The sequence below is a fragment of the Pseudomonas sp. MC6 genome, assembly GCF_054790575.1.
Genome location: NZ_CP186504.1, coordinates 1,783,604 through 2,014,289, shown reverse-complemented (window position 1 = coordinate 2,014,289; position 230,686 = coordinate 1,783,604). Strand labels below are relative to the sequence as shown.

Here is a 230,686-nt window from a genome sequence, read left to right as displayed (position 1 = left end):
CTGTTCATTCTGCCGGGAGAAACCGAGGGTCGCGGTGGTGCTGTCGCTCAAGTCGGCTTCACCGATGGCGTAGAACAAGCCATGATCGTTCTCTTCCTTGTCGCGAAAGCTGTCGGCGCCTTGATAGGAACTGACCACTCGACCGCGTAAGGTGCCGCTGTCGTTCAGCGGGCTGGAGGCGTCGATTTCGCCACGGTAGTCGTCCCAACTGCCGGCCGCGCCGGTGAGCGTCACGCGCTGATCGGCGGTCGGACGTTTGCGCACCATGTTGATCGCTGCCGACGGGTTGCCGGCACCGGTGACCAGCCCGGTTGCACCGCGGACGATTTCGACACGGTCGAACATCGCCAGATTTGGTTGCACTGCCATGGAGTAAGGCGAGTACGCGCTGGGCAGGCCGTCGTACATGATGTTGTCGATGTCGAAGCCGCGCGCCTTGTAAGTCTGCCGCCCCGGGCCGCTGGTCTGGCTGAGAAACAGTCCCGGTGTGCCTTTCACCACATCGTTGATGCTGGTCATGTTCTGGTCGTCCATGCGCTGACGGGTGATCACCGTCACTGCCTGAGGCGTTTCGCGCATGGTCAGCGACAGCTTGGTCGCCGTCCGCATCGGACCAGTGGTATAGGACTGGGTGTCTTCGGTGGTACTGCTCATCTGTGTGGCGCCGATTTCCGTCGCATCCAGTTCCAGCGTGGTCGGCGCGGTTTTTTCAGGCGTGGCGGGCGTTGTCTCGTCGGCCAATGCCGGCGCGATGCTGGCCATGCAGATGGCGAGCGCCAACAGGTTAGGTGAACGGTTTGAGCGGCGGTGAATGGTGCGAAACGACATCAATCTGCTTCCCCAAATGATACGAAAACGAATCCGGTGCGAGTGCGTGTAGGAATTATTCGCATTAGTGTGTCAGATCATTCCGGGCGAAGAAAGTCGTACGGTTCAGTTAGTTAACGAATTTTTCACAATTGGCCGGGCGCTCTGCGTCGCGGGTTAGCGCAGGGTTCTGGTTTTTCGGGGGAGGAGAGCGGGGCGAATCGAGGCACAGCGGGCCGATCACAGAAACGTGTGATCGGCTCGCTGACGAGGGTAATCAAGGGGTGTCAGTTCAGATCTTCGGCTTGGTGCCGCTCCGGCACTTGAGTCGCTTCATCGCCCCATGTGCGATTGACGCGCTGCCCACGAATGACCGCCGGCCGCTTGGAAATCTCCTCTGCCCAGCGCTGCACATGGGTGTATTCATGCGCCGCAAGAAACTCGGCCGCCGAATAAACATTGTTGCGCACCAGTTGCCCGTACCACGGCCAGACCGCGATGTCGGCGATGGTGTAGCTGTCGCCGGCCAGATAAGCGCTTTCGGCCAGGCGTCGATCAAGCACATCCAGTTGGCGCTTGGCTTCCATGGTGAAGCGGTTGATCGGATACTCCATTTTCTCCGGCGCATAGGCATAGAAATGTCCGAAACCGCCGCCGAGATACGGCGCGGCGCCCATTTGCCAGAACAACCAGTTCAGCGTTTCAGTGCGGCCAGCGTGGTCTTTCGGCAGAAATGCACCGAACTTCTCGGCCAGATACAGCAGGATCGAGCCCGATTCGAACACACGAATCGGAGGCTCAACGCTACGGTCCAGCAGTGCGGGGATTTTCGAATTCGGATTGATCTCGACAAAACCGCTGGAAAACTGATCGCCCTCGCCAATGCGGATCAGCCAGGCATCGTACTCGGCAGCGCTGTGCCCCAGCGCCAGCAGCTCTTCCAGCAGAATCGTCACTTTGACGCCGTTGGGCGTGGCCAGCGAGTAGAGCTGCAATGGATGCTTGCCGACTGGCAGGGGCTTGTCATGGGTGGGGCCGGCAATCGGCCGATTGATACTGGCGAACTGGCCACCGGACGGGGCTTCGTGTTGCCAGACTTGGGGCGGAACGTACGGCGCTTTGCTCATCTAAGGGGCCTCATCGTTGGCGAGTGGAAAAATACCTGCTGAGAATAGACAGGACACCACAGAACCCGCTTTGTATTCCACAGCCCAATGAGTCGAAGGTGTTTTTTACAATCCCTCCGTTGGGCGTTCATTACCGGTTGGCACACGATCAATCTCAGCGCTGCGGCCATTGATCCTTGATTTCAAACCACGGCGCCTTCGATGTCACTTCGACGTGTTGCTGTTTTTCTGTGGTGAACGTTGTGTCCAGCGTGCCCAGCGCAACCGAGATCCAGCCGCTGAACTCCCCTTGATTGCTTGCCCAGAACAGCGACGAGCCGCAGTGCGTGCAGAACTGGCGTTGTACCGATTCAGACGATTGATACGACTTCAGCTGGTCGGCACCCTCCAGCAATTCCAGGTTCTGGCGCTGCACGCTGCCATAGCTGGCAAACGCCGCGCCGTGGCTTTTGCGGCATTGGCTGCAATGGCAATGCGAAAGCGCCTTGGGCCTTGAACGGATCTGGTACTTCACCGCTCCGCACAGGCAACTGCCCCGGAAGGTCTGAGGGGAGGGCGTGAGCATTGTTATTGCGGATCCTTGTAGGTGATGGCTTGTTTCAAACTGTCAGGTGACTGCGCCAGAAATCCGGTGATCAGGGAAATCACCTGCTGCTGAATCACCGGGCGTGGACGGCCACCCTCGCCATCGGTGCAGATGATGCTGTCGCCCGGTACGTCTTTGTCGAGCATGGCCACGGCGCCAGGTTTGCAGTTCGCCATGAAACTGAAGTGACTGGCATCGCTGATCTCGACATAACGCGATGAGTTTTTTGGCAGGCGTTTGGCGAGATCGACGGATTCCAGTTCCGCAGGCAGCTCTTTCGACGGTACACCGGCAGCAATTACCAGGATCGGCACGGGGTAGGCCGCCAGGCTTGCATCGGTCATTCCGCGCGATAGCCCCAGGTCCAGAGACACCACGGCGGTGACGCGTTTGTCACGCCAGTCGGCGGCCAATTGAGCTTTGGCTTGCGCGGTGCTTGCAGTATTCATTTGTTGGTAGGCGGTGCAACTGGCCAGTTGCGTGTGGACCTTGCAGTCTTTGGCAAAACGTTCGGGGTCGAAGCGCGCGCCGCCGGTTTCTAGCACCGTCCAGCCGCCGAGAGAATGGCCCACAACAGCAATTCGATCCTTCGCCACCGCGCCGAACTTTTCCGGCTGGGCCGTCACGGCATCGATGGCGCGGCTCAGGTCGACCGGGCGTTGCCACAACTGCGCCGCTGCCTGCGCGCTACGATCACGGCTGGTGGTGCCGGGGTGGTTGACTGCCGCGACGATATAACCTTGATGGGCCAGTGCACTGGCCAGCCAGGTCTGGTTGATCCAGCTACCGCCATTGCCGTGGGAAAGCACCACCAATGGATGCGCGCCGCTGGCGGCCGGAGCGTCGAGCACGGCAGGGGCGCCGACGAAGACCGGGTTGTCGCCGAACAATTGTGGCGTCGCAGCGGTGGTCGAGCTCGGGTACCAGACGACCATTTTCAGCGGGCGTTCGTTGCGCGGATCGGCCAGCGTGGCGTACTGGAAACCAACGGGTTGGGCGTCAGCGAATACGTGGCTGCTCAAGCAGACCAGGAGCAGAGCGCCGAGAGATTTTTTCATTGTTGTTATCTTCCGTGATGGGGCGTTTGGGCGAGATGGACTTTGCCCGAATTCGCGCGCTTCAGCGAGCCTCTTTGAACGCTTCGTGTTAAACATTTTCCATCGGCCAGCGCGTGGCCAGATGCGCTGTCAAATAATCCAGAAAGGCTCTGACCTTCGGCGTCATCGCCGCCCGTTCTTGTACGCAGGCGTAGATGTCCATCGGCTCGACAACGCTGTGTTCAAACAGCGGCACCAATTGCCCGCTCGCCAGATAAGGCGCCGCAACAAACTCCGCCAGTCGCGTGACCCCGGCACCGTGGACCGCCATTTGCGCCAGGGCATCGATGTCATCACTGATGGCGGTGGCATTGATATTGGCGTCGAAACGCTCGCCGTCGCGGATAAAACTCCAGCGCAGAAAGCGCCCGTCCAAGGGATAACGAAAGGCCAGGCAGGCATGGTTTTGCAAATCATCCGGCGATTGCGGCCACCCGGCGCGCTGAAGATAAGCCGGCGCGGCGCACATGATGAAGGGTAGCGAAACGATCTTGCGCGCGACGATGCCGTCCTCCAGTTGCGGCTTGATGCGCAGGCTTAGGTCGATGCCGTCCTGAATGTGGTTGATCTTGCCATTGGTGGTCGACAGTTCGATGAGCAAGCGCGGGTGCAGTTCGGTGAAACCAGCGATCAGCGATGCCAATACATGACGGCCGAACGCAGATGTCGAGGCAATGCTCAGTCGGCCCTGCAACTCGGTTTCATCGCTGCTGATCGAGCTTTGCGCGGACTCCAGATCCGCTGCAATCCGGCGGACTTTCTCGTAATACACCGCGCCGTTTTCGGTGAGTGCCATGCTGCGCGTGGTGCGTTGCAACAACCGCACGCCGAGGTGCACTTCGAGCCGATTGAGCGTCTGGCTCACCGCCGCCGCACTGACGCCCAGGGTCTTGGCGGCGCCGACAATCGAGCCTGATTCCACCACTTTGATAAAACTGGCAATCGCCGCTAACAGATTCATCCATGGCCCGCTGAGGGTTGATTCGTAAGTTCTGCTTTATAAAGTACCTGCAGTTGAGCGTCTAGTTGCGCGGGGGCAGCCTTGCTAACGTGCGGTCTCCCTGTCACTGGATGGAAAAGCCATATGAATCAAAGAACCAACGCCGAAGCTTTGATCATCAGCCGCCGCAAGCTGTCGCCGCGTGCCACGCCGTATGTGTTTGCACTGTACATGGCGACGATCATGGCGTTTCTGATGTCGCTGGTGATCACCGCTGCCAACTCCGGCATTGATAACGATTACCTGAGCAATGCCTTGCATGCCTACAAGCTGGCGATGCCCGCAGCGTTTATGTGCATCCTCGTCGTGCGGCCGATCGTGATCAAACTGGTGGCGTGGACGGTGCATCCGCATTGTTGAAAGGCCCGCCTCAGCGGTGACTGTTCTGGCGCCTTCGCGAGCAGGCTCGCTCCCACATTTAAACCGCGATCCCCTGTGGGAGCGAGCCTGCTCGCGAATGGCCTCACCACCGATAGGCAGGTCTTGTGGGGTGCCTCAGAAAAACTCGTCGAGCAGCTGATAAAAGGCGATCCGCTGTAGATCCGGCTCCACGCCATACACCTCGAAAAACAACGGCAGCCACTGGGCGCCGAGGTTGTCCGTGATGCTGTGCGCTGCCAAGGCCAAATCCTGATACCGGTCAGCGACACCCAGCCGTCCGCAGTCTACAAACCCGCTGAAGCGGCCATTGGCAGCAAGCAGATTGGGCAGGCACGCATCGCCATGAGTCACCACCAAGTCTTCCTGCGACGGACGTGTGGCGAGCAACTGCTGGAACACTTCCTCGGCGGATTGCCCGAGGCGCGAGTCGTCGAAGTCTTCTTCGTCGATCAGCCCGGCGAGCAGGTGTTCGCGGGCCAGTCTGATTTTTGCTTCCAGGCTGTGATCGAACGGGCAGCTTTCGATCGCGACTGTGTGCAGTGCGCGCAATGCCTCTGCTGCGAGCGTGACGATCTGCTGGGGCGAGAGGTGCTCGCTGCTGGCCAGATCGCGACCGGCCACGGCAGTCATCAACAGCCAGTTGTGTTGCGTTTGCGTGGTGGTGTCGAGCACACGCGGTGCGGGTAGATCCTGAGTCGCCATCCAGCGTAACCGCTGCACTTCACCGGGCAACTCGCCCCAGGTCATCACCAGTTCGGTTTTGACGAACTGCGGCGCTGCCCCGGCAGGCGTAATCCGCCATACATCAGCGCGCGATTCGCCAATGGTCTGCTGTTCGATGGCCGCACCGGCAAATTGGCTGCGCCATGCTGCAGGGAAATCCATGTCTTTGTCCTTGCGATTTTCGATGCGCGCATTGTGCCGCTCTGGCGGTTTGGTGCGCAAACAAGGATCGCGCAGGGAAATCCATCGAAACTTCGCCAACAACCCAACTGTCCAGACCCTTACACCTCCCGGCGGATGTTCTGCCGGGACAGCTCCATGCACCGGAGAACGGCGAGGATCGAGATGACGATGACAGTGGGAGATTTTCTGGTTGAGCGGCTCAGCGAATGGGGCGTTACGCGGATTTTTGGCTATCCGGGGGATGGCATCAACGGCGTGTTCGGCGCGCTCAGCCGGGCCAAGGGAAAGATCGAATTCGTTCAGGCACGGCATGAAGAAATGGCCGCGTTCATGGCCTCCGCACATGCCAAGTTCACCGGCGAGTTGGGCGTGTGCATCGCCACCTCCGGACCCGGCGCCTCGCATCTGATCACCGGCCTCTACGACGCGCGCTTGGACCACATGCCGGTGCTGGCCATCGTTGGTCAGCAAGCGCGAACGGCGCTGGGCAGTCACTACCAGCAAGAGCTTGATCTGGTGTCGATGTTCAAGGACGTCGCCGGGGCCTTTGTGCAGCAGGCGTCGGCGCCTTCGCAGGTGCGGCATTTGCTCGATCGCGCAGTGCGCACGGCCGTGGGTGAACGCCGGGTGACCGCGCTGATTCTGCCCAACGATTTGCAGGACCTGAAATACCAAGCACCAGCGCGTGCCCATGGCACCGCGCATTCCGGGGTGGGTTACACGAAACCGAAAGTAGTGCCGTATGACGCCGATCTGCAGCGCGCCGCCGATGTTTTGAATGCGGGAGAGAAGGTCGCGATTCTAGTTGGAGCGGGTGCTTTGCAGGCAACCGAGCAAGTTATCGCCATCGCCGAAAAACTCGGCGCCGGCGTCGCCAAGGCTCTGTTGGGCAAAGCCGTGTTGCCGGATGATCTGCCTTGGGTCACCGGCAGCATCGGCCTGCTCGGCACCGAGCCGAGCTACAAACTGATGAGCGAATGCGACACTTTGCTGATGATCGGTTCGGGTTTTCCGTACTCGGAGTTCCTGCCCAAGGAAGGTCAGGCGCGCGGTGTGCAGATCGATTTGCAACCCGACATGCTCAGCCTGCGCTACCCGATGGAGGTCAATCTCGTCGGCGACTCGGCGGAAACCCTCGCGGCGTTGTTGCCACTGCTCGAACAGAAAACTTCCAGCAAGTGGCGCAAGAAAATCGAAGGCTGGCGCGGTAGCTGGGAGAAAACCCTGGAAAAACGCGCGATGGCCAAAGCCGATCCGGTCAACCCGCAAAGGGTGGTGTATGAGTTGTCGCCGCGCCTGCCCGATCAGGCAATCATCACCAGCGACTCCGGCTCGTGCGCCAACTGGTTTGCCCGTGATCTGAAAATCCGCCGTGGCATGCAATGCTCGTTGTCCGGCGGACTTGCGTCCATGGGCGCCGCGGTGCCTTACGCGATTGCCGCCAAATTCGCTCACCCCGAGCGCGCGGTCATTGCCCTGGTAGGCGACGGTGCGATGCAGATGAACAACATGGCCGAGCTGATTACTGTCGCCAAATACTGGCGACAGTGGGCGAGCCCGAAATGGATCTGCGCGGTGTTCAACAACGAGGACCTCAATCAGGTCACGTGGGAGCAGCGGGTGATGGAGGGTGATCCGAAGTTCGAAGCTTCGCAAAGCATTCCCGATGTGCCTTACCACTTGTTTGCCATTTCCATTGGCCTGAAAGGCATTTTTGTCGATCGCGAAGAAGACGTCGCCGCGGCCTGGGAAAAGGCACTGGCCTCGGAAGTGCCGGTGCTGATCGAGTTCAAGACCGACCCGAACGTGCCGCCATTGCCACCGCACATCAAGCTTGAGCAGGCGAAGAAGTTCGCTACGACGCTGCTCAAGGGCGACCCGGATGAGGCCGGGGTGATCGTGCAAACCGCGAAGCAGGTGCTTGGCGCCGTGTTGCCCGGCAAAAAATAACCGGTTAGCGCAGGCTTGATTTGATCGTTCCCACGCTCTGCGTGGGAACGATCAGCGCGTACAGGTGAGGAGGTGTGTTTTTGATTTTCATTGGCTGCGCAGGCTGGAGTCTGGGGCGCGAGCATTGGCCGGCATTTCCCGTGGAAGGCACGCATTTGCAGCGCTATGCCGGGCGCCTCAACGCCGTGGAAATCAACAGTTCGTTCTACCGCCCGCATCGTCGGCAAACCTATGAGCGCTGGGCCGATGGCGTACCGGAGGACTTTCGCTTTTCGGTGAAAATGCCCAAACACATCACCCATGAAATGCGTCTGGCGAACTGCGAGTCAGCGTTGGACACATTTCTGGCTGAGTGCGGCGGGTTGGGCGATCGGCTGGGCTGCCTATTGGTGCAATTGCCGCCATCACTGGCGTTTGACGAAGCGATCTCCGAAGCCTGCTTCACAACATTGCGCGAGCGGTTCTCCGGCCCCGTGGTGCTCGAGCCACGGCATGAATCGTGGGTCAGCGCTGAGCCAATGTTGAAGACTTGTCAGATCGCCCTAGCGGCCGTCGATCCCTCGCGCATCAGAGGTGATGCAGCGCCCAGTGGCTGGGCGGGAACCCGTTACTGGCGCCTGCACGGCTCACCGCGCATTTACCACAGCGCCTACGATTCACCTTACCTGCAAAATCTCGCACAAGCCTTGCAATCAGCGGCCACGGCAGGTGCGGCGACCTGGTGTATTTTCGACAACACCGCCAGCGGCGCAGCGCTGGGCAACGCCTTGACGCTGGCGCAGATTCAGGCGGCCGTGAAACTCAACCTGGCGAAAAAACCCTCACCCTAGCCCTCTCCCAGGGGGAGAGGGGACAGACCGAGGTGTTTGTGCAAGTTACGCCGACTTGAAAGACCGAGTTGAACGCAAGATTTGAAAAGCGCACAAATCGGCTCCCTTTCCCCCTCGCCCCCTTGGGGGAGAGGGCTGGGGTGAGGGGGTGGAGCCAGCAGACTGTTGCGATCGCCTGAAAAACACTAATTACCATCGGCCACTTTGCGTTCAATCTCATCGATCTTGCGCTGTAGCGTCTCGGCGTCCTGTTCCTTAACTCTTGTGGACGAGGGCGTGATGACTTCATCCACGGCTTTGGTGTCATCGTCCCTGTCTTCAAGATCGCGCTCGACTACGTTCACCGGTTTGCCGGACGTGTCGGTTGGCGGTGCGTTCGGGGTTTTATCGTCGCTGTTCATTTTGCTGACCTCCAGTGGTGTAAACATTGGAGGCAGGCAGTGCGGCAGGCGTTCGATATTTTTGCCAGGTTATGCCGAATGGCGCCCTCCCGCGATGGAGAGGGCGCGCACGGTGTTCAATCCTTGAGAATGTCGCGATCCTTGGTTTCCGGCAGGAAGAACGTGCCCAGTATCGCCGTCATCACCGCGATCACGATCGGGTACCACAAGCCGTAGTAGATATCCCCGGTCGCGGCAACCATGGCGAACGCTACCGTCGGCAGGAAACCGCCGAACCAGCCGTTGCCGATGTGATACGGCAGCGACATCGATGTATAGCGGATGCGGGTCGGGAACAGCTCGACCAGCCACGCCGCAATCGGGCCGTAGACCATGGTCACGTAGATCACCAGCACGGTGAGCAGGAGCAGCACCATCGGGTAGTTGGTTTTCGCCGGGTCGGCTTTTTCCGGATAACCGGCTTCCTTGAGTGCGGTGCCGAGGGTTGCGGTGAACGCATCATTGCGCGTCTTGAAGTCGGCGGCCGGCAGGGCGCTGCCTTCGAAACTCTCGACAACTTTGTCACCGATGCGCACTTGCGCGACGGTGCCCGGTTCGGCGATCACGTTCTCATAGGGGATCGCCCGTTTCGCCAGCAGGGTCTTCGCCAGGTCACAGGAACTGGTGAATTTGGCCTTGCCCACCGGGTCGAACTGGAACGAGCACTGGTCGGGGTTGGCGATCACTTTGACCGGGTTCTTCTCTTGGGCGATGAACACGTCAGGGTTACCGTACTGGGTCAGCGCGTGGAAGATCGGGAAGTAGGTCAGCGCCGCCAGAATGCAACCGACCATGATGATCGGCTTGCGCCCGATGCGGTCAGAAAGGCTGCCGAAAATCACGAAGAACGGCGTGCCGATCAGCAGTGAACCGGCAATCAGCAGGTTCGCGGTCTGCGGGTCGATCTTCAGCGTCTGCAGCAAGAAGAACAGCGCATAGAACTGCCCGGTGTACCAGACCACCGCTTGCCCGGCCGTGCCGCCAAGCAGCGACATGATCACCACTTTGAGGTTGTCCCAGCGCGCGAAGGATTCGGTCAGCGGTGCTTTCGACGCCTTGCCTTCAGCCTTCATCTTCTGGAATACCGGCGACTCGCTCAGTTGCAGGCGGATGTACACCGAGACGATCAGCAACAGGATCGACAGCAGAAACGGAATCCGCCAGCCCCACGCTTCGAAGGCTTCAGTGCCCAGCGCCGTGCGGCAGGCGAGGATCACCAGCAACGATAGAAACAGGCCGAGGGTCGCAGTGGTTTGAATCCATGAAGTGAAGAAGCCGCGTCTGTTGCGGGGTGCGTGCTCGGCCACGTAGGTTGCTGCGCCGCCATACTCGCCGCCGAGCGCCAGGCCTTGCAGCAAACGCAGGGTAATCAAAATGACCGGGGCGGCGACGCCAATGGTCGCGTAGCCGGGCAGCAGACCGACGATCGCCGTCGAGACGCCCATGATGACAATGGTGATGAGGAACGTGTGTTTGCGCCCGATCATGTCACCGAGCCGGCCAAACACAATCGCCCCGAACGGCCGCACCGCAAACCCCGCCGCGAAGGCCAGCAGGGCAAAAATGAACGCAGTGGTTTCGTTGACGCCGGCGAAAAAGTGCTTGGCAATGATCGCTGCCAGTGAGCCGTAGAGATAAAAGTCGTACCACTCGAAAACCGTGCCCAGGGAAGACGCGAAGATGACCTTGCGCTCTTCTTTGGTGATGCCGCCGCTGCGTGGTGGACTGCCGGTGGATGCTGTGTCGATTGTGGCCATGGGTGTTCTCCGTCGTGCTTATTGTTGAAGGCCGGAGTCCCCCGTTACCGCTTATCGCACTCTGGCCTTGTGGCGTATGCCGCAACTGCTCTCGCGTGAAACTTGCACAGTCTGACCGCCTCGCATGGCTGCAAGGTTTCCTGAAGCATAATCAGCTTTTGCCAGATATCCACCCGCCGGCCCGCGCATCAGGCCTTGACCCAGCGCTGACGGCTCCAGGCACTCAGCCAGTCGACCACGAACACCAGCACCAGCATCGCCAGAATCACCGTGCTCGCCTGGGCTTCCTGAAACAGGCTGAGGCTCACATAGAGCATCTGCCCAAGCCCGCCGGCGCCGACAAAACCCAGCACGCTGGCCATGCGGATGTTGTTTTCCCAACGATACAGAATGTACGCAAGCAACTGCGGCGCAAGGTTCGGCAACGTCCCGTAGCAGAAGGCCAGAAGCGGGTTGCCGCCCTGCAATCGAATCGCTTCGGCTGGTTGCGGTGGCGTATTTTCCAGAGCTTCGGCGAACAAGCGGCCGAGCACGCCGGTGGTGTGCAGGGCGAGGGCGAGGGTGCCGGCGTTCGGCCCGAGGCCGGCGGCAATTACCATCAGCGCGGCCCAGACCAGTTCCGGAATCGCCCGCAAGGCGTTGAGCAGCAGCCGCGAGGCACTTTGCAGCGGCCAGCCGAAACGCCCGGCGGCGGGCAGCGCCAGGACGATGCCGAACACCGCCGCGAGTAGCGTGCCGAGGGCCGACATCGCCAACGTTTCCAGTGAACCGTGGAAGATTGCCTTGAGGTAATCCGCGCTCAAGTCCGGACTGAGGAAACGCTGCACGTAAGCGCCCATCTGCTTCAGACTGGTGGCGCTGCCCAGTTCGCCAAGATCAAGCCCCAGATAAACGAAGGAAGCGATGACCGCCAGCGCGATGCCGGCGATCAGCAGCAAGTTGATCAAGCGATTCATGTCAGCCTCCAGCGCAGCAAGCGGCTGAGTTGGTCGGCGGCCAAGACCAGAATCAGGAAGCACAGCAGGATACTGGCGACCTCACCGCCGGCGAACATGCGGATCGACAGGTCGATCTGCTGACCCAGGCCCCCCGCACCGACAAACCCCATCACCACTGAAGCGCGAATCGCACATTCCCAGCGATAGACCGTGTACGAGAGCAGTTCTGACCCGACGTTGGGCAACGTGCCATAAGCAAACGCCGCCAGCCGGCCGCTGCCAGCCTGCAACAGTGCGTGCGCCGGACGCTGATCGGTCGATTCAAAAATCTCCGCATAGACCTTGCCAAGCATGCCGCTGTAGGTAATGGCGATGGCCAGCACACCGGCCGCCGGCCCCAACCCTACAGCGCGCACAAACAGCAGTGCCCAGACGATTTCCGGCACGCTGCGCAGGAAAATCAACAGTCCGCGCACCGGCCAGCGCAACAGACGCCCCAGTCGGCTGGGTACGCCACCGCGCGAAGCGGCGGACAGCGACAGCGCACGACTGGCAACCAGGCCCGCCGGTATCGCCAACACCAGCGCCAAAGCCATGCCGGCGGTGGCGATGGCCAGAGTTTGCAGGGTGGCTTTGAGCAGTAACTGCAGAAACGCTTCGTCGTGCGCCGGTGGCCAGAATTGCGCGACAAAACGGCCCATTTCATTCTGGCTGTCGGGGAGCAATACGCCCAGATTCAGCTCGCTGAGCTGAATGCCCGGCCACAGCAAAGCAATCGCCAGCAACGTCAGCAGCAGACGTGGCCATGCGGCGGGATCGCGTGAATCGCCTTTCAGCATCGTGGAATCTGCACAGTCAGAGGCGCCACCGCAGCGGTCGGCGATTGCAGTTTTTCGTTGGCGTACAGCGCGTCGAGCATCTCGGGGCTGACTTGATCGGAGGCGCTGTCGAACAGAATCTGCCCGTCGCGCAGACCGATGATTCGCGGGAAGTGCGACAGCGCCAGGTCCACCGCATGCAGGCTCGCCACCAGCGTGACGTTATGTGCGCGGGCATGCCGCGAGAGGATCGACAAGGTGTGCCCGGCCATAACCGGGTCCATCGCCGACACCGGTTCGTCAGCCAAGAGAACTTCCGGCGCCTGATACAACACGCGAGCGATGCCAACACGTTGCAGCTGACCGCCAGACAATTGCTGACAATGGGCGAACAACTTGTCACCCAGATCCAGCCGCGCCAACGCCGCGCGCGCACCCGCCACATCCAGTGGATGCAACAGGTTCAGAAGACTTTTACCCAGACTCCATTGGCCGAGCTTGCCGGCCAGCACCGCTGTGATCACGCGCTGACGCGGCGGCAACGGCGGTGCCTGATGCACCAGACCGATTCGCGCACGCAGGCGTTGACGCTGGCGGGCGGACAAGTGCCAGGCGCGTTCGCCGAGCACTTCAATCTCGCCGCTGCTGGGCCGCAGGGCGGTGGCCAGCAGGTTGAGCAAACTCGATTTACCGGCCCCGGACGGGCCAATGATGGCGACCTGTTCGCCGACGCCAATCTGCAAGTCGACACCGCGCAGGGCGTCGACTCCATTGGCGTGGCGCAGGCTGCCTTGTTTGAGGCGTAGGGTCATTTCAGCAGTTCGGCGGCGCGGGCGGCTTCCTCGATGCCTTTGTAGTTCTCGGGCTTGGTGTCGATAAAACGGCTGGCCGCTTGCAGATCCAGAATCTTTTTCTGCTCAGGGTTGGCCGGGTCCAGATCGAGGAAAGCTTTCTTGATTTTCGCTGCCAGAGCCGGGTCGAGAGTGCCGCGCACGGTCCAGTTGTAATCGAAGTAGGTCGGGGTGGTGGCGAAGACCTTGACCTTGTTGGTGTCGACCTTGCCGGCATCGACCAGTTTCTGCCAGACGCTGGCGTTCAGTACACCGGCGTCAACCTTGCCAGCCTGCACCCATGCCACGGTGGCGTCGTGGGCGCCGGAGTAGGCGACACGGCTGAAATAGCCCTCAGGCTTGATGTTGTCGTTTTTCAGCATGAAGTAACGCGGCATCAGGCTGCCGGAAGTCGATGACACCGAACCGAAAGCGAAGGTCTTGCCCTTCAGGTCGGCGAGGCTCTTCACGTTCGGGTCGGCAGTGATGAATTTGCTGGTGAACTGCGCGTCCTGCTCGCGCTGAACCAGCGGAATGACTGGCGTCGTTGCGTCAGTTTTCAAACGTGCCTGTACAAAAGTGAAACCGCCGAGCCAGGCCATGTCGAGGCGATCGGTCGCGAGCGCTTCAACCACTGCCGGGTAATCGGCCACCGGCACGAATTGCACCTTCATGCCCAGTTGCTGTTCCAGATAGGCACCCAGCGGTTCGAACTTGCGCAGCAACTCGGTCGGGGCTTCATCGGGAATCGCGCTGACCCGCAAAACGTCGGCGGCTTGCACCATCAACGTAGAAAAGGACAGGGCCAGGCCGGCGGTCAGTGCCAGGGTTCGTTTGAGCATGGAATTCTCCGTTTCGTAAGCGTCAAAAGGGCTGAAGTGGCGACGTGAGGCGCAAACTCAGGGTAGACGAAACGGCGAGGTTATACGCATTCGAGGCGGCAAAGGCCAGCATTGGAGCTTCACGATGTTTTACGCCCTGTCCCTTGTAGGAGCTGCGGCACGCTGCGATCTGTTGATTTTGATTTTAAAGATCAACATCAACAGATCGCAGCGTGCCGCAGCTCAGGTTTTATGCATGTCAGGATCCAGGCAGCTTCGCAATCACCTTGATCTCAAAATCAAACCCATACAGCCAGGTCACGCCCACCGCCGTCACCGTCGGATGCGGCGCTTCGCCCCAGAACTCTGTCAGCACGATATTCCAGATCGTCTCGAATTTTGACGGCGGGTCGACGATGAACACGGTGACATCGACCACATCGTCAAAGCTGCATCCGGCCTCGGTGAGAATCGCATTCAGGTTGTTGAAGGCTTGGCGCACCTGATTCTCCAAGTCCGGTTCGGGCGTACCGTCCTCGGTGCTGCCAACTTGCCCTGAGACAAACAGGAATCCGTTGGAACGAATCGCCGGCGAGTAGCGATGGCGTTCATAGAGCGTGCGTCGTGCGGGTGGGAAAACAACATCGCGCTGGGTCATGGGGTGTGTCTCCATCAGTGAGTTGATGGGGCCACTTTAGGTATTTGCAGTCGACCGATAAACGCGCAAGCTTGGCGTTCACTGTTTGTGAAATCCAAACAATCGAGGGCACACCTTGGACCGTTTTGACGCAATGCAGGCCTTTGCCCGGGTGGTCGAGGCGGGGAGTTTCACCAAAGCGGCGGAAACCTTGCACATGAGCAAGACCACCGTGACTCAACTGGTTCAGCAACTGGAGGCACGGTTGCGGGTGAAATTGCTCAATCGCACCACGCGCAAGGTCAACGTCACCGCCGATGGCGCGGCGTATTACCAGCGGGTGATCAAGTTGCTCGCCGATCTGGAGGATGCCGAAAGCAGCTTGCCGGGTGCGGCGGCATTGCCTTCGGGCCGGCTGCGCGTGGATGTGCCGAGTCCGTTCGCACGGTTGATTCTGGTGCCGGCCCTGCCTGAGTTTCACGCGCGTTATCCGGACATCCAGATCGACATGGGCGTCAGCGACCGCATCGTCGACATCATTGATGAGAACGTCGACTGCGTGGTGCGCGGGGGCGAACTCATGGACCTGTCGCTGATGGCGCGCAAGGTTGCCGATCTGCAGTTGGGGGTGTTTGCCGCACCGCAATATCTGGCCCGCGCCGGTACGCCTGCGCACCCACGGGACCTGGAAGACAGCCATCATCGGGTCGTCGCTTTTCTCTGGGCACGCACCGGAAGACCAGTACCGTACGCCTTGCACAACACCAGCGAAAACCTGCAGATCAAGGGGCGTCACGTGTTGGCAGTCGATGACGGCAACGCTTATCTCGCGGCAGGTCTGGCGGGCATGGGCGTGCTGTGGCTGCCCAAATACATGTCTGCCGCCCACGAGGCGCGCGGCGAACTGGTGCCGCTGTTCGAAGACTGGAAACTCGCGCCGATGCCGCTCTACATCGCGTATCCGCCGAACCGGCATGTCAGCCTGAAATTGCGCGTGTTCATCGATTGGGTCGTTGAATTGATGGCGTAGCAGCATTGTGGTGCAGTTATTGCTAGCTGCTGTGCCAGTGCCGTCAAAATACCAACACAATCAGGCGACTTGAAAGCCCGTAGTGATGAGATGCATGGCTTTCAATTCTAGGAGCTTCACCCGCATGAATATGTACATCGATATCGTCGGTGCGTGCAATCTGAGCTGCCCGTCCTGCCCAATGGGCAACTCGGAAAATCTCAATTTCAAAAAAGCCATGCAGCTCGAGATGTTCAAGCAGATTGTCGATAAGGCCAAGACAGAGGGCGTCAACACGATCTACCTCTATAACTGGACCGAGCCGCTGATTCATCCAAAAATTGGCGAGTTTATCGAGGTCATCAATGCTGCCGGCATGGGCAGCGGCATCAGCACCAACCTGAACCTCGCCAAGAATATGGAAAAGGCCTTGATGGCCGAGCCGAGTTACTTCCGTATTTCGCTCTCCGGTTTTTACCAGGAGACCTACGAAAAGGGCCATGTCGGCGGCGATATCGAAGTTGTAAAACAAAACATGATCGCCCTGCAGGAGATCAAGCAGCGCCTGGGTCTGAGGACCCGCGTTGATGTTTACTATCACCGCTACCTGGATAACATCGAAGAAGAATCACTGATGCGCGAGTTCAGTGAGCGTCTTGGCTTCATGTTCACCACCGGGTACTCCGTGATGATGCCGCTGGAGAAGACACTGGCCATTGTCGAGCGTGACCCGTCTGTCACGGCTACGGACATCGACACCCTGAAACGCCTCGCACTGCCGCCGTACGACGATCTCGTCAACGTCATCCAGAACTTTCCCAAGATGGCGTGCACGCTCAAGGATGACTGGCTGGTCATCGACTGCAATGGCAACACGGTGCTGTGCTGCACGATCTTCAATCAGACCGAGTATCAGGTCGGCAAGTATCTCGACATGCCGCTTGCAGAACTGACACGACGCAAATCGACGCAGAAAAACTGTGTCGACATGTGCGACCGCTGCGCCAATAAAGGCCTGCATATCTACTCGATGCATCCCAATCAGGGAGTGCTGGAGCGGCACGCGGTGAATCGCATCATCGATTTCGAGCAGCGTGCCAGCCAGGGTCTGCCGGTGGAAAGCGAGCAACTGGGGCGTGCCGGCGAAGTCAGCGCAGAAAACTTTGATGAAGCCCAATACCTTCGATTGAATGACGATGTCAGGATCGCGGTCGCCCAGGGAGGCTTCTCCAGCGCCTATCAGCACTACGTGCTCTGTGGTCGGCTTGAGGGACGACTAGGTGCCGGGGTTTTCTCGGCCGTTTGAGTCAGAGATGGATTGGCGGACAACCACCCAGTGAAACTGTTCGCCATTCACCAGCGTGATTGACTCTTTGGCGGATCAAGCCAACTATCGGCGCATAACAACATGACCGATGGACCATAACTTGATCGAACGACGCCAATTCAGCGGAGGCATGAAGGGGAAAAACCTCCGCTATCTGAATGAGCAAAGCGCGGAAGACCCGCGCATGACCCGCACCGGTTTTCTGCTGCTCGAACATTTTTCACTGCCGGCGTTTACCCAGGCGCTGGACACGGTTGTCACCACTAATTTGCTGCGCCCGGGACTGTTTTCCTCGCGCACGTTTGGCTTGGGCGACGGCGAAGTCATCAGTGACCTGGGCCTGGTGATCCGCCCCGATGCACGGCTGGATTCGGCCGCGCTTCAGCAACTGGATCTGCTGGTGGTGTGTGGCGGGTATCGCACCGAGCTGCGCGCGAGTGATGAGTTTATCGGCTTGCTCAGATCAGCAGCGGAGCGCGGCATCTCGCTCGCCGGGTTATGGAATGGCTCGTGGTTTCTCGGCCGCGCCGGGTTGCTCGATGGCTATCGCTGCGCAATCCACCCGGAGCACCGCCCGGCACTCACCGAAATCGCCAAAACCACCCACGTCAGCAGTGAACCCTACGTAATTGATCGCGACCGCCTCACGGCATCGAGTCCGTCCGGGGCTTTCCACATGGCGCTGGACTGGATCAAAAGCCTTCACGGCAAAGCCTTGGTCGAGGGCATCGAAGACATTCTGGCGTTCGAGGAGTCGCGTTACCGGCGGATCAAACCGGATGAAAACATCTGCGTCAGTGCGCCGCTGCGTGAAGTGGTGAAACTGATGGATGCAAATCTGGAAGAGCCGCTGGAGCTGGAGCAACTGGCGGTGTATGCCGGACGCTCACGTCGGCAGTTGGAGCGCTTGTTCAAAGAGCAACTCGGCACCACGCCGCAACGCTATTACCTGGAACTGCGCATCACTGAAGCACGGCGGTTGTTGCAACACACGGAGCTGTCACAAGTGGAAGTGCTGGTCGCGTGCGGCTTCGTTTCCCCAAGTCATTTCAGCAAATGCTACAGCTCATATTTCGGCTACAGACCTTCCAAAGAAAAACGCCTGGTCAAATAACCCAAGCCGTCACCCACCTGAATTCACCTCGATATCCCACGTCGGCGAACCTCCCCCCAAACCCCTCGGTCAGTTCCCTCTCCCTCTGGGAGAGGGCTAGGGTGAGGGGCTTTTAAAAGACGATCTCCATCACCGAACCGCGCCATATGCCCCAGTTGTTGCAGGCGGGAGTCCCTCCAGTTTGCAGATAAGTCATGCCGAGCCATTGAAAGTGGCGTCAAAGTGCCACTGATTGCCACCCCAAACACCACCTGTCACCCTGCGCCTCGTTCAAAGGATCAGGACAAGGAATCAAGGATTGAGTGGCTACGCCCCAACCCTTCCAAGGGTTATCGCAACACCGGCGTCGAACCCGTCGACGTCAACGCTCAGCACTGGGCGCAATACAAAGATCTTCCAGCGGCACCGATCGTTAAACCAGAACCCTTGGGCTGCGTCTTTGCCAAAAGCTGTAACCTTCCCGACGGCGAAATCAACCACACAAACCAAGCTGGATTCGTCCCTGTAGAGAAACTGGCGGATTACGGTTTGTGGGCTGTTCTTGCCACAGATGCAGCAATTACCGCCCACGGCACAGCGCTTCAACTGGTCAGCGGCTCCACAACCGGCAGTGCCATCGCTCAGAGACTGGGTGGGTCCCTCGCGCTGGGCTTGCTCGAAAGTGCTGGTGCATTGGCAACAGGTGCCGCCGTCGGCACCGTTGCGCTATTAATGCCTAATACCAACCTTGCACCCGACAGTGCCTTCTACAAAACCGACCAGTACGCCACGCTCGAAACGGGCCGCACGCGCGTCCGCGTCAACGTAAAGACTTTGCCGGACGGTTCCGTCAGTGCTTACGGCTTTTACACGGGCGGCAAAAAGGACTGGGAAAATGTCCCTGTCATCAAAGCGGAAAAGGAAAAGGACGGCGAGAAATACGTGGCCGACGTAGGTAATGGCATTGGCCTTACCTGGACGCCAGCAGCAAACCCAGATGGTGTGCTGGGTATTCCAGCACTTGAAGGCGTGCCGCAATTACCTCCCGTATGGGTATATCCGCCGACAGAAAAGTCGGACACGCTTTTGGCTAATCCAGCACATCCTCCCGAGTTTCAGGATGCGATCATCTGGTTCCCGGATGACGCTGGCCTTGAACCCATCTACATCGTGCTCAGCACACAACTAGAGAAGAACAAACAAAAGGGCAAAGCGTTTGAAGAAGCGTCCTTTGACGAATTCAGCAAGACCAAACCTGAAGCCGCCCGAGAGGTCACAGTCAAAACCGACAGCGGTGTACGCACACGCATTGATATGATGGGCCGCGACGCCGATGGCAACCTCTCATGCGTCGAATGCAAATCGTCAGAAACAGCGCCGCTGACCCGCAACCAGAAACTCGGCTTTCCAGAAATAGAAAAGACCGGTGCAACCGTCGTCGGCAAAGGTAAACCCGGCTTCACCGGAGGCACCAGAATTCCACCCACCAGAGTCGACATCATTCGACCTGACCCGACCCTCTGAGGGAGCAGACATGTCCATCACCGAAACCAAAGTCGTCGACATCATCGCAGTACCCGAGTGGGAGCCAGATAACGTCGTGCTCGTCATCACCGATCACCTGGAATGGGGCGACAAAGCCCAACAGGGGGAGCACCTGTTGTTGCTTCAAGAGAAAATCAACACCTACATCGCCTTCATCGAGAGCGGCGAACTGCTGGAAAGCTATCCGCCAGCCGAAGGCAAGAATCCAAAGATTCGCATCAACGGCCTCTATGAACTGCCCGAGCAAGGTGAAACCTTTATCGACCGAGTGACCGAGGTACTCAAAGGCGTGGGCATTGGAATGGAGTTTGTACTCAAGGACGACTTTGCAGTTCGCCACTAATTGTGAGTTCGGATAGCGGCAACAGAGCTCAAGCTCTGTTTCCCGAGAAGGATTGAACAACCCTGCTATCAAGGAGCCAAGGATCCGCTATGTCCGTAACAGACGCCAAAACCATCGACATATGGGGTATCCCCAAATGGGACTACAACAAGATCATCTTGGGTATCACTGACCACCTGGAATGGGGTTGCAAGGCCGAACAAGGCGAGCACCTGTTGGTGCTTCAAGAGAAAATCAACAACTACATCGCTTTCATCGAAAGCGGTGAAATCTACACTGAGATACCCGGTGCACTCGGAAAATCACCTGTCATTCGTATTCAAGGCAAGTACGAGTTACCCGAGCAAGGCGAGTTGTTCATTGATCGCGTTGCCGAGACACTGAAGGGCGTGGGTATCGGATTCGAGTTCGTGCTCAAAGCGAATTAAGAAACATATTTTAGGAACCGGCAACTCAGGCATGGGCTTGTCATATGAGCGCTGTGAGTCCTCTCTGATAGAACCCGAGCACTGAAAACTGCTGCGGTACCGGAAATCGGGCCAGCCAAGCCATTTCAGCAAATGCTACAGCTCATATTCGGCTACAGACCTTCCAAAGAAAAACGACTGGTCAAATAGCAACAGCCGTTTCCCAACCTGAGATCACCTCGGTATCCCACGTCGGCGTACCTCTTCCAAACACCACGGTCAGTCCCCTCTCCCTCGGGGAGAGGGCTAGGGTGAGGGGCTTTTAAACGCCATCACCCACGCAAGTTTAACTTACACGCACTGTTACGCCATAACGGCTACAACACCTTGCGCCGTTGCCTACGCGTACGCCAGAATCCGCCGGCTTACGCGCCTTGAGGCGGGCTGTATCGTTTCCCTGTCACTGCAAAACAGTGATCGGGTTTGGTAGCCCGTTTCTTGATAGCCGTATTGCGTCACCTTATTCAGCCATTTATTTGGGCTCAGCTTTATATGGTGACCATGCGTGGGGCTCATTCGTGAGCGCCGGGTTCGCTGTCTTGACCGGTCTACCAACCCACGTATGGCCGCCACCCTTCGTTTGGTAGCGAGAGTGTCGGCTCCTCATTCCTTCAAGGTAGCAATTCATCTATGTTCAAAATTACGCCAAACCCGCCAGAAACCGATCCAATCCCCTACGACGCCGCACTCGAGCCTCAAAACATCAAAGAGGCCACCGACCGCGCGATCAACTTCTACCTCAATCCCTCGGCGCTGAAGACCTCAGTACCCACCCGCAAGACCGGCAAGATCTACCTCATCGACCCCACAGTAGATAACGAAACCCTGCTCGTCGAAGCCACTGAAACATTGTCCTCCGCCACTGACATGGCCCGTGAACTCGCCGATTCGATTGATCCTTCACAGCGCAAAAAGATGCTGATCCTGCAACAGGTGATCATGCTCAGTGAGTTGGTAGTCGGACGAGTCCTGGATAACCAGCGATTGCCGCACTAGTCACGATGCAGATGGGTGAGGGGGCTCGCTCCCTCATTGCACAGAAGCGTCCGCAATCGGGGCGCTTCAGGCCTTCTATTAAAGAGCCGCCAACGGTTCTTGTCTGGAGTTTCAGCTGATGTCTCAGCCACCCGAACCACCGGTCACAGATCTGGTATCGCCGTACGCCTCGCCCAATTCAAGAAAGCTGCACGAAGCGGCAGAGCGTGCACTCGACCATTACCTGTTGCCTGCCGCGATCATGGCCGAACCCTATACGCCAAACGCTCTGTTCATGGCCAACCCGCAAGCAGACACCGAGTCGTTGCTGACCAATGCTTGCGGGTCGTTGGCGTCCGCGTCGGTCATGCTGGGCAATTTTGCCGGCGTGCTGGAGGGATCAAACCGCCATACGCTTCTGGGCATTGCGCAAGTGGTCATGTTGGGGGAGTTGGCAGTGAACAAGGCGTTGGATCTGGTCGTGCCAACCGAGTGATCGCGCACGTTAGTCGGGGTTGAGGGTGTCTGGTCGGGCGTGATCGCGAGCAGGCTCACTCCTACATTTGAAATGCGTTCCCCCTGTAGGCGTTCGCCTGCTCGCGATGGCGTCCGTTCAGGCAAAGCATCTGCAAAACGTGACCATCCCTCCACCCTCAAATAATCAAGCAGTCAGCCTGAGCGGCTGACTGCTTTTTTGTTTCTACAGGTGATCGGCGTCGATCACAGCCTTGGCAAACGCCTGCGGATCTTCCTGCGGCAAGTTGTGGCCAATCCCGCCATTGATCAAACGGAACTGATATTTGCCGGTAAAGCGCTTGGCGTAATCCTCCGGCGCCGGGTGCGGCGCACCGTTGGCATCGCCTTCAAGGGTGATGGTCGGCACGCTGATCGACGGTGCGGTGGCGAGCTTCTGTTCCAGCGCTGCGTACTTCTCTTCGCCTTGGACCAACCCTAGACGCCAGCGGTAGTTGAACACGGTGATGTCGACGTGATCGGGGTTCTCCAGCGCCTTGGCGCTGCGGTCGAACGTGGCGTCATCAAACTTCCACTGCGGCGACGCGGTCTGCCAGATCAGTTTGGCGAAATCATGGGTGTTCTTCGCGTAACCGGCACGGCCACGGTCAGTCGCAAAGTAGAACTGGTACCACCACTGCAACTCAGCCTTGGGCGGCAGCGGGTTTTGCCCGGCGGCCTGATTGCCGATCAAATAACCGCTCACCGACACCAGCGCCTTCACCCGTTCCGGCCACAGCGCCGAGACGATGTCCGCCGAACGCGCGCCCCAGTCATAACCACCGAGCACCGCTTGCTTGATCTTCAGCGCGTCCATGAAGTCGATGACGTCACTGGCCAGCGCCGCCGGTTGGCCATTGCGCAGGGTGTCTTTGGAAAGGAACTGCGTATCGCCATAACCGCGCGCATACGGCATCAACACCCGATAACCCTTGGCCGCGAGGAACGGCGCGACTTCGTCGTAGCTGTGAATGTCGTAGGGCCAGCCGTGCAGCAGGATCACCACTGGGCCATTCGCAGGGCCGGTTTCGGCGTAGGCGACGTCGAGCACGCCGGCCTTCACATGCTTGAGCGGGCCGAAAGGCGAGGGCGCGGAATAGCTGACGGCCGCAGGTTCAGTGGTTTGCGCTTGTGTGGTGCCAAAAGCGCCGAACAGCGACAGCGCCAGGATCGACAAGCCGAATGCGGTGTTGCGGGTGTGCAGTGCCTTTTTCATGATGACGTCTCCTTTGCGAACCGTTGGCCGAGGGGTCTTGGTGAGCCCTTGAAACCTTGAGTGCATTTGAGCGTTGGGACGTATCTGGCCTGTGTCGAAGAACGGCTTAGTTGAAAGTCGATGTGTCGCGGTGGGGTTCGTACACAGTGTGATACACGGCGCGAAACCGACTCACCCTGGACCTGATTCAGGCCAAAATAATAAGTCGCTGTTTTAAAACAAAAAATATTTCACTTAGCGCTTCCCAAAGCCAAAAAACCTTGGTAAATTGCGCCCCGTTCTCACAGCGAAACTAACGGAGTAGCTGGAAAGAGCAGTAGGGGCGTCGCCAAGCGGTAAGGCAGCAGGTTTTGATCCTGCCATGCGTTGGTTCGAATCCAGCCGCCCCTGCCATATTCGAAAAAACGCCAACTTCGCAAGAAGTTGGCGTTTTTTTATGCCTGCGATTTGGCCAGGCTTGGTACAGCAGGCGTGCGCGGCGCCGAAGCACCGCGCACGCCGTCCACTCAGTGCGGTGCGCGCGGAATGGTTTTCATCAGGTCTTCGGGGCTGATGTGGCCGACCACGCTGCCCGGTTGCGGCAGGTTGAGGATGTGGCCCTTCATCTTGCCGATGATGTGCATTTCGCACGGCTTGCAATCGAACTTCAGCGTCAGCACTTCATCGCCGTGGATCAACTGCATTGGTGCAACCTTGGTGCGCACGCCGGTCACGCCTTTGGCCTGTTTCGGGCACAGGTTGAAGGAGAAACGCAGGCAGTGCTTGGTGATCATCACCGGCACTTCGCCCGGCTCTTCGTGGGCTTCATACGCGGCGTCGATCAGCTTCACGCCGTGACGGTGGTAGAAGTCGCGCGCCTTCTGGTTGTAGACGTTGGCGAGGAAGGTCAGGTGCGAATCCGGGTACACCGGCGGCGGACTGGTTTCAGCCTTACGGCCTCCACGCGGGTGCGCAGCGACACGGGCGGTGGTCAGGTTCTCGATCACTTCACGGCGCAGGGCTTTGAGCTGCGAGTTAGGGATGAAGAACGCCTGTGGCGCATCCAGTTTGATGTCGGTGGCGTGGTACTGCGTGGTGCCGAGTTGGCCGAGCAGGTCGCGCAACTGTTCCAGCGCTTGCTCAGGCTTGTTGGCCACACCGAACGGGCCGTTGAGGGTAACGCTGGCGCTGATGCCTTCTTCGCTGGTGGCGGTGACTTCCAGTTGCTCTTCACGCAGGCGTGCGACCCAGCTCAGGGCCACGCGACGCTCGGACGAGGTCTTTTGCAGCGCCTGTTGCCAGTTGTGGTCGAGGTTGCGATTCAACGGGTGGTTCGGGCGCAGCTTGTACAGGCCTTCGGGCATTTCGTTCGGCTCGACGCGATAGCGGTAGCGCTTCTCGCCGTCTTCTTCGAACTCGCCTTTGGCTTCGGCGATGTTGGCGCGGAAACCGACCACTTCGCGCTTGACCAACACGTTCAAGCCGTCGCCGTTGGACAGCGGCTCGTGGGTGATGACCTGCATGTCGCGTTTGCCGACTTTCTCGACGGTGCCGACTGGCAGGCCGGTGAAGGTCGGCGAGTCGAAAGCGCCGATGTCGATCTTGCGATCGGTGACGAAGTAGTCGGTGCTGCCACGGTGGAAGGTCTTTTCCGGATCGGGCAGGAAGAAGTGCGCGGTGCGGCCGCTGGAGGCGCGGGCCAGGTCCGGGCGATCTTCGAGTACGTCGTCGAGGCGCTGACGGTAGTAGGCGGTGATGTTCTTCACATAGCCCATGTCCTTGTAGCGACCTTCGATTTTGAACGAACGCACACCGGCTTCAACCAAGGCGCGGATGTTGGCGCTCTGGTTGTTGTCTTTCATCGACAGCAGGTGTTTTTCGTAGGCGATCACGCCACCCTTTTCATCTTTGAGGGTGTACGGCAAGCGGCAGGCCTGCGAGCAATCGCCACGGTTGGCGCTGCGCCCGGTTTGCGCGTGGGAAATGTTGCACTGGCCGGAGAAGGCCACGCACAACGCGCCATGGATGAAGAACTCGATGGCGGCGTCGGTTTCATCGGCGATCGCGCGGATTTCCTGCAGGTTCAGCTCACGGGCCAGAACAAGCTGCGAGAAACCGGCCTGATCGAGGAACTTCGCTCGCTCTAGCGTACGGATGTCAGTCTGGGTCGAGGCATGCAGCTCGATCGGCGGAATGTCCAGCTCCATCACGCCCAGATCCTGAACGATCAGCGCGTCGACACCAGCGTCGTACAACTGATGGATCAGCTTGCGCGCCGGTTCCAGTTCGTTGTCGTGCAGGATGGTGTTGATGGTGGTGAAAATGCGCGCGTGATACTTGCGGGCAAATTCCACCAGTTCGGCGATTTCACCAACTTCGTTGCAGGCGTTGTGGCGCGCGCCGAAGCTCGGGCCGCCGATGTACACGGCATCAGCGCCGTGCAGGATCGCCTCACGGGCGATAGCGACATCGCGGGCAGGGCTGAGCAATTCCAGATGATGCTTGGGCAAGGACATAGTTTTTTTAGTCAGGCTGTCACGGTTAGGCGCGCATTCTACCCGTGAAACGCGCGCCCGGCACGCCCGTGCTGCCCGATGGTGAACTTGCACTCCAGACCTGTAGGAACTGCGGCACGCTGCGATCTTTGATCTTGAAGCTCAGATCAAAAGATCGCAGCCTCGTTTCACTCGACAGCTCCTACAGGGGCTGGGGTGGTGGGTCAGGCCTTGGCGGCCATCGCAGTCACTTCCACACGCATGCCTTCAACCGCCAGCGACGCCACACCTACCGCCGCACGTACCGGCCATGGCTTGGCGAAGTAGCGCTTGTAAACCTCGTTGAACGCGGCGCGATCCGCCATGTCTGTCAGGTAAATGGTCAAGTGCATCACCCGGTCCATCGAGCTGCCGGCGCGTTCCAGCGCAACTTTCAGCGCTTGCAGGGTGCATTCGCTTTGCAGGGTGATATCGCCCAGTTCCAGGCTGCCATCGGCGCGGGTCGGGATCTGCGTGGACATCATGATCCCGTTGAACGTGGTGACGTCCGAGGAAATCGAGTCTGCGTCCGGATCGGGGGTAAAAGTGATGTCTTGGTTAGCCATGCGGATCCCTTGTTTGAGCGAGTAAATCGCGCCAGTTTACAGATTCACGGCCAACGGACAAATGATCAGCCGCCACCGCAGTGAAAGCGTAGAGGGCGATCAAACAGGCTGCGTCGCCGCTTCAGCCGCCATGGCCGCAAGGACGCTGGGGCGGGCGGCGATACGGCGGGAGTGAGCGGCCAGCGCTGGCCAGTCCTGCAGGTCGATACTGAAGCTGGGCAGCCACGTCAGCACGCTGAACAGGTAGGCATCGGCGACACCGAACGTGCCCAGTAAATAGTCCTGATCCGCCAGTTTGCGGTCCAGGTGGTCGAGGCGTTTGAACAGTTTTTGCGTAAAAATCGCTTTGGTAGCCTGTGGGATCTGTGCATCAAACAGCGGTGCGCAGCCGCCGTGAATCTCCGTGCTGATGAAATTCAGGTCTTCCTGTAGGCGTGTCCGCTGCCAACTGCCGGGTTTCGGCGCCAGCGCGCTTTCGGGGACTAGATCGGCGAGGAACTGCAAGATCGCCGGACCCTCTGTCAGCACTTCGCCGTTATTCAGAACCAGCGCAGCGACGTAGCCCTTGGGGTTGATGTCGCGAAAGTCTTGTCCATCGGCCGTGCGCTTGCTCTGGTTGTTGACGCGAATCAGCTCGAAAGGCAGGCCCGTTTCGCGCAACACAATGTGTGGCGCCAGCGAGCAGGTCATGGGGGCAAAATACAGTTTCATGGCACTTCCAGTGAATGAGGAAGTGTCAGCATCCATCGGCGGGGCAGGCCTTCGCAAAGGTCATTTGCAGTGTTAGCGTATGACAAAATCTCATGAGTACCGAACTCGTCATGGTCGCCAGACTCCCTTCGCTCAATGGCTTGAAAGCGTTTGAGTGTGCCGCTCGGCACATGAGTTTCACCAAGGCTGCCGAAGAACTGAACGTCACGCAAACCGCCATCAGCCATCAGATCCGTCGTCTGGAAGAAGAATTGGGCGTGAGTCTGTTTCTGCGGCTGAAGGATGGGCTGACGCTGACTGAGCACGGCCAGACTTACTTACCCGGCATTCGTGCGGCCTTCCACGAGTTACGCTTTTCGACGCAGGCGTTACTGGAGTCGCACTATCACAGTGTGTTGACCATCAATACTTTGGTGTCGGTCGCCTCCAAATGGTTGTTGCCGCGATTGCCGGCATTTCAGCAGGTGTTTCCTGCGATCGATGTGCGCATTAGCGCGTCCACTGAATTGATGGATTTTCGCCGGGGCGGCATCGATGCCGCGATTCGTTACGGGCGTGGCGACTGGAAAGGGCTGCGCGCCGATTTCCTGATGTCCGATGAGATTTTTCCGGTGTGCAGTCCGGCGTTGCTCGGCGCGTCGAAAAGCCTGAGCACACCGGCCGATTTGCTTGAGCACGCGTTGCTGCAAGTCAGCGGCATGACCGCCGGCGACTGGAACAACTGGCTGAGCGCCGCCGGTGAGCCTGCGCAATTCGCCGAGCGTCCGCGCCTGACCTTCGATCTGGCAATGATGGCCGTGCAAGCGGCGGTGGACGGGCAGGGGGTGTGCATCGGGCGTTCGACGTATGTCGACGATGATCTGCGTGCGGGCCGGCTGGTCGCCCCGTTTAATCTGCGATTGAAGGACGACTTGGGGTTCTACCTGGTGACGCCCCATGAAACCGCCGATACCCGCAAGATCGTGGCGTTCAGGACATGGCTGTTGGCGCAATGCTCCTCCAGCGAGGCATTTGTATAAGCGTGTATCAATCCCGTGCAAGGACACACCTGAACAACAAAACGAGGATTTGCGACACATCCCTTCTACATGCCGCGCCCACAGTAGAGGTCACCCCAACATGACCTTTGAGAGGCACCGCCATGCACCGTCCACTGTTTCTGGCTACCGCAGCAATCTTCGCTTCGATGATCGGCTTCGCACACGCGGCTGACGCTCAACCCAAGAGCTGGCAGCATGGGCTGAGCCGCACCGATCTGGTCCGCGAGGATCTCGGCGCGGCCGAGCGCGAAGTGATTCAGGCACGGGTTGATTTCGAGCCGGGCGTGACCTCGCCCCGACACGCCCATCCGGGTGTGGAAGTCGCCTATGTGATCAGCGGCACGTTCGAATATCAACTGGAGGGCAGGGCGCCGGTCACATTGAAGGCCGGGGATTCGCTGTTCATCCCTGAGGGCGTAGCGCATATCGCCCGCAATGTCGGAAAAGACAAAGGCTCAGAGCTGGCGACGTACATCGTCAAGAAGGGTGAGCCGGTGCTGATACTCAAACCCTAAGGCGCAGATCGGGCCCTGCCACGCTGGCAGGGCTGATGATCAATACGCAATTCAATGCAGGGTGACAACGCGGCGGCTCTCTCCGATACGGATTCTGTCGAGTGCGCGGTTCAAGGCATCAAGCGCATCGAGCAGCGCTTTGGCCTCGGCTTCACGCCCATCCCCCCACAGACGCTCGGCCATTTTGTTCAAGGCCTGAATAGAGCGTTCGATGTCTGCTGCGGTGGCGGCCTCTTTATTGACCGGCGGTTTTTTCGGCATTCAGGGCTCCTTTGGTGACGGTTAACGGATCAGGCCAGTTAACCCGTCATGCGACTTTTTCGACGCCTATTGCAGCACATCTGCAAACGCTTTACTGCGACGGATGTGCGCCTCCGTGACGCAAAAACGATCAGGGGCCGTGTGCACCTGTTCTAGAGTGATCGATACCAACGACTGAATGAGATCAGGACGATGTTTGGCAAGTATCCCGAGCAGAAGCAGAGCCGACAGGTGATGGGCGCGCTAGGGGCGGCATTCGCGACCTTGGGCGTGTTTCTGCTGTTCATCGATGGCACCGGCGGCGTGCTTTTCACGGTGTTGGGCGGCGCTTTGGTGCTGTTGACACTCCTCGCCAATCAAAAAACCTACACCAAGGTCATGCGCGTGCTGGGCTGGTTCGATGGACTGTCGTGAGTGGCGGATCACTGATTGATTCAAGGCTCGACTCGAGTCGGAGCGTTCGCTCAATCAATCGCCACCGCGTCGATGGCATGTTTAGCCTGGGCGATGCTGAGTTCACTCGGCAAGTTCGCACCGTTCTTGGCTGCAAGAATCTCGGCCATCACGCTGACGGCGATTTCTGCAGGCGTCTTGCTGCCGATGTAGACGCCGATCGGTCCGTGCAGACGCTGAAGTGACGCCTCGGTCTCGCCAAAATGCTCGATCAGGCGTTCGCGGCGCAGCTGGCTGTTGCGCCGCGAGCCGATGGCGCCGATGTAGAACGCCGGGCTGTGCAGCGCTTCGAGCAGAGCCAGATCGTCGAGTTTCGGGTCATGACTCAAGGCAACGATGCAGGTGCGCAGATCGACCGCGAAGTCGCGGACCACGTCATCCGGCATACCGACGATGCGCTCCACGCCGTCTACTGCCCACGTCTCGATGTACTCGGGACGCGGATCGCACACCGCCACTTTGAAACCGTTGAACAAGGCCATGGTCGCCAGATACTCGGCCAGCGCGCCGGCCCCGATCATCAGCATCCGATAGCCCGGTCCCAAGGTGTTGAGCATCTGCGCGCCATCGAAGCTGAATTGTTCCGGCGTCGCGGTCGGTTCGAGCGTGACCTGGCCGGACTCCAACACCAAGCGACGGCGAACCAGTTGCCCGGTATCCAGCTGCACCAGCAGTTCATCGAGTGACTGCCACCCCGGGTTGAACTCAAGGATCAGTTCCAGCGTGCCACCGCACGGCAAGCCGAAGCGATGCGCTTCATCGGCGCTGACGCCATATCGAACGACTTGCGGTACGCTGTCACTAAAAGCGCTGCCGCCATGGGCCGTGGTGTAGCGATGGATCAGATCGTCCTCGATGCAGCCGCCGGACACGCTGCCCACCACGCGACCATCGTCACGCAAAGCCATCATCGACCCCGTCGGCCGTGGTGACGAACCCCAGGTGCGTGCCACTGTGGCGAGTAACACACGTTCGCCAGCGGCGAGCCAGTCCCGCGCCGTGCGCAGGACCAGCAAGTCGATGCTTTCCATCAGTGTCTCCTCTTAGCGCATCTGCAGAATGATCGGGCTGCTGCTGGCCGGATCAGTATGTTCACGCAGTTTGCTCACCGTCTGCGCATCGACAGCACTGGCCTGATTGCCCCAGGTGCTGCGCATGAAGGTCAGCACTTCGGCGATCTGCTGATCCGACAACTGCTCACGGAAGGCCGGCATGCGATAGGCGTCCGGTACACCGGCGGCTACGACACGCTGCGAACCATTCAGGGTGATGTTGATCGCCGAGGCGCTTTCCTTGGCCAGTGCCGAGGTGGCGCCGGCCAGCGGCGGCATCCATTCAGGTTGCCCCTTGCCGTCCAGGCCATGGCACGAAGCGCAGCGCGCCACGTAGGTATGCGCACCGGGCGAATCCAGACGTTGCGCTGCCGACACCGCTTGATACTGCCAAGGTGCGCCATCGCGTTCGCGATCCCCGGGAAGTGACTTCAGATAGTGCGCAATCGCGCTCAGATCGTCATCGCTCATGAACTGCGTGGAGTTGTTGAACGCTTCGGTCATCGAGCCGTAGACCACCGCGTGTTGGTTGCGACCGGTCTTGAGGAACTGCACGATCTCCGGCTCGCTCCAGCGGCCCAGACCAGTGTTGTGGTCATCACGCAGGCTCGGCGCGTACCAGCCATCCAGCAGGGCGCCAGCGAGGTACGGTTTACCGGATTCATCCAGTGCCTTCTCGTTGAACGCCAAGCCACGCGGCGTATGGCAACTGCCGCAGTGCCCGGCACCCTGAACAAGGTAAGCACCACGGTTCCACTGTTCATCCTGCGACGGTTTGGCCGCATACGGTTCGGCGTCGACAAACACACCGTTCCACAGTGCAATCGGCCAGCGCAGGTTCAGCGGGAACGGAATCGCACTCGGGATGTTCGCCTGTTTGACCGGCGCCACGCCTTTCATGAAGAACGCATACAACGCACGCACATCATCGTCACTGAGCTTGGCGTAGGACGGGTAGGGCATCGCCGGGTACAAACGGCGACTGTCGGGTGCCACGCCGTGGCGCACCGCTCGGTCGAAGTCCGCCAGGCTGTAGTGGCCAATGCCGGTTTCCGTGTCCGGGGTGATATTGGTCGCATGGATCGAGCCCAGCGGCGTGGCCATTTCCAGGCCGCCAGCGAATGGCGCGCCCCCTGGCACGCTGTGACAGGCCACGCAATCGCTGAGCCTGGCGACGTATTCGCCACGGGCGACCAGCGCCGGGTCAATGTCGGCCACGGCGATCTGATGGTTTTCCAGGCGCGAGACAGGCTCGCGGGTGACATACCAGGCCAGCAGGCCTGCCGCGACCAGGCACGGCACTGCCAGCCAGCCAGCGGTTCTTGCGAATCGGCTGTTATTCATGGACGCTCCGGCGCTGATCAAGTGAAGGTGTGTCGGCTCATGGGCAGGCTGCGCACCCGCTGACCGGTTAGCCTTGCCACCGCGTTAGCGACGGCGGGCGCGACCGCGGGCAACGGCGGTTCACCGATGCCGCCCATTTTTTCTCCACTCTCGACCACCCGCACGTGGACCCGCGCCATCCGCGCAGGCGGCAGAATCGGATACAAGTCGTAGTTGCGCGCCCGGGGTTTGCCATCAATCCACACGGCTTCTTCCACCAGCGTTTGCGACAACCCCAGCGCTACAGCGCCATTGACCTGCGCCTCGACAATCGCCGGGTTGACGATGCTGCCCGGGTCAATCGCCTGCCAGATGTCGTGCACCTTGACCTGGCCGTTCTCGATGGACACCTCGGCGATCACCGCTGTCTCCGTTCCGAACGGCGAAGCCATGGCCACGCCGCGCGCACGTTTGCTGCCGTCTTCGGCGGTAAACGGCCCGCGCTTCCAGCCACCCGACAGTTCACCCACCGCTTGCAGCAAAGTGGTCAGGCGTTTGTTGTCACGCAGCAGATGCAGGCGCAGGTCGAACGGGTCCTTGCCGCCCTTGTCGGCCAGTTCATCGAGGAACGATTCATAAAAGAAGTCGTTGAGCGAATTGCCCACCGAACGCCAGTAACCGAGCATCGCCGGGCCTTTGACGTAGATCTGCGCGATGCGTTTGTTGGGGATCGCATAGGTTTTGCCCGACAACCCTTCAAGCGCCGTGGGGTCGAGTTTTTCTCCTTGCTTGCCGGCGAGGGCTTCGGTCGGGCCTTCGGTGGCACTGATCGCTTCGATTGCCAGCGGCCAGCCGTCGTTGTCCAGCGCGGCGCGGAAGTTCACCGCAGCCACGGGACGGAGCACGTCACGCAGGAACTCTTCCTCGCGACTCCAGATCAGTTTGACCGGACGGCCAACGGCCTTGGACAGCGCAATCGCCTGAGGGTAGGGACTAGCCGAATCGTAGAGGAAATGCCGGCCAAAGAACCCGCCCAGCAGCGGCGAATGCAAGGTGATGCGCGAAAGATCGAGGCCCGTGCGTTTGGCGATGTCGGCACGGAACATGTCCGGCGCCTGATTCGGCAACCAGACTTCCAGCGAACCGTCCGGGTTGAATCGGGCCAGCGCCGAAGGCGGTTCCAGTTGACCGTGGTTCAGGTATTGGTTGTGGTAAGTGGCGTCGATGCGGGTCTTGGAATCCTTGAGGATCGAAGCCACGTCGCCTTGGTTTTCATCATCTTTGGCCGGGCCTTTATCTTCAGCGAGGCGCTTGAACCAGGCATCGCTGGAAAAGTCGGCGGGCATCGGCCGCACTTTGCTCTCGGCCGTTGGCTCTTGCCAGTCGACCTGGATCGCCTCGACGGCACGTTTGGCATGCCACCAGCGCTCGGCGACCACCGCCACGGCACCCGGTAGACGATGCACGGAATGCACGCCTTTCATTGCCTTGACCTGCTCTTCGTTGCGCAGGTTGCCGACCGTCATGCCCAAGCGCGGGGCATGTTGCACGGCAGCATGGAGCATGTCGTCGACTTTCAGATCGATGCTGTACAGCGCCTTGCCGGTGGACTTGTCGTAAGCATCGAGGCGCTTCACCGGTTTGCCGATCCAGCGGAACTGGCTCGGATCACGCAGTTGCACCGAAGCAGGATCGGGAACCGGCAGATCCATCGCCCGCTCAGCCAGTTCACCGTAGGCCAGCGAGCGGCCCGACTTGGCGTGCACGACTTTGCCAGGCTCGGTGCCCAACTCGCTCACCGGCACGCCAAGTTGCTGCGCGCCGGCCTGCAATAACATGGCGCGGGCGAGGGCGCCGAGGCGGCGCATGACCGGGTAACTCATGCGCACCGACATGCTGCCGCCGGTGATGCGCATGCCGTTTTCCAGCACCACATAGGCTTCGCCGGGCGGTGCGGCTTCGACCAGGAAGGTCGACGGATCGGCATCCAGTTCTTCGCCGACGATTTGCGCCATAGCGGTGAACGTGCCTTGCCCGCCTTCCATGAACGGGCAGAGCAGACGCACGCGGTTGTCCGGACGGATCTCGAGAAACGCCGGCACCTGCGTGCCGCGCTCGGCCGTCGCCGCTGCAACGGCAGCTTGTACGCGTGTCGCCCCCAGCGGCAGGCCGAAGCCGAGGACCAGTGCGCCGACGGCGGTACCGGTGAGAAAATGTCGGCGCGAAACATTGATCGGTTCGTGCAGATCCAGTGCCGAGGCTTGCAGTGCAGGGTCGATTCGAACGTTCATCACGCGTCTCCCTTGCCGGCCAGCTCATGCACGGCGGCATGGATGGCGTTGTAAGTGCCGCAGCGGCACAGATTGACCATCGCCGCTTCGATCTGCGCATCACTCGGTTTAGGGTTTTGTTTGAGCAGCGCGGTGGCGGCCATCACTTGCCCGGACTGGCAATAGCCGCACTGCGCGACCTGCAGATCGACCCAGGTCGCGACCACCCGTTTGCCCACGTCATCGCTTTCGATGGCCTCAATGGTGGTGACCTCGCGGCCGACCACACCGGCCACCGGCGTGACGCACGAGCGCACGACGTTGCCATCCACCAGCACCGAACAGGCGCCGCACTGCGCCAATCCGCAGCCGTATTTGGTCCCGGTCATGCCCAGATCATCGCGGATCACCCACAGCAAGGGCGTATCGGCGTCGGCATCGACCTGATAGGTCTTCTGGTTGATTCGTAGTTCCATGGTTCACCCGCTGATCATCGGTTGACTTGCATTGTTATGTTCGGTGACGCGCGGCGAGGCGCATCAGCGTTTTTCGTTCAATTCGCTACTGTGCCGAGCGCTTCTGTATCGAACGGCTGCCCGCGCAACAGGGCAATGTCTCGACTCGGCGCGGTGCCGAACAGGCGGCCATATTCGCGGCTGAACTGCGAAGGGCTTTCATAGCCGACCGCAAACGCCGCCCGCGAAACGTCGAGGCGCTCGACCAGCATCAGCCGCCGCGCTTCGTTGAGCCGCAGCCATTTCTGGTACTGCAGCGGACTCATGCCAGTGAGCTGGCGGAAATGATGGTGAAAGGTCGGCGCGCTCATCTGCACCCGCGCGGCCAGATCGTCGATGCGCAGGGCATCGGTGTAGTTGACCTTGAGCCAGTCAATGGCCTTGGCAATGCGATAACCCTGGCCATCGACGGCAGTGATCTGCCGCAGGCGTGTGCCTTGATCGGTGTGGAGCAACCGATAGTGGATTTCGCGCAGAACCAGCGGCGCCAGCACCGGGATGGCCTCGGGCTCATCGAGCAATGCCAGCAGCCGATCGAGCGCGCCCTCCAGCGCAGACGACAGGCTGCCAATCGCGGCGCCCGTGCCCGTTGCTGGCTGCCGCTTGGCCGGCAAGCCGCTCTTGGTGATGACTTCGGCGAGCATGCTCACATCCAGTTTCAGCACGAGGCCGACACAGGGCTGTTCGGGACTGGCAAGCATCACTTCGGAGTTGGCGGGTAGATCCAGTGAGGTCACCAGAAACCGCGAAGGGTCATAGCTGTAACCCTCGCCACCCACCCACAAGCGCTTTTCGCCGCGACCGACGAGAATCAGGCTCGGTTCGATCATGCACACGGCCGGGGGCGCCGGTTGGTCGCGACGAAACAGCGACAAGCCGGGGATGGCCGTGGCGAAGTCACCCGGTGCGCTCACGCGCGGGTCAATGTTCAGCGCCAACGGTGATTCCTGACGCAGTGGGGTATCGATCATGGCGGGTCACTCCTGTTGACCGAACTCTAATCCGCGCGCGAGACGTTTCCTATCCATCACCCTGCATCCTCAGAGGATCAGGCAAGCATTCAAGAGGAATGCGCTAGGGAAGGGCCGGATTGACCGGGAGAATGTGTCTATCTGTTACAGGGGCAGTGCCCGCAAAGGCGAAAAAAGGCCTGAGCCCCTGCGCATCACACCCACACGTTTTCGCACCACAGGTAGTTCCCATGACGATTCCTTCTACAGATCCTTCTAAAAGAACAGGCGGCTGGAGCGCTGTGCTGGCCATGTCGTTGGCCGCATTCGCTTTGGTAGCTTCAGAATTCATGCCGGTCAGCCTGCTGACGCCGATCGCCGCAGACCTGCACATCACTGAAGGCCAGGCCGGGCAGGGGATTTCCGTGTCCGGTGCCTTTGCCTTGATCACCAGCCTGTTGATTGCCTCGGTCGCTGCTCGCGTCGAACGCAAGAAGCTGCTGCTGGGCCTGACCTTGCTGATGATCGTCTCTGGTACGGTCGTCGCGGTCGCGCCAGGCTACCCGTCATTCATGTTCGGACGTGCGCTGATCGGGATCGCGATCGGCGGTTTCTGGTCATTGTCGGCGGCGACTGCAATGCGTCTGGTGCAGCCTGAACAGGTTTCGCGAGCGCTGGCCATCGTCAATGGCGGTAACGCCCTGGCGACGGTCATCGCCGCTCCGGCGGGGAGCTTTCTCGGCTCGCTGATCGGCTGGCGCGGGGCATTCTTTTGCGTGGTTCCGGTCGCAGTGCTGGCCGCCGTGTGGCTGCTGATGAGTATGCCGTCCTTCAAGGCGGAGCGTCAGGCAGGCAGCGGCAACGTTTTGCGGCTGATGAAGCAATTGCCAGTGGCCTTGGGCATGGTCGCCGTCAGCGTTTTTTTCATGGGCCAGTTCATGCTGTTCACCTACCTGCGGCCCTTTCTTGAAGGCGTAACGGGCGTCAGTGTCTCAACCTTGTCCTTGATGCTGCTGGGGCTGGGACTGGCCGGTTTTATCGGCACCTTTCTGATCGAAAGGTTTATGGGCCGTGGCCTGTACCGCACGTTGACCGTCATCCCGCTGATCATGGCGGCCATCGCGCTGGCGTTGGTCAGCTTCGGCAAATCAGCGGTGCTGACCGCCATGTTGCTCGGACTCTGGGGATTGGTAGCCACGGCCGCGCCGGTCGGCTGGTGGACATGGCTGGCGCAGACGCTGCCGGATGATGCGGAAGCCGGAGGCGGTTTGCTCGTCGCCATTGTGCAACTGGCGATCGCCGGAGGCGCAATCATTGGCGGTCTGGCTTTTGACCTGAGCGGATACAAAGCCACATTCGAGCTCAGTGCTGCGGTGCTGGTCGCCGCGTCTGTACTTGCCTGGCTGGCGGGTCGCAACGCCACTGAAGTTCATCTTGTTGAGTCGGCAGCTCATACGAGCGCTGTTTCCGGCGATCCGGAGTCCCGATTTGTCTGATCAAGCAGAAGGCTGATCAATGGGCCACTGACGGTTGGGTCGCGACCGAGATAGTGAAGACCACGACAAACAGCACGACCAACCCCCAGAACATCACCATGACCGTCAGCAGAAAGATCTTAAGGCCTTGATAAAGCCTGCGCAGCCAATGGCCTTCGGGTTTTGCGTCTGCGCGGGTTCTGAGTACTCCTTTCAAATAAAAACCAAGGAGCGCCAACAGCGCGCCATCTATCGCCAGCGCAGGCAAGCCGGCTGAGGGGAAAATGCTTTCCCACCGATAGAAAGAGGACCGGCTCAGAAAGACCACATAACAAATCAGACTCCCGTAGGGCAGTGCCCGCCACCATTTACCGGCCAGCGCGCCGACCATCAGGCACATGATCACCATGAACGGGCTGAGGAGAATATGGAGCATCCACTCCAGTACGTTGGGCAAGTAGTCCGGGGAATGAATGCTGCGCCAGAGGTATTCTAACATTGATCGGGTTCCTTCCTTCTAGGGAGTCAGTGCTGCTGCGGTGCTTCCGTGCTGCTCGACGGTATCGGCGTGTTTTTGGGTTACATAAGGGTTGTTGTGTGAATTGGGCTGCCATTCATTCGTCACCACTTCCGCTCCAAAGTGGATTCTAACGCTTGAACCAAAAGGCCCGCACGGCTCTTCGCATACCTATTTAAAGTTTTCAGGTGCGAGGCCGACAATAATGTAAGACTCTTGAATAATAACTACAGTCTGCGGAGCCAAGTTTCGAAATAGGGTTTGAATAAGCCATGCGTCGAAGCAAAAGGAGTTGGCTTTTGCCAGCCAGGATTTATATAAGATTACTCAAAGCAAGGCAAAGAAATCATGCTAAAAAGAGTTCTCAGTGTTTTCCGCAACGCCAAGCCGAACCCTCTTCCAAAAGAGATCAAGGAGTTCATAGTAAAACATGAAATGAAGTTTGATGGGTTTGGTGGGTTGAATATAAATAGGCAGGTTGTGCGCGAGTACGGTTATCTTGTTCGAATGCTGACGGAGGGCAGGCTAGATACGCTATACGACTTTCGAGAAGTTTTTAATTGCGGAGAGCTTCTCCTGAGTAGCATAAGGCAAGAGTTGTCCAGGGACGTTCTTCGTGAGTCAGAAGCACTAGGCTACTCTAGGCAAACAACTGAGGGGAATATGCTAAGACTACAAGGGTTGGTCGAAACTATAGTTCAGTACGTCACTCTCTGTGATCGATACAAAGTTGATCCTGAGGCCGCCCGTGAGTTTGAAGTCTGAGTTCTAGTGTAGTCGCGTGATACAATAAAAAGTGGGCTGATTTATTTCCAGAAAATAAATCAGTCTATTTTTTTGTAATTTTCTAAATATTCGGAATTGCTATGGAAGATATCAATAAGTCACTCAAGGATAATGGAATTAGAATTGGCTCTGACTTGGTTGATGGTGGCCAGGTTCTAAAAATATATCATAATGACATATTATGCAAAATAGCAAAGATCGATTCTCACCCTGCGAGATTGACGGCAGGATATCAAGCAATGCTCAACGACGTGTACAAAATCCAGGCTTATACAGAACTCGGTAGCAAAATAGTCAACGAAAAGCTGCAAAAAGATCTACCGGTTAGAGAGTTTAAATTCGATGACCCAAACCAATTGATTTGCAGTAGCCTATATCTTTCCGCAATTACCCTGTACGGAAAGTGCTTCACCTCGGCCGAGGGAAGAATTGCCCAACTACAAGAAACTCAAATATTAAAGAGGATGTCAGAGTTTCAGCAAAAAAATCACGCGAAATTTATGGATCTTCGACACAATTGGGCCGGGCATGGCGGAAAGAGTAATCACGAATTGATATGCGGTGTAGTGGTTTTTTTGCCCGACAATGAAGCCTTAACCCTTTACCCAGCTTTAAGCACGGGTTTCTCTGTGGCAGGAAGCTTCGAAGATCTTTCGGAGTTGTGCTCTATTTTGGCTGAAGAGATTCAATATCGTAAGGACCAACATTCGGCAGACGTATTTAAGAATAGGGATCAGCAAGAATACCTATATGAACTAATGGGTCAATCTGAGTTTTTTCTCCACATTGAATATCCACAGCCAGAAACAAGCAAAAAGGCGAAAGTGAAGCAGAAGCAAAACAAGCGTACTTAATATTTTAGGCGTAAAGAGGGATAAAGAACGATAAAGGGAGATGGTTTAATTTCTCTACTCAAAACGTCCGCTTTTTTTGCCGAAAGCGGTCGTTCGTGAGCGGCCGATACCGGCCAAAAAAAGCTCAGATGCAGAAAGGTTCTGCGGCGACCGCCTTACTCAAATCACCCATCTTGCAAATGTAGAAAAGGAGTTGAGCATGCTTTATATGTATTTCTTCATTACTTTGGCTATGTTTTCGTTTAGCTGATCACCCACGAATTCACATTTAACTCTCGTATGAGCGGTGGTATCTAACGACTCATTTCGCTCAAGTTTTTTACTTGGGTCTCGATACGACATAAGGGCGTGAGTGATCGGTATACCTGCATCTCTGGCCTCCAGGAGCATATGGTTCGCCGCATAATTGATGAAAGCCTCTGAGCACCGGGAAAGCGCTGTTACGGATTGTGTAATTTCATCGACATACAACTCGTTAATTGTCTTGATTTCAGTCAGTTTGGCTCTATAGGCGTTGAGCGCTTTATTGTAAGTGCCGCCGTTAAATCCAACGTTGGCAGGAGTGGTGACTTCAGTTGCAGACATGTTTACCGCTAACGCCAAGTCAGATACCTCCAAATTCATATTATAGGCCATGGCGAGTTTCTCCCTGATAATTTTGTTGCTTTCACCCACAGCAATCATTCTCTGCCCCATGTATACGCCCCCTAAGCTTGCAGCAATAGTGAGCAAGGGAATGCCAAGCCCGGCAAAGCTTAAGGTTGGTTTTTTTCTCTTAAAAGTCATCCCGGATCTCTATCAAAGAAAGTTTATAAATCAGATTTGTGCATCGGTTCATAGCTTGAAAAATGGTAATTGCACTCTGTTCATGTCACTAGCACCGTAGCAGGAACGGCACGCCCCTCCAGTATTGCCAAGAGATTTCGAAGAACTACTCGTTCAGACTCTTCTTCTATGGGGGCGCCGATGAAGAGTGTGATTGTGCTTAAAATCATTTACGCATCCCCACATTAAGCGTTGCAGTCGGACCATAATTTTTGGCGCACCTGCTGCAGCAAAAAGTAATACGTCAACCGTGCTGCGGCTATTTTCTCGCTCATGAATTTTTAGCTGATAATTGCCGCCGTGGTCCACAGCTAAATTTGGAACAGTTAGTTTTCCCTTCAATTAAATCGATATAGTCGGTTGCCTTTAACCCTTGGAGCGGCATGGGAGATCTAAGGAGTTCTTCCAGGACGTACTCGGCATCGGCTTGTTCGTCAACTGAATAGCCGACAAGGAGTGTACGGACTCGGCCTTCGTACATCCTCCGAGCAAGGTGGGGGGCAATGTCCCAAACCAGTGGGCCTTTGCTATCCAGAAGGATAAACGACTCAAAGGTAACGAGCAGTCCTGAGCCAGACGGATTTAGCTGTTTTTTCGGATGTCGACCTACCCACGTAACGCGCCCTGCAATTCCGTGGCTCTGAGGTTCGTCACCGATTCCTCCAATACCAATTACCGCATCAAAGTCCCAGTTCCGCACCTTCCCCATACAGTCGTGAATGCCAAATCGACCATTTCTGTCGGGGTCGCCTATGTGAGTTCGTTTGTACGTGAGGATTCGCATGATCGTCCGCCTTGGGCTGCGACCGTGTTGCCCACCATTGCAGTGAGTACGGCGGTATCACTCTTACCAAGAATGGAAACCGGGTACAAGGCTTCCATATTCGTTTTCAGATTCACATCTAGACACTCCAGCGAGAACATTCGGAATCTTCTCAGTAGCTCAATCCCTAGACCATCGTCCCAAGTATCCAAAGCAAACTGAATTCTATACTCCATGTATTTTCGTGGTGTTTCAACGTCCGGTCTTGGCCGATAGTGGCCCCTCACGGACGTCCGCTTCCGACCAAAAAAGCTCAGCTACAGTCCTTCCTCAAATCACCCATCCTGCAAAAGTTTCAAAGCCCGATCAAAATCGAACCGTTCCACCTGTACCGCGACCCGTGCCAGACGTTCTTCTAACGCCCGATCAAGTCGCATGTTGCGCAGTCCCGCAAGCGCGTCCAAAGCCGCCGTGTCACCTTCGTCCAAAAGACCCACGAGTCTGTTCAGTTGCTCGTTGATTGCCGAGTCGTTCAGCAGGTCATCACCTGTGCCGGCCGGTGTGTCTGCCTTGAGGTCGGCCAGAGCCGCCAGAATCGGGTGCAGGCAATATTCGACCTGCATCGCCAGCCCTTGCAGCACCGTATCCGGTTCACCCGCATGGCAGGCCTGTTCCAGCAAACCGCACGCTTGAGCCAAGGCCTTGGCGCCGATGTTGCCGGCGGTGCCGCGCAAGCTGTGCGCCAGTCGTTCAGCGGCGCCCACATCCGGATCGATCTGTGCGGCGTGGAACTGCTCGATAAAGCCTGTCTGTGTGTCGCGAAACTTGCAGAGCAGGCGCAAGTAGAGATCCCGCCGCCCCATGCAGGTGGCGAGACCCGCCGCGAGGTCGATGCCCTCAAGACGCTCTGGCAAGCCATCGGCGAACCCTGCGTTCAGCGATGCTTGAGCGGTTTGTGGCTTGATCCATTTTGCCAGGGTGGCGAACATCGCTTCGACATTGAGTGGCTTGGAGATATGGTCGTTCATGCCGCATTCGAGGGCGCGCTCGCGGTCACCGTCCATCGCGTTGGCGGTCATGGCGATCACTGGCAACGTGTTGAAGCGCGCTTGTTGGCGGATTTGTCGGGTTGCCGTGTAGCCATCCATCACCGGCATCTGGCAATCCATCAACACGCCATCGAAGTCGCCATCCTCGGCGAGGATGTCCAGCGCCTCCTGACCGTGTGTGGCGAGTCGCAGGCGTATCCCGACACTCTCCAGCAGCTCGCTGGCCAGTTCCTGATTGAGATCGTTGTCTTCGACCAGAAGCAGCCGCGCGCCATTGAGGCTGGCGACGGTGTTGGCATTGTGCTGGGAGCGTTCGCCCGTTCGCGTGTCACTCAGTGTTTCTCGGCCCAGCACCACGCCGATGGCTTCGAGCAGCGAGGACGGCGTGACGGGCTTGGTCAGCACCACCGGCAACTGGATGCCTTGACGCTCGGCTTCTTCGCGGGCTTCTTCGCGTCCAAATGCGGTGATCATGATCACCGATGGCGTGCGCATCAGGCTGGCGGAATGCATTTTGCTCACGGCTTCCATGCCATCCATGCCGGGCATCCGCCAGTCCATCAAGACCAGATTGTAAGGCAGTGCCTTGTGCTCGGCGTCGGCCAACATGCGCAGGGCCAGACTACCGCTCTGCGCGACATCCACTTCCAGGCCAAAGCTGCGCGCCATGCCCGAGAGAATTTCACGCGCACTGGCATTGTCATCCACGACCAGTACCCGCATCCCCAGTAGCTCGCCGGCTTTGAACATACGGCGCGGTTGCGCGCCTTGCTGCACGCCGAGTTGCACCTGGAAATGGAATGTCGAGCCGACTCCCGGTTGGCTTTCCACCCAGATTCGGCCGGCCATCAGCTCCACCAGCTTCTTCGAGATGGACAAGCCGAGCCCGGTGCCGCCGTACTTGCGAGTGATCGAACTGTCAGCCTGACTGAACGACTCGAACAGGCGTGAACACTGCTCGGCAGTCATGCCGATGCCCGTGTCGCGCACCCAGAAGTGCAGTTGCACGTGTTCGTTGTCTGAACCCACTTCTTCCACGCCGACCACGATGTCACCGTGCTCGGTGAACTTGGCCGCGTTGTTGCCCAGATTGATCAGCACTTGCCCCAGCCGCAGGGGATCGCCGAGCAGGGCCGTGGGCAGGTCAGGCGGGATCTGGAACAACAACTCCAGACCCTTGTCCTCGGTCTTCAGACCAATCATGGCGGCAAAGCTGTCGAGCACGTCCTCCAGGCGAAATGGCGCCTGTTCGAGGCTCATCCTGCCGGCCTCGATCTTGGAAAAATCGAGAATGTCGTTGATGATTCCCAGCAGGTTCTCCGCCGAGCGATGCACCTTTTCAATGTAGTTGCGCTGGCGATTATCCAAGTGAGTACGCAGCGCCAGGTGGCTCATGCCGATGATGGCGTTCATTGGCGTGCGGATCTCATGGCTCATGTTGGCAAGGAATTCGCTTTTTGCCTGAGTGGCCTCTTCGGCCGCTGCTCTTGCTTCTGCCAGCGCTGTCACGTCGATGTTGATGCCGGTTGCGCGCAATGGTTTGCCGTCCGGTGTGCGTGAGAAACGGTTGAGCGAGCGGAACGTGCGTATCTGCCCGTCATTTTTGCGCACGATGCGAAAGTCGAATTCGACGCGATCATCGCCACTCTGCACGGCGCTCTCGAAGGTGCTGCTGACCCGCGCCACATCCTCGGGATGCACCAGCGCCCGCCAGTGCTCCAGGGTGCCACCGAAGTTGCCAGGTTCAAGACCAAACAGGGTTTCGAGCTGGGGCGTCCAATAGTTTGTGCCGCTGATAAGATCCACATCGAACAGACCGATGTCGCCAGCCTCTTGCGCCAGGTTCAGGCGATCGCTGGCAGTGCGCAGTCTGGCTTCCATCGCCCGGCGTTCACTCACGTCGCGCACCGAGGCACAGACGCAGACGCCACGACCCTCCAGGCGGGGCAGGTGGGACAGGCCAATTTCCACGGAGAACAGGCTGCCGTCTTTGCGCACGCCGCTCAGATCCTCCAGGTCGCCACCCATCTGCCGGGTGCCGCCGCTGGCAATGAACCCGTCGCGCAATTTGACATGGCGCTCGCGCGCAGCCTGCGGCACCAGACGCTCGATGCTGGCGCCAATCAACTCGCCGGGGGCATAACCAAACAGGCTGTCCATTTGCGGGTTGGTCATCAGAATACGACCGTCAGCCCCCAGCACCAGCATACCGTCCGGTGCGGCCTCGATGATGCCGCGATACCAGGCCTCGGTGGCGCGCAATGCTGCCTGCTGGGCCTCCAGTTCGCTGGCCTGATGTTCCAGTTGCAAGGTCTGCGCGCCCATTTCGTCCGCCTGACGGCGAGTCTCCAGCAGCAGCGCCTGGGCTGCTTCACTGCGTTCCATGATGGCCATGGCACCGGCCAGCCTGGGCAGCACTTCTTGCAAGAGCAGCGCTTCGTTCTCTTCCAGTTGGCGAAAACCGGCCATTTCCACCACCCCGAGCAGGCGTTCGCCACGCAGCACGGGTTGAACCATCAGCACGCTGGCGGGGGCTGCGCCCAACTGCGTGCGTACATGCCAAAACGCTTCGGGCAGATTCTGCAGGTGGCGGGGTTGGCGATCCAGTGCGCACTGGCCAAGCAAGCCGTCACCGAGCTCAAGTTCAACGGGCAGAGGATGCTCATTGTCCACCGCGTAACCGCCAACCAGTCGAAGGCGCGAGGCGCCTTCATAGAGGACGTAAAGCGCCCCTTGGCACATGCCCAGTTGCGGCGCGATTTGGCTAAAAAAAGCCTGGGCCAACTGCTGCGGCGTTTCCGCCTGTTGCAGAGCCACTTGCAGTAGTGAAGTGTGGTTTTTAACCCAGCGCTGGCGCTCAAGCTGACAAGCCTCCACCTGCAACGTGGCGATGGCACGGGCGAGGTCACCGGTTTCGTTGCGAAGGTCGGTGTGGGGGATTTGCCCGTCCAGCTTGCCGGACGCCAATTCGTCCACCGCCACGCGGACACGATTGAGCGGCACGCGAATGGAATAACTGACCAGCCAGGTCAACAGCAACGCCAGCGTCGACCCGCCCAGCAGCAACACATACGTGATCGTGGTACTGCGCTGCGCATATTCGGCCAGATTCTTCGCCGTATCGTGGATGTCGGCTTGCTTGTTGTTCTCTATTTGCGTGAGCAGCCCGTCGCTGCCCTGTTCCAGCGCGAGAAAATCCTTACTGTTGAGCAACATCCAGGCTTGACCCAGCGAGCCCTTGCCGGCGAATTCCAAGGCGTCATCGCCGTCTTTTTGCAGACGCCGCAAGAGCATTTCGAATTCCAGCAGACTGCTGAGACTGCTCTGTCGCCGCAGCGTCGGGCGCACCTGTTCCAGGGCTTCGTGGAGTCGTTCCTGGGCAACATTCATCTGCGCTCTGGCGCTGATGCGGATGTCCGCGTTGTTGGTCGAGATCGCACGTTGCATGGCCAGCAAAAGATGCGGCAACTGCACCCGGACTTCCTGCACATGCTGGATACCCACCAGATCCTGCTGGTACAACTGCTGCATTTCGTTCCTGAGCGAATACTGGGCACGCAGGCTTTGCACCCCCAGTATCAGAACCAATATCAGCAACGCGGCGAAGCCGATGATCAATTTACTGCGCAGGGACAGGCGCTCGAGCATCTCGAACAGTCTGTTCATAAAGGGCCTCGTTCAACAGGGGGCAGAGTGCTACACAGGGTTCAGGGTTGGTCAGCGATCTGTTCAAGCAAGGCCAGTTGTCTGGCCATGTCCTGGTCACTGTCGGCGAACTGCACGGCAATGTTCTGGAACTGCCCGGCATTGGCCAGAAATGCATCGCAGATGTCCGGGTCGAAATGTTTGCCTCGGCCTTCGCGGATTATTTCCACTGCTTGCTCATGGGGCATGCCGGGCTTGTATACGCGGCGGCTGATCAGCGCATCGTAGACATCCGCCACAGCCATCAAACGCGCGCTGATAGGAATATCGTCGGTGGCCAGCCCTTGCGGATAGCCACTGCCATCCCATTTTTCTTGATGGCCGTAGGCGATTTCCTTGGCCAGGCGAAGGAAGTCGACGTCGATTCCCAACTGGTCCTCGGCGTGCTGGATGGCGTCGCGTCCCAAGGTCGTGTGGGTCTTCATGATTTCGAATTCTTCCGGAGTGAGTCGTCCGGGCTTGAGCAGGATGCGATCAGGAATGCCGATCTTGCCGATATCGTGCAGCGGTGCCGATTTGAATAGCAGCTTGATGGTTTCCTCGTCGAGGAAGTGACGGAAGCGCGGGTGCTCGCGCAGCCGTTCGGCCAGCACCTTTATGTAGTGCTGGGTGCGGCGAATGTGGTTGCCGGTTTCGTTGTCGCGGGTTTCGGCCAGTGAGGCCATGGCGTGGATGGTGACATCCTGGATGGCAATCACCTCGCGGGTACGGCGTTGCACTTCCTGTTCCAGAAAATCGTTTTGATTGCGCAGAAAGTCAGCGACGGCCTTGAGCTTGACCTGAGTCTCGACCCTGGCCATGAGCACCGGAGGAATGATCGGCTTGGTGATGTAGTCGGCAGCGCCGAGGCTCAAGCCGCGAATCTCGTCCTCTGTGGCCGTCATGGAGGTCAGGAAAATGATCGGTATGTGAGCGAGGCGGGCGTCATGCTGGAGCCGTTCGGCAACGTCGTAACCAGACAGGCCCGGCATCATGATGTCCAGCAGAATCAGATCGGGGAGCGGGTCGGCCTGCAGAAGGCGCAAGGCTTTTTCACCGCTGTTGGCGGCCTTGACCCGGTATTTGTCCTTGAGTAACTCGGCGATCAGCATCAGGTTGTCGGGGGTATCGTCGACCACCAGAACGGTTGCTGATGGATAAACGCCCTGCATGCTATCCATGGATGTTGGCTCCCTTCACTGATAAGCAGTAGGCGTACTTTCGCCAGACTCTTGTCGGCAAGCGTAGCTAGAAAAGCTGCAATCGCTAGGTCGAAGCAGGGAGGTTGGTTCGATGAGGCTTTTGATTAAATGTCAGCGTAACCGGCGGCTTCAACATCTTGCTGATGCAGTAACGCGTGCAGCTTGCCGAGGTAGCGATCTGGCTACAGCACTTCGACGAGATGCAGGATTTTGGATTGGTGACGGTCGGCAGGACGGCAGAGAAGGTCAGAAAGTTTTGTAGTTTTTCAATCAGCGCGGCAGAAATCTCAAACCCCAGAAACGACAAAGCCCTGAATAATCAGGGCTTTGTCGTACTTAAGATGGCGGAGGCGATGGGATTCGAACTCATGGACCTGTTACAGTCGACGGTTTTCAAGACCGTTGCCTTAAACCACTCGGCCACACCTCCGTTGCGTTGCGGGCGCCATAATACCTGAATGAAACACACTGTCAAACTCTCTGCATGGCTTGTTACAGAGCGTCTGTTATGATCTTTGCGACTGAACGTTTCAAACCAACAGGAGTGTCGCCATGCGCGAACAGGATTACGCAGTTAATAACAGCGTGCAGGCTGAGCAGCTAGAGGTTAGCCGCGTCCTGCGCAACACTTACGGCCTACTGGCTCTGACCCTCGCATTCAGCGGCGTCATGGCTTTCGTTGCCCAGCAGATGCGTGTTGGCTACCCGAACATTTTCGTGGTGCTGATCGGCTTCTACGGGCTGTTCTTCCTCACCAACAAACTCCGTGATTCCGCGTGGGGCCTGGTGTCCGCTTTTGCGCTGACCGGTTTCATGGGTTTCCTGCTCGGCCCGATCCTCAACCGTTACCTGGGTATGCAGGGCGGCGCTGAAGTGGTCAGCTCGGCGTTCGCGATGACCGCGCTGGTGTTCGGTGGTCTGTCGGCCTACGTGCTGATCACCCGTAAGGACATGAGCTTCCTCGGTGGTTTCATCACCGCTGGTTTCTTCGTGTTGCTGGGTGCAACGCTGGCGAGCTTCTTCTTCCAGGTCAGCGGTCTGCAACTGGCGATCAGCGCAGGTTTCGTGCTGTTCTCGTCGGTGTGCATCCTGTTCCAGACCAGCGCCATCATCCACGGCGGTGAGCGCAACTACATCATGGCGACCATCAGCCTGTATGTATCGATCTACAACCTGTTCATCAGCTTGTTGCAGATCTTCGGCATCATGAGCCGCGACGACTGATCGTTAGTCGTTTCAACAAAAAACCCGCTTCGGCGGGTTTTTTGTTGCTCGCCGAAAAGCGTAGTGGCCTTTTACCTATAAAATGATCTGAAAATAGTGGCGTCTTTTTGGAAATCACCTACACCTAATTACCAAGGAAGAGCAGTAGCCTGATCGACAGGAGTCGGTAACCAGCCCCCCTCGTGTAATTCCTGCGTCCCTCGCATTCACTTCCCTCGCTGTTGATCGCCAGGCCTTTCGGTCGAGAGCGACTGTATTCGTTCGTCCAGTGAAAACCGGGAGGTGAACCACGCCAAATGCCATGCACCGTGACCGTATCCCGGCGAACGACCGGGACCCTGATACCAGAAAAATAATGGAGGCCCTGCCATTGCGGGCGTTGTCCCAATCAAGGAGATCATCGATGAACCAGCCCCAAGGAAAACTGGCTGTACTGGCCGTCACCACCGCGCTGTTCAGCGCGTCAACCTTCGCCGGCGTCTATCCTGACTTCGGCTATCAGCCACCTTCCAGCCAATACTCTGGCCCATTGTTCGAGTTGAGCCAGAGTTACCCGGCAACCGCGCCGCAAGTACCGCTACCCGGTTTTTTCAAGAATCTACCGACCAAGCCAGATAACAATTTTGAGACTTGGCGTGCGTACATGGAGGAAGTCAAAACCTATTGCCTCGAAGGCAACGTCGAGGCTGATTGGTACGTGCAGAACAATAAAAAACGTCAGTGGTATCACATGCCGTGGCAGCACTACGGCCCGCTGGGACGCGAAGGAATTCACGGCCTGACCAAAGAGGCGCAGATCCAGGTCAAGCAACTCGCCGCCACGCAGACCTCCACCGGCCAGACTTACGCGGTGGGCATCTATAATGACATCGGTGCGTATACCATCGGAGAGGTCTGGAAAGACCCGAACAACCCTGATCCGAAGTACACATCGGCACCCAACAGCTTCCCCGACGGCACCGTAGTCTGCAAAGCCCTGTTCGCCGATATCGATCGCAGCACCGTGCCGTTCCTGGTGAATCCGGTGTTGTGGAAGGGCTACATCACCGAAACGTTCACGTCGGCCAATCGCAAGGTCAAAGATGTCGCATTGATCCAGATGGACATCGCCGTGCGCGATCAGCGCATGAGCGCCACTGGCTGGATCTTCGGCACCTTTCAGTACAACGGCGCGAAAACCGGCAAGCCGGGCTGGGACAACCTCGTCCCGGTTGGGATCATGTGGGGCAACGATCCGGAAGAAACCGGCAACGACTTCACCAACCCGCAACCAACGCAGACCAAGATCAATCCCGCGTTGCAACAGACCGCGATCAACGCCAAGACCCAGGAGTTGCCACCCACCCATCTGGGCTGGAACGGTCGCCTCAATGGTCCGGTGGATAACCCCAACAGTTCCTGCCTGAGCTGCCATGCAACCGCCGAAACGCCGCAAGTGGCGATCATGAATCCAACGTTCCAGGCCAATGCGCCGCAGCCGGGTTCGCCTGAATGGATGAAGTGGTTCCAGAACATTCCGGCCGGCCATGCTTTTACGCCGGGCACTCAAAGCACTGACTACAGCCTGCAGTTGTCCGGCGGTCTGGTGAATTACTTCAAGTGGAAATGCAACATGAGCGGCATCTACGCCGACGGCAAGAACGCGTGCAGCAAAGCGTCGGACATGAAACTGAAAATGCTCAATTCCACCAACAACGCCACGCCGCAGCCATTGCAGAAAGTCATTCGTGACCCGAGCCTGCAGCAACTGCTGGAGTAAGCAGCGAAAAGCCTGCGCACGTTGCGGCGTGCGCAGGCTTTTTCAGTTGATCACGATGCTACCGTCAGTCTGCTGTTTGTAAATGGTGTAAGGCAACAACAACGTGTCGAGCACCCCGGACGCCACCGCATCAATCGCCCAGCCGGGCAGGGCGGCGTTGTACTTGTTACCTTCGTCTATCGGCGCATGCAGGCTACAAAAGTCATACATCACACCGCTGTAGATTCTCGGCACCGCCCCGCAATAGGATTTGTTCGATCTCAAATCGTCCACGGCGACCTGGTCGTCGCGCATGACCGTTTGCACTGTCCCGCAACCACTTAACATTAATGCGCTCAGCATCATTGCCTGAACTTTCATACCGCCAATCCTTCGCCGGAAAAACCTCAATCTACGCTGAACGTGCAGCAAATGCACTTAGGCCATCGGTGGCAAGCGGCGCTTGACCGGGGTCTTCTTGACGATTGCAGTGTTGGTTTCGGCCAAGGTATTGAGGCGGTCGAGCAGGGTGTCGAGCTGTTCCATCGAGCGCACATGCAGGCGCGCGATAAAGCAGTCTTCGCCCGTCACCTTGTCGCACTCGGTGAATTCGGGAATCGACAGGATCTGCCGTTCGACTTCCTGTAACTGCCCCGGCAGCGGACGCACCCGGACGATGGCCTGCAATTGATAACCAAAACACTTCGGATCGATCTCGACGGTGTAGCCCTTGAGCACACCGCGCTCTTCCAGTCGACGCAAGCGTTCAGCCACGCTCGGCGACGACAATCCGCTGATTTGCGCCAAGGCTTTGAGCGAGCGCCGCGAATCCTCCATCAATGCGCCGATGAGGATCTGATCAATATCGTCAGTCATGAAAAAACTCCAGCATTAGGCAATTGATAAAAACTACCCACGATAAAAAAGGCAGATGTCGAGTTTAGCCTGCTTTTTGCGCTGGAGCGCCTGCGGGTTTGCTTGGCATACTTTTGTCACAAAGACAGGAGATTGAAGATGGACAATACAATCCGGCGCGGCTCATTTGAAATGACCGCTGCCATGCTGATTTCCGGGACGATCGGCTGGTTCGTGCTGGTCTCCGGGCAACCGGTGCTCGACGTGGTGTTCTGGCGCTGCGTGTTCGGCGCAGGCACCTTGCTGTTGATCTGTGCCGCTTTCGGCTTTCTGCGCCCGGGCATTCTGACCCGCAGCACATTTCTGCTCGCAGTGCTCAGCGGGGTGGCGATTGTCGGTAACTGGGTGTTGTTGTTTGCCTCTTACTCAAAGGCCTCAATTGCCATCGGCACAGCGGTGTACAACGTGCAGCCGTTCATGTTGGTCGGCTTGGCGGCGCTGTTTCTCGGCGAAAAAATCACTTTGCAGAAGCTGTTCTGGCTGGCGATTTCGTTCATGGGCATGCTGGCAATCGTCAGTGCCCACGGCACTCAGGGCGAGAGCGGCAACGACTATCTGATGGGCATTGCATTGGCGTTGGGTGCGGCGTTTCTCTATGCCATTGCCGCGCTGATCATCAAACGCCTGACCGGCACGCCACCGCATCTGATTGCATTGATTCAAGTCTGCACCGGGATTTTGTTGCTGGCGCCGTTTGCGCATTTCAGCGCATTGCCGCAAGCGCCGAGTGCCTGGACCAGTCTGGTCACATTGGGCATCGTCCACACCGGTCTCATGTATGTGCTGCTGTACGGCGCGATCCAGAAGTTGCCGACCGCGTTGACCGGCGCACTGTCGTTCATCTACCCGATTGCGGCGATCTTCGTTGACTGGTTTGCGTTCGGCCATCGCCTGGAAATCCTGCAATGGATCGGTGTCGCGGCGATCCTGCTGGCCGCTGCCGGCATGCAGCAGGGCTGGGGCCTGAAGAGCCGGCGACTGGCCGCGCAGTAACCCTCAGATGTTCCAGTGCGCTGCGGTTTTCGCCAAGCGCTGGCGCATCTCGCCGATATTCGACGCCAGTTGCCGGGTCAACAGTCGGTAGCCATCCAGCGCGCTGTAAACCGGCGCATCGAGGTTGGCTTCCGGCAACTCGAGCGGCTTGTCCAGGCGTTGCGAAGCGCCGGTTTTCAGCGCCCGGGCCATACCGATCAGTTGCACGCGAATCTGCCGGTGCTCGGCCTTCAGCGCTGATTGCAGATGCGCCATGGCTTCTGGATCGTTGGCATCCGGTCGCGTGTTGCCGAGGATTTCCAATGTGCTGATGCACATGCGCAGGTTGCGCTGGATGGCATCGAGTTCGGTCATGGAAATCTTCACTTCCTTGGACACCGACGGCATCAGCGAGCGCAATTGCACCATCACCGCGCCGAGTCGGCCCATCAGTTTCAAATGCTCATCGGCGCTGATCGGTTGGCCGCTGATGATCCGCCCATACACCGTGGCGCAATCGCGCAGGGCATCGGCGAGGTTGTAGCGCCACGAATACACCGCGTAGAGCGGCAGGGCGAAAGAGAAGGCCAGAGCGAGGGCGATACCGATCAGAATATCCACCCCGCGCCATAAGCCGTCGGTGATTGGATTGTCGCCATGCCCGGCGACGATGAACACGGTAATCGCCGAAAGCAGGGCGGTGTAACCACCCTTGCCGATGGCGTGATAAGAGAAGAAACCGCAGACCACCGCCATCGCAAAGTACGTCAGCCATGGCATGCCGAGCCACGCCTGCTGCGCCACCAGCAGCAAGCCGACGCCAGCACCGATCAAGGTGCCGGTGGCGCGTTCGGCGGCTTTTTTACCGATGTTGCCGTGGTGCTGCAAACCACCGATCACCACCAGCATGGTCACTGATGCCCATTCGCCGTGGGGCAGGTTGATGCCGGTGGTCAGCAGGATCGTTGCCAGCAACCCGAGGGCCACGCGCACCGCATGAATCAGCCGCGCGTGCCGGTAACGTCGATAAGGATCAAGCAACGGACGCAAGACACGGCGCAGCAAGGGCGGAAGTCGATGGGTGCTGTAAGTACTCAGTGCGGGCCTCTCGTGATTGGGCTTCGGGTCAATGGAAAGGGAAAATGTAATTCATCCATGCTGCCATACGCAGGAGGATTTTGCGCATCGTGCCAATGTGATGGAAGTGCTGACTGTACAACGCGGCCTGCCCGTAAGCACCGCCCGGCATCAGCTTGCTGTACTGGGCGAACTCGGGATCGGTGATTTCGATGATCACCGGCACACGCCCGGCCGGCGGCGAACCGGTGTAGCCGATCAGGGTGCCGGAAGGTTGCACCTGACCTTCGGCAATCACCCCGATGACGTTTTTCACCCGGCCGGCGAACACCTTGCCGGGAATGCCGTCGAACGCGACTTCCGCCTCATCACCGACGGTCAGGCGCAGCAGGCTGTTCTGGCGCATCCACGCAGCAAAATATTGGCCTTCCTCGGGAATGAACACCATCGACGGGCGCAACGGCAACTTGCTCGCCATCATCCCCGGCCGCAGCGAAACATGAGTGACGAAGCCTTTGCTTGGCGCGCGAACGGTGGTGTTGTCCAGCTCGAACTGGGCGTTGTCGAGTTGCGCCTGCAGATCATCGGTGCGGGCGATGGCCGCATCTAGTTCGCGTTGGGTGCCGAAATTACGGCGGATCAGTTCGGTGATGCGATAGCGATCACCCTTGGCGGCGATCAATTGCGCCTTGAGCGATTTCACCCGGTTTTGAAACGGTGTGGGGTCGATGCGAAACAGCACGTCGCCTTTTTCCAGCGGCTCGTTCCCCTTCACCGGCACGTCGATTACCTGGCCACTGACGATGGGAATCACCGGCACGGAAACGAAGTAAGTGCGCGCCACCTCGGAGTAGGGATGGTTGTAGTTCATGGTGAAAATCAGGGCGCCGATCATCAGGATGCCGCCCAGTACGGCGGTGGGCACCGTCCATTTGTTCAGCGGGATACGGAAGATCTTGAACACTGCGACGCAGATCGCGGCGTAAGTCAGGACAAGGAGCAGATCCATAGTGTTCAGCCCTCCCGGTTGTGGGGGGCAGTGGCATTCAGCGCTTCGAGTCGTTCGAGGCGTCCTTGCAGTTCGACCACCTGTTGCTCCAGGCGAACGACATGGTTTTGCACTGATTTGCCGTCACCGAATCCCCAGCCGCGATCTTCTCGATAGGCCATCGCCCAGATCCACAGGAAAGGCCAGAGCGCATGCAGCGTGAACAGACTGACCCAGCCAGTGGCATGGATCGCATCCTGATGCGGGTGTTTACGATGGACGGCAATCTCATAGGGAATGTCGTGCAACACGATGATCCCGTAAAACAGTACGAGCCCGGCAAACACCAAAACCCCTAGCGCAAAGTAATCCAGCATGGTCCAGCTCCCGGCATCCAGCACAGTGCTGGCATCAGTGTAGCCACTGATTTGCCGGGCGCTTGGCGACTTTGGATCAGAAGCGGTTGCCGTCGCCTTTTTGCTTATTCACGATCCGCGTGACAGTTGATCAGAAGATGTAATCGGTGGTCAGGAAGCTCGAATCACGCCCGCGAATGATTTCGCTGATCAGGTCCTTGTTGCTGTCCTGGAATTTGGTCGCCACCAGCGTACGGATCGAGAACACGCGCAACGCATCGTGTACCGAGAGCGTACCTTCCGCGGAATTCTTGCGGCCGTTGAACGGGTAAGTATCCGGGCCGCGCTGGCATTGTGCGTTGAGGTTGATCCGCCCGACCTGGTTGGCAAAGGTGTCGACCAGACGGCCGACCGCCACCGGGTTGGTGCCGAAAATGCTCAACTGCTGACCGAAGTCCGACTCCAGTACATAGTCGATCACGGTATCGAGATGACGGTACGGCACGATTGGCACGACTGGGCCGAATTGCTCTTCCTGATAGACGCGCATTTGCGGGTTCACCGGGTACAGCACCGCTGGGTAGAAGAACGACTCGCGTGATTCGCCGCCATTCGGGTTGACCACTTCGGCACCCTTGGCGCGCGCGTCGGCCACCAAGCCATGCAGATAATCGACCTTGCCCGACTCCGGCAATGGCGTCAGCGACACGCCGCTGTCCCACGGCATGCCCGGTTTCAGCGTGGCCAGTTTGGCGTTGAATTTCTCGATGAAGCTGTCGACGACATCTTCATGCACGAAGAGGATTTTCAGTGCTGTGCAGCGCTGGCCGTTGAACGACAGCGAACCGGTCACCGCTTCGCTGACAGCATTGTCGAGATCGACTTCCGGCAAGACGATGCCCGGGTTTTTCGCATCCAGACCCAGCGCAGCACGCAAGCGGTGAGGTTTCGGGTGCAGTTTCTTCAGGTCGCTGGCGGCCTTGTTGGTGCCGATGAAGGCGAAGATGTCGATCTTGCCGCTGGCCATCAAGGCGCTGACGGTTTCCCGGCCGCTGCCGTAGATCACGTTGATAACACCGGTCGGAAAGCTGTCGCGGAACGCTTCCAGCAGCGGGCGAATCAACAGCACGCCGAGCTTGGCCGGTTTGAACACCACGGTGTTGCCCATGATCAGCGCCGGGATCAGCGTGGTGAAGGTTTCGTTCAGCGGATAGTTGTAAGGGCCCATGCACAGGGCGACGCCGAGCGGCACGCGGCGGATCTGCCCGAGTGTGTCCTGTTCCAGTTCGAAACGGCTGGAGCGGCGGTCGAGTTCCTTGAGCGCATTGATGGTGTCGACGATGTAGTCGCAGGTGCGATCAAACTCTTTTTCCGAGTCCTTGAGGTTTTTGCCGATTTCCCACATCAGCAACTTGACCACGGCATCGCGCTGTTGGCGCATGCGGCCGAGGAAGGCTTCGACGTGCTGAATACGTTCGGCTACGCGCATGGTCGGCCACAGGCCCTGGCCACGGTCGTAGGCGCGGACGGCGGCGTCGAGGGCGGTGAGGGCGGTGTCGGCATCGAGCAGCGGCGTGCTGCCGAGGATGACTTGTTCGTCACCGTTGTCACCTTTCAGGTAGACCGGGCTGCGCACGGTGGCGAGCGGGCCGTCCCAGCGGCGCAACTGGCCGTCTACCAAATATTCGCGTTGCTCGACCTGACCGTCGAGGCGGTATTTTTCCGGGATGTCGCTGACAGAAGAGAACAGGTTGCCAAGGATGTTTGCTGTGGTCATGTCGCTACCCCGTGTTGATGTCCGCATGCAGATCAAAAAAGTCTCTACAGGTTATACGCCTGAATGCGCCGAAATTTAAACCCGCAAATGTCACCCGAATGTCACGCAAAGGCGCACAGCAGAGCGGTGATTCCCACCGAAAACCCTGTAGCTGCCGAAGGCTGCGATCTTTTGATTTTGCTTTTGGAAGGTCAAGATCAAAAGATCGCAGCCTTCGGCAGCTCCTGCATGGGAGGTCATGTCCCCGGATGCCCCCTCTCTGGTCTGCAATGCCCTCAACCCGTTGCAGTTGCTGCCTTAAGGTGTGAGCACAACAATAAGCGAGGCCGTTATGCGGGCAATCCGACTCACTCTACTGCTGGTGTTGGCCCTGGCTCTGCCCGGTTGCGGCGAAGCCCCCAAACCCCCGGCCAGCGTCAATAGCAACGCCACGCCGAAAGACCCGGCACTGGCGCAGATCTACGCCAACAGCTGCCAACTCTGCCACGCCAACCCCGCCGCCAACGCACCACTGACCGGTGATCGCAAAGCCTGGGAGCCACGCGTCCAGCAAGGCACCGACACACTGCTCGACCACGCCATCAACGGCTACAACGGCATGCCGCCGATGGGGCAGTGCGTCGAGTGCTCGGAAGAACAATTCCTGCAGTTGATCGGTTTCATGGCCGACCAGCCCCTCCCTCAATAAGGTGCCCGGCATGACGATGGATCTGACACGGCGTCAGTTGTTGCAACGGACAAGTATTGTCGGCGCATTCAGTGCGTTGGCGAGCTGTCCGGCATTGGGTCAATTGCTGCGTGCGCCGCGCTTGATTCCGTGGCGCAACTGGTCGGGCGGGCAGAGTTGCCTGCCGGCGGCGCGACTGGCGCCGAAGAATCTTGATGAGCTGGTGGCCGCTATCCAGCAGGCGCAAGGCAAGATCCGCCCGGTCGGCTCGGCGCACTCGTTTAGCGCCTTGGTGCCCACCGACGGCACGCTGTTGTCGCTGAGCTACTTCAACGGTCTGCTCGAGCACGATGCGAAAACCCTGCAAGCCGAATTTGCTGCCGGCACACCGATGTCACGCATGGGCCAGCCGCTGAAAAACATCGGCCAAGGTTTGCAGAACATGGCCGACATCGATTATCAGACCCTCGCCGGAGCCATTGCCACGTCGACCCACGGCACCGGCAAAAACTTCCAGTCCTACTCGGCCCACGTCTGCGGCATGCAACTGGTGACCGCCAATGGCGAGGTGCTCGACTGCGACAGCCAACGGCATCCCGAAGTATTCAACGCCGCCCGCGTCTCCCTCGGTGCACTCGGTGTCGCCACTAAAATCCGCCTGCAAAACCGCCCGGCCTATCGCCTGCACGAACGCCAGTGGATCGCCAAGACCGAAGAACTGCTCGAAGACCTCGACAAGAACACCCGAGAAAACCAGCACTGGGAAATGCTCGTCGTCACCCATTCCGACTACGCCTTGTCCATTGCCCTCAACGAAACCGATGACCCGGCTACACCGCCGATCCCGCCTGAAGAGGAGGGTGGCAACGAGTTCGTCACCCTGATCGAGAAGATCGACAAGTACGGCAGCGACTTCCCTGACCTGCGCCGCACGCTGCTCAACAACTTGCGTCATCTGGCCAGTTTCGATGACCGCGTCGGTGACTCGTTCGACATCTATGCCAATGTGCGCACGGTGCGTTTCAATGAGATGGAATACTCGGTGCCCGCCGAACACGGCCCGGCGTGCCTGCGCGAGATTCTCAAGCTGATTCAGGACAAGGATCTGCGCACCTGGTTTCCGATTGAGTACCGCTACGTCAAAGCTGACGATATTCCGCTGAGCATGTTCGAAGGTCGCGACAGCTGTTCGATCTCGGTGCACCAGCATTATCAGATGGATCATCACAACTTCTTTGCGGCGGTCGAACCGATCTTCTGGAAGTACAACGGGCGTCCGCACTGGGGCAAGTTGCACTCGCTCAACGCAAAAAACCTGCAACCGCTGTATCCGCGCTGGCGCGAGTTTGTCGACGTGCGCCAGGCGCTGGATCCGAGCGGGCGGTTTCTCAATGCGCATTTGTCGTCGATTTTGGGGGTGAGCTGATGGCGGTCAATCGGCGCAATTTTCTACTGGGTACGCTGGGTGTCGGTGCGTTGCTGGTGGGGGCTGGAGCATGGCTGCGACCGGGCGATCGAGGCGCGCCGTACAGCGAATATTTCCGCGCACTGAACAAAGAGTTAAAGGAAAAAGGCCCGATGCGCCCGGTGCTGTTGATCGATCTGTATCGCCTCGATCACAACATCGATGTGGTGATGCAGTCGGTCAAACGCGGGGGCAAACACCTGCGGCTGGTGGAGAAGTCACTGCCTTCGCCGGGGCTGTTGAGCTACATCGCGCAACGTGCCGGCACGCAAAAGCTGATGTCGTTTCATCAGCCGTTTCTCAATCACGATGCGCAGGTTTTTCCGCAGTCCGACATTCTGCTCGGCAAGCCATTACCGGTGCGCTCGGCAGCGCTGTTCTACCAAACCCACAAAGGCCCGTTTGATCCCGCGAAGCAACTGCAATGGCTGCTCGACGGCCCCGAACGTTTGCAGCAATACCTTGCGCTGGCTCAAGGACTCGGCACACGGATGCGCATCAACATCGAGCTGGATGTCGGCCTGCATCGCGGCGGCGTCAGTGATGTGAATGCGCTGGGGCAGATGCTCACGTTGATCAGCGCCAACCCCCAGCATCTGGAATTCGCCGGGTTCATGGGCTATGACCCGTTCGTGGGTATGGGCGTGCCGGGGATTCTCGGCTCGCCGGAAGAGTTGTTCGCCAAGGTCATGGTGATTTATCAGCGTTGCGTCGATTTCACCCGGCAGCAGTTCCCCGCGTTGTGGCACGACGGTTTGTGCCTGAACACCGCCGGCAGCCCGAGTTATCGCATTCACGAAAACGAAAAACTCAGCACGGAAGTGTCGGTGGGCACGGCGATGCTCAAACCGACGCACTACGATTTGCCATCGCTCACCGAACATGTCCCCGCGACCTACATCGCCACGCCCGTGTTGAAAAGCACTGGCGCGGTGAACATTCCTGCATTGGATGACAAGTCGAAGCTGTTCTCGTGGTGGGATCAGAATCAGCGTCAGACCTTCTTCATCTATGGCGGCAACTGGATGGCCGAGTTCGAATCGCCGAAGGGTTTACAGAGCAACAGCGTCTACGGTCGCAGTTCTAATCAGGAGATGGTTAACGGTTCCAATGCCGTGGGCCTGACCATCGAAGATCAAGTCTTCCTGCGCCCGACCCAGACCGAGGCCGTACTGCTGCAATTCGGCGATCTGCTCGCCGTGCGCGGTGGCAAAATCGTCGACACCTGGCCCGTCTACACCTGACCCAAAATCACCACAAATCCCCTGTAGGAGTGAGCCTGCTCGCGATAGCGTCCTGTCAGTTGATATTTCTTTGGCTGACACACCGCTATCGCGAGCAGGCTCACTCCTACATTGGATGTGTGTACACCCATACGCCGTAATGAAGCTTTTATGACAAAAGTTCGGTAGCACATCGCCAGTCCGGTCATGCCTATGTAACGCGCTTGAGGGGCCCAACGGGGCGCTTTTCACAAGCCGAGGCGGGACGCCGGGAGTGAGGCAATGGGGACTATGGAACGCTACTCGAAAGTGGGCATGCAGGAACTCGATCAACGCCTGTCGAAGATCGTCGAAGCCGCGCGCAAGAAGCCGGTTTCGGTGTATCGCTACGGCGCGCCGTGGGTCTGGATCGTCTCGCAGGATGACTGGCAGGGCGCCTTGAAAGAGGTGTCGAGCTACATTCCGCCGGGCCATTCGCTGGTGTTGCTGCGCCCGCAGATCGACGACCTGCTCGATGCCCACCGCGACCTCCTGCACGACCTCAATGCCGAGCCGGGCATGCTGATTCCCGCGCAAACGGTGATGCACATCCTGCTCCTGCAACTGCTGTATTCGGTGCCCAGCGAGCAGCAACTGTATGAACAGCTCAATTACAACCTGTTGTTCCGCTGGTTCGTCGGTCTTGGCCTGAACCAGAAAGTCTGGAGCTTCAACGCCCTCAGTCGCGACATCGCCACGCTGCTCAACGAGCCGCGCGCGGTGCTGCTTATTCAAAAAATCATCGGCGAAGTGTTCTGCGGCGCGCTGCTGCAAATGCCCGAGTTCTCGCTGAACTTCGCGCTTTTGCACACGTGGCTGGGCAAACACGCCTGCGCCTCGACAGCCAGCAATTGACGCCATACACGCGGCGTTCGAAACGCCAACAGGTCATCGCGAATTCAGGGGGTAGTGTGGAACCGATTTTCAAGTCACGGCTGGCGCTGTGGGGCTGGCTGCTGGTGACGGCGGGCGTGCAGCCGGCGTTGGCCGAAGAGGCTGCGCAAAACACCGCAGCGCAGCGTCTGGTCGACGTCAACGAATACTTCGTGCGCGGCAACACCGTGCTCGATGCGCGGGCGATTGAAGAAGCGGTGTACCCGTTCCTCGGCCCGCAAAAAGCCCTCACGGATATCGAAGGCGCTCGGGACGCGTTGCAAAAGGCCTATCAGCAACGCGGTTATCAGTCGGTGTTCGTCGAGCTGCCGGAGCAAGCCGTCGCCGACGGTATCGTCTATCTGCAAGTCAGCGAAACCAAGGTCGGCCGGGTACGTGTGGTCGGCGCCAAACACTATTCGCCGCTGGATATTCGCGACGACGTCCCGGCGCTGAAGGAAGGCGAGGTGCCGGACTTCGCCAAGGTTCAAGGCGAACTCGCACAACTCAACAAAACCCCGGGCCGGCAAGTCATGCCGCTGGTGCGCGAAGGTCAGCGCCCCGGCACCATGGACGTCGATCTGCAGGTCGAAGACCAGAACCCGTGGACCGCGAGCGTTGGCCTCAACAACGACTACAGCGCCGACACGGAAAAGCTGCGCACTGTCACCAGCCTTGGCTACAACAACCTCTGGCAACTTGGCCATAGCATCTCGCTGACGTACTTCACCGCGCCGCAGGAAACCGACAACGCCAAGGTCTGGTCCGGCTCCTACACCGCGCCGCTGACCGAGCGCTGGAGCGTGCAGTTCTCCGGTTACCAGTCCGACAGCAACGTCGCCACCATCGGCGGCAGCAACGTGTTGGGCAAGGGCCATTCCTATGGCGTCTCGGCGATTTATACGCTGCCCTCCAGCGGCAACTGGTCGAACTCGCTGTCGGCCGGCATCGACTTCAAGGACTTCGACGAACGCCTGACCCTGTCCGGTGATAGCGACAAAGTCCCGCTGCAATACGCGCCGTTCACCTTCGCCTACAACGGCTATCGCTACACCGAGAAGAGCCAGCTCGGCCTCGGCCTGAGTCTGGTCGCCGCCACTCGCAGCATTTTCGGCTACGGCAGCTCCGACGAAGATTTCGACTACAAACGCTACCGCGCCAAACCGAGTTTCGCCGTGCTCAAGGGCGACACCAATTACACCTGGACCTTCGACAGCGACTGGCAGAGCGCAAGCAAAGCCGCGTTCCAGCTCGCGTCCGGGCCGCTGGTTTCCAACGAACAATTCTCCGCCGGCGGCGCGACCTCGGTGCGTGGCTATCTGGCCGCCGAACGCACCGGCGATGACGGCTTGCTGCTCAGCCAGGAAGTGCGCTCGCCGTCGCTGGTCAAATACGCCGGCACGTGGATGCAGGACTGGCGCTTCTATGCCTTTGCCGAAGGCGCGCAACTGTATCTGCGCGACGAACTGCCGGATCAGGACGCCAATTACGCCCTGGCCAGCGTCGGCCTCGGCACCCGCGCCAGCCTGAGCAAATGGCTGTCCGGCAGCCTCGACTGGGGCTACCCGCTACTCGAAGGGCCGAACACCTCGAAGCAGGAATCGCGCCTGCATTTCAACCTTCAAGCCACTTTCTAACAAGGAGCACGTTCATGCAGCGCCTCATTCTTTCGTTGTTGATCTGCCTGGGCTTCGTGCTCCCGGCCACGGCTCAGGCCTGGTGGCAGGACGACTGGCATTACCGCAAACAGATCGCCGTCGACACCACGCCACAAGGCGCGGCGATCAATCAGGCCCTCGGCCGTACCGCGTTATTGGTGCGCCTGCACACTGGCAACTTCACCTTCGATGGCGTGAAGGAGGACGGCGCGGATCTGCGCTTCGTCGCTGCCGATGACAAGACCGTGCTCAACCACCAGATCGAAAGCTTCGACGCACTGATGGGCATGGCGCTGATCTGGGTCGATGTGCCGAATGTCGAGGGCGGTCAGCGCCAGGACATCTGGATGTACTACGGCAATCAAAAGGCTCCGGCGACCGGCAACGGCCAACTGACCTTCGACCCCAATTACACCGCGCTGTATCACTTCGACGGCGCCACCGGCACTCCGGCCAAAGACACCACCGCCTACGGCAATACCGCACAAAGCGCGACCGGCGCGGCGATTGACGGCGTCGTCGGGCGCGCCTTGCAGTTCAGCGGCCAGCCGTTGCTGCTGCCGGCAAGTCCTTCGCTGCAACACAACGCTGGTAGCGCATTCACCTTCAGTGCCTGGCTGCGACTTGATAAGGCCAGTGGCGAGCAACTGATTCTCGCCCGTCGCGAAGGCGCCAACAGTCTATTGATCGGAGCAAACCAAGGCGTGCCGTTTGTGGAGATCGATGGCCAACGCGCCGTCGCCACGCAAGCGCTGAATCCGGGCCAATGGCAGCATGTCGCGCTGACCGCTGAAGGTTCCAAAGTGACCCTGTTCATCAACGGTCGCGAAGCGGCCACGCTTGCTCAGGCGATGCCGGCATTCAACTCGGTCATGGCCATCGGCGCTGACGTGCACGAAGGCCCGTTCCAGCCGTTCGTGGGCGCTATCGATGAATTGCGCCTGTCGAAGGTTTCGCGCCCGGCAGCGCTGTTGCTGGCCGACGCTACCTCGCAAGGTGCCGAGTCGAAACTGGTCGCTTACGGTGTCGACGAAGAACAGTCCGGTTTCGGTTTCGGCAGCCTCGGCTTCCTGCTCAATGCGGTGCCAATCGACGCCTGGGTGATCATCGCCGTGCTGGTGCTGATGATGTTCCAGTCGTGGATCATCATGCTGCGCAAGAACCGCAGCCTCAGCCGCGTGTCTGCCGCCAACGAAGACTTCCGCGTGCAGTTCGCCAAGGTTGGCACGCGTCTGGAGATGTTCGCCGACGACGCCCAACTCGCGCAGCGTTTGCAGCATTCGTCGCTGTGGCGGCTGTATCTGGTGGCGGTCAAAGAGATCCGTACCCGCCGCGAGCAGGGCGCCGATACCTCCTCGGTGTCAGCGGCGACTATCGAAGCCATTCGCTGCTCGATGGACGGCGTGCGCACCCGCGAAAACCAGCAACTGAGTTCGAAACTCTCGACCCTGTCCAACGCCATCGCTGGCGGCCCATACATCGGCCTGCTCGGCACCGTGCTGGGGATCATGGTGGTGTTCCTCGGCACGGCGATGGCCGGTGACGTGAATATCAATGCCATTGCGCCGGGTATGGCTGCCGCGTTGTTGGCCACGGCGATGGGCCTGTTCGTCGCGATCCCCGCGCTGTTTGGCTACAACCGCCTGATCACCCGCAACAAGGAAGTCAGCGCCGACATGCGTGTGTTCGTCGACGAGTTCATCACCCGGCTGGCGGAGATGCATGGCGAGAGCCAGTTCAGTGAGGCGTCGCATCGCGGCCATCACGCCAACCACTCTGTACCGGCCTGAGGAGCACTGACATGGCGTCCGTAAATGCCTCCCACGACGATGACGAAGATGCCGCGGTGGACAGCATCAACATCACCCCGCTGGTCGACGTGCTGATGGTGGTGCTGGTGATGTTCATCCTCACCGCCACCGCGCAGGTCTCAGGGATCCAGATCAACCTGCCCAAGGCCAGCGCTTCGGTGTCGCTGTCCGAGGCCAAGACCAAGGCGATTTCGGTCAACGACGGCGGCCAGGTGTTCCTCGACGCTTACCCGGTGACCCTGGCTGAACTGGAAGAACGCCTGCGCATCGAGAAGGCGCAGAGTCCGGATTTCCCGGTAATCGTGCGCGGCGACGCGACGGTGCAATACCAGAAAGTCATCGAAGTGCTGGATCTGTTGCGCCGGCTCGAACTGTCCCAGGTCGGTCTCGTCACCGGCAAACCGAGTCAGGGCTGAGTCATGACCGCACAACTCCCGATCGAGCCGTTGCCGGTGAAAAAACCAGCGCTGCGTTATGCGAAGTGGGGCGCCGGCTTGCTCATCGGCGCGCTCGCTGCGTGTTTTTTGTGGCAGTGGGCCAACGACATGAGTGGCATCCGCCGCGAAGCGCCGAAGGTGCCGACGATCATTCCATTGCCGCCACCGCCACCACCGCCGCCAGAAAAACCGCCGGAACCGGAAACCCCAGTGGAAGAAAAAGTCGTCGAGCCGGAGCCAACGCCCGAGCCAGAAGAGGTCAAGCCCGAGGAGGAAGCGCCGCCATCGCCGGCGGACGATCTGGCCAACCCGATGCAAATGGACGGTGATGCTCAAAGCGGCAACGACGCTTTCAATATCGGCGCGGGCAAGGGCGGCGGCATGGCCGGGGCTGGCGGCGGGCGTCTGGGCACGGGGACATACAGCCAGTTTCTGGCGTTCACCTTCCAGCGTTTGCTCCGTGAGAACCCTGAACTGCGCAACCTCGCGTTCTCGCTGCAGGCCGATGTCTGGCTGAGCAGCGTTGGCGAGATCACCCGGGTCGAGCTGATCAAGTCCAGCGGCAACCCCGAGATTGATACGCAAGTGTTGGCCGCGCTGCGTGGCGCGCCGGCACTGAGCGAACGGCCACCGGCCTCCATCACTTTGCCTGTGCGCCTGTCCCTGCAAGGGCGGCGTCCGGGTTAATTCACTTATTTACGCTTTGCCAAAAGGAGTTGTGTGCAGATGATTTCCAACGTGAATCGATTGTCCCTGGCGGTCGGCATGGTCATTGCGACCCTGGTCGGTCAGGCCGTGGCAGCGCCCGCGCCCTCGGAGAACGCCACGATCAATCTGATCCGCTTGCTGGTCGAGCAGGGCATTCTGAAACAGGACAAGGCCGACGCGCTTATCGCTCAGGCGCAGAACGAAGCGGCCCAGGCTAAACAAGCAGCGACATCCACCGCCGTGGCGGCCGGGCCAGTGGCGGCACCGGGCGATGTCCGTGTGCAATACGTACCGGCAGCGGTGCGTGACCAGATTCGCGATCAGGTCAAAGCCGAAGTCATGGCTACCGCCAAACAGGAAAACTGGGCCGCGCCCAACAGCTTCCCGGAATGGGCTGCGCGCATCAGTTTCGACGGCGACATTCGCTTGCGCAACGAATCGCGCTACTACTCGGACAGCAACAGCAACGAGATCGTCGACTTCGCCAAGCTCAACAACAACGGCCCGTACGACGTGAATCCCAACAGCAGCACCAGTCTGCCGCCATTGCTCAACACCCGCGAAGACCGCACCAATCAGTTTCGCATCCGCGCACGGTTGGGCATGAAAGCAGAGATTTCGCCGCAATGGACCGCCGGTATTCGTATCGGCACCGGTTCGGACAACAACCCGGTGTCGACCACGCAAAACCTCGGTGGCGGTTTCGCCAAGAAGGACATCTGGCTCGATCAGGGTTACCTGAACTGGAAGCCGACCGATGAGCTGACCTTGACTGGCGGGCGTTTCGCCAACCCGTTCATGTCCACCGACATGCTCTATTCCAACGACTTGAATTTCGACGGCGTGGCAGCGATTTTCGACCACAAACTCAACCGCGATTGGGGCGTGTTCGGCACCGTCGGTGCGTTCCCGGTGGATTACACCAACGACACCGCCAGCAGCAACGGCTTTGACAAGGAAGAGAGTGACAACAAGTGGCTGTACGGCGCGCAGATCGGCGCCAAGTGGGCGATCAACAGCAACAACCGCTTGAAAGGCGCACTGGCTTACTACCGCTTCGACGACATTCAAGGCCAGCGCTCCAGCCCTTGCGAACCGTGGGCCGGCGCACCGGGTTGCGACAGCGATGGCAGCCGCGCAGCGTTCATGCAGAAGGGCAACAGCGTGTTCCTGCTGCGCGACATCACGCCGAACCCGCTCAACCCGACCACCACGCCGCAGCCGCAGTTCGTTGGCCTTGCTTCGGAATTCAATCTGCTGGACTTGAACGTGGTCTGGGACGCCGATCTGCCGGAAGATTTCAAACTGCGTAGCCAGGGCAACTATATCCACAACCTCGCCTACGACGAAGGCGACATGCGCAAGCGTTCGGCCGGGCAGATCGTCAACAACCTCGACAGCAACGGCGACATCGAAAGCGGCGCCAATGCGTGGATGGTGCAGTTCACCCTCGGCAGCGCGCTGGACCTGAAAAAGCAGGGCGACTGGAACATGTTCGCTGGTTACAAATACATCCAGCCCGACGCCTTGCCGGACGGCTTCAACGACTCGTCGTTCCACCTCGGCGGCACCAACGCCAAGGGTTATTTCATTGGCGGCAACTACGGTCTGGCGAAGAACGTTTATGCCACCGGGCGCTGGATGAGCACCGAAGCGGTGTACGGCGCGCCGTTCGACATCGACGTCTTGCAGCTTGAGATCAACACGCGCTTCTAAGGCGCCGGGAGAGGGTTATGAAAACGCGATTTGTGTGGCTCGGGCTCGGGCTTTTGATCGCCACTGGAGCGCATGCCGAAGGCATGGAAGAACGCCTGCGCACGCAATTGCGCAGCACCACGCAACAGTTGCAGGCCCTGCAAAGTCAGCAGGCCCAGGCCAGCGCCGCGCAACTGGCGGCGCAGAACGAGGCCAAGGCTGCGCAGGCGCAAATCAAGCAATTGACTGCCGAACTGGCCAAGGCCAAAGGCGTTGCCGAGCAACTGACCGGACAGCAACAGAGCCTGCACAGCCAGGCGCAGGCACAAGTGGCGGCCAGTGCCGAGCAGACCGGCAAGTTCAAAAAGGCCTATGACGAATTGCTGGTCATGGCCCGTGCCAAAGAGGCAGAACGGTCTAAGCTTCAAGCGCAATTGACTGAACGTGACACACAAGTGCAGCAATGTTCAGTCAAGAATCAGCAGATGTACGGCGTCGCCAAACAGATCCTCACTGCCTACGAAAACATCGACGTGGCCGAGGTGATGAAGATCCGCCAACCCTTCGCGGGCAGCGCCCGGGTCAAGTTCGATGAACTGGCCCAGGGGTTCGGTGACGAGCTCTACAAGACTCAATTCGACGCGCCGCAAGCTGCGCTCTCGCACTGATAGACAAGGAAGAAGTAATGACTCAATTGATCAGCCATGTTTCCCCACAATCCCTGACCGACGTCCTGCAAGCCGCCGGTTATCGCGTGAACCAGACCGAACAGAACGGCATCGTCCAGTTGCTCAGCGCCAGCCAGGGCATCGGCTACGCCGTGCGTTTCGGCAACCCGGCGGTGGAGCAGGGCAGCTACGTCGATTTCACTTTCAGCTGTGCGCTGCGGGTGCAGGGTGAGTTGCCACAGGGTGTGGCCGAGCAATGGAACGCCACGCGCCGTTTTGCGCGCTTGTCGTTGCAGGGTGAGTTTCTGGTGATGGAAATGGATGTGGTCGTGGCAGCAGGCGTGAGCAACGAGCACCTGCGTGGCAACCTGGAGTTGTGGGATCGCCTGTTGCAGGAGTTCATCGTCTATCTGCGTGATTTCACTCAAGCCGCGCAAACATCCACCGCCAAAGTCGCCGTCGCCGAGCAAGAGGAAGTCGCGCTGTGAAAAAGCCTGCCATGGTGATCAGCGCTGCGGCAGTGGCGCTGTTGGTGGTGGCCGTGGCACTGGTGGTGCGGCCGGGCAGTGACCCGGTCGCCGCCCAGCAATCGTCGCCGCTGGCGACGGTTGCAACGGGGCCAGCGGTGGCGCGGTTGGGTAATCAGCAGGTTTCGCCTGACGAACTGCAGGCGTTGCTGGCGACAGTCCCGCCAGAGACCCGCGAACAATTGCGCGGCAACCGTGAGGCGCTGGAGCGCTGGATTCGCACGCGTCTCGCCGAGAAAGCGGTGCTGGAGCAGGCCGATGCACAGGGTTGGGCGCAGCGCCCGGAGGTTGCGCGGCAGACCCGGGCGGCGACTGAGCAGATCGTGTTCCGTGATTACTTGCGTTCGGTCAGTCAAGTGCCGGCGGATTATCCGAGTGCGGCTGAATTGCAGCAGGCTTATGACGCCGGCAAGACGAACTGGCAGACGCCGGCGTTGTATCGGGTCAGTCAGATTTTCCTCGGCGTAAATGATCCGCAGAATCTTGAATCGGTGCGCAAGCAGGCGCTTGACCTGAGCAAGAAAGCGCAGGCGACGCCAGCGGAGTTTGCCGCGCTGGCGACTCAGTATTCGCAGGATCGCGTCACCGCTGAACGCGGTGGCGATACCGGCCTTCAACCGTTGCAGCAACTGGTGCCTGAGGTGCGTGGTGCCGTGGCGCGGCTCAAGCTCGGTGCGGTTTCCGATCCTGTACAAAGCGCGGCCGGTTTCCATGTGATCAAACTCACCGAGCAACAACCGGCACGCACCGCGACCCTCGATGAACTGCGCGATCAACTGACCCAGGCCTTGCGTGCGCAGCGCCAGGAGCAGATTGCCCAGGCTTATCTCGACGGCATGCTCAACACCGCAACACTGAGCATCGATGGCGCCGAACTCAACAAAGTCCTCGAGGAAAAACACTAATCTCAGTTTCACCAACCCCCCCCTGTAGGAGTGAGCCTGCTCGCGATGGCGGTGTGGCAGGTTAAGAAATATCGACTGACACACAGCTATCGCGAGCAGGCTCACTCCTACAGGGAGCTGCGTTAAGACAAATACAAAGATCGACAGGGAGTCATCGATGTCATACACCGAACCCGCAGGACGACCGGGCACCAACGATTACCGCTGGCCACAGGACAACAGCGAACCGTGGCTCGCACATGCCACGACCATCGACGCCGACGTCGCGCAATACTTCCTGGTCAGCGCCCGCTGCGGCTGCTTCATGCAAGCCGCACGCAGCCTCAACGTGCGCTCGACCCTGCTGCGTAAACAACTGGCGCAGCTTGAGCAAGAACTGCAACACACCCTGTTCAGCTTCCAGGGCAGCGCCCTGAGCCTGACCCGCGAAGGCCAGCAATTGCAGGCCAAACTGATAGCGCTGGCCAACGAACGCAAACTCCCGGTGATCGAACAACCATTGATTCGCCTCGCCGTCGCCGAATCGATCCTCCACGACATTCTCGGCCGCGACCTCATCGCACTGCTGCGCCGCAACGCCAGCGTACGTCTGGAAATCATCGCGCTGGACAGCGAACTGTCGCTGCGCGCCGTCAGTGCCGACATCGTCCTCTGGCTGGCCAACGGCGAAACCCCACACCCCGGCCCGACGTTCGCCACCAGCGAACCACAAGCGCTGGCGCGTCTCGACTACCTGCCGCACATCGCCAAACGCTACTCCCGCGTCACCGCGCGGCCGGACACCCCTGATGACCTTGCCGATTTCATGCTGGTGCAATGGCAACATGATCGGCAGATCGACAGCTTTCGCCCATGGAATGAACTGGTTGAACAGCGCTTGGCCGGGGTGGTGCAGATGCAGTCTTATGAATTGATGCTGGAGATGATTCGTTGCAGCGCGTGCATCGGTTTATTACCGGCGTATATGAGCCGCTTTGATCGGGGCCTGATCGCGCTGCCCGGATTGTTCGCCGAGCCCATGCAATTGCAGGCATGGCTGGCGGTCAACGCGGACTCACAAAATATCAGCGAAGTCCAAACCCTGACCGACCTCATCCACCACACCTTCAACGAACGCCACGAATGGTTCCAGCCCTGACGCAATCCTCCTGTGCCCACATTCCCCTGTAGGAGTGAGCCTGCTCGCGATAGCGGTGTGTCAGATTGATCAATGTTGACTGACACACCGCTATCGCGAGCAGGCTCACTCCTACAAGTATTTACCTATGGCTGATGTCGTGTTTGGCGGTTTAGAGTGGTCAGCCACACATCGATCCAGGAAGGATCCGTCATGCCCGACCACAACGCCGCCATTCACATCGAACGCTTCAGCGAGTCGCACCTCGAGGCTGTCACTGCGCTCTACAACGAGCGGGCCGTCACCCGGCAGGTGTTGCAGATGCCGTTTCAGTCCGTCGACGTCTGGCGCCAACGGCTGCTGGCGGAAAATGAACGGGTGTTGAAGCTGGTCGCGCTGCATCAGGGGCAGGTCATCGGCCATCTGGGGCTGGAAAACTATTCACGGATTCGTCGCAGCCACGCCGGCAGCGTCGGTATGGCAGTCGCTGTGGCGTGGCAGGGCAAAGGCGTCGGTTCGAGATTGTTGGCGGCGGCGCTGGATATCGCCGACAACTGGATGAACCTGCACCGCGTCGAACTCTCGGTTTACGCCGACAATGAGGCCGCCATCGCGCTCTACCGCAAATTCGGTTTCGAGACCGAAGGCCTGTTTCGCGATTACGCGGTGCGCGACGGGCAGTGGGTCGACACCCTGAGCATGGCCCGTCTGCGCAGTCGTCCGAAAACCTGACTCACTCGCCCAAAGCGAAGGCCACCGCCGACTGCGCATGCAGCTCGGTGGTGTCGAGCAGGGGCAGGGCGCTGTGTTCGGGTTTGAGCAACAGGCCGATTTCCGTGCAGCCGAGGATGATCGCCTGCGCGCCGCGCGCGGTGAGGGATTCGATCACCCGCTGATAGATTTCTCGCGACTGATCGCTGATCACACCGACGCAGAGTTCGTCGTAGATGATCCGGTGCACGTCCTTGCGCTCTGTTTCGTCCGGCACCAATACGGTCAAACCCTTGGCGACCAAGCGTTGCTTGAGAAAGTCCTGCTCCATCGTGAATGCCGTACCGAGCAATCCCACCGTGCGTGCGTCGATCGACAGGGCAGCCTGCGCGGCCGGTTCGGCAATGTGCAGGAACGGAATGCTGATCGCCGCCTGAATCTGTTCGGCAACCTTGTGCATGGTGTTGGTACACAGCACCACGCATTCGGCGCCGCCGGCTTCGAGCCTGCGCGCGGCGTCCACCAGAATGGCGGCGGCATCGTCCCAGCGCCCGGCGTGCTGGGCCTGTTCGACAGGGCCGAAGTCGACGCTGTACATCAGCAATTGTGCCGAGCGCAACGGGCCGAGACGATCACGGACTTGCTGATTGATGAGTCGATAGTATTCGGCGCTGGATTCCCAGCTCATGCCGCCGATCAGGCCGATGGTGCGCATTGGATGTCCTCAGGCATATGACAGTGTCGAACGTTCAGGTTTGCGCGGAGTTTCCTTTTGTTCAGCGTTCGATGCCAGTAACAAGTGACTGTACTGCCGATCTTTCACGCAAGTGTCATGGTGCTTCATCGGGCATGCTGCAGGTTAAACGTACGCAGAGGCTGGTATCTGCCACTATCGACCTTTGCAGCTCCTTTCCGAGGAACACCGCTATGGACGACGTACAACAACTGGGCGAGATGCTTCGTCATTACGCCGAGAGTGAAGCGCACAAGAAGCAACTGTTCGAGACGCAATCGGCGGCTTGGGCTACACGGATTACCGCGTTGTTCGGTGATATTCAGCAATGGCTGGAGCCGGTGCAGACACCGAATCTGCTGGAGGTGAGTCGTGAGGCGTATGTCGCGTTCGGGCCGAGCAACCCGGTGGAGACCTCGACCTTCAAGACCGAGAAACTGAGTATTGTGATTGCCGGCAAGCCGGTGGAGTTCGTGCCGGATGTGATGGGCAGTGCGGGGCAGATTTCGCTTGCGGTGATGGGGCTGACGGCGGCGCGTTATGGCAGCATTTCGTTGGTGGGACTGGCGAATGGTGAGTGGCAGTGGCGCAAGACCAATGGTTTGAAGGATCCGGATACGTTTGCCTTTGATGCCAACTTCCTCGCCCAGCAGTTGCAGAGCCTGATCCCTCGGGATCGTAGTTAAGATCAAGAGCTTACCCCCTCACCCCAGCCCTCTCCCCCAAGGGGGCGAGGGGGAAAGGGGGCCGATCTTCATCGTTTTTGAGATTGCATTCACCTTAGATATTTCAGGTCGATGTAGTTCGCATAAACCACTCGGTCAGTTCCCTCTCCCTCTGGGAGAGGGCTAGGGTGAGGGCAGCCCACCTGACACCCTCACATATCGAGATTGACCCACCCCGGCTTCGCTACTTCAGGCGCCACCGCTTTCACTGTCTTGCCAGTGGCCAGCTCAACCCGCCGAGCGACCTCCGGGTCATCGGCAAACGGCACCATGCTTGCCTCATCCAGACTCTGCGCCGTCTCCCGCCGCAAGCAGTACTCCACCGCCAGCCACAGAAACACCACGCCCAACACATTGAAAAAAATATCCATCACGAGCGGCTCCCTGCCTCAGGCAATCTGCGCTTCGCGGTGCGCCAGCGCGACATCGGCGACCCGCACCGTGCGCCAGACGTTGTAAGCCATCAGCAACATCCCGGTGAGGAAAAACACCCCACCGGCAAAACGCACGATGAAGCCCGGATGACTGGCCTGCAGCGCCTCGACAAACGAATAGGTCAGCGTGCCGTCCTCGTTGATCGCCCGCCACATCAGGCCCTGGGTGATGCCGTTGACCCACATCGAGGCGATGTACAACACCGTGCCGATGGTCGCCAGCCAAAAGTGCAGGTTGATCAGCGGCGTGCTGTACATCTGCTCGCGGCCAAAGACTTTCGGCACCATGTGATAGGTCGCGCCAAAGGTGATCATCGCCACCCAGCCCAACGCCCCGGCGTGCACGTGGCCGATGGTCCAGTCGGTGTAATGGGAGAGGGCATTGACCGTTTTGATCGCCATCATCGGCCCCTCAAATGTCGACATGCCGTAGAACGCCAGCGACAACACCAGAAAGCGCAAAATCGGGTCGGTACGCAACTTATGCCAGGCGCCGGACAAGGTCATCATGCCGTTGATCATCCCGCCCCAGCTCGGCGCGAGCAGGATCAGCGACATGGCCATGCCCAGTGATTGCGCCCAGTCCGGCAGCGCGGTGTAGTGCAAATGGTGCGGGCCGGCCCAGATGTACAGGGTGATCAGCGCCCAGAAATGCACGATCGACAGGCGATACGAATACACCGGTCGATTGACCTGTTTCGGCACGAAGTAATACATCATCCCGAGGAACCCGGTGGTCAGGAAGAAGCCCACCGCGTTGTGCCCGTACCACCACTGCACCATCGCATCGGTGGCGCCGGAATACACCGGATAGGACTTGAACCAGTCAACCGGAATCGATAGGTGATTGACCACATGGAGCATGGCGATCACCAGAATGAACGCGCCGAAAAACCAGTTGCCGACATAGATATGCTTGGTCTTGCGTTGAACCACGGTAGTGAAAAACACCACGGCGTAGGCGACCCAGACCACGGCCATCCACACCGCGCCGGAGAATTCGATCTCAGCGTATTCCTTGGTGGTGGTGTAGCCCATCGGCAGGGTGATCAGCATGATCACGATCACCGATTGCCAGCCCCAGAAGGTGAACGCGGCGAGGGTGTCCGAGTACAGCCGCACCTGGCAGGTACGCTGCACCGCGTAGTAACTGGCGGCGAATTGCGCGCTGCCGGCGAAACCGAAAATCACCAGGCTGGTGTGCAGCGGGCGCAAGCGGCCGAAAGTGGTCCACGGCAGGTCCAGATTCATCTCCGGCCACACCAGTTGCGAGGCGATAAAAACCCCCATCGCCATGCCCACCACACCCCAGAAAATTGTGGCGATGACGAATTGGCGGACGACCTTGTAGTTATAAGCCTGTCCGATTGTTGCTGTACTCATGGTCAGTTCATCCACGGTTGCAAAGTCTTGCCAGGCCACCCGGTCTGGCATGAGCTGCACTGTAGAAAACCCACCAGAAACAAAACAGGCTCAGGAATCTTTCATTTATGCGGATCAGATTTAAGGGCTGACTGCGGCGTTCTGCCGCGCCCTGATATGGTTTTTATCGCTTCAGGTGAATCTGTAACGTGCTGCGCCGTTCGGCCATAGTCTGGGAAAAACTGTAGGAGTGAGCCTGCTCGCGATAGCGGTGTGTCAGTCAACATCTCAGTTGCCTGACACACCGCTATCGCGAGCAGGCTCACTCCTACAGGAATTGTGTGCGTCCTGATGAGGTGGCAGTGGCATGTATCAATACGATGATTACGACCGGGCGCTGGTGTTCGAGCGCGTTGCGCAGTTTCGCGATCAGGTCGAGCGCTTCATGGCCGGGGAACTGAGCGAAGAGGAGTTTTTGCCGCTGCGCTTGCAAAACGGCCTGTACATGCAAAAGCACGCCTACATGCTGCGCGTGGCGATTCCCTACGGCACGTTGAACGCCAAGCAGATGCGCACGCTGGCGAGCATCGCCAGCGACTATGATCGCGGTTACGGCCACTTCACCACGCGGCAGAACATGCAGTTCAACTGGATCGAACTGGCCGAGGTGCCGGACATCCTCGAACGCCTGGCGCAGGTCAACATGCATGCGATCCAGACCTCCGGCAACTGCGTGCGCAACATCACCACCGAGGCCTTCGCCGGGGTCGCGGCGGACGAGTTGATCGACCCGCGCCCGTTGGCCGAAATCCTGCGGCAGTGGTCGACGATCAACCCGGAATTCCTCTTTCTGCCACGCAAATTCAAGATCGCCATCTGCTCGGCCAAAGAGGATCGCGCGGCAATCATGATGCATGACATCGGTCTGTACCTTTACCCCGGACGTGATGGGCAAATGCTCCTACGAGTGATCGTCGGCGGTGGTCTGGGGCGCACGCCGATTCTCGGTCTGCAGATCCGCGAAGGTTTGCCGTGGCAGCATTTGCTGTCCTACGTCGAAGCGGTTTTGCGCGTGTACAACCGGCACGGCCGGCGCGACAACAAGTACAAGGCGCGCATCAAGATTCTGGTCAAGGCACTCGGCATCGAAGCGTTTGCCAAGGAAGTCGAAGAGGAATGGCAGCACCTCAAGGACGGCCCGGCGCAACTGACCGAGGCCGAATATCAACGGGTCGCCAGTGCCTTCGTGCCGCCGGTTTATCACACCCTGGCCGACACCGATCTGGACTTCGGCACGCGCCTGGCGGAAAGCCCGGCGTTCGCCTGTTGGGTCGCGCGCAATGTGCAACCGCACAAGGTGCCGGGTTACACCAGCGTGGTGCTGTCGACCAAACCGGGCATGGCTTCGCCGCCGGGAGATGTGACCGCTGTGCAGATGCTGGCGGTGGCCGACTGGTCGCAGCGTTTCGGGTTTGGCGAAATTCGTATCGCCCATGAGCAGAACATCGTCTTGCCCGGTGTGCCGAAAACCGACCTCTACGCGCTGTGGCAACTGGCGTGCAAACATGATCTGGGCAGCGCCAACGTCGGCCTGCTCACCGACATCATTGCCTGCCCGGGTGGCGATTTCTGCGCACTGGCCAACGCCAAATCGATTCCGATCGCCCAGGCGATTCAGGCGCGCTTCGACAACCTCGATTACCTGCATGATCTGGGCGATATCAGCCTGAACATCTCCGGTTGCATGAACGCTTGCGGCCATCATCACATCGGCAATATCGGCATCCTCGGCGTCGATAAGAATGGCAGCGAGTGGTATCAGATCACCCTCGGTGGCGCCCAAGGTAAAAACAGCGCATTGGGCAAAGTCATCGGCCCGTCGTTCAGCGCCGCCGAAGTGCCGCAGGTGATCGAGCGGATCATTGGCACCTTCGTGCGCTATCGCGAGCACGAAGAATTGTTTGTCGATACCGTGGCACGGATTGGCCTGGAGCCGTTCAAGGAACGGGTCTATCCGAAAACGCTGGAGGCCACGGCATGAACAATCTGTTGCGGCTGGAGCAGGGTGTGGCGCGGATTGCGAAGGACGATCCGTGGACGCTGGTGCGTGAACCATCGACGCCAAGGCCTGCAGGTTTGCTGATCTTGCCGCTGATGCACTGGCTGCAATCGCCGTCGACCCACGCCGTGTGGCTCGGCCCGGACGATGAGGTCGAGAGCCTGGTGCCGTGGCTGGGTTCGTTGCCGCTGATTGCCTTGGATTTTCCAAGTTTTCGCGACGGTCGAGCCTACAGTCAGGCGTATCTGCTGCGCAGTCGGTTCGGCTGGGCAGGGGAGTTGCGCGCGATTGGCGATGTGTTGCGCGATCAGCTCAGCCATATGCGCCAGTGCGGGTTCGACAGTTTCGCGGTGCGCGAGGACAAGTCTGCCGAGGATGCGCTGAAGGGGTTGGCCGGCATGAGCGTGTTGTATGGGCGTTCGGTGATCGAGCCGCGTCCGCTTTTTCGTCGGCGTTGACGGTTAAAAAAGATCGCAGGCTGCGATCTTTTGATCTTCGATGTACACCGGGGAAACCCCTAGAAACCTCATGAATCGGGCATTTTCCCTTGGGTCGATGGTGGCCTTTTGGTAGAGTCGCCGTCGCCAGCGGGTTTTCGGCTGGACGATGGAACCGAAGAAGGGAGTCTGATCAGTGAGTCCGGGCAAAAAAATCCTCGGCCTCACAGCGTTGCTGTTAATGGTGACGCTGTGGGCCAGTTACTTTTACGTATTCAAGGAAAACCGCAGCGGCCAGCTCGGCGGTGTCGGCGAAAGCACCGCGTGGTGCGGCACGCCGCCGTCCACGGAAGCGGCGTTGCTGGGCAAGGATCAACTGACCTTGCGCGTCACCAATAACCTGCGCGGCGAGTTCATGCTCAGTGGTTCGCTGGTGGTCTCGGAACGTACCTTCAACCGCTATGACCTCGCTCGCAATGAACTGCGTTTGCGTCTGGAGCCGTTGCAATGGTCCTACGGCGTCACGCCGATCTTCCTTGAGCAGGTCAAGGTGCAGCCGCTGAGCCGCAACCTTTCCGCGACCAACAAAAGCGCCTACGCCGAACTCGAACCGCGCCCGATCGGTGTGCAGGGTCAGGTCACCGAATTCCCCTTCGACACCTATCGCTACGGCTACAAACCGGTGCTCTATTACCTCAAGGGCAGTGAGCGCATTGATCTGCGCTTCAAGAACATCACCACGCTGATGGAGATGTCCAACACCTTCACACCGATCCAGAAGTACAACCGCGTCGACTACATCAACGAGAACAACTCGATGATCCGCGACGACGATTACAAGGCTTACGGGCCGCACGAATGTGCCTTCAGCGTGGAGCGTAAAGGTTCATTCAAGGTAGTCGTGTTGTTGCTGCTGTTGGTGCTGTGTCTGCCGTTGCTGCTGGTGTTTTACCGTAATGAACCGGGGATCGACTTCCTTGCCACGCTGTTGGGCGCCGCGATCGTGCGGGTGCTGTTGATCGGGCCGGTCCAGGATTTCCAGCTGTACAACATCGACTTCCTGTTGGGTGCGGCGATTTTGCTGGTGGGCACGGTGTCGTTGATCAAGGCGATGCACATCAACAGCCGGCGGGAGATGGCGTTGCGCAGTGGTGAGACTTCGTCCTGGTAACGGGGTGAACCCCAGAAAAGCCCCTCACCCTAACCCTCCCGAAACGTCGGACCGCCCGGAGGGAGAGGGGACTGACCGAGTTGTCTGGCGAGCGACCGACGTGAAAGACCGAGTCGATCATGGATTCAACGCCAATCGCTCACGTCGGTGCATCTCTAGAATCTCCCCCAATCGGTCCCCTCTCCCACTGGGAGAGGGCTAGGGTGAGGGAAGACAATCTCCAGCCAATCACTTAGTTCATCTTCTTCCACCCCTGCAACAGCATCTGCGGGCGTCCTGGCTCAGATTGCTCCAATGCAGCGGATTCTTGAAGCTCACCAATGGCCAAGTGCTCGAGGCAGCGTTGCCGGATGCGCGACGTCTTTCAAATGATGCATGTGATCCGCCGCGCAGCCTTGCGTGAATATTGTGCTTTGCAATCGCAATTGCTGAGGTTTTAGCTATACCTGTAACTCCCCCAGGCAAAGTTTTCGGCCTTCTGACAGGAGTTACAGCATGAAGCTAGCAGTGATGATGGGCACACTGTGTTTTGCCACCCTCGCAGTGGTAGGTTGTTCCAGCAAAACCGTCGACCCGAAAGAGTACTCCGGCTTCCTCAAAGACTACAGCCAACTCAAGGAGGCCAAATCCCCGTCAGGTGCCGAGGTGATGCGCTGGATCGATCCGAAGGTCGACGTCAGGAAATTCACCAGCGTTTATATCGAGCCGACCCAGCTCTACCCGAAACCGCAACCGACCGCGAAGATCTCCCAGCAAACCCTCAATGGCATCACTTCCTACTACGATCAAGCGCTCAAGCGTGAAATCGGCAAAGATCTGCCGTTGGCGACTGGCCCAGGTCCAGGTGTGATTGTGGTGCGTGCGGCGATCACCGCCGTGAGCAGTTCCACCGAAGGCCTGCACGCTTACGAGGTGATTCCGATTGCGTTGGTCGCCGCTGCGGTCAGCACGGCCAGCGGTATTCGCGATCAGGAAACCACGTTGGCCACCGAAGCGGTGTTCCTCGATGGCGCGAATAACAAGGTCGTCGCGCAAGTGGTGCGCAAAGGTACCGGCAAGCCACTGGAAAATGATTCGCAGGCAATGAGCGCCAATGACGTCAAACCCGTCATCGATGGCTGGGCCGCAGACCTGCGTCAGTCGTATCTGAAGCTCAAGGCCGGCAAATAAGTGCATACGGCCGGAGGTCCGCGAGGATTCTCCGGCCTGTGCACACCCTCAAAAGTCAGCGCGCGCCCGGCGGTTGTAGTGACTGAGCAGGGCGTCGTAACCGCGAGTGACGGCGTAGTAGTCGTCGCTCAAGCGTTGCGGCTCGGCGTGGTTTTGCCAGTCCTTGTGCAGTGTGTTCAGCGCCTCAAGGTACTGTTGCGATGGCTCACGGATGTACTCCCACAGTTCCCTCGCGTCGTCGTCCTTGGTGCGTAATCCGCGCTCGGGCAAGCGCATGAAAGGCTCGCGGCGATCCCACGCTCGTTGCAGGCTGGCGGTGGTGTCCGCCACGGTTTGCGGTGTCAGCGTTCGGTGCTTCATCCCGTCTTCCAGTCGCTCCAGTGTCTCCCGGGCCTCAATCATGAAAGCCAGCAGAGACCAGTGGATATCCTTGCCCACACGTGCTTCGAGGCGTTTCAGTTGTTCGTTGCGCTGGGCGACATCGAGCGCCACAAGGTCTTTTCTCAGAGCCGCCGATGTTTGGAGGTAGTCAGCGATGGCGCTCAGGTACCGCTCCCGGTAGCCCCCTGACGGATTCGGGAACACCGAAACGAAACTTGCACTTCTATCGAATCGTGAAGGCATCGATACCGTTGCTACACCCTGCAGTGCTTTCGCATAGGCCCGGGCGCTTTGCGAGAGGCCCGGCTGATAGCCCAGAAGATCGAGCTTCAGGTTCATGTTGGAAAGACAGACATCCTTCTGGATGTCCTGCACGATGCGCGCATCACTGTCCTCGAAGTCCCGTGGTTCGGGGACCCAATTGGCGGCAGAATAATCCTTGGGCGGTTTCGGATTTTTGTATTGCTCATAGGCCACCTGCCAATGCACGTCGACACGGTTGACGCAGGTGATGATCGGGCTGAGTGCGTTGGCCTGAGCGGTGACGGGCGCGTCGCGATTGTCCAGCCACAGATCGAGTTGCAGGAACGGCGTGGTTGCTCCCGACAATCCCATCACCAGCAGCGCGATCAGCAGGCCACTGCCAAACATCATTCTCGAACTCATGGTTTTGCCTCCGCGCCATACCATTGCTCACGGGTGGCTGGCGCACCGCAGCCGGTCGCCGAGGCGGGCAGACGACTGCACAAGCGCTCGGCCCAGGGTTGCAGTCCCTGATTGCGGGTAACCGTGTCTTTGCTGGCAATCACATTGAGCACGCCGAGGGCGATCACCAGGGCAACAACGCCGAGGATCACCAGGCAAATCTTCAGCAGTGGATTGCGTTGTTCCCAGGACACATGTGGCTGGATCTGGCGCCGCCGTACCAGACCGACAATCGCCAACGTCGTCGCATAGACCACCCCGCCGACGGGGCCGAATAGCCAAGTGAGTCCGGCCGCCATCAGCGCACAGGGAATCAAGTCGCGAAGTACACCGAATGGCGCCACGATCCCCGGACACAGCCGCGCGCTGAGCCAGTCATCCAGCAGCCAATAACGGTGCGCCAGATCGTGCGCCAGCCAATTGAGGCCGGCGGCAATTACACCGAACACCACGATCGATACCATGAAAATATTGAACAGGCCGGTGACGCGTAGCCCCAGCGGGATGAAGTGCGCAAAAGCACCGATCAGGCAGGCCAGCACCACGCCAAGGTATGTCGGCCATTCGCCACGGCCGAGCTCCCAGTCGCGCCAGAAAAACGCGGTGCCACCGGGCAACTCTGCGCAGACCATTGGGTGATTGGCATAGAGTGCCGAGCTCAATTGGCGGCATTGCGCCCAATCCTCTTCGCGCAGGCGTCGGGCCAGCGCGCGACGCTGACTGAACGGGCCGCTGCCGAGCAACAGGCGCGCGGCGCGGTGTTCGGCAGTGGCTGGCGGCTCTTGGGCAAGTTGTCGTTGCTGCGCGATAAAAAGCGGAGCTTCATGGCGAGCGATCAGACGCTTCCATTCGTCTTGCGGGCAACGGTTGGCCGGGCCGGTGTGCCAGCCCTGGCCCGCACAAACCTGCTCGAAAATAGCGGAGGACCAGTGTTCGCTGTCCAGCAGCAATCGACTCAGGAACAGGTTGAACCACAGTCGGTGTACTTCAGCGTCGAGCCAGAGGCATTCGGCGCACTGTGCGTAGGCCTGCAAAAAGGCTGCAGTGTCTTCACTTTCGAGGGCATCACGCAGCGGTCGAGTGATGCGTTCCCGCTGCTGATCGAGCAACAGCTCGATCGACTCTTCATCCAGCTCAAGCCGCTGCCAGGCACTGAACCAGTGATAGGTCTGAACCGCCCAATCAACCATCGACGCCGATGTTTCAGGGTGCTCGATGCAATGCTGCAGCAGGGTCTCTTCGAGGATGTGCGCGCAACCCTGCTCGACGGCGAGGGCATGGCGTTGTTGCAACTGCGCAAGGCTGGTGCCGTGCAGCGAGCGGGTCGCCTGTTGCAAGGCATCGACCTCGACTACCGTCAGGCCGGTCAAGTCCCAGGCGTCTTCTTCAGCCTCCAGGTCTTCGTTGGCCTGCGCCCATTCCTTGTAATTCAGGGCTTGCTCATAGGCGTCACGCAGGCGCTGGAAGCCCTCGGCGTCTTCGTCTGGACGGGTCTGTTTGAGCAGGGCAGCATATTGTCGTTTGATACTGCGCGTATCGGCGTCGGCCGTAAGGCCAAGGACGGTCCAGCAACTCATTGCGTGTACAACTCCATGAAAACCTTCGACGCGGTCCAGTGGTGGCACTTTGATTGTGCGCACCCTACCTGTTTCGCGTCGAAAAGTCCTCAGCCGTCGTTTATTTGCCGACGAACCAGCGGAAATACGGGTTGCCGCCATCGCCGCGCATCACCCGCCAACTGACCCTGCAAGCGGATGGCGCACTGGCGACAAGAGCTTTCGAGTGACACGAGACTGCGCTTGTTTTTTAAATGCGAAATCAAAAGATCCTCCGATCACGGCCCGAGCATTTGGCAGCTACCTATGCGTATTTCAATTCGGGATGTTTAAACGTTGTTTCGAATTTGCGGAACGTTCCCACAAGGTTTTCAGGTTGTCCGTCGGACGTCGGGTCTCTAGCCTGTGTTCGTCGCTGCCAAATCAGCGACCGGGACTGGAAACCCCGACGGGTATTAGTGGCGCGTACACGCTTTTCATAACGTATCCTTGCGCACTTCGAATGTGTGCACTCCGTTATGGCGGCTGTGCGCGGGAGACCTTCGGGTCGACCGGGTCGCCGCTGCCCGGGTTTCCAACCTGCGTACAGCTGCCACCTCTTCGTCCGGAAACCGAATGGGGCAGCTCCAACTTTCCAGTGGAGTTCCACCATGAAAAAACCAACACCCAATCCCCCAGAATCAGACGCAGACAGCACATCCCCCTACGCCTCAGTCGACAGTAAAAAACTTCACGAAGCCGCCGACCGCGCCCTCGACTACTATCTCAACCCCGCCGCCTGCATCATGTCCAGCGCCAACGAGCCGGAACCCATGTACCTCGCCAATCCCAGGTACAACACTGAATCCCTGCTCGCCAACGCCAGCGAAACCCTCGGCTCGGCCAGCGAAATGCTGATCAACTTCGCCGCCTCGCTGGAAACTTCTCAGCGCAAGACTGCATTGGGGATCGCACAGGTCGTCATGCTGGGGGAACTGGCGGTGAATCAAGCCTTGGATCACGTCGAACTCAAGAACTGATCCATTGAATGATCATTCCCACGCTCTGCGTGGGAATGCAGCCCCTGACGCTCTGCGTCAAATTCGCAAGCTGGAACGCGGAGCGTCCCTTGAATTACGGTCGGGCATAACCGTGACAATTGCAGGAGCAAAGGTTTGATAAGGAAGATGGTTACAAACAGGCGAATTAGCCTATGGCTGGCGGTAGTTTTATCCGTCAATGCAGTTTTTTTGGCTTTTCTGATTTTTGGTGATATCGGGAAAGGGCACGACAGGAAAATGATCAAAACCAAAGAGCCGTTGCTGATTGAAGGCCCAAATGGCGACGAGAACTACTATGTTCTGCCTTTGGGCACTACGCTTTATCACGATAAAAGCTTTCCTGAAGGGCATGACCGCTATGTGGTGTATCTCAACCATAGAGGTGCAATTGCACACGAAGAAATTCCCATGAAGCCTGAATATGGCGGTTCATTTATCGATCCGCTCTGGCTGGACAATGTTGATGAGGAAACCTTGAAAGAAACTTTCAAACGTTTTCCGCTTTCCAGAATAGATGTCGCCGCTGCGATCAAGGCCAATGAAATAACCAAGGATGATCTGGCTGACATCATCCGCTCTATGCCCGACTGATCGAATCTTTAGCTGTCGTGTGAAACGACGCTGCGATCTTTTGATCTTGTGTTTTAAGAACAGAATCAAAAGATCGCAGCCTTCGGCAGCTCCTACATGGGGATATCCGGTTCAGCTGTTTTTCTTGGCTTGTTCGCGAGCGCGTTCTTCTTGCGCACGTGCTTCGGGGGTGAATTCGGCGCCGAAGTCTTCGGCAGAAAATATCTGGCGGATTTCAATATCAGAATCGCCTGACATTGGATTAGGGCAGCGCTTGACCCATTCGATGGCTTCTTCTTTGGATTTCACTTCCCAGATCCAGTAACCCGCCACCAGTTCTTTGGTCTCGATGAACGGCCCGTCGATGACCGTGCGTTTGTCCCCGGAGAAGCGCACGCGGGCGCCTTTGCTGCTCGGATGCAGGCCATCGCAATCGATCAGGATGCCGGCCTTGACCAGTTCTTCGTTGAAGTTGCCCATCGCGGTGATCAGCTCTTCGCTGGGCATGATGCCGGCTTCCGAGTCGGCGCTGGCTTTGACAAGGATCATGAATCGCATGGCAGGTACTCCGTGGATTGTTGGGATTCATTGCTTAGTCGAACGAGCCGGGATCGAATCGACAGGGTCTCTGGTAAAAGATGCAGAGAATTTTTCACACCGCAGATCCATTGTAGGAGTGAGCCTGCTCGCGATAGCGGTATGTCAGTCAACATTTGCGTATATGAAAGACCGCTATCGCGAGCAGGCTCACTCCTACAGGGGAATGGTTTTGGTTTTGTATACAATTTTTCGCGCAGGCACCCAACAATTTCCAAACAGGGCATAGGTCGTCGGACAATTTCGTGGTTAACTTCGGCCTCTTGCATGCTTTCCAATCAAAACATCAGAAGGACTCAAGTCATGGCTCAAGTCACCCTTAAAGGCAATCCGGTTCAAGTCAACGGCCAGTTGCCACAAGCCGGTTCCAAGGCGCCAGCCTTTTCTCTGGTTGCCGGCAATCTGTCCGACGTCACCCTGAAAGACTTCGCCGGCAAGCGCAAAGTGCTGAACATTTTCCCAAGCGTTGACACCCCGACCTGCGCCACCTCGGTGCGCAAGTTCAACGCTCAGGCCAACGAAGTGGCTAACACCGTGGTGCTGTGCATCTCCGCTGACCTGCCGTTTGCTCAAGCGCGTTTCTGCGGCGCTGAAGGTCTGGAAAACGTCCAGAACCTGTCGACCCTGCGCGGTGCCGAGTTCATCGAGAACTACGGCGTGGCCATTGCTGACGGTCCGCTGAAAGGCCTGACCGCTCGCGCCGTTGTGGTTCTGGACGAAAACGACAACGTCCTGCACAGCGAACTGGTCAAGGAAATCGCTGAAGAGCCTAACTACGAAGCGGCACTGTCCGTTCTCAAGTAAGCGCTTTTACAATTGTTAACGGCCTGGCCCTGTCCAGGCCGTTTTCATTTGTGTATCAGTGTTTTGCCTCACACCTTGAAACGTAAGGTGTAAGTAAATTGCCGGTAAAGCTGCTTTGCTATTTTCCCACCAGTGCTTATCGTTCAGCCTCCCGTAAAAGAAGCCCACGCGCCCAATGGTTAATGACTCCATGCAATCGTCCCCTCGTAACTCCCGTCGCTGGCTGATCAGCCTGCTTGTCTTGTTGGTGATCGCCGTCCTGTGCTGGAAATTCTGGCCCGCCGGTTCAGCCCACAAAGAGGGCGCTGACAAGGCGGCGGCCGGGCACACCGGGCGTTCGGGGATGATGCGGCCGGGCTTCGGTGGCGGCACCGGGCCGATTCCGGTGCGCGTGGCGCCGGCGGTCACCGGCGACTTCCCGCTGTATTACAAGGCTCTGGGCACGGTGACCGCGCTCAACACCATCAACGTGCGCAGCCGGGTGGGCGGCGAACTGGTGAAAATCAATTTCGAAGAAGGGCAGATGGTCAAGGCTGGCGACCTGTTGGCCGAGATCGACCCGCGCCCGTACCAGAATGCCTTGCTGCAGGCTGAAGGCACGTTGCTGCAGAATCAGGCACAACTGAAAAACGCTCAGGTCGACGTCGAGCGTTATCGCGGTCTGTACAAAGAGGACAGCATCGCCAAACAGACGCTGGACACCGCCGAAGCACTGGTCGGCCAGTATCTGGGCACGGTCAAGACTAACCAGGCTGCGGTCAATGACGCCAAGCTCAATCTTGAATTCACCAAAATCCGCGCGCCAATTGCCGGTCGCGTCGGTCTGCGTCAGGTTGACGTCGGCAACCTCGTTACCGCCAACGACACCACGTTCCTCGCGGTGATCACGCAAACCCAGCCGATCAGCGTGGCTTTCACCTTGCCGGAAAACAGCCTTGAAACCGTACTCGCGCGTTATCGCAGTGGCGCCAAGCTGCCGGCTGAAGCCTGGGATCGCGGTGACAGCAAACTGCAAGCGACCGGCGTATTGCAAAGCCTCGACAACCAGATCGACGTCGCCACCGGCACCCTGAAGTTCAAGGCCCGCTACGACAACCGCGATCAGGCGCTGTTCCCCAACCAGTTCGTCAACGTTCACTTGCTCGCTGACACGCTGAAAGGCGTGGTGCTGGCACCATCGGCGGCCATCCAGTTCGGCACCAACGGGACCTTCGTCTATGCGCTGGACGGCGACAAGAAAGTCACCATTCGCCAGTTGAAGATTGGTGCCAGCGACGGCGAAAACACCGTCATCACCGAAGGTCTGACTGCCGGCGACCGCGTGGTACTGGAAGGCACCGACCGCCTGAAGGAAGGCAGTGAAGTGGAAGTGGTCAACGACAGCAATCAAGTACCGACCACGCCGACCGAACACCTGCAAGGCAAGTCCGCTGCCCAGACGCCAGACGCTGTGGTCACTGACAAGGCCAAGAAGGGCGCATGAACATTTCGCGGCTGTTCATCCTCCGACCGGTAGCCACTACCCTGAGCATGCTGGCCATAGTTCTGGCCGGCCTGATTGCTTATCGCTTGTTGCCGGTATCGGCGTTGCCACAGGTCGATTACCCGACCATCCGTGTCATGACCCTGTATCCCGGCGCCAGCCCGGATGTGATGACCAGTGCCGTGACCGCGCCGCTCGAGCGCCAGTTCGGGCAGATGCCGGGCCTGACGCAAATGGCCTCGACCAGTTCCGGCGGTGCGTCGGTGCTGACCCTGCGTTTCAGCCTCGACATCAACATGGACGTCGCTGAACAACAGGTGCAAGCCGCAATCAACGCCGCGACCAATCTGCTGCCGACTGATTTGCCGGCGCCGCCGGTGTACAACAAGGTCAACCCGGCAGACACCCCGGTGCTGACCCTGGCGATCACCTCGAAAACCATGCTGCTGCCCAAGCTCAACGATCTGGTCGATACGCGCATGGCGCAGAAAATCGCCCAGATCAGCGGCGTCGGCATGGTCAGCATTGCCGGTGGTCAGCGCCAGGCCGTGCGGATCAAGGTCAACCCGGAAGCGCTGGCGGCCAACAGTCTGAACCTGTCGGACGTGCGCACCTTGATCAGCGCCTCCAACGTCAACCAGCCGAAAGGCAACTTTGACGGCCCGACGCGGGTGTCGATGCTCGACGCCAATGATCAACTGACCTCGCCCAAGGATTACGCCAACCTGATCCTCGCCTACAAGAACGGCGCACCGTTGCGGCTCAAGGACGTGGCGGAAATCGTCGATGGCGCCGAAAACGAACGCCTCGCTGCATGGGCCAACCAGAATCAGGCGGTGTTGCTGAACATCCAGCGGCAGCCGGGTGCCAACGTGATCGAGGTGGTCGACCGCATCAAGGCGCTGCTGCCGAGCATCACCGACAACCTGCCGGCCGGCCTCGAAGTGACGGTGCTGACTGACCGCACGCAGACCATCCGCGCCTCGGTCACCGACGTACAACACGAATTGCTCATCGCCATCGCCCTGGTGGTGATGGTGACCTTCCTGTTCCTGCGTCGCGCCAGTGCCACGATCATTCCGTCGGTGGCCGTGCCGCTGTCGCTGATCGGCACCTTTGGCGTGATGTATCTGGCCGGGTTCTCGGTAAACAACCTGACCTTGATGGCGCTGACCATTGCCACCGGTTTTGTGGTCGACGATGCCATCGTCATGCTGGAAAACATTTCGCGCTTTATCGAAGAGGGCGACAGCCCGATGCAGGCCGCGCTCAAGGGCGCCAAGCAGATCGGCTTCACCCTGATCTCCTTGACCCTGTCGCTGATTGCAGTACTGATTCCGCTGCTGTTCATGGCGGACGTGGTCGGGCGATTGTTCCGCGAATTCGCCATCACCCTGGCCGTTGCGATCCTGATTTCGCTGGTGGTCTCACTGACCCTGACGCCGATGATGTGCGCACGTTTGCTCAAACGTGAACCCGAGGAACATGAACAGGGCCGTTTCTACCGTGCCAGCGGCGCTGTCATCGACTGGATGATCGCTGAGTACGGTCGGATGCTGCGCTGGGTGCTCAAGCACCAGCCACTGACCTTGCTGGTGGCGATCGGCACACTGGCGTTGACCGTGTTCCTCTATATGGTCGTGCCGAAGGGTTTCTTCCCGGTGCAGGACACCGGGGTGATTCAGGGCATTTCCGAGGCGCCGCAGTCGATTTCCTTTGCGGCCATGGGCGAGCGTCAACAGGAACTGGCGAAAATCATTCTCGAAGATCCGGCGGTGCAGAGCCTGTCGTCCTATATCGGTGTCGACGGCGATAACGCCACGCTCAACAGCGGGCGCTTGCTGATCAACCTCAAACCCCATGGCGATCGCGATCTGAGCGCTACTGAAGTGATTGCGCGCCTGCAGCCACAACTGGACAAATTGGTCGGCATCCGCCTGTTCATGCAGCCCGTGCAGGACCTGACCATCGAAGACCGTGTCAGCCGTACGCAATACCAGTTCAGCATGTCCTCGCCGGACTCCGAACTGCTCAGCCAGTGGAGCGGCCGTCTCGTCGAAGCGCTGGCCCAGCGTCCGGAACTGACCGACGTTGCCAGTGATTTGCAGGACAAGGGTTTGCAGGTTTATCTGGTGATCGATCGCGATGCCGCCTCACGCCTTGGCGTTTCGGTGGCGAACATCACCGATGCGCTTTATGACGCTTTTGGCCAGCGGCAGATCTCGACCATTTATACCCAGGCCAGCCAGTACCGCGTGGTGCTGCAAGCCCAGGCCGGTGAGAAAATCGGCCCGCAGGCGTTGGACCAGATTCACGTCAAGACCACCGATGACGCGCAGGTACGCCTGTCGAGTCTGGCTCATATCGAGGAACGTCAGGCGCAACTGGCGATCACCCATATCGGCCAGTTCCCGGCGGTGATGATGTCGTTCAACCTCGCCCCCGGTGTGGCGCTGGGGCATGCGGTCGACATCATTGAACAGGTGCAGAAAGACATCGGCATGCCCGTCGGCGTGCAGACCCAGTTCCAAGGCGCGGCCGAAGCATTCCAGGCGTCGCTGTCGAGCACCTTGCTGCTGATTCTGGCGGCGGTAGTGACCATGTACATCGTGCTCGGCGTGCTCTACGAGAGCTACATTCACCCGATCACCATTCTCTCGACCCTGCCGTCGGCGGCGGTCGGCGCCTTGCTGGCGCTGCTGCTCAGTGGCAATGACCTGGGCATGATCGCGATCATCGGCATCATCCTGCTGATCGGTATCGTCAAGAAGAACGCGATCATGATGATCGACTTCGCCCTCGATGCTGAGCGCAATCAGGGCATGGCGCCGGAACAGGCGATCTATCAGGCGGCGTTGCTGCGCTTCCGGCCAATCCTCATGACCACGCTGGCGGCGCTGTTTGGTGCGGTGCCGTTGATGCTCGCGACCGGTTCCGGGGCTGAATTGCGTCAGCCGCTGGGTCTGGTGATGGTTGGCGGTCTGCTGGTGAGTCAGGTGCTGACGCTGTTCACCACGCCAGTGATTTACCTGTATTTCGACCGCCTCGGGCGACGCTTTGGCAAGACCAATGCGGATGCTGAAGAGGTGTCGGTATGACTGTCCGAACACATAACCCCTGTAGGAGTGAGCCTGCTCGCGATGAGGCCGGCACCTGCAACATCTATGTAAACAGACACACCGCTATCGCGAGCAGGCTCACTCCTACAGGGGATGGGTGTGAAGTCGGGGATCGCGGTCAATGAACCTCTCCGGTCCTTTCATCAAGCGTCCAGTCGCAACGATGCTGCTGAGCCTGGCAATCATGCTGCTCGGCGGCGTCAGCTTCGGTCTGCTGCCGGTGGCGCCGTTACCGCAAATGGATTTCCCTGTGATCGTCGTGCAGGCGAGCCTGCCCGGCGCCAGTCCGGAGGTCATGGCGTCCACCGTGGCGACGCCACTGGAGCGCTCGTTCGGCGCAATCGCCGGCGTCAACACCATGAGCAGCCGCTCCAGTCAGGGTTCGACCCGGGTCATTCTGCAATTTGATCTCGACCGCGACATCAACGGTGCCGCGCGGGAAGTGCAGGCGGCGATCAACGCCTCGCGCAACCTGTTGCCGAGCGGTATGCGCAGCATGCCGACCTACAAGAAGGTCAATCCGTCGCAAGCGCCGATCATGGTGCTGTCGCTGACCTCCGATGTGCTGGAAAAAGGCCAGCTCTACGATTTGGCTTCGACCATTCTGTCCCAGAGCCTGTCGCAGGTGCAGGGCGTCGGTGAAGTGCAGATCGGCGGCAGTTCGTTGCCGGCGGTGCGTATCGAACTCGAACCGCAAGCGCTGAACCAATACGGCGTGGCGCTCGACGATGTGCGCAAGACTATCGCCGATGCCAACGTGCGCCGGCCCAAAGGTTCGGTTGAGGACGGCCAACGGTTGTGGCAGATCCAGGCCAATGACCAGCTGGAAAAAGCCAAGGATTACGAGTCACTTATCATCCACTATGCCGACGGCGCCGCGCTGCGCCTCAAGGATGTGGCCAAAGTCAGCGACGGCGTCGAAGACCGCTACAACAGCGGCTTCTTCAACGATGACGCGGCGGTGCTGCTGGTGATCAACCGCCAGGCCGGCGCTAACATCATCGAGACGGTCAACGAGATCAAGGCGCAACTGCCGGCCCTGCAAGCGGTGTTGCCGGCCAGTGTGAAACTGAATCTGGCCATGGACCGTTCGCCGGTGATCAAGGCCACTCTGCATGAAGCCGAGATGACCCTGCTGATTGCCGTGGCGCTGGTGATTCTGGTGGTGTTCCTGTTCCTCGGTAACTTCCGCGCCTCGCTGATTCCGACATTGGCCGTGCCGGTGTCGCTGGTCGGCACCTTTGCGGTGATGTACCTCTACGGTTTCTCGCTGAACAACCTGTCACTGATGGCGCTGATTCTGGCCACCGGGCTGGTGGTGGACGACGCCATTGTGGTGCTGGAGAACATTTCCCGGCACATCGACGAAGGCGTCAAACCGATGCAGGCCGCGTACCTCGGGGCCAAGGAAGTCGGTTTCACCTTGCTGTCGATGAACGTCTCGCTGGTCGCGGTGTTTCTGTCGATTCTGTTCATGGGTGGGATTGTCGAAAGTCTGTTCCGCGAATTTTCCATCACCCTGGCCGCGGCCATCGTCGTCTCGCTGGTGGTTTCGCTGACGCTGACGCCGATGCTTTGCGCCCGTTGGCTCAAACCGCACACACCGGGGCAGGAAAACCGCCTGCAACGCTGGAGCCGCCGCACCAACGACTGGATGGTTGGCAAATACGCCACCAGCCTCGACTGGGTGTTGCGCCACCGGCGCCTGACGTTACTCAGCTTGCTGATCACCGTCGGCGTCAACGTCGCGCTGTACGTGGTGGTGCCGAAAACCTTCATGCCGCAGCAGGACACCGGCCAGTTGATCGGTTTCGTGCGCGGTGACGACGGTCTGTCGTTCAGTGTGATGCAGCCGAAAATGGAAATCTTCCGCCGCGCCGTGCTCAAGGACGAAGCGGTGGAAAGTGTCGCCGGGTTCATCGGTGGCTCCAACGGCACCAATAACGCTTTCATGCTGGTGCGTCTGAAGCCGATCAAGGAGCGCCAGCTCAACGCGCAGAAAGTCATCGAGCGCCTGCGCAAGGAAATGCCCAAGGTGCCCGGCGCGCAACTGATGCTGATGGCGGATCAGGATCTGCAATTTGGCGGCGGCCGCGAACAGACTACCTCGCAGTACAGCTACATCCTGCAGAGTGGCGATCTGGGCGAGTTACGCAAGTGGTATCCAAAAGTGGTTGCCGCGTTAAGGGCGTTGCCCGAACTGACCGCGATCGATGCGCGTGAAGGCAAGGGTGCCCAGCAAGTGACGTTGATTGTCGACCGCGATCAGGCCAAGCGCCTGGGGATCGACATGGACATGGTTACCTCGGTGTTGAACAACGCCTACAGCCAGCGGCAGATTTCGACGATCTATGACAGCCTCAACCAGTATCAGGTGGTGATGGAGGTCAATCCGAAATACGCCCAGGACCCGGTGACTCTCAAGCAAGTGCAGGTGATCACCGCTGACGGTGCGCGGGTGCCGCTGTCGACGATCGCTCATTATGAGAGCAGCCTGGAAGATGATCGCGTCAGCCACGAAGGCCAGTTCGCCTCCGAAGACATTTCCTTCGACATGGCCGAAGGTGTGACAGTGGAGCAGGGCAGTGCCGCCATCGAGCGGGCGATTGCCAAGCTCGGCCTGCCGGAAGATGTCATCGCGAAAATGGCCGGCACGGCCGACGCCTTTGCCGCTACGCAGAAGAGCCAACCGTTCATGATTCTCGGGGCGTTGTTGGCGGTGTATCTGGTATTGGGCGTGCTGTACGAAAGCTACATCCACCCGCTGACGATTCTGTCGACCTTGCCGTCGGCCGGTGTCGGCGCGTTGCTGTCGATCTATGCGCTGGGCGGCGAGTTCAGTCTGATCTCGTTGCTCGGGTTGTTCCTGCTGATTGGCGTGGTGAAGAAAAACGCCATTCTGATGATCGACCTCGCGCTGCAACTGGAACGGCATCAAGGGCTGTCGCCGCTGGAATCGATCCGCAGTGCCTGTCTGCAACGCCTGCGGCCGATTCTGATGACCACGCTGGCGGCGATTCTCGGCGCCTTGCCGTTGCTGCTCAGCCGGGCCGAAGGCGCGGAAATGCGCCAGCCGCTCGGTTTGACCATCATCGGTGGACTGATTTTCAGCCAGGTGCTGACGCTCTACACCACACCTGTGGTTTACCTCTATCTCGACAAGCTGCGCCATCGTTTCAACAAATGGCGTGGCGTGCGTACTGACGCCGCTCTGGAAACTCCGCTATGACTGACCGTTCGCTTTTCAATCTGGCCACTGCTCGCGGCTCGCGTCTGCTGAGCCTGTCGCTGTGCGTGGCGATGCTCAGCGCCTGCGCTGTCGGCCCGGACTACCAGCGTCCGCAGACCGCTGAAATTGCCCAGTACAAGGAAGCCGAGGGCTGGACTCAGGCCAACCCGAGCGATTCGCTGGCCCGTGGTGCGTGGTGGGAGTTATACGGCGATCAGCAGCTCAACGGGCTGATCGAAAAACTCAACAATTCCAACCAGACCGTCGCGCAGTCGGAAGCCCAGTACCGTCAGGCCCAGGCCTTGGTGCGCAGTGCTCGCGGAGCGTTTTATCCCAGCGTTGACTTGAGCCTGGGCAAGACCCGCTCCAGTCAGGGCACCGGCAGCAGCAGTTCGAGTCTGAGCAGTTCGTCCAGTGGTATTCGCGATACCTATAACGCTGAGCTGGGTGTCAGTTGGGAAGCCGATGTGTGGGGCAAGCTGCGCCGTGGACTGGAAGCCGATGAGGCCAGCGCCCAGGCCAGTTTTGCCGACTTGGCGGCCATGCGTCTGAGCCAGCAATCGGAGCTGGTGCAGAACTACCTGCAATTGCGCGTGATCGATCAGCAAAAACGTCTGCTCGAAGCCACGGTGGCGGCGTATGAGCGCTCGCTGAAAATGACCCAGAACCAATACCGCGCCGGGGTTTCCGGGCGCGATGCGGTAGCGCAAGCGCAGACACAACTGAAAAGCACCCAGGCCGATCTGGTCGATCTGATCTGGCAACGCGCGCAGTTCGAAAATGCGATTGCCGTGCTGACCGGGCAAGCGCCGGCGGATTTCAACATTGCCGAAGTGCAGACCATTCCAAAGCTGCCGCAGGTGCCGTTGAGCCTGCCATCGCAATTGCTCGAGCGCCGCCCGGACATTGCTTCGGCAGAGCGTTCGGTGATTGCCGCCAACGCCAACATCGGCGTGGCCAAAGCGGCGTATTACCCGGACCTGAGCCTGAGCCTGAGCGGCGGCTACAGCAGCAGTACCTCGCAGAATCTGGTTAGCCTGCCGAACCGTTTCTGGTCGGTCGGGCCGAAACTGGCGCTGCCGCTGTTCGACGGTGGCATACGCTCGGCAGAAGTCGAGCGCACCGAGGCGGTGTACGACCAGACCGTGGCCAAGTACCGCCAGACCGTGCTCGACGGTTTCCGCGAGGTGGAAAACTATCTGGTGCAGCTCAAGGTGTACGAAGACGAAGCAGCGGTGCGTCAGGAAGCCCTCGATGCCGCCCGCGACTCCCTGCGCCTGACGGAAAACCAGTACAAGGCCGGGTTGATTGCCTACATCGATGTGGTGGTGGTGCAAGCGACAGCGTTAAGCAACGAGCGCAGCGTGCTGAACATTCTGCAAAGCCGCTTGATCGCCAGTGTGCAACTGATAGCGGCGCTGGGCGGTGGCTGGGACGGGCAACTGGATGTAAGCAACTCCAACTGACGCCATGTGCCTCCTACGGGTATGTATTTCAGTTTTGAGCAAAGCTATGAACGCCGCGCCAGAGCCTCGTCGGCCGATCAAACGAGCGTTTCATCGGGTTGATGGCCAATTGCTTACTTTGTCAGTGCGTTCTTCTGCGCAATCAGTACAATCGCCGCATTTGCCCGACCGAGAATGGACGCAATCCGCGTTGGGTGGCCACGAGAAATCCCATGCTCATCGGTAGTTATTCCTCCACCCTGGTTTTCATTTCGTTGTGCGTGGCGATTCTCGCTTCCTACACCGCGCTCGACCTCACCGGTCGCATTGCCACGGCCAAGGGCCGTGCGGTGCATTTCTGGACCGCCGGTGGTGCGTTTGCCATGGGCATCGGCGTTTGGTCGATGCACTTCATCGGCATGCTCGCCTTCAAACTGCCGATCGACCTTGGCTACGACATCACTCTGACCGCGCTGTCACTGCTCATTGCCGTGTTGTCCTGCGGGTTCGCCTTGTGGCTGGTCAGCCAGCCGAAGCTGCCGATTCTGCAACTGGCGTTTGGCGCGTTGATCATGGGCACCGGAATCAGTGCCATGCATTACACCGGTATGGCGGCGATGCGCATGACGCCTGGGATCGATTACGACCCGACGCTGTTTGGCGCTTCGTTGCTGATTGCCGTCGGCGCCTCGGCTGCGGCACTGTGGATCGCTTTCCGCCTGCGTCAGCACTCGCCGTACGTGCGCCTGATTCGTGGCGGCGCGGCGATCATCATGGGCATCGCCATTGTCGGCATGCATTACACCGGCATGGCGGCTGCACAATTTCCTGACGGCAGTTTCTGCGGTGCCACTGTCAATGGCTTGAAAGGCAACGGCCTCGACAGCCTGGTGTTGATCACTACGTTGGCGGTGCTGTCGATTGCCTTGCTGACCTCGATTCTCGACGCACGCCTGGAAGCGCGCACCGCTGATCTGGCGCACTCATTGACTGTGGCCAACCGCGAACTCACGCAACTGGCTCTGCACGACACCCTGACCGGCCTGCCGAACCGCATGCTGCTGGACGACCGCATCAATCAGGCGATGAAAAAGGTCCACGAGCAGGGCGGCTGTTTTGCCTTGATGTTCATCGATCTGGACGGCTTCAAACCGGTCAACGATGCCTTCGGTCACCATATGGGCGACCAGTTGTTGCGCGAAGTGGGGTTGCGTCTGCGTGAAGACTTGCGCGGCCCGGACACACTGGCGCGCATCGGTGGCGATGAATTCGTGTTGCTGGTGCGCCTGACCGAACCCAATGACGCGCTCGGGCTGGCGGCACGTCAGGTCGGTCTGATTGCGCAATCGTTTCGTGTCGCCGAGCATGACTTGCAGATCTCCGCCAGCGTCGGCATCGCCTTGTATCCGGGCAATGGCCAGAACGCGCAGGAACTGCTGATGAACGCCGACGCGGCGATGTACCACGCCAAGGGCGGCGGCAAAAATGGTTACAGCTTCTTCGACGCGTCGATGAACAACAACGCGCGCAAGCAATTGCAGTTGTTGCAAGATCTGCGCGCGGCGCTGGAGCACAGCCAGTTCAGTCTGTATTACCAGCCGAAGTTCGACGCCGCCAATGGCCGTCCGGTCGGCGCGGAAGCGTTGCTGCGCTGGCAGCATCCGATTCACGGCATGCTGATGCCGGACAAATTCATCGAACTGGCGGAGAAATCCGGGCTGATCATTCCGATCGGTGAATGGGTGCTCAATGAAGCCTGCCGGCAGATGCGCGAGTGGTACGTGCTCGGTTACACCGATTGGCGGATTGCGGTGAACCTGTCGGCGTTGCAGTTCTGCCACACCGGTCTGGTGCGCAGCGTGGCCAAGGCGCTGGCCACCCACCACTTGCCGGCCAACAGTCTGACCCTGGAAATCACCGAAACCACGGCGATGAGCGATGCCGATGCGAGCATGACGGTACTGCAGGAGTTGTCGGACATGGGCGTCGATCTGTCGATCGATGACTTCGGTACCGGTTATTCCAGCCTGATGTACCTCAAGCGTTTGCCGGCCAACGAGCTGAAGATCGACCGTGGTTTTGTGCGCGATCTTGAGCATGACAGTGATGATGCGGCGATCGTCTCGGCGATCGTTGCGTTGGGGCAGGCGCTTGGGTTGCGGATTGTCGCTGAAGGCGTGGAAACCGGTGTGCAGCAGGCGTTTCTGACTGAGTTGGGCTGTGATTCGTTGCAGGGTTATCTGCTGGGGCATCCGATGCCGGCAGATAAATTCATGCGGGATATTGCGCGGGGCGAGCAGGTGGCGGTGGTCTGATCGACCGCATTATCGTTCTTCGCGAGCAAGCTCGCTCCCACATTTGGAATGCATACCCCTGTGGGAGCGAGCCTGCTCGCGAAGACGTCTGTCCAGACACCACAGACTCCATGCAAAACCCGCCAATGGCGGTTATTCTTCCCCCCGACTGTTACGTGTGCATTGGGGGGAAAGGCCAGCATGGATAAAGTCATTGTGATCACCGGTGGCGGGCGCGGGATTGGCGCCGCTACGGCGTTGTTGGCTGCCGAGCAAGGCTATCGGATCTGCATCAACTATCAGTCGGATGAGCAAGCCGCGCAAAGCGTGCTGGAGCAAGTTCGCGCATTGGGCGCCCAAGCCATCGCAGTGCGCGCCGACGTCAGCATCGAAGACGAAGTGATCGCGCTGTTCCATCGGGTCGACACCGAGTTGGGCCGGGTCACCGCCCTGGTGAACAATGCTGGCACCGTCGGGCAAAAGTCGCGGGTCGACGAAATGTCCGAATTTCGCATTCTCAAGATCATGAAAACCAATGTCCTGGCGCCGATCCTCTGCGCCAAGCACGCGATCCTGCGCATGTCGCCCAAGCACGGCGGGCAGGGCGGCAGTATCGTCAATGTGTCGTCGGTGGCCTCGCGTCTCGGTTCGCCAAACGAATACGTTGATTACGCCGCGTCCAAAGGTGCACTCGATACCTTCACCATCGGTTTGTCCAAGGAAGTGGCGGGTGAGGGGATTCGGGTCAACGCGGTGCGCCCGGGTTACATCTATACCGATTTCCATGCCTTGAGCGGCGATCCGGATCGGGTCAGCAAGCTGGAGTCGGCGATTCCGATGGCCCGTGGCGGGCGGCCGGATGAGGTGGCGGAGGCGATTGTCTGGTTGTTGTCGGACAAGGCGTCGTATGCGACCGGGACGTTTGTTGATTTGGGGGGCGGGCGTTAATTCAGCGGTGACCGCTCTGGCCCTATCGCGAGCAGGCTCACTCCTACATTTGGAATGCGTTCCCCTGTAGGAGTGAGCCTGCTCGCGATAGCTTCTGACGGGGCAGCAATAATCTGTCAGAACGACCGCACAATCCGCCCCAACGTCTCCATGGCCTTCTCCGAATCCTCGGTCCAAGGGCTGCCATAATTCAACCGAATACAATTCCTGAAGCGCTGCGTCGGCGAGAAAATCGGCCCCGGCGCGATGCTGATGCCTTGCGCCAGTGCCATCTGAAACAGCTTCAGCGAATCCATCTGCGGTGGCAGTTCCAGCCACAAGAAGTAACCGCCCGCCGGCTGGCTGACCCGCGTCTGCGCCGGGAAGTAACGGGCGATGGCCGCTAACATCGCGCTCTGCTGTTCTTCCAGGGCGTAACGCAGTTTGCGCAGATGCCGGTCGTAGCCGCCGTGTTGCAGGTAGTCGGCAATCGCTGCTTGCGCTGGCATCGAGGCACACAGCGAGGTCATCAGTTTCAGTCGTTCGATTTTCTGCGCATAGCGCCCGGCAGCGACCCAGCCGATGCGATAACCGGGGGCCAGGCTCTTGGCGAACGAGCCGCAGTGCATCACCAGACCTTCAGTGTCGAAAGCCTTGGCCGGTTTTGGTGCCTGTTGACCGTAATAGAGTTCAGCGTAGACATCGTCTTCAATCAGCGGCACCTGATGGCGGCGCAGCAGTTCGACCAGTTCCTGTTTCTTCGCCTCGGGCATGGTGGCGCCCATCGGGTTCTGGAAACTGGTCATGCACCAGCAGGCCTTGATCGGGTGACGTTCGAGGGTTTGCGCGAGCACGCCGAGGTCGATGCCGTCGCGTGGATGTACGGGGATTTCCACTGCTTTGAGTTTCAGCCGTTCGAGTACTTGCAGGCTGGCGTAGAAGGCCGGGGCTTCGATCGCCACCAGATCGCCCGGTTCGGTCACGGCTTGCAGGCACAGGTTCAGCGCTTCGAGGGCGCCGTTGGTGATCAGCAATTCTTCCATCGGCAGCATCAGGCCGCCAACCATGTAGCGCAGGGCGATCTGCCGGCGCAGTTGCGGGTTGCCCGGCGACATGTCGGTGACGACCATGCGCGGATCCATCTCGCGGGCAGCGCTGGCCAGCGAGCGCGACAGACGTTGCAGCGGGAACAGGGTAGGGCTGGGGAATGCCGAGCCGAAGGGGATGGTGCTTGGGTCCTTGATCGAATCGAGTACCGAGAACACCAGTTCGCTGACGTCGACTTCGGTGGAGTCGTTGACGTGGCTACTGATCACCGGCTCGGAAAACGGGCTCGGTGCATGGGTGTTGACGAAGTAGCCGGAGCGCGGTCGGGCGCGGATCAGGCCACGACGTTCAAGCAGGTAGTAGGCCTGAAACACCGTGGACGGGCTGACGCCGTAGGTCTGGCTGGCGTAGCGCACCGAAGGCACGCGCTGGCCGGGGCCAAGAACGCCGGAGCGGATCAGTTCAGCGATGTCGTCGGCGAATTTTTCGTAGCGTTTCATCGAGTACCTTGGTGCTGGTGTTATTGAGGTGTGTCAGGGAGGAAGCCCTCACCCTAGCCCTCTCCCAGAGGGAGAGGGGACTGATTGGGGGATGCTTGTGAACTACACCGACCTGAAAGTGCTTCGCCGAATCCGTAATCGACTCGACCTGAGAATGCTTTGTTGAATCCATAATCGACTCGGTTTCTCAGGTCGATGTATAGCGACAGACACCTCGGTCGGCCCCCTCTACCCCTGGGAGAGGGCTGGGGTGAGGGGAAAAGATTCTAACGGCTCAACGATTCATCGGCGCAACAAACCTGCTCTTCGCCACGCTGTAAACCTCAGGCTCATCACTGTCGGCAATCTTGAAACTCAAGGTTTGCGAGCTGCTGGCCGGGCGTTCCGTGGTCATCGCCACCGACACCGGCACATCGACAATCTCACCCGGGGCCAGGCTCAACTCCGTCTTGCCTTGCAACTGGAAGCCGTCGCCATCGACCAGGCTCAGGTTGTAATCCTGGCGCTGCTGGGTCTTGTTGATGACTTTCAGGCTATAGATGTTTTCGATCTGCCCCTGACCGTTCTCGCGGAACAGCCCACGATCCTTGGTCACGTCCAGCGAGACCATCGGCCGCTCGACCAGCGCCCATGCCAGCGCGCCGATCATCGCCACCAGCACCACGCTGTAGCCAATCAGTCGGGGGCGCAGCAGATGGGTCTTGCCACCCTGCAATTCGCGCTCGGAACTGTAGCGGATCAAACCACGCGGGTAATTCATTTTGTCCATGATCGAGTCACAGGCATCGATGCACGCGGCGCAGCCGATGCACTCCATCTGCAAGCCGTCGCGAATGTCGATGCCGGTCGGGCAGACCTGCACGCACAACTGACAGTCGATGCAATCACCCAGGCCGGCTTCCAGCGGTTTCACGTCGCGTTTACGCGGGCCACGGTTCTCGCCACGGGCGACGTCGTAGGAAATCGCCAGGGTGTCCTTGTCGAACATCACGCTCTGGAACCGCGCATACGGACACATGTGCATGCACACCGCCTCGCGCAGCCAACCGGCGTTGATGTAAGTGGCAGCAGTGAAGAACAGCACCCAGAACAGGCTGACGCCGCCGATTTGCAGGGTCAGCAGTTCTTCGGCCAATGGCCGGATCGGCGTGAAGTAACCGACGAAAGTCAGGCCGGTGAGCACGCTGATCGCCAGCCACAGGGTGTGCTTGGCCGCGCGCCGAGCCAGCTTGTTCAGACTCCACGGCGCGGCTTGCAGTTTGATTCGCTGGTTGCGCTCGCCTTCGGTGATCTTCTCGCACCACATGAAGATCCACGTCCACGAACTCTGCGGGCAGGTGTAGCCGCACCAGACCCGACCGGCAAACACGGTGATGGCGAACAGGCCGAACGCGGCGATGATCAGCAGAGCCGAAAGCAGAATGAAATCCTGCGGCCAGAATGTCGCGCCAAAGATGTGGAATTTGCTTTCGGAAAGATCCCAGAGCACCGCCTGACGTCCGCCCCAGTTCAGCCACACCGTGCCGAAAAACAGCACAAACAGAAAACCCGCGCCGCTCATGCGCAGGGTGCGGAACAGGCCGGTGAAGCTGCGGGTGTGGATCTGGTTGTCGCTGGATTTGGCCGTCGCCTTCATTGGGCGTGCGGGCACACTCTTTATAGTGGGCGTTACTTCTACGGTTCGGACGGGGATTTGTTCGCTCATGGTCATTCGCTCATCAGCCTCCATCAGGCCAGAGCACTATGAGCGTCGATCTGTTTGCATAACAGACTCAGGTATTTCAATAAAAAGCGGATCAGATGCGTTTTCGCGCGGCGCCTGCGACAAGTTGAAGCAGCCCGCAGGCGTGGGCGCAAACGCCTATCGCAGACGTTTGCGCGCGGTGTTGATCAAGGTCAGTCAAATCACCGAATCACTCTCGTCGGCTTTCAGGTGTTTGCGACCGTCCTTGGCGCCTGCGACGGTCAAGGCGTCAGCTTCTGCCTCGGTGATGTAAACGCGCCGGCCTTCTATTTCCACGAACGACATGGATTTTTCGCTATCCGTCATGACTTCCAAGGTGTCGCAAATGCGAATTTCCTCGCCATGTTCAACGGTGAAAAAACACACTTTTTGCTCGGGGTTGGATTCATCGACTCGAAGAGGCATAGGAGCAGTCCTTTTTTCAGGGAGGTCTGCAAGGTTAGGGCGCACACTTCGCCGATCGTTCTGCGCAACTGATTAATGGTCGCCGCTGTCCATCGTTTATCCAGCCAATAACAAGGACTGCACGATGAACGCGTGGTGGCATGAAGTGTGGCAAACCCTGCAAGCGGAATTCGCCGACGTCGGAGATGCTTCGCAATTGACGCGCATCACCGTGCGCCTGCTGATGGCGGCGGTACTCGGTGGAATTCTCGGCTTCGAGCGCGAGCACAAGGGCAAGGCGGCCGGGGTGCGCACGCACATGCTGGTAGCGCTGGGGGCGGCGTTGTTTGTGCTGGTACCGCAGACGTCCGGGGCCGAGTCCGATGCGATGAGCCGGGTGGTGCAGGGGGTGATTGCCGGGATCGGCTTTCTCGGTGCCGGGACTATCCTGAAAAACAAGGAAGGCGATGAAGGCCATGTCAAAGGCTTGACTACTGCTGCCGGGCTGTGGATGACGGCGGCCATTGGTGTGGCGGCCGGGTTGGGCAGAGAGGCTACGGCATTGCTCAGCACCTTTCTGGCGCTGGCAATTTTCAGCGTGATGCCACGCATCGTAAAACTCTTCGAAAAAGAAGAGGAGAAGACTGACGACCACTGATCATTCCTGCGCGGAGCGTGGGAATGATCAGTTCGCGAAGTTAAACGATCACGGGCGGCATCGTGCTCGGCGGTTCTTCTTTCGGCGGTGGCGTGGTGCCGGGCGGTTCCTGTTCGGGAACCGGTTGCGGCTCGGTCTCGGGCAGGGTGGGTTTGTCGATGTTCGGATCGGGCGTTTCGGCCGGGATAGGGATGTTCATCTGATGACCTCCGTGTGGCACATGGCGTGAGAAGTGCTTAAGTGGATTGACCACCCTGCGCGCAATTCGATCCGCTTTCCTGACACGGCAATTTCATCTGAACTTTTCCCGGCGCCGGTCGCTCGGAACCTAAGTGAGTTCATTCCGGGCAGGCGCTCGATTGTGAACGCCGAACCGGCACAAGAGCGTCCTTGGGGCGTTAAGGAGAGATGCTCAATGACTGCTGAAAAACCCTCTGAACAAAGCTACAACCCGCACATGCCACTGTCGCAGGCGTTGCTGCTGCCGCGCATTGTCATTGAAAACACCATGCCGACGCTCGATGGCGGACAGTTCGCCGTGAAGTCGATTGCCGGCCGTGAAGTGGTGGTCACCAGCAAGGTGTTTGCCGACGGTCACGACAAACTCGCCGTGCGCATCCGGTGGCGCGAGGAAGGTGAAGAGACTTGGCAAAGCGAAGTCATGACTGATCAGGGCAATAACGGCTGGCAAGGCCAGTTCCGCCCTGAACAGCAGGGCCGTTTTCTCTATTGCATCGAAGCTTGGATCGATCACTTCGCGAGTTTCCAGTACGAACTGGAGAAAAAACACACCGCCGCCGTACCGGTTTCGCTCGAGTTGCAAGAAGGCCGCACGATGGTGCAACAGGCCGCTGAACGCAGCGAAGGCCAGCTCAGCGAACAGCTTGCCGCGTTGCACCACGAGTTGTCCGGGTTGCTCGAAACCGAGCAGGTCGCGCTGTTTTTGCACTCGCGCAGTGCGCAATTGATGGCTGAGGCCGATCACCGCGCCTACTTGAGCGTCAGTCCTGAATTCCCCATGGACGTCGAACGCGAACTGGCCGAGTTCGCCAGTTGGTATGAATTGTTTCCACGTTCGATCACCGACGATCCCCACCGTCACGGCACTTTTAACGATGTGCACTCACGTCTGCCAATGATTCAGGACATGGGCTTCGACGTGCTGTACTTCACGCCGATCCACCCGATCGACCGCGCCCATCGCAAGGGTCGCAACAACTCATTGACCGCCGGCCCCGATGATCCCGGCAGTCCATACGCCATCGGCAGTGAGGAGGGCGGTCACGAGGCGATTCACTCGCAACTGGGCACTCGTGAAGACTTCCGCCGACTGGTGGCCGCTGCCGCCGATCACGGACTGGAAATCGCTCTCGATTTCGCCATCCAGTGTTCCCAGGATCATCCGTGGCTCAAGCAGCATCCGGGCTGGTTCAACTGGCGCCCCGACGGCACGATCAAATACGCGGAAAACCCGCCGAAGAAATACCAGGACATCGTCAACGTCGACTTCTATGCGCCGGACGCAATTCCGAGTCTGTGGATCGAGCTGCGTGACATCGTCATCGGCTGGGTAGAGGAGGGTGTGAAAATCTTCCGCGTCGACAATCCGCACACCAAACCGTTGCCGTTCTGGCAATGGCTGATCGCCGATGTGCGGGCGCTGTACCCGGAAGTGATCTTCCTTGCCGAGGCCTTCACCACACCGGCAATGATGGCGCGTCTGGGCAAGGTCGGCTACACACAGAGCTACACCTACTTCACCTGGCGCAATACCAAAAACGAACTGGCCACGTACCTCACCGAGCTGAATGAATCGCCGTGGCGCGAATGCTACCGGCCGAACTTCTTCGTCAATACGCCCGATATCAATCCGGCGTTCCTGCACGAGTCCGGGCGTCCGGGGTTTCTGATCCGCGCGGCGCTGGCAACCATGGGTTCGGGCTTGTGGGGCATGTATTCGGGGTTTGAGCTGTGCGAGTCGGCGCCGGTGCCGGGCAAGGAGGAATACCTCGACTCGGAGAAATACGAGATCCGCGTCCGCGACTTCACAGCGCCGGGCAACATCATTGCCGAGATTGCCCAACTCAACCGCATTCGCCGGCAGAACCCGGCGTTGCACACGCACTTGGGTCTGAAGATCTACAACGCGTGGAACGACAACATTCTGTACTTCGGCAAACGCAGTTTTGACGGCAGCAACTTCATTCTGGTCGCGGTCAGCCTCGATCCGCATAACGTGCAGGAAGCGAATTTCGAACTGCCGCTGTGGGAAATGGGCCTGCCCGACGATGCGACGACCCACGGTGAAGACTTGATGAACGGGCATCGCTGGGACTGGCATGGCAAATACCAGTTCATGCGTTTGGACCCGGCGTATCAACCGTTTGGCATCTGGCGAATCACTGCCTGAACACAGATCCATTGTAGGAGTGAGCCTGCTCGCGATAGCAATCTTGCAGGCGACAACTCTGCCGAATATGAAACCGCGATCGCGAGCAGGCTCACTCCTACAGGTTGCTCAGCGTTTTCGAGTCAGGTGATCGGCTCACGGTTTTTCTAGAATTGAACAGGAGTTTCACATGGCGAAGAAACCCAAGGCAGCCACCTTTATCAAAGACCCGCTCTGGTACAAGGACGCGGTGATCTATCAAGTTCACGTCAAATCGTTTTTCGACTCCAACAACGACGGGATCGGCGACTTTCCCGGCCTGATCGCCAAACTCGATTACATTGCCGACCTCGGCGTCAATACCATCTGGCTGTTGCCGTTCTATCCCTCGCCACGCCGCGATGACGGCTACGACATTGCCGAATACCGTGGCGTGCACAGCGATTACGGGACTATGGCCGACGCCAAGCGCTTTATCGCCGAAGCGCACAAACGCGGCTTGCGGGTGATTACCGAGCTGGTCATCAACCACACCTCCGACCAGCACCCGTGGTTCCAGCGTGCGCGCAAGGCCAAACCCGGTTCGGCGGCGCGGGACTTTTATGTGTGGTCGGATGACGATCAGAAGTACGACGGCACGCGGATCATTTTCCTCGACACGGAAAAATCCAACTGGACCTGGGATCCGGTCGCCGGCCAGTACTTCTGGCACCGTTTCTATTCGCACCAACCGGATCTGAATTTCGACAACCCGCAAGTGATGAAAGCCGTGCTGTCGGTGATGCGTTACTGGCTGGACATGGGTATCGATGGCCTGCGTCTCGACGCGATTCCGTACCTGATCGAGCGCGACGGCACCAACAACGAAAACCTCCCCGAGACCCACGACGTCCTCAAGCAGATCCGCGCTGAGATCGACGCCAATTATCCCGACCGCATGCTGCTCGCCGAGGCCAACCAATGGCCCGAAGACACGCAGCTGTATTTCGGCGACACGGATGCGGCAGGCCTCAACGGTGACGAATGCCACATGGCGTTTCACTTCCCGCTGATGCCGCGCATGTACATGGCGCTGGCCCAGGAAGATCGCTTCCCGATCACCGATATTCTGCGCCAGACCCCGGAAATTCCTGCCAACTGCCAGTGGGCGATTTTCCTGCGCAACCACGATGAACTGACGCTGGAGATGGTCACCGACAAAGAACGTGACTATCTATGGAATTACTACGCCGCTGACCGCCGTGCGCGGATCAACCTTGGCATCCGCCGGCGTCTGGCGCCGTTGATGGAGCGTGATCGCCGCCGCATCGAGCTGCTCAACAGTCTGCTGCTGTCGATGCCTGGCACGCCGACTTTGTATTACGGCGATGAGATCGGCATGGGCGACAACATTTATCTCGGCGACCGTGATGGCGTGCGTACGCCGATGCAATGGTCGATCGACCGCAACGGCGGCTTCTCCCGCGCCGATCCGGCGAGTCTGGTACTGCCGCCGATCATGGACCCGCAGTACGGCTATTTGTCGGTCAACGTCGAAACCCAGTCCGGCGATCCGCATTCGCTGTTGAACTGGACCCGCCGTCTGCTTGCGGTGCGCAAGCAGTCCAAGGCTTTTGGCCGTGGCACCTTGAAAATGCTCTCGCCGAACAACCGTCGCGTGCTGGCCTACACCCGCGAATTCACCGATGTCGACGGCAAACACGAAATCATTCTGTGCGTGGCCAACGTCTCGCGCAGTGCGCAAGCGGTGGAGCTGGATCTGTCGGCCTATGTCGGCATGGTGCCGGTGGAGATGCTCGGCGGTAATGCGTTCCCGCCGATTGGCCAGTTGAATTTCCTCCTGACCCTGGCCCCCTACGGTTTCTACTGGTTCGCCCTGGCGGCAGAAAACCAGATGCCGAGCTGGCACGTCGAACCGGCGCAGAGCCTGCCGGACTTCACCACGCTGGTGCTGAAAAAACGCATGGAAGAATTGCTCGAAGCGCCGTCGCGTACGACGCTGGAGCAGAGCATTCTGCCGAGCTGGCTGCAAAATCGTCGCTGGTTCGCCGGCAAGGATGCGGCCATCGACAAGGTGCATCTGGCCTACGGCGTGCGCTTTGGCGATGCGCAGCATCCGGTGCTGCTCAGCGAAATCGAAGTCACCAGCGCTGGGCAGACCAGTCGTTATCAATTGCCGTTTGGTTTTATTGCCGAAGATCAGGTTGGCCCGGCGTTGCCGCAGCAATTGGCTCTGTCCCGTGTAAGACGCGTGCGACAAGTCGGCCTGATCACCGACGCGTTCAGCCTTGAAGCGTTTGTTCGTGCGGTGCTGCAAGGCATGCAGAACAACACGGTATTGGAGTCGAATGAGGGTGAAATCCGCTTCGCACCGACGCCGCATCTGGAAAAACTCGGCCTCGGTGCAGAGTCGGAAGTGCGTTATCTGTCCGCCGAGCAATCGAACAGTTCGGTGGTAATCGGCAACAGCCTGGTGCTCAAGCTGATACGTAAAGTCGCTTCTGGCGTACACCCGGAACTGGAGATGAGCGCTTACCTGACCGAGGCCGGATTTGCCAATATCTCTCCGCTGCTCGGCTCGGTGATTCGCCACGATGCCAAGGGCGAAGACAACCTGCTGATGATCGCCCAAGGCTATCTGAGCAATCAGGGCGACGCTTGGGAGTGGACGCAGAACAACCTCGAACGGGCGCTGCGCGATGAACTGGCCGATGCCATGTCCGAGCAGGAACAGCATTACAACGCCCTCGGCGAGCTGAAGGATTTTGCCGGGATGCTCGGTCAGCGCCTGGGCGAGATGCACAAGGTGCTCGCCGCGCCCACCGACAATCCCGACTTCGCGCCGCAGGTGTCGACGGCCAAGGATATGCAGGCGACGGGCAAGGATGTTGTGGCCCAGGTCGAGCACGCCTTGAAACTGCTCAAGCAGCATCAGGGCGAACTCAGCGCAGCGGATCAGAAACTGGTCAAGCGTCTGGTCGACGAGAAAAAAACCATCCTCGCCCACGTGCAGGATCTGGCGAAAAAAGCCGTTGGCGGTTTGCGCATTCGCGTCCATGGCGATCTGCATTTGGGCCAGGTGCTGGTGATCAAGGGCGATGCCTATCTGATCGACTTCGAGGGCGAACCCGCGCGGCCATTGAGCGAGCGCCGTGGCAAACACAGTCCGTACAAGGATGTCAGCGGCGTGCTGCGCTCTTTCGATTACGCGGCAGCGATGACCATCAACGTGCACAACGTTGACCACAGCGCGGAGTCTGAAACCGCGCGGCGTCTGGTCGCCGAGCGCTATCTGCGTGAGGCCCGTGAGGCATTTGTGCAGGCATATCGCCGTGCGGCAGCTAGTCTTGATCATGCCTGGCAAGATCCTGAAGGTGCCGACGCAGCACTTGCGTTGTTCGGACTGGAGAAGGCGGCCTATGAAGTGGCCTATGAAGCCGAAAATCGCCCCACGTGGCTGCCCGTGCCGTTGCACGGTTTGTACGGGTTATTGACGGGGCTTAAACCCTTTTCCGATCTTGGTGGAGAGTAGTCATGAGTTTCTCGAACAAGGAACAGGGTCAGGTCAAAGAAGCACTGTTGCCCTCGGCAAAAGATATCGACGCCTTGGTCCGCGCTGAACATCACGACCCTTTTTCCATTCTTGGCCCGCACGGCGATGGCGCTGGCGGGCAGTTCATTCGCGCTTATCTACCCGGTGCGTTGAGCGTCGTGGTGCTGGACAAGGACAGCGGTGAAGAGCGCGGTCCGTTGGAGCAGACCGAAACGCCGGGGCTGTTTGTCGGCCATTTCGATCAGGCGCGACCGTACCAGTTGCGCACGCGCTGGGCCGGCGGCGAGCAAGTCGCCGAAGACCCGTATAGCTTCGGTCAACTGCTCGGTGAAATGGATTTGTATCTGTTCGCCGAGGGCAATCACCGCGACCTCAGTGCGTGCCTCGGCGCCCAACTGAAAACCGTGGATGGCGTCGACGGCGTGCGTTTCGCCGTGTGGGCGCCGAATGCCCGACGCGTGTCAGTGGTGGGGGATTTCAACGTCTGGGACGGTCGCCGGCATCCAATGCGTTTGCGTCATCCGTCCGGGGTCTGGGAGTTGTTCATCCCGCGCCTGCAAGCTGGGGAGTTGTACAAATACGAGATTCTCGGTGCCCACGGCATTCTGCCGCTCAAGGCCGACCCGATGGCGCTGGCCACCAGCCTGCCGCCGGATACCGCGTCAAAAGTCGCGGAACCCCTGCAGATCGACTGGCAGGATCAGGACTGGATGAGCAGCCGCCGTGACCGTCACAAGCATTCGGCGCCACTGTCTATCTACGAACTGCACGCCGGTTCCTGGCAATGCGAGCTGGACGATCTGGGCGAAGTGGCGCGCCAGTACACCTGGCCGGAACTCGCCGAGCGGTTGATTCCGTACGTCAAGGAACTGGGTTTTACCCATATCGAACTGATGCCGATCATGGAGCACCCGTTTGGCGGCTCCTGGGGTTATCAACTGCTCTCGCAATTCGCGCCGAGCGCGCGGTATGGCTCGCCTGCGCAATTCGCCGAATTCGTCGACGCCTGCCACCGGGCCGAGATCGGCGTGATCCTTGACTGGGTGCCGGCGCATTTCCCCACCGATACCCATGGTCTGGCGCAGTTCGACGGCACTGCGCTGTACGAGTACGGCAACCCGCTGGAAGGTTTTCATCAGGACTGGGACACGCTGATCTACAACCTCGGGCGCACCGAGGTGCATGGCTACATGCTGGCTTCGGGGCTGCACTGGTTGAAGCATTTCCATGTCGATGGTTTGCGCGTCGATGCGGTGGCTTCGATGCTTTATCGCGACTATTCGCGCAAGGCTGGTGAATGGGTGCCCAACCGCCACGGTGGCCGCGAGAATCTGGAAGCCATCGACTTTCTCCGGCATTTGAACGACGTGGTCGAACTGGAAGCGCCGGGTGCGCTGGTCATCGCCGAAGAATCCACCGCGTGGCCCGGTGTCAGCCAAAGTACGCAGCAGGGCGGCTTGGGCTTTGCCTATAAATGGAACATGGGCTGGATGCACGATTCGTTGCATTACATCCAGCAGGACCCGGTGTACCGCGCGCACCATCACAACGAGTTGAGTTTTGGCTTGGTCTACGCCTGGTCCGAGCGTTTCATCCTGCCGATCTCCCACGATGAAGTGGTGCACGGCAAGCATTCGCTGATCGACAAGATGCCGGGTGATCGCTGGCAGAAATTCGCCAACCTGCGCGCTTATCTGAGCTTCATGTGGACGCATCCGGGCAAAAAACTGTTGTTCATGGGCTGCGAGTTTGGCCAGTGGCGCGAGTGGAATCACGATCAGCAACTGGATTGGTATCTGTTGCAGTATTCCGAGCACAAGGGCGTGCAGAAACTGGTGGGCGACCTCAATCGGCTGTATCGCGACGAGCCAGCGCTGCACGATCAGGACGACGCGCCGCAGGGCTTTCAATGGTTGATCGGTGACGATGCGATCAACAGCGTTTATGCCTGGCTGCGCTGGAGCAAGGACGGCAAGCCAGTGCTGGTGGTGGCCAACTTCACGCCGGTGCCGCGTCAGGCGTCATCGCGTCGGTGTGCCGTTTGCCGGGCGCTGGACTGAATTGCTCAACAGCGATGCCGACACCTATGCCGGTTCCAATTATGGCAATGGCGGCGGGGCGTTTACCGAGGAAGTGCCGAGCCATGGCCAATCGTTGTCGCTGGAACTGAACCTGCCGCCGTTGGCCGTGTTGATCCTCAAACCGGAAGGCTGATCCAGTACCGAGTTGCTGCTATCGCGAGCAGGCTCACTCCTACACTTGGAATGCGTTCCCCTTGTAGGAGTCAGCCTGCTCGCGATGGCGTCAGCACAAACACTATCGCCGCCAAGCCAAACTCTACCAGCGCATCCGCACCCCAAGGCTGCCAATGATCCCGTTCAGATCATTGTCATCGACATCACTGCTGTAATCGGCACTGACATACAGACTCACCGCCGGCGTCACCCGCGCCACCAGGCCCAGGCCCAACTCAACGGTGGATGATTTGCGGCTGCTGCTGATCTTGTCGACCTGATCCAGCGTCACCGTGCTGCCGGTGTAGACCGTGTGCCAGAGGTTGGTGCGCACATAGGGTTCGACCGGCAAGCCATTCAAATCGTAACTGCCTTTCAACCGTGCACCGACGCGACCGCTCCACGCCGTCAGATCGGTGGAAGAAGCATTGCCCGAGCCGGCGTATGGCGTATCGAGGGTGATGCGTTGATTGATCAATTGCGCCTGCGGTTCGACCACCCAGTTGTCACTCAGGCCAATCGGAAAACCGCCTTCCACCGAGAAAGTCATTGCGCTGCCTTCGGTGGCTTGCCGCGCGCCTTGGCCGTTGCGACTGAAACCGCTGACCCGGCCGCCGCTGGCGGATAAATCCACGTGCCAGCCCTGGGCGCCGATCAGGCTGTAATAAGCGCCGAGGCTCTGGCCTTGCAGATTGAGCGTGTCACTGTTCGGATCGGCCAACGCGCGACTGGTGAGCACGCCGTTGCCATTGGCTTGAATCTGGTTGAGACCACCAATCAGGCCGATTTTCTGGGTATGGCTAGCACTTTGCAGAGTCAGCACGGCGGGGCCTTTGAAGTCGCCACTGCCGGGCATCGCGTAGCCTGACGACAGCACATCGGTCTGCGCCTGCCGGGCGCTTCTGCCGTACAGCTCATCCCAGGCCGACGGTGCGAGGTCTTCGGTAATCAGGCGTGTGCCTTGCAGATCGGGCCGTGGGCTGAAGCGTTGTGGCCCGGGGGTGATGACGGTGGTGGGCAACGTCATCACGGGCACATCCGCGCGATACCACGGGGTCGTTTCATCCGCCGCAGGGCCGGCCTGCGCCTCCATGGATGAGCACAGCAAGATAGAGCTCGACACTGTGCAGAAAGTGATTTTGATCTCGTGTGGGCTGATGGAAATTTTCATGGAGGTCTACCTTGCAGGCGCATGCATTCTCTCTGTGTGGCGTCTCTCCTACCCCGAACGAGGGGCGACCGAATGGAGCGGGGCGAACCGTGGCCGCTCGATTTCGCGAGTGTCCGAAGGCTCGTCCCGGGTAGTGATTCCGGGGGTAGTAAGGTAGAGATAAGAAGAGTCGCGCGCCCCCGTCAAGAAATTGAACGATGAGCGGTAGTGGTAAAACGGGCTTTGCAAGCGTTTGTTTTTCTGCACATAACTAAGTGGTTGTTTGCATGGATAAACGCAGCGAAAGCCCCGATCCAGAGGCATTCAGTTACCGACAGATGGTCTGCCGGTAATTTTTAACCGCCGAATGAGTTGCCCCATTCCGTCCTGTATTGCTGTCACTATTGCGGCTACAAGTGCACCTCTACAGCGAGCGGCAGATGATCCGACAGATGGGTCCACGGCTTGTTGCCGAGGATCTGTGGGTCATGGCTGCTGGCATTGCGCAGGTAGATCCGGTCCAGCCGCAGCAACGGAAAACGTGCCGGGTAAGTCTTGGCCGGGCGTCCGTGATGACGCTCGAAGGCTTCGTGCAGATAGTCGCGACGAGCGAGCGCGACATTGCCCTGCAACTGCCAGTCATTGAAATCGCCAGCGATGATTACCGGGGCGTCATCGGGCAGGGATTCGAGTAACTGGCAGAGCAGCTGCAACTGCAACTGCCGATGACTTTCCAGCAGACTCAAATGCACGCAGATCGCATGCACTTCGGCATGCCCCGGCACGTCCAGTACACAGTGCAGCAGACCCCGGCGTTCGGGGCCGGTGATCGAGACGTCGAGGTTGCGGTATTCACGGATCGGGTATTTCGACAGTAGGGCATTGCCATGGTGACCGTCGGGGTAGACGGCGTTGCGCCCGTAGGCGAAGTCGCTCCACATGCTGTCGGCGAGAAATTCGTATTGCGAGGTTTGCGGCCATTCGTTGTAACGGCTCGAATGCCGTTCGTGTTCTCCCACTACTTCCTGCAGAAACACCAGGTCAGCGGAGGTGCTGCGCACCGCTTCGCGCAGTTCCGGCAGGATGAATCGCCGATTGAGCGCGGTGAAGCCTTTGTGGGTGTTGACCGTCAACACCCGGAGACGATGGATGACGGGCGCGTCGACAACATGACGCTCGGGATCGCTGGACACGTTCACTCCTCTGGATTGCGGGCCGCTTATTCATGCGACTGATGGGGAGGGGCGGCAGTTCCTTCTGATCAATCCACAAAACCTTGTAGGAGTGAGCCTGCTCGCGATAGCGGTGGATCAATCAACATTTGCGTCAATGACACACCGCTATCGCGAGCAGGCTCACTCCTACAAAGAGCTCGGCAGTGTCGTAAAGATTCAGACGAAGACGATTTCGTAGGGCAAACGCATTCTTTCGAGAATCACCGGCGGCAGCATCGGCGCAATGCCGATCGCCGGTTCGCCCTTGAGCTGGCTGGCATAGGCGTGGGTCGCGTGGCTCTTGCGCGCCACGGTCCAGGTGTCGAGGCGCAATTTGCGCGCGCGTTCCCAAGGGATCAGTTGCTGGTCGCGCTCGGGCCAATGCCAGGCCCACACCGGTACATCATGAAAGGTCGCGCCGGCCTGTTCAGCCGCTTGCGCACTGGCCCGGCCCACCGCTTCATGGTCGTCGTTGCCATCACCGCGCCAGGTGCTGAACACCACGTCACCGGGGCGCAGGTAGCGGCTGATGAATTCGGTCACTTGTGCCTGCTGGTCGCACAGGGCGTTGTCGGTGAAGCCGCCGCGCACCCATTTCAGGCTGTGCATCGGCAGGCCGAGGCGGCGCAGGGCTTCGACGCTTTCCTGCGGGCGGAATACGCTCAGGCGCTTTTCCGACCACTGTCGCGAGCCCGGATGGCTGGCACTGCCATCGGTAATCGAGAGCAATTGCAGCGGATGACCTAGGCTGGAGAGCAATTGCAGCAGACCGCCGCAGGTGACCACTTCATCGCCCGGATGCGGCGCGATGACCACGGCGCGGGCACCGTCGGGCACCAGACTGCGGGTATTAATCACGGGGATGTTGTCCAGTTGCGCGGCGCTGTTCCAGATTTGCGTCGACGAACTGCTGTCGCTGAGGGTTAACGGTTTCATGATATGACGTCCTTGTGTTGACTCGCCCTCAGTCGTGCGCGTGACAGTGATTGCCCGACGCTACCGACCCGTGAAGGCTGGTTGATTGCCCTGCGACGCTCCGAACCCTGGATTGCCGCGCAGCAGAGTATTGCTCATGAAGCGAACTTCGTCGCGTCACAGATCAATCTGATCCGCTTTTTTTTGCTCTATCTGTGCCAGATTTCGCAGATAGTCACCAAAGCCACCGCGTGCACGGCTGTCGAAGCGAGCGCTGGTGAGCACTTGTGGGCGATGACTCCAGGCGATGTTGGCGCCATCCCGCTCCAGCTCCCGCACCAATTGCACATCTTCGTCGCATGCCAACGGTTTAAAGCCTCCGGCCCAGCGATAAGCATCGGCGCTGATGCCCAGATTGGCGCCGTGAATGTGCCGATGGCCATCGCAGGCCCGGTAATGCCGGTGGTAGCGGATTTGCGCCGCTGCATCGAACGACTCGTGCCAGCGCTCGACGGTGACGGTACCGCAGACGGCGTCCGCACCCAAGCCCAACTGCGCCACCAGCCAGTCGTCGGCCACGCGACTGTCGGCGTCCGAGCAGGATATCCAGCGCGCGCCGCGCTCCAGCAACAGCTGTGCACCGGCCGCCCGTGCCTGGCCGACGTTGCGCGCGTCGATGTGCAGGCTCAGCACCGGATAGCGACTGACAATCTGCGCCGAGCGATCGGTGCAACTGTCGAGCACCACCAGCACTTCGACGCGCTCGCCGGCCAGCAAGCCATGCCGGCTGGCGCGCACGGCCGCACTCAGGCATTCGTCGAGCAACTCTTCCTCGTTGTGCGCCGGGATCAGAATGCCGATCATCGCAAGCCCTCCAGTGCCGCCACCGAGCGCGGTTCGCGGCTCCACACCTCAAGAATGAAGTCCGCTTCCTGATGCAGAACCACTCGCGGCAGACGCAGTTTTTCGTGGATCAGGTCGTGCACCTGCCGCGCATTCAGCGGGCAGCCGTCGATGGGCGGACGCCAGTGACAGGCGAGGAACTGGCCGTCGGCAGTCAGGCAATCACTGGCTCGACGGATCACTTCTGTCAGATCCTGGCCGTCGAGGTAGTAGCCGATCTCGCTAAATACGATCAGGTCGAATTTTTCCTCCGGCCAGTCGCCGGGAAGACGGTTTTGCCGCACTTCGGCGTGATCGAAAAGACTCAAACGGGTGCGCGCCAACGTAACCGCCGCACCGGCGGTGTCGCAGGACAGCAAGCGATCACAACGCGCGGCGAGTTCGGCGCTCAACTCGCCGTTGGCGCAGCCCGGTTCGAAGATTGCCCGGTAGTGCGGACGCGGCAGGGCGGCGAGGGTGATCGCGCGTTTGCGCTGCTCGTACCAGCGCTCGCGGAAGGCCCAGGGGTCGTCGTTGCCGGCAAACAGACCGTCGAAATAGCGATCGTCGACACTCATAGAAACACCACTTCGAAGGGTTGCAGCAGGCGATCGAGCACATAGGGCGCGAGCACCGGGCCGAGTCCGGCGTCAGGATCGCCTTCCAGTTGACTGGCAAAGGCGTACACCGCGTGACGCTTGCGCGCGACTTGCGCCGGCGTCAGGAGAATCTTGCGTGCTCGTTGCCACGGTACGAAGGCGTCCTCCGGGGTTGCCCAGTGCCAGGTCCACACCGGCAATTCATGGCAAGTCGCACCGACGCGACGGGCAGCCTCGGCACTGGCGCGGCCGACGGCCTCGTGGTCGCAATGACCGTCCTCGCTCCAGGTGGTGAAGAGCACGTCGTCGGGACGCAGATGACGCGCGATGAAATCGACCAGTTCAGCTTCCTGATCGGCGACCTGCGTGTCGCTGAAACCGCCGCGCAGCCATTTCATACGATGCATCGGCAGACCGAGTCGGCGCAGCGCTTCGGCGGACTCTTGCGGCCGTACCACGCTCAAACGTTCAACCGGCCAAAGACTGGAACCGGGGTGACTCGCGCTGCCGTCTGTCACCGAGATTAGTTGAAGAGGTCGGCCAGCTTCGGCGAGCAATTGCAGCAGGCCGCCACAGCCAAGCACTTCGTCGTCCGGGTGTGGCGCGATAATCACTGCCCGTGCGCCCGGTGGCACCAGACTGAGGATGTCGATGCTGTCCAGTTCCGCCAGATGCCGCGAAGCCTGCCACTGATGCAGGCTCGTGCCCTGACCGACAATCGGGTTGGTTTTCATAACGTCCATGCCTCGCCGCTTTGTTCGGCAATCAACTGCCCGAGTGCCGCCAGATCACGTTCGGCATGACTCTGGCGCAAGAACACCGGCAGGTCGGCGCTGAGCCGGGCAAAGTGTCGATCCTTGCAAAACGGCCCGGCGCCGAGAGCGCGACCGACTTCACGCGTTACCTGTTCGGCAGACTGCTCGACCACCGCGCGGGCCCGACGAGCGAGCAATTCGGCGTTTTCTTCGGGATGGGCATCGATGTGCAGCGCGCTGAAACGCAGCACATCGGCGGCCGCCTGCAAGGCACTGTCGACCGCGCCGAGATGGGCGAGGGCGTGCGGTTCCGGGCGCTGACCACACTGCGCGCGCAACGCTTCTCCGATTTGCCGCGCGGCGCCGTACCAGCACGCGGCAATGCCGATCCCGCCTTGCCAGAAACCCGGGCGTTGCAGATAGTCGCCGGGATTGCCGATGGCCTGCGCTTCGGCGCCGTCGAACAGCACCTCCACGCTGCCAGTGGCGGCCATGCCCACCGCTTCCCAGCCTTGCTCCGTTACAGTCACGCCCGGTTGGTCGAGGGCAACGGCGACCAGTTGTTGCTGATCATCGGCATCCCACGCGGTGAGCAAGGCATGGCTGAGCACAGCGGCCCCGGAGCACCAAGCCTTGCGCCCGTGCAGCGCGACCATGTGCCCGGCCGGGCTGATCTTGACCCTCGCTTGCGGCGGTTCCGCTGCCCACATGCCCCAGGTGCTGCCCGGTGTCGGCGAGCCGCCCAGTTGTTCGATGATCGCCAGTGCGTCGGTGTGGCCTTCGAACAGTTTGCACAAACCGAGATCATGCCCGCCGACTTCCGCCAATTGCTGGAAACGTTCCAGCGTGTGGCCACTGCCCGGCAACGGCAAACGATCCAGCCCGGCTTCGACCAGCGCTCGCAGGCAATTGCCGAGCGCTACGGTGTGCGGATAATCCGCCGGACGCCGGGCGAGATAACGGTGCAGGTCCATATCAATCTTCTTCATCACGTTGCAGTTCGAACAGCAGCAACGAGCGGCCGGTCACCGAGTACTCGTGGCCGAAATCGAAGCGTTCCTGGCCACGGATCGACGGTTGATTGGTGTCGATCATGCAAGTCCAGAAACTGCCTTCCGGTACTTCCGGCAAGGTGAAATTGACGATGTCGTGATGGGCGTTGACCACCAGCAGCAATGTCGCATCCGCACCTTTGCGGCGAATCCCGGTTTCCTGCGCGCGACCGTCGAGCAACATGCCCAGGCAGCGATTGTGCGCATCGTGCCAATGCTCGGTGGTCATCTCGGTAGCGTCAGGTGCCAGCCAGGTGACGTCCTTGACGCCGATGTCCTCGTTGTACTCGCCGACCAGAAAACGTCCACGGCGCAGAATCGGATAGGTCAGGCGCAACTTGATCAGGCGTTTGACGAATTTCAGCAGTGCCTTGCCGTCCTCGCTCAGGTCCCAGTTGACCCAACCGATCTCACTGTCCTGGCAATAGGCGTTGTTGTTGCCGTCCTGGGTGCGGGCGAATTCGTCCCCGGCGACGATCATCGGCGTGCCTTGGGCAAGCAGCAGGGTGGCGAAGAAATTGCGCATCTGCCGATGGCGCAGGGCGTTGATCTCCGGGTCGTCGGTCGGACCTTCGACACCGTGGTTCCACGACAGGTTGTTGTTGCTGCCGTCCTGATTGTTCTCGTCGTTGGCTTCGTTGTGTTTGTCGTTGTACGAGACCAGGTCGTTGAGGGTGAAACCGTCGTGCGCGGTGATGAAGTTCACCGAGGAATACGGACGCCGCCCACGCTGGTTGAACATCTCACCGGAAGCGGTCATGCGGCTGGCGAAATCGGCGACCTGGCCGTCGTCTCCTTTCCAGAAGGCGCGCACGGTGTCGCGGAACTTGTCGTTCCACTCGACCCAGCCCGGCGGGAAGTTGCCGACCTGATAGCCGCCAGGGCCGCAGTCCCACGGCTCGGCGATCATCTTCACCTGACGCAGCACCGGATCCTGACGGCAAGCGACGAGGAAGCTGTGACGCTCATCGAAACCGTCGTGGTAGCGACCGAGAATGGTCGCCAGGTCGAAGCGGAAACCGTCGACGTGCATTTCGCTGGCCCAGTAACGCAGCGAGTCGGTGACCATTTGCAACACGCACGGGTGGCTCAGGTCGAGGGTGTTGCCGGTGCCGGAGTCGTTGATGTAGTAGCGCTTGTCGTCGGGCATCAAGCGGTAGTACGAAGCGTTGTCGATGCCACGCATCGACAGGGTCGGACCTTGCTCGTTGCCCTCGGCGGTGTGGTTGTAGACCACGTCGAGAATCACTTCGAGGTTAGCTTCGTGCAGGTGCGCGACCATCTCCTTGAACTCGGCAATCTTGCCGCTGGCCAGATAGCGCGGGTCCGGGGCGAAAAACGCAATGCTGTTGTAGCCCCAGTAATTGGTCATGCCTTTTTGCAGCAAGTGCTGGTCGTTGACGAAGGCATGGATCGGCAACAACTCGACGGTGGACACGCCGAGCTTGCGGATGTGTTCGAGGACATCGTCGACCATCAGCCCGGCAAAAGTGCCGCGCACGTTCTCCGGCACCGACGGGTGACGCATGCTGATGCCGCGCACGTGGGTTTCGTAAATGATGGTTTTGTCCCACGGCACGCTGACGCGGTGGTCATTGCCCCACGTGTGCGCCGGGTCGATGACTTTGCACTTGGGCACGAACGGCGCGCTGTCGCGTTCGTCGAAACTGAGGTCGGCGTCGGGGTGGCCGATGGTGTAGCCGAACAGTGCTTCTGACCATTTCAATTGGCCGACCAATTGCTTGGCGTACGGGTCGATGAGCAATTTGTTGTGGTTGAAGCGGTGACCGTTGGCCGGGTCGTACGGGCCGTAGACACGGTAACCGTAGATAAGCCCCGGGTGCGCATCAGGCAGGTAGCCGTGGTAGATCTCGTCGGTGTATTCCGGCAGTTCGATGCGTTCGAGTTCGACCTCGCCGGCATCGTCGAAGATGCACAGTTCGACTTTGGTGGCGTTGGCGGAAAACAGAGCAAAGTTCACCCCCAGACCATCCCAGGTCGCACCGAGCGGGAAGGGCAGACCTTCACGGATTCTCGACGGCTCGGCGTGCGCGGTGGGTTCGGCTTTCTTTGGACGGGTCATGATTGCTCCTGCAAAACGGGTAAATTCTGGGCTTACACATCCCCCTGTAGGAGTGAGCCTGCTCGCGATAGCGGTCTATCAGGCGACATCAATGTTGAATGTCAGATAGCTATCGCGAGCAGGCTCACTCCTACAGGGGGGTTTGTGTGTTTCTTGAGGACGAACGCGTCCTCGGTGGCGAGCGGACCCGCCACACGGTCATTCAATTCATATTTCCGGTGAGCGTCAGATCGCCGAAGGCTTTCGCGGCGCTTTAGGCTTTTTCTCGGCGGCTTTTTCGCCCGGGGGAATCACTTTGGCGGCGCTGGCCGGTTTGGCTTTGGCCGCAGGTTTCGGTTTGGCGGCCGGGGCCTTGGCCTCAGTGGCCTTGCCCGCGGTTTTGCTGCCAGCGGCTTTTGGCGGTTTCTTCGGTGCCAGCGCCTCAGCTTCAGCGAGCTTGCGTGCCATCTCCCAATGGCGCGCCTCCTGACCGTCAGGCTGGCCTTCCGATTCCCAGATTTGATAGGCGAATTCGCGGATGCGTTTATCGTCGGTACTCATCGCAATGCTCCTGAACTGAACTCATGCTTGTGTTAAGTGTTGGATAAAGAGATTGACCGGGACATCCCCCAGCGCGTCGCTGATATTCAGCTCCCTGTTTTTTGTGACTGCGCTGCTTGAAAAAAGTCCCTTCAGGTTTGTCGCAGAGGCGGCGAACGGTAAAACCACCCGCGTATCGCCCCAGCGCAGCGCATCGACCTGAGGTACAGCACCGTTTTCCAGCAGGGTTGCGCAACGGATCGGCACGATCACGATGGCCTGCTTGCCCTCGTGCTCGCGGGCAAACGCGAGCACGTTGTGCGCCTGACTGCCGAGCACTTCCAGGGCCTGGTAAGTGCCCCGGCGGAACAGCTCGGCATGCTCGACACGCAGGTTCAGCACCTCGGCGATCAAGGCTTGCTTGATGCGTCCGTCACGCCAGTTCGCCAGCAACTCCACAGGTGGCAATGGCGCCTGCAAGGCGTGCTCGCGAGCGGCGTAATCCACCGGCCGGCGATTGTCCGGATCGACCAGGCTGAAGTCCCAGAACTCATTGCCCTGATACAGATCCGGCACCCCCGGCACGGTCATACGCAGCAAGGTTTGCGCCAAACCATTGAGGGCGCCGGCAGCGGCGATGCTGTTGACGGTCTTGCTCAGCGCGGCGCGCAGCAGTTCGCCTTCTTCACCGGTGAGGAGTTTTTCGGTGAACGCCTGTGCGGCGTTTTCATAGCTTTCGTTAGGCGCGCTCCAACTGCTTTGCAGCTTGGCTTCGCGCAGGGCTTTCTGCTGCCATTGCCAGATACGTTTGGCGTAGTCGGCGAACCCGGCCTGATCGTCATCGCGCAGTTGCAGCGGCCAACTGCCGAGCAATGCTTGATAGAGGATCAGTTCATCGCCGCTCGACGGCATCTGCTCGTCAACCCGAACGGGACGGGCGAGGGCGCGCCACAATTCGATCTGCTCGGCGTACCAGTGACTGCGCTCGCTGAGCACAGCCAGCCGTGCGCGAGTGTCTTCGCCACGTTTGTGATCGTGGGTGGCAGTGGCCAGCAAGTTGTCGGGGAACGCGTCCAGCCGTTGCTGATTGACTGCATGAAAATCGCTGACCGGGGCGCTGAACTGCTCGGTGTTGTAGCCAACGTCATTACGCGCCAACAGTACCGCCGAGCGATACAGCGCGGTGTCTTCCACGGCTTTGGCGGCTGCCGGTGAGGTCAGTTGCTGAAAGCGTACGCAGGCGTGTTTGAGGATTTTGCGCGAGCGGCCGCGCGGTTTGCGCCGCCACGGTGTGCCACCGAGCCACGCAGCGACACAGTCGAGTACCGGCCAATCGGCTTCGCTCAGCGTTTGCCGCGCACCGTCCATGGCCTGCTGGAAAAACACCTCGTCCTGCGCCGAGCGGCCCATGGCGCTGATGTAAGTGCGATACACCGGGAAATGCACGATCAACGCCTGCAACACCCGGCGGATCGCGCCGAGGGTCAGGTCGCGGGTCATCAGGTCATCGCGGGCGACTTGCAGCAGCGCTTGGGCGACGCTTTCGCAGTCGCTCGCCAGCGAGCCGTTGAGAATCTGCTGACGCGCCAGTTGCGCTTCTTCGATAAACGCGGCCGAGCGTTCGGTGCGCCGTTGCCACAGATCACCGAGGACGTATTCGCCGTCCGGATCGTGTTGCAGCAACGAAAGCTGATTCATGAATTCGTAACCGGTGGTGCCGTCCACCGCCCAGTCGCGGTGCAGGGTTTCGCCGGCGCCGAGGATCTTCTCGACGTAGATCGGCAAATGCCTGCCCGGTGCCAGCAGGTCAACGCGGCGGCGCAGTTTGCGGCAGTAGCCGCGCGGGTCGGCGAGGCCGTCGATGTGGTCGATGCGCAAACCGTCGACCAAGCCTTCGGCGATCAACTGGAAGATTTTGCCGTGGGTGGCTTCGAACACCGCCGGACGTTCGACACGCAGGCCGCCGAGTTCGTTGATGTCGAAAAAACGCCGCCAGTTGATATCGTCCGCTGCGGTGCGCCAGCTCGCGAGGCGATAGCTCTGGCGCTCGAGCAACTGATGCAGCGCCTGGAAGCCTGCTTCGGTCGTTGAGTCGAAATGCTGCAGGTTGCTGTGAATCGCTTCAAGCGTCTGCGGATCGCTCGCCAGTTCGCGCAACTCTTCCTTCAGTGGCATCGCCAGCGAATGTGCATCGGTTTGATAACTGAGCGTGCTGAACCGGTCAGCGAGGGATTTCAGCGTCTCTTGGTGTTTGAGGATCTCACCGTAGTCACTGGGGCAGATCGGGAAGTGATGGTCGTAGTGCTCGACGTAAAAGCTGCCTGTTCGTTGATTGAAATGCAGCTTCAGCGTGCCTTCCTGCAAGGCCACACCGTAATCGCTGCCGAGAAACGGCAGCAGTAACTGGCCTTCCATCAACGGGTCCGGCGAATGCCACTGAATGTCGAAGAACTCGCCGTAAGGACTGAGTCGCCCCCATTCCAGCAGGTCGAGCCACCACGGGTTGTCGTTGCCACCGACGGCCATGTGATTGGAGACGATGTCGAGGATCAGCCCCATGTTGTGTTCGCGCAGGGTGCTGACCAAGCGCCGAAGCGCCGGCTCACCGCCGAGTTCCGGGTTGACCTGGGTCGGGTCGACCACGTCGTAGCCGTGCATCGAGCCCGCCCGCGCCGCGAGCAGCGGCGAGGCATAAATATGGCTGATGCCGAGCCGGGCGAAGTACGGCACCAATGGTACGGCTTGTTCGAGGGTAAAACCTTTATGAAATTGCAGGCGCAATGTCGCGCGCAGGGGCTGGATGAGCGCTTGATTCATTGGTCACGCTCGGCAGCCTGAAGACGCGCGCACGCGAGTAGTTCCAGGCGTCGCGCCGCATCCGCGCCGTCGAGCAGCGCCTCACTGGTGCCGGGCAAGCGCCGTGACCAGTTCGGATGGCTGTCGATAGTGCCCGGCAGATTCGCTTGCTCGTTGATGCCCAGCGCGTCTTCGAGTGGCAGCAGCACCAGCGGCGCGCGGGTGTGGCCGAGGAAACGCACCGCGGCATCGACCACTTGATCGGCCTCGTGGGATTCCTCGCGAAAATTCTGCGGGTCCTGACTCAAGGCACTGCGCAGGCCTTCACGTTCACGCTGACGATGCTGGCGCCATTCGATTTCACCGTTGGCATCGACAAATCCCAACCGCGCGTTCCAGTCGATGTCGCGGCCATGCCACCAACCGTTGAGCGTCGGCAGATCGTGGGTGCTGGTGGTCGCCAGTGCGTTGTCCGGCCAGTCGAGAATCGGTTTGAAATGGGTGTTGTCCTGCTCGAACAGCAACACGCGCATGCCGAGCATGGAGCGGGCGATGAGTTTCTCGCGCAGGCCGTCGGGCACGGTGCCGAGGTCTTCGCCAAGGACGATCGCCTGATGACGATGGGATTCGAGGGACAACAAGCGCAGCAAGTCATCGACCGGGTAATACAGGTACGCACCATCGGCCGGCGCGGCGCCATTGGGGATCACCCACAAACGTTGCAGGCCCATGACATGGTCGATGCGCAAACCACCGGCGTGGGCGAAGTTGGCGCGCAGCATGTCGATGAAGGCGCGAAAACCGTTGCGGATCAGGCCTTCCGGAGAGAACGCGGAAATGCCCCAGCCCTGACCCGAGCGATTGAGAATGTCCGGCGGCGCACCGACGGTGAGCGAGGCGAGCAGTTCATCTTGAAAACTCCAGGCCTGACTGCCAGCACCGTCGGCGCCCACTGCCAGGTCGGCGATCAGACCAATGCCCATGCCGGCGCTGCGTGCGGCGGTTTGCGCACGTTCCAGGCAACGGTGGATCAGCCATTGGCAAAACGCGAAATAGCCGATGCGCTCGGCGTACTCCTCGGCAAAGGCCTCCAGCGCCGCGCCGCGTGGGTCGTGCCAGTGTTCCGGCCATTGCCGCCAGTCGAGGTTTTCACCTCGGGCGGCGCGCATTTCCTGAATCGCTTCGAAACGGCAGTGATTTTCCAGTGCTTCGCCGCCGGCGTGGCGGAAACTGGCGAAATCCGGGTGCAACGGATGGTCACCAGCAATGAAACCTTCGTACAACGCTTGCAGGAGCTTTTGCTTGGCGTCGGCGGCGCTCGGCCAGTCGATCAGTGTCAGGTCTTCCAGTTGCGCGAACTGCTCGGCCAGGCCGGCCGCGTCGATCGCATCACGCAAGGCGCGCTCACCGAGAATGGCCCCGGGTGCGGCGTAAAGAGAGTTGAGGAACAACCGACTGGATGGCGAATAAGGGCTGTAGCGCCCGGTATCGGCGCTGAACATGGCGTGCAGCGGGCTGATCGCCAAGGCATCGGCGCCGCGCTCACCAGCCACGCGGACCAGGTCTTCCAGTGCTTGAGTGTCGCCGAAGCCGCCGTCGCCGGCGCGGCGCAAGGCATACAGTTGCGCACTCAGCCCCCAGACGCGGGGAATCGGATTATCCACCGCATCGCCGACGCTGAAGCAGCGCTCCGGCGCCACGGCCAGGGTGAAATACTGGTCGCTGATGTGCACCTGTTGATAGCCGACCGGGATCAGCCCCGGCAGTATCGCCTCGGAATCGAGTTTCAGGTTCAGCCGCGAGCCGTCTTCAAGGTGGATTTCACACGGCGTTTGCGGAGCGAAATAACGCGCCAGATCAACGCCGACACCGACATCGGCGGTCAACAGCGGCGGCAAGTGGCGGTCCTGTTGCACGGCTTGCAGTTCCAGCAGGCTGGCGTCGATTTCCTGCGCGGTGCTGGCCGGGTGGCCGAGTCCGATCAGGACATTGCGCAGCACCGCCGGGGCGACTTTCTGCGGGCGGCCGTTGGCGTCGATCCAGTCGACGGCGAGGCCGGCTCGGCTGGCGAGAATTTCCAGTTGCGCATCGCTCATAGGCGCTCTCCATTCAGAGGTTGCAAAGGGGTTGCGGCCGTGAGGCTGACAAGCGCGCAATACGCGGGCAGTACGCCCGATTCCGATAGATCGACGCTGGGTGGCTGTTGAAACAACCACACGGCCTCGGTCTGTGGAGGGTTGACCACTGGCGTGTCGCTGAGGTTCAGGTCAATTCGCAGCTCGCTGCCATTGCCCAGACGCCAGCGCGCACTGACCGCGCCATAACCGAGCATATGCGCACCGAGCGCTTGGGTGCCGGACAGATGGGGAATGATGTATTGATGGCGAAATTGCAGGAGCTTTTGATACAGCGCGAGGGTTTCCTGCTGTTTTTCGCTGCCATGGCCGATCAACCTTGGCTGTGAGGCGTGGAAGGTTTTTTCAGCATTCGGGTCAGGAATCTGCTCGCGCTTGCGCGGATCGGTGAAGGCGCTGAACGCGGCGAATTCATTGCGTCGACCCTCGCGCACCAGTTTCGCCAGTTCGCCGTGGTGACTGGTGAAAAACAGGAATGGCTGCTCGGCGGCGAACTCGTCGCCCATGAACATCAGCGGAATCATCGGTGACAGCAGCAACAACACGGTCGCTGCCTGCACGGCACGCGGATCGGCCAGGTGATGCAGGCGTTCGCCGAACGCGCGGTTGCCGATCTGATCGTGGTTTTGCAGGAACAGCACGAACGCGGTGGAGGGCAGATGTTCGCTGGGCTCGCCGCGCGGTTCGCCGTGACGGGTGATGTGCCCCTGGAAAACAAAACCCTGACTGAGGCAGCGCACCAGTTGTTCGGTGGGTTGCGCGGCGTAGTCGGCGTAATAGGCGTCGGTTTCGCCAGTGAGCAAGACGTGCAAGGCGTTGTGGCCGTCGTCGTTCCACTGCGCGTCGTAGTCGTATTCGAGCAGGCTCGACTGGTTCAGTTCGTTTTCCACGGTCAGCCAGACATGCCGGCTCGGGTCAATCTGCGCGCGGACACGCTGGGCCATTTCCGTGAGGAAGTCCGGGTCTTCGATGGCATGCACCGCATCCAGGCGCAGACCGTCGAAGCGATATTCAAGCAACCACATCAGGGCGTTTTCAATAAAGAATTCGCGAACTTCGCTGCGGCGAAAATCGATCGCCGCGCCCCATGGCGTGTGTTTGTCCTCGCGGAAAAAGCCTTTGGCGTAACGATGCAGGTAATTGCCGTCGGGACCGAAGTGGTTGTAGACCACATCAAGAATGACCGCCAAACCGTGGCCGTGGGCACTGTCGATCAGGTGTTTGAGTTGTTCCGGGGTGCCGTAGGAAGCTTGCGGTGCGTAGGGCAAAACACCGTCGTAACCCCAATTGCGATCGCCTGGAAACTGCGCCAGCGGCATCAGTTCGATGGCGGTGATGCCCAGGCCCGCGAGGCGCGCCAGATGTTGTTCGACTTCAGCGAAACCGCCGAGCGCACCGACGTGCAACTCGTAGATCACCGCTTCGCTCCACGGCCGACCTTGCCAGGCAGTGTGGCGCCATTGATAAGCCAGCGGATCGACCACCACGCTGTGGCGGTCGAGGTCGCCATCCTGTGCTCTGGAGGCCGGGTCGGGCACTTCCAGTTCGCCGTCGATGTTGTAGCGGTAACGCGTGCCCGCCGGGCAGCGAGTCTTGATCACAAACCAGCCGTCTGCCTGAGACAGCATCGGCAGCGACTGGCCATTTTCAAGCTCGACACTGACGTAAAACGCATCGGGTGCCCACAGCGCGAACTGTGTGTGTTCGGCGTCCAGCATGATCGCGCCGTGGGGCCAGGTTTCAGTAGACCGTAACGGCATCGTGGTGAACCTCCCTGGTTATTTGTGATGAGCTTTACCCAGCGCCTTGGCGACCAGTTGTTCGTAGAGTTCGGCGTACGGTTCAACCGCTTTGCACCAGTTGAACGGCGCAGCCATCGCCCGGCAACGCATGGCGTTGAGCAGTTCGGGGAAGGCGAACACCTTGAACGCGCGGCTCAGGGCTTCCTGGTAGCTCTCGGCAGTGGATTCGTCGAAGAGGAAACCGGTGACGCCGTTTTCAATGGTGTCGGCCAGCCCGCCGGTATTGCGTGCGACCGGCAGCGAGCCGAAACGCTGGGCATACATCTGGCTCAAACCACAAGGCTCGTAACGCGATGGCATCAACAGGAAGTCGCTCCCGGCGAACATCCTGCGGGCGTCGGTTTCATTGAAGCCGATGCGCACACCGATCTGCCCGGGGAAGCGTAGCGCCAGTTCGCGCATGGCTTGTTCTTCTTCCGGCTCACCGCGACCGATGATGGCGATCTGTCCGCCGTTTTTAACGATGTACTCGGATACCGCGATCGTCAGGTCGAGACCTTTCTGATAGACCAGTCGCGAAACCACGGCGAACAGCGGGCCTTCTGAGTCATTCAATTCAAACAGCTCACGCACATGCGCGGCGTTGACCGCTTTGCCTTCCCAGTCACCGATGGCAAACGGTGCGAACAGGTGCGGATCGGTGGCGGCGTCCCAGCTCTCATCGATGCCGTTGGGGATGCCGCTGAGCAAGCCTTGCTGGGTCTTGGCGGCGAGAAAGCCGTCGAGGCCGCAGCCGAAATCCGGGGTGGTGATTTCCTGCGCATACGTGGCGCTGACTGTGGTGATGTGGCTCGAATAGGCCATGCCGGCCTTGAGGAACGACATCTTGCCGTAGAACTCCATGCCTTCCTGTTGCAGAGCATGGTTGGGAATCCCCAGTTCAGGGCAGGAGCCGAGGCTGGTCACGCCTTGATAGGCGAGGTTGTGAATGGTGAACAGGGTCGGCGTGCGCTGCCCGCGCCAGTGCATATAGGCGGGGGCGAGACCGGCCGGCCAGTCGTGGGCGTGCACCAGATCCGGGCACCAGTGAATTTGCGCGAGATTGGCGGCGATGTCCGCAGCGGCCAGGCCCAGACGGGCGAAACGAATGTGGTTGTCCGGCCAGTCGCGACCGTTGTTGGCGCCGTAGGGCGAGCCTTCGCGCTCGTAAAGTTCCGGGCAGATCAGCACGTAGATGACCAGACCGTCGGGCATGTCCATACGGCCGATCTTGCACGGTGGCAGAGCGGCATGGCCACCGAGTTCGCCGATGATGTGGATCGGGTTCTCGCTGTGCATCACTTGCGGGTAGCCGGGGATCAACACGCGCACATCGTGCAGATGGGCCATGGCCCGCGGCAGGGCGGCGGAAACGTCACCCAAGCCACCGGTCTTGACCAGATCGGCGATTTCCGAGGTGACGAACAATACTTTTTTCTTGTTGGGGTTCTGGCTCGCTACTGGAGTCAGCGTTTTGGTGCCGGGGACGTTGATCTGTCGGCTGCCGGGAACACTGACGGTGCTCGATTCTCCAACCGCCTGCTGAGCACGCTCTCCCTGAATATCCAATGCCGCACTGATCATATGAATCTCCCGTATCGTTGATCTGATTCTTGTCTTGAACAAGCGATGTCCATGGCCAAGTCCTGTGGCCGGGCGCAAACGCGCCACGCATCGGTGAGCAAACGCTACCCAACACGCGCAAGCAGAATGGGTGATCGGGCCGTTGCAAGGATTGCACCAGTCGCTTTGGCCCTGCCTTTCAGATGACCCGCCGCCGCGCGCAAAAGTTTCGACTTTTTTTCGGCAATGTGACTGGTCGGTTTTACCCCGCGAAAGTCAGTCTAGGCCAGATCCTAGAGCGGGGCGGCGCAAATGGGTAAATTGTTCGACAATCGGTTGGCATGCCGCGTAAACCGAACTTTTGAAGGGGAAACGCACCGACGAAGTGCAGGTTTTTCTGTGAGGGAGGGCCAAAACGGTGACTGGGCGGTCACGATTTTGTGCTAGCGGGAAGGGTGGTTGCACTGTTGTGGTGCGGGCAGTTTGTTGATGGGGGGACAGCGAGTGCCCCTTCGCGAGCAGGCTCGCTCCCACATTGGATCTGCGCCGGGAACAGATTTTCTGCCCACTGAAGATCCCCTGTGGGAGCGAGCCTGCTCGCGAAAGCAATGGTCGCTACACCACCGTATTCATGAAGGTCTCAATTCAACAGGCGAACCGGCTCCCCAGCCGCCCAAGCCTGAATATCTTCGATCATCTGCGAAAAGAACTGCTCATAATTCTGCCGGCTGACATACCCGACATGCGGCGTCGCCAAGACATTGTCCAGTGTGCGAAACGGGTGCATGGCCGGCAACGGCTCCTGTTCGAACACATCCAGCGCTGCCCCGGCGATGTGCTGTTTCTGCAAGGCCTTTATCAGCGCCGCTTCATCGACAATCGGCCCGCGTGCGGTGTTGACCAGCAGTGCCGTCGGTTTCATCCACCCCAGGGCCTGCGCATCGACCAGCCCGTGACTGCGCTCGCTGAGCACCAGATGCACCGACAACACATCGGCCTGCTCGAACAGTTGCTGCTTGTCCACGTACGTAACGCCAACCTGTTCAGCCCGTTCGGCGGTGAGGTTTTCGCTCCAGGCGATGACCTTCATGCCGAACACCTGACCGAACTGTGCAACCCGCTGGCCGATGCTGCCCAGACCAAGAATCCCGAGGGTCTTGCCATGCAGGTCACCGCCCAGCCCTTGCTGCCACTTACCGGCGCGCAGGGCATTGGCCTCATTCACCAGATTGCGCGTGGCCGCCATGATCAGCGCCCAGGTCAATTCCGGCGCGGCATGCTTGTAACTGTCGGTGCCGCAGACCTTGATGCCCAGTTTTGCTGCGGCTTGCATATCCAGCGCCGCGTTGCGCATGCCGCCGGTGACCAGCAACTTCAGATTGGGCAAGCGCTTGAGCAAGTCTTCGTCGAACCGCGTGCGCTCGCGCATCACGCAGATCACCTGATAGCGGCCCAGTCGCTCGGCCAGTGTCGCGTTGTCCGCCGGGTAATCGTGCTCGAACGTCACCTCACCGAGGCTATCGAGCACTGACCAGTCGACCACGTCGCTGGCCACGTCCTGCCAGTCATCGATCACTGCAATCTGCACCGCCATCAGCCTTACCTCATCAACGAACGGGATTGGATGTATCGAGCCAGTCGAGCAGGGCCTTGTGGAACTGTGCCGGTTCTTCCATTTGCGGCGCGTGGCCCATGCCGGGAAATTCCACCAGCGTCGACTGCGGGATCAGCTTGGCCACTTGTTTGCCGAGCACATCATAGTGGCCGATTTTCGCTTTCACCTCAGGCGGTGCAAGGTCCTTGCCGATGGCGGTGGTGTCGGAGGTGCCGATCAGCAGCAGGGTCGGCATCTTCAGGTCCTTGAACTCGTAGTACACCGGCTGGGTGAAAATCATGTCGTAGATCAGCGCCGAGTTCCAGGCGACCTGGGGCTTGCCCGGGCCTTTGCTCAGCCCGGCGAGCATGTCCACCCAGCGGTCGAATTCCGGTTTCCAGCGGCCGTCGTAGTAAGTGGTGCGTTCGTAATCGCGAATGCCTTGAGCGCTGACTTTCAGCTCACGTTGATACCACTGATCTACCGTGCGATAGGGCACGCCGAGGGCTTTCCAGTCTTCCAGACCGATCGGGTTGACCAGTGCCAATTGCTCGACCTGCTCGGGGAACAGCAAGGCATAGCGGGTGGCGAGCATGCCGCCGGTGGAGTGACCGAGCAACGTGGATTTCTGAATGCCCAGCGCTTTGAGCAACTGTTGAGTGTTGGTCGCCAGTTGCTGAAAGCTGTACTGATAGTTGTCAGGTTTGCTGGAGGTGCAGAAGCCGATCTGATCCGGCGCGATCACCCGGTAACCGGACTCGCTCAAGGCCTTGATCGAACTGTCCCAGGTCGCTGCGCAAAAATTCTTGCCGTGCATCAGCACCACGGTGCGGCCATTGGCCTTGCCGTGGGCGGCGACGTCCATGTAACCCATCTGCAAGGATTTGCCCTGAGACTGAAAGGCAAAGTGTTTAAGTGTGTAGGGGTATTCAAAGCCTTGCAGCTCCGGGCCATAGGCCGGGCCTTCCGGCGCGGCTGCGCTTGACGTCGCAGCTTGCACCGACAGGGGCAGGGCGGCGCAGAGGAGCAGGGAGGGGAGCCAACGGGAAAACGTGACAGACATAAGGTCAAACTCCGTTTGAAATCGGCCGATGCTGGAATGGCTGGATTATGCCGACGTTAAACACAGGCAATGCCCGCACCCGAACGTTCAACCCAGCCAGCCCAGGGTCAGCATGGCCAGCACGCCGTAACGGGCGCCTTTGGCCAGGGTGACAATCAACAGAAAGCGCCCGAGCGGCTCGCGCATGACACCGGCAATCAGTGTCAGTGGGTCGCCAATGATCGGCAACCAACTCAGAAGCAACGACCAGTGGCCGTAGCGCTCATAGTGTTTGCGCGCCCGGGCCATGTGCGCGGGGCTGACCGGAAACCAGCGTCGATCCTGAAAGCGCTCGATGCCACGGCCCAGCCACCAGTTGACCAGCGAGCCGAGTACGTTGCCTAGCGTTGCCACCGCGAGCAGACCCCACAGCCAGTAACGCTCGCTGACGATCAAGCCGACCAGCAATGCTTCGGACTGCAACGGCAATAAGGTGGCCGCACCGAACGCGGCAAAGAACAGCCCGAAGTAAGCGGCGCCGATCAATGGGCCGGGTAGTCCGCCACGACGACGTCAGCGCCATCCTTCTTCAGGTCGATGACCTGATAAGCATCGCTCGTGCCGTCCATTTCCATGCCCGGCGAGCCCATCGGCATACCCGGTGCGGCGACGCCGAGCAGATCGTCACGCTTGCTCAGAGCCAAGACCTGCTCCGCCGGCACGTGGCCTTCGACGAATTTGCCGTTGATGATTGCGGTGTGGCACGAGGCCAGGCGCGGCGGTACGCCATGTTGTTGCTTGAAGCTGCTCATGTCGCTTTCGACGTGGTCTTCGACTTTGAAACCGTTGGCTTCGAGGTGGCTGATCCATTTTTTACAGCAACCGCAATTGGCGTCGCGGTGCACTTCGATCGGGATCAGATCGGCGGCCTGGGCCAGGGAGGAGATGAAGAGGGCGCTCAGGGCGACCAGACGCAGGTGGGTTCGCATAGCGGATTCTCGGCTCGGTTGACGATCAGAAAAGAACGCATTTTGACCGGTTTTTCCTGCTTGGCATCAACGCAATGTTTCCAGTTGTTGCAAAACGCAGCACCAACCTGTGGGAGCGAGCCTGCTCGCGAAGGCAGTGTGTCAGGCAATGGATGCAGTGACTGACAGGACGCTTTCGCGAGCAGGCTCGCTCCCACAGGGGTTATCTGGTTGGCAGTAACCCCGGCATGAATCAGCGGACTTTGAAACGCCCCATGATTGCGCTCACCCGGCTGTTGGCTTCGAGCAACTGATGGGTATTCAGTTCGCTGGCTTTGCCGCTCTGCACCAGTTCATCAACCATGTGGCGGATCTGCACCATGCTGCGGTTGATCTCTTCGGTCACCGCGCTTTGTTGTTCGGCGGCGGTGGCGATCTGGGTGCTGAGGCTGTTGATGTGGCTGACCGAACCGGCCATTTCATCCAGACCGGAGTTGACCCGCGCGGTGGCGTCGGCGGCAGACTGACAACTGGCCTGGGTGTTTTCCATGGCGCTGACTGACGAGCTCACGCCTTGGGTCAGGCGGGTCAACATCTCGTTGATTTCCGAAGTGCTGGCCTGGGTGCGGGCGGCGAGGGCGCGGACTTCATCGGCGACCACGGCAAAACCACGGCCTTGTTCACCGGCGCGTGCTGCTTCGATCGCGGCGTTGAGCGCCAGCAGATTGGTCTGCCCGGCGATCGCACCGATCACCCCGAGGATCTCGGTGATGCGCTGGGCGTCCTGCTGCATGTTTTCAACTTTGTGTGTGGCGCTGGCCACTTCATCGATCAGCGCCACGACGCTGTTGGTCGCTTCGCCCACCACCACCCGGGAACGGTCGGCGTTTTCATTGGCACGCTGGGTGAACGCGGCGGTTTCGGCGGCATTCTGCGCGACGCTTTCTGCCGTCGAACTCATCTCGGTGATGGCGGTAACGGTCTGATCGGTTTCCGAGGCGTGACGCAGCAGGATCTGGCTGGTGTTCGCCGAAGTGCGTTGCAGGTTATCGAGGCTCGAGGCCATGGCACCGGTAGCCTGGGTGACTTCGCCGATCATGTTTTGCAGGTAGGCAATAAAGGTGTTGACCGAATGACCGATAGCACCCAGTTCATCTTCGGCGCGAATGGTAATGCGGCGGGTCAGGTCGGCATCGCCGCTGGACAGCAAATCGATGTTGGCTTTCAACGCTTTCATGCGCTGCACCAACTGGCGAATCGCGTAGACCTGCAACAGCACCAGCAGGATCACCAGCGGAATCTGCAACAGGCTCAAGGTGCTGAGGACGTCATCACGCTGTGCGGTAAGCATTTTCGTCGGCAGGGCGCTGGCGAGGAACCACGGCGTGCCTTCAATCGGGCGCATGAAGAAGGTGCTGGCTTCACCGTTGTTGTCGAACTCGATGCGTTGTGCCTGATCGCGGTTCTGCAACGCGGCTTTGACCTGACTGGCGAAGGTCGACGTGCCAGCCAGTTCGTTGATGTTTTTCAGCACAATCGGGCCACTGATGCGCGAGCTGTTACTGATGATCTTGCCGTCGGCTTCGATGATCAGCATTTCGGCATTGAGGTCTTTCTCCTTGCGCGCCACCAGATCGTTGAAGAAGCCGAGGGTTACGTCGATGGTTGAAACACCCCAGGCGCTACCGTTTTTCTGGATGGCCATGGCGCAGTTGGTGCGCGGCTCGGCGCTGGCGTCATCTTTATACGCTGCCGCCCACGCGCATTGGCCGCGCGGTGTGGCCATGCCGCCCTTGTACCAGCTCTGATCGTAATAGTTGGGGGCCGCGTCGCTATTCCAGAAGGTGTTCACGGCGAGTTTGCCCGACGCGTCGCGGTGCCAGAACGTACTGAATTTGTTGCGCCCGGCCTCACGCTGCCCCGGCAGTGGCCAGATCCCGCCGCCGAACACCTTCAACTCGCCGTACTGATCAACCAAGCCTGGCAGCACCGTGTCGATGGCGGCGCTGTCGAGCAGCGGGATGGTCTGGGTGATGCTGCGCTGTTGCGCCTGCACTTTGTTCAACTCGCCCTGAATCTGCTCGGCCACTTCGGCGATGCGGTTGAGGACTACCTGTTCTTCGGTATGCCGCAGCTTGGGGGCGACCAGTTGGCTGATGCCGACCACGGTCAACACCGACAGCAGCAGGATGAACAGAACCAGAAACAGCGTATAGCGAGCCTGAATAGTGCGGAATGCGGGCATGGAGACCGGTCCTTGAGCAGCGTTTCTTATTAGGGGGCAGGGTTAAAACAGTGCGGGTATCCACAGCGTATCGTCGTTGCGACGGGAAGCTTTAGGTACTCACGTCCTAAAACATGCAGGTGCCGATGACTGGTCAGTATCAGGTTCGATACACAAACGCGTATCAGCCCGCCCCAGTGCGCGTAACCCCGATTTTCATTTCATTGTCATGACAGCTCTGGGTCAGGATTTGCGGGGTGTTTGGCTTTTGTATCGAGAATGTACAAGAATTGTAAAAAAGTTCAGAAAAAGGTTGGTGCCATCAGTTCGCCCGTCGATACTCGCGCCCATTAATGGTGCTTGGCACCTACATTTTCGTGGTCATTTCACAGGGAGTCTTCTCATGACGATCGGTATTGTCGGTGGTTGGGAGAGCAAGGCAGGGGTTCTGGTTCGTAACACCGGCGCAAAAAAACAGGTGGCCCAGAGCGTCAAGGTGCAGCAGATGCTGACCATGGTCGGCAACGATCCCAACGCACTGAATACTGCTGAAATGGACAAGCAGGGTTTGCGCAAGCAGATCAAGGGTTTTGATCCTGCGAATGTGTCGGTCAAACAACTGGGTAACCTGAGCGCGTTTCTGCGTGGCCGCGGGCTGATCTCCGAGATCACTTCGTTTACGTTGATGAACGCCGGTGACAAGTTCGACCGTTTCGGCGTGACGACCGATGTCGATGCGAAATTCAATGCGCTGGAATATTTCGCCACCCAACTCGATGCCATCCAGACCAACGGGCTCAATGGCAACGCCTACGGCAAGAACCTGATTCCCGAGTTCAAGAAAGCGATCTATGTTCTGCAGAACCTCAAGACCTACGGTGAAGGCAACGCCGCGAAACCGGCCGACGAGGGTGTCAAAGCCAAGGCTTGAGCCCCACCGGTGTAGCCCGTCCAACGCTTGAACGGGCTGGTCGAGGTAAAGACTTTTGGTTCAAGACAGCGGCGGCGCCTCGCTGGCGCTCGGGGCAATGTGTTGTTGCGCCTGATCATGCAGTCGCTGGATGTGCGGGCAGCGCAACTCCAGCGTACGCGGCTGATATCCACGATGAAACAACGCCAGCCATCCCGCGCAACGTTCATTCGGGGCAATCCCGGTGAAGACGAAACCCATCGCCGAGAGGCTTTCCACGGCACTGGCGAAACCCGTTGCCAGCCTGAGTCTGATCGAGATCATCCAGTGTTCGGGCAGTCGTCGTAGTTGCTGAAGCAAGCCGGCGTCGAGTTTTTTCAGTATCACGTCATAACGCCCTGAGCATTGTTCAACCTGCATCGACTCTCCCACCCAAAGCGCCTCTTTTTCCTGGGTCCCGTATATGCCGCACAAATGCGCCATGAAATCGTGGCAGCTTTGCGGCCAGGACAATGCCGGGAGCGGGCGGCGATAGCCTTCGACAGGGGTGTAGCCGATGACGATGGACTCCGGCAGTGGCTCGCCAAACGGTGAGGGTACGTAGTCGAGCAATAACCCGGTGCTGCAAAAACCGAGGCGGTCAGCCATGCGTTGTGTGTAGGGGTGCTGCGTCACCTGTTTGATGGTCACGCCGTGGCAACCGAGTGCCTGGGCATGGATCAACAGCCGCATGCCCAACTGCGTCGCAATGTTTTGCCCGCGTGTTGAAGGATGGACCACGCTCAACGCCAGTTCCGCCGTGCGCGTTCCCACATTTCTGCACAACGTGGCGTGGCCGAGAATTTTCTTCCCGGATTCCGCCACCAGTGAATGCCATCTACCATCGCCGTGGTTCTGGTTGATCATCAGCGGCATATACACGTGCGGCTGCACGTAATGGTCACCATAGGCTTCCCGGAACAGACGGCTGACCGCTGCGGCATCGGAGCGGCGATAGCTGCGCAGCGTCACGTTGTCCATGGGCGTTGCTCCGGACGTGGGGCGTTGTAGTCGCGAAGGTCGACGACTCGTTGGCGTTTGCCAGAGCGCGGATGGCGAGCGAGCTCATCGGCTGTGCAATGGGCGACCTGTAGCTCAAGTTGGCCATCAGCACAGAGTTGCGCGATCAGCGGATAATGTTCGATCAAGCCGTTTTGCAAGGCTGTACTGGCCTGAGTCGTCTCGGGTTTCAGCGCCTCGGGCACCCACTTCAGACACAAGATATCGACGTTTGCCGATTGGCTGATGACCAGTTGCCAGTCGTCGCTGACGGTATTGCGCTGAATGATTGTGTCGATGTCTTCGATCAGCAGGGTCAGGCTGCTGACTCGTACGCGCTGACTGCTCATGCTGCGACCCATCAGGGCAAATTTGCGCATGGGCGCCGTGGCCGGTTCTCGCCAGCAGGCGAGGTCACCCACGGGATAACGAATCAATGGCATAAGCCGACGAGTGAGGTTGGTGATCAGCAAACGCCCGGTGCGATCGCATTCTTCAATCACTTCACCGGTGTGCTCGTCGATGATTTCCAGCACGCTGTGGCTGGCCAGCATGCGGTGTTCGCCCAAGGCACAATCGCGGCTTGTGGCGCCGATGAACCCTGCGTCGACACTGGCGTAGCCGATGGAGGCGATCCGTGCGTTGGGGAACACTCGGTGCAACATCTGCAATTGCCCGGCGAACAGGCTTTCGCCGCCGTAAAGTACGCTTTCGACCTCGACCAGGGTTTGTCCCTGGCGCTCCAGCACGCTGGCGAAGGTCAGCAGTTGTGCAGGCACGCCGGCCAACACATTGATCCGGTGTTGGCGGATCGAGTCAGCCAGCACCGTAAAGTCGACGTCGCCGGTGAAGGGGTATTCGGTAATACCCGATGTTTCGTGCGCCAAGGCGTCGTGGATAAAGATGAAACTGGCATACAGATCGCCGACAAAAAACAGATTTGCAACCCGGTCTCCCGGATTGAGTTGGCTCGCCAGATGGCGCCCGAAGTCGCGCACAAGTGTCTGCCATTCCTCACGAGTGAATACCGAAAGCTTACCCGCGCTGGTTGTTCCACCAGTCTTGAACACCAGTGCGCGTTCGACCGTTGAAGTCAGTACTGGCCATTGATCGAAGTTATTGCTGCTGGCCCAGTATTGTTGCGGATCAATCGGCGGAAGTTCATCCAGTGTGCTGATCTGCGGCTTAACGCCTTGCCAATGTCTGGCGTAATAAGTTGAGTGCTGTCGGGCGAAGGCGAGCAACTTGTTCAGTTCAAGTGTGGTGTTCATGGTGTTCTCTTTAATTGTTCTGATAATGGACGATGTTTGGCCTTCAGCGGCGAGCGTCGACCACTGCCGGTATCTTTCCGCTGTGTCTGTTTCTGTCGAACTGTTGTGGCTCGCAGGTTTGCCCTTGCACGGTGAGCAGCCCGGTTCGCACGAGGGTCGCCAGCGTCACGTAGCCTTCCAGTCGGCGGAGGATGTCGGCGGGGGCAGCGGGGCTGCGAATCAGCAGGCGTTCGAGGCCATCAGGGGCGTGATCGAGATGTAACTGAAACGGTGCTTGCAGGTGTTTGGCGAGCTCGTTCAGGCAGATGAAATCGGTGCCGATACGCAGCAGTCTGCCGTGCCGTTGCAGCAACTCGAAACGCGGCGAACTCAGCCCGCACGGACAATCGCCGGGCAACCAGCGCCCCGTGTCGCCGACGTCATAACGCTGTACCTGCTGACCTTCGCGTGCTTTTGAGGTGAACAGTAAACGGCCGACTTCATTGCCAACGACAGGTACGTCCTCCTCCAGCGCAACGATTTCCAGATGCTGGATCGCGTCCATCAGATGAAACACACCATCGCCGGTCGCGGCGCAGGCATGCCCGAAGGGGCCGGCATCGACACTGCCGTACACCGCCGAGCGGATGCTGGCAACGCCACAGCGCTGCAACAGTTCGCGGCACTGATCACTGATGTGTTCACCGCCGAGAAAGACTTTTTCGATGGCGCCATAACGGCTCAGGCGCTGCTGTTCGTTGAGGAACAAACGATGCAGGGTGCTGGGCATGCCGATCAGCACGGTGACCTGTTGCTCGATAATGACTTGTGCAATATCGCGGTAGTCATCGTCGGCGGGAGCGCCCATTGGCAGGTGGCTGACACCCAGCGTTTCCAGCACTTTGGCAAAACTGAAGAAGCCGCCGTACAGACCCCCACTGAAGAACAGGTTCATCACCTTGTCACGGCTCGGATCGAGCCCCGCCGCAAACAACCCGTCGGCCGTTGCGCGCATTTGCCGTTGAAAATCGCGGTAGCTGTATCCCGCCAACGCTGGTGTGCCGCTGCTGCCGCCAGAGCGGAAAAACAGTTGCGCGGCTGCTGTTGTCGGTCGCGCGATAAACGCCTCTTTGTCGGTGATCGCCACGCCCGCCATCGTCGGTTTGCAAGGTGGCCGGTCGAGGGTCATGTGGGTGGACAACTGCGTCGCGGCGACGCTGACCGACACCCGCCGGCTCAGGCGTTGCAGTGCATAGACACCGTCGTGGGGTTCGCCATCGTAGCCATCATGGATTGCATCAATCGGCGCAATTCGGCTGACGCCGGCGGCAATCAATGTTCGCGACAATGCACCGATCTGCGCTTCGTTACACACCAGTGCGCAGCTCTGTAAAACATTGCGCCAAGGCAGCAGGTTTTGCGCCAGACGCGTACGTGGCAGGGGTTTGAGCAACACCGTGCGAAACAGCGGCGAGGGCGCAAGCAGCTGATCATGGCTCCAGATCACCCGCCATCCCGGTGCGCTCCAGACCTGCGCCGTCACCTCGGAAAAACTCTGGCTCAGGCGCGTCATCAGGGTGCGGGTAGTGATTTCGCTGGCCTCCTGAGCCGTCGGGATCAGTGCCGGCCATTGCCCGGCGCGGCGCTCGAACGCCTTGGCCAATTCGCCGCCGATTGCTTGTAGAACGGCGGGGTCGTCGCTATCGACCAACAACCATTGCGGGCTGGAGCAGGCTTGCTGATCCAGTCGGCAGACCTCATCGACCAGCGCGTCCAGCGCCTGTGGCGAGGCCGCGTCCGGCGTCAGGTAGGCAAAACTGATGCGGTGCCCCCAGTCGATCCAGCGACATCCGGGCGGCAACTGTTGGCGGATCGCGTGCAGCGCCGCTTCGCCACCCCATGCCGAAACACCGTTGGCCATTTTGCACAAACTGCCGATCTGAGCTGTCGCCACCGGCAACACAGCGACGTAATGGCGCAACTCACCACTTGGGTCGCATTGCACCAGGGTATGTAAAAGGCGCGCCGTCAGGCCTTGGTCACTGCTGCTGGGCCGTAGCCAGTTGATGTTGCCGGCCAAGAGACTTTCAATCATTGCGCAGCACGCCAGCAGCGGCGCGTTGGCCGGCGTGACGTGGACCACCAGGCCGAGCGGACTCCAGCGCTCAAAACGCGATTGCCGATAATCGACACGTCGCAACGATTCAGCCTGATCGCCGAGTTCGCGCTCAAGCTTGAGTTGCAAGGCGTGAGGCTGACAGAAGGCGATCAGCGCCTGGCGTTGTTCATCGTCCAGCGGCAGTTCGGCGTTGTGCAATTGCTGCGCAAACTGTGCGGCGGCGCTTAGTACGGTGGCGTTGTCCAGCGGTGTAGAGAGGTGTTGCGGCAAAGTCTGATGCAGCAGCGCCAGTGCATTGTCGAGGTCGACGTCTGCTAGCAGTTCTCCGTTGATCAGGTACATGTCAGTGCCCCCCCAGCAATTCGGAAGCGGCCATCGCACAGCTTCTACTGGCCGTGGTGCCTGCGCGACCTTGCAGTTCGAACCAGTCACTGGCGAGGCCGCAATCACAACTCGACCCGGGATGCAGCGTCGCCAGATCGCTCATGACCACCGCGTGCGCGGGGCTGGACGAGATGTAGGGGGAGACGAATCCCAGCAAGCCTTGCTGACCGTAGGGCTGGATGGAAAAATCCTGCGGATTGCGCACGTAAGCCTTGGCGTAAACGGGGACATGAAAATGATGCTGGGCACATTCGATGTAGGGCACCGCATGCTCGACGGCGCCGTAACCGTCGCGGCACTGCGACAGTTCGATGCCCAGTTGCCGGACGATACGCCCATACAGTTGTTGTTTTGGAATTTCCTTGCTCGCGAGGGTTTTCCAGCCACCGCCGAAAAACACCAATGAATCACTTGGCAGTTTCAGCGCAGGCACGCCGGTGGCCTGCATCTGCTGCAAGGTCTGCCAAAGAAACGCCGGGAAGCCGAAAATGCGCACAGGCAGGCCTTCTTCGGCGAACGATTGCAGAGCCGCGATGACCCCGAACACATCGAACTGGTGGCCATCGCCGTTGCAACGCAAGGCGTAGACAACTCGGTTGACGGGCGCAAAGCGGCAGAGAAATTGGTCGGTGAAGGACGTCCCCAGTGTGATCGCTCCCTGCGGTTCGTAGCTCAGCAGCAAGTAGTTGCACGGCGTCTGCGCTGAATGCCAACCGTAATGACTAAAGATTCGCTCGACCATGAACTGCGCGGCCGACAGACTGCGCGGGTCATAGCGCATGCGGCTTTTTTGGCCACTGGTGCCGGACGATGTCAGTTCCAGGGCATTCTCTGCGGTGGGGCTGAGCAGCATTTGCTGCTTGAAAAAATTGGCCAGAATCGGCGGGAGCCGGGACCAGTCATCGAGGCTGTCCAGATCCTTCACATCGAGGCCGTTGGCGTTCAGCCAATGTTCATAGCCGGGAGTGTGCTGGCAATGAAAGCGACTGATCTCGGTCATGGCCTGATCGAACAGGCCTGCTGGCACGGAAGCCGGGCAATAGGGGTGTGGCAATGCGCAAAGCGCATCGCTGGCGGGGAACTGATTCATTCAATACTCCTTTATTGAGTAGAGGCGGAGTCGGGATGTTTGCGTTGCAACAAGCCGTGCAACAGGGGCAGGCACATCAGGCCACTGAAGGCGGCGCAGAGTGCGAAGAGTTCGAGTTGGGTGCCGCCGCCGATGGCGGCAATCAGGGAGCCGCCGAGCCCCATCACCGCAATCGAAATCATGCCGGCCAGCGCCGAAACCAACCCCTTGCTGTCGTCGCTGGCAAACAGCGCCAACCGATACAGCGCAGCGTTGCTCATTCCCAGCCCGACCGCGTACAGCCCCAGACTGGCAACCACTGCGCCCAGTCCGGCACCTGACAGCGCGCAGGCGATCAATGCCATAAGACCCAGACCAAAAGGCCAGAGCGCCAACCGGATCAACCGGGACAAAGAATGCGTGTCCAGCAAGCGGTCGAGGATCAGATTGCCGGTGATAACGGCAGAAAAAACCGGAATCTGCCACAAGGCATATTCCAGCGGCGTCAGCCCGAGCAGCTGGATCAGCAGCAACGGTGCCAGGCCGATCCAGGCGATCAGCGGCAGGCTCATGAGCCCCAGTGCAAGACTGGCAGCGAGGAAGCGACGATTACTCAAGAGGGCTCGGTAGCGCTGACCGGTCTGGCGCCAGGAAAAACGTACGGCGGCCTGCACTTGCCCATCGTGGCGAGTGACCCCGACCGTTTCCGGCATGCAGACGAAAAGCCCCAGCCAGACCATTGATGCGGCAAAACCCAAGCCCAGAAACAGTTCGCGCCAAGACAGCCACTGCAGCAAGACAATGCCCAGTAGCGGCCCCATCAGCGGTGAAAGCAGCGCGATATTGCCGAGCAGCGCCATCAAGCGCACCGCATCGGCCTCGCAGAATACTTCCTGAAGGGCGGGATAACTGACCGCGACCACGAAACCCAGGCCCATGCCTTGCAACAGTCGCAGCAGATTGAAGGTTTCAATGTTCTGAGTGGCAAATGCACTTGCGCAGGCCACCGCAAACAATGCGCAGCCGATCAACAGTACCCGCCGCCGGCCCCATTGATCGGACAGCGGCCCAATCAGCCATTGCAGGCAGACTCCGCCGATCAGATACAAGTTGAACGCGTTTGGAACATGTCGTACATCGGCCTGAAGTTCTGTTGTCACACCCAACATGGCTGGCATGATCAAGTCACTTGCCATATACGTCAGAAGTTCAAAAGCACTCAGTGCCAAACAAAATCCGAGTACTTGCCGTGGCCCGATCGCTATAAGTGTTCTCTGCATAAACGTCCCTGTCAGTAAGTGGGAGAAAGTTGGCAGAGACTAGTTGCAGAGGCTTGTGTCACCTATTCTTTTGCTGCGACATTAGATTTCAAATGCTTGCAACTTGTTTAGCAAGTCCGCTTTGCTTGTCAGGCAAGTTTCAACTGCGCGCCAGAAGCCGTCGGCAAAAAACAGAAAAGCCCGCAACAGGGCGGGCTTTGTTTGAAGTTGATCGGGCTTGTTGATTTCCTGCCTCAATCTGTTTGTGGGTAAGCGGGCAGGGCGAACAATCCTGTTCTAGCGATGTTGGTAATAACCAGGGCCACCCTGGTAATAACGGTGGTGATCGTCATGCCAGCCGCCGTGGGGGAAGATGATGCAGCCACTCAGGGTCAGCAGGGCAAGAACGGGAATCAGCCAGGTGATTCGACGCAGCATTTTGAAAATTCCTCATGGTTACGCCGTCATGAAGCCAAAACTCTTCATCGGCTGTAACATGAGACCCCGATTGCAGCGGCGCATCCCCGTAGAACGGTATGTGCATGGCATGCAAACGGATACAAAACGGATACATTTCAACGTTTCAGGAAGCCGTAATGACCCACAAGCAACGCTTGATTTATTCGATTCTGATCGCCGTGTCGGTCCTGGTCATCATGCTTGGTCTGTCCTGGCTGCAAAACGCCGGCATGATTTCGGAGAAGACTTTCCAGTTCGTCGCCATCGGTGTGGCGGTGATCGTGGTCGTCATCAACGGCGTCATGCGCCGCAAGGTCAAGCCTTGACGGCGTTTGCCGCACGCTTCAATCGTTGTTGAGGACTGCCGCAGCCTGTGGATGCAGGCTGTAGCTCTTGTCTTCATTGAAGGTGATCACCCCTTCGGCGCACAGACGCTTTAGCACTTCGCGCACACTGAGGAATGACAGCGGAATATCCAGGTCCAGCAATTGGCTGTGGACGCCGCGCACGCCCAGACGCCGCTCGCTTTGTGCGGCGACCAGCAGGGCATCAATGACTTTCAGACGAATCAGGCTGGTGCGCAGCCCGAAACTTTTCAGCAGCAAGCGGATGCGTTCGTTACCGTGACGCTCGACGCGTTGCCCGAAATCGCTCGCGTGGGGGCTCATGGAAACTCCTTTGGGTGCCTGGCTACCGTCCGTTGGTAGTTGCGAGTTGTACATGCGATTACTCCTTTTCAGAGCCTGATCGGGGAGGGTTTTTTTGCTCTCTCTAAACAAGACGTTTCAGCACGACAAATCATGAAAGAAAAAATGTAGAAAATTTGTCGGGGGTTTGTCTTTTTCTTGTGATTGCGGGTTGGAATTGGGTTGGCCTTGGCGGCCTTTGGGCCGACCATGCTGTTGGGTTTTGGGGGAATATCCGTTGCTGCGGGTGTTGCCGCTGGCGGTTTCGCTCTTACAGCGAGTCCCTTTGGCAAACGCCCCAAAGGAACCAAAGGTCTGGGCCCCGGCGTTCGGCCCTCGCCGTGGCTCGGGTTCCTTCGTTACGGGATCTATCCGGGGGCATCGCCTACGGTTTGCTTCGCTGCACCTCCTCTCGATGCATTCGACTTCGTCGAACGGTCGCTGCGCTCCCACCCCCGGATAAATCCCTCCACTCAGCCTGCCGAAGGGGCCAGCACGGCAAGATCAAAAGCTGCAGCCGAGCTAACGCTCATCCTGTTGAGTGGTGAGGAGCGGGGAGGGTGTAGTTTTTGATTTGTTTCTGGGTTCGAGTGCGGCTCGGTTTTTTATGTAGGCGCAGCTTCCCCAATCACCTCGGTCAGTTCCCTCTCCCTCCGGGAGAGGGCTAGGGTAGGGGCTTTTGATTTGCTTCCGAATTTGAGTGCGGCTCGGTATTTCATGTCGCTGTATCTCTCGCCATCACCTCGGTCAGTTCCCTCTCCCTCCGGGAGAGGGCTAGGGTGAGGGGCTTTTGATTTGCTTCCGAATTTGAGTGCGGCTCGGTATTTCATGTCGCTGTATCTCTCGCCATCACCTCGGTCAGTTCCTTCTCCCTCCGGGAGAGGGCTAGGGTGAGGGGCTTTTGATTTGCTCCGAATTCGAGTGCGGCTCGGTATTTCATGTCGCGGTATCTCTCGCCATCACCTCGGTCAGTTCCTTCTACCTCCGGGAGAGGGCCAGGGTGAGGGGCTTTTGATTTGCTCCGAATTCGAGTGCGGCTCGGTATTTCATGTCGGTGTATCTCTCGCCATCACCTCGGTCAGTTCCCTCTCCCTCCGGGAGAGGGCTAGGGTGAGGGGCTTTTGATTTGCTCCGAATTCGAGTGCGGCTCGGTATTTCATGTCGCGGTATCTCTCGCAATCACCTCGGTCAGTTCCTTCTCCCTCCGGGAGAGGGCTAGGGTGAGGGGCTTTTGATTCCGCTTTGGGGGGTTGCGTGGAGAGCCTAAATTTTTTCCTCTGACTTCGTTTCTTCGACAGGCTCATTGCGCGTGGACGCGTGGGTGTTTCCAGGGTGGGTCCGCGTCAGCGCCGGACCCGCTCTTTGGCATGTCGATCAGGAGCGAGCGTGATTATTTCCAGACAGTTAACGGGATTGAAGCAGCTGCAAGCTTCGAGCTTCGAGCGGCAAGTTGAAAACTTCGGTTCGAATGTCAAATATGGCTTTTGCTCGAAGCTTGTCGCTCGCAGCTTGCAACTTACAGTGGCCAGCACGGTTTTTGGTCTGAGTTGTTCAGCCCATGCGTTTAGCCCGGCCACGGATGTCAGCGCCGATATTCGCCGCACTGCTTTTGGCGTGCCGCATATCCGCGCGCAAGACGAGCGCGGGCTGGGTTTTGGCATCGGCTATGCCTATGCGCAGGACAATCTGTGCCTGTTGGCCAACGAGATCGTGACGGTCAACGGCCAGCGCTCACGTTACTTCGGCCCGGATCAGTTCACCGTCGAACAACGCGAAAACCGCGTCAGCGATGTGTTCTTTACCTGGCTCAATACGCCTGAAGCGGTCAGAGCATTCTGGCAGGCGCAACCTGCGCAGGTGCGTGATCTGGTCGAGGGCTATGCGGCCGGTTACAACCGTTATCTGGCCGAGCGCCGTCCGCAAGGCTTGCCGCAACAGTGTCAGGGCGAGTGGGTGCGAGAGATTGCACCGGAAGATCTGGTGAAGCTGACCCGCCGTCTGTTGGTCGAGGGCGGTGTTGGTCAGTTCGCCGAGGCCTTGGCGGGTGCTACACCGCCGCATGCGAGCGCCGCAATCGAACAAAACTCGCAGGCCTATCAGTTGGCCGATGCGCGTCAGCAGCGTTTTGCCCTGGACCGTGGCAGTAACGCTGTCGCGGTGGGCAGCGAGCGCTCGTTCAACGGGCGCGGGATGTTACTGGCCAATCCGCACTTCCCTTGGGTCGGTGGCATGCGCTTTTATCAGATGCACCTGACCATTCCGGGCAAGCTCGACGTCATGGGCGCTGCCTTGCCAGGCCTGCCGATGATCAATATCGGCTTCAATCAGCACCTGGCCTGGACGCACACGGTCGATTCATCGAAACATTTCACACTCTATCGTCTGCAACTCGATCCGAAGGATTCCACGCGCTATCTGCTCGATGGCAAATCTCTGCCATTGAACAAGCAGACCGTCACCGTGCAGGTGAAACAGGCCGACGGGCAAGTGGTGCCGGTCTCGCGTGATGTCTACAGCTCACAATTCGGGCCGATTGTGCAATGGCCGGGCAAGCTCGACTGGGACAACCAGTTCGCCTACAGCTTGCGCGACGCCAATATCGACAATGATCGGGTGCTGAACCAGTGGTACACGATGAATCAGGCGTCCACACTTTCGGAGCTGCAGGATTCGGTGCACAAGATTCAGGGTATTCCGTGGGTCAACACCCTGGCCGTCGATGACAAGGGCCAGACGCTGTACATGAACCTGTCGGTGGTGCCAAACGTCAACGCCGAGAAGCTAGCCAAGTGCAGCGACCCGCGTATCGGCACACAAATGATCGTGCTGGACGGTTCCAACAGTGCGTGCGCATGGGACATCGACCCGCAAGCTGCACAGAAAGGCATTTATGCCTCCAGCCAACTGCCGCAACTGCTGCGCAAGGATTTCGTCCAGCACTCCAATGACTCGGCATGGCTGGCCAACCCGGCGCAACCGCTAACCGGTTTCTCGCCGTTGATCAGTCAGGATGGCCAGCCGCTGGGCTTGCGCGCCCGGTTTGCTCTGGATCGTTTGAGCACGCTGAGCAAGAAAGGGCCGTTGGCGGTGAAGGATCTGCAGCAGATGGTGATGGACGATCAGGTGTATCTGGCGACGCAAGTGGTGCCGGATCTACTGAAGTTCTGTGCTGCTGACCTTGGCGCCGATGCTCAGGCCCTTAAACCGGTTTGCGTCAGCCTCAAGGCCTGGGATGGCCGGGCCAATCTCGATTCGGGTGTGGGCCTGGTGCACTTCCAGAACATCATGCAAGCGTTGCAGGCTTCGCCGGATGTCTGGCGCGTGGCGTTCGATCCCAAGGATGCGCAACACACTCCGCGTGGCCTGGCCGTCGAGCAGCCGGCGGTGGCCAAGGCATTGCGTGAGGCCATGCTGGCGTCGGTCGAATCGACTACAAAAATGGGTCTCAAGCCGCAAACCCGCTGGGGTGATATCCAGGTGGTCAGCAGTGGCGGGCAACAGACGCCGATTCACGGCGGGCCGGCTACCCTGGGAATCTACAACGCCATCCAGAGCGTGCCCCGTGAGGACGGTAAACTCGAAGTGGTCAGTGGCACCAGCTACCTGCAAGTCGTGACCTTTGACGACAAGGGCCCGCACGCCCAAGGGCTGCTGGCGTTCTCGCTGTCGAGCGATCCTGCGTCGAAGTATTCGCGGGACCAGACCGAGGCGTTCTCGAAGAAGCAGTGGAGTGTGTTGCCGTTCACCGAACAGCAGATTCAGGCTGATCCGCAGTATCAGGTGCAGACTGTTCGTGAGACGTTGGACAAGGCGGGGAACGTTGCCGCTCAATAAACCCGAGCGTTAGTGGCGACGAGCCTGAAGGCCGCATCCTGCAAGGGTTGCGGCCTTCAGCTTTTTGGCGGCTGTTGCGGTATCGAGTTGATCACCGGGTTACCTTCCTTGTTGCGGCTCAGGTAGACCGGGAGCACCTTGGGCAGGCTGTTGGCGAGGTTGTTCAGCTCTTTGATGTTGTAGATGCCACCCACGCGAATCGAACCGGTGCTGTTATCAGCCAGTTCGAGTGGATTGCTCAGATAACGGTTGATCAGTGGCAGTGCTTCGCTCAGCGCGAGGTTATCCAACACCAGTTTGCCGTTGCGCCAAGCCAATGAACTGTCATCGGAGTAGGTCTGGCTGATCTGCGGCATGTAATCGCCTTGCTTGTAGCGCGCCTGCATCGACGGGCCGAGGCGCAAGCCGTCACCTGGCAATGAACGATTGCTGGTGACCAGCACCGAACCTTCGATCAGGTTCACGCGCACCTGGTCCTGATACATCCAGACGTTGAACCGTGTTCCCGTGACCCGAATATTGCCTTCGCCTGCGCGGACGACAAACGGGTGGGCCGTGTCGTGACTGACCGTAAAGAACGCTTCACCTTTTTTCAGGGTGACGCGGCGTTCGTCCTTGTAATTGCTGAAGGTCAGATCGGTGTTCAGGTTCAGTTCGATCTGGCTGCCGTCACTCAGTGTGACCTGCCGGACATTATCGGTGGCGGCGAAATGCTCATAGCTGTCGGGCAGCCAACCCAGGTTCCAGCCAGTGTAAGCGGCCAGGGGCAGGGCGAGCGCACAGACACCGGCTGCAATAGCAAATTGACGCCATGAGCGCGAAGGTCGCGGGGCTGGCACGACTGACGCAGATTCCGGACGAGGCAAGTGTTCCGCCACGTCCCAGATTTCCAGCATGGCTTCATATTCGAACGCATGCAGTGGATGTGCGTCGTGCCATTGCTTGAATGCGCGATGCTCTTCGTCCGTGCAGTCGGCGGCGTGCACACGCATGCACCAATGCGCAGCGGCATCGGTGATCGCATCGTATTCGGCTTCCGAGAGGGTGTCTTGGGTCATTGACTCGTCCTGATTTCGCACATTCTAACCTTGTCGGGAAGTGGCCGAGAACATCCGTCATGGCATTTACCCATCAAATTGGAACTTATTTTTCGCTCCGGCACCCAAAAAGCAGGACGCTTATGAACACTATCCACAAATGGAGTGAAAAAATGATCAAAAAGACATTCGCAGCGTTAATTGCCACCGCCAGTTTGCTCAGCGCTGGTGCCGCGTTGGCCGATCGGCCGGGTGCGGGCTGGATCACCATCGAAAAAGCCATCGAGACCATCAAGACCAAGGCCGGTTATGTAGAGGTTTATGAGATCGAGGCCGACAACAACGGCTACTGGAAGGGCGAGGGGCGCAAGGCTGATGGCGTTGTCTACGAGTTCCGCATCGACGGCGCGTCGGGCAATATACTGCGGGATCAGAAAGACTGATCAACGCGCCCGCCGCTGATTGGCAAAAGGCGCAGGTTTCGACCTGCGCCTTTTTTTTGCGCCTGTTTCAGGGCAGCGGCACCGGGTCAAGTTGCCGGCCCATTTCGCAGACCAAACGGGCAATCGAATCAGCGTTGCGCAAGATCACGTCGATACGAACATCGGGTGAACCCTGATCCAGAAACGCATCCCGAGCCTTCTCCATATCAGGGCTGCGGGTCAATGTGAGGATTTCCTTGCCGAGGTCCTCGCCCCCCACAAACTGATCCAGGTCTACGAAGGAATCTTCTTGCCTGCTCCATCGCGCAAACAGTTCATCGCGAGGTGTTGTGATGGACAGGGCATCGGCCTGGAACCGCACCAGCTCCTCCTGAATGGCCCGCCCATATGAGGTGAGGGTGGTGATCAGGTCGTGAAACGGTCGGCGCGCCTCCAGCGAAGCGATATCTTCAGCGTTGGAAAACTGATGGGCAAACTCGTGGATGAGTGTCGCCGCTTGGGCATGGCCATCAATGTTGAAATCGGCAGGCATGACCGGTTTGTACCCATCGAGTTGCGGGTGAAAGAAGTTCTCGGTGAAATGCACTTTTTTCTGGTCGTCGTTGTTCAGCACAAACGCAATGATCGAGGAAAAATAGGTGTTGGAGCCGACCACGAAGCGTTCGGTATTCATCAGGTCATCGTCAGGGTCCACCAACGCCTTGCAGATGGGCACGATCGCTGTGTTGAGTTTGCTCAGCAGGTTCAGATCAACCTGGGGAACACCGAAAAACACCCTGAGAAAGCCGTCCAGCCGCGTACCGGGTACGTTGGCTTTCAGTTGCGCGAGGTTATGCAGGCAGTTGAAAGCATAAAAACGGGCGAGGTCGACGGCGTGCTGGATAACACGGGCCTTATGCGGATAATTGCGCCGGATTTCGTTCATGCCCATCGCCTCGATATTGATCAGGGCACGGCGATCCTGATTCACACTGTAGCGTTTGTACAAGGTCGACATGGCTTTGCCGTAATGCACCGCATGGCGGTCGGGCGCCAGCAAAAGTCGCGATCCCACCTGGGTCAATGACGGGCCGGCGATGCCGTCATTGACCATCTGCCACATGGCGCCTGGCTGTTTTATCTGCACAACCTTGCCATCAACGGCGGTGTAAGTACGCCTGCTGACCGGGTCTTCGAAAGTGCCTTTTTTAGTCTGGCGCTTGAGGTCTTCCAGTGCCACGGCGGGCGTTTCAAAGGTCTGCAGTTCAGTGCGCCAGGGCGAAGTGATCTTCAGCTGCGACCAGGCAGCGGGCGCTGGCGCGGGCGGCTTGGAGGTCGTGTCGATAATGTCGCTCTCTTCAGGCGGGGACGCGGTAGTCGTCGCTGCAGCAGTGGCTTCCGTGGACTCGATACTCAGCCGCCCCAGGCTGATCATCTGGATGGCACCTTCGATAAACGACTTCAACGCGCGAGACCAGTGATGATCCTGCAGGTTTTCCGCCGAATCCTTGAACGCTTTGTAGGCCTGCCATAGAAACGTTACGTACGAAATTTTGCCCGGCAGCAGCCCTGCGGTTACCTGGAAACCTCGACTGAACAGGTGCTTCGCAGCCTCCCAGTCGGCTTGTGCATGGCTCTTCAACTGACAGGCGAGCAACTGGGGCAGGAGCTTGAGATTGTCCGCGTAGAACCTGTGCAGGAGATTGCCGGTGATGGCGTTGCTCGACACAGTCATCTCACTGGTTTCACCCTCGCTCGATTGCAATAACCCTGTAAACACCGATTGCTGCGCGGCCGGCAGTCGGCGAATCAGCAGATCCTGAAAGACGCCCGGCGTGTTTACCGCGGCGATAAGGCTGGCCTCGTCAGTGAATTCTCGTAGCACCTGATCGGCATACGGCGCGTACAGCACCAGTGGCCCTGGATGGCCCTTGCCGGGGCCGATCACGTACAGACCCAGGGTTTGCACCGCGCTGGCGCCGGCGGTTTTGATCAGTGACAAAGGCGAGACGATGGCATGGGCGCCCTCAACCGCGGCACGCGCAATGCCGTCCGGCATGTCGAGCACCTGACAGAGTTGATCGAACGCACCACTCGACAACTGTTGTTGTAGCTTCAGTTCATGGGCGTGCTGCAGCAATTGCCAGGGCAACTGGCGAAAGAAACGCTGTTGGCGTTCGTCGGCCTCGGCGTGGCCAGCCGACAGCGCGGCGGTCACGGCGTTGGCGTAGGTCGTCGGTATATCCAGTGACAGCAACAGTTGCCGTACCGCGTTTTGATCGAGATCAGGCGGCAACGCTTTCGCGGTTTTCGAGATGACCGAGAAGCCTGTGCCTTGGGCGATGTTGACGTGGTTAAGGGCAAATTCGCTCAGCATGCGGGCGGGACCCGCCAAAGCCAGGTTGGGAATGATCTCGATGTCCTGCGGGTCGAGTTGCTGCCCGGGAAATCGTCCATCGAGGAGCGTTTTCAGCGTTTTGTTGACGTAGTCGGGCAGGGCGGTCAGGCCGCTGAGGTAATCCTTGTGGTCGACGACGCTGTGACGCCATTGCTCCAGCAGTTCGAGGTGCATTTGCTGCTCTTCGACTTGCGCCATGCCGAGCCAGGCGGGAAGTGACTGCTGTTGATTGATCGCCTTGGCGAGGTCGATGCCGCGCAGCAGGTTGGTAGCAATAGGCGTTTTTTTCAGACCATTGAGTGTCGGAGTCAGTCCGGACTGGTCTTTGAACCACTCGCGCGCGCGATCGCAACGCGCAAGGAAGTGCTCAATGCCGGATTGCACGCGGTTGTGCAGCACATTGTCTTCGATCAGGCGCAACGCGCCCAAGGTGTAGTCCTGATGGAACAGCCAGTCCTCGGGGGCCAGGTTTTCCAGCAGCGACAGGCGTCCGACACTGTCCTTCAGGCGTCGCTCCAGTGCCCGTCGCGCACGGGTAACTCTCGGGAAAACTTCCAGCCCCTGAGCGGGCGTCCACACAATCGCCCGACCTGAATGCACGTCGTCAAGACCACCGCGCTCGGTCAGCAAGACACAGTGAGCCAGTGGCAGTGGCGCCTGGGTCTTGGGGTGCTGCACTGTGAGCGACCAGGCGTCAGGGCGAAAGCCATTGAGTGAACGCCGAGTGTCACGGCTCGGTTGATCAGGATGGAACACGGTATCGACAATGGCCTGCGCAGCCGTGTCGAGCGAGCCACTGAGCACTCGTAGCGCGGCTTCCCCTGTGACGCCGACAAACAGTGAGTGGGCGAGTTTGTCCTTCATGTTTTCAAGAAAGCGCCGTTGCAACGTCGGCGTCACCAACGGCTGGCTTCTGAACATGCCCGTGAGCAAGGCATCGATTCCCGAAAAGGACCGAATCACCTCTTCTGCCTTGTGGGCGAGCACCACGGACGGCTGCTGGACGCCGGCCAGTACCGGCCGGGTCGACCAGCGTTCGCCGGCGTCCAGTTCCAGCAAGCGCTCATGAACCATCGCGCGGATGTCCAAGGCCTTGTCGAACAGAGCATGGATATCCACGGTGCCATCGCTTTGCCGGAACACTTGCGTGGCGTAGGCAATGTTTTGCCGCTGCTTGGTGATGATGGCTTCGAACAATACTTTGAAGGTCTCGCCACCGATGTTTTCTCCGGTGACATGCGGGTGGTCGAAGCCGACGAAGCGTTTGCGCTCTTCGAGGTTCAGCAGCCCATACAGCTCATCCTCGTGACCGGGGGCGCGGAATTTGCTCAACACGGTGTTTTTCAGATCCAGATAATCGTGCAGGACTTGCAGGCCCATGGTCGGCGTGTAGAGGCACGCGTTGGCTTGAGTGATCATCAACGATCCCGCGAGTTCGACGTAATTGGGCTCGTACTCCCACAAGCGCACGTTCTCGATGGTCGGGCGGCGTGCCGGCACCGCTGTGGGTTTGATGATGTGATGCAATATGGCGAACTGCGTGGCGTCGATGATCCCGCTTTCGCGTTTGATCAACAGTTCGGCGCGAGCCTGTTCCTCCAGTACCTGACTGAAAAAAGCGCGGCGCGCGGATCCCGCGATGGCCGGCGAGCTCCAGTATTTTTCCATTTCGCCAAACAGCAGCACCTGGAGTTTTTCCGAGGCTTGCTTGAGCGCGTTTTCCCATAGCGCCTGATCGCCGGCAAACGCTGCGCGCCCGGGGTTGGAGAATTCGTGCAACTGCTCGGCAGGCCATTGCGGGTGCCGATAAAACATCAGCAGTGCTTCGCTTAAACTCATGGAGGCGTGCCAATGCTTGTTCGCTACCGCCGTGGAGCGGGTGTCGCCGGCAGACGCATCGGTATAGAAATTCACCCGGGTGAGGGCCTGGCGGACGTTGGGAAAGTCCTCGCGCAACAGATTATCGAGGATTGTTTCCAGCAGGGACGAGAGCGATGGCAGTTGCTTCAATTCGCCAAGTACAGCCTCGGCATTGAGGCGCTGGGCGGCGCGAACAACTTCGATCTGGGTGTCGAAAATATCGCCGTCGAGGGTTTCGTAGGTCAGGGTAATGCCACTCTGTTCGGCGACGTTTCTGCGCTCGGATAACGCCAGAAACGCCAGAATGTCATCCTCTTCATCGGCTTTGTTCACGCGTATTTCGAGCAAGGTTTTAAGGGTTTTCAGGTCTTCGTATTGTTTGATGCCCTCGTAGGGCGTGTAGAGAATCGCTCGTTTGTCCTCTGCGTTTTCACTGAGGATAAAACTGCCCGCCAATGTGACGGGGGCCAGTTTGCCGGCATTGAGGCGGATACGTTGGGCATGCATCGGCGGGGATTGTTTGCTGCGCATCGCATGGGTGGCCAGTTTGATATGGGCGAGCCATTTGAAGTCCGCCTCGTCGAGGCCGTGGGTTTTGCGCAGCGATGGCCACAAGCCGGGCGAATTCAAGGTTTCGGAGAAAAACAGGGGGGACGCCGGTTCAGACATGATCAAGCCTCGGTAGGGCGCGCGTGTTCGGCACGCAAGTGAGGCCCAGCCTACAAAGCACAGGTGCTGCGTCGGTGGTAGATAGTTATCGCACTGGCGGCGAAGTTTGCTGATCTCACGGCCAAGGGTTGACAGGCAGTTGTCAGGGCATGGTTAATCGGCGAGCAAGTCGTCCGTACGCTGTTGTTCCCTCCAATAATCATTCTGGAGCTTCAGATGTCTGCGCCACACGATCAGGTGTCCTCTGCTGTCTCGTCCTCGTTATCCCTCGAAGCGCTGACGCAATTGCTTGAAACGATTTTCCTGCGCCACGGTACCTCCGCCGACGTCGCGCAAGTACTGGCCGCCAACTGCGCCGGGGCCGAGCGCGACGGCGCCCACAGCCATGGCGTGTTCCGCATGCCCGGGTATGTCTCGACCCTCAAGAGCGGCTGGGCCAACGGCCAAGCGGTGCCACACGTCGAAGATGTCGCGTCGGGATTTGTCCGTGTCGATGCCGGCAACGGGTTCGCTCAACCGGCACTTGCCGCCGCCCGGCCGTTGTTGGTGGAGAAGGCGCGCAACGCCGGGATTGCCGTGTTGGCGATTCGCAACTCTCACCACTTCGCCGCACTGTGGCCGGACGTCGAGCCATTTGCCGATGAAGGTCTGGTGGCGCTCAGCGTGGTCAACAGCATGACCTGCGTGGTGCCCCACGGCGCCGACCGGCCGCTGTTCGGCACCAACCCGATCGCGTTCGCCGCGCCACGGGCCGGTGCGGCGCCGATTGTCTTCGACCTCGCCACCAGTGCGATCGCCCATGGCGACGTGCAGATTGCTGCGCGCAAAGGTGAGCGGCTGCCGGCCGGGATGGGCGTGGACAGCCTCGGTCAACCGACTCAGGATCCCAAGGCGATTCTTGAGGGCGGGGCGTTGTTGCCGTTTGGCGGCCATAAAGGCTCGGCGCTGTCGATGATGGTCGAACTGTTGGCCGCAGCGCTGACCGGGGGGAATTTTTCTTTCGAGTTCGACTGGTCCAATCATCCTGGGGCGAAAACGCCGTGGACCGGGCAATTGTTGATCGTCATCGACCCGAGCAAAGCCGCCGGGCAGAGTTTTGCCGAGCGCAGTGGGGAATTGGTGCGGCAGATGCACGGCGTCGGGCTCAAGCGTTTGCCGGGGGATCGTCGGCATTGGCAGCGCAGCAAGTCGCTGGCGGAGGGGATTGTGCTGGATGGGCAGACATTGGCGCAGTTGCGTGAGTTGGCGGGGGTGTGAGCGAAGAGCAAAGGCCCCTCACCCTTACCCTCTCCCGGAGGGAGAGGGGACTGACCGCGGTGAATGGGCGAGGTACGCCGACGTGGGATACCGAGCTGAATTCAGGATTTGAACAGCAAAAATCAGGCAGGCATAAAAAAGGCGAACCCAGTGGGTTCGCCTTTTTGTTTGCGTTTGACTCAGCGACGGCCGAGCAGCAAACCGACCACCAGACCGAAACCGGCGGAGATCGCCACGGTCTGCCATGGATGACCGCCAATGTAGCTTTCGGTGGCATCGACTGCCGGTTTGGTGCGGTCACGTACACTCGAGACCGAATCCAGTGCCTGCTGCAGTTTCAGGGCGATTTGTCCGCGCAGCGTTTCCGCTTCTTCGCCGACCAGTGAGGCGCTGCTCTTGAGCAGTTTGTCGGACTCTTGAATCAGAGCCTGAAGTTCGCTGAAGGCCTGATCCTTGATTTGATCTTCGGCGGCTTGCACGGCGGATTTGCGGGCCATTGGGTGACTCCTTGCAGTTGAATGGACAGTGATCAATGGAGTGTGGCGCTTGCTGAAAAGTTGCACTGAATTTAGGCCAGAAAGAAAAACCTGCGCGGGAGATTTCCGTCGAGCGTGTAAGATGTCGCCATTTTACGCAGCAGGATAATTCCCCATGAGTTTCAATCTGGCCGACAAATCCCTCGCAGAGCGCGCTGCGCTGGAAGACGAGAAATCCCGTCTGTTCGAACTCTGGCAGAACAATCTGGGCAAAGCCAAAGGCGAAGCCGCGCGTTTGTTCGGCGAGCGCGGCAAGCGCAAAGGCAAATGGGCCGAGTGGGTCCGCGCGGAACTGGACGGCATGTCGCCGCCGGAGTTCGCCAACATGGTGCGCAGTGAAGTCAATCGCCTGATGGCCGCCAACAAGTAACGCCTCAACTGAACGTCGCGGCAATCGCTTCACGCACTTTGACCACCACCGGATCGATCTGCGTGCTGGTGCGCCAGCCCAGTTCGATCGGATAGCGCGGCAACTTCAGCGGGCAGGGCAGCAGCGCCAGACCGCTGAGTGCTGCGATGCTTTCGGCGGCATGCGCCGGAATCGTCGCCACCGCCCGGCTGCCCTTGAGCAGATACGGCAACGCGGCGAAATGCGTGGTCGAGGCGCACACCCGTCGACTCAGGCCCAGCGCCGCCAAGCCCTCATCGGTGATCCCGATAAAACCGCCGGACGACACCAGGATGTGCTCGCGGGCGACGAATGCCTCAAGATCAATCAACTGCTGACCGGGCGCAAGGCTCGCTGGATCGACCAGACACGCATATCCACCTTCGCCCAACACCTGACGGCTGAGCAAACGCTCGGCAAAGCCACCAGCAGTGATTGCCAGGTCGATACTGCGCTCCATCAGCGCGCGGGCGACGATCTGGCTGTGGGTCTGACGAAAGATCAGGCGCAGCTTCGGCGCACTGCGGGCAATTTCCTCGATCAGGCGGCGACCGTAGGCAATCTCGAAGTCATCCGACAGCCCGACTGTGACCGAACGGCCCTCGTATTGGTTGGCCGCCGGGTCGACCATTGCCAGGCTCTGCCGGCATTTGTTCAGCGCTTCGCTGACCACCGGTTTCAATTGATTGGCCTGGAGCGTCGGCGCCAGTCCGCGGCCGGTGCGCACGAACAACTGATCGCCGTAGACCTCGCGCAACCGGCGCAGCGCCGCACTGACCGCCGATTGCGTGACGCCCAGACGCAACGCTGCGCGGCTGGCGCTGGATTCTTCATGCAGGGCTTCAAAGACTTTCAGCAGATTGAGGTCGACGGTGGCGATATTCATTTGGCTCATATCATTCAGCAGCGAGCGGGGCTTTATTCATGATCGCGTGACGCCGCAGAATCAGCAACCACTGAACCTGATGGAGTTACCGCGATGGCCAAATCAATCGTTGCTGCGCTGCAAATCGGCGCCTTGCCCGAAGGCAAAGACGCGACTCTGGAACAGATTCTCAGTTGGGAAGGCGCGATCATTGAATCCGGAGCGGCATTGGTGGTGATGCCCGAAGCGCTGCTGGGCGGGTATCCGAAAGGCGAGGGTTTCGGCACGCAATTGGGTTATCGCCTGCCGGAAGGGCGTGAAGCCTACGCCCGTTATTTTGCCAATGCGATCGACGTGCCCGGTGCCGAGACCCAAGCACTGGCCGGCCTGTCGGCGCGCACCGGGGCTAATCTGGTAATCGGTGTGATCGAACGCTCCGGCAGCACGCTGTATTGCACCGCGCTGTATTTCGACCCGCAGGCCGGCCTCTTCGGCAAACACCGCAAACTGATGCCCACCGGCACCGAGCGGCTGATCTGGGGCAAGGGCGATGGTTCGACCTTGCCGGTGTTCGACACCCCGGTTGGCAAGCTCGGCGCCGTGGTGTGCTGGGAAAACATGATGCCGCTGCTGCGCACGGCGATGTACGCCAAAGGCATTGAAGTCTGGTGCGCGCCGACCGTGGACGAGCGTGAAATGTGGCAAGTCAGCATGCGCCACATTGCTCATGAAGGCCGCTGCTTTGTAGTCAGTGCCTGTCAGGTGCAGGCTTCGCCCAATGAAATGGGTGTGGAGATTGCCAATTGGCCGGCGGAGCGACCGCTGATTGCCGGTGGCAGCGTGATTGTCGGGCCGATGGGCGACATACTGGCAGGGCCGTTGCGCGGGGAGGCGGGGTTGCTCACGGCTGAAATCGACACCGATGAACTGGTGCGTGCGCGCTATGACTACGATGTGGTCGGCCACTATGCGCGGCCGGATGTGTTTGAGTTGTCAGTGGATGAACGCACCAAACCCGGGGTGCGATTCAACACATAACCCACTGGCTGACACAAAACCTGTAGGAGTGAGCCTGCTCGCGATAGCGGTCTGCCAGACACCATAATCGTTAACTGACAGATTGCTATCGCGAGCAGGCTCACTCCTACAATGGATCGGTGGTGTGTCTGGGAGTCAGTGGCGTTGCTGCCATTCTTCGCGGGTGATTTCCCAGATTTCCCGAGGGAAACGCCCACCGACGAAATCGCCTTCATCGGTCCGAATCAAGCGCATCCCCGCGCGCTCCGAGAGCTTGCGCGAGCCGATGTTCGGCGCCGCTTTCGGCACGCGCATCACTGGGCGTTGCAGAACGTTGAACCAGTAATTGGTCACCGCCGCGCTGGCTTCAGTCATTAAGCCCTTGCCTTGCCACGCCGGGGCCAGCCAGAAGCCGCGGTGGTTGTCCGCCTGATCCATCAGGCTGATCTTGCCGATCAATAGTTCCGGTGCCGATTTCAGGCGGATCGTCCAAGGCCATTCCTTGCCCGCCGCAACCGCCGGCAAGACAATGTCGCGCAGATAGGCGAGGGCACCGTCCTCCGGGTACGGCCATGGCACGGCAGCGTTCAGATAGCGCACCACGTCCCAATGCGGAAATTCGCGCTGCACGGCGTCGGCATCGGCCAGTTGCAATGGGCGCAGGATCAGTCGTTCGGTGTACAGCGTCGGCATGTCTTCCATAAACCTGCAGCCTCCCTGAATGTCTTCAATGAACGAAGCAGGTTAGCGCATTTTTACCAGGTGGCGGCGGTAGCCTTGGGCAGGCTGAGCTTGCCGCTGTCGACAAAACGCATGGTGCCAAACAGACCGCCGGCAAGCTTGCCGCGCAGCACATAGGGGAGGTTGTCGAGGGTTTGCGTCTGGCTCAGGCCCAAGGTCTGGCGCAGCACCGAGAACGCCGAGATGCTGACCGGTACTGTGACGATGCTTTCGGAAAAGCGTGGGATCGAACCGCTCTGATCGCTGACACCCGAGGCCAGTGAATGGCCGTTGACCTCCAGATCCAGCGCAATGCCGTTGTAGTCGATGGCCGTCTCATTGGGATTCTGGACGCGAATCTTGATGGCGAAGCGCACTTCCAGATCCTGACTCGGCAACGGCTCCAGACCGACCACGTTGATGTTGACCGGATCACGGTTGGGGAATAGCGCACAGGCGCTGAGCGACAGCAGGAGCAGTGACAGAATGACGGCTTGGAAGCGGCGCATAAACAGTCTCTCAACAAAAAAGGGCTGAACCGTCTCCGGCTCAGCCCTTTCTAGCAAAGGCCAGACGTTAGCGGTTCAACTGTGCGACAGCCGCCGCTGGGGCAGGTTCACCTTTGGCCGGCATGTCCGGGTTTTCCATGACCTGAAGAATTGAAGCTTCCGGATCGAAATCGTCTTCTTCCAGCTCGATGAACTCTTCCGGCAGGAAGATGTTCAGCACGATAGCGCACAACGCACCGACGGTGATTGGCGATTCGAAGATGTTGCGCAGCGCTTGCGGCAACTCGCGCAGGACTTCCGGGACCGCCGCGATGCCCAGGCCCATGCCTAGCGAAATCGCCACGATCAGCATATTGCGCCGATGCAGGCCGGCCTCGGCGAGGATCTTGATCCCGGCCACCGCGACGGTGCCGAACATCACCAGTTCGGCGCCGCCGAGTACCGGTTTCGGCATCAGTTGCAATACCGCGCCAATCATCGGGAACAGCCCCAGCAGCACCAGCAAACCGGCAATGAAGAAGGCCACGTAACGGCTGGCCACGCCGGTCAGCTGAATCACGCCGTTGTTCTGCGCGAAGGTCACCATCGGCATGCTGTTGAACACGGCAGCCATCGCCGAGTTGAGGCCGTCGGCGAGCAGGCCGGATTTGATCCGGCGGATGTACAGCGGGCCTTTGACCGGTTGCCGCGAGATCATCGAGTTGGCGGTCAGATCACCGGCAGCCTCCAGCGGCGACACGAGGAAAATCACCGCGACCGGCACGAACGCCACCCAGTCGAAGTTGAAACCGTACTTGAACGGCACCGGCACGCTGACCAACGGCACCTCGGGCATCGAGGCGAAATCCACCGTGCCCATCAGCCACGCGACCACATAGCCCAAAGTCAGGCCGATAACGATCGCGCCCAAGCGCAGAAACGGCACGTCGACGCGGTTCAACACGACGATAGTGCCGATCACCAGCGCCGCCAGAAACACATGGCTGGCCGCACCCAGATCCGGCGCGCCGAAGCCGCCGGCGATGTCGGTCATTGCCACTTTGATCAGCGACAGGCCCATCAACGTGATGATGGTGCCGGTGACCACCGGGGTGATCAGCATGCGCAGTTTGCCGATGAACTGACTCAACACCACTTCGATGAAGGCGGCGAAAAAGCACACGCCGAAGATCGTCGAGAGAATTTCATCGGTGCCGCCACCGCGAGCCTTGACCATGAACCCGGCGCTGAGAATCACGCTGATAAAGGAAAAACTGGTGCCTTGCAGGCACAACAATCCCGAACCGACCGGGCCGAAGCGCTTGGCCTGAACGAACGTGCCGAGGCCGGAGACGAACAGCGCCATGCTGATCAGGTAGGGGATTTCACTGTGCAGACCGAGGGCGCCGCCCATGATCAGGGTCGGGGTGATGATGCCGACGAAGCTCGCCAATACGTGTTGCAGCGCGGCAAACACGGTGGCAGTCAGGTGTGGGCGGTCGTTGAGACCGTAGATCAGGTCGTTGTTGCGCGGGGCTTTTTCAGAGGCGGTCATGGTGTTTTGCGCGCCGCGAGGCGGGGCCGGGTCAGAAAATGGAGGCGCAGGATGCCGGAAGAGGGCGGCGAGGGCAACGAGCAATAACTGCCTGAAAGGTCAGGTTTTTCGGGTGTTGCCCGCTAAATCGATGCATGCAAATGCGCTGAGCAGATCTTCTTCAAACGCCTTTTGCGCATCCCCCGGCACCTGCGCCCGATGCCGGGCCAGATGAAACGCCACCTCGAAACTCAACTCGCCCTCACGAATTGGCCGCAACAGGCCCTTTTCCTGCCAGCTCCGTGCATAGTGATCCGGCAGATAACCCACATGTTTGCCGGACAGAATAAACGTCAGCGTGCCCTCAACCTGCTCCGAGCGCGCCGAGCAGACCTTGCCCTGAAACGGTTCGTCACTGCGAAAAAACCGATAGGGGTGATCGACACGATCGCAGGTCTGCAAGGCTGCATCGCTGGGCTTCTCATCGGTAAACAAGGGATGGCCGGCAGCGCAGTACAGATGCTGGGTTTCGCTGAACAACTGCTGATAGTCGAAGGCACTTTGCACTTGCGAGAAATAACCGATGGCCAGATCCAGCCGCTGTTGTAACAACAACCGTTCCATCTCGCCGGGCATGGCACTGATCAGTTCGATGCGCACCGACTCATCACGCTCGCGAAAGCGCCGGATCGCCACCGCCACCCGTTGCAATACCGATTGATCGACCGACTCGGAAATCCCCAGACGCACTTCACCGATCAAACGCCCGGCGACGCCGTTGGATTGATGGCGGAAGGTTTCGATCGATTCAAACAATGCACGCACCGCGATCAGCAATTGCTCGCCCTTGGGCGTAACGCTGAAACCAGCCTTGCCACGGCTGCATAAACGGTAACCAAGGCGGGTTTCCAGTTTGGCCATTTGCTGGCTGATGCTCGATTGGCTCAGGCCCAGATCACCTTGGGCAGCGCTGAAGCCACCGCACTCGACCACCCGCACAAACAAGCGCAACAGCTGCAAATCGACGTCGTGCAATTGACCCAACATCACATTACTCCGGGATAAAGTCAGGATAATTATTCGGCTATTTTTCTAATGTATCCGACGACGCATCCTGCAACCACTTCCTCCGGTCAGGTGTTCGTCATGGCTCCCGTGTTCAAGCTGTGTTTACCCGCGCTGCTGTTGTCCGTAGCTGTTCAGGCTCAGGCCGAGGACAACACCCTCAACCTCTACAGCTGGGCCGACTACGTGCCGCCGCGAACCCTGCAACGGTTCGAGCAGGAAACCGGCATTCATGTGCGCTACGACACCTTTGATACCTCCGAGGTGCTGGAGACCAAATTGCTCACCGGCGGCAGCGGTTACGACGTGGTGGTGCCGTCGTCCAGCGTTCTGGCGCGTGGACTGGCGGCCGGCGCATTGAAGGAAATCTCCCATGAGAGCCTCAAGGGCTACGCCAATCTTGATCCGGATTTGCTCGAAAAAATGGCCGCTGTCGACCCCGGCAATCGCTTCGGCGTGCCATACACCTGGGGCACGCTGGGTCTGGGTATGAACGTCGAGGCCGTGAAGAAACGGTTGCCCGAGGTGCCGCTGAACAGCCTGGATCTGCTGTTCAAACCCGAGAACGCCAGCAAGCTCAAGGATTGCGGCATCGCCATTCTCGATTCGCCGCAGGAGGTCATTGGTCTGGCTCTGCATTACTTGGGTAAAGATCCCTACAGCACCGACAAGAATGATCTGGCTGCCGCCGAGGCGTTGTTGCAGAAACTTCAGCCGTCGGTGCTGTACGTCGCCAGCGGTCGGCAGATCAATGATCTGGCCAGCGGCAATGTGTGTCTCGCGCTGACCTACAACGGCGACGCGAGCATGGCCGCTGATCAGGCCCGCAAGGCCAATAAACAGTACGAAGTGGCCTACCGCATTCCCAAGGAAGGCACGCTGGTGTGGCAGGACAATCTGGCCATCCCCAAAGACGCGCCGCACCCCGAAGCCGCGCGGGCGTTCATCGAATTCATGCTGCGCCCGGACTCTGTGGCCGAACTGACCAACACGTTGTTTTTTGCCACCGCCAACCAGGCCGCCACGCCATTGGTGGATGAAGCCGTGCGCAACGATCCCGACATCTATCCGCCGAGCGACGTGCGTGCGCGGCTCTACGCCGACCGCAGCATGAGCCTCAAGGACATGCGTCAGCGCACGCGTCTGTGGACCACTTTCCGTAGCCATCAATAACAACAGGAGCACCACGATGGATGTGCCCATGCAAAACGATCAGGCGATGACCCGCGACAGCCTCTACGGCACCGCTGCCGAAAGCACCTACGCCGGCATCACCAGTTTCATGCGCCGCCGCTACAGCCGTGATCTGCGCGGCGTTGATGTCGCGGTCAGCGGCGTGCCGTTCGACACCGCCACCAGCAATCGCCCCGGCGCACGTTTCGGGCCACGGGGGATTCGCGCCGCGTCCACCGGCATTGCCTGGGAGCGCCACTGGCCTTGGACGTTTGATCCGTTCGATCATCTGGCGGTCATCGACTATGGCGACTGCGATTTTGATTTCGGCTCGCCGCACAGCGTCCCGGAAAGCATCGAAGCTCACGCCGAGCAGATTCTCAACGCCGGCAGCGCGATGCTGACGTTTGGCGGTGATCACTTCATCAGCTATCCGCTGCTCAAGGCCCATGCTCGCAAGCACGGCACGCTGTCGCTGATCCACTTCGATGCGCACAGCGACACCTGGCCGGACGAGGAGGGCAAGCGGGTCGACCACGGCACCATGTTCTGGCACGCGGTGCGCGAAGGGCTGGTTGATCCGGCGCGCTCGGTACAGATCGGTTTGCGCACCACCAATGACGATCACATGGGCTTTCAGGTACTGGATGCCCGGCAGGTGCATCGCCGTGGTTGCGAAGCGATTGTCGAAGCGATCCGCGCGCGGGTGGGCGATAACCCGGTGTACCTGACGTTCGACATCGATTGCCTGGATCCGGCCTTCGCACCGGGCACCGGCACCCCTGTCTGTGGAGGCTTGAGCACCGTGCAAGCGCTGGAAATTCTCGGTGGTTTGCGCGGGATCAACCTGGTCGGCATGGACGTGGTGGAAGTCGCCCCGGCCTACGACCATGCCGAGGTCACTTCATTGGCCGCCGCCACATTGGCGATGGAAATGCTCTGCCTCTACGCCGCCCGCCACAAGGTCGATATTTGACGCAACACGGCGTACCCCTGTGGGAGCGAGCCTGCTCGCGAAGGCGTCGGATCAGCCAACCTCTTGTCGACTGACCCGCCGCTTTCGCGAGCAAGCACTCACAGCCGGGTCAGGCTACCGGGATGATCGGCAGGTCCAACGTTTGCGGGCCGGTAAAGCGAGGTGTGGCACTGGCAATCGTCTCGTGCGGTACGCCGGCCGGCACGACGCTGATCTCCTCAAGCCGCGCCATGTGTTGCTCGCTCAGTTGCACCTCGAGTGCGCCCAGGGTTTTGTCGAGTTGTTCGCGGGTACGCGAGCCGAGGATCGGAATCAGCGCGGTCGTCGAGCGCCGGGCCTTCTCGCGTAACCAGGCAATAGCGACATGGGTCGGGCTGACGCCGATTTCTGCGGCCACCGCCAGCAACGTATCGAGCAGGGCGGTTTCTCGGGCGCTTTTTTCCGCGTGCACCAGCATGCCGAGTTTGCTCGCACGGTTGTTGTCATCGCCGCCGCGATACTTGCCAGTAAGGAAGCCACCGGCCAGCGGCGACCACAGCGTCGCCGCGAGTCCGAGCGCCTCGGCCATCGGCAGCAATTCGCGCTCGGCGCTGCGTTCGGCGAGGCTGTATTCAACCTGAATCGCGGCGATCGGCGCAAAGCCGCGCAGTTCCGCCAACACGTCAGCGCGGGAAACGCGCCACGCCGGGAAGTTCGACAAGCCGGCATAGTGAATCTTGCCGGCGCGCACCAGGTCATCAAAACCGCGCAGGATTTCCTCCATGGGTGTCACGCCATCAGTTACGTGGGCCCAGAACAGATCGATGTGATCGGTGTTCAAGCGTTTGAGGCTTTCTTCTACTGCGCGAACCATGTTTTTCCGGCTGTTGCCGGTGTGGGAAATACCGTCGGCCGGGGTCGTGCCCATGCTGTACTTGGTGGCGATCACCAGCCGATCACGCTCCGGGGCGATGAATTCGCTGAGCATCGACTCCGACTGTCCACCTTGATAGCCGTTGGCGGTATCAATGAAGTTGCCGCCGGCATCGAGAAAGCCATCAAAGATCCGCTTGGCTTCGTCACGTTCGGCGCCGTGACCCCAACCGGTGCCGAAATTGCCGGCGCCCAACGCCAGTTCCGATACGCGCAGGCCGGTTTTGCGGCCGAAAACCTTGTAATGCATGGCGATGCTCCAGATAGAAAGCGTGGCAAGAGTAAAAATTACGAGCAACATATTTTCGTCAATATGATGCTGATAATATTCAGCGTCAAGTGCCTTGTTGCTCATCGGTCATTCGAGCTGCGCGGCGTGATGATGAACGGGCATTTGCCAATGCTGGTCTTTGGCGTAGTAACAGTCGTGGCATACTGCCGCGCATGACTTTCGACTCTCCTCTCAGCGCCTGGCAACACGCCGTGCAACACAAGGGCTTTATCCAGGATGAAGCCCAGGAACACGCAGTCTGGGCGCTGCAAAAATGCCACGAAGCCCTGCACACCGGTGCCCGTTCGGTCACCGGCGTTTATCTGTGGGGGCCGGTCGGACGCGGCAAGACCTGGCTGATGGATCAGTTCTATCAGAGCCTGCGGGTGCCGGCGCGACGCCAACACTTTCATCACTTCATGGGCTGGGTGCATCAGCGCTCGTTCCAGTTGACCGGGATTGCCGATCCGTTGCGCGCGCTGGCCAAAGAGCTGGCGGCCGAGGTGCGGGTGCTGTGCTTCGACGAGCTGTTCGTCAACGACATCGGCGACGCGATCATTCTCGGTCGGTTGTTTCAGGTGATGTTCGACGAAGGCGTGGTGATCGTTTGCACCTCCAATCTGCCGCCGGATGACTTGTACGCCGATGGTTTCAATCGCGACCGCTTTGTACCGGCAATTGCCGCGATCAAGGCGCATATGCAGGTGGTCGCGGTGAATGGCGCCGAGGATCATCGCCTGCATCCGGGGGCGGGTCTGCAACGCTACTTTGTGGCCACGTCCTCGCTCAGTGCGCTGGACGAAGTCTTTCAGGCACTGACCGCCGGGCAACCGGCGAGCGTTGAACCGGTGTCGGTCGGGCATCGCCAGTTGAACGTGGTGCAGGCCAGTGAAACGGTGGTGTGGTGCCGCTACGCCGATCTCTGCGAGCAACCGTTCGCCGCCATGGATTTCATCGCGCTGTGCGATCGCTACACAGCTATTCTGTTGAGCGAAGTGCCGAACCTCAGCGCCCAAAAACGTGAAGGGCGCATCGCTCGCGGCACTGAAGACGGCGCGCAACGTGTGGTGGCCGGTGATCGCGAGTTGCCGCAATTGTCGGTTCACGACGACGGCGTGCGGCGTTTCATCGCGCTGGTCGACGAGTGCTACGACCGCAAGGTGCCGCTGTACATCGAGGCCCAAGTGCCGATGGACGCGCTGTACACCGAGGGTTATCTGGAATTCCCGTTCCGCCGCACCCTCAGTCGCTTGCAGGAAATGCAGCTGCAGCGTTTTGCCGAAGCTTGAGTGAAGAGGGCGCCGACATGAGCCAAGCGTTATCCCATCATTTGTTGACCATGGCTTACCAGAATGCCTGGGCCAATCATCGTCTGGCCAAGGCCTGGAGCCAGCTCGGCGCGGCAGATCTGGCCGCGCCCCGGGTGAGCTTCTTCCCGAGCATTCGTCTGACCCTCAATCACATCCTCACCTGCGACTGGTTCTACGTCGATGCACTGGAGCGCGAACTGCGCGGGGCCGAGCCGCATCCCGACTGCTATGTGTTTTTCAATGTCGACGAGCCGTTTACCGACGGCCCGCAATTGCGTAAAGAGCAGGCTCACGTTGATCGACGGCTGATTGCTTATTGCGAGCAACTGCGCGATGCCGATCTGCCTCGAATCGTCACCATCGCCCGAGATACGCCGCAGCACGACAGTCGTTTGCGCATGCTGTCGCACCTGTTCGAGCATCAGCTTCATCACCGTGGTCAGGTGCATGCGATGCTTAGCGACACCGCGGTGAAGCCGCCGCAACTGGATGAGTTCTTCTGTGTCGGTGAGAGCGGCCTGCGCGCCGAGGATTTTGCCGAACTGGGCTGGACTGAAGAACTGATCTGGGGCCACTGACGAGACAAAAGATTGTCGGCCGGTCCACACTCGCGCTAAGGTCAGACAGCCTTTCAGTGCGCACTTTGCGCGCCGGGGCTTTTGTGTGTTCGGGGATGGAAATGGATTCCGCAGAAATTCTTGTGCTTCAAGCCAGCTACAGCAATCCAACGCATGCCGAAGCCATCGGTATCGTGCTCAATCATTACGCAGAAGACCCTATGGGCGGCGGTCATTCGCTCGACCCCGATCTGCTGCGTCGACTGCCCGAAGAACTGGCCCGACGCTCGCATGCGTTCAGCGTGTTGGCCTTCGTCGGTGGCGAGCCGGCAGGTCTGGTGAACTGCTTTGAAGGGTTCTCCACGTTTGCCTGCAAACCCTTGGTCAACGTCCACGACGTGGCGGTGGTGGGCAAGTTTCGCGGCCTCGGTCTGAGCCAGAAAATGCTGCAGAAAGTCGAGGAAATCTCTCGCCAGCGCGGCTGCTGCAAGATCACCCTCGAAGTGCTGGAAGGCAACGCCGTGGCGCAGAATGCCTACAGCAAATTCGGCTTCGCGCCGGGCATGTTCGACCCGAATCACGGGCGCATGCTGTTCTGGATCAAGAATCTGCAGACCTGAAAGCCTGAAAAGCCCCTCACCCTAACCCTCTCCCAGGGGGAGAGGGGACTGACCGAGGTGTTTGGACGAGGTACGCCGACCTGAAATATCGAGTCGAACTCAGGCTTGAAAACACCACAAAACAGCTCCCTCTCCCTCTCCCTCTCCCTCTCCCTCGGGAGAGGGCTGGGCGGGCGGCGTTCCGATGAGGGGCGAGTGCGCCACAGTAGAATGCCGAACACCCATCTCAATGCCCCAAAAAAAAGGCGCCCCAATCAGGGCGCCAAACTGTCTTCTCCCGGGCCAGAGCGGAGCCACGGGAGGTCCATCGGTTGCTCGGTCAGTCTCAGTCGCGATAGGACTCGGTCACTTGCGCCGTCTGGTCGGCGGGAACGCGAATTTCTTTCGCGTTGGCGTCGCTCTTCTGCTCGCTCTGGGCGTGGTGAACCGGGAAGTTGTCGTAGTAATAACGCATGCGCTCAGCGCCGCCTTCGGCAAAGACGCTGGCAGAACCCAGGGCAAACAGCCCGGCAAGGATTACGGTGGTGATTTTCATGGTGCCTCCTACTGAACAAGTGGGAGCTGTTCGTCCATGAAGCAGATCTCGGAAGAGAGTCTGGGTGGCATGAATTAACACGGGGTTAACGCCGGTTCAGTGTAGGTTTTGCAGCATGTTGCGGCGCGATATCTGACAGACGCGGCGGCCATCAGGCGAAGGCACGCCGCGTCGAAGGGGAAGGCTTAGAGCTTCCAGTCGAGACTCACCGTCAACGTGCGCGGATCACCCCAGTACACGCCGTTATAGAAGCCGACGTTGTCGTAATACTTCTTGTCGAACAGGTTGTTGACGTTCAGTGATGCCGACAGATGCCGATCGAACTCGTAGCGCGACATCAGATTGACCACGGTGTAGGCGCTCTGGGCGATTCGCGCTTCTTCGGTGTCGCCGGCAACCGGTCGGCTCGACGTGCCATACACATCGCTTTGCCAGTTCACCGCGCCGCCCACGGTCAGCGCCTGCCATTCGCCCGGCAAACGGTACGCCGTGGACACGCGCAACAGGTTCATCGGCTGATTGGTGTTGGTGCGCGCGCTTTCGCCGTTGACCGAGTGGGTGTAGGTGTAACCGGCGGTCATGTTCCAGCCCTGAAGGATTTCCCCGGACACTTCGGCTTCAAAGCCGTTGACCTTGTTGCCCTTGCCGCCGGATTTGTAGAACTGCTCGCGGGTAACCGGATCTGCCGGGACCGAGTTGTCGAGTTCGGCGACGTTATCCTGCTTGCTCCAGAACACCGCCGTGGACAGGTTCAGGCGTTCCTCGAGCAGGCTACCCTTGATGCCCACTTCATAGTTTTTGCCGACCACCGGGTCGATGTATTTGCGATTCTTGTCGCGGTTGCCCTGGGGCTTGAAGATGTCGGTGTAACTCACGTACGCCGTGTATTCCGGGGTCAGGTCATACAGCAGCCCGGCGTAAGGCGTCCAGACGTCGTTCTGTTTCTGGCTGGTGTAATCGACCTCCGTCAGCTGCCGATTGGCGTCGTAACTGTTGCTGGTACTGGACGCTTGCCAACTGCCATATCGGCTGCCGAGCACGGCGTGCAGATCATCGGTCAGGCTCAGGCGCGTGGCGATGTACCCGGCTTTCTGCCGGGTATCGTCCTTGGACCCGGTGAGGTCGGTGACGGTGTCGCTGAACTTGGCGATGTCGCCCATGTATTTCCAGTCGCGGATGGTCCCGTAGTCCTTGGAACGTGCGCCGGCAATGGTGTACGGAGAGTTCGAGCGGCGTTCGGCCTCACCGTAGCCGAACATCATTTCGTGCTCACGGCCCAACAGGGAGTAAGGGCCGGAGACATTGAAGTCATACGCCTGCATTTTCTGCGTGCCGATCATGTGCGAGGTGTAGGCGATCATGCCGCTGCGGTCCGCTGCGGGAAAACCGGCACCACCGTAATAGACCTTGCCGTCGGTATTGCTCTCGCGGTGGGTGTACGCGGCTTTCAGGCGCCAGCCGCCGCCCAGTTGCTGATCGAGGGTGGCAAACGCGGTCTTGTCTTGCAGCGGCCAGGAACTCCACGACGTCGCCATGTTGGTCGAGCGCCCGAGACCGGCCTTGCTGCCATCGGCATTCCAGTAGGGCACGGTGCCCCAGGACGAGCCTTGCACGTGTTTGTTCTGATAGTCGTAACCGACTGCCAGCACGGTGGAGTCAGTCAGATCGGCTTCCAGTACGCCATAACCGACCTCCCGTTGCAGCGCGTATTTGTCTTTGATCGACTGGTTGTCGCGATAGGCCAACACCGTGCGACCGCGCAGGCGACCCTCGAAAGCCAACGGCCCACCGACGTCGACGTAGCTGTAGTAATTGTCGTAGCTGCCACCACTGACCCCGGCCAGCGCCTGCCATTGCGCGGTCGGACGCTTGCGCACCATGTTGATGGTCGCCGATGGATCACCGGCCCCCGTGGTCAGCCCAGTGGCACCGCGCACCACCTCGATACGGTCGTAAATGATGGTGTCGGAATCGGACTTCATGCGATCGAAGGTGTTGAGCATCCCGTCGATCTGGAAGTTGTTGATCGCATAACCGCGCGAGGAATAGCTGACTCGGTCCGAATCCAGATGCTGCACCACCACACCCGTGGTCTGGCGCATCGCTTCAGACAATGTACCGAGTTTGAAATCATCCATTTGCTGGCGGGTGATCACCGACACCGATTGCGGGGTTTCCTTGATCGACAGGTTCAGGCGCGTAGCCGTGCTCATGGCGCCGGTGGTGTAGGACTCAGTGTTTTCGGTGGTGGTACCCAAGCCTTGTGCGCTGACGTTGGTCGCCGCCAGCTCAAGCGCCGTGTTGGCAGGCTGTGGCGTTTTTTCGGCTTCGGTTTCAGCTAGCAGATCGGCACTGAACGCAGCGCTGCACAGGCCGAGGGTCAGGGTCATGGAACGGGTAATGGGCGCGAACATCGCAGCCGACTCCTTGTCTTCGAGGGAAAAATTCCGTTTGTTCAAAGACGAGGGGTAGGGCTGGGATTTAGTGCCAAACGAGAAATATTATTATTTGAGGATGTTTCAATTCCATCGATCGCGTTCTGTCAGAAACTCAAGGGGTACTGGACGACTACGTAGATCCGGTCGATATCATCACCCGCCTGCGCCTCATTGGCCCGGTGCGATACGTGCGATAGCTGCACCGACAAATCCTTCGCCGCGCCCGATTGCACGATGTATTTCAAATCGATATCGCGCTCCCAGTGCTTGCCGCCATTGCCTTGCTGCGGCTGAAAGTTTCCGCTGTCAGGATCAAACGGGTTATAGGCGCCGCCCCTAGGGGCGTGAGTACCGTCGATGTGCCTGCCGGTGACGTAGCGGGTCATGAAGTTCAGCCCGGGAATGCCGAAGGCGCCGAGGTCGAGGTCGTAGCGCGCTTGCCAGGAGCGTTCGTTGGCGCCGTTGAAGTCGGCGTATTTGATCGAGTTGGCGAGGTAGATCGAGTCGCCGCCAACGAAGTCGAACGGCGTGTCGCCATTGATCCGTTGCCAGCCAAGCATTACCGCGTGAGGGCCGAAGGCGTATTTGCCGGACAGGCTGAACGCGCTGTTGTCGATGGCACCGGCCAGTGCGCGGCCGGTGTCGCGGGTGTGGTAGAGGTTGGCGTCGAGCAATATGCCGGATTGCTTGAAATGCAGATTGCCGTAGTACTGGTGCCACGTGTCGCTGAGTTCAGACGCGTACAACGCGCCGCCAATCGGGTTATCAGCGAACAGGTCGGCGCCGAGAAAACTGATGCCGCCGGCCTCGGTATTGGCGCCGTAACCGTAAAAGTCGCCTTTGCCAGATGAGCTGTCCTGATTCTTGAACGCGGTGAAATGCCCGGCCACCAGATTGACGTGGTCGAACTCGGCGCTGTTGAGCAGGAAACCGGTGGCGTACTCCGGTTGCAGGCGTTTGTCGGAGGTGTCGAATACCGGGGTTTCGACGGTCATTTCACCGAAGGCGAGGGTGGTCCGCGAGGCTTTCAGCTTGAGCGCGCCGCCGACGCTGGAGTAGTCGTTTGCGCTGCGACCGTCGCTGTCGACCGGCAGCAGACCGGTCCCGGAATGCCCCTTGCCGCCGTCCAGTTTCAACCCGGCGAAGGCGTGGGCATCGATGCCGAAACCGACTGCACCGGATGTGAAACCGGATGAGAAAGTGCCGATAAAGCCTTGAGCCCATTCCTGTTTATAGTTTTTTCCGGAGGGCGAAGGCGAGCGATAGTCGTTGCTCAGGTAGAAGTTGCGGCTGAGCACTTCGCTTTGGGCATCGTCGAAAAAACCGCTGGCGTGGGCGGTTGGGTTCAGACCGCAGAGCAGCGCGAGCAGGGTGAGGCGCGAGGGGAAGCGGTCGATCATGGTCAGTGGCCAGCGGCAATTAAGGTGGCTGGAATGATCGAGGGATTGCAGCGTGAGAGATTGAGCGGATGTGCTCAATGAACGGCATCACACAAAACCTGTGGGAGCGAGCCTGCTCGCGAATGCGGTACATCAGGCAACATTTCTATCAGCTGACACACCGCTTTCGCGAGCAGGCTCGCTCCTACAGGGGATTTGGGTTGAATGAGGATTTTGTGACTGGAGCTGAAACCTGTGGCAGTTGGCTTGCCAGCGATGGCGGCGTGTCAGTCAAGTTTATTCAGGCTGACACACCGCTTTCGCGAGCAGGCTCGCTCCTACAGTTTTGATCGCGTTACGACAATGGCGGCGTGCGCGGCGGGATCTGGCGTTTGCTGCCGGTCGATTCAAACGCGGCGGCCAGGCGCAGCAGGTTCGAGTCGTCGTAGGCGCGGCCGGCGAAGGTCAGGCCGACCGGCATGCCGATGTCGGCCATCACGCCCATCGGCACGGTGACGGTTGGCACGCCGAGGTGGCGGATCGCGAGGTTGCCATTGGCCACCCAGATGCCGTTGCTCCAGGCGATGTCGGCCGACTCAGGATTGACATCAGCGTCCGCCGGGCCAACGTCAGCGACCGTCGGGAACAGCACGGCGTCGAGGCCTAGGTTGTCCATCCAGTCTTCGAGGTCGAGGCGTCGAGTCTGTTCGAGGCCACGCAGGCCATCGGGCACGGTGGAGATTTCATTCCACGGCGTGATGCCACGCTCGGCCATGCGCACGTATTCATCCATGCCCGCCACCAGATCGCCCTCACGGTTAGGCAGCGTGCCTGGTTCGTGCGGGAAGATTTTCGGCCCGTCGACGTCGACCAGACGATTGAGTTTCGGGTCACCGTTGGCTTGCAGGAAGTCATCGAACGCCCACGCGGTCAGGTCCCACAGTTCATGGTGGAGGAACTCTTTGGAGACCAGACCCCGGGTGAACACGGTCGGGGCGCCGGGACGATCGCCTTCGCAGTTGGAGACCAGCGGGAAATCGGTTTCGATGACTTCGGCACCGGCGGCTTCGAGGGCCTGACGCGCCTGCTTCCACAGGTCGATCACCGAAGCGCGGGTGTTGATGCGCTGGCCGGTCGGGCCACCGATACCCGGGGTTTCACTGGTGCCGGCTTCAGAGTCAGCATTGATGAACATGCGCGGCACGGCGAAACGTTTGCCGGTCAGCGCTTTGGCGTCAGCGGCCAGATCGGCGTAAGTGGCGGGACGCACTTCGCTGACGCTCGGGATCGGCACCCACGGTTGCAGGCGCCACAGGTCGCCACGGGTGTCCGGGTCTTCTGCCACCACAATGTCGAGGACTTCGAGCAGGTCAGCCATGGTCCGCGCGTAAGGCACGACCACGTCCATGGTCGGCGTCAACGGCCAGTTGCCGCGCACCGAGATCACCCCGCGCGATGGGGTGTAGGCGCACAAACCATTATTCGACGCCGGGCCACGCCCGCTCGACCAGGTTTCTTCGGCCAGACCGAATGCGGCGAAACTGGCGGCGGTAGCGGTGCCGGCACCGTTCGACGAGCCGGAGGCAAACGGCGCGGTCAGGTAAGCGGCGTTGTAAGGACTTTCGGCGCGACCGTAGACGCCGCGTTGCATGCCGCCATTGGCCATCGGCGGCATGTTGGTCTTGCCCAGGCAAATCGCCCCGGCGCCGCGCAAGCGTTCGATGGTGAAGGCATCGCGATAAGCGACCAGATCAGCGAAGGCCGGGCTGCCGGACGCAGCGGTCAGGCCCTTGACCAGATAACTGTCTTTGGCGGTGTAGGGAATGCCATCGAGCGGGCCGAGGGTTTCGCCTTTGGCGCGACGGGCATCGGACGCCCGTGCCTCGTTCAACGCTTCCGGGTTGCGCACGACCACGGCATTCAGCGCCGTCGGTGTGTCGGCGCCGTCGTAGGCGTCGATACGCGCCAGATACGCCTGCACCAGTTCGACTGCGGTGGTCTGGCCGGACTCAAGGGCGGCGCGCAGTTGGGCAATGGAAACTTCGGTGACTTCGATCATGCGCTCACCGCTGTTTGAATTTGGGTGTTTTTCCTGGAATGGGTGTTCATATCGGTTCTCGTTGCACAGCTATAAGCGACAAGGTTAAGACTGGCGCCTATTTAACACCAAGCGGCGTGCGGAGTAATCGGCGGGATTGAATCTTGCCTGTTTTCAACCCGACTGACGCCATCGCGAGCAGGCTCACTCCTACAGGGGAACGCATTTCAAATGTAGGAGTGAGCCTGCTCGCGATAGCTGTATTCCGGCCGCCATATTCCTTCAGCCGATCACAAAACGCCGTACTCCCGCGCCGTCCGATCCACCGCAATCCGCGTCTTGTCGATCAGCTCATCCAGCTCCGTGCGCATGGCCACCAACGCCGGCGCCATGATCATCCGCCCCAATGTCGAACGAATGATCAAGCCTTCCTCAAAACCAATCGTGCGGCAACGCCAGGCAATGTCGTTTTCATTGGCAAAACGCTTGCGCGTCGCTTTGTCCTCAGCAAACTGCAACGCCGCCACCAGCCCGACGCCCTGAATCTCACCCACCAGCGGGTGATTGCCGAACACTTCGCGCAGGCAGTTTTGCAGGTACGGGCCGGTGTCGGTTTTCACCCGGGTGACCACGCCTTCATCGCGCAAGGCCTTGAGGTTGGCAATCGCCACAGCGGCCGCCACCGGGTGGCCGGAATAGGTCAGGCCGTGGGCAAACACGCCGCCTTTTTCCACCAGCGCCTCGGCCATGCGTCGCGACAGAATCAAACCGCCCATTGGGATGTAACCGGAGGTCAGGCCCTTGGCGATCGACAGCGTGTCCGGCTCAAAGCCGAACGTCTGATGCGCGAACCATTCACCAGTGCGGCCGAAACCGCCAATCACTTCGTCCGCACACAACAACACATCGTACTTACGGCAGATACGCTGAATTTCCGGCCAGTAAGTCGCCGGCGGAATGATCATGCCGCCCGCACCCTGAAAAGGTTCGGCGACGAACGCAGCGACCTTGTCGGCGCCCAGTTCGAGAATCTTGTCTTCCAGTTGCCGCGCGGCTTGCAGGCCGAATTCTTCCGGGCTGAGATTACCTTCGTGGGCGAACCAATACGGCTCATCAATGTGCGCTACATCAGGGATGGTGCCGCCCATCTCGTGCATGAACTTCATCCCGCCTAGCGCCGTCGCCGCCAGGGTCGAGCCGTGGTAGCCGTTCCAGCGGCCGATCATGATTTTCTTCTCGGGCTGGCCCATCACCTGCCAGAACTTGCGCACGGTGCGGATCAGCACTTCGTTGGCTTCGGAACCGGAGTTGGTGTAGATCGCGTGGCTGTAGTGCTTGGGCAACAGGCTGAAGAGCAGTTCGGACAGCTCGATCACCGCCGGGTGAGTGGTGTGGAAGAACATGTTGTAGTAGGGCAGTTGTTCCAGCTGCGCAGTCGCGGCGGCGGCGAGATCCTTGCGCCCGTAACCGAGGTTGGTGCACCACAAACCCGACATGCCGTCCAGATAGCGATTGCCGTCGTTGTCCCACAATGCCAGGCGATCGCCGCTGACCATCACTCGCGGGCCTTCCTCGTTGAGGGCCTTCTGATCAACGAACGCGTGGATGTGGTGAGCGGCGTCAGAGGCTTGGTAATCGCGGGTACTGCGGGTCGAATCGAATTCGGCGGACATGGCGGATCTCCAGAGCAAATGGTAAGTGGGTGCGTTCGTCGCAGCGCTGCACGGATAAAGTTTTGTCATCTAAAAATATTTTTGTAAATAAAATATTTGTTGGTGAAAAAAATATCAGTAGGCTGAGGGCCATTGGCAGGGATCATCAGAGGCAACATGAGCGGACTCAGAGAGCGGCAAAAGGAACAGCGCCGGCAGGTGATTGCCGAGGCGGCGCTCGAGTTGTTCAAGCGCAACGGCTTTGCGGCCACCACGCTGGACCAGATCGCCGTGCAGGCGGGGGTTTCGGCGCCCACGGTGGTGAACTATTTCGGCGGCAAGCAGGAGATTCTGCTGGCCTTGCTCAAGCAACCCGACGAGCAAGCCATGCGCGAGGCGCGGGCGAATCTGGACGAGGACAGCGATCCGCTGGAGGCGTTGTGCGAGTTCGAAGGGCTGATGACCGATTACCAGCTACAGGCGATGCCGGCTTCGTTGTGGCGGGAACTGGCGCCATTTCTGCTGACCGGTGAACTGGCCGAAGCGATGAGTCCGTGGAACGCGGCCGTGATCGAAGAAACCAAAGCGCTGCTCCTGCATTTTCAGCAAGCGGGAAAAGTGCGCGAATCGATCGATCTCGACGTGGTGGCGACGCTGTTCAACCAATACGCGAACATGGCGTTCATTCGCCTCGCCACGCAGGAAGTCCCGGATCGGGCCGCGCACGCCTTGCATATGCGCGGGGTTTTGAATCTGTTGTGTCACGGCATGCTGGAGCGCTGATCGCCGCCATCATGTGCGACTCGTGTCGGGCCCCCGTCGAGACGATATGCCGGTTGTGAACTAGGCTCACAGCGGTTCATCGATGGCCCACCCAGGAGCGCCGACATGGAAGACAAACCGCTGATAGCGTTTCAGAGTTCCAGAGCATTGCTCGACGTGCTCATTCGAGCGGGTCTGATCACCGTTCTGGTGCTGTTCTGCTACGACATTTTTCATCCGTTTCTCAATGTCATGCTCTGGGCGCTGATCCTGGCTGTCACGCTGTATCCGCTGAATCAGCTGCTGGGCGCGAAACTCGGTAATCGCTACGGCTGGGCGGCGATCATTCTGGTGTTGCTGGGCCTGGTGATTCTGATGCTGCCGTTAAGCCTGCTGGGCGCGTCGATCGCCGAGTCGATCAAGGGCAGCATGCACACGTTCGAAGCCGGGCAGTTCGAGATACCGCCGCCCCCGGCCAGTGTCGAAGACTGGCCGCTGGTTGGCGCGCCGCTGTACGGTATCTGGATGCATGCATCACAGGACCTGAGCTGGGTGTTTCAGGAACTGGCGCCACACCTCAAGGACTGGAGCAAAGTGGTGTTGCATCAAGCCGCCGGTGTCGGGGCGGGCATCGTGGTGTTTGTGGTCGCGTTGATCGTCGCCGGGTTGATCATGCACCACGGCGAGCGCGGCCACCGCACAGCGGTGGCTGTCACCACGCGCATTTCCGGCCCCGTGCGTGGCCCGCAGATTGCCCAATTGTGCACCGCAACCATCCGCGCCGTGGCGCAGGGTGTGGTCGGCATCGCGTTTATTCAGATGCTGCTGGTCGGCGTGGCACTGGTGGTCATGGGCGTCCCGGCTGCCGGCATTCTCGCCTTGATGGTGTTGCTGCTGGGCATCACCCAATTGCCGGTGTTGCTTATCACGCTGCCCATCGTGATTTACGTCTTCGCCGTGGACGGGGTCAGCGCCGGGACGATTATCTTTGCGGTGTGGATGGCGATTGCCGGGCTTGCCGACAACGTGCTCAAACCGATGTTGCTGGGTCGCGGCGTCGCGGTGCCGATGCCAGTGGTGCTGATCGGTGCGCTCGGGGGCATGGTCACCAGCGGCATTATTGGTTTGTTCACTGGGCCGGTGATTCTGGCGGTTGGCTACGAATTGTTCATCGGCTGGGTGTATCAACCGGCCGATGTCAGCGAGCTTCTGGAGAGCCAGCGCAAAGAACATCTGCCGTGACACTCATCCCTCTCGCTGACGCATTGGCGTACCCCCACACTGAGGTCTAGGCTGGTCAATCAGTCGCCCTTCGGGCGCAACGCCCACCCAGGGACAGGAGCGGAACCGATGAAAGCCACAGCCAGTATTGTCTGCCTGATGTTCACACTGGTTCTCGCGCCGGGAGCCCGCGCCGAAGACCCGCCGGCTGCACCCACTGCCGAGGCCACGGACGATGCGCCGTTGATCAACCCGCAAGTGGTCGACAAGCTCATCGACATGGGCAATTACCTGCGCAGCCTGCCGAAATTTCAGGTCGATGCCCAAGTCTCGCGCGACACGGTTCTGGAGTCCGGGCAGAAGATCAAGACCGAGTCCGCCAATACCCTGAAAGTGCTCGGCCACGATCGCCTGTATGCGAAAAGCGAAGGCGATGTGCGCACCCGCGAGTTCTTCTATAACGGTAAAAAACTCACCCAGTATTCGCCGTACCTGAAGTACTACACCACCGTCGACGCCCCGGCCACCGTGGCGGAAACCCTGCACAAGATCGAGAACTTCTACGGTGTGCAGGTACCGATGGAGGACCTGTTTCTGTTCGGCAGTGATCAGGCGCAGATCGATGCCTTGAAAGCCGCGCTGTATGTCGGGCCGTCGGTCATCAAGGGCCAGCTCTGCGACCATTTGGCGTTTCGCCAGGAAGGCATCGACTGGCAATTGTGGCTGACCCGTTCCGACAAACCTTTGCCCTGCAAACTGGTGATCACTACTACTGACGAGAAGAGCTTTCCCGAGTACAGCGCGGTGTATCAGTGGAACCTCAAACCGACCATCCCGGACACGCAATTCACTTTCAAACCGGGCAAAGGCGATGTGGCGATTGCGTTTAAAAAAGCCAGCGATCAGGGAGGACAGTGACATGAACAAGTCGATGACGTGGAGTCTGTTGTTGTCGCTGGCCACTGCCACGCTGCTGACCGCCGGTTATGTCGCCGAAGCCGATGCCCGGGGGCAACGCGCTCAGGGACATGCGCGCGCCAACGTCAACCGGGCGCCGGCGCCGAACGCGCAACGTGCGCAGCGCATCAATGCGCCGCAGCGCACCAACAATGTCAGCGCCGGCAATCGGGTCAATTCGGGCAATCGGGTCAATGCCGGCAACAACGTTGGCAACCGCACGAACGTCAACAACGGCAACCGAAACGTCAACATCGACAACAGTCGCGATGTCGATATTGATGTCGACGGCCATGGTCGCTACGGCTACGACGATCACTACCATCCGGTAGCGGCCGCAGTGGCAGTGACGGCCACCGTCGCGGCCACTGCGGCAGTGGTGGGCGCGATCTTCACCCCGGCGCAAATGCCCAGCAGTTGTGTGCAGGTGATTCAGTACAACGTCGCGTATATGCAGTGCGGTTCGACCTGGTACCAGCCGCAGTATCAGGGCAGTGACGTCACGTATGTGGTGGTCAACGCGCCTTGATCAGGCTTTCGGCACCCAGGGTTGCATCTGCGCGAGCATGCCTCGGCCGCCACGGCGCAACCCGGTGGCCAGGGTCAGCCACGACAGTTCGGTAACGGTGACGTGTGCGGCCGGTGCCAGCCGCACTGATCTCGATCCACCTGCCGGAAGGGTTAAGCGCGGGAGCGACCGGGCGTTACCCGTGCCGCCAACTGCCCAACGGCAATTCGACCTCGCGCTCGGCCGCAGCCAACGCCTGTTCCAGCCCGGACTTGTCCAGCGGCGCGCAGTAGGCCGGTTTTGCCCGCTCGAATCGCCAACTGTCATCAAGGCCTCCGGTGTCGACCGCATCAAAACCGAGGTCATCCAGCAAACCCGCGACCAACGCCTTGGCCTGCGCGTCATCCGCTGCAATGGGCAGTGCGCGCCGCTCGCTGGAATCATGCGGGCGGCCATCCGTAAGCAAATCCGCTGCGAGAATGGCGTTGAACACCTTGACCACCGTGGCACCGCGCAAATGCTCGGCGAGCAAGCGGCTGGTGGTGCTCTGGAACGTGTCGAGCGCAGCGATGTGGCCGTCGCGATCCGGGTAATAGTTGTTGGCGTCGAGCACGGTTTTGCCCTCGAACCAGGCGGGTTGCAGGCTCGGGATGTGTTCGTAGGGGATGGCCACCAACACCACGTCGGCAAACTGTGTGGCCTGTTCGGCCGTGCCGATCTGGCAGCCGGTGATGCCGGCGAGCACGCTGCTCATGGTCTGCGGGCCGCGTGAGTTACTGAGCATCACTTCGTGCCCGGCGGCGAGGGCGATTTGCGCGACAGCGCGCCCGATGAAGCCGGCTCCAACGATTCCAATGCGCATGGTGTGTCCTCTGTCAGGTGGGGAGCGACTATGATGATTCCTGATCAGATGCAGATAAATCGCACTCCGTTACTTACTTTCGCTAACAGGAGTATCGAATGGATCGGCTGACCAGCATGGCGGCTTTCGTGATGGCGGCTGAAGCCGGCTCGTATGCCAGCGCCGCGCAACGCCTGGACATGTCAGCGCAAATGGTCGCCAAGCACGTGGCCGCCCTTGAGCAGCGGCTCGGCGCACGCTTGCTCAACCGCACCACGCGCCGGCAGAGCCTGACCGAGCTGGGCCAGGCCTACTACGAGCGCTGCAAGCACATCGTCAGTGAGGCATCAGCCGCTGATTCACTGGCGCAAATCATGAACGACACACCGCGCGGCAAGCTCAGGGTCAGCGCGCCGGTGAGCTTTGGCTCTTACAGTCTGATGCCGTTCGTGACCGCTTTCTTGCGCGAGTACCCCGAGGTGGAAATCGACCTGCACTTGACCGACCGCGCCGTGGATCTGGTGGAGGAGGGTTTTGAGGTGGCTTTTCGGATCGGCCCGCTGGCGACGGCCAGCCTGACCGCGAGGCCATTGTCTCCGTATCGACTGATCGTCTGCGCGGCGCCACGCTATCTGGCCGAACACGGCACGCCGCAGGTGCCCGCCGATCTGCAACAGCATGAGTGCCTGGGTTATGCCTATTGGTCGCGGCCCGCCGATCACGAGTGGTCGTTTTTCAACGGTGCGCAGGTCGAGCGCGTGCCGGTCAGCAGTCGCTTACACGTCAACGAGAGCAAGGCGTTGTTATCAGCGGCGGTAGATGGTTTCGGGATTGTGCTGGGGCCTGCCGATTTTCTTGAGCCGGCGTTGTGCAGAGGTGAGCTGGTCAGGTTGCTGGAGGGATTCGAAGCGCCGAGCAGACAAATGCATCTGCTGTACACGTCGCATCGACAGAAGACCGCGAAGGTTCGTCAGTTCATCGATGCCGCGGTCAGGCGCTTTGCCTGACCGCGGCATCCGGCTCAGTTAATTCGCGGATGCTGTTGAACCAGTTCCTTGCGCTTGGCTTCCAGTGCGGCGATTTCAGCGTCGATGTCTTCGATTTTCTGCTCGATGTTGTCGTGGTGTTCTTGCAGCAGTTCCTTGGCTTCTTCTAGGTCGGACGCTGCAGGCGCGGCACCACGCAACGGCTTGTTGGCGGTTTCCTTCATGGTTACACCGGTGACCAGACCGACCACGGCGATGACCATCAGGTAATACGCCGGCATGTACAGATCGTTGGTGCTTTCGACCAGCCAGGCCACCACGGTCGGGGTCAGGCCGGCGATCAATACCGAAACGTTGAAAGCCGCCGCCAGCGCACTGTAGCGAATGTGCGTGGGGAACATCGCCGGCAGCGTGGAGGCCATGACGCCGATGAAGAAGTTCAGCAGCACGGCCAGCATCAGCAGGCCGGCGAAGATCAAGCCGATCTTGCCGCTGTTGATCAGCATGAAGGCCGGGATCGCCAGAATGAACAAACCAATGCTGCCGACGACGATGAAAGGTTTACGGCCAATCTTGTCGCTGATGAAACCGATTGCCGGCTGCACGAACAGCATGCCGACCATGATCGCGATGATGATCAGCACACCACGGTTTTCGCTGTAATGCAGGTTGTGCGACAGGTAGCTCGGCATGTAGGTGAGCAGCATGTAGTAGGTGACGTTGGTCACCGCGACCACGCCGATGCAGGTCATCAGGCTGCGCCAGTGTTTGGTCGCGACTTCCTTGAACGAAACTTTCGGGCCACCGGCGAGGCCTTCGCGATCGCCTTGTTCAAGCTTTTCAACGTGCTGCTGGAACGCCGGGGTTTCTTCCAGGGCGTGACGCAAGTACAGGCCGATCATGCCCAGTGGCAAGGCGAGGAAGAACGGCAGACGCCAGCCCCATTCCTCGAACTTGGCTTCGCCGAGCGTCGTCGAGATCAACACCACCACACCGGCACCGAGGACGAAACCGGCAATCGAGCCGAAGTCCAGCCAACTGCCGAGGAAGCCGCGCTTGCGGTCCGGCGCGTATTCGGCGACGAAGATCGACGCGCCGGTGTATTCGCCACCGACCGAGAAACCCTGAGCCATTTTTGCCAGCAACAGCAGGATCGGCGCCCAGATGCCAATCGAGGCATAGGACGGAATCAAGCCGATGGCGAAGGTGCTCAGCGACATGATCACGATGGTCGCGGCGAGGACTTTCTGCCGTCCGTACTTGTCGCCCAATGCGCCGAAGAACAGACCACCCAGCGGTCGGATCAGGAAGGGCACCGAGAACGTCGCCAGCGCGGCGATCATTTGCGTTCCGGGGTCGGCGCCGGGGAAGAACACTTTGCCGAGCACATAGGCGACGAAGCCATAGACACCAAAGTCGAACCATTCCATGGCATTGCCGAGTGCGGCGGCGGTGATCGCCTTGCGCATCTTGGCGTCGTCGACAATGGTGATGTCTTTCAGGCCGATCGGCTTGACGGTTTTCTTGCGTGATTTCATCCGGGTCTTCTCTTTGCTGATCCATCGTGCCGCGTAGATGCCATCTTTTTGATGGCGCGTACTCTTTGGCTCAGATACATGAGGACACGAAATAATTCACTGCCCGGCGTTTTTTTTCCTGGCGCACCCTGATTTTCCCTGTAGGAGCTGCCGAAGGCTGCGATCTTGTTGGGACGCGGAGCGTCCCCGGCTGCATTCCCACGCAGAGCGTGGGAACGATCAAGAAGGGGAAATGTGTTTACCGGCGGATGGCCGTATACGATTGCCGCAGGTCGCTGGCCCAGCCATCCAGCACCACCTTGACGTCGTCGGCAGTCAACACCTGTTGGTCGTTCTCCAGCGGCACACCAGTGCCTTTGCGCACCACTTCGGCAATCACTTCGCCAGTCGAACCGTCCTCGAACGACACCTCGGTGGCGACTTCACTGTCCTGATCACGGATGCCGGTGGCGGTGCTCACACCGGCAGCGACGAGGGTGACCGGCAACCACTCATAAAAGCGCAAACCCTGAGTGCTGGTCGCCACTTGGGTGATAGCGGGGCGCACTATCAGGGTGTTCGGCCCGGGTTGACTGACCAGATGCAGCACTTTGCTCAATTCCAGCCGCAGCGCCGCATCGTAGTAGTCAGTGACGCCGGACAGAGTGCTCAGAGGAATCCGTTGCGTCGGCTCGGCACTCGGGTAGAACTGACTCGGCGCCAGATAAACCTGGGTGTATCGACCCCGGACGAGGGCCGGGCTGACCCACGCCAACACGGGCTGACCGGACGGCGACTGGCGCTCGCTCAACACGCTGTAGTCATGCAGAAAGCCTGAGTGTTCCGGCGTTTTGCTGCTGCACGCCGACAGGCTCAACGTGGTGGCAATGGACAGCGACAGCGAACGAATGCGCGACATCAAACGGCTTCCTTGTTCTGCACCAGGTTGTCCGAGCATTCGATGTGCAATCGGCCTTGGGCCATGATCCAGTTCATCAGATCAGCCGTGTTGACGCTGTGCACGTATTCCACCCAGTGCGCGTTGGTCGGACTGAAATGCTCGAAGTAACGGCGCAGCACCACTGTGCTTTGATCAGGGGAAACCCCCATGCACGATTCCTGAAACACCACCGGTGTGTCCGGGCCGAGCGCTGCGGTGCGCTGGCTGAGAATCAACGGCCGATTACCGTTGTGCTGCGTGATTCCCGGTTTGCTGTTCAATACCTTCATGCCAATCCCCCCGTTGGAAATAGCTGCAGAGTGCCCGCGCGGTTTTGCCGGAGGATGTCCGCTTGATGTCTGGCGCGTAGAAATGTTGCTCGATTGAAATAAATGACCCGGGCGGCGAAATGGCTTTAGATTGGCTTTTTTTGGTGCATGGATCCTGTCACTGTGAGCAGACTGCTGTTCGTCGACGACGACGTGGAAATTCTCGCGCTGCTGAAGAAGTTCTTCGTGCAGCATGCTTATGAGGTCGACGTTGCCGCCAACGGCGAGGCGATGTGGGCGGCCATTGCGCAGCAGCGCCCGGACACGATCATTCTTGATCTGATGATGCCCGGCGAAAGCGGCCTGAGCCTGTGCCAGAAGGTGCATACGCAACTGGGCATTCCGATCATCATGCTTACAGCCATGGCCGAACTGAGCGATCGCATTGTCGGTCTGGAACTGGGCGCGGACGATTACCTGACCAAGCCGTTCGCGCCGCAGGAATTGCTCGCGCGAGTGCGTGCCTTGCAACGTCGCGCCGGCGAACAGCGCCAAACGGTTGAACCTTCGCGGCCGGTGATCGGCTTCGCCGGTTGGCATCTGGACATCACCTGCCGCGAACTGCGCTCCCCGGAAAACGTGATGATTCCGCTGTCCGGTGGCGAGTTCGATTTGCTGGTGGTGTTCCTCGACCATCCACAGCGCATTCTGACCCGCGAGCAGTTGATCGATATGACCCACGGCCACGGCCATGACGCGTTCGATCGCAGCATCGATGTGCAAGTCAGCCGCTTGCGCCGCAAGATCGAACCGGACAGCAAGTGCCCGGACCTGATTCGTACAGTGCGCAACGGCGGTTATCTGTTTACGGCCAAGGTCACTCGCTCGTGATCCGCCGACTGTGGCGCGGCGACACTCTGCGCCGGCACATCGCCCTGACCATCGTGGCGGCGATGGTCGCTTCGCTGGCGTTGAATGCGCTGTTCGTGCAAGTCGCCGGCATCTGGGCCCGGCCGCCGATCGAACGCACCGGCCTGCTGGAGCAGATTGCCGCGACCTCGCGGGTGATCGAAGCCGCCCCGGCCAACCTGCGCCCGCAACTGGCCGCAGCGGCGAGCAGCGCCATGCTGCAAGTGTCGTGGAAAGCACAGCGCGCCGACTTCGATCTGCCCAATGACGGCCTTCGCCTGCCAGCGAGCAGGGTGCCGGTGCTGCAGCAACTGTTGGGCAATGATCGAAAAATCGAGGTGTTCAGCCCAGGCGACTGGCCGAACGGCAGTCCCCAGGCGCATTACGCCGCCGTCGTGCAATTGGTCGATGGCAGCTGGTTGTCATTTATCCCGCCGGAGCGCAGCTGGGGCCTGGAATTTGGCGTGCGTATCGCGATCGTCATCGCCTTGGGACTGATTGCCACATTGCTCGTCGCCTGGGTCGCCACCCGGCAACTGGCCAACCCTCTGCAGCGTTTCACGCGTGCCGCCAAACGTTTCGGCACCGATCTGCGCGCACCGCCGATCAAGCTCGAAGGCCCCGACGAAATCCGCCAGGCGATCATCGCCTTCAACACCATGCAGGCGCAGATCCAGCATTTCATCGCCGAGCGCACGCACATGCTCGCGTCGATTTCCCACGACCTGCGTGCACCGCTGACCCGCATGCGCTTGCGCAGCGAATTCATGGAAGACCTCGATCATCAGGGCAAACTGATTCGTGACGTTGAAGAGATGCAGTCGATGATCAACGCTGCGTTGGCGTTCTTCCGTGAGGACACGCATCGCGAGGAGACCACTGCGTTCGATCTGTCGGAGCTGCTGCAAACCATCGTTGATGATTACCGTGACCAGCAGATCAATGTCGATTTCGAAGGCCCGGCGCATCTGGTGTACGAGGGTCGGCCGCTGGGGATCAAACGGGTGATCGTCAATTTGCTGGAAAACGCCGTGAAGTACGCGTGTGCCCCGCGCATTTCCCTGCGCAGTGATGCCTATGCGATACGCATTGAGGTCATTGATCAGGGGCCCGGCATTCCCGAGGAATCGCTGGAGCGTGTGTTCGACCCATTCCTGCGCCTGGAAACCTCACGCAATCGAGACACGGGCGGTGTTGGGCTGGGGCTTTCGGCAGCCAGGGCAATCATTCGAGAACAGGGCGGCGATCTGACGTTGAGTAATCACAGCGCTGGGGGAGTGGTGGCTCGTGTGGAATTACCGATTTAGATGCGGATAGTTCCGACAATCTCTTGCGGGCCCGCGCGCCCGCGCAGATCCGTCGGAGGTTTTTTGCTGTCGAACAATGCTCTTCCCTATAAATGAGCATGCAGGAAATCAATCACACGCTTTAAAGCCACTCGTGTTGGATGGTTTGGCGTGGGGGCTTTCGCCGAATCGTATTCGTACGTCAGTAACGCATGATGGGTGCTACGACCATCTGCTGGTGGGGCGTATGTGTAAACAACGCCGGTCGCAGCAAATGCTTGTCCAAGTCGATTGATCCGCGCCGGCGTACACAGTCGATCATCGCTGAAGTGCTGAATGAGCACGGCGCAGCCTCTCGTCGCGGCAGCCTGGCTTGCCGCCTCCAGTTCGGTATCGGCAATGTTCAGTTCGCTCATCCACGGACCTTTGCCTCGGCCCGTTAGCCAGTACCTGAATTTAAAGGGTATGGCTGGCTGGGAAGCGACTGCGGCGGCCACATTGGTTTCGAGAATCAGTGGAATCACGAATGCACCGGTGACGCACATTCCAATGACCCCGATACGTTGGTGGCCATGGTCAACGCCCAGCTTTCGTACCAGCGCTCGCAACCAGTCACTGACCGGTGCACTGCGCCCGGCTTTGAGGTACGCAAATTCTTTGCTGATGCAATGGAGGCGCCCCTTGACCAAGCACCCCGTTTCTTCCGGTTTCCCGAACAACAGCGGCAAGTAGACTTGAAAACCGGCGCTGATCAACCGTTCGGCGAATCGCAGGGTATCGCGGGTCAGCCCCGGCAGTTCATGCATGACCAGGACAGGAGCTCCGTCGCCCTTTTTATAGACGGTATGCGTGTAGTCTGAATGCTCAAAATCAAAAGACTGATATTCACTCATGTCCATTGCTGATCTCCAGACTCAGTTGGTTATCGTTTGAGTAATCAGGCCACCGATGAACGTCATGAGCTGGCAACTGTAAATCCCTCCGTGTCCATTAATGATCGGAGCGGAAGCTTTGACGTTTAGTACCGGATTGTGGTCTGGAGAATTTTTCAGCTGCGGATTTTTTTCCAGATGCAGATCAAAGAACTTCTGCGAACCGTCAATCTGCTTCTGTTGCGATGTAAAACGGACTGTGCGCGACGGTTCTGAAGTGGAAAGCGTTGTCAGGCTGATGCGCAAGTCAGATTTGAGGGGGTCGATGTATTGCTCGCAACCGTTGAAAGTTTCCCGGTCAGCGTTGTCAGGCGAAAAAGTTGGCGAAGAAAGAAAGTGGGTCTGGTAAGGCTCATAGTGACCGACGGCTGTCGAATTGGCGGAATAACCTTCAACGACATCGTCCGTGTATTTTTGAAATCTTGCCCTGGGCGCGCGTGCAATGTGAAAAGCCCACTTCGTCGCAAGGTCAGTGGTCCCGGTTACGATTGCCACAGCGGGTGCTTGATGTTCGGTGTAATGACAACCCATGCTCATCTTCTGCAAGGTCGCCAAACGCATCGCCTCAAATGCCGGGTTGATCAATACCACGAGATCACCAACCGTTTTAAGAGGCTCCCGCGGGTTTTTCTCGCAGCCGGTGGTCGCAAGGTCGTTGGCTGGATCGAAACCACTGCTTTGCGTGAAACGCTCGATCAGAATCGGTGCAAGCGCTGTATAGAGCACTGCCGCCCCGAAGCTGTGGCCAATGAATACCAAGCGGGTCTGCGTGTTGCTCTTTGCTTGCAGTTGGCTGTTGTCATTGCGTCGAACGCGTTCTTTATCCAGGCGCAGCAACACCTCGGTGACTGCTCCGCTACCGACGCTGTGCGCTGTTTGTTTACGATCCCAAAACGTAATCAGATCCAGCGGTGAGTTCCACGCAAATACCTGGCCCCGCCAGCCCATGTACAGCCCGACAACGGTACGTTTGCAACCGTCCATGGCGGCGATGTTGCGCATTGCCAGCTTGAACTCACGAACATCGTCATCATCTGGCGCTGCGGAGTGTCGCCAGCCATGCAAGTACGTCACAAGTAGAAGTGGCCCGTTGACCGCCCTGATGTCGGCCATCTGCCTTTCGAAGGCGTCAGGGTTCAACAGATTGCCGTATTCGTCGAACTCGATGAACCCATGCTGAAAGCCTGCCTTCTTCGCGCTGTCATTCGGGCAGGAGGCCAGAGGAGTGTCGAGATCATAGGTTTTAAAGTAGGGCGGAGCAGGGTGGTACTGTTTCAGTGGGGCACAACCCTGAAGAATCAGGCCCAAAGCAATGATGGTAATGAGTGCGCGCATTGCTAACGTCCTCTATAAGTTGCGTCCTGATTTGCAGAGTAGAAGGTTTTGGTCTGCATGCTGGCATTTTGTAATGACTGAGTACGTCGAAGAGTCTCGCTGACTGCTGAAATCTGCACGGAAATCACCGGCTGAGTGCGTTGGCGGACGGCAACTGAACGCAATGGCCTGAGGCGGTGATCGGCGGGACGGACCGCATTTATCGCAAACTTGTACTAATGTTCAGAGCAACTTATCGCTGTAAACCACAGCAAGGATGCATGAGATGACGCCCTTTAAAACGCTCGCAAGAACAATTCCATTGTTTGCCGCGTTAGTTTTGCAAGCAGGCTGCCTTTCCCAGACACAGCAGATTCATAGTTTGAAAGCTCTCCAGGCAAAACCCGCTTCCGACACTTCGATTAACGCAAAGACCGTCGACGGTGCAGCCAGCGTGTTTTTCGCAAAGGATGGCCATTTTTACACAGCAGGTTACGTTGCTTATCTGGCGGGGTATCACGATCTCGATAAATTACAACGTATCTCCTGCTTTACTCAGACTCCCGACCAGGAGTTATGGAAGTTAAACGCTGTGCCCGTCTCCATATATGGAGTCACACCCGGGTTGTGGTCCTATCGGCAGCAGATCGTAGATGGACTTCATTCTTTGCACGGGGGAGATACCCAAGCGGTCAATGAGCGCAGAGTGCGCCTAAAGAAAATGATAGAGGACGCCGTGAAATCCGATTCTGGAGTTTCGGACTGGCAGTTAGGTTTTCTGATTCATGCATTTGGTGACAGTTTTGCGCATGTGAAAGGCACACCGCCTGAGGCATACGGTCCAGCATTCGGACATTTATTGGATTCGTTGTTCGGCGACGATCCCGATGCAATTTTCATCAACGGACACTACGAAAAGTACAACGCCTATGTGAAATCACTGTTTGCTGCACTCTCCAGTGGTCATCCCGATGCAGCGCCGGACCCACGAGCGCTGGATGCCTTTACCAAAGAGATCGCACAACAGGCCGCTCAGGGGGACGATCCAGACAAAACGGTCGTCATCACAATCAAAAGCGGATCACCCACCTTTGATTGGAAAAAGAACGATAAATTGTGCGATAGCCTGAATACCAAGATCGCCGATAGTGAAATCAATGAATTCCTCAAAAAGCTTTTAAAGGCACTCTGATGCTATTCACAAGCTTCCAGTAATTTGATCGCGTAGTCCCTGTTGGTCTGGTCGCCTACCTCCGCCAGTTTAGCCACAGTGGGCGCGATTTTATCTTTGCAGCTCGCTTGTGCCTGGGCTTGTTGACTAAAGTTTCGAGCCACATGCTGTGCCGCCAACCCGGTGGCAAACACTTTGCCTATTCCCTGGTCCGCAGCGTCTGCTCGCAGGAGTGTGTTTGAGTCGAATGCCGAGAACACGGAAAGAGCGTCAACCCGACTCAATACGTTGCTCAAGTCCTCACTCAGATTCTGGATCTTTTGGTTTGCCTCGTTAATAGCTTTCTCGCCTTGTTCCCGTGTTTCAGGCGTTACCTTCCCTGCAAGCGTTGCTTGGGCGGCGCTGATGTTGTTTTTTTCGATACTGATCTGATTAGCCAGGAAAGCTGCAAGGTTTGCACGCTGCTCCTCGGTTAACGACTCGCCAGATTTCACCTCGTGGACTGATTCAGAGGTTCCGTTTTTGATGCGTTCGACAACCGGAACATACGCCGCATCAAGCGTATTCACGCCAATCGACGCTACGAACTCTCCGGTGCCCGTGCCGGGAGCTGAGACCTCTACACCCACGGATGTTTTCGATACGAAGACCAAAGGTGTTTTGCTGGTACAGCCGGTGGCGACCAGTGCAAGCGAAAGAACAAGATAGCGTTTCAAGGGGAGACCTCTGCAGAGTTCGAGCACACGTGGTTGATGGTTTCACCCAATGCTCTTTTGATGTTTTCAATTTCTTTGTGGTCGCGAACGATCAGGATCAGGTTGCAGGAGGATGGGGAGGGGATAACAACAACTTCCTGATTCAGGTAACCAATATTGTTGGTGCCCTGAACGCTGGTGGCACCGACACCGAAGGCGCTGGTGACAATGGCTCGCGCAGGCATGTCGGTCTGTAGATTGACCGGGCCGATGTTGATGAAGCGTTGCTGCGTTTGAGCGCCCTTTACAGTGACAACGGAACAACCACTGGTCAGGCAGGCCGCAAGAAATATCCCTGTCAGGCGCATTCATTTCTCCATCCTTGAACCTGCATAAGGCTTAGCCTCGACTTTGGTTGCTGTCAAAGTGATGGCAATTTTTTTTGCTTACGAATGACTGGCTGTATTCCCTAAGCGTGGCTGGACCATCGTCCGTCCATGATTTCAGAGTTGCTTTGGTGAAAATATCTCTATAAATTTTCATGAAATTATAAAAAGATAATTTCATGAGGTCGCGAATGTTCCTGCAATCCAGCCAGCACGTCGACAGCTATTACGCCCACAGTTGCGCCGATATTCTGCGCCATCGCGCTGTTCTGGACGTTGAACATGACGCCGACGTGGTGATCATCGGCGGCGGTTTCAGTGGCCTGCACACGGCGCTGCGTCTGGCCTTGGCTGGCAAACGCGTGACGGTACTGGAAGCCAGTCGCGTGGCGTGGGCAGCGTCGGGGCGCAATGGCGGGCAGGCGATTCTCGGCTGGTCGTGCGATATGCCGCCGCTGGAAGCTGCGCTCGGTCATGAGCGGGCGAAACGCTTGTGGGACGGCATGCGTTGGGCTGCTCGGGAATTGCGTGAATTACCGGGTCGTCACGGCTTCGATATCGATTATCGCCCTGGGCACCTCTGGACATCGGTAATACCACGGCGGGTCAGTCTGCTCCGCGAATGGCAACATGAGGCCAGCCACAAGTGGGGCCACGATGTGTTGCAATTCATTCCTCGTGAACAATTGCCGGAATGGGTGGCCACCGATCGCTATCAGGCCGGGCTTTACGATCCTGAGGGCGCGCACCTCAATCCACTGAAACTGGCACTGGGCCTGGCGGATGCCATCGAACGAGCCGGCGGGCGTATCCATGAACAAAGCAAAGCCTTGAGTTATCAGGAGCAGGGCGGTGGTTTCCGGGTCAACAGCGAGCGCGGCTCGGTGCGCGCCGATGTGCTGGTGCTGGCGTGCAACGCTTATCTCGATGAACTCGACCCGCCACTGTCCAGCTGCATTCTGCCAGTAGGTACTTACCAGGTCGCCACCGCACCGCTGACACCTGAGCAGGCCACGGCGCTGTTGCCGCGCAATGTCTGCGTGACCGATAACCAATTCGTCCTCGATTACTTTCGGCGCACGCCGGATAACCGTTTGTTGTTTGGCGGCGGCTGCACGTATCTCGGTGGCATGCCCAAGGACATTGCGGCGGCGACGCGGCCGTTTCTCGAGCGGGTGTTCCCGCAGCTTAAAGGTGTCGGCATCGAGTTCGCCTGGGGTGGGCATATCGACCTGACGATCAAGCGCACGCCGGATGTCGGCGGCGCGGACCATCGTTATTGGCTGCAAGGCTATTCAGGCCACGGCGTATTGCCGACATTGGCCGCCGCACGCGCGGTGTCCGATGCGATTCTTGGCGACGCGGATGAACTGGGGTTGTATCAGGGCTTGAGCAATGGCAGCTTCCCCGGTGGCAAGCATTTCGCTGCACCGCTGGAGGCCATCGGCAAGGCCTGGTATCGACTGCGCGACAGCATTTGATGAGACTTTTTTCGGAATCGCGTCCATGAACAAGCAAGAAGAAATCGCCGCGCTGGCGATCCTTATCCACGACCTGCGCAAGCACAAGAAGTGGACCCTCAAGGAACTGGCCGACAAGATCGGCCGTTCAGTGGGTTTTCTCTCGCAGGTCGAGCGCGGTTTGTCGCGGCCGACGGTGGCAGACCTGACCGCAATCAGCGAAACCTTCGGCGTGCCGACCACCTACTTCTATAGCCTGCCCAAGCCCAAGGAGTTGCCGTGGGTGACGCGCCCGGACGAGCGCCGCACGCTGTATTACGCCAACGGCATCACCGACATTCTGGTATCGCCGCAGATCCGCGCCTCGTTCTCCATGCTCGAAAGCCATCTCGAAGCCGGCGCGAGTAGCGGTGATCGCCATCTGACCGACAGTTCGGAGCAGGGCGGTTACGTCCTCGAAGGCGAACTGACTTTATGGTTGGGCGACGACGAAGAACCGACCACGCTGACGGCCGGCGACAGCTTCCAGTTCGACAGCCACACCCGGTGCCGCTATGGCAACCTAACCGAGCAGCTGACCCGCGTGCTCTGGGTCTACACCTGATCACAACAAAGGATGAACACGATGGACGCTGTCTGCGCTGACCTGCTCGCCGAAGTGCGTGCCTTTCGCCAACGCTACCCCGAGGTGCGTTATGTCGACCTGATTTCCCTGGACATTCCCGGGCACTTTTACGGCAAGCGTTATCCAGTCGACATGCTCGAAAAAGTCGCCGCTGGCAGCGTCCTGAAGTTGCCGCAGAACTGCGTACTGCTGGGCGTGCAGGGTGGTTTGTTTCCGATTGGCGATTACTGCTTCAACGATGGCGACCCGGATGCCGTGCGCCGTTTGGTGCCGGGCACCTTGACGCCGGTGACCTGGGAAGCGCAGCCGCTGGGGCAGATGCTGATCACTTCCGACGGCACTGAAAAACCGATCGAGTTCGAACCGCGTGAAGTCCTCGCGCAGGTGCTTAAGCGTCTGGCACGCAAAGGCATTCACCCGGTGGTGGCGTTCGAGCTGGAGTTCTATCTGTTCGACAAAAAGCTGCGCGACGGCCTGCCGCAATTCCCCCGCGACGACCTGACTGACGACGCCGATGATCAACCGAACCTGCACATCGAGCGGCTTTCACGCTTCGCGCCGGTGCTGGATGACATGGTCGAAGCCACACGGGCGCAGGGCATCGACGCCACGGTGATTACCGCTGAGCTTGGCCCCGGCCAGTTTGAAATCAACTTCGGCCATCTCGACGACGGTTTACGTGCGGCGGATTGGGCAGCGTTGTTCTGCCGCAGCACGCGCGGTGTTGCGCTTAAACACGGCTATCGCGTCAGTTTCATGGCCAAGCCGTACTTGCAGCATCCGGGCAGCGGCATGCATGTGCATGTCAGCCTCTACGACGCTGAGGGAAATAATCTGTTGGCCGCGAATCAGCAACAGGCGTTGCGCCACGCGGTCGCCGGGTGCCTGGAATTGCTGCCGCACAGCATGCCGATCTTCGCGCCGAACCAGAACTCGATGCGCCGTTTGGGCGGCACAGTGAATACGGCGACCAAGGCCAGTTGGGGTTTTGAAGACCGTGATGCGTGCCTGCGGATTCCCGAGTCGGACGCGAAAAACCTGCGGGTTGAATATCGCTTGGCGGGCGCGGATGCCAATCCATATCTGGTGCTGGCGGCGATTCTGGTCGGGCTTGAACACGGGCTGGAGTCGGGCAAAGAACCGATCGTACCGCTGAATGAAGACCGCAACAGCGGGATCGATTTCCCCAAAGAGATGTTCGAGGCCGTGCGCGCGATGCAGCATCAGCCGCAGTTGCGTGAGGGCTTGGGGGCAGAGTTTGTGGATGTGTATTGCGAGAATAAACGCCAGGATCATTTGGCGTTCATGCAGGACATCAGTGCGCGGGAGTATCGGTGGTATTTGTGACACCTGCAAAAGCAGTCAGCCTTGAAGGGGGCAGGCGCCGCGACTCCACTATACTGCCCCGCGACATCATGGAAGCTTCGTAACAGGGACGGCGATATTGATCATGAACTACAGACGACTGGGACGCTCGGGACTCAAGGTTTCCGCAATTGCGATGGGAACCGCGCAATGCAACTGGTGGGTGGATGAGCCTACTTCACGCCGCTTGTTCGATGCCTATGTGGAAGCGGGCGGTAACCTGATCGACACGGCGGATGTCTACCCGGTCCTGGGCGACGGTGTCGGTGGCAAGGCCTCGGAAGAGTTCGTCGGGCGCTGGTTGAAAACCACGGCCAGCCGCAACCAGGTATTGCTCGCAACGAAGGTTTCCGGGCGCATGGGGGCCGGGCCGAATGACGAGGGGCTTTCCTGGCGACATATCGTCAAGGCTGTGGAGGGTTCGCTTGCGCGTTTGCAAGTCGACTGCATCGATTTGTATCAGGCCCATGATGACTACGATGACGTTCCGGTCGAAGAAACCCTGCGCGCCTTCGAACATCTGGTGCAGCGGGGGATGGTGCGTTACATCGGTTGCTCCAACTTCAAAGCCTGGCGCCTGATGAAGTCACTGGCGATCAGCGAGCGCAACGCACTGGTCGGCTATGTCAGTGTTCAAGAGCGCTACAACCTGCTCGAACGGCGTCGAGTCGAATCCGAACTGCAGCCATTGTGCGTGGAAGAGGGCGTCGGGCTGCTGCCGTACAACCCGCTCGCCAAGGGCTTTTTGTCTGGCCTGTACCACCCGCAGGCAGGATTGCCGGATTCTCCGCGCGCGCCGGGTGTACAGAGAGACTACTTCAATGAGCGCAACTGGCAGATCCTTGAATCACTGCGTCGGATTGCGCGGGACTGCGACAGTACCTGTACGCAAGTGGCACTCGCCTGGCTGCTGGCGCAACCAGCGGTGGTGGCGCCCGTGGTGGGGGCCAGTACTGTCGAGCAATTGCGCGAGATCATGGCGTCCCCGCAACTGCACCTGCCGGCCGCCGATGTCAGTCATCTCAACCAGATCAGCCAGCCGCCGGTTACATAGCCATCAGGCACTGCTTGCCGGCCGTCCGACGCGCAAGCCCAGCCTGACTTGCCGCAGGTAATCCTGGCGGTTGTAAGGGTTGGCCAGGGTGCGCTCCCGTCGAGGCGCGGTACCCGCGATCGGCGTATACGTGGCCAGTTGGCTCTCCATAAAACCGAGGCCACTGGTGACATCGGGTATCTGGTGTTGCAACTTGTAGATTCGCGTGGTGACGATCGAGCCTTCGATCCGCGCGGTCTCTGCGTCCAGCGTGGTGCCATGGATTGTGGCTCCAGCCTTGGCCAGCAAACCATGAACCGCGCTGCTCATGGCCGCCGGCACTTCGATGCTGAATTGGCTGCGTGGCTCGCAGACCTCGGTGCCGGCGCGAGTGATCGCTGCTGCCAGTACCAGCGGTGTGAGGTGTCGAAAATCAGCTGCAGTGCTTGAGGGCGATGCATAGTCGACGGTGGTCAATGTCACCTCGCAATCGTGAACCATCCAGCCGCACGGGCCTTCCTTGAGACTCTCGAAGACGGATTCTTCGATCGCTTTGTAGAAACTCGTCGGCATCAGCCCTGCATGGGCCTGCCGAATAAACGTGAGCCCCGAGCCCGCGGCCCCTGGACTGACACGAATACCGACGGTGGCGAGAAACGGGTTGTCGGGTTCATCGATAGATTCCTGGGCTTGACCAGGCGCTTGCAGGGTTTCAACGCAGATCGCCGAGCTTTCCTCGAAGACCGCCTCTATGGCGCACTCCTCTTGCAACGTGGCCTGGATGATTTCCTTTTGCACCTCGCCGTACAGCGAGACGAACATTTGCCCTGCTGGATTTCGACGCAAATCGATCAGCGGGTCCTGTTCTGCCAGCAGGCTCAAGGCTTCCCAGAGGGCTTTGGTCTGCGCTGGCAAAGCGGCTGAAACATGGGTTTCGATCGCCGGTGGGGTAAAGGTGTGCGAGGCGGTGTTTCGTTCTTTGCACGCGCCGATCCGATCACCGATGCGCACGCCTTCAAGCCCGCTGATACAAGCGATCTGGCCTGCGCGGGCGAGGGTTGCCGGTTGCAGACCGCCGCTCTCGGAGACCTGAATGGCGGTGATTCTGCTGGTGCCTTGCGGCGTCTCGATTGATTGGCGTACGTGCAGCGTGCCGGCCTGGACGCAAACATGAAAACGCCGGTGCCCACCCCAGCCCCGGTCGATTTTGAATACCGAGGCGAGCACGGGCGCCTCGGCATCGTGACATTTGGCCGGGGCCAACCGCGTGAGCGTCTCGATCATCTGTGCGACACCTACTCCAGTAATGGCGGACCCGGCAAACACCGGATTGATCAGTCCTCTGCCCAGTTGCTCGCGCACTGCTTGCTCAAGACGCGAACCGTCGATTGTTTGCGCCGCCGTCACGTAGTCGTGCAACAACGTCTCATCGTGTTCGCACAACACGTCCAGCCACTGTGAAGTGACCTCGGCTGACGCCGGGTCAATGCGCTCGACCGTCGCCTGCGCCGTTCCGGTCTCGTGCACAGCGTACAAGGCCAGCGGGCGACTCTTGAGTTGTACTTCGAGAGCCTCCAGAACGCGCAGAAAATCGGCGCCTTTGCGATCAACCTTGTTGATGAAGAACACATGAGGTATCGCCATGCGTTGCAGGGCATTGACCAGTACTCGGGTTTGCGCCTGAACTCCCTCGACGGCCGACACCACGACGACGGCGAGGTCCAGCAAGGCAAGCGTACGCTCCACTTCGGCAATGAAATCCGGGTGTCCGGGGGTGTCCAGCAGATTGACCAGCAGGTGGTTGAACTCGAACGAGGCCACGGCGGATTTGATCGTGATGCCGCGCTCCCGCTCCAGCAGCAGGTTGTCGGTGCAGGTGTTGCCCGAATCCACACTGCCCAGGCGCAGACGCGCACCGGCATCGAACAGGATCCGTTCGGTAAGGCTGGTCTTGCCGGCATCGACGTGCGCGAGGATTCCCAGATTAAGGGACTTCATGGTTGATCGCTCCTGATCATACGGCTGACGAGGCGGTTGTCGGCCGGTCGAACTCCATTCGAATGCGCTGTCTCACGGCGGATACTTCCAGTTACCACCGCTGACGGTTGTTTAAACTAGTTGAGGTTTGCAGGTGCGTCAATTCACCACGGAATGTTGCAATTTGTTTCTGCTGTACCTTTCAACGCGGAAGGTGCCGAAATCGCGAGGCGCGACGGCGGGTAACTTTCTGTACACCGTCAAAAATCGCAAAAAACATGATCGGGTTATTTTTCATTTAAACCATTGATACACGTCGAAAAACGCCATTGGAACTAACTAGAAGGTTCGTTTTAACCTGGCAAGTGCCTTTCACAAACTTTCTTGACGTATCTTCGGATGACAGCTAAATCTTACGGCGCTGCAATTTGCAGCAAACTTTAAATCACATGGAGATAGTGAAATGATCAAATATCAAAGCGTACAAAATCGGATGCTGTCGGCGCTGTTCATCCTCTGAGAAGCGGTAACTTTTATTCCGGTCGTGTTGAAAGACTTGGCTGCGAATGAAGTAACGGAATCGCATGGATACTCCATGCATACTTTCAAAAAAGGAGCTTCAACATGATTAAGTTCAATAGCGTACAGAACCGAATTCTTTCGGCACTGTTCATCCTCTGATTGTCCGCTGTACACAAGATACCGGTGTCTTGTGAGGTACGGCCGAAGCGTTGCTTCGGCCGTATTTAATCTCGACAGCGCAGTTTCTACATGTCATTAGGGAAAGTGATATGCACAGCAAATTGGACGATGCGTTTTCGCGCGCCGTGTTTTTCTATGATGACTCAGGCGCTCATCCGACGAATTGGTCGCGCTCCGTGTGTGCGGGGCTGGCGGAACAGAACTTCGATGAGGTGCCTTATCGGGTGCCTCAACTGCTTGAACCCTCGACGTTGATTGAAGTGGCGCAGCGCCACGCCATAGGTGTCGACGAACTGGAGTTTTTTTCCTACCCGATGGATGGCCCGGTGACCAAGGTCAAGTGGTTGGCCGACATGCTGGAGTGGGCCCCGCCAGTGCAGAAATTGAGCCTCGCGCAATGTCTGGCCGCCAGTTGCAGGTACCGCTACGCCAATCAGGTCCTGACGAAAATCCCTTACGAGGCACTGTTTCCCGACCAGCGTGTGACATTTCATCTGACCCGGTTCGCCATCCAGAACCGTCTTGAAATGACCACATCGCATCAGGAAGACTTCACTGCGCTCAAAGCATTGCTGCAGGCTCAGCGTATGCCACCGTCGCGGGTTCTGGACGTTTGCTCGCAGGCGATTGTCTGGAAATTGAAAGGCGACTCCATCGATGATGAGCTGAACAAATGGTTCATCGACGCTGGCGAAAAGGCTGCCCGGCAGATTGCCTCGAGCGACGCGCCGGTGGATCTGGTTTCGCTGTCATCGTTCTATCGCGGACTGGCCATGGTGCCGGCAGCCCGGGGCGATGTGGCAACCACGCGGCAATACATGCTGCTGGCCGAAGAATATGCCGATGCCGTCATACGTGGTGAAAAAGGCGCGAGTATCCCGGCAAGGGAAGCGCGCAAGACTGTTTATGAATCCAAGCTCAAGGAAATGCTCTATGTCGCCCGCGACATCGAGAGCGCCCGCCAGGTGGCTGACGAGTTGATCGCCTACGATCCCCACTGGAGCATCTCCTACCACGAGGCTGCCGAGATCGAAGTCAAGGATCAGCAATGGCAGCGTGCGTTGCAACGTTACCAGCAAGCTTACGATATCGGTTTTCCACGAGTGACTTACTCGCAGTACATGATCGGTGCCTGTCATCAGCAAATGGGCAACTTCGATCAGGCATTGGCGGCATTCAAGGACACCTTGTCGCTGGACAATACCAATATATCCGCAGGCGTCGCCGGTTATGGGGTAGCCCGAGAACATGTTTCAGAACAGTTGCCTTACTTCAAGTCCTGCATCGACCGCTGGCATGCTGACGGTATATTGCCCGACGAATATCGAGGGTTAGTCCAATGAGCGTCGCACTCGACAAGATCAGGATAGTCGCTGTCGATCATATTCAACTGGACGTCGCTGACATTGAAGAGAGTCGCGATTTTTATGCGCGAGTGTTTGGCTTCGAAGTCAAGGAAGTGGGTATTCGCGCATTTACTCGCTGGATGACGATCGGGGCCAATGAAACACTTTATTTATGCATGCATGAATATGCAGAAGGTCGCGGCGTAAAAAACGACGGACTGGAAATTACTCACTTCGGGATTTTGGTGGAGGACTTTGATCGAGTATTGACGCAACTTCGCGATCATGGCGTCAAGTTGCTGCCAGACTATGAAGTTCAATATCATTCTTCACGTTCCGTTTATTTTATTGACCCTAACGGTTACAAGGTCGAAATTTCCGAGAAGTACGGCGGCGGTATCGAAAGTGCCAGGTACACCTCATGCTGAGCGCTACCGCGGATCGCGCGGCACCCGGAACGGTGTATGCGCAGCACCTGCTAAGCACCTGGTACAAAAACAACCAGGCGCTGCGCAGTCACAGACCCTGGCGGGAAAGCTCGCACAAGGACTGGCAGGCTCCTCCGACTTTTCAACGCACGGTGTCCTGCGACGAGAGGGTTTGGAGCATTCCCGGCAGGATCGCTGATGACCGGATTCTGTTCGGCTGCTGGGATAACAGCTTGCAGTGCGTACGCTTGAGTGACGGCGAGCCACAGTGGCGGTTTGCGACTCAGGGACCGGTCTACAGCTCGCCAGCCGTGTCGGCAGACGGCAGTTTCGTCGTGGGCTGCGAGGACCATCTGCTACGTCGCATCTCCCGTGACGGCGAATGCCTGTGGACGTTTCAGGCGCAGGGGCCGTTTCACGCCAGCCCGACCATCGACTCGGCCAGGGATATCGTCTACGCCGGCAGCTACGACCATACGCTCTACGCCGTCGATCATGCTTCGGGCACGTTGCTGTGGAAGCAATCCTTCGACGATCAGGTTGAGGACGACCTCTACAGTTCACCGGCACTGGACGGGAACGGCAATGTCATCGTCGGTACGGACAATGTGCTGATGTGCTTCAGCCCCGAAGGCGAGGAGCGCTGGAGAATCACCGAAACCAGCCGGTTTGAAGGCACTGCTGCGATCGACCATGCCTCGGGACGCGGGATCATCGGCACCGAAGTCGACGGCAAGATCATTGTCTTCAATGCTGCCGACGGCACGGTGCTGCAGCAATTTCACACCGACGGTTTCGTGGTGTCCTGCCCGAGCCTGTCGCCCGAAGGTGTGGCGTATGTCGGCAGCAATGACGGTCACGTGTACGGCATTGATCTGCACAGCCTGAAGATGTTGTGGCGGGTCAATCTCGCCTGCGAATTCCGCTACACACCCTTTACCGTGCTGCCAAGCGGCGACGCGTTGTTCGTTGGCACCGACGAGCGCTTGCACTGCCTGGCCCAACATAGCGGACAAACCTTGTGGCAACTGGAGCACGACACGGGATTTCATTCCTCGCCGTTGCTCACGGATGATGGGCACCTGGTGATTGGCTCGCACCGTAACGCTGTGCATTTTTATCAATGGATCCGCTAGCGTGGATCGAACCCCGGCAGTAAACAGGAGTGTTGGATGAGTCACGAACAGGAAGTCGAGACGCTCTTCGACGAATGGGCCATCGAGGATGGCGCGGTGGACATGGCCCGCGAGCATTGGGCGCGGGTCGAACCGGTATTGTCCGCGCTTGAACCCTCTACAGGTCGCTACCTGGAGATCGGTCCGGGCAACGGATATGCCCTGGAGTATATGGCCCGCTCGAAGTTTGCCAACGGCTATTGCCGGGCTGTGGAGCTCAGTCAGGAAATGGCGATTATTTGCCAAACCAAGGTCAAGAACTACGACAACGTCGACATCGATGTCGAAAGCTTCATGAACTGGCAGCCGCCGGCGGGCATGCAGTTTGATCTGATATTTTCCATGGAGGTGTTCTATTACTTCGAAGACATCACCGCCGCCATCGAAAAAGCCGCCGGCCTGCTGGCGCCCGGTGGCGAGCTGATTGTCATGGTGGACTATTACGAAGAAAGCGAAGAGTCGCAGGGATGGGAGCAAGAGCTGGAGGTCAAGCTGACACGCTGGCCACGAAGCCGATACCTCGAAGCCTTCAAAGCGGCGGGCCTGCAAGGTGTCAGCCAAGAGGAAAAAAGTGGTGGCGTGCAAGAGCATGGCGTAACGCTGTGCACCCGAGGTACAAAAACCTCGACAGGCGTAGCCGCGTGACGCAGCGCAAAAAACCATTGCCGCGGTCGCCAGGTGTAGCGGGTGAGCCATGCGCGTTGCCGGGAAGGCGCCGGTGATTTCCCATCTGGATCACGTCGTCTACCCTGTGTCGCAAGGCCTGTTCGATGAGGTCATCGGCCAGTTTGCCCGTGCAGGCTTCACGGCGCATACGCGACAAGTGCGTCACGATGATGGCCGCGTCAGCGCATTCTTCCGGTTGAGTGGCGGGTATCTGGAGTTCTGCTCGGGCAATCTGGATGGGAGCGATCGAGGTTGTTCAATCTGGCTGTGTTCAACGGATCTGGTGGCACATCTGGCGTGCCTTTTGCCGTCGCAACGCGCGGCCCTGTCCATGTCGGCCAAGGCTCCGGCGGGGGAGACGGCGCCGGCCTGGCTGATCGCCAACGTACCCACTGGCAGTACGGACGATGTCAGTCTGTCGCTCATCGAGTACGTGCGCGGCATCGGTGGCGACCTTGCCACTCAAGTCTCGGATAACGGTTTGTTTGCGCTCGGCGGGGTGTCCTTGCTCTGTGCCCGGCCCGAGCAGGAACAACACCATTACTTCACACACCTGGATGACCGGATCAGCATCGCAATGGAGCCGGGACGCTTGATGATCGGCCAGCAGCGTCTGGCCTTTCTTGATCGTCAGACATTACCTGGCAACGCGTCGACCGCGCTGATGGCGGCGCCGTGTCTGGTGCACCTGATCACGGTTGACGTCGATCGGACGAAGGCGACGCTGCTGGCGGCCGGTTTCAAACTGCAAGAAGTACTCGGCCTCGGCCTGTTGGCGCAATCGAGTCTGGTGCCTGCGGTTTGCCTGGTGATCGACGACGGTTTGTCTGTGCAAGCCCATCACGATCAACTGCTGGCTCGCCGTGGCTGAGTACGCCAACATACAGGGATCGCCACCGCTACATGCTGGCGTGTTGACTGAAGTGAAGGATGCGGGATTTCAAGGAAAGGTATGTCAAAAGCAATCGAGCTGTGTGGTATCAGCAAGGTTTACGAAGTTTACCGGGCCCGTGATGACCAGTCGCGCAGCCTGCTGCGTTACTTTCGTCGCGAGAAGACGTACGTGCCGGCTGTTACGGATGTTTCCTTCTCGATAGACGCGGGTGAGGTGGTTGGCTTTCTCGGCGGTAATGGCGCGGGCAAGACCACCACGCTGAAAATGCTCTCGGGTATCGTGCGACCCAGCGCAGGGCACCTCTCGGTACTGGGCCATGACCCGTTCAAGCGGCGCGCGGAGTTTCTCAAGTCGATCGCGCTGGTCATGGGGCAAAAGCAGCAGTTGACCTGGGATCTGCCGGCGCTGGAGTCCTTCCATCTTCATGGTGCGCTATACGATATTGCGCCTGTCGAATGCAGGCGCCGGATCGATGAGCTGTGCCAGTTGCTGTCCGCCGGCGACATCATTCGGCGTCCAGTCAGGAAGCTGTCGTTGGGCGAACGGATGAAATGCGAGCTCATTCTTTCGCTGCTGCATCGCCCGAGTATCCTGTTTCTCGACGAGCCGACCATCGGCCTTGACCTGGAAATGCAGGTCGCCATTCGCAAATTCCTCCTCGAGTACAACCGCGAGTCTGGCGCCACGATCATTCTCACCTCCCATTACATGGCGGACATCGAGGCATTGGCCAACCGCGTCATTGTGCTGGACCAAGGACGCGTGGTGTTCGATGGCGCACGTCAGGCACTGGTCAAGGCGCACGTCAACGAACGCCAGGTCAGCCTGCGCTTTTCCTCGCAAGTCGGCAGCGACGAACTGAGCGTTTACGGCACTCTGCTCAGCCTGGACAGTGAAAGCGCCGAGCTGCTGGTGCCTGAAGAGCAGTTCGCCGCCACCGTGGCGCAACTGCTGGCGAACTTTCCGGTGACGGACATCTCGATCCAGACGCCATCCCTGGAGCAGGCGTTTCCGCGCCTGTTGCTGCCAAAGGAGCACGCGTGATGGTTGCTCTGGCTTCGTGGCCCGGCATCGCCGGGCGCCTGCTGCGCACAAGCGTGCTGGTGACGGTGGTCTACCGGGCGCAGTTGTTTGTCTGGTTGATCAGCGGCGTTGCACCGTTGTTCATGATGATGATCTGGTGGGAGCTGTCTCGGGACAAGGTCATCGGCGGCTATGCGCCCAGTGATTTCGTAGCGTATTTCCTCGGCATCTATCTGGTCAGACAGCTGACTGCCGTATGGGTCATCTTCGTTTTGAACGACGAAATCCGCCAAGGCACGCTGTCCGGTCGCCTGCTGAAACCGGTCGCACCTTTCTGGTTTCATGTGGCGGAGCATTTGGGGCAGATGGTGGTGCGCGCACCGATCGTCATCACCGTGTTCTGCATCGGGGCCTCGTTGTTTGCCATCGACCTGGCAGCGGTCGCCTGGCGATTACCGTTGTTCCTCGTCTCGCTGGTGCTGGCCTGGATCATTATTTTCCATATCTATTACTGCGTCGGCCTGTTTGCGTTCTGGATGGCCAATTCGCTGGCGCTGGATGCAATGGTCTGGTCGATGTACACGGTGCTGGGCGGGATGCTGATTCCGGTCGACCTGTTTCCCGAAGCGACCCGTCATCTGGTGGCGTTGCTGCCGTTTTCTGCCTCACTGGATTTTCCGGTCAAGGTATTGATCGGCAAGGCGGCCGACGGCGATCTGCTGCAGGGTTTCGCGGTGCAGCTGTTCTGGGTGGTGCTGCTGGTGGGGCTGCGCCGAAGGCTGTGGCGCCAAGGGTTGAAGCGTTTTTCGGGGGCCGGCATATGAACCTGCGACCGTTGAAAGTGCTGCTGGCCCTGATCAGGCATTCGATGCTTGCGGAGTTGGAATTTCGTATCAATGCCGTCACCAATGCCCTGAACACGGTGGTCGGGATGCTCCTGGCGCTGTACTTCCTCGATGCCATGTTCAGCGAAGTCGGAAGTCTGGGGGGCTGGAACCTGCATCAGGTACTCGCGCTGTTCGGCGTGGCCCTGGTGCTGGAAGGTTTGCTTGAGGTCTGGCTGTTTCCCAGCCTGCACGCGCTGTCGGAGCAAGTGCGCACCGGGGATCTGGACTACATGCTGGTGCGCCCGGTCGACAGCCAGTTTCTGGTGTCATGCTCGAAAGTCAGCCTTTGGGAACTGCCTCGTGTATTGATCGGGCTTGCGGTCGTTGTGTATGCGATGCACAGCGAAGGTGCGCTAGGGGTGGGCAATCTCGCGGCGTTTCTGGGGTTGATGGCGGCAGGAGTGGCGATCTTCTACTCGTTGTTTCTGATCACCTGCACCTTGTCGATCTGGTTTGTGAAGATTGGTGATGTCTGGATCATCAGCTACACGCTCATGGAGATCGCGCGGTTTCCGGTCACGGCGTTTCCGCAGACGATCCGCATGATCCTGACGTTTCTGGTCCCGGTGTATTTCGTTTCGAATGTCCCGGTAGCAGCGGCCATGGGCATGGTCGGCTGGCAGGAGGTCATGGGCGCGCTGCTTTTTGCCGTCGCGTTTGTTTGTCTGTCACGGGTGTTCTGGCTGTTTGCGCTGCGTTCCTACAGCAGTGCCAGCAGCTAGCGTTTGAGCCGCCGCGCAACTGAATGCGCGGCAATTGCGATCGTCCACACAGGGAAGTTCTCGATGAGTCGTTATTCCGGGCCTGTTTTCGATGCGCACGTGCATACCGAATTTGCGCGGGCGGACAGTCTGCAAGCTTTCAAGGCGCTGCAAGCGCGCTTCGACATCCGCGCATCCGTAACGGATTCGCATAACCCCGGTTGCGATGCCGGGCAGTTGCAGGCGCTGGGCGTGACCAGGTGCGCGGTCATCGCTCAGCCTGAGTGGTCGCCAGAGTCGCTGGCGCAGGACCTGGCGTGCGGTGTCTATGGGGCCATCAAAATCAATCTGGGATTCATGCATGTGCATGCTGACGATCACAGGCTCATGCCGCTGTACACCCTGGCGCGCCAGTTTGATGTCCCGGTGCTGTTCCACAGTGGCGACACAGGCTGGCATCGCTCCAAGCTCAAGTACGCCCACCCGCTCAGTCTGGACGAGGTCATCGTCGACCATCCGGACGTGAATTTCGTTCTGGTTCACAGCGCTAACCCGTGGTTTACCGATGCCGCTGTGCTGGCGGCGAAAAACCACAACGTCTGGCTCGAACTCAGTTCGATCATCGAAGGTTCGCTAAGCGACGTTTCGCAAGCCACGCTTGGTCGGTTGATGGTCGAACCGATCCGCTGGATGCTCGATTACACCGGCAAACCGGAGCGGTTCCTCTTCGGTTCGGGCTGGCCCAGCGTCGATTACCCTGGGTACGTTGCCGCGTGCGCCAGTGCCATCGACGAGCAGCACCACCGGCAGGTGTTCTTTGACAACGCCGCACGGCTGTTCAAGTGGCCGGGCGAAGGGGAGCCGACATGCGACGCGCGCTCCTGAAAAAAGCCAGGCAAAAAAACGCTCGCGCTCCGGTCTTTCGCGGTTACCTGAAAAACAAGCTCCATGCGGCAGCACTCGCCGAAGTTTGTCGGACCTTGTCCAGCGCCCGTTTTGCCGGGCGCGGGGCAGGGGAACCCGGTGCGTGGCGAGCATCACTGTGGATTGCGCGAAAAGTCCGAGCGCTAGGGTTGACGCCCTGGCAGGGCCGCCGGGGCCTGTTCCAGTCAGTCCCCCTCGGTTGCGCCACGGTGCGATCCGATGCAGAAAGCTGCCGGACGATCATTCAGGGTGATACCCGCTACAACCTCGAACAGGACGATGAACTGCTGATCCGCTCACAGCAAACCAGGGTTTCGCTCGACCACGCGCCTTTGGTGTTTGTCGGCTATGGCATTGTCGCAGCGCAGTTTGACTGGGACGATTACGCCGGACTGGATGTCGTTGGCAAAGTGGTCGTGGTGTTGCCCAACGATCCCGGACGCAACAGCCCGGAAGGCGAACTGTTCCTCGGCCAACGCATGAGTTACTACGGGCGCTGGGAGTACAAATACGAGGAAGCGGCCCGCCAAGGTGCGGCGGGCGTAATCATCGTCCACACCGATGAACTGTTCGGCAGCGCGTTTCATCTGGTGCAGGACGAAATGCGCCGGCCGTTTCGCTTTCTTCCGCACGCGGTGCGCAGTCGGCTGGATTTCGAAGGGTTCTGCAGCGAAAGGTTCGCACGGCGATTGCTAGCTGACGGCGGTGTTGACCTTGATGCATTCATCGCCGCACCCAGGCCAATGGCGGGGCGCCTGTGCCGTCTCGATGCACACCTGCAACTGCGGCTCGATTGCGACATTGGCATCCGGCATTGCCGGAATGTGCTGGCGATGCAAAAGGGCCGACTGTTTCCCCGCCAATGTGTCCTGTTCTGCGCGCACCTGGATCACCTAGGCAAAACCGCCGACGGCAGCGGTTATTACCCGGGCGCTGTCGATAACGCGATCGGTGTGGCGGTCTTGCTTGAGCTGGCCAGACGTCTGGCCGACTCCACGCCGCTGCGGCGCACGGTACTCTTTGCCTGGACGTCTGCTGAAGAGGTCGGCATGCACGGTTCCGCACGGGTCGCACAGTTGATCCGCGAGACGGGGCTGGAGGTGGTGGCGGCGCTTAACGTCGATGGTTTCGTACCGATTGGCAGAACCCGTGATCTGTTTCTGGTGGACGGCGATCAGTCCGATTTGCCCAATGCCTTTGTCAGTGCCGCCCACACCCTGGGGCGCACAATCAGTCTCGATGAAGAGCCTTCGGCGGGATATTTTTTCCGCTCCGATCAGGCGAGTTTTGCCAGGATTGATATCCCCACGGTGCAGGTGAGCACCGGCAGCGACTTGCTCAAAGGAGGCGTTGAGGAAGGCATGAAGCGGCATGATTTCTATGACTCGAATACCTACCACCACACATCCGATAGGTTCAACCGCTACTGGGATTTTGCCAGCGTCATTGCCGATGTCGACGTCCTTGACGAAACCCTGCATCTGCTCGGCGATTCTTCAATGCGTCCGGCGCTGCGCAGGCGTTAAAGGCCGGGCTATCGACCTTGCATGCAATGATGGCAATATGGCAGCTACTGGAGAGGTAGCATTCGGCGCGAAGCGAAGCCGGATGTCATGCGTATAGGGACGAGGAATATGGCTTCGATTCAAATGGATGGTGAGGACAAGACCGCAAAGATCAGCGACTGGGCGATTCGCTGGAGCGACAGGGACGCATTTCTGCAGCTGACCTGTCATTATCCCTCCAGAAAAAAAGACACCCGTCCGCTCAGTGATTGCCTGGTTTCGCCCACCCGCGAGCTGACCAATGTCTTGCTGCACAAGCGCGGCAGTATGATCGTCAAGCCCATTGCCAGCGCTACGATTTACGGCGAACGCTATGCCGTTGTGCACTACCCGGGCAGCAAAAAGCCCTATGTCTACAAGATGGACGGCATTGGCTTTTCCGTTCCGACACCGATGAAGGACACGCCGGTCTTCCGCTATTTCAATACAGTGGCGAACGCCCGAAAGGATCACGCTGCGTCGCAGACTGATCGTGAGATTGCCGACAATGTGCTGCGCCAACTCGAAGCTCTGCCCGCCATCGCTGGCACTGCTTTGCAAGCCTACTGTACGGGGCGCAACGGCACGCTGGCTCCGGGGCAGGGGCTCATCTATCCGTTCGGGCTCAATGAGAGTCAGCTTCAGGCAGTCGAGCGGGCGTTCAGCGCGCAAGTCAGCGTGATCGAGGGTCCGCCAGGAACCGGCAAGACCCAGACGATCCTCAACATCCTCGCCAATATTCTGTTACGTGGGCAGACGGTAGCGGTGTTGTCCAACAACAATGCTGCCGTGGAAAACGTCTACGAAAAGCTGGAGAAATACGGCCTGGGCCACTTGGTCGCCAAGCTTGGCAACCAAGACAAACGCCAGGCCTTCTTCGCCGACTTGCCTGCGTGGCCATCAAGTCTGCCCGAGCCAGCACTGTCCCTGGATGAGATCCAGGCCTTGCTGGCCCGCTTGAAGCAGCACCTGCAAGACCACAACAGGGCGGCGCAACTGCAAATCGAGCTGGACGAGCTGGTCATCGAGCGGCGCTACCTGCAGCAGTGGCAGGCAGAAAGCGAGGTGCAGGCCAACGGTTCGCTCGACAAGTACGGCCTGACACCGCGCAAGACGGCGGACCTCATGGCCTACCTGGCTTACCTCGGCGAGCAGCGCATTCATCTCAAAGACCGTATCGAGCTACTGTTCAAATTCAGGATCTTTCGCACCAGGCCATTCGCCGACGCCGAGGCGCGGATGGCCGTTTTCCATGCACTGCAAATGCATTATTACGACAAGTCGCTGCGGGACAAGGAAGCGCAGTTGCGGGCGTGCCGTGAAACGTTGGCACGCGCGAATTTCACGGCGCTGCTGAAAGAACTGACAACCGCATCGATGCAGCATCTCAAGCACCACCTGCAACTTCAGGTACCGCCGTCGGACAGCTTCGATGTCAAAACTTACCGCAGGCATTTCGATGCCTTCCTGCAGCGCTTCCCTATCCTTGGCAGCGGCACGCACTCGATCGTCAATTCGATCGCGCCGGGAGCAGTCCTCGACTACGTGATCATCGATGAAGCCTCTTTGCAGGACATCGTGCCGGGCATCCTGCCACTGGGTTGCGCCAAGAACCTGATCGTCGTGGGTGACAACCGCCAGTTGCCGCATATCCCCGTGGCACTGGGGCTTCAAGCGCCCGCCGAGGCCTACGATTGCGAGCGCTACAGCTTGCTGGATTCGTGCATTGCCGTGTTCCAGGACGCGCTGCCCAGAACCCTGCTGAAAGAACATTACCGCTGCCACCCCCGGATCATTCAGTTCTGCAACCAGCAGTTTTACGACAATGCACTGGTGCCGATGACCGAGGACAACGGCGAAGAGCCCCTGCGACTGGTGGTGACCGCCAAGGGCAACCACGCCAGGCAGAACACCAACCTTCGGGAACTGGACTCCCTGCTGAAGGTGCTTGAGGAGGAGGGGCAGCCCATCGGAATAGACGGCGAGGGCCGAGGTTACATTGCCCCGTTCAGGGCACAAGTCAATTTGTCCGGCACGCACTTGCCGGCGGATTTCGTCAAGGACACCGTGCACAAGTTTCAGGGGCGCGAGTGTGATGAAATCGTGTTCTCCAGCGTGCTCGACAAGAAACGCTACAACCAGGCGCGAACACGCCTGGATTTTGTCGACGACCCCCGCATGATCAACGTGGCCGTTTCGCGGGCCAAACATCGCTTCACTCTGGTGACCGGGGACGAGGTGTTCACGGACAACAATGGCCACATCGCCGCGCTGATCCGCTACATCAGCTATTACGCGCAGGATGAGCAGATCGTACGCGCGCCGGTGGTGTCGGCATTCGACTTGCTGTACCGCGAGTACGACCAGTCTCTGGCACGACTGGATGCCCGCTTGCGGCCCGAGGATTCACGCTACAAGTCCGAGCAGATCGTGGCACAGTTGCTGCGCGAAGCGCTGTCCGCCCCGGCGTGCCAGGCATTGAAGTACCACACACAGATCCAGCTGGATAAGCTTGCATCGCCGGCTGGCCTCGACTGGACGGAGCCGCAGCGGGCGTTCATGCGGCGCGCCAGTTGCGATTTCGTGATCTATTTCAAAGTGGGCAAGCAACCGATAGGTGTGATCGAGGTCGATGGCGGGTACCACGACCAACCTGTGCAGGCTGCTCGGGACGCCATGAAAAATGAGATTCTGGCTAGAAGTGGCATTCCCATTCTGCGGCTGCGCACAGTTGAGAGTGACATTGAGCGCAAAGTTGGCGACTTTATCGGGCAGTGGGCCAGTCCTGCGCAGAAAGAATAAGCACTAGGGCAGAGGCTGTCAGCCCCTGAAATTCTTCTTTAACTCAAATAAAGTTTTGAAAAAATATTCAAGCTATTTACATGGCAGAGCAGACATAGATGAAACTAAGCTCGCCTGAGAAAAAATCGAAAAGAATAGTCGTTAAAATTATAGTGACTTTGCTTTTTGGTGCATGGCTTAGTTATGCGTTTTGGTCTGTCGGCATTTCAGCGCGAACAGTTTTAATGCCTGAAGTCCCCGAGTGGCAGACGTATTTGCTGATAAGCGCTATTGCTGGACTTGTTGCGGCGGGTCGAACAATGCACAGGCGCCCTGACGGTAACACCGCAAGAAAAGTTTTCGATTCTTTTATTGGTTGGTTTTGCTTAGGTTTGATTTTATCTGTAAATAGTTATGAAGCCGCCGCCTACCTTATGCCTGGCGAGATCATTGAATATGAATCCGCCTATGAAATAACCTATCCTGGCCCTTCCTCTTCAAGGTTCGGTCATTGCGAGGCAGGATTATGGATCGTAGATTCACGCACGCACCAAAAAATTAAGCTTTGTACGAATAAAGCGGACTTGAATGAAAAAATAAAACAAGGCACGAATGCTGTGTGGGTGAGGGCCCGAGCAAGCAAAATAGGTAGCTACATCGTCGGCTATACATTTTTCCATAAGTAAAGCCACTATAGGAATAACGCTTTCGATCGCCGCTTCGATAATGCGCAGAGAACGCCTTAAGCAAGGGGTTCGGGCAGAAGCCGAGGTTTGCCCTACAGCGAGTAGAAGCAAGAAGATCAGGAGTTAAACAGTGCATTGTACCTGCAGTGGCAGAAGCGATCTGGTAGAGATTGGTCAGCATTACACGGCGTTTGTCGCAGGAATGCGCTGCCGTGCAACGGCGGACTGGGTCAAACTATTGCAATGCCCCGAGTGTGGGCAGCTTTGGCGCACCGATGAGTGGGATAAGTATCAAACCCTGTACGCCCGCAAGTTGGACTCGCCCGAAGGCTGGGAATCAGTTGATATGGAATCCTTGATAAAGCTACGCATCGTCGAGAATCATGGCGGTCTGGATACGTCTTCTTGCCTGGCGAAGGACTGCAAACAACATGCACTCAAAGGAAGAGCCTATTGCGTTGACCACTTTTATCAAACTGGAACAAGAGTTTGATCCGCTGAAAGTGGCCATTGCGGCACCTCAATTCTCCTTTCTTGGCTTCAGCATTGATTCTTCCTCAGCTAAACGCTTGCGCTTCATCGTGCTGTGACAGCGGCTGCACCGCGAGGTGCGGGGATTCGCCGAAGTACTCGATCAGCAGATCCGTGAGCACGCGGATCTTGCGCGCGGGATGCGGGCCTGGCGCGCGGAGGAGGTAGGCACCGGCCGGGGGTGGTGGATGGTTGGTCATGATCGGTACGAGTGCACCCGAGGCGATGTGTTCGTGGGTGAGGCAATCGGGCAAGTAGGCGACGCCGAGGCCGGCAGTCGCGGCTGCGGCGAGGGCAGTGCCGTTGTCAGCCTTGAAGCGTCCTTGCGGGCGAACCGTGATGATCTTGTCAGCCTCCATGAATTGCCAGGCTTCGGTGCCTTGCATGAGTGCCTGATGGGCGTGCAGTTCGTCCGGGGTTTCGGGGGCGCCGTGCGCTTTGATGTAGTCGGGGCTTGCGACGAGCTTGGTGAAGACCGGGCCGATACGTCTTGCGATCAAGTTGGAGTCCTGCAGATAACCCACGCGAATGGCGCAATCGTAGCCCTCGGTAATCAGGTCAACGAAGCGATCGCTGTAGCAGGTCTGCATGTGCAATTGAGGGTGACGGCGCGCCATTTCCGCCAGCACCGGGGCGAAGTGTGTCGGCCCGAACGACAACGGCACTGCTACGCGCAAGCGACCGCGAAGGGCGCCGGCGGGCAAGATGGTTTCCTTGGCGATGTCGATTTCGCTGCAGACTCGGGCGGCGTAATCGCGGAACGTCGCGCCGGCCTCGGTGAGTGATGCCCCGCGCGTCGAGCGTGCCAGCAGTTGCACGCCCAGTTCTGCTTCAAGCCGGGCCAGCCGGCGGCTGACGATTGATTTCGAAACCCCGAGCCGCAGCGCAGCCTGTGAAATACCCCCGGCATCCGCCACTTCGACAAAGGTTTGCAGTTCTTCGATATCCATTTTCGCGTTCCCCTTGGCGCGACACAGTTCGCCTCGGGATGCTACTACTGCAGCGAATAGGGGAACAGCACAATGGCTTTTCCAGCCGCGGCGTCACACGCCAGTGTTCTGGAACCCATCAGCCGCACGGGCCACGGCCGCTGCACCGACGTGCGTTACCCATACAAAAGGACCTGCAAATGGCAAGCGAAACAATCCGCAACCCCCACACCGATCAACTGCTGACGCCCGACAATTCAGCGTTGATCATCATCGACTATCAACCGGTTCAGGTGTCCTCGATCCGCTCGATGCCACGGGATGAACTGGTCTTCAATATCACCAGTGTTGCGAAGGCGGCGCTCAACTACAACCTGCCGATCATCCACTCGACCGTCAATGTCGCGACCGGCCGCAACAAACCACCGATTCAAGAGTTGCAAGCGGTGCTCGGTCATCTGCCGACCTATGACCGCACATCGATCAACAGTTGGGAGGACACCGAGTTCAAGCAAGCGGTCAAGGCGCTCGGGCGCAAGAAACTGATTATGACCGCGCTGTGGACCGAAGCGTGCCTGACCTTCCCGGTGCTCGATGCGATCCAGGAAGGCTATGAGGTTTACGTGCCGGTCGATGCGGTGGGAGGCACGTCGCTCGCTGCGCACGACGCGGCGTTGCGCCGAATGGAGCAGGCGGGTGCGAAGCTCATCAGCCGCGTGCAAATGTACTGCGAACTGCAACGCGACTGGGCGCGAGAGGTAACCGTGCCAGGTTTCATGGGCGTGTTCGAAAACTTCGACGGCTTCAACGCTGAAAAGGCGCTGGAGGCGGCGGGCAACAAGGCCTGATTAACGGGCTGTTGTTGAAGGTGGCGCTGGCGACAGCTGGCGCGGCCTTCATTTAGCTTGTTTCTAATGCCGCAAAATAATCTGAACCGCTCCGAGGCCTGCTCGCCTAATGATTAGCTTGTGGTCAATCGCACAGGCCCTGTGTCAATCACGGCACACTCCGAGAGGTGGTCAACGTGGCTAAAGACAAAAAGAAAAGCAAAGACAAAGGTGACGCTTCGAAAGCCAGCAAGGATTTGAAGGACAAAAAGTCATCGCCTGAGAAGAAATCAGCAGCGGCTTCGGCGCTTTCAAAGTCCTCCGACAAGGACAAGAAAGACAAGAAGAAAGATGCCGAGCCGAAGAAGTCTGCCAAGAAAGCCGATAGCAAGCCTGAGAAGGCCAAGGATTCAAAGAAGGCTGACAAGCCGGCTAAAAAGAAAAAGTGATCTTGAAGGCAATAAAAAACCCGGCATTCAAACCGGGTTTTTTATTGCCTGCTATTTGCAGATCAGAGCGCCGCTTTGACCTGCAAACCAAACACCAGCGCATTGTCGATGTCCTGCCCGGAGAACGCGCCCGGCTCGATGATGTACTGCAGATTCGGCCGCAGGGTCAGCCAAGGCGTGGCCTGATAACCGTAGCCGAGTTCGATCAATTGCTCGGCGCTGTCCAGGTTCGGGAATGCCGTGCCATTGTTCAATGCGGCGTCCTGCAGCACGTCGCGGCTGCGCGGGTTCGGTACGGCGCGACCATAACCCAGCGCTACGGTGTCACGCGGACGACCTTCGAACGGTTTGTACAGAACCACGCCGGTGCCGTACCACTTGCTGAACGGCGAAGCCGCTTCGCTGGCCGCCGAGTACTGACCGAAGGCATGCAGGCTGCGGCCTTCGGACGTTGGCGAGTTCCAGACGGCCTGATCGATCAGCAGGTAATGACCGCCGCGACCGGACACTTCTTTATCGCTGCCGATGCGTTTTACATCAGAGCTGTCGTAGTAGTAACCGAGCTTGTATTCGCCGGGCAATTCACCCGCATGTTTGTACACCAGCTCGATCGGCAACACGGTGCCAGTGGTGTGTTTCGGGCCAAGGTGCCAGGCGCGGCTGGAGTTGCCGTTGCTTTGCGGATCGACGTTGAATGCGGCCACGCGCAGTTGCCACGAGGACGACAGATCGTATTTCACCCGCACGCCCAAATGGGCATTGGGGTAGTTGGTCCAGCCGCTGCCGCCGGACATGTTCAGCGGATGGCCGCAGAAACCGGCGTTCATGAAGTTGCACAGAATGCCGCTGTCGAGGCCGCCGAGGTCGTTGCCCATGGCCATGTAACCGAGTTTCACATTGAGCGCCGGGGTAAACAGGCTGCGCTCGTAGCTCAACTCGGTCAGGCGCGTGTACAGGCCACCGTAGTTTTCCTGGATCGGCAAGCGGTTGCCGACAAGGTCTTCCGAGGCGCTGTTGCCGCGACGGTCGTTGATGGTCAACTGGACTTTGCCGGCATTGTCGACGCCGTACAGTTTGCTCAGGTCGAACTGCACGCCGAGTTTGATGTTTTGCGAGTAGCGCGCCGAGCGATGCAGGCCGCCGTCGGCGTTGTATGCCATTTCACCGCTGTAATCGCCGGTGAACTTGATGCCTTGTTTATCCATCTGGTGACGCAAGCCACCCCAGTCACCGGTGAGGGTGCTGCGGGTCAACAGATCGGAATCGTTGTCGGCCAACGCGGGGAGGGTGGTGGTGCACGCGACGCCCAGCAACAGGCCTTTGAACAGGTCGGAACGGGAAAAACCAACAGCCGATAGCATGTAAATCTTCCTGCAGAAAACATGAGCAATAGGGGGGAAAGCAGCGCGGCACCCGAAGGTGCCGCGCTTTACGTGGACACCGTGATTTATGGCAGGGCGTAAGCCATCACGTAGTCGCCACGATCGGTCGACTGACGCGCGCCGCCAGCGGTGATGACGATGTACTGCTTGCCGGTCTTAGGCGACACATAGGTCATCGGGCCGCCCTGGCTGCCGACTGGCAGACGTGCTTTCCAGACTTCTTCACCGTTGCCGCTGTTGAACGCGCGCAAGTAGAAGTCCTGGGTGCCGGCGATGAAGATCAAACCACCTTGGGTCGACAGGGTGCCGCCGAGGGTTGGTAGACCGATCTTGATCGGCAGGTGCATGCGGATGCCCAGTGGACCGGTGTCTTCAACGGTACCGACCGGAACCTGCCAGGCGATTTTCTGGGTCTTCATGTCGATCGCGGTCAGCGTGCCGAACGGTGGTGCCTGGCAAGGAATGCCGGCTACCGACAGGAAGCGGTTTTTGTTCACCGCGTAAGGCGTGCCTTTCAGCGGCACGGCGCCCATGCCGGTGTTGAGCGCTTCGCCACCGCCAGCGGCCTGGCCATTGTTCTGCGACGGAATCATCTGAATCCACAGACCCAGACGCATGTCGTTGACGAAGATGAAACCGTGCACCGGGTCAGTGGAAATGCTGCCCCAGTTCATGCCGCCCAGCGAACCCGGGAAGCTCAGCGATTTATCCATGCCCGGCGCGGTGTACAGGCCGTCGTAGCGCATGCCTTTGAAGTCGATGCGGCAGAGCAACTGATCGTACGGAGTGGCGCCCCACATGTCCGATTCAGTCAGGTGCTGAGCACCGATTTCTGGCATGCCCACCGATTTCGGCTGGGTAGGGGAGTACGGTTCGTTCGGAATGTTCGCCGCTTTCACCGGCACTTCTTTCACGTCGGTCAGCGGTTTGCCGGTGGCGCGGTCGAGCACGTAGATCTGCCCGGCCTTGGTGCCGATGACCAGCGCCGGAATGCTTTTGCCGTCTTTGGTGAAGTCGATCAGGCTCGGCTGCATCGGCAGGTCGAAGTCCCAGAGATCGTTGTGCACGGTCTGGAATACCCAGCGCTCGTCACCGCTGGTGGCGTCCAGCGCGAGGATCGAAGCACCGTAGGTGTGATCGAGTTTGCTGCGCTCGACACCATAGATGTCGGTCGACGAACTGCCCATCGGCAGGAACACGGTGTTGGTCGCCGGGTCATAGGACATCGGCGCCCAGCTGTTCGGCGTGCTGCGCACATAAGTGCTGCCGTCGGCTGGTGCGTTTTTATCCTGCGGATTGCCCGGGTCGAACGCCCAGCGCATGGCGCCGGTCATCACGTCGAAACCACGAATCACCCCGCCTGGCATGTCGGTCTGCACGTTGTCAGCTACGCGACCGCCAACCACCACGGTGGTGCCGGCCATCAACGGCGCGGAAGACAACTGATAGTAGCTGTCCGGCACGTTACCCAGACCGGCCTTCAGATCAACCTGGCCGTTGTTGCCGAAACCCTGGCAGAACTCGCCGGTGTCAGCATCGACCGCGATCATGCGCGCATCAATGGTGTTGGTCAGCAGGCGACGCTGGCAATTGGCGGCCGGCGCCGGTTTGGCTTCGATGATCGACGAGTTGCTCGGCTGAGCAATCGCTTTGGTGGCGTCGAAATAGGCCATGCCACGGCAGCGCTGCCAGACTTTCGACTGAGCGTTGATTGCGTTCTTCCACAGCTCTTTACCGGTGTCGGCATCGAGGGCGATCAGGTTGTTGTGCGGGGTGCAGATGAACACCTTGTTGCCAACCTGCAGCGGGGTGAGCTGATCTTCAGCGCCGTTGCCATCGCTCTCGGCGACGTCACCGGTGTGGTAGGTCCACGCCACTTTCAGCTTGTCGACGTTGGTGCGGTTGATCTGGTCCAGCGCAGCGAAGCGGCTGCCACCTTCGGTATTCCCGTAGTGCGCCCAGTCCTTTTGCGCCTTGTCCGGCTCGACCGGGGTCAGGCCCGGGCCGGTGCCGGTGGCGGCAACGGTCGGGTGGGCGACAAACATATTGCCGGCCGCTACAACCACGCCGACCGCCAGCACCGCAGCCACGGCGTAAGCGCCGCGACCGGCAACACCGCCGTTGGCACGCTTGAGCAGCGGATAGACCAGTGCAACGACCAGGCCGATCACACTGAACATGAACAGGCGCGAGAACACCGGCCAGAACACCAGGCCGGCATCACTCACCGCCCAGATCGCGGTGCCCACCAGGAACGCGGCGAACAACCACGCACCGGCCAGCTTGAAGCGCGCGATCAGCAGACCGGAAACGGCCATGACCAAGCCACCCACCAGGAAGTACCACGAGCCTCCCAGGCTGACCAACTTCACGCCGCCCGCAGCCAGCGCCAAGCCGAGCAGGGCGATGACGACGCCCAGCCCGATCAGAATGAATTTCGATATGCCCGAGAGGCGTTGACTCTGCTTCACGTTGAGTGTCCCGTTGAAATGAGGCGCGCATTATATAGTTAGGTAACTACCTAGTTAAATCACAAATTTCAACGTGAAGCGTAGTTCGAGGTTTCGGCTCGCGCCTGCAGAGGACTGAGATGTGGAAATGTCTGTCGAAATGCGCACAAAAATCGCTGTTCTGTCAGATTGATTGTGAGTTGTGACAGATATCGGATGCCGCGACCTCAGGCGTAATCCATTTTCACAGGGTTGTAAATGCGACGAATAACCGCCAGTCAGCCCGTTCCAGAGCGGTCGACGGACGCATCGAGCTATATGGATATGCTTTTTTAATCTTGGAATTCGCCACGGTTTACCGCTCAACTGGCGCCTTTTTGATAGGTGGCTATTTATGTCCGAGCGATGTGAGGTAGTGGTTCTGGGCTTGGGCGCGATGGGCGCGGCGACGGTTTATCAGTTGGCGAAAGCGGGAGTGAACGTTGTCGGTATTGATCGTCATCATCCACCGCACAACCTCGGTTCCAGCCACGGCGATACGCGCATTACCCGGCTTTCGGTCGGAGAAGGCGCGCAATACGTGCCGATCGTGCGCAATTCACATCGTATCTGGCGTGAGCTTGAGGCTCTGACGGGAGAGTCTTTGTTCGAGCAATCGGGTCTGTTGGTTTTGACGTCGAGCGCCGAGTTCGATCCTCAAGATGGGACCGACTTCACCCTGCGCACCATCGGCCTCGCGCAGACTTACGGCATCGAGCACGAAGTCCTGTCCGCCGGACAGATTCGCCAGCGCTTCCCGCAATTCGCCAACGTGCACGACTCAGCCATCGGCTATTTTGAACCGGGCGGCGGCTTCGTGCGCCCGGAACGCTGCATCGATGTGCAGCTCAAACTGGCCGAGCAACACGGGACGATGCTTTATAAAGGCGAGACCGTCACCGCTATCAGCTCGAACGAAGAGGGGGTTACGGTCACGACCAACCAGCGCACGCTACGCGCCGACAAACTGGTGATCAGCGCGGGCAACTGGAACGGCGAGTTGCTCGGTGAGCCGTATGAGAATCTGCTGAGTGTTTACCGGCAAAAGCTGTTCTGGTTCGAACTGGAAGAGAACGCCGGACTGGTCGGCCACTCACCGACGTTCATCTTCACCCACGGCCGCGGCGACGACAAAATCAACTACGGCTTTCCCGCGCTACCCGGCGAAAGCAGCATGAAAATCGCCACCGCGCAGTACCACACCGCAACGTCACCTCAGGCCATCGACCGCACGGTTTCAGCGGCCGAAGCGCAGGACATGTACGAGCGCCAGGTGCACGAGCGCATCGCCGGCGTGACCTCGAAAGTGCTCAAGTCGGCGGTTTGCGCCTACACCGTGACCCCGGATCGCCATTTCATCATCGATGAGCATCCGTCGCTGCAACACACCCTGTTCGTCTCGGCCTGTTCCGGGCACGGTTTCAAGCATTCCGCCGCGCTCGGCGAAGCATTTGCGCAGTGGTGCATGCGCGGCTCGAGCGACCTGGATCTGTCCTCTTTCTCCCTGAAACGCTTCGAAGGAAAACTATCGTGAAACGCGTCGCGCTCTCCGTAGCACTGCTGGTCGCCGCCCTGGGCAATGCCTATGCCGAAACCCTGAAAATCGCCGTGGTGCCTGTGCCCCACGCCGAAATCCTCGAGTTCTTGAAACCGGAGCTGGCCAAGGAAGGGGTGACGCTGGATGTCAAAGTCTTCTCTGACTACATCCAGCCCGACCGGCAGACGGATGAAGGCTTGCTCGACGCCAATTACTTCCAGAGCAAACCGTATTACGAGGCCTACAAAAAAGACCGGCCGAGCAGCGATCAAGTGCCGATTGTGGCCGTGCACATCGAACCGTTTGGCGCCTATTCGAAGAAGATCAACAACATCAGCGAACTCAAGGATGGCGCGACGATCGCCATTCCCAACGACCCGACCAACTCCGGTCGGGCGCTGCTGCTGATCGCCAAGCAAGGCCTGATCACCCTGAAGGATCCCGACAACATCATGGCGACGCGCCTGGACATCGTCAGCAATCCCAAGCATCTGAAGTTCCAGGAACTGGAAGCGGCGATGTTGCCGCGGGTGTTGAATCAGGTCGACATGGCGTTGATCAACGCCAACTACGCACTGGAAGCCAAACTGGTGCCGCACAAAGACGCGCTGTTTATCGAAAGCTCGGAGTCGCCGTACGCCAATTACCTGTACGTGCGTCGCGACAAGGCCAACGCCCCGGCCGTGCAGAAGCTCGGCGCGCTGCTTAACTCACCGCAAGTGAAGCAGTTCATTCTTGAGCGTTATCACGGCGATGTGGTGCCGGCGTTCTGACTCAGTCGGGAGCCGCCAGAAATGCTGACGGCTCCCGACATCTTCAAGCGTTCTCTTCAAGCCGGCGCACATCGCCCAAGGAATCACGCTGCATCGATTGCAGGTTTTTCTCGATGGTTTCGCACAGCGCCTCCATCTGAATCTGGTGTTCGCTGTGGCGAAACGGGCTTTGCAGATCGGTGCCGATACGTTCGATGGCCAGCAGCATAAAGCCCACCACGGTCGAGGCCAGCGGTGTGAACCAGCCCAGCGATTCCACCAGACCGACCGGGACGATCAGGCAGAACAGCGAAATAAACAGTCGCGGAAAATACACATAAGGGTAGGGCAGCGGCGTATTCGCGATCCGTTCCATGCCGCCCTGACTGTTGGACAAATCCACCAGCGTCGACTCCAGCCGCGCCAGACGAATGCTGTCCAGGCGCCCGGCCTTGTATTCGCGCGCAAGCAAAGTCGCTGATCCGGTGAGGATATCGTTGGCAAAGTTATTGGTCGTGCCACTGCGCGCGAATTCTTCGGCGGGAATAAACGCCCGAACTTCCTCAGGGCAAGGCTGACCTTGCAGATGCGCCGCGAGGCAGTTCACATAGGCGACGTGGCGGCGCAACAGGGTCGACTTGACCGGATTGACCTCGCCATCGGGATCATCCAGCAGCGTCAGCACCTGGCGGGCGAAGCTGCGCGAATTGTTGATCATCGAACCCCACAACGTGCGTGCTTCCCACCAGCGGTTGTAAGCGCTGCTGTTGCGGAAACTGATCAGCACGATCAATGCCGAACCCAATAACGTCAGGGGCATCAATGGCAGATTCAGCTTGGCGTTGAGGAACAGCATGAAATCGACGGTGACGGCGATGTCCCAGAGCAGCAGCCAGAACAACGCCCAGCCGACATAGCCCAGAGTCTTGATGATCAAACGGTATTTTCTGACGATGGCTGCTTTCAAACGGAAACCTCGTGGTGAGCGGTAAGCGTTAACGCCTTAGCTCGGACGCTGTTTTCGCGGGAAAGGTTCGCTAAATCGCTTCAGCTTTCGTCGGCTCGGGCTAATCGGCCCGGAGACGATTGAAGGAAAATGACAGGGACCTTTTCATCAGTCTGGCCATCGGCGTTTCGATCTTTTCGTGAATGACATAGGACGCAGCGATCATCAAAGCCACGGTGCCCCACAGCAGAAGGTGAGCATTCACCGCCGGATAGGCCATGTTGAAGATGATGAAACCGATCATTTGATGGAGCAGGTACAGCGGGTATGTGAGCGCTCCCAGGGTCGTCCAGTTCAATTGCCCGATGGCGGCTGTTTTGTTGGTTGCGATCAACAGGAAGGTCATGAAGAACACGATAATGAAGCTGGCGATGATCGACGGATCGTACTCCGTCGCATATTTGCTTTCGATCGACTCGGCCCAGGTAATGGCGGTGAAGGTGGCCAAGGCCAATGCTCCCGCCACCAGGGCAATGCGCAGTTTTGTCATACCCTTCGCCCAGATCAGGTAGAACGTGGCACCGGCGATGAAATAGGCCGCGTAATCGGTGATCAATATCGAGCGCAGCTTTTCAAAAGCGAGGACTTCCGCGGTGGCCGAGACCAGTAGCCAGAGCACGAGGCAGGGTTCGATTTTGTCTATTTTCTTCAAGGCCAGGAGAATCGAGATCATCAGGTAGAACTTGATTTCTACAAACAGCGACCAGTACACGCCGTCGATGGGCGGGACGCCGAGCAGGTCGCCAAGGAAGGTCATATTGATCAGATATTGATAAAGATCCGCGCTGAACCTCGGCTGACCGAAGGCCAGTGTGATCAGAAAGGTGAGCGTGCAGCAGACCCAGAACGCCGGGCACAGGCGCACCACGCGGGAGATGAAAAACACTTGCAGGTTGTTGCTGGAAGCCGTCATCAGGATGACAAATCCGCTGATCATGAAAAACAGTTCGACGCCCAGGTAACCGTATTTGGCCACCTCGGCCAACATCGGATAGGGCATGACCGACATGTCGCCCCGCGCATAACCGCGAAAGGCGTAGTGAAAAATCACCACGGCGAGCGCTGCCAGGAAACGCAGCAAATCCAGCTCCTTCAGTCGTCGGTTGTTCATGTTTGGGCGCTCCGGAGGTGTTAGCGCTGATCGAGAACTGACGACTTTGCCGAGTGAATTTCGACCCAAGGCGCAAGCTATGGCAGCAGGAGGGCGTCGACTGTCCCAGGCTGGGTGTGACGGTTATGGACCGCGTTGCCACATGCGGATGTAGTCGACCTCGAAGGTGGACGGCAGGTCAGCGTCGTCGACCACGCCGAACCATTTCCACATGGCCTCACTGTCAAAGACGATTTGCATCGGAAAGAAGAAGTGGCGGTTCTTCGATTCCCTGACCAGCACGCCATCGACGTACCAGCGCAGGGTGTCGGGCTGCCAGTCGAAGCCGTAGACATGAAAGTCACTGGCCAGGCGCCAAGGGCTGATCCAGGTGCTGCCGCTGGCGATATGTTCTTTACTGTGCGGCGTCGCCCATAAATGCGCGTTCATGTTGTAAGAACGGTCCAAGGCTGCGCCTTTGGTTTTACCGCCAATTTCAAAGATATCGATTTCGGTGGCGTTGTCCGTGAAGCCCGTCCAGGCCAGCCAGAATGCGCTCGACGCTGCGGAGTTCATCGGTTTGGCGCGTGCTTCGTAATAACCGTAGAAACCGCGTTCACGGGTACGAACCATCGCTGAGGTGTAATCCTTGAAGCCAAGCTCGACGTACTTCTGCGGCAAGGTTTCCTTGCGAAAGACAATGTTCAGGTTGCCGTTGCTGACGCTGGCATTGCGTGGAGTGAACAGCGCCGGTTTGCGCCCGAGCGATTCATTGCCGATGGCATTGTTGACGTGCCAGCGCGCAGGGTCGACGGTGTTGCCGTTGAAGTCATCGGACAGGTTCGTGTCGAGTTCCCAGCGTCCGGTATTGTTTTGATCGGACAGTGGCAGATAAACGTGAGTGCGGGTCGGCACCGTGCCCAGCGGACCGACACGGGTCCACGTATCGGCATGGCTGGGAACGGCCACTGACCACTTGTGCGCAAGGTACTGGAAAGCCTGCTGACGCTCGGCGAGGGACGCAAACGGGCGGTCGTAAACCAGCACCTCGGCGATATCGCCGCGAAAATTTTCTGAAGTACCGACGGCATTGCGCCCGACCGCATACGGGCCGATCGGCACACCCTGTAGTTCCAGGACGGAAACCGTCGGTTCATACGCGGTGGTTTGCGCCAGGCTGATGGCGAAGTTCGGCAACACGTTATCGTTGTCAGCGATTTGCGCACGTGAACTGAACAACCGCTGCCACGGATCGACGCCGGCCTGTTCGGGCAATCGGCGGGACACGATCAACACCGTGACAGGTCCTTTTGCGCTACGAATGCTCTTGCCCAGAAACGCCGACCCTCCACTGAAACGCACGACCGCATGGCCATTCACGGCATTTTCCAGACGTTGCGGCTGCTCGGCACCTTCGTCGACCCTGGCGTCATGGGACTGGCCGGATTTATCGCTCCAGCGCTGCACACGGTTCTGCGCATTCACGCTCAGGCTGGATGCATCGGCGGCGTCCAGCCACAGCACCAGCCCGGCATTGGGCGGCGCTTGTGCGGCGTTGCCAGTCAGCGCAACCCACAGCAGCAGCGCCGGCAGCGATCGTACGCACATCATTTGAAGGCAAGCAGCGCGGGGATTTCGAAGGAAGACTGATACCCCTGCGGATTACACGACTGCCAGCGCCAGGCATCGACAATCATCTGGTGCAGGTCGCGTTGCGCGGTCCAGCCCAGCTCGCGTCCGGCCTTGGCGGGGTCAGCCCAGCACTTGGCGATATCACCTTCGCGGCGCGGTGCAAAGCGGTAGGGAATGCTGATGCCGGTGATGTCCTCGAAACTGTGGATGATCTGCAGCACGCTGTAGCCGACCCCCGTGCCGAGGTTCCAGAAACGGATGCCGTGGTTCTGCTGCAACACCAGCAGTGCCTTGAGGTGGCCAATGGCAAGGTCGACAACATGGATGTAGTCGCGCACGCAGGTGCCGTCGACGGTGGGATAGTCGCTGCCGTACACCGTGAGTTCCGGTATCCGGCCAATGGCGACCTGGGTCAGGCACGGCAGCAGGTTGTTGGGTCGGCCGCGCGGGTCTTCACCGATCATCCCGCTTTCGTGGGCGCCAATCGGATTGAAGTAGCGCAATAGGCCAATGCTCCAGCGCGGATCGGACTCGCACAAATCCGTCAGCAACTCTTCGATCATTAGCTTGGTGCGGCCATAGGGATTGACCGGTTTACCGGTGCCGAAGTCTTCGGCAATCGGCGTACGGGTCGGCTCGCCGTAAACCGTGGCCGATGAGCTGAACACCAGACGGAAGACGTTGTTGCGCGCCATGGCCCGGCACAGGTCAAGCGTACCGGCCACGTTGTTGGCGTAGTAGTCGAGCGGCTTGCGCACGCTTTCGGCGACGGATTTGAGGCTGGCAAAATGCACCACGGCATCGATGTCATAGCGCCGGAAGATGTCGTCCAGCAGGTCGGAGTCACGGATGTCGCCCTTGATGAAATCGATCCGGGTCAAGGTCAGTTGCTCAAGGCGCGCGATGCACTCCTGACAGCTGTTGCACAGGTTATCGAGCACCAGCACCCGGTGCCCGGCATTGATGAGCGCCAAAGCGGTGTGCGAGCCGATGTAACCGGCCCCGCCAGTAATCAACGTGGTTTTGCGCATGGTGAGGTCTTCCTGTCTCAGGGACTGAATCAGCGGGCGGTGAAAACCGATTTGAATTCCTGCGGCCAGTGCGGGTGGATCAGGCTGTACGCCACGGCGTAGCTCAGCGCGCCCAGCGCGATGTTGCCGATCAGGTGCAAGTAGCCTTGAAAGCCCAGTTGCGGTGACACCAGCAGCACGGTCGCGGCCATGACCAGTGAGGCAATCACGCTGCGGTAATTGGCCTCGACAAACCGTCGCCAGCTGTAACCGATGGCCAGGTTGAGGCCGCGGATCTGCAGCGGCGTGATCAGCAGCATGCGCACGAGCAGAGCGCCGGCTGCGGCCATGCCGCCATAAACATTGCCGAGGCTGTAGACCAGCGCGAGAGCCAGAACAGTGGTGAGCACTTCTGCCTTGATCGTCAGGTGACTGCGGTTGACCGCCACCAGTGCGGTGGTGGCGTACATGGCGGTGTTGCCAATGGCCGCCGTGCAAGCCAGCACTTGCAACAATGGAATGGCGTCAGCCCACTTGGCGCCGAAGATCAACAGGATGAGGTCGTTGGCGGTGAGCGCGAGGCCGATGAACAGCGGCGTCAACACAAAGCCGCTGACCGCGGTCGAGTCGCCAATGATCCCGAGCAGGCGCTTGGGTTCTGCACTGCGCCGGGCGAACGCCGGCAGCGCATAACTCAGCAGACCGTTATAAATCGCCGTGCGCGGCAGTTCGATGATGCGCATCGCCATGTTGAACATGCCGACCGCATTCGCCCCGGCCGTCATCCCCAGCACCACGTTGACGCCGCGCTGCAAGGTTTGTGAACTGAGTGAATTGATTGCAACCGGTGCACCAGCCTTCAACAGTTCGCGCAAGACCGTCCGGTCGATGGCAAACGCGATGCGTCGCCGGTCTGCATGCATCAGGACAATGATCGACACCCATTCCATGATCAGCGCCTGGGCAATCACTGCCCACGCACCCCATCCGCACAGCGCCACCGCGATGCCGCCGACACCGCCGGCGACTTTGCCCAGTAACGTGCGCGACGCGAGCATCTTGAAGTTACCGCTACGGCGCATTTGCGCCACATAGACCCGCGCCATCATGGTAAACAGGATTTTCACCGAGGCCACCGCGGTCAGCCATTGCAGCAGCGGGTCGGGCGTGTACAGGAATGCCGCGAGCGAGATGATGACAATCGACACCAGACTGACGAGCACCCCGGCCCAGAAAGCCGTGCAGATGTGTTTGTCTTCCAGCCGTTCAAGGCGTACCAGCGGATCTTCCAGCACCGATGAGTACACCAGACCAATCAGCTCGACGATGGCAATGATGATCGTGCCCACACCCAGCTCGGCCGGCGAGAGCAGTTTCGCGTAGACGACAAAGGTGATCATCGACAGCAGGATCAGGCCGAATTTCTCGGTGAAGATCCAGCTCAATGTCACCAGACGGTGATTGGCCATGGCGGTTACCGATTCAATGAGCTGGAGTTGACGCCGTTGCCTTGCGCCATGTTCTGGCGCGCGCATAGAGATAGCGCAAGGTCGCTTTGCCGTTGGCGAAGATCAGCGCTTGCCAGGAGCACTCGAGCATTCGCCGGTACACGCCGAGCACTTGGTCATGCTCGCCGCGTCGGGAAAACGCTTCGAGAAAATCGGTGTGGTTGCTCAGGACGAAATTGATCCGTTGCTGCTGGCTGAGCATCTCGCCGTAGCGGGCGAGGTACACCTCGATAAAATGGATCTTGTTCTGGTAGTACTTCTTCGGTTGCGCGGTCATGTTGCCGCCGTTGACCGTGCGCTCCAGCAGTACCTGCGGCACTGTGTGAACCTCCCAATGTTCGGCGATCCGCGTCCACATGTAGCGGTCTTCGGAGTAACGCAGGCTGGCATCGAAACCACCGAGCTGCATGATCACCTCGCGTCTGACCAGCGCGGTGGAGACGCCATTGACGACGTTGGCGTGAATGAAGTCGTAGAAGTGCCTGCCGCTTTTGCGCCGGTTGTCCAGCTGCCGCCGGCCGTCGCTGTAATTGACCTGCGCGTAGCAGTCGATCAACCCCACCGGCCGGCCCTGACGACTGAGTTCTTCGTACAGGGCCAGTTGCAGCTCAAGCTTTTGCGGGTGCCACTGGTCATCGGCATCGAGCATCGCCACAAAGGTTTCTTGCGAGTGCCGCATGCCGTGATTACGCGCGCTGGCCTGGCCTTCGTTGGCTTGCTGCAGCAGCGTCAGGCGAAACGGCGCGACAAAGTCTCTGACCCGTTGCGGTCCGTCATCGGTGGAGCCATCGTCAATAACGATGACGTGATCCGGCAGGCGGGTTTGCCCGACCAGCGACGCCAATGTCTGCTCGATGCTGTCGGCACCGTTGTACATCGGGATGACGACGCACACTGAATCCACGGAAGGGAGGGCTTGATTGGGCACGGGTGGTTCTCCTTGGGTTACGCGTTGGCTGAATCGCGCGGCAGTGCTCTGCCAGACAAACGCTGACGCTGTGTTGCCGGTGAGGTTGCGGGGTAGGTCGCGAGGTGATGGCGGAAAGACAGGGCGAGGGTGCAGAACACCAGAAACTCGGCGGAGCGATAGTTGGGGATCACGTACGCCACATAATTGGTGACGGCGAACAAACCGATGATCACCAGCGCACTGGCGCGAAACTGCGCCGTTTGATTCGCGGTAACAGCGCGGTACTGCTTGAGCAGGGCTTCGCCAAACATCAGGGCCAGAGCGGTCAGTTGGATGACTCCGCCGTTGAGCAGGGTTTCAACGTAGCCGCTGTGGGCGTTACCGATGTAACCCCAACGGGTAATGAAGCCATCGGCATCGGGGCTGGACCAGAAGGCACCGAAGCCGTAACCCTTGAGGAACTGCCCGTCGATAAACGGCCCGAGCAGTTCCCAGATCAAGGTACGATCGGTCAGTGACGGGTCACGACCGGCCATTTCCAGCAACACCGCGAAGTTGCTGTAGAGGAACAGGCACACCAGCAGGTAGAGGAGGGTGCAGCCGAGGAACATCAGCGGCGAATGGTTGACGCGCAAACGGATCAAGGTCAGGAAGTACCAGTAGCTGATCGCGCCTGAAACAATCAGCGCTACCCCGGTTGCAGACTGCGCGAGCAGGATCGCGACCAGCGAAAAGAATGCACAGAACAGCGCCCAGTGATTGCGTCGGCGAATCATCGGTAGCAACAACAGAATAGCGATCGCGTTGAGCCGCGCACCGGCATTCTTTTCGGCAAAAATCCCTTTGAAGGCGCCGTCGCGAATCCCACCGGAGAGGAACGCGACGTCAGGCATGACAACCGCGAGGATCAAGCCGATCAACGCCGCCCCGCCGATGGCGCAGCCGAGCATGAAGGTGATTTTTTCCAGCGAATAGTTGTAGGCAATGAAACCGGCGAAAAACACCATGCTGAGCATCGCGATAAAGCGCTTGAAACTCAGCATCGGGTCGTGGGACCAGCCGATCGAGGCGATGACAGAAAACATGAACAGCAACAGAAAGAAGTTGCTGCGATAGAAGGTTTTGCTGAGGAAGACCTTGTTGCGGATGAAGAAGAATAACGGCACCAGCAGCGTGATCAGTCCGCAGATCTGATTGGCCACGTTGCCTTCGAGGTCTTTATCGATATCGCCGAAGCTGGCGGCGCCGCCCAGGCCGAGGACAAAGGTAATCACCTGGATGTAGAACAGGATGCCGAACAAGGTGAAGCCGTCGCGTAATGTTGAATACCTGATCGCCAATGTGCTCATGATGACGGGCTCCCGATCAACGCTTTGAGATAGGTCTGCACCGCGCTGGCATTGATGAATCGGGCCGCGGCCTCCAGGCGCAATTCACGTTGCAGATTGCGCGGTGTAGCCAGTTGCAGGGCAATCGCCTGAGCCAGGGCGAGCGGATCGTCGACGTCTACCAGTGGCGCGACCACACCACCAATGAGGATGTCTTGCGGGCCATGGGGGCAGCGGGTTGCCACCACCGGCGTGCCCGTGGATAACGCCTCTACCAAGGCGTTTGGGCTGCCCTCGAAGCGCGACGACAGCACGAAGCAATCGGCGGCGGCGACCTCCGCCAGAGGGGCATGGGCATAGCCCGGCAGATCGAAGCGGTCCGCCATGCCCAGTGCGCGCGCCTGTTCCAGCAGATTCGGCCTGAGTGCGCCCTCGCCAAAAATGATCAGGCGGGCATTGCTGTCCGCTAATGCGGCGAACGCGCTGATCAAGGTGTCGAAGCCTTTTTGCGGCGCCAGTCGACCCACGGCGACAATCACCGGGCCGGACTTTTCCAGCAGCCAGCGGTGGCTGGGCAGCCCCGGGGCTTTCTGGCGAAAGTCGTTGTCGAGCACCGGGTTATCGGCAATGGTCACGTCCTGGCGGCGGGCGACGGTGGTGTCGACCAGGTCCTGGGCGACACCCCGCGAAACACAGATCACCGGGTTGGGAATCAGCCGATACAGCAGCGGCGCCAGCAGGTACGCGACGCGCACCATGAAGTCGGGATTGACGTGCTTGTCATGGGAAAAGGCATTGCGCTCGCTGACGTGCAGGCGTGCCAGCGTGCCGGACAAAATCGACGCCGCGATCGCCACCACGTTGACGTGGGTGAGGGCTGCCAGTTGTGCGTCAAAGCGATTTGCCCGCAGAAAACGCGTGAGTGCCGGCACTGCACGGACGCTGCGCGGACTATTCAGCTCAACCTTTTTCACTCGCGGATCGAGGTGCGCGGCGTGAATGCCGCCGCCGGTGAGCATCAGCAAGGTCACGTCATTGCCTGCGTCCACCAGCGCTCCGGCCAGACGCGCCATCATTTTTTCAGCCCCGCCGGCGCTGAGGTCATGCAGGATGATCAGCAGTTTTTTCATTGATTCCATACCTGGTAATACGCCTGCGCCGCGTACTGGCTGGTGTACTGACGCAGGGTGTCAGTGAGTCTGGTTTCGCTGAAGGCAACGTCATCGAGTGGCGTCAGGCTGCGCAGCATGCCGGCGGCCAGCGCCGGTACGTCGTTGACCTTCACCAGTTGGCCAAGTCGGCCGTTGTCCAGCAGTTCTCTCGGGCCGGTTTCACAATCGCTGGCCAACACCGGCGTGCCCAGTGCCAGCGCCTCGATCAACACCGTCGGCATGCCTTCTTGCACGGAGCTCAAAATGAACAGCTGCGCGTGCCGGAGCAGCGGATAGGGGTTGCTCAGGAACCCGGTGAAATGCACCCGCGAGGCGATGCCCAGACGACTGGCCTGAGCCGTCAGTGCGTCGCGCAATGGGCCATCGCCGACGATCAGCAGATCCGGCAGCGCAGCGCTGCGCAACGCCAGCGCATAAGCATCGAGCAACAGCTGAAAACCTTTCGGTTCGACCAAACGGCCCAGGCCCAGCCAGTAAGCACCGGGCATTCCGGCGGGTAGCGGCGCCTGCGAGGCTTGAAACAGTTGCTCGGTGACCACCGCATTGGGGCAATAACGGATGCGCTGCTGACCCCAGGGCAGCAATTCGATAAGCGTCTGGCGCAAGGCATTGGAGACGGTGACGACCTTGCCGCTGCCACACAGGTACAAGCTGTAGAGCAAGCGCAGGCTGGCGGGACCGGTATTCTGTTCACTGCAATCGAGGGTCGCGTGGCGGCAATAGATGACTTTGCACAAACGGCCCCAGGTGGCGAACCAGGTGCAGAGATTGGCCTGCTCCTTGGCGGCGATCAGGTGTGTGACGCCTTCACGCTGTATGAGCCGGCGCAACAAAACGATGGACTTGAGCAAACCGACAAGACCGCTGCCGCCGCCGTTGAAGCGCTGCACACCGGGCGTATCTGGCACGTCTGCGTTGATAACGAAAAAACTCACCCGGCGACCGTCCTTGAGAAACTGCTCGGACAGCCGTTGCTGAACGCGCTCGACGCCACCGCCCAGCTTGAAATCCTTGAGGATAAACAGGATGTGCATGGTCATTCCCCCACGCTGATGGCGACTTTGTGCCGGGCGAGCATTGTCAGCAAGTGCAAGAAGTTGCTGGGGTAATCGACGAGGTAGCGTTTGATCGTGTGCGGCTCGCGGTACATTCGATAGAACGCGCGCAGGTGCAGGCGATTGATCAGCGCCGGGTAGTATTGCCGCGTGGCCAGGGCTTCCTGGCGGATGAACCCGCCACAGGTGAAGGCAACACCGCGAAAGCCTGCGCGCAGGGCATCCTGTTCGAACTGTTCTTGCAGCCCGGCGCCGAGGCCAACAATCAGGATGTCGGCGGCGCTGCGACAGATGTCCGCTTGAATATCTTCAGCCTCGACGGCGTCGAAATAGCCGTTGTGGTAACCGGCGATAATCAGCCGCGGATAAAGCGCCCTGATCTTGACGATAAACAGCTCCAGCTCGGCTTGCCGGGCACCGACGAAGTACACGCGCTTGCCCAGTTGCTCGGCGCTGCCGAGGACAAGATCGGCGATCGAGGTGAAGTCGAAGCTGACCCGGCCAATGGCCCTGCCGGTCACCCGCGACATGAAGGTCGACATCAGCATGCCGTCGCAGAAATAGGCGACGCTGCCCGGAGTCTGCTGGAAAACGCTGCCGATGGAGGCAAAGTTGATAAAGGAATAGGCCTGGTTGGCCTCCAGTAATTTCGCCGAGTAATGCCCGACCAGTTCCAGCTGCAACATGGCGCGGCTCCTTCAAATGACTGAAGGGGTTGGCCGCCCCACGGAGATGTAGGTGAAGCCGCGTTTGCTCAAACGCTGCGGATCGAACAGATTGCGTCCGTCGAAAATCAACGGTTGTTTGAGCTGCTGGCTGAGCAAGTCAAAGTCCGGCGCGCGGAACGCTTGCCACTCGGTGACGATGATCAATGCGTCGGCATTTTTCAGCGCCGCTTCCTTGGTGCCCGACAGGGTCAGATCATCGCGGGCGCCATACAGGCGCTGGGCCTCTTCCATGGCTTTCGGATCAAACGCCTGAACGCTCGCGCCGGCGTGCCACAAGGCTTCCATCAATACGCGGCTGGGGGCTTCGCGCATGTCGTCGGTATTGGGTTTGAAACTCAAGCCCCAGAGGGCAAACGTCTTGCCGCGCAGATGGCCGTCGAAGTGATTGAAAATCTTGCTGTACAGACTGGCCTTCTGGTCCTGGTTGCGCGCCTCTACAGCCTTGAGCAGCCGGGCGTCGATATCGACACTTGTCGCGGCATGGATCAGCGCTTTGACGTCTTTGGGAAAGCACGAGCCGCCGTAGCCCACGCCCGGGTAGATAAACTGGTAACCGATGCGCGGGTCGGCGCCGATGCCGTGGCGGACTTTTTCGATGTCGGCGCCGAGCTTTTCCGCGAGGCAGGCCATTTCGTTCATGAAGCTGATCTTGGTCGCCAGCATGCAGTTGGCGGCGTACTTGCTCAGCTCAGCGCTGCGAAGGTCCATGACAATGATTTTGTCGCGGCTGCGATTGAACGGTTCATACAGCTCGCGCATGACCGCTTCGGCATGCGCGCTGTCGGTGCCGATGATGATCCGGTCCGGGCGCATGCAGTCTTCGACCGCGCAGCCTTCCTTGAGAAATTCCGGGTTTGACACCACATCGAACGTCAGGTGACGGCGATCATTGTCTGCCAGCACCTGCTCGATACACGCACGTACCTGATCGCCCGTGCCGACCGGTACTGTCGATTTGTCGACGATGATCTGATGCCGATCCATGTTCAGCGCGATGGTCTGCGCCACGCTCAACACGTATTGCAGATCGGCCGAACCGTCTTCGTCGGGCGGTGTGCCGACGGCGATCAACAGCACATCGCCATGCTGAACGGCGTCGGCCAGGTCGGTGCCGAAGCGCAGGCGACCACTTTGATAATTGTCACGCACAAGGCTTTTCAGGCCCGGCTCGTAGATCGGCAGCGTGCCTTGTTTCAGCGCCTCGACCCGGGCCGCGTCGACATCGACGCAGAGCACGTTGTGCCCGACCTCGGCCAGTGCGGCGCCCTGGACCAGGCCCACGTAACCAATACCGAATACGCTCACATTCATGGTCAAACCTCAGATCGTGGTGAAGGTTGTCAATGCAGGGGCAGGGCGGGGTTGAAGCGGTCGGGCAGGGGTCAGTAGATGTTTTTCGAGAACAGCGTGAAGGGCGTCTTGATGAGGATTTTGATGTCGAGCCACAGCGACCATTGGTTGATGTAGTTGAGGTCCTGGGCGACGCGCAGCTGCATCTTTTCCACGGTCTCGGTTTCGCCGCGATGACCGGTGATCTGGGCGAGGCCGGTGATGCCCGGCTTGAGGCGATGGCGGGCCATGTAGGCGCGCACTTTGCCGGTGTAATAAATGTTGTGGGTGACGGCGTGCGGGCGCGGGCCGACGAGGGCCATCTGCCCGGACACGACATTGAATAATTGCGGCAATTCGTCGATGGAACTGCGGCGCAGAAAGCCGCCGATCGGGGTGAGGCGGTCATCGTCGCGGGTGGCCTGGCGTACCTCGCGATCATCGTGGACGTGCATCGAACGAAACTTCCAGACCTTGATCACTTCACCGTTGCAACCGTGGCGGGCCTGCTTGAACAGCACCGGGCCTGCGGAGGTCAGCTTGACGGCGACGGCCACCGCCAGCAGCAAAGGACTGAGCAGCACAATTGCCAGCGCCGCCAGACTGCGCTCGAACAGGTCTTTGCAAAACAGGCTGGCCGGGTGCGAGCTGATCAGGCTTTCATTGAGGTAGATC

Annotated in this window: 197 protein-coding genes, 2 tRNA genes and 4 pseudogenes (2 of these 203 cut by a window edge); 94 read left to right on the top strand and 109 right to left on the bottom strand. The window is 59.3% G+C overall.

The genetic code is table 11. The features are described from left to right. From ACOYXE_RS09045 to ACOYXE_RS09025, 5 genes are all read right to left on the bottom strand, one after another. Nucleotides 1-828 carry the 5' end (the start) of a TonB-dependent siderophore receptor gene (locus tag ACOYXE_RS09045; RefSeq protein WP_160057636.1) on the bottom strand. It extends 1,350 nt beyond the left edge of the window, so the window shows 828 of its 2,178 coding nt (coding positions 1-828); the start codon lies at nucleotides 826-828; its stop codon lies beyond the left edge, outside the window. A gap of 266 nt (nucleotides 829-1,094) precedes the next feature. Next, nucleotides 1,095-1,934, bottom strand: coding sequence for a glutathione-dependent disulfide-bond oxidoreductase (yghU, locus tag ACOYXE_RS09040; protein ID WP_160057637.1), 840 nt, complete (start codon nucleotides 1,932-1,934; stop codon nucleotides 1,095-1,097). 154 nt (nucleotides 1,935-2,088) lie between these two features. After that, the gene (locus ACOYXE_RS09035) at nucleotides 2,089-2,499 is read right to left on the bottom strand and encodes a GFA family protein (protein WP_160057638.1); all 411 of its coding nucleotides are present in this window, start codon (nucleotides 2,497-2,499) and stop codon (nucleotides 2,089-2,091) included. A 2-nt stretch (nucleotides 2,500-2,501) separates the two neighbouring features. Continuing rightward, nucleotides 2,502-3,578: an alpha/beta hydrolase family protein gene (locus ACOYXE_RS09030; RefSeq protein ID WP_460928785.1), complete on the bottom strand. Its 1,077-nt coding sequence runs from the start codon at nucleotides 3,576-3,578 to the stop codon at nucleotides 2,502-2,504. 88 nt (nucleotides 3,579-3,666) lie between these two features. Further along, nucleotides 3,667-4,578 carry a LysR family transcriptional regulator gene (locus ACOYXE_RS09025; protein ID WP_160057640.1) on the bottom strand — a complete coding sequence of 304 codons (912 nt, stop codon included), beginning with the start codon at nucleotides 4,576-4,578 and terminating at the stop codon, nucleotides 3,667-3,669. A gap of 123 nt (nucleotides 4,579-4,701) precedes the next feature. On the opposite strand from ACOYXE_RS09025, the gene ACOYXE_RS09020 reads away from it, so the two are divergent. Beyond that, on the top strand, nucleotides 4,702-4,977 hold the full coding sequence (locus tag ACOYXE_RS09020; protein WP_077572627.1) for a DUF2798 domain-containing protein: 276 nt from the start codon (nucleotides 4,702-4,704) through the stop codon (nucleotides 4,975-4,977). Between the two features lie 135 nt (nucleotides 4,978-5,112). Here the strand turns inward: ACOYXE_RS09020 and ACOYXE_RS09015 are convergent, their stop codons facing one another. Continuing rightward, entirely contained in the window at nucleotides 5,113-5,883 is a 771-nt protein-coding gene (locus ACOYXE_RS09015; protein ID WP_160057641.1) for an APH(3')-II family aminoglycoside O-phosphotransferase, read from the bottom strand. Nucleotides 5,884-6,066: 183 nt separating this feature from the next. On the opposite strand from ACOYXE_RS09015, the gene ACOYXE_RS09010 reads away from it, so the two are divergent. Both ACOYXE_RS09010 and ACOYXE_RS09005 read left to right on the top strand, forming a co-directional pair. Beyond that, nucleotides 6,067-7,854, top strand: coding sequence for a thiamine pyrophosphate-requiring protein (locus ACOYXE_RS09010; RefSeq protein ID WP_405123904.1), 1,788 nt, complete (start codon nucleotides 6,067-6,069; stop codon nucleotides 7,852-7,854). Nucleotides 7,855-7,934: 80 nt separating this feature from the next. Continuing rightward, on the top strand, nucleotides 7,935-8,684 hold the full coding sequence (locus ACOYXE_RS09005; protein WP_160060084.1) for a DUF72 domain-containing protein: 750 nt from the start codon (nucleotides 7,935-7,937) through the stop codon (nucleotides 8,682-8,684). A 185-nt stretch (nucleotides 8,685-8,869) separates the two neighbouring features. Here ACOYXE_RS09005 and ACOYXE_RS09000 read toward each other — a convergent pair whose 3' ends face one another. The 7 genes from ACOYXE_RS09000 to ACOYXE_RS08970 all read right to left on the bottom strand — a co-directional run bounded on the left by ACOYXE_RS09000 (nucleotide 8,870) and on the right by ACOYXE_RS08970 (nucleotide 14,946). Further along, nucleotides 8,870-9,085 carry a hypothetical protein gene (locus ACOYXE_RS09000; RefSeq protein ID WP_160057643.1) on the bottom strand — a complete coding sequence of 72 codons (216 nt, stop codon included), beginning with the start codon at nucleotides 9,083-9,085 and terminating at the stop codon, nucleotides 8,870-8,872. A 116-nt stretch (nucleotides 9,086-9,201) separates the two neighbouring features. Beyond that, complete coding sequence (locus ACOYXE_RS08995; protein WP_460371581.1) at nucleotides 9,202-10,881, bottom strand: MFS transporter; 1,680 nt, start codon at nucleotides 10,879-10,881, stop codon at nucleotides 9,202-9,204. Between the two features lie 188 nt (nucleotides 10,882-11,069). Then, the gene (gene phnE, locus ACOYXE_RS08990) at nucleotides 11,070-11,837 is read right to left on the bottom strand and encodes a phosphonate ABC transporter, permease protein PhnE (protein WP_460928780.1); all 768 of its coding nucleotides are present in this window, start codon (nucleotides 11,835-11,837) and stop codon (nucleotides 11,070-11,072) included. Continuing rightward, nucleotides 11,834-12,658 (bottom strand): PhnE/PtxC family ABC transporter permease, encoded by an 825-nt coding sequence (locus ACOYXE_RS08985; protein WP_405123901.1) that lies wholly within the window; start codon nucleotides 12,656-12,658, stop codon nucleotides 11,834-11,836. Before ACOYXE_RS08985 ends, phnE begins: the two co-directional genes overlap by 4 nt. After that, nucleotides 12,652-13,449 carry a phosphonate ABC transporter ATP-binding protein gene (locus tag ACOYXE_RS08980; protein WP_405123900.1) on the bottom strand — a complete coding sequence of 266 codons (798 nt, stop codon included), beginning with the start codon at nucleotides 13,447-13,449 and terminating at the stop codon, nucleotides 12,652-12,654. Before ACOYXE_RS08980 ends, ACOYXE_RS08985 begins: the two co-directional genes overlap by 7 nt. Beyond that, complete coding sequence (locus tag ACOYXE_RS08975) at nucleotides 13,446-14,309, bottom strand: putative selenate ABC transporter substrate-binding protein (protein ID WP_160057647.1); 864 nt, start codon at nucleotides 14,307-14,309, stop codon at nucleotides 13,446-13,448. The genes ACOYXE_RS08980 and ACOYXE_RS08975 overlap by 4 nt, the downstream gene beginning before the upstream one ends. Nucleotides 14,310-14,547: 238 nt before the next feature. Next, the gene (locus tag ACOYXE_RS08970) at nucleotides 14,548-14,946 is read right to left on the bottom strand and encodes a RidA family protein (RefSeq protein WP_405123899.1); all 399 of its coding nucleotides are present in this window, start codon (nucleotides 14,944-14,946) and stop codon (nucleotides 14,548-14,550) included. A 115-nt stretch (nucleotides 14,947-15,061) separates the two neighbouring features. Between ACOYXE_RS08970 and ACOYXE_RS08965 the strand changes: the two genes are divergently transcribed. From ACOYXE_RS08965 to ACOYXE_RS08930, 8 genes and pseudogenes are all read left to right on the top strand, one after another. After that, nucleotides 15,062-15,955 (top strand): LysR family transcriptional regulator, encoded by an 894-nt coding sequence (locus ACOYXE_RS08965; RefSeq protein WP_160057649.1) that lies wholly within the window; start codon nucleotides 15,062-15,064, stop codon nucleotides 15,953-15,955. A gap of 181 nt (nucleotides 15,956-16,136) precedes the next feature. Continuing rightward, nucleotides 16,137-17,240, top strand: a complete 1,104-nt coding sequence (locus ACOYXE_RS08960) for a radical SAM/SPASM domain-containing protein (RefSeq protein ID WP_460928776.1) — start codon at nucleotides 16,137-16,139, stop codon at nucleotides 17,238-17,240. A 109-nt stretch (nucleotides 17,241-17,349) separates the two neighbouring features. Further along, nucleotides 17,350-18,375, top strand: coding sequence for a GlxA family transcriptional regulator (locus tag ACOYXE_RS08955; protein WP_460928774.1), 1,026 nt, complete (start codon nucleotides 17,350-17,352; stop codon nucleotides 18,373-18,375). A gap of 298 nt (nucleotides 18,376-18,673) precedes the next feature. Then, nucleotides 18,674-19,878 (top strand): annotated as a pseudogene (locus ACOYXE_RS08950) (S-type pyocin domain-containing protein). Nucleotides 19,879-19,888: 10 nt separating this feature from the next. Continuing rightward, the gene (locus tag ACOYXE_RS08945; RefSeq protein ID WP_405123896.1) at nucleotides 19,889-20,242 is read left to right on the top strand and encodes a DUF6572 domain-containing protein; all 354 of its coding nucleotides are present in this window, start codon (nucleotides 19,889-19,891) and stop codon (nucleotides 20,240-20,242) included. A gap of 89 nt (nucleotides 20,243-20,331) precedes the next feature. Further along, nucleotides 20,332-20,670 (top strand): DUF6572 domain-containing protein, encoded by a 339-nt coding sequence (locus tag ACOYXE_RS08940; RefSeq protein ID WP_405123895.1) that lies wholly within the window; start codon nucleotides 20,332-20,334, stop codon nucleotides 20,668-20,670. A 669-nt stretch (nucleotides 20,671-21,339) separates the two neighbouring features. Beyond that, a complete protein-coding gene (locus tag ACOYXE_RS08935; protein ID WP_034155865.1) occupies nucleotides 21,340-21,705 on the top strand; it encodes a DUF6124 family protein in 366 nt (121 codons plus the stop codon). 118 nt (nucleotides 21,706-21,823) lie between these two features. Beyond that, nucleotides 21,824-22,180 carry a DUF6124 family protein gene (locus ACOYXE_RS08930; RefSeq protein WP_038368693.1) on the top strand — a complete coding sequence of 119 codons (357 nt, stop codon included), beginning with the start codon at nucleotides 21,824-21,826 and terminating at the stop codon, nucleotides 22,178-22,180. A gap of 204 nt (nucleotides 22,181-22,384) precedes the next feature. Here the strand turns inward: ACOYXE_RS08930 and ACOYXE_RS08925 are convergent, their stop codons facing one another. After that, on the bottom strand, nucleotides 22,385-23,413 hold the full coding sequence (locus tag ACOYXE_RS08925; protein ID WP_460928770.1) for an alpha/beta fold hydrolase: 1,029 nt from the start codon (nucleotides 23,411-23,413) through the stop codon (nucleotides 22,385-22,387). Nucleotides 23,414-23,731: 318 nt separating this feature from the next. On the opposite strand from ACOYXE_RS08925, the gene ACOYXE_RS08920 reads away from it, so the two are divergent. Beyond that, nucleotides 23,732-23,806 (top strand) — tRNA-Gln (locus ACOYXE_RS08920). 113 nt (nucleotides 23,807-23,919) lie between these two features. Here ACOYXE_RS08920 and ACOYXE_RS08915 read toward each other — a convergent pair. From ACOYXE_RS08915 to gstA, 3 genes are all read right to left on the bottom strand, one after another. Further along, the gene (locus ACOYXE_RS08915) at nucleotides 23,920-25,908 is read right to left on the bottom strand and encodes a peptidase U32 family protein (protein WP_160057653.1); all 1,989 of its coding nucleotides are present in this window, start codon (nucleotides 25,906-25,908) and stop codon (nucleotides 23,920-23,922) included. A 203-nt stretch (nucleotides 25,909-26,111) separates the two neighbouring features. Next, complete coding sequence (locus ACOYXE_RS08910; RefSeq protein WP_007919637.1) at nucleotides 26,112-26,492, bottom strand: RidA family protein; 381 nt, start codon at nucleotides 26,490-26,492, stop codon at nucleotides 26,112-26,114. 99 nt (nucleotides 26,493-26,591) lie between these two features. Continuing rightward, complete coding sequence (gene gstA, locus ACOYXE_RS08905; protein WP_460928767.1) at nucleotides 26,592-27,203, bottom strand: glutathione transferase GstA; 612 nt, start codon at nucleotides 27,201-27,203, stop codon at nucleotides 26,592-26,594. A 110-nt stretch (nucleotides 27,204-27,313) separates the two neighbouring features. Here gstA and ACOYXE_RS08900 point away from each other — a divergent pair, with 110 nt between their 5' ends. Together ACOYXE_RS08900 and ACOYXE_RS08895 are read left to right on the top strand one after the other, a co-directional pair. Beyond that, nucleotides 27,314-28,222 (top strand): transcriptional regulator GcvA, encoded by a 909-nt coding sequence (locus tag ACOYXE_RS08900; RefSeq protein WP_174244507.1) that lies wholly within the window; start codon nucleotides 27,314-27,316, stop codon nucleotides 28,220-28,222. A gap of 122 nt (nucleotides 28,223-28,344) precedes the next feature. Then, complete coding sequence (locus tag ACOYXE_RS08895) at nucleotides 28,345-28,758, top strand: cupin domain-containing protein (RefSeq protein ID WP_460928765.1); 414 nt, start codon at nucleotides 28,345-28,347, stop codon at nucleotides 28,756-28,758. Nucleotides 28,759-28,809: 51 nt separating this feature from the next. On the opposite strand, the gene ACOYXE_RS08890 is transcribed toward ACOYXE_RS08895, so the two are convergent. Continuing rightward, complete coding sequence (locus tag ACOYXE_RS08890; protein ID WP_160057657.1) at nucleotides 28,810-29,019, bottom strand: hypothetical protein; 210 nt, start codon at nucleotides 29,017-29,019, stop codon at nucleotides 28,810-28,812. Nucleotides 29,020-29,211: 192 nt separating this feature from the next. Here ACOYXE_RS08890 and ACOYXE_RS08885 point away from each other — a divergent pair, with 192 nt between their 5' ends. Beyond that, complete coding sequence (locus tag ACOYXE_RS08885) at nucleotides 29,212-29,433, top strand: hypothetical protein (RefSeq protein WP_160057658.1); 222 nt, start codon at nucleotides 29,212-29,214, stop codon at nucleotides 29,431-29,433. 50 nt (nucleotides 29,434-29,483) lie between these two features. Here the strand turns inward: ACOYXE_RS08885 and ACOYXE_RS08880 are convergent, their stop codons facing one another. The 5 genes from ACOYXE_RS08880 to ACOYXE_RS08860 form a co-directional block, all read right to left on the bottom strand. Beyond that, nucleotides 29,484-30,503, bottom strand: a complete 1,020-nt coding sequence (locus ACOYXE_RS08880; RefSeq protein ID WP_460928762.1) for an XdhC family protein — start codon at nucleotides 30,501-30,503, stop codon at nucleotides 29,484-29,486. Between the two features lie 12 nt (nucleotides 30,504-30,515). Next, the gene (locus ACOYXE_RS08875; RefSeq protein ID WP_160057660.1) at nucleotides 30,516-31,868 is read right to left on the bottom strand and encodes a c-type cytochrome; all 1,353 of its coding nucleotides are present in this window, start codon (nucleotides 31,866-31,868) and stop codon (nucleotides 30,516-30,518) included. Between the two features lie 17 nt (nucleotides 31,869-31,885). After that, the gene (locus ACOYXE_RS08870; protein ID WP_460928760.1) at nucleotides 31,886-34,138 is read right to left on the bottom strand and encodes a xanthine dehydrogenase family protein molybdopterin-binding subunit; all 2,253 of its coding nucleotides are present in this window, start codon (nucleotides 34,136-34,138) and stop codon (nucleotides 31,886-31,888) included. Beyond that, nucleotides 34,138-34,593 carry a (2Fe-2S)-binding protein gene (locus ACOYXE_RS08865; RefSeq protein WP_007915396.1) on the bottom strand — a complete coding sequence of 152 codons (456 nt, stop codon included), beginning with the start codon at nucleotides 34,591-34,593 and terminating at the stop codon, nucleotides 34,138-34,140. Before ACOYXE_RS08865 ends, ACOYXE_RS08870 begins: the two co-directional genes overlap by 1 nt. A gap of 77 nt (nucleotides 34,594-34,670) precedes the next feature. Next, complete coding sequence (locus ACOYXE_RS08860) at nucleotides 34,671-35,603, bottom strand: AraC family transcriptional regulator (RefSeq protein WP_405123888.1); 933 nt, start codon at nucleotides 35,601-35,603, stop codon at nucleotides 34,671-34,673. Nucleotides 35,604-35,833: 230 nt separating this feature from the next. Between ACOYXE_RS08860 and ACOYXE_RS08855 the strand changes: the two genes are divergently transcribed. Further along, nucleotides 35,834-37,078 carry an MFS transporter gene (locus ACOYXE_RS08855; protein ID WP_405123887.1) on the top strand — a complete coding sequence of 415 codons (1,245 nt, stop codon included), beginning with the start codon at nucleotides 35,834-35,836 and terminating at the stop codon, nucleotides 37,076-37,078. A 16-nt stretch (nucleotides 37,079-37,094) separates the two neighbouring features. Here the strand turns inward: ACOYXE_RS08855 and ACOYXE_RS08850 are convergent, their stop codons facing one another. Then, a complete protein-coding gene (locus ACOYXE_RS08850) occupies nucleotides 37,095-37,556 on the bottom strand; it encodes a hypothetical protein (RefSeq protein ID WP_460928757.1) in 462 nt (153 codons plus the stop codon). A gap of 366 nt (nucleotides 37,557-37,922) precedes the next feature. Here ACOYXE_RS08850 and ACOYXE_RS08845 point away from each other — a divergent pair, with 366 nt between their 5' ends. Next, nucleotides 37,923-38,339, top strand: a complete 417-nt coding sequence (locus tag ACOYXE_RS08845) for a hypothetical protein (RefSeq protein WP_405123885.1) — start codon at nucleotides 37,923-37,925, stop codon at nucleotides 38,337-38,339. Between the two features lie 101 nt (nucleotides 38,340-38,440). Then, entirely contained in the window at nucleotides 38,441-39,214 is a 774-nt protein-coding gene (locus tag ACOYXE_RS08840) for a hypothetical protein (protein WP_405123884.1), read from the top strand. Between the two features lie 204 nt (nucleotides 39,215-39,418). On the opposite strand, the gene ACOYXE_RS08835 is transcribed toward ACOYXE_RS08840, so the two are convergent. From ACOYXE_RS08835 to ACOYXE_RS08820, 4 genes are all read right to left on the bottom strand, one after another. After that, entirely contained in the window at nucleotides 39,419-40,000 is a 582-nt protein-coding gene (locus ACOYXE_RS08835) for a hypothetical protein (RefSeq protein WP_405123883.1), read from the bottom strand. 1,137 nt (nucleotides 40,001-41,137) lie between these two features. Next, the gene (locus tag ACOYXE_RS08830) at nucleotides 41,138-45,517 is read right to left on the bottom strand and encodes a response regulator (RefSeq protein WP_460928754.1); all 4,380 of its coding nucleotides are present in this window, start codon (nucleotides 45,515-45,517) and stop codon (nucleotides 41,138-41,140) included. A gap of 41 nt (nucleotides 45,518-45,558) precedes the next feature. Next, nucleotides 45,559-46,716, bottom strand: coding sequence for an HD-GYP domain-containing protein (locus ACOYXE_RS08825; protein WP_460928752.1), 1,158 nt, complete (start codon nucleotides 46,714-46,716; stop codon nucleotides 45,559-45,561). Nucleotides 46,717-47,079: 363 nt separating this feature from the next. Beyond that, nucleotides 47,080-47,167, bottom strand: a tRNA-Ser gene (locus ACOYXE_RS08820). A gap of 122 nt (nucleotides 47,168-47,289) precedes the next feature. Here ACOYXE_RS08820 and ACOYXE_RS08815 point away from each other — a divergent pair. Together ACOYXE_RS08815 and ACOYXE_RS08810 are read left to right on the top strand one after the other, a co-directional pair. After that, complete coding sequence (locus ACOYXE_RS08815; RefSeq protein WP_007915443.1) at nucleotides 47,290-47,961, top strand: Bax inhibitor-1/YccA family protein; 672 nt, start codon at nucleotides 47,290-47,292, stop codon at nucleotides 47,959-47,961. A 403-nt stretch (nucleotides 47,962-48,364) separates the two neighbouring features. After that, nucleotides 48,365-49,720 carry a hypothetical protein gene (locus ACOYXE_RS08810; RefSeq protein ID WP_460928749.1) on the top strand — a complete coding sequence of 452 codons (1,356 nt, stop codon included), beginning with the start codon at nucleotides 48,365-48,367 and terminating at the stop codon, nucleotides 49,718-49,720. 42 nt (nucleotides 49,721-49,762) lie between these two features. On the opposite strand, the gene ACOYXE_RS08805 is transcribed toward ACOYXE_RS08810, so the two are convergent. Continuing rightward, entirely contained in the window at nucleotides 49,763-50,080 is a 318-nt protein-coding gene (locus ACOYXE_RS08805; protein ID WP_160057669.1) for a YceK/YidQ family lipoprotein, read from the bottom strand. 57 nt (nucleotides 50,081-50,137) lie between these two features. Continuing rightward, nucleotides 50,138-50,575 carry an Lrp/AsnC family transcriptional regulator gene (locus ACOYXE_RS08800; RefSeq protein ID WP_064381847.1) on the bottom strand — a complete coding sequence of 146 codons (438 nt, stop codon included), beginning with the start codon at nucleotides 50,573-50,575 and terminating at the stop codon, nucleotides 50,138-50,140. Nucleotides 50,576-50,713: 138 nt separating this feature from the next. Here ACOYXE_RS08800 and ACOYXE_RS08795 point away from each other — a divergent pair, with 138 nt between their 5' ends. Next, nucleotides 50,714-51,607: a DMT family transporter gene (locus ACOYXE_RS08795; protein WP_460928746.1), complete on the top strand. Its 894-nt coding sequence runs from the start codon at nucleotides 50,714-50,716 to the stop codon at nucleotides 51,605-51,607. Nucleotides 51,608-51,610: 3 nt separating this feature from the next. On the opposite strand, the gene ACOYXE_RS08790 is transcribed toward ACOYXE_RS08795, so the two are convergent. From ACOYXE_RS08790 to ACOYXE_RS08775, 4 genes are all read right to left on the bottom strand, one after another. Continuing rightward, the gene (locus ACOYXE_RS08790; RefSeq protein ID WP_405123878.1) at nucleotides 51,611-52,651 is read right to left on the bottom strand and encodes an FUSC family protein; all 1,041 of its coding nucleotides are present in this window, start codon (nucleotides 52,649-52,651) and stop codon (nucleotides 51,611-51,613) included. Nucleotides 52,652-52,712: 61 nt separating this feature from the next. Beyond that, nucleotides 52,713-53,672, bottom strand: coding sequence for an HlyD family secretion protein (locus ACOYXE_RS08785; RefSeq protein ID WP_160057671.1), 960 nt, complete (start codon nucleotides 53,670-53,672; stop codon nucleotides 52,713-52,715). A gap of 5 nt (nucleotides 53,673-53,677) precedes the next feature. Further along, nucleotides 53,678-54,028, bottom strand: coding sequence for a DUF3302 domain-containing protein (locus tag ACOYXE_RS08780; RefSeq protein ID WP_038368661.1), 351 nt, complete (start codon nucleotides 54,026-54,028; stop codon nucleotides 53,678-53,680). A 130-nt stretch (nucleotides 54,029-54,158) separates the two neighbouring features. Next, nucleotides 54,159-55,784, bottom strand: coding sequence for an NADP-dependent glyceraldehyde-3-phosphate dehydrogenase (locus ACOYXE_RS08775; protein ID WP_460928743.1), 1,626 nt, complete (start codon nucleotides 55,782-55,784; stop codon nucleotides 54,159-54,161). Between the two features lie 331 nt (nucleotides 55,785-56,115). Here ACOYXE_RS08775 and ACOYXE_RS08770 point away from each other — a divergent pair, with 331 nt between their 5' ends. The 14 genes from ACOYXE_RS08770 to ACOYXE_RS08705 all read left to right on the top strand — a co-directional run bounded on the left by ACOYXE_RS08770 (nucleotide 56,116) and on the right by ACOYXE_RS08705 (nucleotide 70,309). Then, nucleotides 56,116-56,472 (top strand): c-type cytochrome, encoded by a 357-nt coding sequence (locus ACOYXE_RS08770; protein WP_405123876.1) that lies wholly within the window; start codon nucleotides 56,116-56,118, stop codon nucleotides 56,470-56,472. Between the two features lie 76 nt (nucleotides 56,473-56,548). Continuing rightward, nucleotides 56,549-57,877 (top strand): D-arabinono-1,4-lactone oxidase, encoded by a 1,329-nt coding sequence (locus ACOYXE_RS08765; RefSeq protein WP_460929802.1) that lies wholly within the window; start codon nucleotides 56,549-56,551, stop codon nucleotides 57,875-57,877. 74 nt (nucleotides 57,878-57,951) lie between these two features. Continuing rightward, complete coding sequence (locus ACOYXE_RS08760; protein ID WP_460929800.1) at nucleotides 57,952-59,160, top strand: DSD1 family PLP-dependent enzyme; 1,209 nt, start codon at nucleotides 57,952-57,954, stop codon at nucleotides 59,158-59,160. Nucleotides 59,161-59,421: 261 nt separating this feature from the next. Further along, nucleotides 59,422-60,033, top strand: a complete 612-nt coding sequence (locus ACOYXE_RS08755) for a transposase (protein WP_080750810.1) — start codon at nucleotides 59,422-59,424, stop codon at nucleotides 60,031-60,033. A gap of 56 nt (nucleotides 60,034-60,089) precedes the next feature. Beyond that, on the top strand, nucleotides 60,090-61,688 hold the full coding sequence (locus tag ACOYXE_RS08750; protein ID WP_460928740.1) for a ShlB/FhaC/HecB family hemolysin secretion/activation protein: 1,599 nt from the start codon (nucleotides 60,090-60,092) through the stop codon (nucleotides 61,686-61,688). Between the two features lie 14 nt (nucleotides 61,689-61,702). Continuing rightward, a complete protein-coding gene (locus ACOYXE_RS08745) occupies nucleotides 61,703-63,499 on the top strand; it encodes a DUF2341 domain-containing protein (RefSeq protein ID WP_460928738.1) in 1,797 nt (598 codons plus the stop codon). A gap of 11 nt (nucleotides 63,500-63,510) precedes the next feature. Next, nucleotides 63,511-63,936, top strand: coding sequence for an ExbD/TolR family protein (locus ACOYXE_RS08740; protein WP_007915482.1), 426 nt, complete (start codon nucleotides 63,511-63,513; stop codon nucleotides 63,934-63,936). Nucleotides 63,937-63,939: 3 nt separating this feature from the next. Then, complete coding sequence (locus ACOYXE_RS08735; protein WP_460928736.1) at nucleotides 63,940-64,644, top strand: energy transducer TonB family protein; 705 nt, start codon at nucleotides 63,940-63,942, stop codon at nucleotides 64,642-64,644. Nucleotides 64,645-64,683: 39 nt separating this feature from the next. Further along, on the top strand, nucleotides 64,684-66,381 hold the full coding sequence (locus ACOYXE_RS08730; RefSeq protein WP_405123873.1) for a putative porin: 1,698 nt from the start codon (nucleotides 64,684-64,686) through the stop codon (nucleotides 66,379-66,381). 17 nt (nucleotides 66,382-66,398) lie between these two features. Beyond that, entirely contained in the window at nucleotides 66,399-67,028 is a 630-nt protein-coding gene (locus tag ACOYXE_RS08725) for a DNA repair protein (RefSeq protein WP_460928733.1), read from the top strand. Between the two features lie 17 nt (nucleotides 67,029-67,045). After that, on the top strand, nucleotides 67,046-67,516 hold the full coding sequence (locus ACOYXE_RS08720) for a YbjN domain-containing protein (protein ID WP_460928731.1): 471 nt from the start codon (nucleotides 67,046-67,048) through the stop codon (nucleotides 67,514-67,516). Continuing rightward, complete coding sequence (locus tag ACOYXE_RS08715) at nucleotides 67,513-68,460, top strand: peptidylprolyl isomerase (RefSeq protein WP_460928729.1); 948 nt, start codon at nucleotides 67,513-67,515, stop codon at nucleotides 68,458-68,460. The genes ACOYXE_RS08720 and ACOYXE_RS08715 overlap by 4 nt, the downstream gene beginning before the upstream one ends. A 157-nt stretch (nucleotides 68,461-68,617) precedes the next feature. Beyond that, on the top strand, nucleotides 68,618-69,598 hold the full coding sequence (locus ACOYXE_RS08710) for a LysR family transcriptional regulator (protein WP_460928727.1): 981 nt from the start codon (nucleotides 68,618-68,620) through the stop codon (nucleotides 69,596-69,598). Between the two features lie 192 nt (nucleotides 69,599-69,790). Further along, nucleotides 69,791-70,309 (top strand): GNAT family N-acetyltransferase, encoded by a 519-nt coding sequence (locus tag ACOYXE_RS08705; RefSeq protein WP_160057684.1) that lies wholly within the window; start codon nucleotides 69,791-69,793, stop codon nucleotides 70,307-70,309. Nucleotide 70,310: 1 nt separating this feature from the next. Here the strand turns inward: ACOYXE_RS08705 and ACOYXE_RS08700 are convergent, their stop codons facing one another. Continuing rightward, nucleotides 70,311-71,003, bottom strand: coding sequence for an aspartate/glutamate racemase family protein (locus tag ACOYXE_RS08700; RefSeq protein ID WP_160057685.1), 693 nt, complete (start codon nucleotides 71,001-71,003; stop codon nucleotides 70,311-70,313). A 212-nt stretch (nucleotides 71,004-71,215) separates the two neighbouring features. Here ACOYXE_RS08700 and ACOYXE_RS08695 point away from each other — a divergent pair, with 212 nt between their 5' ends. Continuing rightward, the gene (locus tag ACOYXE_RS08695; RefSeq protein WP_160057686.1) at nucleotides 71,216-71,707 is read left to right on the top strand and encodes a hypothetical protein; all 492 of its coding nucleotides are present in this window, start codon (nucleotides 71,216-71,218) and stop codon (nucleotides 71,705-71,707) included. A 191-nt stretch (nucleotides 71,708-71,898) separates the two neighbouring features. On the opposite strand, the gene ACOYXE_RS08690 is transcribed toward ACOYXE_RS08695, so the two are convergent. Further along, nucleotides 71,899-72,117 carry a cbb3-type cytochrome c oxidase subunit 3 gene (locus ACOYXE_RS08690; RefSeq protein ID WP_405123868.1) on the bottom strand — a complete coding sequence of 73 codons (219 nt, stop codon included), beginning with the start codon at nucleotides 72,115-72,117 and terminating at the stop codon, nucleotides 71,899-71,901. Nucleotides 72,118-72,135: 18 nt separating this feature from the next. Next, the gene (gene ccoN, locus ACOYXE_RS08685; RefSeq protein WP_460928723.1) at nucleotides 72,136-73,563 is read right to left on the bottom strand and encodes a cytochrome-c oxidase, cbb3-type subunit I; all 1,428 of its coding nucleotides are present in this window, start codon (nucleotides 73,561-73,563) and stop codon (nucleotides 72,136-72,138) included. Between the two features lie 346 nt (nucleotides 73,564-73,909). Here ccoN and ACOYXE_RS08680 point away from each other — a divergent pair, with 346 nt between their 5' ends. From ACOYXE_RS08680 to ACOYXE_RS08665, 4 genes are all read left to right on the top strand, one after another. Continuing rightward, nucleotides 73,910-75,583 (top strand): nitrite/sulfite reductase, encoded by a 1,674-nt coding sequence (locus tag ACOYXE_RS08680; protein ID WP_460928721.1) that lies wholly within the window; start codon nucleotides 73,910-73,912, stop codon nucleotides 75,581-75,583. After that, nucleotides 75,580-76,059: a DUF934 domain-containing protein gene (locus ACOYXE_RS08675; RefSeq protein ID WP_160057688.1), complete on the top strand. Its 480-nt coding sequence runs from the start codon at nucleotides 75,580-75,582 to the stop codon at nucleotides 76,057-76,059. The genes ACOYXE_RS08680 and ACOYXE_RS08675 overlap by 4 nt, the downstream gene beginning before the upstream one ends. Before the next feature lie 175 nt (nucleotides 76,060-76,234). Next, a complete protein-coding gene (locus tag ACOYXE_RS08670; RefSeq protein ID WP_160057689.1) occupies nucleotides 76,235-77,209 on the top strand; it encodes a hypothetical protein in 975 nt (324 codons plus the stop codon). Nucleotides 77,210-77,704: 495 nt separating this feature from the next. Continuing rightward, nucleotides 77,705-78,379, top strand: a complete 675-nt coding sequence (locus ACOYXE_RS08665; protein ID WP_160057690.1) for a DUF3313 domain-containing protein — start codon at nucleotides 77,705-77,707, stop codon at nucleotides 78,377-78,379. A 48-nt stretch (nucleotides 78,380-78,427) separates the two neighbouring features. On the opposite strand, the gene ACOYXE_RS08660 is transcribed toward ACOYXE_RS08665, so the two are convergent. Together ACOYXE_RS08660 and ACOYXE_RS08655 are read right to left on the bottom strand one after the other, a co-directional pair. Next, the gene (locus ACOYXE_RS08660) at nucleotides 78,428-79,426 is read right to left on the bottom strand and encodes a DUF3829 domain-containing protein (protein ID WP_460928718.1); all 999 of its coding nucleotides are present in this window, start codon (nucleotides 79,424-79,426) and stop codon (nucleotides 78,428-78,430) included. Further along, nucleotides 79,423-81,042, bottom strand: a complete 1,620-nt coding sequence (locus tag ACOYXE_RS08655; RefSeq protein WP_460928716.1) for a J domain-containing protein — start codon at nucleotides 81,040-81,042, stop codon at nucleotides 79,423-79,425. Before ACOYXE_RS08655 ends, ACOYXE_RS08660 begins: the two co-directional genes overlap by 4 nt. Nucleotides 81,043-81,671: 629 nt before the next feature. Between ACOYXE_RS08655 and ACOYXE_RS08650 the strand changes: the two genes are divergently transcribed. Both ACOYXE_RS08650 and ACOYXE_RS08645 read left to right on the top strand, forming a co-directional pair. Next, entirely contained in the window at nucleotides 81,672-82,040 is a 369-nt protein-coding gene (locus ACOYXE_RS08650; protein WP_460928714.1) for a DUF6124 family protein, read from the top strand. Between the two features lie 135 nt (nucleotides 82,041-82,175). Next, complete coding sequence (locus ACOYXE_RS08645) at nucleotides 82,176-82,652, top strand: hypothetical protein (RefSeq protein ID WP_160057695.1); 477 nt, start codon at nucleotides 82,176-82,178, stop codon at nucleotides 82,650-82,652. Nucleotides 82,653-82,763: 111 nt separating this feature from the next. Here ACOYXE_RS08645 and ACOYXE_RS08640 read toward each other — a convergent pair whose 3' ends face one another. After that, the gene (locus tag ACOYXE_RS08640; RefSeq protein ID WP_160057696.1) at nucleotides 82,764-83,189 is read right to left on the bottom strand and encodes a YciI family protein; all 426 of its coding nucleotides are present in this window, start codon (nucleotides 83,187-83,189) and stop codon (nucleotides 82,764-82,766) included. A gap of 342 nt (nucleotides 83,190-83,531) precedes the next feature. Between ACOYXE_RS08640 and tpx the strand changes: the two genes are divergently transcribed. From tpx to ACOYXE_RS08605, 7 genes are all read left to right on the top strand, one after another. Next, nucleotides 83,532-84,032: a thiol peroxidase gene (tpx, locus tag ACOYXE_RS08635; protein WP_016987527.1), complete on the top strand. Its 501-nt coding sequence runs from the start codon at nucleotides 83,532-83,534 to the stop codon at nucleotides 84,030-84,032. 175 nt (nucleotides 84,033-84,207) lie between these two features. Continuing rightward, a complete protein-coding gene (locus ACOYXE_RS08630) occupies nucleotides 84,208-85,515 on the top strand; it encodes an MdtA/MuxA family multidrug efflux RND transporter periplasmic adaptor subunit (protein WP_160057697.1) in 1,308 nt (435 codons plus the stop codon). Then, on the top strand, nucleotides 85,512-88,613 hold the full coding sequence (locus tag ACOYXE_RS08625) for an MdtB/MuxB family multidrug efflux RND transporter permease subunit (RefSeq protein WP_160057698.1): 3,102 nt from the start codon (nucleotides 85,512-85,514) through the stop codon (nucleotides 88,611-88,613). Before ACOYXE_RS08630 ends, ACOYXE_RS08625 begins: the two co-directional genes overlap by 4 nt. A 142-nt stretch (nucleotides 88,614-88,755) precedes the next feature. Next, nucleotides 88,756-91,863, top strand: a complete 3,108-nt coding sequence (locus tag ACOYXE_RS08620) for an efflux RND transporter permease subunit (RefSeq protein ID WP_116032998.1) — start codon at nucleotides 88,756-88,758, stop codon at nucleotides 91,861-91,863. Continuing rightward, nucleotides 91,860-93,329 carry an efflux transporter outer membrane subunit gene (locus tag ACOYXE_RS08615; protein WP_460928710.1) on the top strand — a complete coding sequence of 490 codons (1,470 nt, stop codon included), beginning with the start codon at nucleotides 91,860-91,862 and terminating at the stop codon, nucleotides 93,327-93,329. The genes ACOYXE_RS08620 and ACOYXE_RS08615 overlap by 4 nt, the downstream gene beginning before the upstream one ends. Nucleotides 93,330-93,541: 212 nt before the next feature. Next, nucleotides 93,542-95,623, top strand: a complete 2,082-nt coding sequence (locus ACOYXE_RS08610) for a putative bifunctional diguanylate cyclase/phosphodiesterase (RefSeq protein WP_405123862.1) — start codon at nucleotides 93,542-93,544, stop codon at nucleotides 95,621-95,623. A 180-nt stretch (nucleotides 95,624-95,803) separates the two neighbouring features. Then, nucleotides 95,804-96,550, top strand: coding sequence for an SDR family oxidoreductase (locus ACOYXE_RS08605; protein WP_038368973.1), 747 nt, complete (start codon nucleotides 95,804-95,806; stop codon nucleotides 96,548-96,550). Between the two features lie 116 nt (nucleotides 96,551-96,666). Here the strand turns inward: ACOYXE_RS08605 and mapR are convergent, their stop codons facing one another. From mapR to ACOYXE_RS08590, 3 genes are all read right to left on the bottom strand, one after another. Continuing rightward, nucleotides 96,667-98,076: a GntR family transcriptional regulator MpaR gene (gene mapR / locus ACOYXE_RS08600; protein WP_034155962.1), complete on the bottom strand. Its 1,410-nt coding sequence runs from the start codon at nucleotides 98,074-98,076 to the stop codon at nucleotides 96,667-96,669. A 274-nt stretch (nucleotides 98,077-98,350) separates the two neighbouring features. Continuing rightward, entirely contained in the window at nucleotides 98,351-99,781 is a 1,431-nt protein-coding gene (gene ccoG, locus ACOYXE_RS08595; RefSeq protein WP_160057701.1) for a cytochrome c oxidase accessory protein CcoG, read from the bottom strand. Nucleotides 99,782-99,976: 195 nt separating this feature from the next. Then, nucleotides 99,977-100,225, bottom strand: coding sequence for a DUF3203 family protein (locus tag ACOYXE_RS08590; RefSeq protein ID WP_038368975.1), 249 nt, complete (start codon nucleotides 100,223-100,225; stop codon nucleotides 99,977-99,979). A gap of 124 nt (nucleotides 100,226-100,349) precedes the next feature. On the opposite strand from ACOYXE_RS08590, the gene ACOYXE_RS08585 reads away from it, so the two are divergent. After that, a complete protein-coding gene (locus ACOYXE_RS08585; RefSeq protein ID WP_160057702.1) occupies nucleotides 100,350-100,862 on the top strand; it encodes an MgtC/SapB family protein in 513 nt (170 codons plus the stop codon). A gap of 40 nt (nucleotides 100,863-100,902) precedes the next feature. Here ACOYXE_RS08585 and ACOYXE_RS08580 read toward each other — a convergent pair whose 3' ends face one another. Continuing rightward, entirely contained in the window at nucleotides 100,903-101,061 is a 159-nt protein-coding gene (locus tag ACOYXE_RS08580; RefSeq protein ID WP_164979430.1) for a hypothetical protein, read from the bottom strand. 216 nt (nucleotides 101,062-101,277) lie between these two features. Here ACOYXE_RS08580 and ACOYXE_RS08575 point away from each other — a divergent pair, with 216 nt between their 5' ends. The 3 genes and pseudogenes from ACOYXE_RS08575 (at nucleotide 101,278) to glgB (ending at nucleotide 109,018) form a co-directional block, all read left to right on the top strand. Continuing rightward, on the top strand, nucleotides 101,278-103,272 hold the full coding sequence (locus ACOYXE_RS08575) for an alpha-1,4-glucan--maltose-1-phosphate maltosyltransferase (RefSeq protein ID WP_460928706.1): 1,995 nt from the start codon (nucleotides 101,278-101,280) through the stop codon (nucleotides 103,270-103,272). 169 nt (nucleotides 103,273-103,441) lie between these two features. Then, nucleotides 103,442-106,783 (top strand): maltose alpha-D-glucosyltransferase, encoded by a 3,342-nt coding sequence (gene treS / locus ACOYXE_RS08570; RefSeq protein WP_405123860.1) that lies wholly within the window; start codon nucleotides 103,442-103,444, stop codon nucleotides 106,781-106,783. Nucleotides 106,784-106,785: 2 nt separating this feature from the next. Further along, nucleotides 106,786-109,018 (top strand): annotated as a pseudogene (gene glgB / locus ACOYXE_RS08565) (1,4-alpha-glucan branching protein GlgB). A 123-nt stretch (nucleotides 109,019-109,141) separates the two neighbouring features. Here glgB and ACOYXE_RS08560 read toward each other — a convergent pair. The 19 genes and pseudogenes from ACOYXE_RS08560 to ACOYXE_RS08470 all read right to left on the bottom strand — a co-directional run. Then, nucleotides 109,142-110,209 carry an autotransporter domain-containing protein gene (locus ACOYXE_RS08560; RefSeq protein ID WP_460928703.1) on the bottom strand — a complete coding sequence of 356 codons (1,068 nt, stop codon included), beginning with the start codon at nucleotides 110,207-110,209 and terminating at the stop codon, nucleotides 109,142-109,144. A 389-nt stretch (nucleotides 110,210-110,598) separates the two neighbouring features. Then, a complete protein-coding gene (locus ACOYXE_RS08555) occupies nucleotides 110,599-111,381 on the bottom strand; it encodes an endonuclease/exonuclease/phosphatase family protein (protein ID WP_122661320.1) in 783 nt (260 codons plus the stop codon). 198 nt (nucleotides 111,382-111,579) lie between these two features. Continuing rightward, nucleotides 111,580-112,338, bottom strand: coding sequence for a PIG-L deacetylase family protein (locus tag ACOYXE_RS08550; protein ID WP_160057707.1), 759 nt, complete (start codon nucleotides 112,336-112,338; stop codon nucleotides 111,580-111,582). A 156-nt stretch (nucleotides 112,339-112,494) separates the two neighbouring features. Beyond that, the gene (locus ACOYXE_RS08545) at nucleotides 112,495-113,181 is read right to left on the bottom strand and encodes a glycosyltransferase family 2 protein (RefSeq protein WP_160057708.1); all 687 of its coding nucleotides are present in this window, start codon (nucleotides 113,179-113,181) and stop codon (nucleotides 112,495-112,497) included. Further along, a complete protein-coding gene (locus ACOYXE_RS08540) occupies nucleotides 113,178-113,777 on the bottom strand; it encodes an SAM-dependent methyltransferase (protein WP_160057709.1) in 600 nt (199 codons plus the stop codon). The genes ACOYXE_RS08545 and ACOYXE_RS08540 overlap by 4 nt, the downstream gene beginning before the upstream one ends. Next, a complete protein-coding gene (locus tag ACOYXE_RS08535) occupies nucleotides 113,774-114,532 on the bottom strand; it encodes a PIG-L deacetylase family protein (RefSeq protein WP_460929798.1) in 759 nt (252 codons plus the stop codon). The genes ACOYXE_RS08540 and ACOYXE_RS08535 overlap by 4 nt, the downstream gene beginning before the upstream one ends. Then, nucleotides 114,529-115,527, bottom strand: coding sequence for an acyl-CoA dehydrogenase (locus ACOYXE_RS08530; protein ID WP_460929797.1), 999 nt, complete (start codon nucleotides 115,525-115,527; stop codon nucleotides 114,529-114,531). The genes ACOYXE_RS08535 and ACOYXE_RS08530 overlap by 4 nt, the downstream gene beginning before the upstream one ends. Nucleotide 115,528: 1 nt before the next feature. Then, on the bottom strand, nucleotides 115,529-117,688 hold the full coding sequence (gene glgX, locus ACOYXE_RS08525; protein ID WP_460928700.1) for a glycogen debranching protein GlgX: 2,160 nt from the start codon (nucleotides 117,686-117,688) through the stop codon (nucleotides 115,529-115,531). Nucleotides 117,689-117,913: 225 nt separating this feature from the next. Beyond that, the gene (locus ACOYXE_RS08520; RefSeq protein WP_160057711.1) at nucleotides 117,914-118,228 is read right to left on the bottom strand and encodes a DUF2934 domain-containing protein; all 315 of its coding nucleotides are present in this window, start codon (nucleotides 118,226-118,228) and stop codon (nucleotides 117,914-117,916) included. Between the two features lie 21 nt (nucleotides 118,229-118,249). Beyond that, a complete protein-coding gene (locus ACOYXE_RS08515) occupies nucleotides 118,250-121,024 on the bottom strand; it encodes a malto-oligosyltrehalose synthase (RefSeq protein WP_460928697.1) in 2,775 nt (924 codons plus the stop codon). Then, the gene (gene malQ / locus ACOYXE_RS08510) at nucleotides 121,021-123,099 is read right to left on the bottom strand and encodes a 4-alpha-glucanotransferase (RefSeq protein ID WP_160057713.1); all 2,079 of its coding nucleotides are present in this window, start codon (nucleotides 123,097-123,099) and stop codon (nucleotides 121,021-121,023) included. Before malQ ends, ACOYXE_RS08515 begins: the two co-directional genes overlap by 4 nt. Further along, nucleotides 123,096-124,898, bottom strand: coding sequence for a malto-oligosyltrehalose trehalohydrolase (gene treZ, locus ACOYXE_RS08505; RefSeq protein ID WP_460928695.1), 1,803 nt, complete (start codon nucleotides 124,896-124,898; stop codon nucleotides 123,096-123,098). Before treZ ends, malQ begins: the two co-directional genes overlap by 4 nt. 18 nt (nucleotides 124,899-124,916) lie before the next feature. Beyond that, the gene (glgA, locus tag ACOYXE_RS08500; RefSeq protein ID WP_160057715.1) at nucleotides 124,917-126,503 is read right to left on the bottom strand and encodes a glycogen synthase GlgA; all 1,587 of its coding nucleotides are present in this window, start codon (nucleotides 126,501-126,503) and stop codon (nucleotides 124,917-124,919) included. Nucleotides 126,504-127,122: 619 nt separating this feature from the next. Further along, nucleotides 127,123-128,076, bottom strand: a complete 954-nt coding sequence (locus tag ACOYXE_RS08495) for a D-2-hydroxyacid dehydrogenase family protein (RefSeq protein ID WP_460928693.1) — start codon at nucleotides 128,074-128,076, stop codon at nucleotides 127,123-127,125. Nucleotides 128,077-128,089: 13 nt separating this feature from the next. Next, a complete protein-coding gene (locus ACOYXE_RS08490) occupies nucleotides 128,090-129,139 on the bottom strand; it encodes an alpha/beta fold hydrolase (protein WP_460928691.1) in 1,050 nt (349 codons plus the stop codon). A gap of 87 nt (nucleotides 129,140-129,226) precedes the next feature. Continuing rightward, a complete protein-coding gene (locus tag ACOYXE_RS08485) occupies nucleotides 129,227-129,661 on the bottom strand; it encodes a YqaA family protein (RefSeq protein ID WP_160060088.1) in 435 nt (144 codons plus the stop codon). Further along, on the bottom strand, nucleotides 129,661-130,107 hold the full coding sequence (locus ACOYXE_RS08480) for a DUF411 domain-containing protein (RefSeq protein WP_460928689.1): 447 nt from the start codon (nucleotides 130,105-130,107) through the stop codon (nucleotides 129,661-129,663). The genes ACOYXE_RS08485 and ACOYXE_RS08480 overlap by 1 nt, the downstream gene beginning before the upstream one ends. A 232-nt stretch (nucleotides 130,108-130,339) precedes the next feature. After that, nucleotides 130,340-130,867: pseudogene (locus ACOYXE_RS08475) on the bottom strand (methyl-accepting chemotaxis protein); the annotation flags it as partial. Nucleotides 130,868-131,248: 381 nt separating this feature from the next. Beyond that, nucleotides 131,249-132,331 (bottom strand): annotated as a pseudogene (locus tag ACOYXE_RS08470) (cache domain-containing protein); the annotation flags it as partial. 382 nt (nucleotides 132,332-132,713) lie between these two features. On the opposite strand from ACOYXE_RS08470, the gene ACOYXE_RS08465 reads away from it, so the two are divergent. Next, on the top strand, nucleotides 132,714-133,241 hold the full coding sequence (locus tag ACOYXE_RS08465) for a hypothetical protein (protein WP_160057720.1): 528 nt from the start codon (nucleotides 132,714-132,716) through the stop codon (nucleotides 133,239-133,241). A 60-nt stretch (nucleotides 133,242-133,301) separates the two neighbouring features. On the opposite strand, the gene ACOYXE_RS08460 is transcribed toward ACOYXE_RS08465, so the two are convergent. The 6 genes from ACOYXE_RS08460 to ACOYXE_RS08435 form a co-directional block, all read right to left on the bottom strand. Beyond that, nucleotides 133,302-134,240 carry a GNAT family N-acetyltransferase gene (locus ACOYXE_RS08460; protein WP_160057721.1) on the bottom strand — a complete coding sequence of 313 codons (939 nt, stop codon included), beginning with the start codon at nucleotides 134,238-134,240 and terminating at the stop codon, nucleotides 133,302-133,304. Further along, nucleotides 134,228-135,529 carry a phenylacetate--CoA ligase family protein gene (locus tag ACOYXE_RS08455; protein ID WP_160057722.1) on the bottom strand — a complete coding sequence of 434 codons (1,302 nt, stop codon included), beginning with the start codon at nucleotides 135,527-135,529 and terminating at the stop codon, nucleotides 134,228-134,230. Before ACOYXE_RS08455 ends, ACOYXE_RS08460 begins: the two co-directional genes overlap by 13 nt. Nucleotides 135,530-135,572: 43 nt before the next feature. After that, nucleotides 135,573-137,969, bottom strand: a complete 2,397-nt coding sequence (locus ACOYXE_RS08450; RefSeq protein ID WP_160057723.1) for an acyl-CoA reductase — start codon at nucleotides 137,967-137,969, stop codon at nucleotides 135,573-135,575. A gap of 1 nt (nucleotide 137,970) precedes the next feature. After that, nucleotides 137,971-139,101 carry a LuxE/PaaK family acyltransferase gene (locus ACOYXE_RS08445; RefSeq protein ID WP_160057724.1) on the bottom strand — a complete coding sequence of 377 codons (1,131 nt, stop codon included), beginning with the start codon at nucleotides 139,099-139,101 and terminating at the stop codon, nucleotides 137,971-137,973. Nucleotides 139,102-139,112: 11 nt separating this feature from the next. Then, nucleotides 139,113-140,360: an MFS transporter gene (locus ACOYXE_RS08440; protein ID WP_160057725.1), complete on the bottom strand. Its 1,248-nt coding sequence runs from the start codon at nucleotides 140,358-140,360 to the stop codon at nucleotides 139,113-139,115. A gap of 276 nt (nucleotides 140,361-140,636) precedes the next feature. Continuing rightward, a complete protein-coding gene (locus ACOYXE_RS08435; protein WP_007918111.1) occupies nucleotides 140,637-140,777 on the bottom strand; it encodes a hypothetical protein in 141 nt (46 codons plus the stop codon). 158 nt (nucleotides 140,778-140,935) lie between these two features. Here ACOYXE_RS08435 and ACOYXE_RS08430 point away from each other — a divergent pair, with 158 nt between their 5' ends. Continuing rightward, the gene (locus ACOYXE_RS08430; protein ID WP_460928684.1) at nucleotides 140,936-141,124 is read left to right on the top strand and encodes a hypothetical protein; all 189 of its coding nucleotides are present in this window, start codon (nucleotides 140,936-140,938) and stop codon (nucleotides 141,122-141,124) included. An 18-nt stretch (nucleotides 141,125-141,142) separates the two neighbouring features. On the opposite strand, the gene ACOYXE_RS08425 is transcribed toward ACOYXE_RS08430, so the two are convergent. Continuing rightward, on the bottom strand, nucleotides 141,143-141,520 hold the full coding sequence (locus tag ACOYXE_RS08425; RefSeq protein WP_077572726.1) for a fe2+ zn2+ uptake regulation protein: 378 nt from the start codon (nucleotides 141,518-141,520) through the stop codon (nucleotides 141,143-141,145). A 1,485-nt stretch (nucleotides 141,521-143,005) separates the two neighbouring features. On the opposite strand from ACOYXE_RS08425, the gene pvdQ reads away from it, so the two are divergent. Then, nucleotides 143,006-145,318: a bifunctional acylase PvdQ gene (gene pvdQ / locus ACOYXE_RS08420; RefSeq protein ID WP_460928681.1), complete on the top strand. Its 2,313-nt coding sequence runs from the start codon at nucleotides 143,006-143,008 to the stop codon at nucleotides 145,316-145,318. A gap of 56 nt (nucleotides 145,319-145,374) precedes the next feature. On the opposite strand, the gene ACOYXE_RS08415 is transcribed toward pvdQ, so the two are convergent. Beyond that, entirely contained in the window at nucleotides 145,375-146,376 is a 1,002-nt protein-coding gene (locus ACOYXE_RS08415) for a FecR family protein (protein ID WP_160057726.1), read from the bottom strand. A 152-nt stretch (nucleotides 146,377-146,528) separates the two neighbouring features. On the opposite strand from ACOYXE_RS08415, the gene ACOYXE_RS08410 reads away from it, so the two are divergent. Continuing rightward, on the top strand, nucleotides 146,529-146,798 hold the full coding sequence (locus ACOYXE_RS08410; RefSeq protein WP_160057727.1) for a PepSY domain-containing protein: 270 nt from the start codon (nucleotides 146,529-146,531) through the stop codon (nucleotides 146,796-146,798). Between the two features lie 67 nt (nucleotides 146,799-146,865). Here the strand turns inward: ACOYXE_RS08410 and ACOYXE_RS08405 are convergent, their stop codons facing one another. Continuing rightward, nucleotides 146,866-151,704, bottom strand: coding sequence for a dermonecrotic toxin domain-containing protein (locus ACOYXE_RS08405; protein WP_460928679.1), 4,839 nt, complete (start codon nucleotides 151,702-151,704; stop codon nucleotides 146,866-146,868). Nucleotides 151,705-151,920: 216 nt separating this feature from the next. On the opposite strand from ACOYXE_RS08405, the gene ACOYXE_RS08400 reads away from it, so the two are divergent. Further along, nucleotides 151,921-152,961 (top strand): Ldh family oxidoreductase, encoded by a 1,041-nt coding sequence (locus ACOYXE_RS08400; RefSeq protein WP_160057729.1) that lies wholly within the window; start codon nucleotides 151,921-151,923, stop codon nucleotides 152,959-152,961. Nucleotides 152,962-153,140: 179 nt separating this feature from the next. On the opposite strand, the gene ACOYXE_RS08395 is transcribed toward ACOYXE_RS08400, so the two are convergent. Next, on the bottom strand, nucleotides 153,141-153,458 hold the full coding sequence (locus tag ACOYXE_RS08395) for an ElaB/YgaM/YqjD family protein (protein ID WP_007917413.1): 318 nt from the start codon (nucleotides 153,456-153,458) through the stop codon (nucleotides 153,141-153,143). A 154-nt stretch (nucleotides 153,459-153,612) separates the two neighbouring features. Here ACOYXE_RS08395 and ACOYXE_RS08390 point away from each other — a divergent pair, with 154 nt between their 5' ends. Next, nucleotides 153,613-153,867, top strand: a complete 255-nt coding sequence (locus ACOYXE_RS08390; protein WP_007917411.1) for a hypothetical protein — start codon at nucleotides 153,613-153,615, stop codon at nucleotides 153,865-153,867. A gap of 4 nt (nucleotides 153,868-153,871) precedes the next feature. Here the strand turns inward: ACOYXE_RS08390 and ACOYXE_RS08385 are convergent, their stop codons facing one another. After that, nucleotides 153,872-154,780 carry a LysR family transcriptional regulator gene (locus ACOYXE_RS08385; RefSeq protein ID WP_460928677.1) on the bottom strand — a complete coding sequence of 303 codons (909 nt, stop codon included), beginning with the start codon at nucleotides 154,778-154,780 and terminating at the stop codon, nucleotides 153,872-153,874. Nucleotides 154,781-154,864: 84 nt separating this feature from the next. Here ACOYXE_RS08385 and ACOYXE_RS08380 point away from each other — a divergent pair, with 84 nt between their 5' ends. Beyond that, nucleotides 154,865-155,788 (top strand): carbon-nitrogen hydrolase family protein, encoded by a 924-nt coding sequence (locus ACOYXE_RS08380; RefSeq protein WP_460928675.1) that lies wholly within the window; start codon nucleotides 154,865-154,867, stop codon nucleotides 155,786-155,788. A gap of 135 nt (nucleotides 155,789-155,923) precedes the next feature. On the opposite strand, the gene ACOYXE_RS08375 is transcribed toward ACOYXE_RS08380, so the two are convergent. The 4 genes from ACOYXE_RS08375 to ACOYXE_RS08360 all read right to left on the bottom strand — a co-directional run bounded on the left by ACOYXE_RS08375 (nucleotide 155,924) and on the right by ACOYXE_RS08360 (nucleotide 159,556). Beyond that, nucleotides 155,924-156,469, bottom strand: a complete 546-nt coding sequence (locus tag ACOYXE_RS08375) for a GNAT family N-acetyltransferase (protein ID WP_460928673.1) — start codon at nucleotides 156,467-156,469, stop codon at nucleotides 155,924-155,926. Nucleotides 156,470-156,522: 53 nt separating this feature from the next. Continuing rightward, nucleotides 156,523-156,996 (bottom strand): LEA/WHy family protein, encoded by a 474-nt coding sequence (locus ACOYXE_RS08370; protein ID WP_160057733.1) that lies wholly within the window; start codon nucleotides 156,994-156,996, stop codon nucleotides 156,523-156,525. Nucleotides 156,997-157,063: 67 nt separating this feature from the next. Continuing rightward, complete coding sequence (locus ACOYXE_RS08365; RefSeq protein WP_123450049.1) at nucleotides 157,064-158,530, bottom strand: nucleobase:cation symporter-2 family protein; 1,467 nt, start codon at nucleotides 158,528-158,530, stop codon at nucleotides 157,064-157,066. A gap of 99 nt (nucleotides 158,531-158,629) precedes the next feature. Then, a complete protein-coding gene (locus ACOYXE_RS08360) occupies nucleotides 158,630-159,556 on the bottom strand; it encodes a LysR family transcriptional regulator (protein WP_460928670.1) in 927 nt (308 codons plus the stop codon). A 99-nt stretch (nucleotides 159,557-159,655) separates the two neighbouring features. On the opposite strand from ACOYXE_RS08360, the gene ACOYXE_RS08355 reads away from it, so the two are divergent. Further along, on the top strand, nucleotides 159,656-160,747 hold the full coding sequence (locus tag ACOYXE_RS08355; protein ID WP_405123847.1) for a polyamine ABC transporter substrate-binding protein: 1,092 nt from the start codon (nucleotides 159,656-159,658) through the stop codon (nucleotides 160,745-160,747). A gap of 16 nt (nucleotides 160,748-160,763) precedes the next feature. Beyond that, entirely contained in the window at nucleotides 160,764-161,723 is a 960-nt protein-coding gene (gene speB / locus ACOYXE_RS08350; RefSeq protein WP_460928667.1) for an agmatinase, read from the top strand. Between the two features lie 109 nt (nucleotides 161,724-161,832). On the opposite strand, the gene ACOYXE_RS08345 is transcribed toward speB, so the two are convergent. Beyond that, entirely contained in the window at nucleotides 161,833-162,885 is a 1,053-nt protein-coding gene (locus tag ACOYXE_RS08345) for an aldo/keto reductase (RefSeq protein WP_460928665.1), read from the bottom strand. 194 nt (nucleotides 162,886-163,079) lie between these two features. Here ACOYXE_RS08345 and zapE point away from each other — a divergent pair, with 194 nt between their 5' ends. The 3 genes from zapE to ACOYXE_RS08330 all read left to right on the top strand — a co-directional run bounded on the left by zapE (nucleotide 163,080) and on the right by ACOYXE_RS08330 (nucleotide 165,393). Beyond that, a complete protein-coding gene (zapE, locus tag ACOYXE_RS08340) occupies nucleotides 163,080-164,195 on the top strand; it encodes a cell division protein ZapE (RefSeq protein WP_460928663.1) in 1,116 nt (371 codons plus the stop codon). 17 nt (nucleotides 164,196-164,212) lie between these two features. Next, on the top strand, nucleotides 164,213-164,794 hold the full coding sequence (locus tag ACOYXE_RS08335) for a DinB family protein (protein ID WP_460928661.1): 582 nt from the start codon (nucleotides 164,213-164,215) through the stop codon (nucleotides 164,792-164,794). A 101-nt stretch (nucleotides 164,795-164,895) separates the two neighbouring features. Further along, nucleotides 164,896-165,393 (top strand): GNAT family N-acetyltransferase, encoded by a 498-nt coding sequence (locus ACOYXE_RS08330; protein ID WP_160057740.1) that lies wholly within the window; start codon nucleotides 164,896-164,898, stop codon nucleotides 165,391-165,393. 325 nt (nucleotides 165,394-165,718) lie between these two features. Here ACOYXE_RS08330 and ACOYXE_RS08325 read toward each other — a convergent pair whose 3' ends face one another. From ACOYXE_RS08325 to ACOYXE_RS08305, 5 genes are all read right to left on the bottom strand, one after another. Continuing rightward, the gene (locus ACOYXE_RS08325) at nucleotides 165,719-165,928 is read right to left on the bottom strand and encodes a hypothetical protein (protein ID WP_077572742.1); all 210 of its coding nucleotides are present in this window, start codon (nucleotides 165,926-165,928) and stop codon (nucleotides 165,719-165,721) included. Between the two features lie 185 nt (nucleotides 165,929-166,113). Next, nucleotides 166,114-168,342, bottom strand: coding sequence for a TonB-dependent siderophore receptor (locus ACOYXE_RS08320; RefSeq protein WP_460928659.1), 2,229 nt, complete (start codon nucleotides 168,340-168,342; stop codon nucleotides 166,114-166,116). A gap of 128 nt (nucleotides 168,343-168,470) precedes the next feature. After that, nucleotides 168,471-169,766 (bottom strand): OprD family porin, encoded by a 1,296-nt coding sequence (locus ACOYXE_RS08315; protein ID WP_405123841.1) that lies wholly within the window; start codon nucleotides 169,764-169,766, stop codon nucleotides 168,471-168,473. A gap of 334 nt (nucleotides 169,767-170,100) precedes the next feature. Next, nucleotides 170,101-171,804 carry an amidase gene (locus tag ACOYXE_RS08310; protein WP_460928656.1) on the bottom strand — a complete coding sequence of 568 codons (1,704 nt, stop codon included), beginning with the start codon at nucleotides 171,802-171,804 and terminating at the stop codon, nucleotides 170,101-170,103. A gap of 269 nt (nucleotides 171,805-172,073) precedes the next feature. After that, nucleotides 172,074-173,456 (bottom strand): aspartate aminotransferase family protein, encoded by a 1,383-nt coding sequence (locus ACOYXE_RS08305; protein ID WP_460928654.1) that lies wholly within the window; start codon nucleotides 173,454-173,456, stop codon nucleotides 172,074-172,076. Between the two features lie 156 nt (nucleotides 173,457-173,612). On the opposite strand from ACOYXE_RS08305, the gene ACOYXE_RS08300 reads away from it, so the two are divergent. From ACOYXE_RS08300 to ACOYXE_RS08285, 4 genes are all read left to right on the top strand, one after another. Next, nucleotides 173,613-174,218 carry a TetR/AcrR family transcriptional regulator gene (locus ACOYXE_RS08300; protein WP_099759206.1) on the top strand — a complete coding sequence of 202 codons (606 nt, stop codon included), beginning with the start codon at nucleotides 173,613-173,615 and terminating at the stop codon, nucleotides 174,216-174,218. Nucleotides 174,219-174,323: 105 nt separating this feature from the next. Next, nucleotides 174,324-175,439 carry an AI-2E family transporter gene (locus tag ACOYXE_RS08295; protein ID WP_460928652.1) on the top strand — a complete coding sequence of 372 codons (1,116 nt, stop codon included), beginning with the start codon at nucleotides 174,324-174,326 and terminating at the stop codon, nucleotides 175,437-175,439. Between the two features lie 108 nt (nucleotides 175,440-175,547). Beyond that, complete coding sequence (locus ACOYXE_RS08290; protein ID WP_460928650.1) at nucleotides 175,548-176,336, top strand: DUF2092 domain-containing protein; 789 nt, start codon at nucleotides 175,548-175,550, stop codon at nucleotides 176,334-176,336. A 1-nt stretch (nucleotide 176,337) separates the two neighbouring features. Then, on the top strand, nucleotides 176,338-176,904 hold the full coding sequence (locus ACOYXE_RS08285) for a hypothetical protein (protein WP_311886841.1): 567 nt from the start codon (nucleotides 176,338-176,340) through the stop codon (nucleotides 176,902-176,904). Here ACOYXE_RS08285 and ACOYXE_RS08280 read toward each other — a convergent pair whose 3' ends face one another. Together ACOYXE_RS08280 and ACOYXE_RS08275 are read right to left on the bottom strand one after the other, a co-directional pair. Next, the gene (locus tag ACOYXE_RS08280; protein ID WP_460928647.1) at nucleotides 176,905-177,030 is read right to left on the bottom strand and encodes a hypothetical protein; all 126 of its coding nucleotides are present in this window, start codon (nucleotides 177,028-177,030) and stop codon (nucleotides 176,905-176,907) included. Between the two features lie 49 nt (nucleotides 177,031-177,079). Next, on the bottom strand, nucleotides 177,080-177,745 hold the full coding sequence (locus tag ACOYXE_RS08275) for an NADPH-dependent F420 reductase (protein ID WP_460928646.1): 666 nt from the start codon (nucleotides 177,743-177,745) through the stop codon (nucleotides 177,080-177,082). 98 nt (nucleotides 177,746-177,843) lie between these two features. Between ACOYXE_RS08275 and ACOYXE_RS08270 the strand changes: the two genes are divergently transcribed. Beyond that, the gene (locus ACOYXE_RS08270) at nucleotides 177,844-178,731 is read left to right on the top strand and encodes a LysR family transcriptional regulator (protein ID WP_460928644.1); all 888 of its coding nucleotides are present in this window, start codon (nucleotides 177,844-177,846) and stop codon (nucleotides 178,729-178,731) included. Nucleotides 178,732-178,745: 14 nt separating this feature from the next. Here the strand turns inward: ACOYXE_RS08270 and proP are convergent, their stop codons facing one another. The 3 genes from proP to ACOYXE_RS08255 all read right to left on the bottom strand — a co-directional run bounded on the left by proP (nucleotide 178,746) and on the right by ACOYXE_RS08255 (nucleotide 181,457). Beyond that, a complete protein-coding gene (gene proP / locus ACOYXE_RS08265; protein WP_116030251.1) occupies nucleotides 178,746-180,248 on the bottom strand; it encodes a glycine betaine/L-proline transporter ProP in 1,503 nt (500 codons plus the stop codon). A 238-nt stretch (nucleotides 180,249-180,486) separates the two neighbouring features. Beyond that, nucleotides 180,487-181,146, bottom strand: coding sequence for a DUF3313 domain-containing protein (locus tag ACOYXE_RS08260; RefSeq protein WP_460928642.1), 660 nt, complete (start codon nucleotides 181,144-181,146; stop codon nucleotides 180,487-180,489). Then, a complete protein-coding gene (locus tag ACOYXE_RS08255; RefSeq protein ID WP_460928640.1) occupies nucleotides 181,146-181,457 on the bottom strand; it encodes a hypothetical protein in 312 nt (103 codons plus the stop codon). The genes ACOYXE_RS08260 and ACOYXE_RS08255 overlap by 1 nt, the downstream gene beginning before the upstream one ends. A 147-nt stretch (nucleotides 181,458-181,604) precedes the next feature. On the opposite strand from ACOYXE_RS08255, the gene ACOYXE_RS08250 reads away from it, so the two are divergent. Further along, nucleotides 181,605-182,327: a response regulator gene (locus tag ACOYXE_RS08250; protein WP_460928638.1), complete on the top strand. Its 723-nt coding sequence runs from the start codon at nucleotides 181,605-181,607 to the stop codon at nucleotides 182,325-182,327. Continuing rightward, nucleotides 182,324-183,652, top strand: coding sequence for an ATP-binding protein (locus tag ACOYXE_RS08245; RefSeq protein ID WP_460928636.1), 1,329 nt, complete (start codon nucleotides 182,324-182,326; stop codon nucleotides 183,650-183,652). The genes ACOYXE_RS08250 and ACOYXE_RS08245 overlap by 4 nt, the downstream gene beginning before the upstream one ends. Before the next feature lie 86 nt (nucleotides 183,653-183,738). Here the strand turns inward: ACOYXE_RS08245 and ACOYXE_RS08240 are convergent, their stop codons facing one another. Then, complete coding sequence (locus ACOYXE_RS08240) at nucleotides 183,739-184,530, bottom strand: dienelactone hydrolase family protein (RefSeq protein WP_160057755.1); 792 nt, start codon at nucleotides 184,528-184,530, stop codon at nucleotides 183,739-183,741. A gap of 15 nt (nucleotides 184,531-184,545) precedes the next feature. Continuing rightward, on the bottom strand, nucleotides 184,546-185,898 hold the full coding sequence (locus ACOYXE_RS08235; RefSeq protein WP_460928634.1) for a hypothetical protein: 1,353 nt from the start codon (nucleotides 185,896-185,898) through the stop codon (nucleotides 184,546-184,548). 265 nt (nucleotides 185,899-186,163) lie between these two features. Between ACOYXE_RS08235 and ACOYXE_RS08230 the strand changes: the two genes are divergently transcribed. After that, nucleotides 186,164-187,069 carry a hypothetical protein gene (locus tag ACOYXE_RS08230; protein WP_460928632.1) on the top strand — a complete coding sequence of 302 codons (906 nt, stop codon included), beginning with the start codon at nucleotides 186,164-186,166 and terminating at the stop codon, nucleotides 187,067-187,069. Nucleotides 187,070-187,071: 2 nt separating this feature from the next. On the opposite strand, the gene ACOYXE_RS08225 is transcribed toward ACOYXE_RS08230, so the two are convergent. Beyond that, entirely contained in the window at nucleotides 187,072-187,764 is a 693-nt protein-coding gene (locus ACOYXE_RS08225; protein WP_460928630.1) for a hypothetical protein, read from the bottom strand. Then, a complete protein-coding gene (locus ACOYXE_RS08220) occupies nucleotides 187,761-188,111 on the bottom strand; it encodes a hypothetical protein (RefSeq protein WP_160057759.1) in 351 nt (116 codons plus the stop codon). The genes ACOYXE_RS08225 and ACOYXE_RS08220 overlap by 4 nt, the downstream gene beginning before the upstream one ends. A gap of 209 nt (nucleotides 188,112-188,320) precedes the next feature. On the opposite strand from ACOYXE_RS08220, the gene ACOYXE_RS08215 reads away from it, so the two are divergent. From ACOYXE_RS08215 to ACOYXE_RS08200, 4 genes are all read left to right on the top strand, one after another. Further along, the gene (locus ACOYXE_RS08215; RefSeq protein ID WP_460928628.1) at nucleotides 188,321-189,610 is read left to right on the top strand and encodes an NAD(P)/FAD-dependent oxidoreductase; all 1,290 of its coding nucleotides are present in this window, start codon (nucleotides 188,321-188,323) and stop codon (nucleotides 189,608-189,610) included. 25 nt (nucleotides 189,611-189,635) lie between these two features. Beyond that, complete coding sequence (locus tag ACOYXE_RS08210; RefSeq protein WP_160057761.1) at nucleotides 189,636-190,193, top strand: helix-turn-helix domain-containing protein; 558 nt, start codon at nucleotides 189,636-189,638, stop codon at nucleotides 190,191-190,193. 21 nt (nucleotides 190,194-190,214) lie between these two features. Beyond that, nucleotides 190,215-191,561, top strand: coding sequence for a glutamine synthetase family protein (locus ACOYXE_RS08205; protein ID WP_160057762.1), 1,347 nt, complete (start codon nucleotides 190,215-190,217; stop codon nucleotides 191,559-191,561). Nucleotides 191,562-191,664: 103 nt separating this feature from the next. After that, nucleotides 191,665-192,633 carry an aldo/keto reductase gene (locus ACOYXE_RS08200; protein WP_160057763.1) on the top strand — a complete coding sequence of 323 codons (969 nt, stop codon included), beginning with the start codon at nucleotides 191,665-191,667 and terminating at the stop codon, nucleotides 192,631-192,633. A 3-nt stretch (nucleotides 192,634-192,636) separates the two neighbouring features. Here the strand turns inward: ACOYXE_RS08200 and ACOYXE_RS08195 are convergent, their stop codons facing one another. Further along, nucleotides 192,637-194,610, bottom strand: a complete 1,974-nt coding sequence (locus tag ACOYXE_RS08195) for a GTP-binding protein (RefSeq protein ID WP_405123828.1) — start codon at nucleotides 194,608-194,610, stop codon at nucleotides 192,637-192,639. A gap of 770 nt (nucleotides 194,611-195,380) precedes the next feature. Between ACOYXE_RS08195 and ACOYXE_RS08190 the strand changes: the two genes are divergently transcribed. From ACOYXE_RS08190 to ACOYXE_RS08130, 13 genes are all read left to right on the top strand, one after another. Then, nucleotides 195,381-196,634: a tetratricopeptide repeat protein gene (locus ACOYXE_RS08190; protein WP_460928624.1), complete on the top strand. Its 1,254-nt coding sequence runs from the start codon at nucleotides 195,381-195,383 to the stop codon at nucleotides 196,632-196,634. Next, on the top strand, nucleotides 196,631-197,065 hold the full coding sequence (locus ACOYXE_RS08185; protein WP_160057766.1) for a VOC family protein: 435 nt from the start codon (nucleotides 196,631-196,633) through the stop codon (nucleotides 197,063-197,065). Before ACOYXE_RS08190 ends, ACOYXE_RS08185 begins: the two co-directional genes overlap by 4 nt. Beyond that, entirely contained in the window at nucleotides 197,059-198,201 is a 1,143-nt protein-coding gene (locus tag ACOYXE_RS08180; RefSeq protein ID WP_460928621.1) for a PQQ-binding-like beta-propeller repeat protein, read from the top strand. The genes ACOYXE_RS08185 and ACOYXE_RS08180 overlap by 7 nt, the downstream gene beginning before the upstream one ends. A 36-nt stretch (nucleotides 198,202-198,237) precedes the next feature. After that, nucleotides 198,238-198,885, top strand: a complete 648-nt coding sequence (locus ACOYXE_RS08175; RefSeq protein WP_160057768.1) for a class I SAM-dependent methyltransferase — start codon at nucleotides 198,238-198,240, stop codon at nucleotides 198,883-198,885. A 49-nt stretch (nucleotides 198,886-198,934) separates the two neighbouring features. Then, nucleotides 198,935-199,777, top strand: a complete 843-nt coding sequence (locus ACOYXE_RS08170) for a hypothetical protein (protein WP_405123826.1) — start codon at nucleotides 198,935-198,937, stop codon at nucleotides 199,775-199,777. Between the two features lie 81 nt (nucleotides 199,778-199,858). Then, complete coding sequence (locus ACOYXE_RS08165; RefSeq protein ID WP_160057770.1) at nucleotides 199,859-200,845, top strand: ABC transporter ATP-binding protein; 987 nt, start codon at nucleotides 199,859-199,861, stop codon at nucleotides 200,843-200,845. After that, entirely contained in the window at nucleotides 200,845-201,648 is an 804-nt protein-coding gene (locus ACOYXE_RS08160) for an ABC transporter permease (protein ID WP_460928618.1), read from the top strand. The genes ACOYXE_RS08165 and ACOYXE_RS08160 overlap by 1 nt, the downstream gene beginning before the upstream one ends. Next, nucleotides 201,645-202,433 carry an ABC transporter permease gene (locus ACOYXE_RS08155; protein ID WP_460928616.1) on the top strand — a complete coding sequence of 263 codons (789 nt, stop codon included), beginning with the start codon at nucleotides 201,645-201,647 and terminating at the stop codon, nucleotides 202,431-202,433. The genes ACOYXE_RS08160 and ACOYXE_RS08155 overlap by 4 nt, the downstream gene beginning before the upstream one ends. 63 nt (nucleotides 202,434-202,496) lie before the next feature. Continuing rightward, nucleotides 202,497-203,297 carry an amidohydrolase family protein gene (locus tag ACOYXE_RS08150; protein WP_160057773.1) on the top strand — a complete coding sequence of 267 codons (801 nt, stop codon included), beginning with the start codon at nucleotides 202,497-202,499 and terminating at the stop codon, nucleotides 203,295-203,297. Between the two features lie 248 nt (nucleotides 203,298-203,545). Then, nucleotides 203,546-204,862, top strand: coding sequence for a M20/M25/M40 family metallo-hydrolase (locus ACOYXE_RS08145; RefSeq protein WP_460928614.1), 1,317 nt, complete (start codon nucleotides 203,546-203,548; stop codon nucleotides 204,860-204,862). A gap of 108 nt (nucleotides 204,863-204,970) precedes the next feature. Continuing rightward, on the top strand, nucleotides 204,971-207,682 hold the full coding sequence (locus ACOYXE_RS08140) for an AAA domain-containing protein (RefSeq protein ID WP_460928612.1): 2,712 nt from the start codon (nucleotides 204,971-204,973) through the stop codon (nucleotides 207,680-207,682). A gap of 98 nt (nucleotides 207,683-207,780) precedes the next feature. After that, complete coding sequence (locus ACOYXE_RS08135; protein ID WP_460928610.1) at nucleotides 207,781-208,347, top strand: hypothetical protein; 567 nt, start codon at nucleotides 207,781-207,783, stop codon at nucleotides 208,345-208,347. A gap of 431 nt (nucleotides 208,348-208,778) precedes the next feature. Further along, on the top strand, nucleotides 208,779-208,937 hold the full coding sequence (locus ACOYXE_RS08130; protein ID WP_405123821.1) for a hypothetical protein: 159 nt from the start codon (nucleotides 208,779-208,781) through the stop codon (nucleotides 208,935-208,937). On the opposite strand, the gene ACOYXE_RS08125 is transcribed toward ACOYXE_RS08130, so the two are convergent. Then, nucleotides 208,905-209,828, bottom strand: coding sequence for a LysR family transcriptional regulator (locus tag ACOYXE_RS08125; protein WP_405123820.1), 924 nt, complete (start codon nucleotides 209,826-209,828; stop codon nucleotides 208,905-208,907). The genes ACOYXE_RS08130 and ACOYXE_RS08125 overlap by 33 nt on opposite strands. Before the next feature lie 179 nt (nucleotides 209,829-210,007). On the opposite strand from ACOYXE_RS08125, the gene ACOYXE_RS08120 reads away from it, so the two are divergent. Then, complete coding sequence (locus ACOYXE_RS08120; protein WP_160057779.1) at nucleotides 210,008-210,655, top strand: hydrolase; 648 nt, start codon at nucleotides 210,008-210,010, stop codon at nucleotides 210,653-210,655. A 167-nt stretch (nucleotides 210,656-210,822) separates the two neighbouring features. Then, a complete protein-coding gene (locus tag ACOYXE_RS08115; protein WP_174244450.1) occupies nucleotides 210,823-211,083 on the top strand; it encodes a hypothetical protein in 261 nt (86 codons plus the stop codon). Nucleotides 211,084-211,145: 62 nt separating this feature from the next. Here the strand turns inward: ACOYXE_RS08115 and ACOYXE_RS08110 are convergent, their stop codons facing one another. Next, complete coding sequence (locus tag ACOYXE_RS08110; protein WP_460928607.1) at nucleotides 211,146-212,444, bottom strand: carbohydrate porin; 1,299 nt, start codon at nucleotides 212,442-212,444, stop codon at nucleotides 211,146-211,148. Between the two features lie 86 nt (nucleotides 212,445-212,530). Then, nucleotides 212,531-214,936, bottom strand: a complete 2,406-nt coding sequence (locus ACOYXE_RS08105) for a glucose/quinate/shikimate family membrane-bound PQQ-dependent dehydrogenase (RefSeq protein WP_460928605.1) — start codon at nucleotides 214,934-214,936, stop codon at nucleotides 212,531-212,533. Between the two features lie 373 nt (nucleotides 214,937-215,309). On the opposite strand from ACOYXE_RS08105, the gene solA reads away from it, so the two are divergent. Together solA and ACOYXE_RS08095 are read left to right on the top strand one after the other, a co-directional pair. Further along, nucleotides 215,310-216,488 (top strand): N-methyl-L-tryptophan oxidase, encoded by a 1,179-nt coding sequence (gene solA, locus ACOYXE_RS08100; RefSeq protein ID WP_460928603.1) that lies wholly within the window; start codon nucleotides 215,310-215,312, stop codon nucleotides 216,486-216,488. Next, on the top strand, nucleotides 216,485-217,264 hold the full coding sequence (locus ACOYXE_RS08095) for a MetQ/NlpA family ABC transporter substrate-binding protein (protein ID WP_160057784.1): 780 nt from the start codon (nucleotides 216,485-216,487) through the stop codon (nucleotides 217,262-217,264). The genes solA and ACOYXE_RS08095 overlap by 4 nt, the downstream gene beginning before the upstream one ends. 43 nt (nucleotides 217,265-217,307) lie before the next feature. Here the strand turns inward: ACOYXE_RS08095 and ACOYXE_RS08090 are convergent, their stop codons facing one another. The 12 genes from ACOYXE_RS08090 to ACOYXE_RS08035 all read right to left on the bottom strand — a co-directional run. Further along, nucleotides 217,308-218,210, bottom strand: coding sequence for a bestrophin family protein (locus ACOYXE_RS08090; protein WP_160057785.1), 903 nt, complete (start codon nucleotides 218,208-218,210; stop codon nucleotides 217,308-217,310). A gap of 100 nt (nucleotides 218,211-218,310) precedes the next feature. Beyond that, complete coding sequence (locus tag ACOYXE_RS08085) at nucleotides 218,311-219,330, bottom strand: acyltransferase family protein (protein ID WP_460928601.1); 1,020 nt, start codon at nucleotides 219,328-219,330, stop codon at nucleotides 218,311-218,313. Between the two features lie 153 nt (nucleotides 219,331-219,483). Next, nucleotides 219,484-220,950 carry a family 16 glycosylhydrolase gene (locus ACOYXE_RS08080; RefSeq protein WP_460928599.1) on the bottom strand — a complete coding sequence of 489 codons (1,467 nt, stop codon included), beginning with the start codon at nucleotides 220,948-220,950 and terminating at the stop codon, nucleotides 219,484-219,486. Then, on the bottom strand, nucleotides 220,947-222,002 hold the full coding sequence (gene galE / locus ACOYXE_RS08075) for a UDP-glucose 4-epimerase GalE (RefSeq protein WP_460928598.1): 1,056 nt from the start codon (nucleotides 222,000-222,002) through the stop codon (nucleotides 220,947-220,949). The genes ACOYXE_RS08080 and galE overlap by 4 nt, the downstream gene beginning before the upstream one ends. Nucleotides 222,003-222,031: 29 nt before the next feature. Next, nucleotides 222,032-223,450 (bottom strand): oligosaccharide flippase family protein, encoded by a 1,419-nt coding sequence (locus tag ACOYXE_RS08070; protein WP_460928596.1) that lies wholly within the window; start codon nucleotides 223,448-223,450, stop codon nucleotides 222,032-222,034. Between the two features lie 13 nt (nucleotides 223,451-223,463). Then, nucleotides 223,464-224,417, bottom strand: a complete 954-nt coding sequence (locus tag ACOYXE_RS08065) for a glycosyltransferase family 2 protein (protein ID WP_160057790.1) — start codon at nucleotides 224,415-224,417, stop codon at nucleotides 223,464-223,466. Between the two features lie 17 nt (nucleotides 224,418-224,434). Continuing rightward, the gene (locus tag ACOYXE_RS08060; protein ID WP_460928594.1) at nucleotides 224,435-225,748 is read right to left on the bottom strand and encodes an O-antigen ligase family protein; all 1,314 of its coding nucleotides are present in this window, start codon (nucleotides 225,746-225,748) and stop codon (nucleotides 224,435-224,437) included. Then, entirely contained in the window at nucleotides 225,745-226,857 is a 1,113-nt protein-coding gene (locus ACOYXE_RS08055) for a glycosyltransferase (protein ID WP_460928592.1), read from the bottom strand. The genes ACOYXE_RS08060 and ACOYXE_RS08055 overlap by 4 nt, the downstream gene beginning before the upstream one ends. Beyond that, complete coding sequence (locus tag ACOYXE_RS08050; RefSeq protein WP_405123811.1) at nucleotides 226,854-227,933, bottom strand: glycosyltransferase; 1,080 nt, start codon at nucleotides 227,931-227,933, stop codon at nucleotides 226,854-226,856. Before ACOYXE_RS08050 ends, ACOYXE_RS08055 begins: the two co-directional genes overlap by 4 nt. Nucleotides 227,934-227,935: 2 nt before the next feature. Continuing rightward, on the bottom strand, nucleotides 227,936-228,640 hold the full coding sequence (locus ACOYXE_RS08045) for a WecB/TagA/CpsF family glycosyltransferase (RefSeq protein WP_160057794.1): 705 nt from the start codon (nucleotides 228,638-228,640) through the stop codon (nucleotides 227,936-227,938). 12 nt (nucleotides 228,641-228,652) lie between these two features. After that, the gene (locus ACOYXE_RS08040; RefSeq protein ID WP_460928590.1) at nucleotides 228,653-229,993 is read right to left on the bottom strand and encodes a UDP-glucose dehydrogenase family protein; all 1,341 of its coding nucleotides are present in this window, start codon (nucleotides 229,991-229,993) and stop codon (nucleotides 228,653-228,655) included. A gap of 71 nt (nucleotides 229,994-230,064) precedes the next feature. Further along, nucleotides 230,065-230,686: the end of an undecaprenyl-phosphate glucose phosphotransferase gene (locus ACOYXE_RS08035; protein WP_460928588.1), read on the bottom strand. 770 nt of this gene lie beyond the right edge of the window; the window shows 622 of its 1,392 coding nt (coding positions 771-1,392); its start codon lies off the right edge, out of view; its stop codon occupies nucleotides 230,065-230,067.

Bases quoted from the DNA above. Each gene is read 5' to 3' on its own strand.
- ACOYXE_RS08190 (WP_460928624.1), top strand. From the start codon at position 195,381: ATGCACAGCAAATTGGACGATGCGTTTTCGCGCGCCGTGTTTTTCTAT.
- yghU (WP_160057637.1), bottom strand. From the start codon at position 1,934: ATGAGCAAAGCGCCGTACGTTCCGCCCCAAGTCTGGCAACACGAAGCC.
- ACOYXE_RS08860 (WP_405123888.1), bottom strand. From the start codon at position 35,603: ATGATCGATACCCCACTGCGTCAGGAATCACCGTTGGCGCTGAACATT.
- ACOYXE_RS08545 (WP_160057708.1), bottom strand. From the start codon at position 113,181: ATGATCGGCATTCTGATCCCGGCGCACAACGAGGAAGAGTTGCTCGAC.
- ACOYXE_RS08330 (WP_160057740.1), top strand. From the start codon at position 164,896: ATGGATTCCGCAGAAATTCTTGTGCTTCAAGCCAGCTACAGCAATCCA.
- ACOYXE_RS08120 (WP_160057779.1), top strand. From the start codon at position 210,008: ATGGCAAGCGAAACAATCCGCAACCCCCACACCGATCAACTGCTGACG.
- ACOYXE_RS08865 (WP_007915396.1), bottom strand. From the start codon at position 34,593: ATGGAACTACGAATCAACCAGAAGACCTATCAGGTCGATGCCGACGCC.
- ACOYXE_RS08755 (WP_080750810.1), top strand. From the start codon at position 59,422: ATGGGGACTATGGAACGCTACTCGAAAGTGGGCATGCAGGAACTCGAT.
- ACOYXE_RS08815 (WP_007915443.1), top strand. From the start codon at position 47,290: ATGCGCGAACAGGATTACGCAGTTAATAACAGCGTGCAGGCTGAGCAG.
- ACOYXE_RS08630 (WP_160057697.1), top strand. From the start codon at position 84,208: ATGGTTAATGACTCCATGCAATCGTCCCCTCGTAACTCCCGTCGCTGG.
- ACOYXE_RS08740 (WP_007915482.1), top strand. From the start codon at position 63,511: ATGGCGTCCGTAAATGCCTCCCACGACGATGACGAAGATGCCGCGGTG.
- ACOYXE_RS08650 (WP_460928714.1), top strand. From the start codon at position 81,672: ATGAAAAAACCAACACCCAATCCCCCAGAATCAGACGCAGACAGCACA.
- ACOYXE_RS08675 (WP_160057688.1), top strand. From the start codon at position 75,580: ATGAACAATCTGTTGCGGCTGGAGCAGGGTGTGGCGCGGATTGCGAAG.
- ACOYXE_RS08690 (WP_405123868.1), bottom strand. From the start codon at position 72,117: ATGGATATTTTTTTCAATGTGTTGGGCGTGGTGTTTCTGTGGCTGGCG.
- ACOYXE_RS08900 (WP_174244507.1), top strand. From the start codon at position 27,314: ATGGTCGCCAGACTCCCTTCGCTCAATGGCTTGAAAGCGTTTGAGTGT.
- ACOYXE_RS08365 (WP_123450049.1), bottom strand. From the start codon at position 158,530: ATGACCGCCTCTGAAAAAGCCCCGCGCAACAACGACCTGATCTACGGT.
- ACOYXE_RS08415 (WP_160057726.1), bottom strand. From the start codon at position 146,376: ATGACCCAAGACACCCTCTCGGAAGCCGAATACGATGCGATCACCGAT.
- ACOYXE_RS09020 (WP_077572627.1), top strand. From the start codon at position 4,702: ATGAATCAAAGAACCAACGCCGAAGCTTTGATCATCAGCCGCCGCAAG.
- ACOYXE_RS08805 (WP_160057669.1), bottom strand. From the start codon at position 50,080: ATGAAAGTTCAGGCAATGATGCTGAGCGCATTAATGTTAAGTGGTTGC.
- malQ (WP_160057713.1), bottom strand. From the start codon at position 123,099: ATGAGCGATGCGCAACTGGAAATTCTCGCCAGCCGAGCCGGCCTCGCC.
- ACOYXE_RS09030 (WP_460928785.1), bottom strand. From the start codon at position 3,578: ATGAAAAAATCTCTCGGCGCTCTGCTCCTGGTCTGCTTGAGCAGCCAC.
- ACOYXE_RS08040 (WP_460928590.1), bottom strand. From the start codon at position 229,993: ATGAATGTGAGCGTATTCGGTATTGGTTACGTGGGCCTGGTCCAGGGC.
- ACOYXE_RS08660 (WP_460928718.1), bottom strand. From the start codon at position 79,426: ATGAGTTCGAGAATGATGTTTGGCAGTGGCCTGCTGATCGCGCTGCTG.
- ACOYXE_RS08165 (WP_160057770.1), top strand. From the start codon at position 199,859: ATGTCAAAAGCAATCGAGCTGTGTGGTATCAGCAAGGTTTACGAAGTT.
- ACOYXE_RS08830 (WP_460928754.1), bottom strand. From the start codon at position 45,517: ATGAACAGACTGTTCGAGATGCTCGAGCGCCTGTCCCTGCGCAGTAAA.
- ACOYXE_RS08680 (WP_460928721.1), top strand. From the start codon at position 73,910: ATGTATCAATACGATGATTACGACCGGGCGCTGGTGTTCGAGCGCGTT.
- ACOYXE_RS08925 (WP_460928770.1), bottom strand. From the start codon at position 23,413: ATGAAAAAGGCACTGCACACCCGCAACACCGCATTCGGCTTGTCGATC.
- ACOYXE_RS08175 (WP_160057768.1), top strand. From the start codon at position 198,238: ATGAGTCACGAACAGGAAGTCGAGACGCTCTTCGACGAATGGGCCATC.
- speB (WP_460928667.1), top strand. From the start codon at position 160,764: ATGGATGTGCCCATGCAAAACGATCAGGCGATGACCCGCGACAGCCTC.
- zapE (WP_460928663.1), top strand. From the start codon at position 163,080: ATGACTTTCGACTCTCCTCTCAGCGCCTGGCAACACGCCGTGCAACAC.
- ACOYXE_RS08150 (WP_160057773.1), top strand. From the start codon at position 202,497: ATGAGTCGTTATTCCGGGCCTGTTTTCGATGCGCACGTGCATACCGAA.
- solA (WP_460928603.1), top strand. From the start codon at position 215,310: ATGTCCGAGCGATGTGAGGTAGTGGTTCTGGGCTTGGGCGCGATGGGC.
- ACOYXE_RS08885 (WP_160057658.1), top strand. From the start codon at position 29,212: ATGTTTGGCAAGTATCCCGAGCAGAAGCAGAGCCGACAGGTGATGGGC.
- ACOYXE_RS08745 (WP_460928738.1), top strand. From the start codon at position 61,703: ATGCAGCGCCTCATTCTTTCGTTGTTGATCTGCCTGGGCTTCGTGCTC.
- ACOYXE_RS08180 (WP_460928621.1), top strand. From the start codon at position 197,059: ATGCTGAGCGCTACCGCGGATCGCGCGGCACCCGGAACGGTGTATGCG.
- galE (WP_460928598.1), bottom strand. From the start codon at position 222,002: ATGCGCAAAACCACGTTGATTACTGGCGGGGCCGGTTACATCGGCTCG.
- ACOYXE_RS08335 (WP_460928661.1), top strand. From the start codon at position 164,213: ATGAGCCAAGCGTTATCCCATCATTTGTTGACCATGGCTTACCAGAAT.
- ACOYXE_RS09015 (WP_160057641.1), bottom strand. From the start codon at position 5,883: ATGGATTTCCCTGCAGCATGGCGCAGCCAATTTGCCGGTGCGGCCATC.
- ACOYXE_RS08310 (WP_460928656.1), bottom strand. From the start codon at position 171,804: ATGATCGAAGTCACCGAAGTTTCCATTGCCCAACTGCGCGCCGCCCTT.
- ACOYXE_RS08390 (WP_007917411.1), top strand. From the start codon at position 153,613: ATGAGTTTCAATCTGGCCGACAAATCCCTCGCAGAGCGCGCTGCGCTG.
- ACOYXE_RS08520 (WP_160057711.1), bottom strand. From the start codon at position 118,228: ATGAGTACCGACGATAAACGCATCCGCGAATTCGCCTATCAAATCTGG.
- ACOYXE_RS08240 (WP_160057755.1), bottom strand. From the start codon at position 184,530: ATGGACATGAGTGAATATCAGTCTTTTGATTTTGAGCATTCAGACTAC.
- ACOYXE_RS08625 (WP_160057698.1), top strand. From the start codon at position 85,512: ATGAACATTTCGCGGCTGTTCATCCTCCGACCGGTAGCCACTACCCTG.
- ACOYXE_RS08410 (WP_160057727.1), top strand. From the start codon at position 146,529: ATGATCAAAAAGACATTCGCAGCGTTAATTGCCACCGCCAGTTTGCTC.
- ACOYXE_RS08130 (WP_405123821.1), top strand. From the start codon at position 208,779: ATGCACTCAAAGGAAGAGCCTATTGCGTTGACCACTTTTATCAAACTG.
- ACOYXE_RS08580 (WP_164979430.1), bottom strand. From the start codon at position 101,061: ATGAACATCCCTATCCCGGCCGAAACGCCCGATCCGAACATCGACAAA.
- ACOYXE_RS08840 (WP_405123884.1), top strand. From the start codon at position 38,441: ATGGAAGATATCAATAAGTCACTCAAGGATAATGGAATTAGAATTGGC.
- ACOYXE_RS09035 (WP_160057638.1), bottom strand. From the start codon at position 2,499: ATGCTCACGCCCTCCCCTCAGACCTTCCGGGGCAGTTGCCTGTGCGGA.
- ACOYXE_RS08495 (WP_460928693.1), bottom strand. From the start codon at position 128,076: ATGGCGGTGCAGATTGCAGTGATCGATGACTGGCAGGACGTGGCCAGC.
- ACOYXE_RS08160 (WP_460928618.1), top strand. From the start codon at position 200,845: ATGGTTGCTCTGGCTTCGTGGCCCGGCATCGCCGGGCGCCTGCTGCGC.
- ACOYXE_RS08930 (WP_038368693.1), top strand. From the start codon at position 21,824: ATGTCTCAGCCACCCGAACCACCGGTCACAGATCTGGTATCGCCGTAC.
- ACOYXE_RS08795 (WP_460928746.1), top strand. From the start codon at position 50,714: ATGGACAATACAATCCGGCGCGGCTCATTTGAAATGACCGCTGCCATG.
- tpx (WP_016987527.1), top strand. From the start codon at position 83,532: ATGGCTCAAGTCACCCTTAAAGGCAATCCGGTTCAAGTCAACGGCCAG.
- ACOYXE_RS08960 (WP_460928776.1), top strand. From the start codon at position 16,137: ATGGGCAACTCGGAAAATCTCAATTTCAAAAAAGCCATGCAGCTCGAG.
- ACOYXE_RS08045 (WP_160057794.1), bottom strand. From the start codon at position 228,640: ATGTTGCAGCTGGAACTGGTCGGGCATTACTCGGCGAAATTACTGGAG.
- ACOYXE_RS08430 (WP_460928684.1), top strand. From the start codon at position 140,936: ATGACCCACAAGCAACGCTTGATTTATTCGATTCTGATCGCCGTGTCG.
- ACOYXE_RS08935 (WP_034155865.1), top strand. From the start codon at position 21,340: ATGTTCAAAATTACGCCAAACCCGCCAGAAACCGATCCAATCCCCTAC.
- ACOYXE_RS08465 (WP_160057720.1), top strand. From the start codon at position 132,714: ATGACGATCGGTATTGTCGGTGGTTGGGAGAGCAAGGCAGGGGTTCTG.
- ACOYXE_RS08780 (WP_038368661.1), bottom strand. From the start codon at position 54,028: ATGCTGGATTACTTTGCGCTAGGGGTTTTGGTGTTTGCCGGGCTCGTA.
- ACOYXE_RS08355 (WP_405123847.1), top strand. From the start codon at position 159,656: ATGGCTCCCGTGTTCAAGCTGTGTTTACCCGCGCTGCTGTTGTCCGTA.
- ACOYXE_RS08835 (WP_405123883.1), bottom strand. From the start codon at position 40,000: ATGACTTTTAAGAGAAAAAAACCAACCTTAAGCTTTGCCGGGCTTGGC.
- ACOYXE_RS08235 (WP_460928634.1), bottom strand. From the start codon at position 185,898: ATGCGCGCACTCATTACCATCATTGCTTTGGGCCTGATTCTTCAGGGT.
- ACOYXE_RS08985 (WP_405123901.1), bottom strand. From the start codon at position 12,658: ATGCTGAAAGGCGATTCACGCGATCCCGCCGCATGGCCACGTCTGCTG.
- ACOYXE_RS08880 (WP_460928762.1), bottom strand. From the start codon at position 30,503: ATGGAAAGCATCGACTTGCTGGTCCTGCGCACGGCGCGGGACTGGCTC.
- ACOYXE_RS08455 (WP_160057722.1), bottom strand. From the start codon at position 135,529: ATGAACACCACACTTGAACTGAACAAGTTGCTCGCCTTCGCCCGACAG.
- ACOYXE_RS08050 (WP_405123811.1), bottom strand. From the start codon at position 227,933: ATGCACATCCTGTTTATCCTCAAGGATTTCAAGCTGGGCGGTGGCGTC.
- ACOYXE_RS08725 (WP_460928733.1), top strand. From the start codon at position 66,399: ATGAAAACGCGATTTGTGTGGCTCGGGCTCGGGCTTTTGATCGCCACT.
- ACOYXE_RS08060 (WP_460928594.1), bottom strand. From the start codon at position 225,748: ATGAGCACATTGGCGATCAGGTATTCAACATTACGCGACGGCTTCACC.
- gstA (WP_460928767.1), bottom strand. From the start codon at position 27,203: ATGAAACTGTATTTTGCCCCCATGACCTGCTCGCTGGCGCCACACATT.
- ACOYXE_RS08610 (WP_405123862.1), top strand. From the start codon at position 93,542: ATGCTCATCGGTAGTTATTCCTCCACCCTGGTTTTCATTTCGTTGTGC.
- ACOYXE_RS08825 (WP_460928752.1), bottom strand. From the start codon at position 46,716: ATGGATAGCATGCAGGGCGTTTATCCATCAGCAACCGTTCTGGTGGTC.
- ACOYXE_RS08640 (WP_160057696.1), bottom strand. From the start codon at position 83,189: ATGCGATTCATGATCCTTGTCAAAGCCAGCGCCGACTCGGAAGCCGGC.
- ACOYXE_RS08435 (WP_007918111.1), bottom strand. From the start codon at position 140,777: ATGCTGCGTCGAATCACCTGGCTGATTCCCGTTCTTGCCCTGCTGACC.
- ACOYXE_RS08590 (WP_038368975.1), bottom strand. From the start codon at position 100,225: ATGCCTCTTCGAGTCGATGAATCCAACCCCGAGCAAAAAGTGTGTTTT.
- ACOYXE_RS08135 (WP_460928610.1), top strand. From the start codon at position 207,781: ATGAAACTAAGCTCGCCTGAGAAAAAATCGAAAAGAATAGTCGTTAAA.
- ACOYXE_RS08710 (WP_460928727.1), top strand. From the start codon at position 68,618: ATGTCATACACCGAACCCGCAGGACGACCGGGCACCAACGATTACCGC.
- ACOYXE_RS08810 (WP_460928749.1), top strand. From the start codon at position 48,365: ATGAACCAGCCCCAAGGAAAACTGGCTGTACTGGCCGTCACCACCGCG.
- ACOYXE_RS08550 (WP_160057707.1), bottom strand. From the start codon at position 112,338: ATGAAACCGTTAACCCTCAGCGACAGCAGTTCGTCGACGCAAATCTGG.
- ACOYXE_RS08955 (WP_460928774.1), top strand. From the start codon at position 17,350: ATGGACCATAACTTGATCGAACGACGCCAATTCAGCGGAGGCATGAAG.
- ACOYXE_RS08445 (WP_160057724.1), bottom strand. From the start codon at position 139,101: ATGAATCAGTTCCCCGCCAGCGATGCGCTTTGCGCATTGCCACACCCC.
- ACOYXE_RS08260 (WP_460928642.1), bottom strand. From the start codon at position 181,146: ATGTCGCGCATTCGTTCGCTGTCGCTGTCCATTGCCACCACGTTGAGC.
- ACOYXE_RS08270 (WP_460928644.1), top strand. From the start codon at position 177,844: ATGGATCGGCTGACCAGCATGGCGGCTTTCGTGATGGCGGCTGAAGCC.
- proP (WP_116030251.1), bottom strand. From the start codon at position 180,248: ATGAAATCACGCAAGAAAACCGTCAAGCCGATCGGCCTGAAAGACATC.
- ACOYXE_RS08945 (WP_405123896.1), top strand. From the start codon at position 19,889: ATGTCCATCACCGAAACCAAAGTCGTCGACATCATCGCAGTACCCGAG.
- ACOYXE_RS09000 (WP_160057643.1), bottom strand. From the start codon at position 9,085: ATGAACAGCGACGATAAAACCCCGAACGCACCGCCAACCGACACGTCC.
- ACOYXE_RS08295 (WP_460928652.1), top strand. From the start codon at position 174,324: ATGGAAGACAAACCGCTGATAGCGTTTCAGAGTTCCAGAGCATTGCTC.
- ccoN (WP_460928723.1), bottom strand. From the start codon at position 73,563: ATGAGTACAGCAACAATCGGACAGGCTTATAACTACAAGGTCGTCCGC.
- mapR (WP_034155962.1), bottom strand. From the start codon at position 98,076: ATGAAACGCTACGAAAAATTCGCCGACGACATCGCTGAACTGATCCGC.
- ACOYXE_RS09010 (WP_405123904.1), top strand. From the start codon at position 6,067: ATGACGATGACAGTGGGAGATTTTCTGGTTGAGCGGCTCAGCGAATGG.
- ACOYXE_RS08200 (WP_160057763.1), top strand. From the start codon at position 191,665: ATGAACTACAGACGACTGGGACGCTCGGGACTCAAGGTTTCCGCAATT.
- ACOYXE_RS08575 (WP_460928706.1), top strand. From the start codon at position 101,278: ATGACTGCTGAAAAACCCTCTGAACAAAGCTACAACCCGCACATGCCA.
- ACOYXE_RS08395 (WP_007917413.1), bottom strand. From the start codon at position 153,458: ATGGCCCGCAAATCCGCCGTGCAAGCCGCCGAAGATCAAATCAAGGAT.
- ACOYXE_RS08405 (WP_460928679.1), bottom strand. From the start codon at position 151,704: ATGTCTGAACCGGCGTCCCCCCTGTTTTTCTCCGAAACCTTGAATTCG.
- ACOYXE_RS08890 (WP_160057657.1), bottom strand. From the start codon at position 29,019: ATGCCGAAAAAACCGCCGGTCAATAAAGAGGCCGCCACCGCAGCAGAC.
- treS (WP_405123860.1), top strand. From the start codon at position 103,442: ATGGCGAAGAAACCCAAGGCAGCCACCTTTATCAAAGACCCGCTCTGG.
- ACOYXE_RS08080 (WP_460928599.1), bottom strand. From the start codon at position 220,950: ATGATGTGCGTACGATCGCTGCCGGCGCTGCTGCTGTGGGTTGCGCTG.
- ACOYXE_RS08970 (WP_405123899.1), bottom strand. From the start codon at position 14,946: ATGACCCAGCGCGATGTTGTTTTCCCACCCGCACGACGCACGCTCTAT.
- ACOYXE_RS08770 (WP_405123876.1), top strand. From the start codon at position 56,116: ATGCGGGCAATCCGACTCACTCTACTGCTGGTGTTGGCCCTGGCTCTG.
- ACOYXE_RS08370 (WP_160057733.1), bottom strand. From the start codon at position 156,996: ATGCGCCGCTTCCAAGCCGTCATTCTGTCACTGCTCCTGCTGTCGCTC.
- phnE (WP_460928780.1), bottom strand. From the start codon at position 11,837: ATGAATCGCTTGATCAACTTGCTGCTGATCGCCGGCATCGCGCTGGCG.
- ACOYXE_RS08540 (WP_160057709.1), bottom strand. From the start codon at position 113,777: ATGAGTGTCGACGATCGCTATTTCGACGGTCTGTTTGCCGGCAACGAC.
- ACOYXE_RS08895 (WP_460928765.1), top strand. From the start codon at position 28,345: ATGCACCGTCCACTGTTTCTGGCTACCGCAGCAATCTTCGCTTCGATG.
- ACOYXE_RS08140 (WP_460928612.1), top strand. From the start codon at position 204,971: ATGGCTTCGATTCAAATGGATGGTGAGGACAAGACCGCAAAGATCAGC.
- ACOYXE_RS08285 (WP_311886841.1), top strand. From the start codon at position 176,338: ATGAACAAGTCGATGACGTGGAGTCTGTTGTTGTCGCTGGCCACTGCC.
- ACOYXE_RS08560 (WP_460928703.1), bottom strand. From the start codon at position 110,209: ATGAAAATTTCCATCAGCCCACACGAGATCAAAATCACTTTCTGCACA.
- ACOYXE_RS08585 (WP_160057702.1), top strand. From the start codon at position 100,350: ATGAACGCGTGGTGGCATGAAGTGTGGCAAACCCTGCAAGCGGAATTC.
- ACOYXE_RS08425 (WP_077572726.1), bottom strand. From the start codon at position 141,520: ATGTACAACTCGCAACTACCAACGGACGGTAGCCAGGCACCCAAAGGA.
- ACOYXE_RS08605 (WP_038368973.1), top strand. From the start codon at position 95,804: ATGGATAAAGTCATTGTGATCACCGGTGGCGGGCGCGGGATTGGCGCC.
- ACOYXE_RS08055 (WP_460928592.1), bottom strand. From the start codon at position 226,857: ATGAAAAAACTGCTGATCATCCTGCATGACCTCAGCGCCGGCGGGGCT.
- ACOYXE_RS08535 (WP_460929798.1), bottom strand. From the start codon at position 114,532: ATGAAAACCAACCCGATTGTCGGTCAGGGCACGAGCCTGCATCAGTGG.
- glgX (WP_460928700.1), bottom strand. From the start codon at position 117,688: ATGACCCGTCCAAAGAAAGCCGAACCCACCGCGCACGCCGAGCCGTCG.
- ACOYXE_RS08975 (WP_160057647.1), bottom strand. From the start codon at position 14,309: ATGCTCAAACGAACCCTGGCACTGACCGCCGGCCTGGCCCTGTCCTTT.
- ACOYXE_RS08170 (WP_405123826.1), top strand. From the start codon at position 198,935: ATGCGCGTTGCCGGGAAGGCGCCGGTGATTTCCCATCTGGATCACGTC.
- ACOYXE_RS08480 (WP_460928689.1), bottom strand. From the start codon at position 130,107: ATGCGAACCCACCTGCGTCTGGTCGCCCTGAGCGCCCTCTTCATCTCC.
- ACOYXE_RS08450 (WP_160057723.1), bottom strand. From the start codon at position 137,969: ATGTACCTGATCAACGGAGAACTGCTAGCAGACGTCGACCTCGACAAT.
- ACOYXE_RS08215 (WP_460928628.1), top strand. From the start codon at position 188,321: ATGTTCCTGCAATCCAGCCAGCACGTCGACAGCTATTACGCCCACAGT.
- ACOYXE_RS08250 (WP_460928638.1), top strand. From the start codon at position 181,605: ATGGATCCTGTCACTGTGAGCAGACTGCTGTTCGTCGACGACGACGTG.
- ACOYXE_RS08720 (WP_460928731.1), top strand. From the start codon at position 67,046: ATGACTCAATTGATCAGCCATGTTTCCCCACAATCCCTGACCGACGTC.
- ACOYXE_RS08615 (WP_460928710.1), top strand. From the start codon at position 91,860: ATGACTGACCGTTCGCTTTTCAATCTGGCCACTGCTCGCGGCTCGCGT.
- ACOYXE_RS08655 (WP_460928716.1), bottom strand. From the start codon at position 81,042: ATGAGTTGCTGGACCGTCCTTGGCCTTACGGCCGACGCCGATACGCGC.
- ACOYXE_RS08220 (WP_160057759.1), bottom strand. From the start codon at position 188,111: ATGCGCCTGACAGGGATATTTCTTGCGGCCTGCCTGACCAGTGGTTGT.
- ACOYXE_RS08185 (WP_160057766.1), top strand. From the start codon at position 196,631: ATGAGCGTCGCACTCGACAAGATCAGGATAGTCGCTGTCGATCATATT.
- ACOYXE_RS08230 (WP_460928632.1), top strand. From the start codon at position 186,164: ATGACGCCCTTTAAAACGCTCGCAAGAACAATTCCATTGTTTGCCGCG.
- ACOYXE_RS08440 (WP_160057725.1), bottom strand. From the start codon at position 140,360: ATGCAGAGAACACTTATAGCGATCGGGCCACGGCAAGTACTCGGATTT.
- ACOYXE_RS08110 (WP_460928607.1), bottom strand. From the start codon at position 212,444: ATGCTATCGGCTGTTGGTTTTTCCCGTTCCGACCTGTTCAAAGGCCTG.
- ACOYXE_RS08315 (WP_405123841.1), bottom strand. From the start codon at position 169,766: ATGATCGACCGCTTCCCCTCGCGCCTCACCCTGCTCGCGCTGCTCTGC.
- ACOYXE_RS08875 (WP_160057660.1), bottom strand. From the start codon at position 31,868: ATGAATAACAGCCGATTCGCAAGAACCGCTGGCTGGCTGGCAGTGCCG.
- ccoG (WP_160057701.1), bottom strand. From the start codon at position 99,781: ATGAGCGAACAAATCCCCGTCCGAACCGTAGAAGTAACGCCCACTATA.
- ACOYXE_RS08460 (WP_160057721.1), bottom strand. From the start codon at position 134,240: ATGGACAACGTGACGCTGCGCAGCTATCGCCGCTCCGATGCCGCAGCG.
- glgA (WP_160057715.1), bottom strand. From the start codon at position 126,503: ATGATCAGTGCGGCATTGGATATTCAGGGAGAGCGTGCTCAGCAGGCG.
- ACOYXE_RS08775 (WP_460928743.1), bottom strand. From the start codon at position 55,784: ATGACCACAGCAAACATCCTTGGCAACCTGTTCTCTTCTGTCAGCGAC.
- ACOYXE_RS08730 (WP_405123873.1), top strand. From the start codon at position 64,684: ATGATTTCCAACGTGAATCGATTGTCCCTGGCGGTCGGCATGGTCATT.
- ACOYXE_RS08325 (WP_077572742.1), bottom strand. From the start codon at position 165,928: ATGAAAATCACCACCGTAATCCTTGCCGGGCTGTTTGCCCTGGGTTCT.
- ACOYXE_RS08195 (WP_405123828.1), bottom strand. From the start codon at position 194,610: ATGAAGTCCCTTAATCTGGGAATCCTCGCGCACGTCGATGCCGGCAAG.
- ACOYXE_RS08300 (WP_099759206.1), top strand. From the start codon at position 173,613: ATGAGCGGACTCAGAGAGCGGCAAAAGGAACAGCGCCGGCAGGTGATT.
- ACOYXE_RS08785 (WP_160057671.1), bottom strand. From the start codon at position 53,672: ATGGATCTGCTCCTTGTCCTGACTTACGCCGCGATCTGCGTCGCAGTG.
- ACOYXE_RS08665 (WP_160057690.1), top strand. From the start codon at position 77,705: ATGAAGCTAGCAGTGATGATGGGCACACTGTGTTTTGCCACCCTCGCA.
- ACOYXE_RS08375 (WP_460928673.1), bottom strand. From the start codon at position 156,469: ATGGAAGACATGCCGACGCTGTACACCGAACGACTGATCCTGCGCCCA.
- ACOYXE_RS08255 (WP_460928640.1), bottom strand. From the start codon at position 181,457: ATGAAGGTATTGAACAGCAAACCGGGAATCACGCAGCACAACGGTAAT.
- ACOYXE_RS08735 (WP_460928736.1), top strand. From the start codon at position 63,940: ATGACCGCACAACTCCCGATCGAGCCGTTGCCGGTGAAAAAACCAGCG.
- ACOYXE_RS08995 (WP_460371581.1), bottom strand. From the start codon at position 10,881: ATGGCCACAATCGACACAGCATCCACCGGCAGTCCACCACGCAGCGGC.
- ACOYXE_RS08850 (WP_460928757.1), bottom strand. From the start codon at position 37,556: ATGTTAGAATACCTCTGGCGCAGCATTCATTCCCCGGACTACTTGCCC.
- ACOYXE_RS08290 (WP_460928650.1), top strand. From the start codon at position 175,548: ATGAAAGCCACAGCCAGTATTGTCTGCCTGATGTTCACACTGGTTCTC.
- ACOYXE_RS08980 (WP_405123900.1), bottom strand. From the start codon at position 13,449: ATGACCCTACGCCTCAAACAAGGCAGCCTGCGCCACGCCAATGGAGTC.
- ACOYXE_RS08620 (WP_116032998.1), top strand. From the start codon at position 88,756: ATGAACCTCTCCGGTCCTTTCATCAAGCGTCCAGTCGCAACGATGCTG.
- ACOYXE_RS08275 (WP_460928646.1), bottom strand. From the start codon at position 177,745: ATGCGCATTGGAATCGTTGGAGCCGGCTTCATCGGGCGCGCTGTCGCG.
- treZ (WP_460928695.1), bottom strand. From the start codon at position 124,898: ATGCCGTTACGGTCTACTGAAACCTGGCCCCACGGCGCGATCATGCTG.
- ACOYXE_RS08800 (WP_064381847.1), bottom strand. From the start codon at position 50,575: ATGACTGACGATATTGATCAGATCCTCATCGGCGCATTGATGGAGGAT.
- ACOYXE_RS08320 (WP_460928659.1), bottom strand. From the start codon at position 168,342: ATGTTCGCGCCCATTACCCGTTCCATGACCCTGACCCTCGGCCTGTGC.
- ACOYXE_RS08305 (WP_460928654.1), bottom strand. From the start codon at position 173,456: ATGTCCGCCGAATTCGATTCGACCCGCAGTACCCGCGATTACCAAGCC.
- ACOYXE_RS08705 (WP_160057684.1), top strand. From the start codon at position 69,791: ATGCCCGACCACAACGCCGCCATTCACATCGAACGCTTCAGCGAGTCG.
- ACOYXE_RS08400 (WP_160057729.1), top strand. From the start codon at position 151,921: ATGTCTGCGCCACACGATCAGGTGTCCTCTGCTGTCTCGTCCTCGTTA.
- ACOYXE_RS08210 (WP_160057761.1), top strand. From the start codon at position 189,636: ATGAACAAGCAAGAAGAAATCGCCGCGCTGGCGATCCTTATCCACGAC.
- ACOYXE_RS08360 (WP_460928670.1), bottom strand. From the start codon at position 159,556: ATGTTGGGTCAATTGCACGACGTCGATTTGCAGCTGTTGCGCTTGTTT.
- ACOYXE_RS08070 (WP_460928596.1), bottom strand. From the start codon at position 223,450: ATGGCCAATCACCGTCTGGTGACATTGAGCTGGATCTTCACCGAGAAA.
- ACOYXE_RS08940 (WP_405123895.1), top strand. From the start codon at position 20,332: ATGTCCGTAACAGACGCCAAAACCATCGACATATGGGGTATCCCCAAA.
- ACOYXE_RS08695 (WP_160057686.1), top strand. From the start codon at position 71,216: ATGGACGACGTACAACAACTGGGCGAGATGCTTCGTCATTACGCCGAG.
- ACOYXE_RS08205 (WP_160057762.1), top strand. From the start codon at position 190,215: ATGGACGCTGTCTGCGCTGACCTGCTCGCCGAAGTGCGTGCCTTTCGC.
- ACOYXE_RS08915 (WP_160057653.1), bottom strand. From the start codon at position 25,908: ATGTCCTTGCCCAAGCATCATCTGGAATTGCTCAGCCCTGCCCGCGAT.
- ACOYXE_RS08700 (WP_160057685.1), bottom strand. From the start codon at position 71,003: ATGCGCACCATCGGCCTGATCGGCGGCATGAGCTGGGAATCCAGCGCC.
- ACOYXE_RS09025 (WP_160057640.1), bottom strand. From the start codon at position 4,578: ATGAATCTGTTAGCGGCGATTGCCAGTTTTATCAAAGTGGTGGAATCA.
- ACOYXE_RS08345 (WP_460928665.1), bottom strand. From the start codon at position 162,885: ATGCATTACAAGGTTTTCGGCCGCAAAACCGGCCTGCGCGTATCGGAA.
- ACOYXE_RS08870 (WP_460928760.1), bottom strand. From the start codon at position 34,138: ATGAACGTTCGAATCGACCCTGCACTGCAAGCCTCGGCACTGGATCTG.
- ACOYXE_RS08125 (WP_405123820.1), bottom strand. From the start codon at position 209,828: ATGGATATCGAAGAACTGCAAACCTTTGTCGAAGTGGCGGATGCCGGG.
- ACOYXE_RS08515 (WP_460928697.1), bottom strand. From the start codon at position 121,024: ATGAATCAAGCGCTCATCCAGCCCCTGCGCGCGACATTGCGCCTGCAA.
- ACOYXE_RS08910 (WP_007919637.1), bottom strand. From the start codon at position 26,492: ATGGCTAACCAAGACATCACTTTTACCCCCGATCCGGACGCAGACTCG.
- ACOYXE_RS08530 (WP_460929797.1), bottom strand. From the start codon at position 115,527: ATGGACCTGCACCGTTATCTCGCCCGGCGTCCGGCGGATTATCCGCAC.
- ACOYXE_RS08155 (WP_460928616.1), top strand. From the start codon at position 201,645: ATGAACCTGCGACCGTTGAAAGTGCTGCTGGCCCTGATCAGGCATTCG.
- ACOYXE_RS08380 (WP_460928675.1), top strand. From the start codon at position 154,865: ATGGCCAAATCAATCGTTGCTGCGCTGCAAATCGGCGCCTTGCCCGAA.
- ACOYXE_RS08845 (WP_405123885.1), top strand. From the start codon at position 37,923: ATGCTAAAAAGAGTTCTCAGTGTTTTCCGCAACGCCAAGCCGAACCCT.
- ACOYXE_RS08490 (WP_460928691.1), bottom strand. From the start codon at position 129,139: ATGTCTGTCACGTTTTCCCGTTGGCTCCCCTCCCTGCTCCTCTGCGCC.
- ACOYXE_RS08855 (WP_405123887.1), top strand. From the start codon at position 35,834: ATGACGATTCCTTCTACAGATCCTTCTAAAAGAACAGGCGGCTGGAGC.
- ACOYXE_RS08385 (WP_460928677.1), bottom strand. From the start codon at position 154,780: ATGAGCCAAATGAATATCGCCACCGTCGACCTCAATCTGCTGAAAGTC.